This is a genomic window from Paenibacillus gansuensis, from assembly GCF_042684925.1.
Lineage (GTDB): Bacteria > Bacillota > Bacilli > Paenibacillales > DY6 > Paenibacillus_N > Paenibacillus_N gansuensis.
Genome location: NZ_JBHUME010000007.1, coordinates 57,672 through 230,312, shown reverse-complemented (window position 1 = coordinate 230,312; position 172,641 = coordinate 57,672). Strand labels below are relative to the sequence as shown.

Genomic DNA, 172,641 nt, shown 5'->3' with positions numbered 1-172,641 from the left:
CGGCGCTTCTTGTCTTCTGCAAAATTTATCACCATCTAGGCAAAAGCACATATGATACATTAACCATAACGAAAGCGAGTGATAGCAATGCCTGAACAAAGCACCAGCCAATACATCGACAGGCCCGACGGCTTCGGGCAGCATGGAGGCTCTCATGGAGGCTCTCATGGAGGCTCTCATGGAGGATCTCATGGCGGAGGCCATCATGGCGGTGGAGGCTACTACGGCGGATATCCCGGAGGCTTTTACGGCGGCGGCGGACTAGGCGGGGCAGCGGGTCTGCTTCCGTTAGCATACCTGTTCTCACAGCCTTATTATCCTCCTTATGCAACGCCATATTATCAGCAGCCTTATTACGGATATCCCGGTGCCGGAGGATTCCCCGGATACGGAGGGTATGCCGGCTATCCCGGTTATCCGGGCTACGGGTACAGAACGCTCTTTTATCCTCAGCCTTACTAAGCTAAACCGGACAGCCTGCGCTTGCAGGCTGTTTTTGTTTTCAAAAACATTAGCAAACACTGATGCTGGTTCGTTTAGCATGAACATAGTCAAAATGTGGTAAAATAAAGGAAATGAACTACTATGTTAGGAGGAGAATATGAAACAAAGAGCGGTTGCTTTACTTATCATCCTATGCCTTTCCATTCTTTTGCTCCCATCGGTACAAGCCGATACCGGCCCCGTCTCCATGACATTTGCAGGCGATGTTCTGTTAGACGGATATGTCGGTAACCAAATCAAGAAGAACGGGACTGCCTATCCGTTCCAGAAAGTAGCCCCTGTATTGCGCGCGGCAGACATCTCTTTTGTAAATTTAGAAACGCCCGTTTCGGTGAGGGGGTCCAAGCTGGAAGGCAAGATGTTCACGTTCCGCTCCGAACCGAAAACACTGGACGGTTTAGTGTACGCCGGGGTTGACGGAGTAACCCTCGCCAACAATCATATTCTGGATTACGGCCAGACGGCCATGCTGGATACGCTGGTTCATCTTGACCGCAAAGGCATCGGGCATACGGGCGCCGGCAAAGACGCAGAGCAGGCGTTCCGTCCGTTTATAAAGAATGTGAAGGGACGAAAGATAGCTATTGTCGGGGTTACCCGCGTCATGGAGGATCGTTCCTGGCATGCCGGAACCCGTAAGCCGGGGGCGGCGTCCGCCTTTACCGATAAGCCGATGCTGGATTATATCAAAAAAACCGCCGGCCAAAGCGACTTTACCGTAGTATACGTTCACTGGAATAAGGAATTCAGCTTTACCCCTGAGGCTTATGCCCGGGACCTGGCCCGCAAGCTGATCGATAACGGTGTGGATCTGGTCGTTGGCGCGCACAGCCATACGCTTATGGGTGCTGAATTCTATAAACATAAGCCTATTTTCTACTCTTTAGGCAACTTTGTATTTAACCAGTCGACCCGGGGCGGGGCCGTGACAACCTTGTCGATGATGCTGAAAGTCTACTGGGACGGCTCAAAGACGACAACTGCGATCGTCCCGGCCAAAATTTCCGGCGGTCAGCCGAGGTTGATGGATCAGGCGTTTAATCAGTCAATCATAGCGCATGTCAACCGTTATTCTTATAATGCCAAGGTAAGCAGCAACGGCGTGGTGAAAGAAAAATAGCTTGCGGGATACTTGCTGGCATAGAAATAACAAGAACCTCTCCTTACTGTCCGCTCGGCTGACAGTAAGGAGAGGTTCTTCACTTTAAATTAGCCCAAATCGCTTTCAAGCGGCGGACGACAGAATCAGTACGAATAAGTTCAGCCAGCACCCGTGCGCAGCTGCCGGATGCTGCGGCTATTCGCGCAGCAATGCTTCATTCAACGCCATCTCTACTTTCGAGGAGTCTTCGCCTTGCTTTTTCCAATAAATTAAAAGCAACTGTTCCGATCTTACTACAACTGGAATGACTGCAAGGGTCATCGTTTCGTATAACTCATAAAATTCTAGTTCAGCCTTGTCCGTCTGGTGTACCTCTTCATAGCTGTAAATATAGAGATTGACCGGCTCATTCTCGGTTTTCGCTTCCGAAGCGCTCTGCAGCCGGAACTGCTTCGGTGCCAGGCCCTGAAGCACAAAAATGCTGTTCTTCCCCTTATCCATAGACTTGTAGGCGGTAAAGCCTGTCCGTTCCAGTGATCTATTGAAATCTGCCATTGCTGCTCTAGGATGGTTGCCGTTCATAGAAGAACATCCGCTAAGCAGAATAAAAATAGCAATCAAGAAGATAAAAGTTGTTCTTTTCATGTGCGCCCCTTTGATAGTCTACCCTATTTTATGAATGGGCAGGAAATTCATGGGTAACCTAGTCTACGAGTTCCACAGTATCAAGAAAGGAGCGAATGTGCAATGGTTTTCATTGATAACGGGCAGGAAGAGCATCCTGAAGAGACCATCGAGGCGGAAGAGCCGGAACAGGAACCAGAAGAAACAGATGTAGTGCACGTAGAGTGGACAGGTTTCATTTAAGCTTTGCATGCGGGAGCGGCGGAATTGGGATTGGGATCTAGACATTCGTCCAATCCCTCCCGACTCCTGCCACATATGATATTTCGTGGTAGACATCCTTCCACCACTCACAAATGACACGAGGAGGTTATCTCATGAGCGGAGTAGGTTACGGCGGTTTCACTTCTACAGGTGCAATTCTGGTTCTTTTCATTCTTTTGGTTATCATCAGCCGTTCTTTCCTGTTGTAATAGCAGTACTCCCCTTAGGGGGAGGTACATATAATGTAACAAACGCATGGTAAGGGTGGGAATGAATGATGTACGCAAGATTCGGCATGCTTAGGTTACGAAACACAACACCGCTTTCATTTGCAGAGCAGCTAGCTTCCCAGAAGCTGCAGCTCCTCCGCTCGGTAAAGGGATTCCGTGGGATCACTTTTTTGGGGGAGAAGGTAACGAATGAATTTGCGACTATCAGTTACTGGGAGTCGGAGGAAGATGTCATCGCTGCGGGAAAAATAATTGCGTCCGAAATCAGCGGCTCGATCCCTCTTGTCTATTTAGAGTCTCCTCCCGTTGTTATTATTTATGAGGTATACGAGCCTAGTACCGGACTGCCTTCTTGAGCTTATTATTCTAATGATCAGTGGACTAGCCATTTTACCGAAAAATCTGCCTAAACCCTAATAGAGTGATGCTTACGCGATCGGTCCATACGCCTCTTCCTCTCTTTAAGGAAGGGCAATGAAACAAGCCGCCCCTCTCGGGCGGCTTGACTTGGTTTGCAGTACCCATTGCCACCAAGCTCTTTCTGAGGCGTATGATAACAATTGAGAATGATGCAAGCAGAAGGAGAGTGCCAAATGACAGACAATACGTTGTATGAAGAACAGACGGCCCAAAAGCTGCTGCTTTGGGAAAAGGAATTGCTGAAACCTCCAAGCATGCTGGAAAGAACATCGAAATCTATCTCGACCCGGATAAATACAATCATTCCGGATAAGGTTCATCAAGCCCTGACGACCGCGGTGAAAGGAATTGTACAGACGAGCTTGTTCACCATGGACTACATTCCAAAGAATCAACCGCTGCGGGGTGCATCCCTTGCAGACTGCGATATCCGGGCGGAGGAACTTCTTTCCCTTTACAAGAAAATAGCCGCCGCCGAAGGAGCCGGGACGGGTGCAGGAGGCATCATGCTCGGTCTCGTTGATTTTCCGGTGCTCATCGGCATCAAAATCAAATTTTTGTTCGAGCTTGCCCATGCCTATGGTTATTCGACAACGAATTATCGCGAGAGATTGTTCATCCTCTATGTGTTCCAATTGGCCTTTTCCAGCCAAAGTAAGCAATTGAGGCTGCTTGACATCGTGAAAACATGGGAGGAGAAGGCAGGGTCGCTTCCGCCCAAGTCGGACCAGGTGGATTGGCGCCAGCTTCAGCAAGAATACAGGGACACCATCGATTTTCGCAAAATGCTGCAGATGATACCGGGCATCGGAGCCGTGGTAGGCGCCTGGGCCAACTATGGACTGCTGGATGAGCTGGGGCAAACCGGTATGAACGCCTATCGGATGAGGCGGCTTCAGGACAAAGATGCGTCTTATAATGCAGACTAGGCATGGAACCGCATGTCAAAAAACCTTCCTACCGGTCCCTTTCGGAACACGGACAGAAGGTTGATCTAGAGGAAACTCTGTCAGATCTTCAATTCCCCAAGCTTGATTAGCTCGACAACCGCTTGTGAACGACCTTTGACATTCAATTTCTGCATCACATTGGAAATATGATTACGTACGGTTTTCTCGCTGATAAACAACTGCTGCGCGATATCCCTTGTGGTTTTATCCTGTACCAGTAGTTCGAAAACTTCTCGTTCACGATTAGTTAATAAAAATTTGCTCTTGTGGTCGCTACCCTTCATGTGGTCACCCCTCCTTGCCTGGGCTATGTTTGGTATACAAGGTAAAGGGATACAGTCAAATTCAGTTTATGACGCCCGTAGGGCAATGGTGCGGTAGCATAGAAAAATAGGCGGATCCCCGGAATCACGGCAAAAAAACCGGCAGCATAACGCTGCCGGCCTGTACAAATCGGGCGAAAGTTGGCCGATCCGATTAAGGGTTCTTCGCGGGAAACACACGGCGGACCATAGAGTTGAATTCCTCTATAAAGCCTTGAATCGCATGTCCGCGGGAGGCTTCCTCCGCAATATTGTTGACCCGGGCCACAAAATCGGGATTGGCGGAAATGTAGATGTTCCGGATCCCCGCTTGGGCTTTGCGTATTTCCCCGTCAATCTTCGACTTCACAGAATCTTCTAGAGCAGCTTCCGAGTCCGCAGAATTGTTCCCTTTAGTCGCACGGGACTTCGCGTTCCAGCTGCCGGAATGCTCCAGCACTACCGCAACGTAGGCATTCTCGTTCGTTAACAGAACGTTTGCCGAGTGCACTTCCGGCATAGCGGAAATGTTCTCCGCCAGTTTCTGGCTTATTTCCATCCGGTCATTGTGGTGTGTGCCCCCCATGTGATTTCCGTAGTTCCGGATGCCCTGAGCGTTGATCCCTCCGCCGCGTCCGCTTACATCCAGACCGCCGAGATCTTCATGGTTGTCTTGACGCACGATATTATGCCCGCGGATGCTCATGCCGTTGCCCTGCTCCCAATTCATATCGTCACGGTTGAAGCGGAGCCCGTTCAAGTCTTTGCCCGTCCTGTTCAAGCCGTATTGCTGGGCTTTCGGGCCGTTATCGTTAGTAGATTGATTCCCGCATGCGGACAAGCTGCAAGTCAGCGCAGAGATCATAGCAAGCTTAAACAAAGGGTGATTGTGCATAACTGCTGTCGCTCCATTCAGGATAAAATAGGATTCCTTAGTTAGTCTTTTAAGATGAGCCCTATTTTATTCCCTTTACCCACTACACTAAGGTTGAAAAGAGTACGAAAAAGCCTAAAGGATACACAATGGCTGAACCGATCAGCATGCGGTATCTGGAAGATGCCGTTGCCGTCCCGAACAGGTCATAAGCAATTTGCAGCGTCAGCATACCCACAGTTATCAACGAAGCAAGCAGCACAATCCATCCCAAATTGGGCAAAAGCAGAGTAATCACCGCTGCAGCAGTAATGCCTGCTCCCGCAACCCACTGGACGGAGCCTAAGACGGTAATCAGCTGTCGAACATCGGATTTGCGGGTTCCCAGCAGGGAGCCGAACATCCAAACTGTACCGAACAGCACCACAAGCGAGCACAAGGAAGTCATAAGCAGCACGGAAACAATGCGTTCCCCCAGAATGATACGCATCAGACCGTCTTTAAAATAGCTGCCGAACAAGCGGTCTATCCGCACCAGAAGCACCCATCCCCATAACATAAACCCGAGGATGCCCGCCAAGATGCCTGTAAACCCGAATACTGCGTCCCTGGAAGCTTGAAAATCCAGGCACCGGTAAGGGTTGCGCAGTATATTCCCGACCTCTTTGCTAAAAGCTTGAAACGAATGTTTCTGCGCCGTTCCCGGCTGGCTTGTCCCCAATCCGCTCATCTTCGTTCCTCCTCACAGGTATAAATCATCCTAATCTTACCATGGGCGCGATGAAAATGAGTAGTGTTTAAATGGCAGGCATCACGTTTCCGCCGCAAACTGGCAGATAAGCTCCCGTAATGAAGGCTGCAAGGTCCGAAGCCAGAAACGCGACTGCATTGGCAATGTCCTGGTCCGTTCCTCTGTGCCCGAGCGGCACGCTGCGCTCATAGTCTGCGTTCCGCTCCGTCCCGTGTATGCGGTCCCTTTCGCTGATCGTCCAGCCGGGCGCTACTTGGTTGACCGTGATGCCGTGTGCTCCGATTTCTTTCGCGAGGACGCGGTACACGCCGTCCATCCCCCTTTTGCCGGAAACGTAAGCCGATTGGGTCGGAAAGTTCTGCATGGCGCATTCTGTATTGATCCCGATCATCCGGCCCCAGCCTTTGGAGATCATCTCCGGAACGAAGCACTTGGCCAAATGGACGCTCTGCATGACACAAGATTCAAATTGACTTGCATAGTCTTCCAGTGGCTGCTCCAGCACGGAAGTCCACTGATATTGAATGACTGCATTCGCTACGACAATGTCCGGCATAGAGAACCCGGCTGCAATCGTATCTTTCATATGCTGCACCGAGGCCATATCAGTGACATCGGCCCGCACCGCAACCGCTTTGCGTCCCATCGCATGAATCTCTTTGTTCAGCTTCACCGCATTGTCGTCATTAGAACGGTATTGAATGATCACATCTGCTCCGCATGAGGCCAACGTACGGGTAATCACTCTGCCCAGCTCTCCGGTCGCTCCGGTGATTAATGCCGTTTTTCCTGAAAGGTCCAATTTCACACCGCATTCTCCTTTTGGAAAGCATTCTCATTCTTTCTTCTTATCAAAGATACTATAACTATACCTGCAAGAGAAAGTACTAATGAACATGGAGATGGAACCGCAGCTGTTTTTTCCGGAACTTCGAAATAAAACAACCTCCTCTCAGAAGCGAGAGAAGGCTGACAGGTTAGCTTTGTGCAGTAATGACTGAGATGGATACAGGCGGAAGGGTAACGGCCGCAGTTACATCAGTCATTTCCGCAGCACGGTACCATATGGGAGCCGTATCGTCAGGTCCGGTTCCTTCCAAACGCCATACGGCGGAAGGAGCGGAGGGTTGTTCCACGCCCTCGATCCGGAGCTCAATGGGCTGTTCTTCATAGCTTTTGTTAATCAGAAATACGCTCATGCCGCCAGTCCTGGGATCGTAAGATGCGAAGGAACGGATGTAAGCGGTGGAGCTCGATGCAACCATGTGATCATGGAGGAACTGTCCCCAGATTGCCGGTGCCCTGCCCGAAGGATTCAGCCCGTTAGCAGGATTCAGCGCATCCCAGATGGACGGTTCCTCCGGCTTGATCCAACGGGTGTTCCACAGCATCGTAAACTCAATCTTCGGCTGCAGCAGCGCCTGGCCGAACAGTTCGAAGGTAACAAGCGCGTGGCCCAGGCTGTTGCTGCTGTCCCAGGCGCCGCCCGGTACCCGGCAGAAGTCTTTGGAGTTGCATTCCGTAATGACGACCGTTAGCCGGTCCTTGGATGCAGGGTCCGCATAATCCTTGATTGCTCGGAGCGCTTCTGTTGCTTGAACGAGCAGGTTTACTTCCGGGTGGCGGACATAGTGATCGTAACCGCCCCAATTCAGGCAGGCATATTCGCTTACCGTCAGAAAATCGATCACATCCGATACTTTAGGCAGGAACACCGGCCACCAGCCGGCATGATCCATCCCGCTGACCCCGATTTTAATGGAGGGATCCACCGCTTTCATAGCTTCCGCAATCGCACGGATGTCATCACCAGCGCGGGACGGGTGCATTCCGCTCTCCGGATGCCAGTTCTCGTTGCCGATCTCCCAGTAAGTTATGCCGTATCGTTTCGTTAGATTGGCATAAGTGAGCCATGCGACCGCATTTTCGATGCAGTCTTCGAGCGTAACCTTCATATTGTACTTTGTTTCATATTTTAGAGGATTATCATAAGCCGTTACTACAAAAGGCTGCGCACCGCATTCTCTGCAGAGCTCAACATACTTATCAAACTCCAGAAGCTCCAGGCCGTCTTCCAGCTTTAGCTTGCGGTAATCGGGATTATAGTTCAGCTGTTCCACACGCTCCCCCGCCAGTTTCCAGAAATGCGTATCGGACTTTTCCCCGCCCGGATACCGCAGCCGCTTCATCCCCATTCCGCCCAGTACTTGCGCTATAGGAGGCGCGTCCGGCCTGTTCTTGTCGGAGTCAACAAGGTAGTTCAGGTTGATGCCTACCCCGTCTCGCGCGCCCGTCCGGATTACATGGGACAGGTCTACCGTAATTCGTTCCATCTCTGTTTCCCTCCATGGAAAGCTATAGTCTGCAGCCTAATGCTATCCTGACTATAGCCAAGCAGGGAAACGCCGTCTACAGTTCCGCTCTATCTTCATTGAACCAGTATTACAAATCGTTGATTCACTATACGTACTTCAGTACGATCTCTTCCACATGCTGAAGATGTACGGACATGCTGCGGGCAGCAAGATCCTTATCCCCTCGCTGAACCGCCATACGAATTTCTTCATGTTCGCGATAAAGTTTTACGGCTACAGAACGGTTGGAGTAAAGCTCCGCTCTTCTAACCCCGCGAATCGCCTGTTCCATCGGAAGCATGATCGATTCCAGCAGCTGCACCATAATCGGGTTATGGGTCATCCTCGCCAGGGATAAATGAAATTCCAGATCCGTCCGTTCTCCCTCCAGGTCATCACCGATGGAACTTTTCATTTCCTTCAGGAGACGTTCCAGCACGCGGCAATCCTGCTCCGTCCTTTTTTCCGCAGCGAGAGCGGCGTTAGCAACTTCCAGCGCTTTTCGCGCCTCCAGCAAATTCAGCAATTCCGTACTCTGGACTTGAAGCTCTGCAAGAGGCTGCTCACCCGGCGGAGCAGACTGGAGCACTACGCACCCGCCGCCTTGGCGGATATCGATATAGCCCATCGCCTTTAAAGCGCTTAAAGCTTCCCGTGTCGTAGAACGGCCTACCCCAAAGCGCTCCGAAAGCTCCCGGGTTGACGGAAGCTTATCTCCCGGCTTCAGCGTCCCGTCCACAATCTGCTGTTTAATCTGTTCCATAATCGCTTCATAATGATTCTGCTTCGTTAATCGCGTAACTTCCATACGGCAGCTCCCTTAAGCTCCGACGATCAGCGTATATACAATCCCAGGTCCATGAACGCCGATCGTCAGATCATTCTCAATATCGGCTGAACGGCTGGGTCCTGAAATAAAGTGAATACCTGCCGGTAACCCTTCCCCGCCCATGCGGTCAAAATTCACAAGCACCTCCCCCAGCCTTGTAACAAGCCTCTCTACGGGCAGAATAACAAATAAGACTGTAGGAAGCAAGCTGACGGAGCGCCCTTTGCCGGCTGCGGAGAGAACCGTAACGGAACCGGTGTAGGCTGCGGCATAATCGGCCATCACTACGCCGAAATCCGCTTCCGCCGCCCGTGTTTTCCAGTAACTCGGGTTATCCTCACCGTCTGTTGTGCTCGAGTTCCATACCTTGATCTCCGCCCCGGGCAGTGCCTGCTCCAGCTGCAGCAACGCCAGCTCCGGCTGGTCCTGGCGCATTATGCGCCGCGCTCCCGTTTCCATAGCTTTGCCGGCTATGAAAGCACTCGCCCGTTCCATATCTGGAAGCCTCTCCACATGACCGCCCGCACTCCGAAAGTTCGCTTCGAAGGCGCTGATCCGCTCCTCCTCCTGCCAATCGAACTCTCCCCAAAACGCGGGAGCTCCCCGGAACGGGTGAGCAGGGGCGGCAGCAATCCGCGGGCGGCCGAGTTTGCCTGCAATCCCATTCATAAACGCCTCCTGCTTCAGTCGCGACTTCCGCTCCAGCTCCTCCAGCCAGTCTTTATGCGTATCAACCATTGCTATGCCCCCCTTTACGGTTCTGCTGAAGTTTTCGTTCCTCCAGCCTGTTCCTGATCTCCGGACTCATCTCCTGCAGGCCCCGTCGCAGTTCTTCTTGCAGTGTCGGCCATTGGTCGCGAAACGATTGCTTGGGCAATCCAGGCGTTACTCTGTAGCTGTTCCAGCCCTTCAACGGACCGAGCTTCAACCGGATGCCCCCGTCACGGAGCACCAGCCTCTGTCCGAGCTTGCCCAGCTTAAGCATCCCGCTCATCACCTTGGCATTCCCTGCGGCAGCGGCAAATCCTCTCATCCCTATCGTCTCCAGCGTGTTGCCGTGACCTCCCTCTACTTTACGGCGGCGCAGATACACGAGCATGTCATGCAGCGGGATTTTGACCGGACAGGCTTCATAACAAGCGCCGCATAAACTGGACGCATTCGCAATATCGTCCCAATCCGCGACATTCTTCTGCAGTGCAGGAGTCAAAACGGCACCGATCGGGCCGCTGTAAGTCCCGCCGTAGGCGTGGCCGCCGATGTGGCGGTATACCGGACATGCGTTTAGGCACGCACCGCAGCGGATGCAGTTCAACAGCTCCTGAAACTCCGGATCGCCAAGCTGATTCGACCTGCCGTTGTCGAGAATAATGATGTGCATTTCGTCCGGACCGTCGGCATCCGCCTCACGACGCGGACCTGTAATGCCTGACATATAGACGGTCAGCTTTTGGCCTGTAGCCGATCGCGGCAGCAGTGTAGCCATGACCTCCAAATCGGTCCAGGACGGAATGATGCGTTCCATGCCCATCAGCGTAATTTGGGTGCGCGGGACCGTGGTCACCATGCGCGCATTGCCTTCATTCTCGAACAGCACCATCGAGCCGGTTTCGGCAATCGCGAAGTTGCAGCCGGTCATGCCGATGTCGGCTTCGAGGAACTTTTCCCTCAGCTTTTTGCGCACAAAGCCCGCCAGCACCGTTGTATCCGGTTCCAATCGTTCCCCTGCCTCGGCCGAGAGCAGGTCCGCAATTTGATACCGGTTTTTGTGGATCGCCGGTATGATAATGTGAGACGGGGTTTCTCCCGCCAATTGGATAATATACTCGCCCAAATCCGTTTCTACCGCCTCTACGCCGATCGTTTCCAATGCATGGTTGAGGTGAAGCTCCTCCGATACCATGGATTTCGATTTTACGACGGACTTGGCGGACTTCCGTTCAGCAATAGCCAATGACAGGCTCACAGCTTCTTCCGCCGTTTCGGCAAAGTGGACATGAACCCCGTTCGCCCGGGCGTTTTCCGTAAATAAGTTCAAATAATAATCTAAATGTGCGATCGTATGCAGCCGGATCTGGCGTCCGCGCTCCCTCCAGTCGTCCCAGTTGCCGTGATCGGCGGAGGCGTTCTTCTTCCCGTTGCGCAGACGCTCTGTCGTAAACTTTACCGCTTTTCGCAAAAACTCATCGTTCAGGGCCAGATCCGCCCGCTCTTTCACCGTACTCTTCCTGGTTTTCGCTGCACTCATGCCGATTCCACTCCTTCCGCCAGCAGCTCCGCCAAATGCATAACCCTGACTGGCTCATTACGGTAACGCAAGTTGCCGGCGATGTTCATGAGACAGGCCATATCCAGCCCTACTAGCACCTCCGCCTCCGTCTCCTTAACATGGTCCGCTTTTTCAGTCACCATCGCTCCGGAGATATCCGCCATTTTGACCGCAAACGTGCCCCCGAACCCGCAGCAGTCCTCCGCAAAAGGCAGCGGTACGAACGTAAGCCCCTTCACATGCTGGAGCAGCTCCATCGGCTCTTCCTTCACCCCAAGCAGCCGGCTTCCGTGGCAGGAAGGATGGTAGGTAACTTTATAAGGAAACACCGCTCCTATATCCCTGACCCCCAGGACCTGCACCAGAAACTGCGTAAACTCATACGTCTTCCGCTGCAGCTCCTCCGCCTTGGCCTTCATCACGGGATCGTCTTTAAAAAGCTCGCTGTAATGGTGAATCATATAGGTACAGGAACCGGAGGGAGAAACCACAAAGTCGCTGTGTTCAAAAGCTTGCAGTATCGTCCGAGCCGTTTCCCGGGCTTCCCCCCAATAACCGCTGTTATATGCGGGCTGCCCGCAGCAGGTCTGCACCCGTGGAAATTCCAGTTCGATGCCGTACCGCGCCAGCAGACGGGCCATGGCCTCGCCGACCTTCGGGTACAATGTGTCGCTTAAACAAGTAATGAATAAGGAAACCTTCATGGTACACCTCATTGATCAAAATTTTTAATTATTTATCAGGTTGTCAGACAAGTTAATTGTAACAAAACCTTCCTCTTACGGGAAGGTTTTTCTCGAAAATATGGTATTTTCTGCAACAGCATGTTTTATACGGTAGTGACCCTGACTCCCTGTTCCCGGACCCCGGCAAGCAGGTCCTCCGTCAGTCGGCGGTCGGTGATGATATGATGAATCTCCTTCAAATCTCCGATTCTGGCAAAAGAAGGCGTCCCGAACTTGCTTGCATCGGCCAGCAGGTAGGTATATTCCGCAGCCCTCAGCATCTGCTGCTTAATCCGCGCCTGCAGTTCGTTGGATTCGCTGATCCCCCGCTCCGGATGGATGCCTTTGCACGATAGAAACGCCTTATCGACATGATACTCTTCCAGTGACCGTTCAGCGGACGGGCCTACATAAGACAGTGAGCGCCTGGCGAGGAGCCCGCCGGTAGAGATGACTTCAACCTGCTCTTTCCCGCTTAGTTCCATCGCTACTTTGATGGAATTGGTCAGTACCGTAATCGGCAGGTCGGGCAAAATCTGTGCCATGTACCATGCGGTTGTGCTGGCATCGAGCAGAATTTTGTCTCCGGCGGACACCCGTTTTACCGCTTCTTCCGCAATGCGCTTCTTCTCCCCGGCATGCATCACTTCACGCTCGAAATAGGGAATTTCAGGCTGCTGGTCCTTCACGCTGACGGCCCCTCCGTGCGACCTGCGCAGGCGGCCGGCCTGTTCCAGCCGATCCAAATCCCGCCTGATCGTCTCTTCGGTCACCTGGCACAGCTCGCTCAGCTCGGAAACCCGGATGCTGCCTTTCTCATTTACAAGCTGTACGATGCGTTCATAACGTTCTGCAACCAGCACTGCTGAATTTCCCCTTTCCTTCCTGCGCCGGCATTACCGGTGAACGGACAGCTGCCGGAAGCGCTGAAACGCTTCCTCCCAGGCTTCCCCGCCGCAAGGTTCGTATGTTTTGACACCGTAGGACTCCCGAATCGTGCGCCTGGCCTCCTGCAGTCCTGAGAATTCACCTGACGCAATCCATTGGACCGCCAAATTTCCGATGGCGCTGCCCTCAGCCGGACCAGCCCATACCGGTTTGCCGATCGCGTCTGAAGTCCATTGGCACAGCAGCTCATTATGGATGCCTCCGCCTACCATATGAAGGCCTTGAAAACTCCGTCCCGACAGCTCTTCGGTAAGCTCATACACATACCGATATTGTAAAGCCAGGCTTTCCATAACGCAACGTACGTATTGTCCTATTGTTTCGGGCCGCTTCTGGCCGGTGCGGGTGCAAAACTCTTGAATCCTCGTTGTCATCGCGCCAGGCGCAAGAAACATAGGATCGTCCGGATCAATGAAGACGCTGAAGGAAGGAGCCGTCCGGGCAGTTTCCACCAGATCCGCAAAGCTTTGTGTCTTTCCTTCCCTTGCCCATTCCCGCTGAAGCTCTTGAAGGATCCACAGACCCATAATGTTTTTGAGCAGCCGGTACTTGTTCCCCGCGCCGCCTTCATTCGTAAAGTTCAGCTCCAGTGAACGTGCCGTAATGACCGGTTGATCCACTTCCGTTCCCAACAATGACCATGTCCCGCAGCTTAAGTATGCGAAGGAGGCGCTCTCTGAGGGAACGGCAACCACCGCCGATGCGGTGTCGTGCTCCCCGACAGCCAGAACGGTAATGGCCGGTACGCCCAGCTCCGTACAGACGGAGGGCAGCAGTGTTCCTGCCGCGGTACCGGGCTGCACCGCCTGACCGAATATCGAGGAAGGGATGCCGATCCCGGATAGAAGCTCGCTGTCCCAAGAACCCGTTGACGGATTGTACAACTGCGTTGTCGTTGCATTGGAGAATTCATTCAACATCTCTCCAGTCAGGAAATAACGCAGCAAATCCGGTATCATCAAAAACCGGTGCGCCTCCTGGAGAAGGGGTGAATGCTGTTCTTTCATGGCCGCCAGTTGATAGATTGTATTAAACGGCAGGAACTGGATTCCGGTACGGTTAAAGATCTCGGATTTTCCAATACGCCCGGTTACCCGCTCCATCACACCCTCGGTCCGGCGGTCCCTATAATGATAGGGATTGCCTAACAGCTCTCCTGTGTTCCCGATAAGTCCGAAATCCACAGCCCAGGAGTCCACTGCAAGGCTGGAAGGAATCTCTCCCGCAGCCTTAGCCTTCAACAATCCCTGCTTCATTTCATGATAGAGCCGCAAGATGTCCCAATGCAGACGCCCGCTTGCCTGAACGGGTTCATTCGGAAACCGGTGAATTTCTTCCGTTACGATCCTGCTTCCGTTCAGCCGGCCGATGATAGCCCTGCCGCTGGAGGCTCCCAAATCATAAGCCAGTATACTCATAGACGATACCGCCTTCCCGATTTGATTAGAGCTGAGCCGGCGCTGCAGCCTGTTCCCGTTTGGAGAGAACTTCGCGCTCATAGGTCCGAACCTGCTCAAGCCAGGTTTCCCTTACAGGCACTCCTTGGGAAGCACAATAATAATCCCATACTGCGCCAAAAGGATATGCTTTGAACTCTTCCGTCAAAGCAAGCCTTGCCGTGTAATCACCGTCGAGCTCTGCTTTCTTTAACTCATCGACAGGCTCCAGGAACGCCCGCAGCAATGCTTTCAGCGTGTTCCGCGTACCGATTACCCATGCCGCCACACGGTTAATGCTGGCATCAAAGAAGTCCAGGCCGATATGCGTCTTCTCCAGCAGGCCTCCGCGGACCAACTCTCTACCGATATCGAGCAGCTCGTCGTCCATTACCACCACGTGGTCGCTGTCCCAGCGCATCGGGCGGCTGACGTGCAGCAGCAATCCTTCCGCGAACAATGCTAGCGAAGAAAGCTTGTTGGAAATCGTCTCCGTCGGGTGAAAGTGTCCCGCATCCAAGCAGATCAGCTTGTTGTTCTGCAGCCCATAGCCCATATAAAACTCATGGGAACCGACGACATACGCTTCGGAACCGATCCCGAACAGCTTGCTCTCCACCGCATCCAGATGATGCGCGGGGTTCAGCGGTTCCGCAAACACTTCATCCAGCGATTCCTTCAAGCGGATTCTCGGGGACATGCGGTCAACCGGCACATCTTTATAACCGTCGGGCACCCAGACGTTCGTTACGCAGGTTTGGCCCAACTGCTCGCCAAAGTAGGCGCTGATCCGGCGGGACGCTTTGCAGTGTTCGATCCAAAACTTACGAATGTCCGGGTCCGGATGGCTCAGCGTGAACCCGTCCTTTGATTTCTCATGAGAGAAGCAGGTAGGATTAAAATCCAACCCGAGCCCCTGTTCGCGCGCCCAAGCCACCCACGGTTCAAAATGCCGCGGTTCCAGTTCATCCAGATCGGGCTTTTCCTGCGTATCGGCATAGATCGCGTGTAAATTGACTTTATGTTTGCCGGGAATGAGGCGGAACGCCTCTTCCAGGTCCATTCTCAGCTCCTGCGGGGTGCGGGCTGCTCCCGGATAGTTCCCCGTGACTGAGATTCCCCCGGTAAGCTCCTGATCCCTGAACAGAAATCCTTTTACATCGTCACCCTGCCAGCAGTGTACGGATATTTTGATTTTTTCCAACTGGCGAAGCGCCTGGTCAACATCGATACCATGTTTTGCATACAGCTGTTTCGCCAGCTCGTAACCTTGCAGTATTGTCGGCTCCATGGGAATGGTCCCTCCTTTTCGTTATTATCGGGTGAATGCGGCAGGCACACCGCCGTCAATTGTAAGCATGCAGCCCGTCGTCTTCTCCGATTTGGAAGAGGCGAAGAAGGCAATGCCTTCTGCGATGTCGCGCGGATAAATGTTTACAAGCAGCGTTGTCCGTTTGCGGTAGTATTCTTCGAGCTGATCGGGCTCGATGCCGTAAGCAGCAGCCCGCTCGTTGCGCCAATTTGAGTTCCAGATCGCTGATCCCTGCAGGATTGCATCCGGAAGAATCGAATTGACACGGATGCCGTGTTCCCCGCCTTCGGCCGCAATACAGCGGGCCAAATGCGCCTCTAAGGCTTTGGCTGCACTGTAAGCAGAAGCGTTCTTGCCTGCATAAACGGAATTTTTGGAACCTACGAACACCATGCTGCCCCCGATTCCCTGCTGTTTCATCAATTTGAAGGCCTCACGCGCAACAAGGAAGTAACCTGTTCCCAACACATTGATGTTGAGATTCCATTCTTTCAGCGAAGTTTCTTCAAAAGGACTCGAAGTAGCCAGCCCCGCATTATTTACAATAATGTCCACTCCGCCGAAGGCGAGACTGCTTGCAGCATACGCAGCTGCGACGTCTTCCTCTTTCGTTACGTCCATCTTCACGGCAATCGCACGGTTTTCACCGAACTTGGCATTGATTTCGCCGGCAACCTTCTGTGCGCCTTCCTCATTCAGATCGGCCAACACGACATGCGCGCCTTCGGATACCAGCCTGCGGGCGGTTTCACTGCCGATACCGCCGGCTCCTCCTGTAATAAACGCGACTTTCCGGGAGAATTCAGCTTCGGCAGGAGCAAGGGATAATTTATATAATTCCAACGGCCAATATTCCACGTTATAAGATTCATTCTCGCTCAAAGATACGAAATTTCCGAGCGCCGTCGCCCCGCGCATGACGGCAATCGCACGGTGATACAGCGCCCCGCTCACTTGGGACATGGCCCAGCTTTTGCCTGTATTAATCATTCCGATACCCGGAATCAAAATCACACGGGGAGCAGCCTCGAACATGATGTCGCCTTCGTTTTTGTTTCGCTCAAAATAAGCCTGATACTGTTGTTTATAATCCTCGATCCCCTGCACCAGCTTCTCGGTCAATCCGGCTACATCTTTCGCATCCGGTGTCCAGTCGATAAACAGCGGCACCACTTTCGTGTGGACGAGGTGATCCGGGCAGGCGGCTCCTACTTGGGACAGCTGAGGAGAGTCGATACCGCCGACAAAAGTAAGCACGTCCTCCTGATCGTCAAATGACAGAATCATCTTCTTTCCGCCGCTGACCGCACCCCGCACGGCAGGCATCACTTGCGCCGCGATGCTGCGCCGCACTTCCGCCTCCAGAGGAGCATGCTTCAAGCCGCCGAATACCCGGTCTTCCTTGATTCGGGATTCGATAAAGCGCTCCGCTTCCGTAATAATTTCAATCGTCTTTGCATAACATGCTTCAGATGTTTCGCCCCACGTTACTAAACCGTGCTTTTCCATCAGAACCAGTTCCGCTTTCGGATTCTCGAGGACGCCTTGGGCGATCATTTTGGATAAGGTAAAGCCTGGGCGGATATAAGGCACCCATACATAACGGTCGCCGAAAATCTCGCCGGCCAGGTCGCGCCCGTTATCGGCACAGCACAAAGCGATGATGGAATCCGGGTGAGTGTGGTCCACATGCTTAAACGGCAGGAACGCATGCAGCAGCGTTTCGATCGATGCGCGCGGGTGCTTGGCGTCGATCATGCAGTTAGCCAGGTAAGCGACCATGTCTTCGTCCGACATTTCATCGAGCTCAAATAACGGGCGGATATCCTCCATGCGAAGCCCGGTAAAGTTCCCCTCTTTCATGGAAGCCAGGTCGGAACCGCTGCCTTTCACATACATTACTTCGGTTTCGCGGCCGCGAAAATCCTTGACGATCGTCTTGCTGGACGTATTCCCCCCGCCCCAGTTGCATACCCGGCGGTCCGTTCCGATCAGGTTCGAGCGGTACACCAATTCCCCTAATCCTTCCTTTGCTTTTGAAGCATCCCCTGCATTCCATAAGCTTTGTACCATGTTACGACCTCCACCATGTTTGAATAGTTTTGTTTTTGCTTGTTTTGATCATAACACCTTTGTTTGTTTTTGAATACTATTATTTATGTTTGTTTATGTCTGTTTTATGTTTGATTAATAGGGAAAGCCATTGTGCTCATTAAAGCGTTTTCAGCCTGGGTGGAGTCAAGCCGGCTGTATTGGACGATGACCGGCAGGCTGCTCGTAACCTGTATCGCATAGGGGATGCCAACTGGGATGGTTTCGGTTCCATTTGTGAGCGAACTTGTCCTGATATGTCTGGTCCTCCGTCCCGGCACCGTAACATAAATCCCGTCAATCGGGTCCCTGTCCTCAAAAAAAATCGTAAACTCTGCCATCGCGTCCATGGAACCGCTGTTCAGCACACAGACCGATTCATGGCTGGCCAGCTTGCCTGAGCTGTCCTCAGGAATATAACCGTCAGGAATATACCAAACCGTGGAACCTGCAGAAGAGTGCATCATCTAACCTCCATAATCTATAGTCATTAAGGCGAAAGACTGGTAGCCCGATAATCCTGCGGGGATATGCCAAGTGTCTTGCGGAACACTTTAGAGAAATAGTTGGGGCTTTGATAGCCCAGTTTTTCCGCCACGTCCTGGATTTTGTACTGAGCGTCGGACAGCAGCTTCTTCGCCGCATCCATCTTCACCCGTGTAATATAGGCAGTCAGCTGTTCGCCCGTCACCTGATGAAACAGCCTGGACAGGTAGGACGGGCTCACATAGCGGGCTTTCGCAAGTACGTCCAGCGATAAATCATCGCTTAAATGCGTATGAATATACAATTTCACTTGATCGATCAGCGATTCGGACGGATGTTTACGGACCGTATCCATCTTGGCTGCAACTTTGCGGTAGTTGTCCAGTAAGAAAGAGATGACTTCCTTTCTGTTTTTGTGCGCGTGAAAATTAGACATCTTCTCGGTAACCGGGACAGTCAGTTCCTGGCCCAGACTGTAGAGCAGCATTAAATTGACCAGATAATGGCTGATTCCCATATAGATAATTCCCAGACTCTCCGGGCTCGTGCGTTCTGCGGGCTCACCGCCCATGAACACTTGACCGAGGACCTTCTCCAGCAATTCCGTGTCCCTCGACTGGATCGCATCCGTCACTTTAGAGATCGCGTCATTGATATATCCGTATTGTATGGCTGCGACGGAACCGGCCATCGTAACAGGCATCAGGAGTACCCCTGGGGTCAAGGTGAATTTCAGGCTGGAAGCCAGGTAGCGGAATCCCCCGGGCCACTCCTCCCAGGACAAGAAGCTTGGGGTAAGTGCGAAAGAAACCACGGCGCCGAGAACCCGGTAAATCGTCTCCTGCGTATCGGCGAGCCTTTCATGGAGCAGAGGTATCATCTCTTCTCCGTCATCACTGCCGGCAGGTTGGATCACCATTGCCCATAACCCGTCATCGGTATGGAACGAAGCCATCCTTCCGTTCTTGTTTAACATATCGTGTATCATATTCTGTACGGCGAACTGGACAAGCGCCCGATCGTTCTCCGCGAAGCGGCCGGTCCATTCGTCCAGCCGGCAGATAACCGTAGCCGCCGGACGGTCGGCCAAGAAGGGGAGATCGAATTTGGAGAATGCCTCTGCTACCTTTTTCACCGTCCCAAACTCCTCCCGGTTCAGCAGCCGCCGGAAGAAATCATGATAGACGGACGGCAGAGCTTCCTTCACCTGCCGCCGGGCCGATTCCAACGCCATCATCCGCTCATACTGCTGCTCCAGCTCCGCAATCGCCTTCATGAGACTGGCAATCACATCCTCGTCATCGGCCGGTTTCAGCAGATAATCCGTCGCGTCCAGCTGCAATGCCTTCCTTGCATATTCGAACTCGGAGAAACCGGTCAGGAAGATCACTTTCGTTGTAGAGGAGCGGTGCCGGATTCTCTCGAAAAACTCCAGTCCGCTCATCTCCGGCATGCGGATGTCCGCGAGCACGATATCGAAAGGCGTTTCCGTAAACATAGCCAGCGCTTCCGGAGCGTAATAGCTGAACTTAATCTCTCTCAGCGGCAGGCCGGAGCCCGTCACCATCTCGGCCAAGCCTTCCGCAATCACCGGTTCATCATCTACAATCAGCAGACTATACATGGGGAATCCCTTCTTTCTATGCAGTTTCTCCAAATTTCATCGATGATGCGGGAACCTCAAACGATACACACAAGCCGCCTTCTTCCAGATTCAGGATGCGAAGCCCGGAGCTTTCCCCGAACGTATGCTTCAATCTCCAGTGGACATTCCATAACCCGCAATGGTTCGTGTCGTTCACTGACTGGTTAAGTGTGGCTGTTAACTGGCGAAGCGCTTCTTCTTCCATACCCGGGCCGTTATCTTTTACTTCAACAGAGATAAAGGTTCCGCAATGGCGGATACAAATGGTGATCAGTCCCGGCCGGTTTACTTTTTCAATCCCGTGAAGCAGGGCATTCTCTACAAGCGGTTGAATGATCAACCCCGGGACGACCGTCTGCCCGAGCCCTTCCTCCATCTCCACCCGGTAGGAAAGCTTATTGGAGAAACGGAGCAGCTGGATTTCCAGATAGGTTGACGTGTACTTCATCTCTTCTTCCAGCAATACATCCTGTTCCGAACGCTGCGTGACGAAGCGGAAATAGTCTCCGAGATATTTGCATAATTTAGCGACGTTATCCATTTCACCTGACTTTGCCATCCGGTAGCCGATATAGAAACAGTTGAATAGAAAATGGGGATTGATCTGCGATTGCAGCTGTTTCAGCTGGGCCTGCTGCATCCGGATTTTATTTTCCAGTACCTCCTCGATCAGATTCCGGAGCTGCCCTACCATTCTGTTGAACTGACGGTATACGTAGCCGAATTCATCTTCTTTCAAGTTAGGAATGTATACGTTTACATCTCCTTTTTCAACAGCTTTCATCGTTCGGACCAACCGGTTCAGCGGTTTATGGATCTGCTGGAAAATCAGCAGGGAATAGACAAACAGGAAGGCGAACGAGACCGCTGCAAGGATCCAAAACGAATTCCGGATACGGTTAACTGACCCGAGGACCTGGCCTTCCTCCACATACGAAATGACGGTAAAGAACTGGTCTTTCGAGCTTTGAACCATATAACGAACCCCGTTCCACTCGATTTTCTTGAGCTCGGGGCTGTTTTTCAATGTTTCATAGATCACTTTATCCGTGCTGGTCAGGTACTCCCGCCCTACATACCTTTTCGAAGCATTATCTACCAGAAAGGTATGATATTTGTCGTCGGCATCGAATTTTTTGAGGGATTCCAATATTTTGGATTGAGAAATTTCCACCCCAAGCAGATAGCTGACCTCGGTCTCCGAATTCTGCGTGATTGCTATGGTATAAGTAATGGAATTATTGTCTATGAACCGGTCCATCAGGGAGAATTTCCCTATGTGCCTATTCAGGAAGCCTCTCTTGCTGTCTTCAATCTTTACCAAGCCGCCCTTATTGACTGACAATTGCTTGCCTGAGCGGGGCAGCAGCAGAAACACATCAGTGACATAGTCGCTGGAGTAATAAACAATATTCATCTTCGATTGGATTTGGTTGGATAGTTGAAGTACTTCATAGGTTAATTTGGAATCCTGCATCAGCAGAAGGCTCGGGAGATCCGGATCGTTATTAAGCGCTACCAGCATCTGATTGACGTTTTGGAGCTCATCTTTTAGATACTCCAGGAAAAACTGCAGTTTGCTGTGCGTCGAAGATTGGGTCTCCGAAGAAATGGTGCTTCCCGCCTTCCATGTGGTGCTTAAACTCGTCCCATACAGGGGGAGTGCCACGATCAGAAAACCCAAAAATACTTTCATGAACACGCTCATTCGAAGCCATCTTGCTATTATGCTCATCGGAACCACCTCAGCACCATCATATCACCGGAAATGCCAAACAAACAGGAGAAACTTCTCCTGTTTGCCGCGTTTGCCGCGTTACCCTTTTACAGACCCAAGTACGATGCCTTTGACAAAATATTTTTGAAGGAATGGATACACAAGCACAATCGGAAGCATCGCTATGAAAATTTGAGCAGAATACAAGGAGCGTTTCGCTACCTCGGATATTTGCTTAGCCCCGTCCAGCGTAATCGCGTTCTTCGTCTGTTCGAGCAGAATTTGCAAATACGTTTGGAGCGGGTAATGGGCAGGGCTCTTCATGTAGATCAGGCCGTCGAACCACGAATTCCAATGGCCCACGACACTAAACAGCGTCAAGGTGGCAATGGCCGGCATAGAGAGCGGTACATAGATTCGGATCAGGGAAACCAGATGATTCGCCCCGTCCATGAATGCGGACTCTTCAAGCTCTTTGGGAAGCTGACGGAAGAAATTCAGCAGCATGATCACATTAAATACAGGGACGGCACCCGGAAGCACCAAGGCCCAGATCGTGTCCATCAGATGAAGCTGCTTCATCAGCATATAGCTTGGGATCAGACCGCCGCCGAACAGCATTGTAAACACAATAAACCATACATAGACGCTTCTTAACGGAAAGTCCCTGGATTCTTTGGACAGCGGATAAGCCAGCAGAAATGTCAGGATCATATTGAGCGTAACACCCAGCCCGATTCTTTCAAACGTAACTAGAAAAGATCTAAGGTACTTGGTGTTCGTAAAGGCCTCTTCATACGCTTCCGTCGTAAATCCGATCGGCCATAACCCTACGAGATTTGCATTCGCCGGCCCCTTTGAACTGAAGGACACCGCAAGCAGATGAAACATAGGAAGGATACACAGCAGGCCTATGGCCAGCAGGATCAGGTAATTGGCAAAAGTAAACACGCGGTAGGCTTTGGAATCATAGGCTTTCACCAGAGGGCGCCTCCTTTCTAGAAAATCCGGTAGTTCGCAAACCGGTAGGCCAGCGCATAGGAAACGGAAATGAGAATCAGACTGACCACGGACTTGAACAGCCCTACCGCTGTCGCTAAACTATATTGGGCATCTACGAGCCCGATTCGGTAGACAAAAGTGTCAATAATATCTCCGGTGTCGTAAACCAGCGCGTTATACAGGTTAAATATCTGATCGAATCCGGCATTCAAGATGCCCCCGATGCTCAGCGTGGCCATCAGGACGGCCACAGGCAGAATGCCCGGAATCGTGATGTTCAACGTTTGCTTCCAACGATTGGCCCCGTCGATTACGGCTGCTTCATACAATTGGGGATTGATCCCGCTTAGGGCGGCCAAATAAATGATGGTGGAAAATCCGAATTCTTTCCATACGTCCGTACTGATCAGCACTGCCCGGAACCACTGCGGATCTCCGAGAAAAAAGACCGGATCGATAGAGAACCATGACAAGATTTGATTGACGGCCCCTCCCTGCATGGACAGGATATCGATCAAAATACCTCCTAAAATAACCCAGGACAGAAAATGAGGGAAGTACACCATCGTCTGGACCATCCGCTTCACCATCGCCTGCCGAACTTCATTCAGCAGCAAGGCGAACAGGATCGGAATGAGAAAACCGAAAAAAATCTTTAATCCTGCGATAATTAGCGTGTTACGAACGACCGCCGACGTATCCGGAAGTTCCAGCATGAACTTGAAATATCGCAGTCCGACCCATTCGGAACCGAAAAATCCTTTTGTCGGATTGTAATCCTGAAATGCGATGGAGATGCCCACCATAGGAATGTAATTGAAAATGATCAGGAATACGATGCCCGGAAGCATCATTAGATGGAGCGGCCATGTTCTATGCAGCAGCAGCCCTCTTCTCGGCCGCTTGGTTGCGCGCGGTGGCGCCGTCTCCCGTACCGTTCTCAGCATCGGCAATCTCTCCTGTAGTATGGGGCAAGGCTGTGCGGCAGCAGCCGCACAGCCCCGTACCCAAGTGAATTCATGTTAATGTGTCTTCATCCATTCGTTAACTTCTTCAGCAATCTTGGCTCCGCCCAAATCGTTGTATTTCTTCGCGAAGTTGTCGAACTCGCTGACAGGCACGGCGCCCATGATGATTTTGGTCAGCGTTTCGAATTCCAGCTTGTTCAAAGCCGAACTCTTGGCTTGCATTTCCGGTGTAGGTGCATCAAAGAACAGCGAGTACTGCAGCTTATCGTATTGGCCCAGCAAATACTCGGCATCGTAGAATACTTTGCGGAACGCCCACGCGGTATTTTTGTCAGCGGCCATGACATTGTTCTTATAATTCTCGATGGCTGCCGAGCTGACCAGCTTGGATTCGTCCTTTTCGTCGATCGCAGCTTTGATTTCTTTACCCGTCTGGATGTTGCGGACCGGAGAATCGAACGTGTACGGTTTCATGTACTGGTGAGCGCTCATATCTTTGTAGACGCCTTTTCCGGCTTCCTTCCAGAACTTGCCCGGTTCGCCTGTGTTGTCCTGCATCATTTGAGTTACGTTCATCGCCTTGATCAGCGCTTCCGGATGCTCATAACCTTTACGGACCACGATCCAGTTGTTTGCAAAAGGCAGCGCCTTCGGCACGACTTTGCTTCCGTCCAGGGTAGGCGTCAGCGCCACGTCCCAGTCGGCTTTCGGATTGTTCGTCAGGGAATCTTTCAAAGGCCAGATCGGGTAGTAGAACGGTCCGAAGACGATACCGATTTTACCTTCTGCAATGGACTGCCCCACCTTCGGAAGGTCTTTGACCGCGAATTCCGGATCGAACGCTCCCATTTTGTAAAGCTCCTGCATTTTCGTTAATACATCTTTCATTTTCGGATTCAGGCTGTCATAACGGGCGTTGCCGTTCTCGTCCTTCACCCAAAGGCCAGGGTAAACGCCCATGCCTGCCGCGATCGCGTCCAGCGTCGTCGTTCCCGGAAGCGTGGCGGGACCGCCTGCTTCGTTGCCTTTATCCATCCCGATGGCGTACGTGTCTTTCTTTCCGTTGCCGTCCGGATCCTGCTCAACAAACGCTTTGGCCACCGCTACCAGCTCATCGATGGTCGTTGGCATTTTCATGCCGACTTTCTCAAGCCAGTCTTTACGCACATACATCAAGGATACGGAGTTCCCCATATCGTAAGGAAGCGGAATACCGTAGATTTTGCCATTCTTGGTTGCAGGCACGAAAGCAGCGTTGTCCTGGAATCCCATATTCGCTTTCAATTCAGGAGTAGCATACTTTTCCCAAGCTTCCGTCAAGTCTTCTACCTGGTCGTTCTTGATCAGCTTGCTCAGCTGGTCCAAGGTCACCTGTGTAGCGTCTGGAATATCATTGGAGGCGATGTCCAGATTTACTTTCTCGTTGATTTTGGCGCCGTCCGCCACCCATTTATTCGAGAATTCGATATTCAGGAACTCTTTCATGTAACGGGTGTGCAGATTGTCGTCGATGCTTTCCCCTGGAGCGAATTTCATAATGTCATTTACGCCGGACCACACCGTCATCTTGACCGGTGTTTCGTACTTGCCGAGCGGATCGATCTTTACCTCCACGGCCGGTTTCTCTTCCTGCGGTGCAGGTGTGTTGTTCTTCCCGTTCTCACTTGCTGTGTTATTTGCGTTTCCACAAGCCGCTGTCAGTGTCAGCGACGCGATGGCAGCAAGGACCGCTGCCTTCTTTACCCAAGCTGTCTTCTTCATGCGTTAGAAACCCCTCTCTAATGCAATATTGGTCTACTTCTTCATGATAACGGAGCCGATGTTGGGTTAATAGAATAATATTTTGCGGTTGCGGCGTTTTATTGCACTCTTCCTGTCACTTCATAGAAACGGGCTGTATACGGTTTAGAAAAATGGACTGTAAGCTTCCCTGCAGACTTGCTGTAATAGAACGGAGCTTGGAAAACATCTTCTTGCGGGTACAGCTGCCGGATCGACGTTTCACCCGAGAACCAGTCGTTCAGCGGCACTTCAAACCGGTCCTCGGCGGATCCCAGCCTCCATACGGCCAGCAGCATGCGGTTCTGATCCTTGTGCCATAAGCCTATAGATCCCCAAGCTTGCTGTTCTTTCAATTTCAGCAGGCCGGTAGGGTAAACCGGCACGGAACGGCGGATGTGGCCTCTCTCTTGTTTATAAAGAGCCGTGGCTTGTTGAATCAGCGCCATATTCCAGCTGTCCGCAGCATAAAGGTGCCCGGCGAGATACATATTGCCGCATAACCCGTTGATCATGTTGAACACCGTTTCTTCCCCGTCTTTCATCTTGGCCTGAAACGATTCGCTGAGCACGACTCCCGGTGTATTCTGCTCCAGAAACGCAAGCGGGTACGGGTAGGCCCAGATGCCGGCCTGTTCCGGAAGAATCGCGGCGAGCGAACCTTGCAGAATCGAGGGATAGTTATAGTAGAATTCCTGGTCGCTTGTGCTCTGCAGGTGAAAATGGGAAAGGGCGGCGTAGTCTTCCCTCATGCCTCCGGATCCGCAGTTCTCCAGAATCAGCTGCGGATGCCTGCGCCGGATGCCATCGATAAATGCATAGAAAGCGTCTGCGTTTCTTCGGAGGTCGTCCACCGAGACTCCATCCGGGCTGTCGGCAACAGGAATGAAATCGTTGTAGTCATTCTTGATGAAACGGACCCCCATCCCAGTCAGGCGATCGATCAGAGCCTCGAAGTAGGCGCAGACCTCCGGGTTCGAGAAGTTAAGGAACACGCGGTCCGGCCCGCCGATTCTAACGCCGTTCCGATAGAGATACCAGTCCTTATCCTTGGCGGCGATCGAAGATTCCTCATGGCACATTTCGATTTCAAGCCAAATCCCCGGCATCATCCCTCGGGAGGCGATATAATCCAGAATCCCCTGCAGTCCGCCCTCGCCGAAGCGTTCATCCACCGGCAGCCAGTCGCCTAATTTCTGTACGGGCACTTCCGTATGCTCCATGAACCATCCCGCATCGATGCAGAAGCATTCGGCTCCCGCCTCGGCAGCCGCATCGATTAGAGGAATCAGCCTTTCCCGGGTAGGCAGGCCCCAGATGCCGTTCATGAAATCGTTGTAAACGAGCGGGAACTCGCCTTCCCAAGCCGGCGCCGGTTTCAGCGTGCTTCTGCGGTAGCTTGTCAGTTGGCTGACCGCTTCGTTAAAACCGCCTTCCGAGCAGCCGTAAGCCGTCGGAACGGAGGTGTAGCTTTCCCCCGGCAGCAGCTGTTTCTTCCAGCCGCCGAATCTCTCGCTGCCGGCATCCGTGTGAACGTATAAACAACCGCTGTCATCGTTCCAAGAACCGCGGAAGCCGATCTCGATGTTCCACGAAGTCGAGGTCTCCACCTGGAAATACCATACCTTCCCTGTTTCCATATCTTCCAGAACCAGCATCGGCAGGTATTTGGCCGTACTGAAACTGCCTACAGAGGAGAACCGGATCGTATTGGACGGCGGGTGCGGCGAACCGTGATACAGGCCGAGATCCTCCAGGTTCCCCGTACGCCATTGCCCTTCCCCGTGCCATGTCTGCATCGCATAGTGGACCCTGATTTTTTTGGGATCCTGCCAGTGCCTGACGCCGTCCGTGGCGATGCCGCTCAGGCTCATCGAGGAGAGGTGGTTCATCAACACCGGTTCGGTGCCCGTATTCACGACCGTTGTCGTTTGCCGGATCACATTCGCTCCCGGAATGAACGTCATCCGGACTTGAATCTGTAAGTTATAGGCTGCATGCAGGTAGGTAAGCAGCAACCCGTCTTCCCGTTGTTCTTTGCTTAGCAGAGTACATTCGGCAGGTATGGAGGTCATCCCTCCAAGCGGTACAGGGAACACCCCTCTCGGCTTTCCTGTCAGACCCAACTGAAAATTGGGAAGTGATATGGGAGCAACCCGGTCTTTCCTGTTTTCAGAAGTATTTAGGGCTGTCTGCACGAGCGTATCTCCGTGCTGGGCGAATTCCAGATGCATGCCCTGATGGGCCACCATCCATTTGGTGTTTTCCTGAACGAGAGTCATTCTTTGCTGCACTTCCTTTCTTGTTCATAAACGTCACGGCTGTGCCGTTTACCTTGTTTGCACAGGGATGATGTTATAAATGTTCTGGGCATTCTTGTACATGATTTTCTCCGCCAATTGTTCCGCTTGTTTCAACGTGAAGTAGCCTTGGTCCACCTTCTCCGACAGCACGCGCGTAAGCACATGGCGGAATGCCATCGATGCCCCCACCGCTTCCTCGGAGGTCCAGGTATCGCCGCCCCAGGCCAGCGTATGAATGTTAGGCAGCACTTCAATGTACATGTGCAGCGCCTGAACGGCCGCGGAAGTAGAGATCAAAGGCAGCCAGTTGATGTCGATCAGGACGTTCTGATAGTTGTGCGCCAGTCCCGCCGTCTCATGAATCCAGGGAAATCCGCCGTGGAACAAAACAAACTTGTTTCCCGGATGCGAAGCGATGAGCCCTTCCAAATTCAGCGGATTGGAACCTTCAAGCAGCGCTAATCCGGTATGAATCTGAATGGGCAGATCCAGCTCTTCCGCGATCCGGCATGCCGCGTCGAGTATATAATCGCCGAAGCGGTTCTGCTCCTCTTGGCTCAGCTCCGACGGATGCTTCAGGTACAGCGCTTCCGCTTGTTCGCGGGTTACGGTCTGAAAGCGGATCGTGCGCTGGTAAGCCGATGCGCATTTCAATCCTGCGATCGAAGGCCTGCGCCGGACAAGTTCCTCCCTTAACAGCCCCAGATAGGTATCCAAATCTGGGATTACATACCCTGCATTGGCATGCGGATTGCATCCGTCATGATCGACCGATTCCGGGTGGAAGCCCTGCATCCACATGTCCAGCCGATATACAGCCGTGACCATATCCGGGTAGCCTACATCGCTCCCCGTATTCCAATAGCAGTCTTCCAAAAAGCGGATGTACCCTGCCTTCTCCTGCAGGAGGCGGATATGGTATCCCGGCTCCTGATGGGCCCGGCGGATCTTCTCGGAAAGGCTGTCCCAATTATCAGGCGTAATTTCCTCCTCCCCGTAAATGGAACAAACAGATTTCTCCAACCAGACAAAATAGGAATTGCAACGGATCTTCTCCAGCCAAGCCGCACGAGCGCCGGCTTCAGGGGCCGGCGGAGCGGTATACCATCCTACATAAGAGCAAGAGAACAGCGTATTCAGGGACATGTCTGCGTAGAAATCGTCATCCCTGTGGTGTTCGTGTGTACTGAATATTGGGGTTTGTGCTATAAAGGAAGCCAACTGCTCTTTCGTGTTATTCATGTCTCATTCCTCCATTTGTTCCGCCTATGCCGAGTTTATCCTGGACCGGATAGGCCTCGATGCGGATGCTTTCCGGATAGCCGTCTTCCAGCACCAGCTCCAGAGAATCCGGATACCGGAGCAAGCCTTCCACTGTTCCGTTGCTTTCTTTCCATTGCATTTCCACCCAGCCGTGCTTCGTCGGAAGCCTGCCTTCCGCCCATTGGACAGTCTGGAAAGGGACTGTAACCTTCAGACGCCCGTGCCCTTGTTCCATGACGTTAACGCCCAGTATCAGCTGATACAGAATATAGCCGGGCGAAGCTCCCCATCCATGGCACATACTGACACGCGGTTCTTCCCACAAATAGGTCGGCACATTGCCCTGGTAAGTACTCGGAGTCACGCAGAAGGGACTGGCGTGATCGTACGTCTCCCACCAGGTCACCGCTCCCCGCGCCACCATGCCGCCCCAGTAATTGCGGATCAGACCGGCAGCTTCCTTGCGGCGGTTCAGCTTCAGGAACACTTCCAGGACGATATGCTGGAAGAAGGCTCCTTTCACTTCAGCTGCTTTACCCGTGTCGTAATAGTCAGTAAGGAACCGGTCAGCCTGCTCCTCCGTCATCAGGTTCGCCCAAATCGCCAGGAAATTGGTTTGCAGCGAGACGTGCTCCGAAAGCTGGCTTCCGTCCATACAGTCTGCATAAGCACCCTGCTCTTCAATCCATAGATTGGTTCTAATCGCAAGTTGAAGTGCCTCCGACTTATTCCGCAGCTCCTCCGCATATTCCGTCAAGCCGAGCGCTTCAGCCAGCAGAACCATGCACCGCAAGGCTTTGTAGTAGATACAGGAGATGGCCGTAACCTTATCCCTCCGGTCGAGGTGCTCCGTCCAGTCGATAAAGCAGAAGAAACCGGGGCGCGCCGCATCGGCGAACAATCCCGTCTCATCGGCCTGTGCGTCGAACCACTGTAAGACGCGTACGAGATTCGTCCAAATCTGCTCGAGAAAAGCACGGTCCTGCGTGTACATATAGTACTCATACACGCCGATCAGCCAATGTCCGTTGAAGTCCGGAAGCAGCATCTTGTTCGTTTCCGGACCGGTACCGGGAATCCACCCTTCCTCTTGCTGAATGCGCGCCCCCTGCAGCAGGCATTTGCGGAGCAGCTTCGTTTCACCGTACATATGATAGATCACTTTGCCCATCACTACGGCATCGGCTACCCACAGCGCCTTTTCCCGCCAAGGGCAGTCCTCGAGATGGTCCTGGCTGTTCATGACCGTCGTGATCCGGCTGATGTCCCATATGCGGTCCAAGAGCGGATCCGACGTCCGGAACGTGCCCGCCTCCGGAAAATCATAGTGCTGATTCTCAAAGCGGAACATTAGCAGCTCCACCGGCTGCGGGGTTGCCATCAACGTCAGCTGCACATACCGGCATGCCCTGCGGCCGTAAGGCTGAAGCACGTTCAGCCCTTTTTTCAATAAAAAGGTATCGACGTACTGCAGTTCCAGCGACTCGCCGTAAGCGAGACGGACCACACCGCCCTCAGGTGCATCGATGCGCAGTTCAGGGCGTCCGACTACTTCGGTTGCAAAATCGTAGACGATGCCGGGCAAAGATCCCGGAACAGAAGCATCAATCCGAATCGGGAAGGCAACGGCAGATTCATAGGAAGCTTCCTGCACAGCGTCCAGTCTGCCGTAATTCCTTTCCGTCCGAACCACCGCTTTAGGAGATACCCACTCTTTGTGCAAAAAAGGGATTTCCCTCTCCAAAAGCCGCGGCCATGGGCCTGCCGGATCGTTCGCAGCCGCAGCGATGACCGCCGGCGCCCAAGCAGAATCATCGTATTCGGGCTGTTCCCAGCCGTCTTCCCGGTCCGCTGCATAAATCTCGTTAAATCCGCCCCAGCGGCTGATGCGCATCGTCCGGGTTTCGTACCGCGGTGAAATTCTGCATTTCCATGATGTGTCCGTAACCAAAGGGCTGCCTGCCATATCAAAACTCACGATCAGACCGGCCTCGCCCTGCATCTGTTCAATCACAATGTCCTTCTCTCCGAACCGGTACCCTACGGCTGCGATGCAATTGATGCCGGGCTGCAGAAATTCCGTCACATCATACGAATCGTAATACTGCCACTCCGGCGAACAAGGGTTGGGGCCCCGTCCGATCAAGTGCCCGTTTACATAAAGCAGATATTCCTGAGAGGCTGAGATGTGAAGCTTGGCATCAGTTACTTTGCTCACTTGAAAAGCCTTGCGGAAATCCACGTAGCTGTTGGTTAACGTCGAGAGGCTCTCATGCCAGATCCAGCTTGCTTCCGGATTCATGGTGACTCCGTCCCCTCAGCGACAGGCTGCTCCCTATGAAGCTTAGCCCGCCTTGCAATTTCACTGAATTTATTCTCTAGCAAAAGCTTGCCGTACTCGGCCATCCCGGTATACGCCATATGTCTCCAGAACTCCCAAGGCCCGACCTGCCTCCAGCCTTTCAGCTGCATGCGGAGAATCGTACGCTCGCTGTCCGCGTAGGCTTCCCTTGTCGCTTCATCCCATTGCAGCATCTGTCCTGCTAAAGCGGCCAGCCTGTCGGTGATCAGCTCCGCATATCTCTCGCCGAGTTCGGGGGACGATCCTTTTTCGATCTCGTCCGTAACCCCATAGTCCGGGTCCTCTTTAATCCGGTCCATAGCTACCAAGTCCGGATGCAGATGCCATAACAGGGACGTTTCGCCGATGCCTGCGTGATCTCCCCAGTACCCTGCATCCAACGCCAGCCAATATTCCGGAACGCCCAGGACAGGCACCTGCAGCCGCTCCGTCATGCGCACGGCCGCCTCGCGTACCACAATCTGCTGGTTGTGACCATAATGTCCGGTGACGATAATAATTGCTTTAAACCCGTTTCGGACCGCTTCTTCGCACAGCTTCTCGATCCAAGGGCGAAGCATAACATTGTCCCAGTCGTATTCGCCCTCGATAATGACCGTTGCAGGTTTGTCCAATCCGCCCATGCCCCCGTACAACGGAGGATGGACCACGCCGCCTCCCGCTTTGCGTGCGGTGCGCACCAACAGCTCATGCGCCTTAAGCGAATCGAGCCCGAGCGCATTATGTTCCCCATGCCATTCCACGGTGCCGAGAGGCAGAAACAATACGGGCAGTTTCGCCTGCGCCTGCCTGAATTCGGCCGGAAGCATGCGCTCCCATTGAATTTGTTCTCTTGTCAGTTCCTGTTCCACTCTGCGTACCCCCTGTAAGTAGTGTCCATTTCATCTTAAGACAGTTGCCGGAGGGCGGTAAGAACAATATTTTTACCTTCGGATACTTTCTTGCCGTGTCTCTTTTGAATAGAAAATCAGCCATACTCTTTAGAAAATACGCCAAGAACCGGCACGTCCGTCCGTGCTACATTGGGGGCAGATCGAACATCACCTGAAAGGACTGTTGAACATGAATGTATTGAGCAAAGAGACTGTGGAGGCTTACCGGGAGTACGGATTTGTGCAGATCGACGATGTGCTGACACCGGAAGAAGTGAGGGAGCTTGCTTCGTATATGGAAGAGGCGATGGTGCAGAAAAATGAACATGCAGTGAACCAGGACGCCCCTGGCGGAAGTTACTATAGAGTGCTGAACCAGAAGGTCAATGTGTGGAGAGACCATGGGGGCATGGCGCAATTCTCGTTTCACTCTAAGCTCGCACGGATGGCGTTAGAGCTCACAGGTGCGGAAGGCATCCGCTTATTCCATGACCATGCGCTGTGGAAAATGCCCCAGGATTCCAAACCTACCCCCTGGCATCAGGATTTCCCCTACTGGCCGATGAACGAGCCCGGCGCCTTGTCGATCTGGATTCCAGTAGACGATGTGGATGAGAATAACGGGTGCATGATGTTCGTGCCGGAGTCGCAGAAGAAAGGGAAACTGACGGGGATCGATTTTCTAAATCCGCAGGACCTGTTCGAGATTGCTGACATGAAGGACATGGAGAAAGATAAACCGGTCAAAGTTCCGCTCAAGGCAGGCAGCTGCACGTTCCATAACGGCCTGACGTTTCACTACGCGCATGCGAATCTGACGGACCGCCCAAGACGCGTACTGGCGATCATCTACATGCCGGACGGCACCACCTACAGCGGCCAGCCTCACCAGATGACGAACGATATAGGACTGGTTGTGGGCGAACCCATCAAGGGACCGCTGTTCCCGCTGCTGGCCAAAAAATGAGAAAAACGCCTGACGGCGTCCTTGGCTAACAAGGTTTCTCGAAGCCCGTTTTCGTTTCCGGGACAACGCAGGTGGCAGGAAATGAATTTCCTTGTATTGTTGCCTGTTTTCGCTATTTGCCTGGATCCAGAGAAAACCAGCAAAGGTACGACTGCCATTTTCCTTGTAGAGCACCTGTCACAGCACGACAAGGTAATTCATCGTCGAAATTTCTGCAATACACTCCAAATTTCCGGAAATAGAGTAATTACACAGCAGGCTAGCGTAATCGGTTACCTTACCCGACGCAAGATGAATAGGCTAGCGGAAAAACTTATATATTCTGATAAACTTAAAGCCGTTCCAGTTTACACCACTCCGGCAGCTGTATTACAATCAGGAAAATACCGCTGCCGGAGGGATCGGCCTTGCATAAACTTAGAAACACAGATTACTTCCCCACTGCGGGTCTTCAATTTCACTGCGACCGGGTTATACTATCTCCCCATGTTACCGTTACGCCCCACTCCCATGAGTTCATTGAGCTGGTCTATATTGAAGAAGGCAGCGGCCGGCACAGCTATAAAGGAAACACCAGCCGGATCAGCGCCGGAGATGTGTTCATGATCGAACCGGACGTGGAGCATGCGTACTACGTCGATTCCTCCGAACCTCTGATTGTCCATAATCTGCTGATCGGCCCCGCTTTTTTGCAGCAGGAAATCCAGTCGCTCTCCAAGTTAAGTTCGTTTATTGAGTTTTACTTTGTGGAACCGATGCTCCGGGGCACCTTTCAATTCAAAACCTTTCTAAACCTGGAATATACCCAGCAAATCTATCTAAAGGAACAGCTAAAGCGCATATCGGAAGAATACCGCGACCAGCCCGTCGGATACTCTCTGGCGATTAAGTCACAGCTTGTGACTTTATTTATTTTCCTGACCCGGTGTTACGAGCAAAAGAACGGCCCCCAAACGATGCTGTCCCGCGACCATCGCCTAATGGATTCAGTCTGCGCTTTCATTCACAAACACTACGCCCAACCGTTGTCGCTGGATCAGGTCAGCAGGCTTTGCGGGATGAGTGCGGCTTCTTTTTCCGCGAAGTTCAAGAAACACGCCGGCAAAACGATGATTGAATACCGCAACGACATCCGCCTTTCCCAAGCCCTCCGGCTGATTACCGATACGGACATGAAAATGACGGACATTTCCAGCGAGGTCGGGTTCGAAGATGTCAGCTTTTTCAACAAGCAATTCAAACTAATGTACGGACAATCCCCTTCCCAATTCAGAAAGAAGCAGCCCTTCCGCTAAATCCATCGTTTCAGCTGCCGGTAGCGTGTCGGCTGCTCCCCCGTCTGCTGCTTGAACCAGCGGGAAAAGTAGTGAACGCTGCCGTAGTTCAACTTCTCTGAGATTTCTGTTACCGTGAGATCGGTCTCCTGCAGCAGCAGTTCAGCCTGCTGCAATTTGCACTGCAAGTGATAGGCATGGGGCGAAATGCCATATGCTCTACGGAACATCCGTGAGGCATAGTCATGGCCGTACGGTGTCCATTCCTCCAACCAACCGGGCAGATATGTTTCATAGGCATGCCGTTCCAGCTGATGCCGGATCCATGCCGCCTCCTCCTTCTGCGGGAAAGGACGGGGACCCGCTGCTTCCAGCCAGCGATACAATTTAGCCTTCCACTGAAGCAGCAGACAAGAAATTACGATGCCGGAATAGCTGTCCCCCGTCCGGTATTCCTTTACCATCTCCTCGAACAAGGGTTTTGGCCACATCCCCGGATTGCTGCAGTACGGAATCCCATCCAAACGTTTCTCCGCGCAAGGAACCGGATGCAGCCGGTCCATCGAATCTGCAGGGAGGATCGTCACTTGCTGTGATCCGGAGCCGGCAGAATCATCACCCTCTACGGAATCAGGACTGAAATGCAGCCCGTACAATACAAAAGGTTCCTCCCCGTCCGCCTCAAACCGGTGAGGTTCTCCCGGACCGTAGTAGAATAACGAGCCTGGCTCGGCCGTGTACTTATTTCCCATGATCTCGGCTGTCCCGCGCCCTTTTTCCACATAAATGAACTGATGATCGCAAATGATTCTGGGCCCGAACGTTTCCCCCGGCGTACAGAACAGCCTGTTCACGAAATGCAGCCTAGGTTGCGACGTCTGGATCATGCTGCCTGATTGCTTCATAAAAGCCCCTCCTATTCGAGAAAAAACTCCGGTAAAGTGCAAATCAAACACCGAAACTGCAAAGACGGATCCGGCGCGGCGTACTATGCTTAAGGTAATCAATGAAAAGGAGGCAGTACCCATGGCCCAACAGTTACAAGACAACGATAAGAAACCGATATCCTCCGAATTAACCGACGCGACTCCGCTTTTGAATGACCAGCAGGCATTGCAGGAACAAGCGAAACAGGACGGAATGCTGTTCTTCCGGGGGTTGCTTGACCGGCAGGCGGTATTGGAAGTGCGTAAGGCGATTTTGGACATCCTTGATGAATATGATCTGCTGGACCGCAGCCGTCCTTTAATGGAAGGGTCCGCAGACCTCGATCAGGTGCACCGCTATACGGCTGAAGAGATTGCATGGAACGGCGTGGGCGTGCCTCTGGATATTTACCATAGAGTACAAAAGCTCGAATGTTTCCACGCCTTAGCCCACAGCCCTGCACTGATTCGTTTATACACCAATCTATTTGGTGCCGAGCCTTTTGTCCATCCGAGAAATATCGGGCGGGTTATGCTGCCCCACATGGACCAAAAGGTAACCCCTTCCCATCAGGATTATCTGCATATTCAAGGTACGGAGCATACGTGGACCTGCTGGGTGCCTCTGGGTGATGTGCCCCGTGAACTCGGCGGATTGGCCATGCTCAAGGGAAGCCAACAGTCCGGACTTCTGGGGGTTACGGCGGCACCAGGAGCGGGCGGGCTGGAGTCCATCCTGTGCGGATTGGACTACGAATGGCAAACCTGCGAGTATCAGGCCGGGGACGTGATTACGTTCCACAGCCATACCGTGCATAAATCGATGCCGAACCGGATGCCGGGCCGGGTCCGGTTGTCATGCGACTTCCGTTACCAACCGGCTCATGAACCGATCGAATCCGCATCGCTGCTGCCTCACGGGCCTTTTGCCTGGGAAGAGCTCTATGAAGGATGGACCCGCAGCGAGCTGATGCATTACTGGAACAAGATGAATTTCGAGTATACTGCCTTTGATGAATCGATCCGCTGGCAAAAAGACAAGATCTGCTAAGAAGCCATACATGGAATGAAAGGTTGCGGGATACGATCCCGCAACCTTTTGTATTGTTTCTATAGATTATGACTTAGTAGCTGATTTGCGGGTTCCACCAGACCGACTCTTTTAACGCATCGTTTTTGGCGTTTACATGGAAGTAGAGCACATCTCCCTGATTCACCGAAACAGTCACATTGTGTACGGCAGACTCCGCAGCAAAAGAAAACGGATTTAAGGAAGCCGACCATAGCTGGGTACCATTTTTCATAATTTTCACATCCGCTCCGTCCCCTTGGGTCCGGTCATTCACAATATATTGCGGGCTGCCGGTAATCGTCAGCGTTCCCGTGACTGGGGATACCCACTTCAGAACCGCATCGCTGCCTACAGCCGGATTGGATGATACCCTAGAAATTTTGGCGCCTCCTCCCGACCAGTAATCGTTGAAAGCTTGATCATGCACATAAGTCATGGGGCTGTAAGAAGTCCCGTTATACGTTTCGAAATACCAGTTCCCGACTCCGCCCACATAGCTGACAAAGTTGGGCTCCTTCAGGGTCACAGTTCCCGCAGCAGGCCTTAATGCACCTGTCGGGCGTGTGACGATGCCGGATCCGAGCCAATTCGTATATTGGATCTTGTAATAGTAAGTCTGCCCGTTGACAGCCGTGGTATCTTCGAAATGCATGCTGACCGGGTTCGTATTGATTTTCGTATAATTGCCGTTGTAGCTTGTGCTGCGGTACACGTTAGCTCCTGTATCCCGGCGGTTCTGAGCCCAGTACAGGTCGACTTTGCCATTGCCCGGGATGCCGAAAGGAACGGCGTCATTGACGGGAAGATGGCCCGCAACCGCTATGCGGTCGATATCTACCGTGCCGGTAAAGGCCGTGCTGCCGTCACTGCTGAAAGGATAAATGCGAATCTTGTTGATGGTCCCAGACCAGTTTCCGTTTGCCCCTACAGGGAACACATAGTCCGTTAACCCGGTATCCCCAGGCTGTATTTGTATTACAGAGCTCTTATTTGCATCCCAAGCCGAATCCGTTTCTGTAGTCCATTGAACCGTAGCCTGGAAGGCGCTTGTCGCATTCTTGGCATACATGCGAATGCTTTGATTCGCTCTCGCCTGAATTTTCAGATTACCTTGAGATTCAATGTAAGGGGCAGTCCGGTTCGTCATCGAAAGCTTGAGTGCCCCACCATTGACCACGGCCGAGTAAATCTGTGGACCGGCTGTCCACCCTTCCGTATTACCGGTCTGATTAAATTCCCAAGGAAGCAAATCCGGGCCTTCAATCACTTCAATTGAATCGATGTTTACCGTGCCTGACGAAGCGTTCAGATCCAACCTCAGGTTTTGGAGTATACCGGCAAACTGATAGTTATTCCCCAGGTCGAACCAATAAGTACGGTACTGTGTATCGTTAGCGACAATCGGAATCGTAAGCTGCTGATTACCGCTGTAGGATGCATTTTGATCCGTCGTCCAGAACAGCTGCGCTGAGGTGCCCGCCGTATTGTTCTTCATCACGACACGGACATAGTGGCTGCGTTTGCCCCGAAGGTTCAACTGAGCCGGTGAAACAATGTAAGGATCATTTCCTGTAATCGTAAAATTCAACTGGCCGTTTACAGACGAGCCCGATACATCGTTAGCCACTGTCCAGCCCTCGAAATTCCCGCTGGTATTAAAAGACCAGGCAGCTGAATTGCCGGCAACCGGCACGGAGACCACGGAAGTGACAGGACTGCAATTATCATTCACATCGCAGGCTGCGATCTGATAATAGTACGTTTTGTTGTCGAATAAATAATAGTCCTTGTAAGAAGTTCCCGATGCGGCAGGCACGTTTGCGATCTGCTGCGTATTGTCAGCAGTGAACACACTTTTTGTGCTGCGGTAAATCCGGTACTCCCTCACGTTCCCTGCTGAGGAAGCATTCCAGTTCAGCGTCACAAAGTCTCTAGACGAATCTAATGCAGCAGAGACGCCTGTCAACTGTGGAGGTGCCGTAGTCGAATTCGCGGCCGTAGCTGCTGATGCTTGGCTGGAGTAAGCGCCCTCATTTCCCGCTTCATCTAAAGCAGACACTTTGTAATAATAGGTTGTGGACGGGTTCAGTCCGCGGTCGGTGTAGCCCGCCCGGTTGGAGAATCCAACGAAATTGGCCGCGGACGGGGTAAAGCCCGCAGAAGTGCTCCTGTATATTTTGTACTCTGCCACACCCTGATTCGCTATAGCAGTCCAGCTTAATCCAATCCGATGACTGCCTGCGGTACTTGCCGTCAAGGTTCCTACGGCACTTGGCGGGGTATAGTCAGGCGTCCCTTTATAAATCGCAGGAGTTCCGAACACGACCCAGTCATGACTGCTGGTAGATTTCCCTTTGTTGGAGACCAGTGTAATCTGAACCGTTTGACCCGCATAGTTGGTAACGTCGATCATTGCAGGCTCCCAACGATGCCATAAACTATAGTGCGGCTGGGAATAATCCCCGGTAAAGACAGCTGTGCCGTTCACCAGCACTTTCACTTTGTACCCGTCGGAGGTGTTTGCTCCGTCCGCCAATCCGCTATGGATGGCGATATTCAGACGTTCACCGTTCGTTACGTTAGGAAGTGCGACGTTGCTATAAACGGCCGTTGCATCTCCCGTGTTAGGAGCATGGAGAAAGATCCCGTCTTTAGCGGTACCGCCAACCGTATAAGTACCTGCCGTGCCGGAAATCGTATTGGAAACGACAGCCTGTGAGAAATTGGCTTTTAAATCATAGACCAGGGTGCCTGGTGAGTTGATATCAAAACGGGCCGGCCGGCGCTGATTGCCGTACGCAGCGACGAACTCCTGCATCGCCGTTTCAAATTGTGTATTTTTGATCTCATACGGGGAAGTAACAGGATCATTCCAGCTGAGCGGCGAAATGTAGTGCGCCCCGCCTTCATAGGTTTTTACCAGCCCGTCGTAATTGTATGCTTTATCAGTCTTCTGCTGGGGATTATACTCCGGTGCGCCCCAATTATTGTTGTAGCCCAGCACCTGTTTCATATAATCCGTATCTTTGGTTGCATCTCCATACAAGGTTACACCTAGAGATCCCGGAGAGAGGTCGGCGGTAGTCAGAATCGAAGACGTTAAATAGTACCCGTCCGAACCCGAAGTAATGTGATTTTGATGCGAGAAAATGCGGTTCGCCGGCAGCCCGGCCTCGATCAGCCAGTTCGTCAAATCCTGCAAATGATGCTTCAGCAGCATCGTTCTCCATCTGGACCACTCTTCCCAGAAAGGATTCCCGTCGGCACGGGTACGTGGGGGATCCACCGCATTCCAGGAAGCGAAGCTGGTTCCCATCGCCGTATTAAACTGGCCTATGGACGTGAACACTGGGTTGCGTGCTTCACCTTTGTACGCTCCGTTCACCGGGTCATACATCCCCGTACCTGTGAGCCATTCCTTCCACTCCGAAATCGATAACGGGTTGTAATCGGAATATCGGGTGCCGTCCCACACATATTGCCAATCTTCCGAATCCAGACTCACACCTACTAACAGATCCGGGTGAGCCGCCCTCCATTCGACAAGCCGCTGGGCCGCCAGCTGGAGATTCCGCTTTTTGAAAGCATAATGTTTCAGGTTCTTTCTTGAATACGTCATATAGTTGTGCTGGTCGATACTGCGGAACATATCCCAATTGTTCGTATCCCACATCGTAGTTCTTGTATCATCCTGCAGCGCATGCATCAGTCCGGCATCACCGGCCCAGCCTCCCGCGTTCAGTTGAATCAGCACCGGTTTCTGGTTGGTTTCAGCGTATTTCAGCTGTTGATCCAGGAAGTTGGGATCCCAGTTATAATTTTGTTGATGCGACAAGGTGTCCAAACTTAAGTAGGAAGTCTGTATGCTCAATCCTGTCTTCACATAGGGAGACTGGCCGATGGAATTGACAATTCCATTATATTCTGTGTTGATCCGCTGTTGGGGAGGGGAAGGCCAGGTGTTAGGCAAAATATAATACGTTTCATCGTAAGTCGCAGCAGAAGCTAAGGAACCGCACCAGACAGACAACAGCACCGTACTCAGAAATCCGCACCACTTTTTCACACAAATAACTCCTCTCGATTATGCATGATGGTTGAAACTCAGATCCTTACATCCTAAAACTCTATCACCCCCTTTCCGGCAGCATTCTATGATTCCATCATATATTGGTCGAAATCGGTAACCTAGAATGATATTTTTACTTTTGAATACTTTTTTGTCGCCTTCACAGTTCGCTCCCCATGCGCCAAAGCTACAATTGGTAGCGCTTTCCCTTTCGCTGCAGCCAACATCCTTCGGAAACACAAAAAAGGGAGCCGCGAGGGGCTCCCCTGACAAAATAATCATACTTAATGCGCGTTAGTAACGCTCTGGCGTTTCCGGATGACGGGGAATTCGCCGATGCGGAGTTTGGCGCTGCCGTAAGGCACAAGGCGCAGCTCCACCTCCGGGCCGGACGGGCGCGGATTAAGCGGCGGCATGTCCGCGCTCTCGCCTTTCATGCGCCAGTTCCGGACCAGCCGGCCGCGCGTCTTCAGCACGACAGGCGACTGTGCGGCTGCGAACGGCTGATGCGGAAGCGGTGCCGTCTCCACCTCGAAGTCAGCGCCTTCCAGCAGTCCGTACCGCCATTGGGACGCCGGGTACACTTCCCAATCGTGGAACTTCTCCCGCTCCTCCAGCAGGATCCAGTTCTCGCCGATCGGCAGAACGTAGACCAGCGGTCCCCGCTCCACGCTGGCCGCCCCGTTGCCGCGGGCAACCGTGCGCGCCTCCATCGGCAGCGTCAGGACGATCCGGTCCCCGTCCCGCCATTCGCGCTCGACGCGCACAAACCCCTTCACGGCCTGCGCCTCCACGCGCTCGCCGTTGACCGCGATCTCCGCCCCGCGGGCCCAGCCGGGCACGCGCAGCGAGATCGGGAACGTGTCCGCACGTTCCAGCCCTACCGCGATCTCAATGAGCTCGCGGAACGGATACTCCGTGCGGACAGTCAGCTTGGCGCGGGTCCCGCTTACGCCGACCCGCGCGTTCACCTCGCACGGCGCATAAGCCGCCGCCGCGAGACCTCTGCCGTCCGCCATCCACAAGTGGGCGGCGAATTTCGGCCAACCCTGATGCATGTTGGAGGTACAGCAGCCGAAATTCGGCTCCAGCCCGAACAGGTTGGCCTCCTCATTATTGGACCAATTCCGTCTGGCAATGTTACATACAACCTGGTTTACCTGCTGATCGTACTGGTGCGACGTCCAGTCTGTAGAGATCGGCGCCGGCAGTGCGTTAAACGCCGTTTTTTCCAAAATGTCCCCGAAATACCCGTCCCCGAACGTTTTGATGAGCTGCTCCATGCTGAACATGTACTCTACCACCGCGCACAGCTCCACCCCCTGGCTCGGGTTCGTGCCGGACAGCCACTCGTCGCCGGAGAACATCCCATGAGCCTGCCCATGATAGGTCATCAGCTTTTCGATTCCATTGTATACGGCTTCGCGCTGCTGCTCGTCACCCGTCAATTCATAAAGTGTGCCCGGGGTTTTGATCCCCATCGCCACATTGACCACATGCGTCCGGTGGTCCCAATGCTCCACTTTGTTCCAGAACGGAAACTCCGCAAACACCCCTGTCCAATCCGTCGTCTGCTTCGCCACGATATCCGCAAGCTCCAGCAAAAAGTCCTCACCCGTGCGCTTATGCAACCAGAAAATACAAAGCAGCATTTCCGCTCCGCGCGCTTCGGCCCACTCGACCAGCGGTTCCTGTTCAATCGCGCCGTGTACATAACGGAAAAACTTTGTCATGAATGGGATCACCCGCTCATCCCCTGTAGCTTCCTGGTGCTGGATCATCACCTTCAGCATGATCATGTAGTGCCACCAGTCCTGGTCTTTCGTAATTTCCACATTAATCGTGTTGAGGTTGACCGGACCGAACAGGCCGTTCTCCTGCTGGCTGTTCAAGCTCCATTCCACCCAGCGGGTCGACTTCTGTATCAAATGCTCATCCTCGAGCAAATACGCAAGCGGCAGCAGACCGTCAATATAGTAAGGACCGCGCTCCCAGCTCTCCCCGTCTCCGCCGATCCAGCCGTTCCGGGGGCCGACATCCTCCCAATGTTCATCCAAATGACCGGATAGGCCGTCCGCCTGAATGCGGAGCTGGTCCTTGAGCCAGCCTGCAGGCTTAATCGCCCCTAAGGGCAAGGTTTCAAATGCGGTAGGCACCAGCCCGCGGCCGGTTTTCCCTGTATTGTAAGTGATCGCCATCGAGAAACACTCCTTCAAAAAATGTAAGTGATACCAGTAACTCTACCACCGCAGCCTTAAGGAATCGATAACGGAAATCACCTTGTTTTTATCCGATTACAACCTCATAATTGGATACAAATGCTTAGTTTGTTCACCATTCTACATTCCTGACTAATCAAAATGATACTTTATCCTATATCCAAAAGGAGCAGCAATTATGTCCATCTTCCGGTTTACCGCCCCGCCCCTGCCCCATTATATTATCGGAGGTGAGGATACCTATGTTTCCGGCGGGCAGCATCCCGCCCGCCAGCGGATCTCCGTTTTCGACTTACTCATCGTAACCAAAGGTACTCTGCTCATGGGAGAAGAAGAGGAAAGATGGAGCGCAGGACCTGGCGAGTGCCTCCTTCTGCGCCCCGACCGTTATCATTTCCCGGCGGCTCCTTGCCGGGAGGAAACGCATTTTTACTGGCTGCATCTGCAGACTTTGGGGACTTGGACTGAAATTTCCCCAAAGGAAGCACCGGCATCTGAAGACGGGGAGCGCTCTATAGTGTTACACGCAGAGCTTGAAACCGTGTCTTCCCCGGAAGCTCAAGCCGACCCGACTCCCATGCCGGAGAGCTACCTGCAGCTGGAGTCCTTCTTCATTTATGTCCCGCGGCATAGCAGGCTTCGTGAACCGGAAGCGGCTTACCATCTGATCAAAAGCCTGCTTCACCTGAACGGTCGGTCTAACGCGGAATCCAAATGGAAGCAGCAGGTGCTGTTTCAGGAGCTGCTCCAGCATTTGGGAAACGAACAACAGGTAAGCCGGCTGACGCCGCAGCATACCGTCGCGGAGCTCGCATCCTCCTATCTGCGGGAAAGGTACCGGCGGCATGTAGCGTATGCCGAGCTTGCCGAAGCACTGCATTTTCACCCGAACTATATTGCGCGCTGCATGAAAGAAGTTTACGGCTGCACCCCTCTTGAATACGTGAACCGCTACCGGATCGAACAGGCCAAGCAGCTGCTGATTCACACCGACCATCCGGTCGGTCGGGTGGCGGAGGAGTCAGGCTTCAGCTCGTTTCCTTTTTTCGTGCGGGTGTTCGTCCGGCACACGGGGGAACGTCCGAGGAAGTACAGGGACATGTACCGGAGACTGTAATGTGCAAAGTATAATTTGGGGGACGATTCCCTGAAGCGAATATAAGAAGCACCGGCGGCTGGCCGAACTGACAGCAGATTATAAGCAAAACGCCTAACAGCGTTTTTGGCTGCAAATTACTGTCAGCGGAGAAGCTCACCCGATTGTAACGAACCCGTGGAACGTTCCACCTATGATGTGACGACAGGCATCCCGCTTGGTTCGCTAGCCCTAAGTTCTTCCGCTGCAGTAACGTACAGAGTACTGGTAACCGGTGCCCCCAGCCCTGCGCAGCTAGCCAATACTGCGAATGCCGCGTTCACATTCCAAAGTGTTGCAGGCGGGGATATTATTTCGGGTGTGATCCCTTCCAATACTGTTACCCTGCCCGTGTACGCGCCAACGTGTCCATTGTGAAGTCAGCCAGTACAACCAACGGTTCGGTAGGAAGCACGGTTACGTATACGCTGCGGCTTGCCAACACGGGGAGTTTCGGAGCTTCCGTTACGCTGACGGATAATATCCCGGCCGGAACGTCATATGCAGCGGGGAGTTTCCGAGTTAACGGCACACCAGTAGCGGGGGCCAATCCTGCTGCAGGAGTAAACTTGGGCTTATTTGCAGCGGGCGGAACTTCAACCGTAACTTTCAGCGTGCTGATCAATTCGCTTCCGTCGCCCCCTCAGCTGGTAAATTCGGCAACGGCTGCTTATACGTACCAGCCTCCTGACGGAAGGACTTTCTCAAGTACCGCAGCATCGAACACTGTGACTTTGCCTGTAAGGCTGCCCAGCGTCAGAGCCGTCAAAAGCGCAAGCGTCTCTTCGGCCGTTGTGGGCGATAACATTACATACACTATAGTGATAGCAAATTATAAGGAGCTTTCCGGATATTCAACATATCCGGACGCTCCTAACCGTGAATAATGGCAAGACACTTACACCTTAATCGTAAAATTGTTGGAATCTCCCTGTGCCTGCAGCTCGGGTTCCGAAGCTTCCGCAGGTACCGCCGCCCTTACAATGCGGCTCATCTGATACATGCGCTCGGAAAGCGCGCTGATCCTGGTTTTCCTTTCCCCTGCCACCGTCGTATGGAACGTATCGCGGATAGGAGAGAGCCATATGTCCGGAATATTCCGGAAGCCGGCCATGACCCCTGCCAAACATCCTGCGGTAGCGCCTGCACTGTCGCAGTCCCATCCTTGCATGACCTGCCTGCAGATGATCGATTCAAAATCCACATGGCCCCGGGAATCCACCCCGTTCACCAAAGAATTGACTACGGTCGCACTTTCGTTAAAGGTACCGTTGAAGCCGAGATACCCCCATTTGGCATTGATCCGGTCATAAGTTTTCAACCAGTCTCTGTCGTGCAGAGCCCAGTCCAGCGCTTCGGTCATGCAAGCAGCATACCGGGAGTTTGCTGGGATTTGGGCAATGCCCGCCTGCACCGCTTTCACAGGATCCTGCTCATGGAAGGCTGCCGAAAGGGCCGCCGCTACCCACATCTCCGCATATAATCCGGTTTTCGCATGGGTCAGCCTGCCGTCACGCCACGCCATTTCCGCGGCAGCGGCCGGACGGCCCGGATTGACCAGCCCGAAAGCGTCGCCGCGGATCATAGCTCCAATCAATTCCTCCCCATCGTTGAAGAGGGCTGCGAAATCATCCCATTCCTTGCCTTCCGGCAGCCGGTTGTTATGATCCCACCAAAGGCCGCTCATCAAACAGTACCGCGTATGCTCCGGGCCCCAATTCCACCCGTACGGAATATGTTCCTTCCAAAGATACGCCATGTCCTGCGTGCGGAACCCAGGACCGAACTGCTCCAGCACTTTGAGTCCCAGCACAAGATAGTTCAGATCGTCATCAGCTTGTACATGGGTTACATGGCCTCTTGTACTCTCCATACAGTCTCGGCGTAGCGGCTCTTTTTGCGTTGGGCTGTAAGCAGGCGCGAAATCCGAAAGAGGCCAGTCTCCCGTGCCCTCCAGATAGCCGCGGATGTCCGCCAAGGTCATATTCATCTCAAATGGCTTGCCTAGAATGCATCCCAGCATTCTGCCGTAGACACCGCCGTATATTTTATCCCGAAGCTCCATTTCATTTATGAAGCCAGGAATGACATCCTGCCTTATGGCCGGCCTTTCCAACCTGATTCCTCCCAGATCATTCGGCTCATGATAAGGGAAATCCGGGCGCATAGGCACATCAATGATCGACTTGCCGTAGGCGAGAAGAGCATCGTAGCTGTCCGGAACAGCCGCAAGATTCTCCTCAAGCCCCGTTACATCATGACCTTGGGTATGCAGCATCCGAATCCGTGCTGCACAGGTTTTTCTTAATTCCTGGAACGGGATTAACATAGTTACATCTCCTCCTCTGGCATTTCCACCTGCAGGGTGAACACGCCTTTGTTCTCATAATATGTTCTCCCAAACCATACACGCTCGGCTTGCTTGGTCCCCATGTTCGTATACAGCTCTCCCTCGGGCCAAGGCAGCCGCAGGTCGACAAGCTCCGGTAACCGGTCCGTTCTATGAAAAGACAGCTCAAGGATCAGCCTGCCGCCTTCCTTAACTTCCAGGGACAAGTCCACCGGTCCGAAAAAGGTTGCAAACCGGCTGATATGAACAGCGCTTCCCATCTTTAGCCACTCCGCCGGTATCCCCTCTCCGATAATGAGGGTATCCCCTTGTTCATAAGCCAGCATATCCCGTAACAGAAGGAAAAGCTCCGATGAAACCCATCCGTGGGGTTGGCGTGAAGGCAGCTGATACCAGCCTTCGATTTGGCTCCAATATTCCGCGATATCGTGATTATCCTCCAGCCATCCAAACAGTCCCTTTACATCATGATGGTCCAGGTAATAATGTAAACTGGTCCACACTTTCTCGCGGTCTCCAAGCCAAAGATAGTTATGGGCCTGACCCAGTTCGAAATACTTCCAAAGCGGCTCGGGAGCATATTCCCCATTCCCTTGTAGCCGCACTTGGTTCCACCGCGACTCATAGGACTCCAACAGATCGGCAGAGGAAGAGTCCAACGCTTCCGTCGGCCACAAAGCGCAGACCGTATCCCTTTCATTGCCTCCAAAATGGTCCTTAGCGTATCTTTCCAAGGAGACTTTCAGATCTGAAGCCTCAAGTCTGTACCGTTCGGCCTCTTCTTCCATTCCAAGCACAGCGGCCATTTCCGATGCCCCCCGAAGCCCTAAGAAGGAAAACGCGTTGATCCACAATAAAGGCCTGTGCCAATCCATCCTTCCGATGATCAGGCCATCCCTGGCCGGTTCGCATATCAAATCGGTTTGGGCTGTGTTCCGCTGGTCCGGAACTCTCATTTCCACATCATGATACATATACGTTTGGCTGTGCCGGCAGCGTATGATCCACTCCGCCCGTTCCTGAATAGCCGGGTATACTTCGCGAAGCCACTCCCTGTCTCCCGTTAACCGGTAATGAGTCCAGAACGGCCAGATCGTTCCCCCCAACGCATCCGGTTCCGCCCCGAATCCGCCGGCAAACAACAAGCCCTTGAGTTTATCCAGCTGCAGCCTGGCTTCTTCATGAAGGCCCGCCTTATCCAGTGCATTCATAATATAGACACCGTCCCGAATCCAGAACAAAGGATAAGTAATGGTTGCGATCCGCGGCTCATGGTTTACGGAAGCAACAAGGAACTGGGCCAAAGTGGAATAATAAGCATTCTTGAAACGTTCATCGGGTACCGAAAGCGCAGTTGCGTGCAGGAGCGTTTCCCACTCTTTCCTCACTTTCGCTTTCTTCGTTTCATACCCGCCTTCATGATAGGTTCGGAAAGCATCTTCGTAATGTTCTTCCAAAGGATGTACATACCAGTCAAAATCAAAGGACTGCTGCTCTCCGGGATCAAGCTTGACCGCATAAGCCAGTGCCCCGCTGCAGCAGCCGGGTCTAGCGGCCTTCTCATCGTTGGCCTTGCTTTGTACCGGAAGGCCGCCTTTCTGCAGATATGCGCTAATGTCTTCTCCATGCTCCCCATAACTTACAGTCCCAAAGCTCTCGGCTGGAGCGCCCGCCAGCATAACCAGCCTGCCGTTGACATGGCATTCCGCCGGTCCCAGTTCCAGCCTCTGGATCAAGCCGCCCGCCGGACCGTAAGGCCGGACGGTCACATATACGGTCAAGGAGGCTGCATGGTCTCCCCTGTTCTTCAAGACTACCCGCTGGCTGTTCACAATGTTCTCCAGCGTACCCAATTGATCCGCAAAGAGCTCCTGCTCCACAGAAATTCCGCTTGCTTCCCAAGCGCTGTTCAGAATCGGGAGATAACCTTGCTCCCATCTCCAGTGTAATTCTTCCCGATCCATGCGCTCCGGCGCATAAAACCGATCCGCCCCGTGATCGTACAGCCAGACGGAAACGCCAAACGTACCGACACCCGGCGAGAAGCTGCCTCCCGGTTCAGCGAACGTTTTGCGGTGGTCTCTCGTATGCGGCACACCGATAACCGTATGCTCGTCGGAACGAGGAGGAATCCACTCCGGATGCGCTTCCAGCAAAGATTTCAGACGACTCATGCCTCACCCATTCCCTTCCAAAGACTTTACTCATGCTCAGCATAAAGCATAACAGCGTCCGAAACATTGGCAAAAGGTAAGTTGTCATTATCCATAAGTAAGATTCTCTCCGGAATGAGAAAGACCGTGTGCTGGGCACCGGCCTTGGTCACGCATTATCGCAGACTTAACCCTCCGTCTACAGCTAAAATCTGCCCGGTTACTTGGCCAGCCAAATCGGAAGCCATAAATGCTGCAGCGCAGGCAATGTCATGCCCTGTTTGCATTCCGCCAAGCGGGATCCGGCTGCTGTACTCTTGAATGGAACGGCTGTCTAACCCCGATGATTCCCAGCGTGCCACTTCCCCTTCGGACGCCACCCATCCGGGTTGGATGCAATTCACCCGTATCCGATGCTTAGACAATGCTCGGGCTAAATTTCGAGTCAGCGTAACGACCCCGCCTTTGGAAACAGCGTAAGCCATTGTGCTCTCTTCGCCCATGGTAGAATGAAGCGACCCAATATTTACGATGCTCCCGCCCTGTCTGCGGATCATCCCCGGAACCACCGCCTGGCACATCAGATAGGTACCCTTTAAATTAATGCCCAATACCTTTTCCCAAAAAGCCTCGTCCGTATTTTGCAAATCTGCTCTTGGAAAAATGCCTGCATTGTTGATTAGAACGTCCACACCGCCAAAGTCACCTTCAACCGTCTCAATTAACTTTTTCACTTGCTCCGCTTTCGAGACATCACATTGCCTGAATGTAACTTCATATCCCTCTTTACCTAATTGATCCGCCAATTGTTCGCCTTGTTCGTCTACATCAGCCATAACGCACTTGGCACCATAACGCAGGAACTGCTCCAAAATGGCGCGGCCGATCCCCTTGGAACCGCCGGTTACGACAACAACCTTTTGCTCAAAGTTCAAAAAGGATTCCTTCATCGTCACGATCCCCTATCATGTTTATTCGGAGACATAAGCCGCATGGATGGATGTTACCCTTTAATTCCTGTAGTCGCGATTCCCTCAACAAAATGTTTTTGGGCCGCAAAGAAAACTAAAATGGACGGCACGATGGAAACGAGCGAAACCGCCAAGAGCTGGCCCCACTCCACTTTATATTCGGAATCGATAAAAACCCTTAGAGCTACACTAACCGTGTATTTATCAGCGGAACTTAGATACAGCAATTGGCCGAAGAAGTCATCCCAACTCCACAAAAAGGTGTAAACAATGACGGTCACAAGCGCCGGTTTGGTGAGAGGGAGAATAATTCTAAGAAAGATGCCGAACGATGAACATCCGTCCATTTTGGCTGACTCATCCAACTCTCGCGGAATCCCCCGGATGAACTGAACCATGAGGAACACAAAGAAAGCCCCTCCGCCGAAAAAATGAGGCAAAATCAGCGGAATAAAGGAATTCACCATTTCAAGCTTATTGTACATAATATATTGCGGCACAATGGTAACCTGTCCGGGAAGCATGATCGTCATCAGCAGGAGGGAGAACATCAATCCTTTCAATTTGAAATTGATTCGGGCAAATCCGTACGCAACCAGAGGAGTTGTCAAGACCGCCCCTAAAACGCACCAAAACTCGAGCCATAGCGTATTGGCAAAAAACTTCGTAAAGGTGAAGGACGGAAACGAGGTCCAGCCGTCATAAAAATTGCGCCACATCGGATCTGACGGCCATATCGTCGGAAGAGGCATCTCCGCGTTGCTCTTGAGCGAAGCTCCAATCCACCAAAACACCGGGTACATCATTAGAAAAGAGAGCGCAAGCAGTATAGTATGGTTTCGAATTGCAAGCCGTTTTTCCGTGAGGGTCATTTACTCTTCCCCCCTTCAGATTCATAAAATACCCAGTATTTCGAAGCATAGAAATTCATGGTGGATAAGATCGCGATAATAAACAGCAAAAACCAGGCTAATGCAGATGCATATCCCATTTCGAAGTTCTTAAAGGCTTTGTCATAGAGCAGCAGCGCATACGTATAAGTGGAGTTGGCCGGGCCGCCTTGCGTAATGATAAAGGCTGAATTAAACATTTGAAATGAACCGATAATACCGAGCACCAAATTAAAAAAGATGACGGGGGACAGCATCGGTAAGGTGATATGAAAAAACTGGCGGACTTTTGAGGCTCCGTCCACGCCTGAGGATTCGTATAAATCCTTTGGAATTTGCTTAAGTCCCGCCAAAAAGATAATCATAGTGGATCCGAATTGCCAAGTGCTTAAAAGTATCAATGTTCCAAGCGCGGTTTGCGGATTAGATATCCATCCGATACCTGTAATCCCGAACCAACTTAAGAAATTGTTGATATAGCCGTCCAAACCGAACATATTCTTCCAGAGCACGGACACCGCAACGCTGCCTCCGATTAATGACGGAATGTATACCATCGTGCGGTAAAACGAAATGCCTCTTATGTTCCGATTTAATAAGATCGCTACCATAAGTGAAAAAAACAATTTAATCGGTACGGAAAAAAACACGTAGGCAATGGTTACGGAAAGCGATTTCAAAAAAAGCGGATCTTTAGCAAATTGGCTATAATTCTTGAAACCGATCCACTCCGGTTCCCTAAGAAGCGGGTAGTCTGTAAAAGAGAGATAGAAAGATTGTAATATGGGCCATAAAGTTAAAAGTAAGAATCCGGCCAACCACGGTGAAATGAACAAATATCCGGCTACATTATTTTCATCCGATACCTTTTTTCTTTTGAACAGACGGAACAGCCGTCTTGAAAATGCAGGTTTCCCCGGGGCCTTCTCGGCAACGATCAATTCACTCATCCCATCACCTTCTTCCACGTAGATAGACTTTCATTCAACCCATACGATTTAGTAAGGGCTAGGTTCTTGCGAACCTAGCTCCTTAGTTTATGATTCGTATTTAATTTTTTTCTAACAAACTCTGCTATTTTACGGCAGCCATTTTGCCTTCCGCCTCTTTCGCAGCAGCCATTATTTTTTCAAATGCCTGTTCTATCGTCTGCTTGTTGAACATGACCGATTCCATTTCCGTTAGATAGATTTGATCAAAATCCTCCCCGCCTGCAGGTGCAGGGTAGAATTTCTGGCCCTTTTCCCTTCCCATTTCCAGCATTTCTTTGCCTAACAGTTGACCGGGCAGCAATTCAGATTCAATCGCTTTCCAAGCTTCTTCATTCAACGGAATCCCGCGCGCCGTTTTCATGATTTTACCTGCTTCCGGATCTTCAAGAAACCATTTCGCGAACTTGAGGGCCTCTTCCTTGTTTTTAGAGTTCTCGGCAACACTCCAGAACAGCGTCGGCTGCGACCAACCTCCACCTTCCGCATCCGTCGGGTCATTGACAACGCCGATTTTACCCGGCATTAAATTTTCCACAACACCGGCTGAAGCGACAGTAGCTGGAGTCACTAGTACGGCTCCGGATGCGATCGGATCCAATTGCGGATCTCCCTCTTTAAAGCTAACTGTTTTTTCCGCGGGAGGAACGATTCCCTCTTTACGGTATCGTTCGTGTCTTTGCTGAAATTCCATCCATAAGTCTTTATCGATGAACACCTTGCCGTCGGGTGTGAAGACCGGGCCTTTTCCTTTGGCCATCTGATAAGTTTGATAGTAGAACCATGCTCTTGACTGGTCCTGGATGCCATATCTGTCTTTAGGGAGCTTTTTACGCACTTCCTCGGCGAACTGGAAGTATTCATCCCAGGTCCAGTCTTTATGAGGCGGCGTCAAACCGTTTGCTTCCACATCGGCTTTGTTGTAAATATAGCCGCTGCCGTTTAAGCTGGTTGGTATGCCGAACATCTTTCCGTCGAATTTAATGGATTCAAGAATTTTCTCATCCACCAGTCCGCTTAGATCAACGTCGGTTACATCCATTAATTGACCCCGTTTGACATATTGCTCCATGATAGCCATATCCATATGTACAATATCCGGCAGGTTCTTCGCAGCTGAAAGCGTTACTAATTTATCGAAGTATCCTGCTACTGCGGCATATTCCGGTTGAAATTTTACATGAGGGAATTTCTGGGAGTACAGTTCCAACACCTTTAGCGTATTATCGTGCCGTTCTTGGGAGCCCCCCCACATAATGCGGAGCGTTACCGGCTTGGGTTCTTCTTTCTGTTCTACAGTGCCTTGGTTGGAAGCCGGTTCCGATTTTTCATTTCCTCCATTTGCTGCACCGTTATTTTTCCCGTTCGAACAAGCTGTGACAAGCAACAGTAAAAGAGTCATTACAATGGTTAAGGACTTATTGAATGTTCTAAGTGCCATTTCCGGTTAACCTCCCCTAAATTTGCCACATTCTATAACGCTAAGATAAGGATATGAAACTAAATGATGTCCCGGATCACCTCCTTCATGTGGTTTGGCTTTCTTCCTTAGCGGCGAATTCATAAGCTGCTTTCGGGATTTGCGTTGCCAGCTTGCCGCCGCTGATATCAATCATTGTTCCGGTTATATAACCGGCGAAATCGGAAGAAAGGAAACAAATCAAGTGGGCGATATCCTCCTTTTTCCCCCATTGCCTAAGGGTTAATGTGTCAAGCAGGCGCTCCTTACGGTCTTCGGGCAGATCTGCAAAATGATTCATATCCGTAGGGATCATTCCAGGCGCATAACAGTTTACTGTAACATTCCACGGGCCCAATTCTCCCGCCAATACTTTGGTAAATTGCTGAACCGCCGCTTTAGAAGAGGCATAGGCAGCGCTTCCAAAACTGGGTACGATGGCCGCAAATGAAGCAGCATTAATGATTCGTCCGGAACCCTGCTTCTTCATCACCGGCGCAACGGCCTTGCACATGAGAAAGGTTCCTTTCAAATTAATGTCCATATTCAAATCCCATATTTCCTCATCAAGCGTATCAATCGGTCCGCCATGGGCCACACCGGCATTATTGACCAAAATGTCAATTTTGCCATATCGATTCAGAACTTCTTCAACTACCTCCTGAATCTGGGAAGAATCCCGCACGTCACAAACATATTGACTTCCCGCAAGCTTCTTTTCGGAAAATTCATAATTCACATCCGCTAGAAGAACTTCATCAATATCCGTTATTACCGTTATTACGCCTTCATGCGCTAAAGTACGGGCAATTTGGCGTCCGATTCCCTTTCCCGCACCCGTAACAATGGCTACTTTTCCTTTCAAGTCAATGTTCACAATGTCACCTCCGTCTCAGATTGCTTTAGAGTCCGCATTAATCCATGAACGTACGCTATGCTGGTGAGCAGCTGGGCATTTTCATACTGAGTTATTGACCGGACGGATTCCCCGTTTTCATAAGGTGTCTTCCAATCACCCTGCGGTTTCGCGTTTGATTGTACAAACCGCATAACTTTGGCCAGCTGCTGAGCCGAGCGAGCGGGATATTCCCGCCAATAATCATCGGCCAATACCCGGGTATGCCGTGCTTCCAGCGCACCGATCTCTATCGACATGGTAAGTTCGGAAGAAAGGCTGCTGAAAATCGGCAGCAAGGCAGGAAAATCAACGACACCCTGGCCGATGGGACACCGGACTAGCTTATACCCTTCCTCCGTCAAATACACCCAGTAATCCTTCAAGTGGACATGTTTCACATAGGATGCGATCCTTTTTGCAAAATCCACCGGTTCCTCTGCTGTGGCTAAGGGGTTTCCGGTATCCAAAGTAATGCCGAAATGAGACGATCCAATCTTTTCGCATAACCAGATCAATTCCTCGGAGGCAACATCCTGGTGGTTTTCCAAAGCAAGCGTAATCCCTTTATTCTCCGCAATCCTTACCGCTGTTTCCAGCCCTGTCAAAACCGCCTGAAGGAACGAATCCCATTTCCCTTCCATTTCCCGCCGGTCACCGCCGAATTTTGCACCGCCGACAACCGTACGGACTGTGCCGGCGCCAAGACTGACGGCGACGTCAAACACTTCCGAAAGATGATTCGGGTCATAGCCGTCCGCTGCAAGGGTGATGAATAAATTTTGTTCGCGGGCACGTCTGGCAATTCCCGGTACATCAGCCCCTTTTAGAAGGGAAAGAGGCATTTCCACTCCGCTTAGCCCCGCTTCCACCGCATAATCTATGAATTGATCAGGTGTTATCGGGGGACGGCTAGACTGGGGATGAAGACCCATCATAAATGTGGTGCCAAAAGCAGAAAGACCAACCCGCATTCTTGATCACCTTTACCTTTCGCACTTATTTTGCAGTCCAACCTCCATCGACGGTCAGCGTCGAACCTGTCATAAAGCTGGATGCGTCTGAAGCTAAGAACAGGATGGCGCCGGAAATTTCTTCCGGACTCCCCCATCGGCCCATCGCAATGTTATCGATAAAGAATCGGTTTGCTTCAGGGTTGTTCATAACAACGGTATTTAACTCTGTGGCGATCGGCCCCGGACATAGAGCATTTACCGTAACATTGTGCTTGGCGAATTCAAGCGCCAGCACTTTCGTTAATTGAATTACTCCGCCTTTGCTGGAACAATAAGCGCTTCTTTCGGGCAATGCGACTGCGCCTAACATGGAAGAGATATTAATGATTCTTCCGTACCGCTGCTCTTTCATTAGCTTAGCTACAGCCCGTGAACAGAGAAACGGCGCTTTCAGATTCGTATTTTGAACCAGGTCCCAGCTGTCTTCGTCATATTCCTCAATCGGTTTACGTATATTGATTCCTGCGTTATTGATCAAGACATCGACACGCCCAAAAGCCTCAACCGTAGAACGGACCATAGCCTCGACCTGTTCTGCGTCAGTAACCTCCGCCGCCAATCCCAGGGCATCCGAACCTATGGTTTGGCTAATCGTTTCTGCTGCTGCAACGGCCTTTTCTTGATTTCGGCTCGTTATGACGACCTTAGCCCCGGCTTCCGCCAAAGACTTAGCCATCACCATGCCCAATCCGCCTGTTCCTCCCGTTATCAATGCCACGCGGCCGTCCATTTTAAATAAATCCAGGCTTGTCATGTTTAAGATCCCTCATTTCCTAACGTGATCTGTTTTCGGAAACATAGTGATTGGTTAATACGCCGATTCCGCTGATATGAGCTTCCGTAACATCTCCCTCTTTCAGCCACACCTGCGGTTTTTGACCCATACCGACTCCGGGCGGGGTTCCGGTGATAATCATATCGCCTGGTTGAAGCGTCATCGTCTGCGACAGGAAGGAGATGATGTAGGGGATATTAAAGATAAGTTCACCGGTATTAGATTTTTGCATCGTTTTACCGTTTAAAACAAGGGAAATATCCAGGTTGTGGGGATCCGGTATTTCATCTGCGGTAACGATCCATGGACCCGTTGGAGCAAATGTATCGATCGCCTTTCCCCTTGTCCACTGCGGCTCGGAAAGCTGAATATCCCGGGCGCTTACATCATTCAGAATGGTATAGCCAAATACATAATCCATGGCTTCTTCCACGTTTACAAATTTGGCTGTTTTACCAATGATAAATGCCAGTTCCACTTCATAGTCGCATTGTTTAACATCGCTCGGTATGATAACCGTATCCGTATGCCCGATCAGGCAGTTGTTGTATTTAGGAAAAAGCACCGGTACCTTAGGCACTTGCATATTCGACTCTTTCACATGATCGTGATAATTTAAGCCGATACATATAATCTTTTCAGGATTCATCAAGGGCGGCAGCAGTTGAATATCCGATAAATTATGTATTGTTCTCTTCTCTTGAATGTTCGCTTCCAATCTGCTTCTCTTTTCTTCCGAGCGCTCTAACCGTGTAATCAAATCGATCATTGAGTGCTCCTCTGTCAACTCACACACGGTTTCATTATCCAAATAAGCACCGATTCTTGCCTTTGATACGGGGTCGTGCTTTTGCACAAATTGTAATAGTTTCATGTCTTACCTCTCTTTTGCCTGGATTGGTCAGTCTACGGCCAGCAATATTTTCGCTGTTTTTCCGGGATTGGATATCAATGTTTCAAAGCAAGCACGGCCTTCCTCGAGCGGAGCCACACGGGTCCATGGGCTTAACTGGACTTTGCCTTTGCTTATCCAAGCTAAAGCGGTTTCAAAATCTGCCGGACTGTAAGCGAAAGCCCCGACGGTTTTGATTTCATTCCGTATCATATAATTGATTGGCAATTGGCTGTTATCTTCATGCAAACCTGTAAATACAATCGTTCCTCCGCTATTCACGGCATTTACGCAGTTCGTCCGGGTAACCTGCATACCCACTGCATCGACGGCTGCACTAAATGATCCGGATTCCTTGCCAGCCGCATCCAAACTGGTCATCGCCCGGGCATTTAACGCTTTAGCGATTTCCAGACGCTCTTCATTGATATCGATGACCGTTATATCCTGCAGTCCGAAGATCTGAGCGGCCTGAAGAGTGAAAAGCCCGATCGGACCTGCCCCCATGATAAGGAGACGATCATTAGGAAGTATCCCAAGCTGACTGCAAATATGAACCGCGCAGGCAAATGGTTCCGTGAAGGCTCCGTCCTCAAACGTCACATGATCATCAAGCAAATAGAGGTTTCTTTCCGGAACAACCACATAATCCGCAAAAGCTCCCGGCAGATGCGCGCCGAGCAGCTTGCGCTCGGCACATCTCTGTGAGGCTCCGGTCATGCAGTCCCGGCAGCGGCCGCAGGTAATCAGCGGGTTGGCTGTAACCCGATCGCCGATTTTGAAGTTCTTCACTTCCATACCAACCTGCTCAATTGTTCCAGCAAATTCATGACCCATTATAAGAGGAGGTTTACGCAAAGAATTGTGACCCAAATATCCACTTAATTCCGATCCGCAAATCCCGGCGCGCGCAACCCGGACTAAAACTTCATCCTTTTGAGGTGTGGGATTTGCTTCTTCGCGTATGTTCAATTCCTTCGGTCCTTCATAAACTAATGCTTTCATGGAACACCTCCTCAATCACATCTAATTAGTTATCCAACCGCAGCCGTTTCTCCCAGCCTTGTTTGAATAAAGGAAGATAATGCCCTGGATGGTAAGGATGCTTCGCTATTTCTTCTAAATTTAAATCAACTCCCAAACCAGGCAAATCAGGAGGCTGTATATATCCGCGGTTCACCTTTAAAGGCGGCTGCAATACATTTTCTTCCCAAGGTTCGTTAAATTCATCGAAAATTTCATGCAGATAAAAGTTCGGAGTCGCCATATTTAAGTGTGCGCAAACTACGGAGCAAATCGGCCCCTGTGCGCTGTGCGGCGCTATGACGCCGTTGTGCGCGTGAACCATACCGGCTATTTGCTTGGATGCCGAAATTCCCAAGTACTGCGGCTCGAGCTGAATGATATGTACGGCATCATGCTTAAGCAGTTCTGCGAATTGCTCTCTGCAGTAGTAATCTTCCCCGCAAGCGACGGGCACGGGACTTCTCTTAGCGACTTCCACCATCGACGAGATATTCTGCGGCGGAACCGGAGCTTCGAACCATGTCGGCTCATATGGCATCATGGCTTCTGCAAACTGAAGCGCGGTATGTACGCTGAATCGGTTATGTCCCTCGATCAAAATGTCAACATCCGGCCCGACCGCATCACGAACCGCAGATATAATTTCCAACCCTAGTTTAAAATCTTTCCTCTCGACTGTACGCCAAGCGTTACCGAACGGATCAAACTTCAATGCGGTGTAGCCCTTATCCACGACGATTTTCGCTTTCTCATAGAAGTTCTCCGGGGTTCTTGGCCCGCGGTACCAGCCGTTTGCGTAACATCGCAGTTTGTCGTGGCATTTGCCCCCGATAAGTTTATATAAAGGCTGCCCGGTTGCTTTCCCGATAATATCCCAGCAAGCGGTTTCAATAGCAGCCAGAGCTGATCCCTGGATCTGTCCGCCGTCGGAATATACATCCCGGGTCATTTTCAAAGCAATCGTTTCTACGTCAAAAACGCTCATTCCTATATATAAATGCTTTAGTTCATGTACAGCTGCCTCTACAGTCTTCGCAAATCCGTTTAACGTTCCTTCACCGATTCCATAGACGCCCTCTTTGGTATGTAATCTTACAAAAACCCAGTTTTTCCAAGGGTTCCCCACAATAAAAGTTTCAACATCAGAAATAATCATGCTTTAACCGCCTTTCATATTTCTATATTAGAAATTGAACTTCTTAAAATGTTGATTTTTTTACAGTTTAATTCACCTCCATTTTAGTTGTCAATCATTTTATTTTATGTCATAAAACCTCAAAAACCGCCGATTATTATTGTAAATCCACCCAAATCACTAAATTGACGAATCCAGAATTCATTAAAAAAGCCTTTAGAGAGTAACGTAATACTAGAAATATTGTTTCTAATTTAGTCGAGAAGTCTATTGAGTTGACTGTAACAACCTTAAAAAAGTTTGAAATAGCCAATTCATTTCTATATTTGAAACTTAATTTCCTAAATTTCGATTGACCGTATCCATAAGCAGCGATAATATTATGGTAGAATGTCATGAAATTCTACATCCAAATCCAAATGTTATGCAGATTAACATGGCAATATAAGAAATTAAGTTTCTTTTAGGAAGGTGAATGATATGCCCCGTTACGCCCAACCCAAACCTTCGGCTGATAAAGTCGCTTCTTCCACTGTTCTTAAGGCGCTTCATGTCCTTCAATCCTTGGCAGATCTTTGTGACGACAATCCGGAAGGGGCCTCCGTAAGCCAAATCTCGCTGAATTCCGGAGAGAGCCCGAGCAGTGTATGTAAACACTTAGCTGCCTTCCAACAGTACAGTCTTGTCGAACAGGATAGTAAGTCAGGCCTATATCGGATCGGTATCTATTCTTTGCGTCTTTCAACCCTTGCTCTTAAACCGATGTCCATTCGGGACACCGTAGCTCCCTATCTGCGAAAAATTGCGGATCGTGTCGGCGAAACGATTCATTTGGTGATCAGAGACGGATTACGGGTGGTATACATCGATAAAGTAGAATCCTCCAAAACCGTCCGTATGCACTCGGAAATCGGGTTGCGTAATCCCATGTATTGTACTGGTGTCGGAAAGGCCATACTGGCCTATTCCCCGGTCTCACTGGTCGATGCTGTTATTGCTGAAGGCCTGACTGCGTATACACCTCATACCCTGGTTTCAAGAGGCGCATTGATTGAGGATTTGGAAAAGATCAGGATAAGAGGGTATGCTATTGATAATTGCGAACATGAACCGGAAGTTCGCTGTGTGGCTGCGCCTATATTAAATCACCTGAAGGAGCCCATCGCATCCTTTAGCGTCTCCTGTCCAAAATGGCGTTTGACCGATGACCGTATTCCGGAAATAGGCGAAATGGTAAGGGCAGCTTCCGCTGAAATCTCAGCCAGGCTGGGTTACAACATTTAAATCCGGAAGCAAGTCGATGTTTTTGAACAGCTTACAATACATGGTAAAGGCAGCCGAACATGATGATGGCTGCCTTTCATGATTTACGGAGCTATAGTCACCCGCAGTGGTACACTATACGAAGACACGGCTTCCCGAATGAAAGGAGGCAATGACCGCATGTGCGATTTCCAGCGCCCGAAATCCGGAGGAAGCGTGGATCGGCGGCGGTTCTCCTTTCTTGAACGCTTCAATAAGTTCGCCGTAGCAGCTATCGAACGTCCGGTGAAACTCGCGGTCCCAATCGTTAAAGTACCCTGCTTTCCATATCTCGCCTATTTCGCTGCCGGCCGGATGGTACGTGTATTTCTTGACCGTATCTTCTATGGTTACCCGCCCCGCAGTGCCATTGATTTCCATGAAATGTGTTCCTGGGTATGAGTAAGAGGAATCGTATGTTCCCAGTAAGCTGCCCACGGCGCCGTTCGCGAAACGCAGTGATACGGCCAAAGTGCTGTAGCCCTTTCCGGTCATGTCTGTCATCTCAGCCATAACACTCCGGATCGGTCCGCATAGGTGCTCCAGCAAGTCAAAACCGTGGCACTGCGTCTCAATTAAGTTAGCGTGCGGATGATCGCTGCTTCCTTCGCCTCCGAACCGCCAGGAAACAAATACAATTTCGCCTAACTTCCCTGCGGCGGCCGCTTCCCGGGCAAGTTGAACCGGTTTAGCGTATCTGTGATTAAAGTTGATGGCAAAGAACAGATTTCGCCGCTCAGCCTCCTCAAGCAAATGCTGCCCTTGTTGCAATTCAAACACCAGAGGCTTCTCGACAAACAGGGGAACCCCGTGGCGAATGACCTCCAGCGTCGTCTCATAATGCTGTTGGTTCGGCAGACAAATATGTACTAAATCAGGCTTTTCGTTTCTCAACATTTCTTTTACTTCCGTATAAAATCTGGTACCGTACTGCTCCGCTCTTTCACGGGTTTTCGCCGGCGTACGGCCGGTAATCGCACACAAGTCTACGTCCGGGCGGCCGGCAGCTATACGTGCGTGCTGCGCCCCCCACCCTCCGGCACCGATGATGGCCACCTTCACCTTTTCGCCGCTCATTGTTCGATCACCACTTTGCCCGTGCTGCCGGCGAAGAACAATTCGAACGCTTCCTGGATATTCTCCAAAGGAAACCGATGAGTAATGATCCGGGTGATGTATTCGCGGTTCTGAAGCAGCAGTCTCATATTGCGGTTTAGTTCGCCGTATCGGAAATACTCGCTTCCAAGAACGCTTCGTTCAGGCTCGATGAGCTCCTTCGAAACATCGATCCCCAACCCTTCTCCATGACCGACGCAAACGAGCACTCCCCTTTTATCCAGCGCCTCAAGACAGCTTTTACGTGCAATGGTTTTCCCGCTCGTATCCGCAGCCAGATCGGCTCCCGCCAGACCGATCTTTTCCAGTCCATCTTTTAATGTTTCCTTTAGAGCATCGATTGGGATTCCGCCAAGCTTCCGCGCAAGCTCCAGCCGATAAGGAACTGTATCGGAAATGACAACCGGCACTTTTTCGCCCAATAACAGCTTAGCCATGACAAGCACTCCAAGACCTATCGGTCCAGCTCCCGCAATCGCAACACTTTGGATATCGGGATGGACCAGCAGCCCCCTCTCCAGCGCATGGCCTCCCGTGCCCATAATATCGAGCAGAAGCGTCGCTTCCGTTAAATCCAGGCCCTCATCAACCGTATAAAAAATGTTCTCGCTCACGAGCATATACTGCCCGTACCCCCCGTTGCGGTTAAACCCCATATCTCCTCTTTTATTAAGACATTGGTTTGTAAAGCCCAATTTGCAGCTTCGGCAGCTGCCGCAGAAATCCATCAAATAGACGACGCCAGGCGTTCCCGGTTTCACGGCCGTTCCCGCTCCCGCATCAGCTACGATGCCGGCCGCTTCATGCCCTGGCGTGACCGCAGAGCCGTACATATATTGACCGCGTTCCGACCCGCAAAGTGCATTCGCTTTCACTTTGATGAGCAATTGCCCCGGCCCGGGCACAGGGATCGGCATCTCATTCATGGCAATGATCTTATTCCCTGTGAATCGGGCCCCTAAATACGTAGATTTCATCATAGTACCGCCTCTCGTTTAAAATTTGACACTGCCTTCCTGCATCCCCGTTACGAACTTCCGCGTCATGATCAGAAACAAGATGACCATCGGGATGACCGTAATCACGCCGCCGGCGGCCATTAGCCCCCAATTCGTACCGTATTTGCTGGTAAAATTTAAATACGACACCGATACGGTGCGAACCTCTTCCACCTGCAAAATGGCGTTCGACAAAAAGATTTCGTTCCACGTCCCCAAAGCCGAAAAAATCGCAGCCACCGTAAAGACCGGTTTGCAAAGCGGCACTACAATGCCGATAAAGGCGCGAAAGCTGCCGCAGCCGTCGACTCTGGCGGATTCCAGCAGTTCTTTCTGAATGCCCAGCATAAAGGCCCTCATTAAAAATACGTTAAAAGCAAAACCTCCGCCGACATAAGGAATGATTACTCCCCACCATGTGTTGATCAAATTAAGGCGAACCATCATGAAGAAGATAGGAATAAAACCGATCGGCATGCTCATGGAAATAAACAGATACGCGATAAACGCCGCCGAACCGCGTGTCCTAAGATGTGTGAGACCGTAGGCGGCTAAAGCAGACAGCGCGCAAACCAGCAGTACCGTGAAACCGGTAATGACAATGGTGTTAACATATGCCACGCTGTAATTCCCCTGTTCCCAGGCATTGAAATAGTTTTCAAGCGTCCAATGCTTCGGGATGCCTAACGGATTTTTAATAATGTCGGACTTTGCTTTAAAAGAGTTCATAAACAGCAGCAGCAAAGGAAACAAAGCAAATACCGCAACGGCAAGCAAGGGGATATGGCGCCAATTGAACCGGAGTCGCATTACACATCCCACCCTTTCTTCTTTCTTAGCACCACATAAACAATGATCAACAGGAAGGAGATCACCATCTGGAACAAGGCGATGGCGGAAGCGTACCCTGCCCTCCGTCCGGCGGTGCTTAATGAATAGTAATAGGTAGAAAGAGTTTCAGTGGAATGCGCGGGCCCTCCGCCCGTCATAACGTATACCATATCGAAAGCGCTGAACGAGCCGATGACCGTTAAGAACGATAAAATGACGATCGTTGGCCGAAGCTGCGGGAGAATAATGTTCCACATTATTTGCCACCGTCCCGCTCCATCCAGCTTGGCGGATTCCTCCAGCGATTTATCCAACTGTGTCATTGCGGCAAGCAGCCAAATCACGTTTCCGCCGAATCCCTTCCACATATCGGCGATCAGAATGGAAACGAGGGCGAAGGAAGGAATAGTCAACCCTGGCCAGGCCAGAAAATCAAGGCCTGCTTTTTCCATATAAAAGTTAATTCCGCTAAATGGATTGTACAGCCAAAACCAGATTTGGCCGGCAACGGTGACCGTAATGATGGAGGTGGAAAAAAAGACGGCCTGATAGGTGACCTGCCCTTTCTTTACTTTCGTTAACAGGTGGGCAATACCGAATGCAAAAAGGAAAGGAATCGTAATGCAGAACAACATCCACTTCAGGTTGTTGATCAGCGCCATGCCGACGATGCGGTCCTGAACTGCTTCCATAAAATTTGCAAGTCCAATAAACTTCGGAACGTTTAGCCCGTTCCAGTCGGTGAACGGCAAATATAAAGACATGACTGCCGGAATCGTCACGGCGATAACGTGAAACAACAGGCCGGGAAAGATGTACCACCAGCCGTTCGAAGCAATCGTGCCGGTTACCTTTCTGCTCAAAGATTTCACCCTCGCTTTCGAATGGTCTGCTGTATCTCAGGAGAGCTTTGTAAAAAGCCGAAGAGCCAATAGGCTCTTCGGAATTTACATGGTTGCTTCTTATTAATAGTTGGAAAGACTGAAGAGATTATTTTCGCTCTGATCCTTCTCTTTCTTCTTTTGCAGCTCCCCAAGCCATTTTTCGACGGACATCTTATCAAGGTACATACTGGCGACATCGGACTCCAATACGCTCACCACACTAGGCGAACCGTAAGACCATGCGACGTAGCCGGTTTTCCCGTCTTTCGCCGCGGCATTGATCAATTCAAGCACCTTGGCGATGCCCGGTTTCAAATCCAATGAGCTGAAGTCCGTTTCTTTGGGCTCCGGTATTCCGTGTTCAGCCATGGATTTCATCACGTCGGGATGGAAGAAGTAGGTAAGCAATTTGGCGACCTCATCCTTGTGCTTGGATTTGGCGTTCATGACTAGTCCTCCCCCGACCCCGAGAGGAATGACCGGCTCCCCGTCTTCCTTCCAGCTCGGGAACGGGGCGAAGCCGACCTCGAAATCCGTTTCGATACCGGATGCCAAGCTCCACGTGCCGTCCAGTCTCATCGCCGCCCGGCCGGTTGCAAACAGCTGCATGCTGTCTTCTTGCGAGATCGAGTGCGACTTTTTGTCCGACAAATTTCCCGCCTTCCAGAAGTCCGTAAATCGCTGCATTGCTTCAACAATGGCAGGGTCAGTCCACTTCTTGTCTCCGGAGAACAATTCCTTCGTTCCCGCCGGTCCAAGCACGCTGTTTACGATGCTTGTAACCCACCAGTCGTCGCACCCCGGACAGTCGGAGGTCCCCCATGACATAGGGATCAAGTCTTTTTGCTTCATTTGCTCCGTTAATGCCACAAGCTCTTTATAGTTCTTTGGAACATTCCATCCGTTCTCTTTAAACAAAGTCTCGTTGTATACGAGGAGCAGCCCTTCATAATTCCAAGGGATTCCAATCGTCTTTCCATCCATCGAGTAGGCGTTCTTGGCCCATTTGTACATGCCGTCCCCCCACCCGTACTGATCGTAATACGTATCGAGCGGTTCGACATAGTTTTGCTTATAGCTTTCTTTGGCCACGAACGGGTCCATCAGCATTAAGTCCGGCGCTTTTCCTGCGGCCAGTGCCGGAGCATAATCTTCTACGGAAGTTTGCTTTACCTTGATACCCGGATTTTCCGCTTCGAACAGATCGTACATTACTTGCAGGGCGGAGCTTTCCTCGCCCCAGATTTTCGCATCCGGAACCGTTAATGTAATGGTCCCTTCTTTTCCGTCCGAAGCAGTTTCAGGATTGGAGCAAGCCGTAACCGTCAAGCAGAGCGACAACAGAACCGCTATGGCCAATCGGCTCCCCTTTACAAGACTAAGCATCTCGGTAATCCCCCTTTATTAACGATTCATGCGTTCGTTTAAGAATTGCACGGACTCGATGTAGGCTTCCTCCGGTTGATCTTGAAGCTCGCATTCAATGGCCATATACCCTTTGAAACCGATATCCTTTAACGCTTGAAAGCCGGATCGGAAATCGGTATGCCCTAGTCCCGGCAGCAACCGGTTGCTGTCTGCAAGATGGACATGAGCGATAAGCCCGCCCGTTTCTCGAATACTGGCAGCGAGATCATGCTCCTCTATATTCATATGGAAGAAGTCGGCCATCACTTTGACGGACGTGAAGTTCCCCTCGCGGATGAGACCCGCCGCATCGGAAAGGCGGTTGATCATATGGTCCTCATAGCGGTTCAGCGGCTCCAATAAGAGGGTGCTGCCAGCCTGCTTCGCCAGCCGGTCGATTTGGTCCAGCGTTTCCAGCAGAACGGCTCTCTCTTTTTCCTCTGCTCTCGGAGGTTGAAACGGCGGCAGCTTCCGGGAGAATATGCCGAACGCCGCAGGCGCAACGACCCCTGCCGCGCCGATCTCCGCCGTATATTTGAGAATCTCACCAATATCCTCAACAGCATGCTTCCGGTCCTCCGCATTGAAAGCGCCGATCCATCCCCGGTAACCGCCGCAGATTGAACTGATCCCCGTACCCGTAGCTCTGACGGCGCTGCGAATTTCATCAAACCGTTCTATTAAACGTTTGCCGTCGATTTCCATCCCGTCAAAACCTAGTGACCGGATTTTACTTAATTTTTCTTCAAAGGTATTGCCGAAAAAAGCTCTATCCTGCGTAGCAAGCTTCACCCGTTATCCCTCCATTTCTTTTGTAAATCGCGGTATTGCTTAGGGGACACCCCTACATACGACTTGAACAGCCTGGAAAAGTTCTGAATTTCGCTGAATCCGAGCGCATTCGATATTTCCGTCACCGACAAGACACCTGATTGCAGCAGCGCTTTCGCACGTTGGATCCGCATCTCTCTTTGCATTTGCATCGGGGATTTCCCGAACAGCTCTTTAAACCGGTTGCAAATATAAGTGGGGTGCATGTGCATGCTTTCCGCCAAGTCTTGCAGCGACAGCGGATTTTCAGGCTGCTGGATCATGCGGGCAAGAATGCCGACGAACGTCTTCGACGAAAGATGATCCGGATCTTCCTGTTTCTGGGATAATGCGTTGTCCAGCAAAATGTAGAGCAGCTCAAGCGCCTTTGCTTTTTTCAACACGGACCTCGGTAAAAATCCGCTTGTGGAGGTCGACTGCTTGAATTGCAGGAATACTTGTTCAAAATGTTCCCGGTCCAGCAGCTTAAACGTAAAGGGGATTTGGAACATCTTCATTACATCCATCACGCCCGCGATCTCATAGGTGAAATGCCACCATAAGAAAACAGTCTCTTCCTGCGAATCCTTATAATGGTCGTGCTCCAAATGGGCCGGTATGTATACCACAGTGCCTGGTTCGATAGAGAACGTCTCGCTGCCGACCCGCAGCTTGGCGTTTCCTTCTTTGTGATAGGACATGATACAATAAGGAAGAGTCCTTCCGAATGTCTTCATTTCCTTGCGTCGGTCGGTATTAAATTCAACTACGTTGAGCTCAGCGCTTTTTAATAGAAAATCTAATTGTTCATCCACTGATATCCCCCGCAGTCGCTTTACTTATTTAAAAAGCTACGCCTAGTTTTATGCTCTTGGCCGGTTCCCGGTCGACGAAGGTTTCGTATCCCTCGGCACATTGCTCGAACGGTACCAGCGGATGAATGACATGATCGCAGCGGATCTGCCCCTTCTCCAGCATGCTCCAGCACGTCTCCTCAATCCGGCGCCAGCTCCAGCGCGGATAATCCGGATTCGGCTCGCTGCACGCCCGGGAGAAAACAATTTTCGCGTTGTTAAAATGGGCTTCCCGGCCGAGGTCGAGTCCCCCTTTGAAGGCGCGGGCCCAACCGACGTAAGCGATCGTACCGCCGTAGGCAAGTCCGCGTAAGGACGCCTGGAGTGCCTGTTCGCTTGCGCTTGTCTCAATAATGACATCTACTCCCATTCTCCCGGTTGCATTCTTCAATTTGAAGCCAACGTCCTCGTTCACCGGATCAAAGCCTTCGTCGGCGCCTGCTTCAATGGCGGCCGTTCTTCTATCTTCGATCGGATCAATCACAGCCACATAGCCAGCTCCGGCTAATCGGGCCATCTGCGCGGCAATTTGGCCGATCGCTCCTAGCCCGAACACCGCAACCCGGTCGCCGGCACGAACGTTCGCATCCCGGATTGCCCCGAGCGCAAACTGTGCCGGATCGAAGCAAAGCGCGTTCTGCCAAGACATGCTCTCCGGCATCTTTAACAAGTAGAAATTGTCTATCGCATTCACCGCATGGAACTCGCGAATCCCACCGTAACCGCAAACCCGGTCACCTACGGCATAATCTTTCACTTCTTCTCCGGCTTCGGTGATGATACCCACCCATTGATTGCCAAGGTTCCATTTGCCGAAATTCCCGTGCTCTTCCTTCTCCTTCAGCTCTCTCGGCAGGAAGGTGTGCCAATCCTCATCGTAATAATCCGCCAAGTGAGGGCTTTCATTTCGAAAAGCCGCCAGTTCCGAGCCGTGTTTAGGCGATGCGTATTGGATTTTTACACGAACCTCGTTAGGCATCATTTCCGGCAAGTCGTACTCCGCTATATCCGCTCTTCGCGGGGCTGATGCAACAAGCTGTCTGGGCATATCCATTTCCTCCGATCGATTTTCATAATTTTCAAAATGACAAGCTTTAAATTAAGCGCTTTCATTTGATATTATAGTGGAATTCATCTAATCGGAGATTAGCCGGTTTACAGTGATATTTATCATTTCTACAGGTATTTGAAAAAGGGAGGCTGCGCCCTTACACATATATTAACTATCCATTGCAGGAATCCTTTTTTGCTGCCTCAATACATGGACAGACTGCGTTTCATTCCGTGAAATAGTAAGCAAAAAGCCTTGGCCATTGCCAGGGCTTTTTCTTACTGTTTCACAGCTACATTACAGGAATTTCCGAAGGCACCCATAAGCTTATGGCGCTGTTTCATCAATGAACTGCAGATCTTCCTTCGACAATAGCGGTCTTACGGATGCCGCTGCGTTCAACTCTGCTTGCGATGGCGTTTTGGCTCCCGGAATCGCCGCGGATACCGCCGGATGATTAAGCACGTAACGCAGTGCTGCTTGACTTAACGTGCGTTGTTCATTCTCCAGAGCGGAGAGACGATCCACTTTATCCAGGCTGTCTTGAAACCATGGCTCTTTTGTCCAATTGCGGCGGATATCACCCTCCGGAAACACCGTATCTTTGGAAAATTTCCCTGTTAAAATGCCCATTTTAAGCGGTCCTCTGACAACTGCGCCGATACCGTGTTCCTGCAGATACGGCAGCACCTCTTTCTCAGTCGTACGATTTAGTATGCTGTAATCCAGCTGAACCGCATCAAGCCCGCCTTCACGGTTGAAATGTTTTATGTAATCCAAATTCTCAGTAGAAACTCCCACGCTCTTTACTTTGCCGTCCCTTTTCAGGATTTCAAAGGCCCGCATGAATGCTTCCGTTTCCTCGTGTTTATCCCACCATAAATGACAGAAGTATATATCGACGTAGTCCGTGCCAAGGCGTCGCAAACTCGCTTCGCATGCTTCAATGATCTTTTCAGGAGTATCATAAACGGGCTCTCCTTTAGGGTCGCGGTGATGTCCCATTAACCCCCCTTTGGTAGAAACGACCACCTGATCACGTCTGCCCTTTATCACCTTGGCAACCAGTGTTTCACTGTGACCGCTTCCATACACATCCGCCGTGTCAATGAAGTTCACTCCAAGCTCCAGCGCTTTATTCATCGCTTCGATAGATTGGGTGTCTTCAACCGGTCCCCAGGCATCACCGCCAATTGCCCAAGCTCCGAATCCAATTTCAGAAATTTCTATGCCTGTTTTACCGAGCTTCCGATAATGCATGCCTCATACTTCCTTTCGAAGTTGGATTTTGTGGAATCGATTCCACGCAACCTATTATAGGCAGAAGAAATCCATTTTTCAAGAACTATATATGAAAAAACACCCTACCGGGTGCTTGAGCGTCTTACAAGTAAACGAGTTTCCAAAATCCTTCGCCGCGGTTCTATCTTTTGAATCTCAGTGGTAAAGCATGTTAACAATAAATGAACCGTTTCCGCACCCATAGTATATATTGGTTGTTCCACTGTAGTTACATTTGGCTCAATCACAGTCGAAAAAGGATTGTTGTCGAATCCCGCAACTGCCACATCTTCAGGAATTTGAAATCCATTACACTGGAGCGCTTTCACTACACCGACCGCCATCGTATCATTTGCTGCAAGTATGGCCGTTGGACGAGATGATCTTGTTACTAACTGCTGAGCACAGGAAGCAGCCGTGTCCATCTTATATTCGCCATCCATGATGATGTGTTGATCAACAGCCAGACCATTGTCCTGAAGAGCCTTAAGATATCCCAGTTTTCGATCACGGCAAATAATAATATGTTCCGGACCATTAATAAACGCTATTCTACGGTGTCCCGAATCAATCAAATGTTGTGTTACCATCTGTGCAGCGGCGGTATTATCGATCGCTACTGACGGAATCGGATCGCCGTCTAAATACTCATTAGCAAATACAATAGGTCCATATCTTAAATAGGGTGTAATGAAGTCCACAGGGTTTCTTAACGCCGTAAGGATTATGCCATCCACTTGTTTATTTTCGATCATGCGGATATATTGCATTTCACGCTCGGGGTTACCCCCCGTGATGCATAAAATGATTTTATAACCCGCTTCCAAGGCCACATTCTCCATTCCCTCCAGTAAACCTGAGAAAAACGGGTTGGATATATCCGGAACCAAAACCGCTATCAACCCGGTTTTTTGTTTGCGCAGATTACGAGCCATGTCACTAGGTTCATAATTCAGCTCTTGGATTGCAGAGCGTACCTTTCGAAGTGTTTCCTTGTCTACACGGGGGCTGTTATTCAAAACTCTGGAAACGGTCGTTCTTGAGACACCTGCAAGTCTAGCAACATCCATTATTGTTGCCATTTTTCACCTCATGAAATTTCTTCTTTTCTTTTCTATAATGAGTATAGCTGGACACCGGCCATGGTCAACCTATAATTCAAACGGTACTGCATTCGCCTCTGCAGTCAGATGAAGGTTTCGATATTGCAGCGGGGTCATTCCGGTTTCCTTTTTAAACCACCTGTACAGCCCTTGGATATTGGCAAAGCCCCCTGTTGCGGCTACTTCCTCCATAGGTTCTGCGCTCCCTGTCAGCAGCTCCGTAACCCGTTCCTTGCGGATGCGGGCGAGCAGCCCGGAAAGCGATTCCCCTTTTTCTGATTTATACAGCTGGGATAAATACTTGGGATGATAGAAAAAGTGCTGTGCCATTTCCTCGACACTCGGCCATCCGCCCTTATACTGTCTAATATATGGCTCGATTTGCCCCAATACCTGTTCGTTCCGTTCTGCATTGAACCATGTAGAAGACGCGCATTTAGGCGTCGGGTCCGCTTCTGCGGAGTAGCGGGCCAGAGCCGCATAAACCGTTGTTAACTTTGCATCGATAACAGACAAGTAACCCGGCCGCTGCTGCATGATTTCGCCGTAGACTTCCAGAAAGGACGATCGAACCCGTTCGGCAGGACTCAACCAATGCCGCCCTTGCCTTTGCCGGATCCACTGGTCCAATTCTTTTGCTGCGTCTCCATGATGCTTCACCATCAAAAACAGCAATTCAAAAGGCGTGCCTGGATCATGCACTTCGTAATGCGGAACCCGCGGCGGAATCACAAACAAATCCCCGGCCTGTGCTTCATAATCCGTGCCGTCGATATGGTACCTGCCTGTTCCCTTAAAGATATAGCCCAATTCAAGCTCCTCATGGTCATGCAATTCGCATTCCCAGCGGTCCTTCTGTTCAGCGAGATGCATATAAACACATTGCAGTTGTGTTCCCAGCAGCATATCATCCATTTCCGACAGCGGCAGATTCGTGTAACGGATCATGAGGAGCCCCTTTGTTATATTTTTCACATAATAACAAGCTTATCCTATATTTTCGCATTTCCTTCCAATTTGATCAATTGCATCTGCATTTTTTACTTTCCGGATACAATTCTGAAACATTTGGACATGGCCGCGAAACATTTGAGAGCTAAGTTTAACGCTAGATACAAGGAGGGAATGCATTGAACAAAGCAGTGATTCTTGGTTGCAACTATTATATCGGTCTTAGCGTAATCCGTTGTTTGGGAAAGCATGGCATTCATACGGTCGCGGTGGACTATACCAACGATGCTTATGGGGCACGCTCCAAATATTGTTCGGAACGGCTTATCGCTCCGCATTACAAGGAACAGAAGGAACAGTTTATAGAGTACTTAATCCAATATGCCCGCAGGCAGGCCTTACCGCCTGTACTCATCCCATGCCATGATTCCTTTGTGGAGCTTATAGATCAAAACTTAACAGAACTAAGAAAGCATTATCTGATACCTCAAACCGAACCAGGCTTATATACCCGGCTTATGAACAAAGAAAAGCTTCACGAGCTTGCAGTCTCGCATGGAATTCGTGTCCCGGAAACCGTCAGGCCTGAGGATGAACATCTATTTGAAAAAGTAGATGAGATCATTAAATATCCATGCATTGTGAAACCGACAGATTCGCCAGCCTTTGTAGCTGTATTCAGGAAGAAGCTGTTTCAAGTCAACAATCAGCAGGAATTGGTACAAGCCTTGGAACGGGCGCGGAAAGCGAATCTGGAAGTTATCATTCAGCGTATCATCCCTGGGTTCGACGATCATATGCATACTTTCGATGTATACCTGGATCAGAACGCAAAGGCAACCCACTGGGTCACCTGCCAAAAATACCGCCAGTATCCAATCAATTTCGGTGCTTCCGTCTATACCGGGCAGAAGTATGTGCAGGAACTGTACGATATCGGCGCACCCTTCCTGGAGGCAGTCGGTTACAAGGGTTTTGCTGAAATTGAATTTAAGAAGGATGCGCAAACCGGTGCATACTACCTTATAGAAGTCAATGTACGAATCACAAACCTCAATCAGCTGCTCTATAAATCAGGTATCAACATTCCATACATTACTTACAGGGAATTGACAGGGCAAGCTCCCGTACCTCCCAAAGCCGTAACCGAAAATACAAACCGGGTGTTCTGGTATTTTTTCGAGGACATGCTGGCTGTACGTGACTATATCCGGACCAAACAGCTGACTTATACTCAGGTGATCGCCTCTTTATTTAAGCCAAAAGCCTATGCCATCTGGGATTGGTCTGACCCTATGCCTGCTTTCTCTTATGCCGCTCTGCTCGGAGGAAAAGTGCTCAGAAAATTCCGGCCGGCAAAAACTGACCCAAACCAATCCAAGATGAAAGGGTGATTCTACTGTGTTATTAAGTTCATTAATTCACGAACTGGATTATGTAAAACTGCAAGGACCCATTTACCGCAATGTCAGCGCGATTGCCTTTGACTCCAGAGAAGTGCAAACCCCGAACACCTTGTTTGTAGCTATCAGCGGGTTCGCTTCGGACGGGCATCTTTATATAGATCAGGCTATAAGCAAGGGAGCTTCTACTATTATCGTAGAGAAAGACGTAGAGGTAAGTTCCTCAGTAACGATTATTCAAGTAAAGGATGCCCGCAGGGCCTTGGCCCTGCTTTCGGACCGTTTCTACGGCCGCCCGACGGAAAGGCTGAATTTGATTGGCATTACGGGCACCAACGGCAAAACTTCGACTGCTTATTTTATTAAATCCATCTATGAACAGGCCGGTCAGAACATCGGGGTCATCAGCACGATAGGAACCATGATCGGAGATACGTTATCTGCTCAAAATAACACGACGCCGGAATCACTGTACTTGCAGCAGACTTTCGCCGATATGGTAGCCGCAAACATCGACCATTGTGCCATGGAAGTTTCTTCTCATGCCCTGAACTTGCAGCGTGTTGCCTACAGCAGGTTCAATACAGGCATATTCACGAATTTATCTCCGGACCATCTGGAGCTTCATCACGATATGGAACAGTATTTCCAAGCCAAAGCGCAGCTGTTCCGAATGACAAGTAAACATAATATTATCAATGCGGACGATCCCTATGGACGCCGCCTGATTTCAATGTGCAGCGGTTATTCCACAGAGTTTATTACCTACGGAATTGATCACGACGCGGACATTTATGCCTCGGATATCCAATATTTTGCGGACCATTCCCTTTATACCCTAAACACGCCCTCAGGCCGGATTGATATTAAGGTAAATTTACCGGGAACTATTTATGTATACAATACACTTGCCGCTATATCCTGCGCTTATGCAGATCATCTCAGTTTGCACGATATTAAGGAAGGCATTTCGGCCGTTACTTCTATAAAAGGACGCTTCGAAGTAATTCATCAGGACGAGGACAGGAAAGTAATTGTGGATTTTGCACACACGGAAGACGGGCTGGAGAAGGCTCTTTTAACGCTTCGTCCTTTTGCAAAAGGGCGGATCCTCCTGGTATTCGGCGTTTATGCCGCAGACGGGGAAACCGGAAAAAGGAAGAGGTCGGCCATGGCAAGAGTAGCGGCTAAACTGGCGGATCTTTCCATCGTCACTTCGGACAATCCCAAAGAACAGAATCCTGAGGTCATTATCGAAGAGATTTCAAACGCCATAAGCAAAGCTGAAGGGAACTATTATACACGGATGGACCGGAAAGAAGCTATTGAACTGGCACTCAAACTAAGCGGTCCCGGAGATATTATTCTCATTGCCGGTAAAGGCCATGAGACTTCGCAAATCATCGGCTCCCGGGAAATTCCTTTTGACGAAGCTCAAATTGTACAGGACTTCTTTAAGGGCGGCGTCGGTTTATCATCGGGAGTTTAACACATTCAAGAGAGATGGTGCTGCATATGAAGACAAGCTTAGGCGTCATCGGAGGCATGGGACCGAAAGCTACTTCCGTATTCTTTAACCGGGTGGTGGAACGGACTAAGGCTTCCTCGGACCAGGGCCATCTGGATATGATCATCGTGAATCACGCCACGTTGCCGGATCGCACCGAAGCGATTCAAAATAACACGGGGGAACTTTTTCTCAAAGAAATTAACAAAGATTTTCGTCTGCTGGAACAAGCGGGGGTTTCTACCATCGCGATCCCCTGCAACACTTCGCACTATTTTTACGACCAGATGCAGTCTATGACGGAGATTCCCATTATTCATATGGTGAAAGAGACTTTGCAGTATACCGGCCGTTTCTTTGGGCGCGGCAGCCGGGTCGGTATTCTGGCCACAACGGGGACGATCAACAGCGGCATATACCGGGAAGCTGCACTGCAATATGGACTAAACCTGATTGAGCCCGGACCGGCTATCCAACAAAGGGTCATGAGCCTCATTTATGATGGAATCAAAAACAGCACGCCTGTAAATCCTGCTATGCTAGAGGAAATTATTACTAGTTTTATAAAGGAGCTGCACTGCAACTGTGTCATTATCGGTTGTACGGAATTATCTGTTATTGAAGTAAAGCAGAATATCAGACGTTATTGCGTAGATGCGATGAACGTACTTGTGGAACAATCGATCCTGTTGTCGGGCAAGCAGCTTCTTGCATAGAAATGTAAGAAATCAGTGTATATTGTATTGTAAAAGAACCGGGAAGTCTCCGCTGGTAGGGAGATGGCCCGGTTCTTTGCTGCTTACGCTGCCCTTTATTTGTCGCTGTTAAAACGGTCGTACGCCTCCTGCACATAGTCGAGGAACTCATTCCATCCGGCTTTGTCTAGCTCCTTGATGTAGCTATCCCATTCTTGCTCCACTCCGCCGTCCGTAATCCATTTTCTGCGGGTATTGTCGATCAAACCGTAGATTTGCGGTGACAGCAGCGCCATTTTCTCTGCAACTTTGGGTTCGTAGAACATGATGTGGGGAATGTAAGGATCCTTCAGATGCTTGTCAATAAAACCAATCGCTCTCATATCGTCCAGAAGGCGCTGTGCGTCCTGAGGATATTCGACCACCTTATCATAGTAATCGGACAGCACCGCTACCGGCGAGTTGCCGCCGATCGTATTGCGGCTTCGCATATCGTTGTACGTCTCAAGACCGTCCTTCAGGTCGTCGAATACCATGACGCCCTGCTCGTTCTTCTTGTATTGATAACCAAGTGCGCCCCAGTTCGTCTGAACGGACCAAGACGGGTCGTACAGGCCGTCCGCCCATCTGAGCACGGTTTTCGGATCTTTTGCTTTCTTCGTAATAACGAGCGCTGTCGGGTTATGCATTTCCGCAAAATTTTCACGCGTCCCGAATTCGCCCTTCGGCCCCTTCAGGTAAGGCACCGCTACATAATCCTTTGCTCTCGTTTTGTCCACAACGTCACTGATCGAGAACGTCATAAGCGAGCCGACGATGACTTCCGGTCCACGCATTTTCGCCTGCATTTTGGCACTATCGGTAACGGTGAATTCCGGGTCGATCAAGCCCTCTTTATACATCTCGTGCAGGTATTGAATGCCTTCTTTATAAGCATCCGTGGTCGCCGTGCTGAACACTTTGCCGTCCTGGCCTACACTCATGCTGTCGTTGCGGTCCGCCTGGCCCCATAGTCCGAAGAAGTGACCGAAATCATTAGCGTTTCTGGCCCAAGTGCCGATTCCCGACTTCGCTTCCTTGTTGGCCAGCGCTAGACCGATCTCATCCTTTTGGCCATTCTTGTTCATATCATTGGCGACGAATTTTTTCAAATCCTCGCGATATTCATCGATTGTAGTTGGAATCGGAAGTCCAAGCTCATCTAGCCATGGCTTATAGATGTGCAAAATGCCGTGGTTGGCCACAAGACCAAACATTTCCTCGACGTACGGAAGTCCATAGATGTGGCCATCCGGCGCAGTTATGAGTTTACGGTAATCCGGCCGCTGCTCGAGAACTTTGCTGAAATTAGGCATATCCTTGATGTAATCGTCCAGAGGGAGAAAAATATCCTGATCGATATAATTCATAAGCATAGCGGGATTTATCGTCTGGATGTACGCGTCCGGCAAATCTCCCGTCGAGAGCATCAGATTCACTTTTTCAGCTGCCGATTCTTGGGGGATCTCTTCCCAATCCACTTCGATCCCGGACACTTTCGTATATTCCTTATACCAGAACATCTCCTTAGCCGGCAGGTTTTGGGGGTTTTTGGATCGGGCGATTTTGATCGGTCCCGAAGAAGCTTTGTCCTCACCTGCGGTTTGAGCCTCGGAGCTATTGCCTCCTTTGTCCTCATTTGCGACTTTGTTCGAATTTCCTGTGCACCCAGCGAGCAGAGTCGCCAATAATAATGCGGACATAAGGATTGCGGTTGATTTTTTCAACACCGTTATTCGCCCCTTTAACGATTAATCAAACGTTTGACCCCTTGCCAATCGTGTACTATAACTTCGCACCTCTTTACAGCAACTATGTTGGGGCTCACCTCCCTTATAGAGTGCTCCGATTACCCTTTGATCGAGCCGATCATCACACCTTGGGTAAAATATCTCTGCAAAAATGGATAGGCAATCAGCAGCGGCAAACAGGAAGCGACGATAATGCCGTACTTCATCTGCTCGGCAATCCGCTGCTTGGCGGCAAGAGACATTGCGTCGGTCACCATCTGGCTGGTAACCTGATTGGAAATCAGCAGGTTGCGCAGGATAACCTGCAGCGGCATTTTATCATCGCTAGTCAGATAAATCAGCGGTTCGAAGAACATGTTCCAGTGCATAATGCCATAGAACAGAGCCATAACGGCGATGATAACCTTAGACAGCGGCAGCGCGATGGAAAAGAAGAATCGGAAGTCGGAGCACCCGTCGATATGAGCGGCATCCAGCAATTCGTCTGGCAGTGCCGTTTGGAAGAAGGTCCGCGTAATAATGAGGTTCCATACGGATGCGGCAGTAGGGAGAATAAAAGCCCACATCGTGTCGAGCAGGCCGAGCTTTGAAACGAGCAGGTAAGTGGGAATCAGTCCGCCGCTGAAAAACATCGTAAATGTAAAAAGCAGCATGAGGGTTGTTCTGCCTTTCAGGTCTTTTCTCGATAGGGCATAAGCAGCCGGGATTGTTACAATCAGATTCACCAGCGTCCCCGTGACCGTGTAGAGTATCGAATTCCCATATCCGGCCCATAGCGGCTCGTATTCAAAGATTTTCCGGTACCCGTCGAGGTAGAGCGAGGTCGGTAACAATACGGTTTTGCCGCTGTTCACCATAGTAGGATCGGAAAAAGAAGCAACAACTACAAAATAAAGCGGATACAAAATAGCGATTGTAATCAAGCCCATGATGAAATAGTTTCCTAATGTGAACATTCTGTCGCCTATCGTCAGCCGGTTCATGACCGCTCCTCCTTTACCACAAGCTGTAGCCGGACAGTTTTTTGGCACAGTAATTAGCAGCGATGAGCAAAGTAAAATTGATCACCGAGTTGAATAAACCGATTGCGGTCGCTAAGCTGTATTGAGCATTCAGGAGGCCGACCTTGTAAACGTAAGTAGAGATAATTTCGGATGCAGACAGATTCATCCCCTGCTGCATCAGAAACGCCTTTTCCCATCCGACCGACATGATGTTCCCTATGCCAAGAATGAACATGATGATAATGGTAGGGGCAATGGAAGGAAGATCGATATGCCAAATGCGCTGAAGTTTCGAAGCGCCGTCGACGGTGGCCACCTCGTGCAGCTCCGGGTTGACGCCGCTCAGTGAGGCCAAATAGATAATCGCGCTGAAGCCCATCGTTTGCCAGATCGTCGAGGAGATGTACACCGTCCGGAACCACTCGGCCCTTGCCATAAAATTGACAGCGCTTCCGCCAATGCCTTCGATCATATGATTAATGAAACCGGTTGTGGGGGCCAGAAAGACATTCAGCATCGAAACCAGGACAACGGTTGAGATAAAATAGGGCGCGTATGTCACTGTTTGTATAAAGCGTTTAGCCAATTGATGCCTTATCTGGTTGAGCAGGAGTGCGAATAATATCGGAATCGGAAAACCGATGAGAAGGGAGAAAAAGCTAAGTTTAACCGTATTGACCAATACGGAATCGAACACATAAGAAGTAAAGAATGTCCGGAAATTTGTCAACCCCGTCCATTCGCTGCCGAAGATGCCTTTCATAGGACTGAAATCCTTGAATGCAATCGTGACTCCGTACATGGGCACATACTGGAAAAGGATCAGGTACAACAGCGCCGGCAACAACAGCACATAAAGCTGCCAGCTGCTACTTAAGCGGTGAAGTGATTTGACGTTTATGGCAGGTCGCGCTCTCCTCTGAGGCAACTCCCGAGTAGCACGCTGTACCGTCGGTTTCACGCTCATCATCCCACCTCCTTCGTACCGGCCTTTAAACTATAAATCTTAATATTGCGGAACGTCACTGAGCCAAATTGCGCAAACAGTCTGATATGCGATTCATCGCCATGCAGGCGGCTGATCAGCGTTCGTTGTCCTCCCACGCACAGATCAATGATCCCTCGTTTAATTATTGCTTCCACGCGTACGGCCCCATCCAGTCCCGCCACATGATAGATGGAGGATGCTTCATCCTCCCGTAAACTTGAGGCGCCGATCCCGTGGATGCCAAGCTTAGCGGCCGAGGGCTCAAAGCGGATGTCGCTCCCCCGCTCGAAGCGATCGGAATCGGAGAGCGAGAAACCGAAATACATGGCTGGATAATCCGCCTCTGCTTCGAACGTAATCGCATACTCCCCTTCTACTTGAGTCAATACCAGGGAGGCAAAGCCCTCCATGTTGCTGAGACGGATCGGATCTTTGCTGCTCAAGTGTTCCTGCAGGCTGCCTGCACTCTTGAACACGGACAACTCCTCCGGCCACTTTAACCCGAGCATGCCGTTTTCGTGCTGCACCAGCTCGCGGATGACAAGTTCACCTGCATACCTATGGGGCTCAGAAAGGAAGCCCGCCGCGATACGCCTGTTATTTCCATAATTTGCTGTCTTCGGAACGCGAAGCTGAACGCAATCCATCGTGTCCATAGCCGGCCGAATCCATGGGCCGAACGGTGTTCGCGACATGCGGTAACGGGCCAATCCGTCATTGCTGAAGAGCAGGTAATACCATCCGTTCCATTCAAAATAATCCGCACACTCCGGTTCGTCGTGATAGCCGGGAATAAGGAAAGGATCCTGCTCACTCCAGCTCCGGAGGTCATTCGAAACAAGATGCGCCAGGCATCCGTCTCTTCGTCCGTCTTGTAAAATACTTGTTGTAATGATCATGTGATATTGATCGTTGTCATCTTTGAATACGTGGGGGTCGCGCACGGATGACAGCGAGTATCGGTCAGATAGCTTAATCTCCGTTTCCTGCTTATCAAATCGAATGCCGTCGGTGCTAATTGCGTATGTGAGTCTTGCTGGAGAGCCGTCTACTGCACGCACGGCATAGAAAGCATAATACCGGCCAAAATCGTGAATTACCGAACCAGTACAGATCGATCCTTCCCATTCTTCGGTTATAGCGATGGCCATGGGGTGGTGGCTCCAGTGCTGAAAATCCCTGGTCGATATATGAGCCCATTGGTGTGCGCCAATGCCCCATTTACTGCGATGCCCTCTCCGGTCAAATAAGTAGTAGATATGAAACTCATGGCCGTCAAAGAACGGCATGCAGTCGCCGACACCGGTATTGTGCCCGCAGGGCCGCCAGTATTGCATAAGGGACTTTTCCGGTCCAAGCCGGGTATTCTCCAGAGATCGAACGGACTCCTGAAGTCCAGCCAATGAAGCGAGGTCCTCCTGATCGACGGCATAGTTCCATGCCATCGCCTGTTCCACGCCGGGATGAAGGATGATTTCCGACCGATCGATAGGAAGGGTTCCATAGGGCCATTCTTCATCCATGAGCACGCCATCGACAAAAAGATCAACCCTATAACCTGCGTAGCGGGCAAGTATGAAATGCGGCCCTTCACCGACCAGGCAATAAGGCGCTGTCAGCGTAAGCGGCTCCGTACGGGCGTCCGTCCCTATTTCAAGCGTCATATCTCCTGCACCGTTCACAGAATCCGGCATGCCTTTAGTGATACGGATCAGTTGCTGGCCACTTTCTTCGATCACTTCCAATACATTCCCGCTAACTTCTTTAGGGATGAGAATAGAAATTGTAAACGCTTGCACATTTGTTAATCCTGCTTCGCTCGAGAGTTGCTTCCGAGCGAGCCGTGTTGGAGTTTTGACCGTTCTATTCATCATTGAATCACCCCTTCGTTCTTATTGTCTGGAGACTCCAGTTCGAGGAATAATCTTTGATTAGCGTCATATAGAGCGCGGTATACTTCATATTGCTGCCGGTATACATCGCGATTCCGGCCCTGCGGACGAATCGGTTCCTCATGGATTTGCACAACTTGCGCTATCCCCTGTTCTATGCTGTCGAACTGCCCGACGCCTACTCCGGCAATCAGGGCCGCACCGACGCACGCTTGTTCTGTCATGCGGCTTGCGTATACGTCCTGCTCCAGTATATCCGCCAGCATCTGGCTCCATAGTGCGCTCTTCGCTCCGCCGCCCGACACAATGATTTTTTTGGCATCCACACCCAGCGAATGAAAGATCTCCAGACTATCACGCAGGGAAAAGGCAACTCCCTCCATAACGGCACGCACCATGTGCGCCCCTGAGTGCTTAAGCGTCAGCCCGAAGAAGATTCCTTTGGCATAAGGATCCATATGAGGTGTCCGATCGCCAGTCAAATAAGGCAAGAACAACAATTTCTCGCTGCCTGCCGGGATGGTACTGGCTTTTTCGTCCAGCAGACGGTAATCGGTTTCGCCAAGAATTTGATTAGCGAGCCATTTTAACGATAAGCCGGCACTCATCGTTGCACCAAGCAAATACCAACGGCAGGGAAAAGCATGGACATAGCTGTGGGATCGTAGAAGGGGGTCATACACAGGAGCGTCGATGGGAGCGAACAACTGACCGCCTGTACCGATGGTACACGATATTGTTCCCGGATGAATGATACCGTTTCCAATTGCCTGCATAGGCTGATCGGCTCCGCCGTAAACGACGGGGGTTCCCTTTGCAAGACCGGATTCTTCGGCTGCCTGCCTTGTCACAGTACCGCTATGCTTCCATGGCTCTTGTACTGCCGGAAACAATTCCGGGTCCACATCGACAGCTTCCAACAGCCGCCGGGACCATTCGCGAGAAGCGGGACTAAACGCCGCAGTGCCTGAGGCATCGGTCATTTCTGAAGCGATTTCACCTGTCATTCGATACCGCACATAATCTTTGGGTGACATCACCTTGCGGATGTTGCGATAAATAAGAGGTTCATGTTCCTTGATCCAAAGAAGGGATAAAAGTTGAAACCCGGTTGCAACCGGGTTTTGAATCAAAGCGCCGAGCTGCTCGACGGATAAAGCTGATTCCAATGCTTCTTTTTGCGGGATCGTGCGTTGATCGCACCATATGATGGCGGGCCGCAGGACCTGACCTGATTCGTCGACAGCGACAAGTCCGTGCATTTGTCCGGAGAATCCGATTCCTGAAATATCAGCGTCCTTCGCCCCTGCCTGCCTCATCGCCTGCTTTAAGGTATCACAGGTAAGCCTCCACCATACAGCCGGATCCTGTTCCGCATACCCCGCTTTCGGAATTTGGATATCATACTCTTGTTGAGCAAGCCCCATGATTTGGCCTGAGGAATTCATGATGAGCGATTTCACACTTGAGGTACCGATGTCTATGCCCACCAATAACGATGACATGAATTTCCTCCTGTTCCTGTTCCTTCATTCTGCCATTTTTAATTCATTCAATGTATTATAATCATAATTGCATTTATTGATTTGATCAAGTAATTAATCAAAAAAAATGAAGTGATTTATCTTTATGTTCTCTATACGGTTTACATTCCTGCGGGCAGCAAGAATTTGGACGGATGTTCCAGAATATGATCGATCGCCAAAATAGCGGAACCTAATAAAATCAGGTCTTGTTCCCCTTCAGCTAATTCCAGTGTCATCTTCTTCGAAATGTCAGGAAGCACCTGTCTCTCAATCAATTCGCTCACAGTGTCTTTCAACAGTGTTCCGGCCGACGACAACTCGTCGCCAATTACGATACGGCTGGGATTAAATGTATTAATGAGATTTACAATCCCGAAGCCAAGGAACCAGGCTGCTTGGCGAACCGCCTCGACCGTAGCCGGGTCGCCTTCTTCCATAGACTTCCAAACCGACTGGAGGGATGTATGTTCTTTACCCAGCCCGTTCAGAAGGGTGGAAGTGGAACAGTACAATTCGAGGCATCCCCGATGGCCGCATTCGCATAGAGGGCCGTTGTAATCGATGCTCATATGCCCGATTTCCCCCGCCATACCGAGTGAACCCCGAAATATCGTTCCGTCCACAACAATGCCGGCGCCAACCCCCTGACCTGCCGCTACATAGATCATGACACCATGATCCAAGTGAGGTTGGCCAAACCACCAATGAGCAAGCGCCCCGGCATTCGCATCATGTTCGATATAAACAGGGAGACCGAACTCCTGCATGAGCTCCTCCTGGATGTTGATTTTGTCCCATCCGGGAAAGAACGTCATGAGCGCAATACGGCCTTCATTTCGGAACAGCGGACCAGGTGCGGCCAAGCCGATGGCAACCACGGATCCTGTGGGATTACCGTTTATCAATTCCGCAACGAGGTACTTCATTTTGTTCAATGCAATATCTGAACCGTCACCGGTATTAATCGGAATCTTCTTCTTGTTATGTTCCGTTCCCTCGAGGTCGTACAGGGTGACAGAAATGGATTTGCGGGTGAGACGGATCCCGATGACCTTCACCGAGTCCCCGTTCAGTTTGATTCCGATGGAACGGCGCCCTTTCTTGCCTTCTATGACGCCCGTCTCCACGATAACTCCCCAACTGATAAGCTCGTTAACAATATTCGTAATCGTAGACTGATTCAAGCCGGATGCCTGTGTGAGTTCGGCTCTGGAGCATACTGACCTTTTGCGCATTAACCGGATCACGAGCGAGCGGTTCATTTCCTGGACGTCTTCGAGGTTCGTGCCTTTTTTTCTTTTTCCTGCGAGCACAATACCCTCTCCTTCGAATATATTGATACAATCAATTATTATATTGAACAATCATAATCGAAAAATTAAACTTTCTCAATACCGTTTTACTATAATTTGGATTCCGGAACACCTACTCCACTTCACGCAGATTAATTCCCTTTACTATCAGCCAGATGGGAAGAATGATTTCAAATACAGCTCCTGGAATATAGAGGACGGGCCCCATATCTCGGCCGGCAATCGCCAGGCAGCTGCTTGTAAATAATGCCGCATACCCGAGGAAACCGATGACGGACATAAATTGAGGCACCAGCCTCGATTTATAGAGGAGATAGCAAAACAACAGGCTGCCCAAACTAAGCACGATCATAGCCATTTCAAAGAGCTTACCACGAGCTTCTGCCATTACATTTGCTATCGTTTGGAAATAGGAACCCCCTGAAGCGCCTGCGGCAATATAATCATTGCTCAGTGCAATAAGTAATAACGGACTGGTTAAACTTAGGATGAGCAGCCCGGACTCCATGATCCGGGAAGCGGCATATCCCCACGCTAACGTTTCGTTATGTTTTTTCAAAATGGGATACAGAAGCATGGCAATCCCCAAAACCGCTAAGGCGTTTATTAACTCTAAAAAAACTCCCGCAATAACGTTCGTTCGCTCTGAATATACGCCGGTGAGAATATCTGCGCGATCCAGGATAGGACCCAGAATCCCGTTTCCTGTCATAAATGCACCCGTCGATACCAGAAACAAGGCTCCTGCCACTCTTGCCATTTTATTCATATGGATCTCCTCTTGGCTATTTTTATTAGCAGTATAGCTTGAAGAGGATTGGAGCCTGTAGACACTTTAGTGTGGTTTACGGATGTTTTGAGAACAAGTTTAATTCGATAGCACGGGCGATGGCTTCTGTGCGTCTTTGCACTTGCAGTTTTTCAAAAATTCTGCGATTGTGCCCTTTGACCGTGTCCAAGGCCAGGAAAAGTTTCTCGCCGATTTCTCGGTTCGAAAGCCCCTTGGCAATGAGTTCGAGCACTTCGATTTCGCGTTGGCTCAGCGGTTCAATCAGATTTCCCTTCTTTCCCTTTTCCAAGACCATTTGTACACGATCCAGCCCCAATTGCGCTTCGTGAAGAGCGGGAAGCGGCAGGTCGCCGCCAAGACGTAAAGCTTCTTGGTAACTTTCTGCCGCCTCAGCCGGCCGATGTTCCGATTCCAGTATTTGACCTATCCCGATTAGGGCCATGACAGCCATCAGTTGATGACCCATCAGATGGCTGTACAGTATGGCTTGGTTATAGGCATCACGAGCCCCGGCATGATCTCCAAGCCGCTGACAGGCGACACCCAGCATCCAAGCGGTTGCCGTCCGAACAGGGAGATTTTCCGGACGCAGCAACTCCAACGCACGACGCGACTCCGCGATAACGATGTTGATCCCGGAGTTTCCGCTCATCTGATCAACACTAGGGTGAGCGATTACGCCGATAAGTTGATCTGTCTTGTCATCCGGGCCTGTTTGTTGCATGACCGCTTCGGCTTCCTGCAAATTTCGATTCGTGTGATCAGGGTGACCTGCCATCAGTAAAGAAGCCAATGCAGCCCGAGTAGCCGCAATCAGTCCGATAAGGTCTCTAATGCGGACGTCCTGCTCCATACCTTTAAGGGACACCTCCGCCGATAGCAGCTTGTGCTCTACCCCCGTTGGCTTTCCCGCAAGCAACAGAGCCGAACCGTACATTACCCATAACGCTGGTCTGGCATCAAGTTCCTCGGCAGGCAGCGACTCCAGCCAGTTTAGCGAAACGCCTGCAGCCCCGCGCAAATGAATCGGCATCCCTTCGCCTTCAAGCAGGCGTGCGGCGCGATCGGTGTCTCTGGATTTCACGGCATGATGAAACGCTTCAATGTCAAACCCATTCTCTTCATACCAAACGCTTGCGCGTTGATGTAATGTTGTCATCCGGCTCACATCCAGACTGTCCTGCAGCCGTTTGCGGAGCAGATCGGCAAACAAATGGTGATAACGGTACCAGCATCGTTCATGATCCAAGGGAACGACAAACAAATTCATGCGGTCAAGATCGAGTAAAACTTCCCTTCCGGACACTGAGGGATCGAGCATAACGGCATCGCAGAGGGATCCGCAAAGGCGGTCGAGGATCGATGTCCTCAGCAAAAAGGTCTGTACGGCTACCGGTTGCCGCTGCAGAACTTCTTCTAGTAGATAATCCAGCACAAAATGATGGTTGCCGTTGAAGGATTGAATCAATCGTTCAGCGCCATGATCTCCCTTAATGGATAGCGCAGCCAAGTGCAGACCCGCAATCCAACCTTCGGTGCGGGATTCCAGCACGGCTATATGATCGGGCGACAGGTTCAGGCTCATCACATGGTTGAAATATGTTTCGGCCTCAGAAAGTGTAAATCTTAAGTCCTTGGACCGCAATTCGGTAATTTGATCCATAGCCCGCAAACGGGCCAGTGGAAAACTAGGAGACTCGCGGGTCGCTATTACAATGTGCATTTGCGCCGGAAGATGGTCAAGAAGAAAGCACACGGCATCGTCAATCAGCTTTGATTTCACCATGTGATAATCTTCAAGAATGAGTAGAAAAGGAGCTTTCATTGCCGCGATTTCATGAAGAAGAGCTGTCAGCAGTGACTCCATCGGCGGCGGTTGGGGAGATTGAAGCACGACAAGCACACCTTCTCCTATCTTTTCCTCAAGTCTCTGTAGAGAGGAGATCATGCATACTAGAAAGCGTGTAAGCTCGTTGTCGTCTTTTTCCAGGGACAGCCATGCGGCAGACCGCCTGCAGTCAGCGAGCCATTCACAAAGTAAAGTAGTTTTGCCGTAACCCGCGGGTGCGGAGATCAGTGTCAATTTACGGTGAAGGCCCAAGCTCAATCTTTCGGTCAGCCGCCGGCGGAGAACCGCTTTCGGCCGAAACGCGGGAATATAAAATTTAGTAGCCAGGATGGGATTGTACATAGCTATATATGATCCACACTCCCTCTGGTATTTATAGTCGATGCAATTTAACCATACCATTCCCAAGGAAAAGTTCAAGCCTCTTGGATGCATTCAGCAAGGCTGAGGGCTGAACAAAAAAAAGACCCGATCATATTTGATCGAGTCCGGCAGTTAACCTTGGTCCTTACGGATCCAATAAGTCTCATATGGTTCAATGACCAGCGTCCGGCCCACAGTACGGTTACTAATTATGTCCGTTCCCTGTTCTAGTGAATGTAAAGTAACCCTCTCATCAGACACGTTAACCAACACGAGAATTTCCTCCATGGTTGCAGTGTTGAATCGGCGAATGGAGAAAATCCGGTCGTCAAGAAATTGAACTTCCTGCCCGGCCTGAGGACTGAAAGCACTTTGCTCTCTTCTGATCCGTGTCAAACGGCTCAGGCCGTTGAACACTTCTTTGCGATTATTATTATGTTCCAGCTCATGGTAAAGCGTCTCTTTATCCAACTTTTCCCGATTGATCCGCCGGTTAATTCCGGATTGTTCCACGCCCATGTAATCATTGCGGGAACCGACTAAGCTGTGAATGTAGATTCCCGGAACGCCCGCCAAAGACAGAAGAATGGCATGTGCGGCCAGAAATCTTTGGACGCGGCGTTCGTCGGAATCCTCAGGATGCGTTAAAGCGTCCTGGTAATTAATATTTAGTTCATAAGGACTCCTGGTCCCATCGCCGTTGTCCCTGTAAGAAACACGCCCGCCATGCGCCAGGACACGGTCTACCATGCTCTGCTTTTCCTCTGCCGTCAAGATTCCTTCCGTCGGCCTCATTCCGATACCGTCATGCGAGGCAAGGAAATTGAAGAAGCTGGTATGTTCCGTTGTAGGTTCCAGAATGTCGGCCCATTCCATCAATTTTCTCGCGTTCTTCGCATAGAAAGAATACAGCGTCAATGGAGGCAGCGGGAATTGGTAAACCATCTGCGCTTCGTCGTGACCGTTGCCGAAATAGCTGATGTTATGCTCGTGCGGAACATTCGTTTCGGTGATCAGGATCGTGCCCGGCGCCGCAAGTTCAAGAACTTCTCTTATCAGTTTAATCAAGGCATGCGTTTGCGGAAGATGCATGCATGTGGTCCCCAGCTCTTTCCACATGAATCCGATCGCATCCAACCGGATAAACCTTGCTCCGTTGAGTGAGTAATTGATCAAGATGTCCAGTATTTCCAGCAATACGTCCGGGTTTTTGAAGTTCAAATCAATTTGATCTTCGCTGAACGTTGTCCAAATATGTTTGACCCCGCGGGACGTATCGAATGCTGTCAATAGCGGCAATGCTCTCGGACGCGTCACCATGCTGTAATCTTCCGACGGATCAGCCTCGGTAAAATAATTCCGGTACTTGGCATCCCCCTTCAAATAACCTTGAAACCATTCGCTGCTCTTGGAGATATGGTTGATTACGGCGTCGAACATTAAATCAAAGTCTTCGGACATAGACTTCACATCCTGCCAATCCCCCAGGGCTGGATCGATTTCACGGTAATCGACTACGGAGAAACCGTCATCCGAAGTGTAGGGGAAAAACGGAAGCAGATGAACCGCACTAAGTGTGTCCTTAGCATACTTCCCTAAAAAATCGTGAAGGGTACGAAGCGGCTTAACCCCTTTCTCCTGAATAGAATCTCCGTATGTGATAAGCATAACATCACTTTCGGTGATCCATGGTTTGCCTTGCCGGTCCGGATCGGCATACTTTCCGACTAAAGCCGTAACACTTTGAAGAACTTCCTCTCCCCGATCCCCGTACAGCAGCTGGAGTTTATCCAGCAAGCTTGCCTGATGGGCTGAATTTACGAAATTGGGATTTGATTGCATGTAGACCTCCATAAATAATAGCTTTAATTTTATACCTTGTCAGTACGCCCGCCTGTAATCAGACGAACGGTGTTTTCTACGGTGAACTGGAGATTCTGCGGTCCTTGCTCCAATGCTTCCTTCAACGTTCCGGGTCCGGTCATAATACTTTGGACGGAAAGCAAGCCTCTAGCGTACAGCTCTTCATAGCCTGGACGGACCGTCCCGGCGAAAACAAGAACAGGCACGTTCCTGCTATGTGCCCTGCGGACAATTCCCGCAATAACTTTCCCCTCGGGGGTCTGGCTGTCGATCTTGCCTTCTCCGGTAAGAACATAATCGGCCCGCTCCAATTTCTCATCGAACGAAAGTAGATCCAATACGAGATCAATGCCTGACTTCAATACGCCGCCGCAGGCCAATAGAGCTGCGCCAAGTCCTCCTGCAGCCCCTGCGCCAGGCACATGCTGAAGGCCCATTCCGCTCTCCTGCTCCAATTTTTCCCCAAAGTTCTTCAGATAGGCATCCAGCTTCAGCACCATGTCGGGAGTAGCCCCCTTCTGCGGACCGAATACATGGCTTGCTCCCTTTTCCCCGGATAAGGGATTCGTGACATCACAGGCTACATCAAGAGTAATCTCTTTAAGCCGGGGATCCAGGCCGGCTAACCGAACAATGGCCGTATCCTTCAAAGATCCGCCGCCGAATCCGACGGGGCTCATTCGGCTGTCCAAAACTTCAGCGCCAAGTGCCTGCAGCATCCCCGCTCCCCCATCGTTTGTGGCGCTGCCGCCCAGCATGACCAGGAGATGCTGAATTCCATGATCCAGTGCGGCTTTCATCAGCTCACCTGTACCGAAGCTAGTGGTCAACATCGGGTTCCGCAAGTCAGGGGGCACCAGGTGAAGACCGCTTGCCTCCGCCATTTCCACGGCGGCTGTTTTCCCGTCTCCCAGCACGGCATATCTGGCTTTGACCGGTTGCCCTAAAGGTCCTGTGACTTCTTTCTCGTAAAATGCCCCTCCGGTTGCACGAACGAGCACGTCCATCGTCCCTTCACCGCCGTCTCCAACGGGCGCGAGTTCCGTATTCGCTGCGGGGTCCACACGTTCAATAGCCTCGCGCATGATTAACGCGGCCTGCCAGGCGCTCATACATTCTTTAAAGGAATCGGGAGCCAGCAAAAAATTCATGGATTTCCGCCTCGCTTTCATAGCTTAAAGCTTTATCTTTAAACTCCCGTTAACGGCGTACGTTTTATTGCCGGATAGGATTGTAAATTCACCCGCGGAGTCGCTCCGCACTTCCAGTTCTCCTGGGGTTACTGTAACGGTCAACCGTTTCCCCCTCCACATCAAAGGGAAGGTTAAACGGGTCCAGGATTCAGGAAGCCGGGGATTCAGGTGCAGTTCCCCATCTTTCATATGCACGCCTCCGAAACCGAATACGATGGACTTCCATATTCCGCCTAAGGAAGCGGCATGAATTCCCTCGTCAGAGGACTTCATATTAGGTCCCAGATCAATAGCCGCAGCTTCCGCGAAGCACTCGTAAGCAGCTTCCCGATCGCCGAAACGGTTCGCTGTAATGCTGTGTACAGCCATACTTAAGGATGAATCATGGATTGTCTTGGACTCGTAATACTTCCAGTTGGACTCTTGAACTTCTTCATTAAACCGGTCATTCATCAAGTACATGAGCATAACCAAATCAGCCTGTTTCGAAATCTGCATCCCGATGACCTGATCCCTGCTATAATCGCGGAGAATCGTCTGTACGGAGGAAGCCCGTTTATATTTCGTAATGTCAATGACAGGCTTAGATAAATACGTATCGTCCTGCGGAACAACGCCGTCTTCTTCCCGCGGTGCCGGCAAATAGAGGCGGTCGGCCAATTCGAGCCATTTCGGATAGCGCTCATCCAGAAGCAGCGCCGTATTGAGACGCTCATAGACGTCCGGCCGGTTTTCCCGGATATCCAGGTAATGAGCCGCAGCGGTTGCGATATTCCATTGCGCCATATAGTTCGTAAAAGCATTGTTATCCACATGCTCTTTGTATTCATCCGGACCTATGACGTTTTTGATGACATAAGCGTCTTTGGCCTCGTCCCATTCTACACGGCTCGCCCAGAAAGCGGCAGTCTCGAACAGCATTTCGCTCCCGCAGCGGTCCATGAATTCATCATCCCGCGTTGCCGTGAAATACTGCCATACCGCATAAGCGATATCCGCCGTAATGTGCTGTTCAATAAATCCGGACCAGATCTTGGTCGCCGTGCCGGTAACGACATTGGCGGCACCCCAAACGGGCGTCTCCTCTTCTCCCGTAAACCCGGATTCCCAAGGATACATCGCGCCTTCATAACCGTTTTCTCTGGCTTTCTTGCGTGCGCCGTCCAGCGTGTGGTAACGGTATTCCAGCAGGCCTCTGGCAAGATCAGGGTAGTTGTAGAGGAAGTAAGGCAAAATAAAGATCTCGGAGTCCCAAAAGGAATGTCCCTTGTACCCCTCTCCGGTTAACCCCTTCGCACCGATACCGAACCGGGTATCATGCGCCGGCGTCATGATCAGCAGGTGGTATTGGGCGAAGCGGATGGACAGCTGATCAAAGACATTCGGGCTGTCCAATTGAATATCCACATCTTCCCAATACTGCTTCCAACGGTTTCGGCTTTCCGAGAATAACGCATGATAGCCTTTGGCAAACTCGGCTGTCGAGGTTTCCAAGGCATACTGGCGGAGTTCGGCCGTCGCCATGTCCTGCGTCTGCAGATCTCTGCTGGTGTAATACATCGACAGCTTCTCCACGCTGACCGTTTGGCCTTCAGCCGCAGTGTACGAGTAAGAAGCATCGATCCTTCTGCGGCTCATGGTGGCGGCCGGTTCAACGAGAATTTCCTCTCCGTCGATTCTCCAATGATGGGCCGAATAAACCAGGAAGTCTATGTTCGATTCCGTTGTCGTTTGAAGCATCTCCAGAACCTGGCGGTTATAGATGCGTTTTTCACCCTCACGGAAATGCTGCGCCCCCGTATTCGTTAATTGGCCGTTGATCCCCGAAGTGATTTCAATTGTGCAGGAACCCGTTAAAGAGGTGATCTCGACTTCCGTTCCCGTCAAATGTTTATTTTCCAGCGAAACGAATCTTCGGAATTGGAGACGGTAACGGTTCCCCAAAGGACTTTGCCAAACAACCGTCCGCACAAGTTCTCCCGTATCCAAATGCAAGTTTCTCCGATAAGTTTCTATCACACCTTTTTCAAGGGAGAAATGCTCTTTATTCAGCACGATTTTCATTTCCGCTACATCCGGAACATTCGGCAGCTCTGTCGGTTCGTGGCCGTCGAATTTATTGAAGGTTCCGGCTATAAACGTATTTCGTTTCTGTTGAAGATAGGACTCTTCATAAGCGGAACGGATGCCCATGTACCCGTTGCCCAATGCCATAATGGATTCGCCTTTTCCCAGCATGCCGGAATCAAAATTGCTTTCCGACAGAATCCATCCGCGTTCTTCTCCGCTCCCATAATCATATTGCAGCATGTGTTTACTCCTTTGTCATGCACCGTCCCTATAGGGTCACTGATTCTCCGGTTTCCGCCGAACGATAAAGCCCATTAATTATTTTTTGCAAAATAATTCCCTGCTCCGCAGTAATGAGGGGCTTGTTCCCGTGAAGACAGCAATCGATAAAATGGCTGATGCTCTTCTCCTGCTTATCCTCCTCGTCCAAAAAAGGGATAACCGTATCTATAAGGGAGCCGTGTTTCTCTTGATATATTGTAGGCGGGAAGAGAGTTAACCCTCCTGCTTCGCCATATAAATGCACATTCATTACAGTTCTTTCTTTCATGTTTAAAGCAAACGAAGACTCCAATACCAGCGAAGCCCCATTTTTGAATCGAATCATTCCTGCAGCAAGGTCCTCTACCGTAAACAGGTCAGGATTCCAGGAGCCCATGAGCCCGACCCCCGGCCTATTTCCCAAACGCTGATGCGTCACGGCATAGACACTGGCCGGTTCCGGGAAGTCCATTAGATACAGAGCCGAATCCAGCATATGGATTCCGATATCGATGAGCGGCCCGCCGCCCTGAATTTCTTTATTAGTGAAAATCCCCCAGCCGGGGATCCCTCTTCTTCGTAAGGCTTGAACCTTGGCATGATACACCTCGCCCAGCTCTCCGCCGTCTACAAACTTCTTTAGAGCCCTTACCTCGGCGCTTTGCCGGAAGTGCAAATTATACGTTAAAATCTTGCCTGCCGAGCGGGCCGCCGCTGCCATTTCCGCGGCTTCCTCAACGGTTAACGCCGGCGGTTTCTCACAGAATACGTGGCATCCCGCTTGAAGGGCCGCTATAGCAGCAGCGGCGTGAAACTTATTTGGCGTACAGACGCTGACAGCGTCTAACTCGCACTCCCTCAGCATCTCCTCGTAGCTGTCGTAGACGTTCGGCACACCGTATTGAGCAGCCACCTCTTCCGCCTTGTCCCTGCTTCTGTTGCTGACAGCGACGATTTCCACTTCGTCCTTCCGCTTCAAATAACCAGGGATATGGGCGACTTGCGCAACTTGGCCGGTACCTATAATCCCTACCCTAAGCTTCTTCATGTTTCCCCTCCTTTACTTACGTGCCTATTGACTTCAGGAGGATAATTACAGTGCCGACTGCTGAATGCAGGATTGGATATATTGAACCGATTTCCGGTAAGCCGCTTCTTCGTCTTCGCCCAATACCCGGCATTCAAAAGCCATATAGCCTGAATATCCGATCTCCTTCAGAGCCTTGAATCCGGGAATGAAGTCCAAATGCCCGTCGCCGGGCTGATATCTGTGGCTGTCCGCCAAGTGTACATGCCCAATGTATTCTTTATGAAGGAGAAGGCTCTCCTCGATCTTGGGTTCCTCAATATTCATATGAAAGAAATCGGCGATGACCTTTACGTTCTTGAAATTCCCTTCCTGAATGATGCTGACCGCATCGGAAAGATGGTTCAGCATATGATCCTCATACCGGTTCAGAGGTTCGAGATATACAGTCGTACCGCTTTGCCCGGCGGTCTCATCCAATGCCCTAAGGGAGGCCAGCAGCGCTTGGCGGTCCCCCTCTTCGGATCTAGGGGGCACCATCGGCGGGAGACGCTTGGAGAACATGCCCCAAGCAGCCGGAACTACGATTCCTTTGCCTCCCAGTTTCCCTATATGTTCGAGAATGCCTTGAATATCCTCAACAGCCTGCAATCTCTTATCTTCCTCAAAATGCCCGATCCATCCGCGATAGCCGCCGCAGGCCATGACGACAGGAACACCTGTCGTTTTCATAGCATCCTGGACTTCTTCAAACCGGTCCACGAGCATTTTTCCGTCGATTTCAAAAGCTTCAAAGCCCATGGATTGAATTAGTTTCAACTTATCTGCGATCCGATCCGGAAAGAACGGTTTATCCTGAGTGGCCAATTTCATCTGGAGTCACTTCTTTCGTTTTATTGTTCGTCTACAATAATGCCCAATTTAATACTGGATTCGGGATGCTGATCCACATATTCGCAGTAAGCTTCCGCAGACTCCTCAAACGGAACGACCGGCGCCACGATATGCTCGCAATCGATCCATCCGCTGCTAAGCATTTCCCAGCAGACTTCTTCCACCCGTTTGCGGTCCCAGCGCGGATAGTCCGGATTAGGTTCGCTGGCTGCACGGGAGAAAACAATTTTGGCATTATTGAAATGCGCTTCTCTTCCGAAATTCAGTCCACCTTTAAATTCTCTTGCCCAGCCCACATAGGCGATTGTTCCTCCATAAGCAAGGCCCCGCAGTGCGGATTGCAATGCATGAACATTGGCACTGGTTTCGATAATCACATCAACACCCATTTTGTTGGTCGCTTTTTTAAGCTCTAACCCTATATCCTGTGTCATCGAGTCAAAGGCAGCATCGATTCCTGCTTGCAAGGCTACCTCACGGCGAATGGCGATCGGATCGGCAACCGCTACATAACTTGCTCCGGCCCGCTTGGCCATTTGGGCTGCAATCTGTCCGATGGCGCCTAAACCAATGACCGCGACTCTATCGCCGGGGCGGACATTGGCATCCCGCACACCGCTCAAAGCGAACTGGGCCGGATCATAGCACACCGCATTCTTCCAGGACATACCCGCAGGCACTTTTCTTAACCGGAAATTATCCACCGCGTTCACGATATGGGTCTCCCGGATTCCTCCGTAACTGCAAACCATATCCCCTAGGGCATAATCCTTTACGCTTGATCCTACTTCAATAATTTCGCCTACCCACTGATTGCCCAAATTCCATTCGCCGAATTTAACCCCCTTAGCTTCCGAAGGGTCTCTAGGCAGGAACATTTGCCACTCGGGGTCATACTGTTCTTCCAAAAACGGTGTTTCTCCCCTGAAATCGGCCAGCTCCGAACCATGTTTCGGCGAAGCATATTTCACTTTCACCCGGACTTCATTGGGTTGGATCGCTCTGTCTTCATATTCCAGCAATTGGGCTTCTCTTGGCGCTACAGCTACTAATTGTTTCATTGTTTTCCCTCCAGTGTAGTAATGGGTACTGTCACCCTTTTTCTCCGCCCTCGGTAAGGCCTCCGGCGAAATACTTTTCAACGAGACTGAACAAGACAATGACAGGAATGGCCGATAACAGGGATGCAGCCATCATACGGCCCCATACATAGTGTTTAGTATGGAACAAACTGCTTAATCCGATAGGCAGTGTCATGTTCTTCTCGCTTACGATGAAGATTGAGGCAAACAGATAGTCATTCCAGGCAATCATGAACACGTAGATGAACACCGACGCAATAGCCGGAATGGACAGCGGAACGATAATTTTATAGATCACTTGGAAGCGGCTTAAACCGTCAATGATGGCTGCTTCCTCCAAAGATTGGGGAATCGTCCTGAAATAGTTGCCAAGCATATATAATGTTACCGGCATCGTAAGCACCAGATAAGTGATGATCAAAGATAACTTGGTGTCATAAAGACCTGCTAATGTCACCATTTTGTATAAAGGAACGACCAGCAAAATACCGGAGAACATATAGATGAGAAGTACCCCTTTTTGAATAAGGCCGCGCCCTTTGTATTCAAGACGTGCAAAGCTGTAAGCGCCCAACGTACCAATAATGACCGATACCAGAGCGGTAAAGAAAGAAATCTGGAAGCTGTTCATAAAGTACTTCCAGAACGGGAAAATGTCCGGATTTAATACATCCTTAAAATGCTGGAGCGTAAATGTCTTGGGAATCAGATGCGGAACCACTTCCAACGCTTCTTCATTAGGCTTTAAGGCTGTACTTAACATCACAAGAAACGGAAACACGGTTGTGACCACTGTTAATAAAACCAGACAGTAAAGAATGATCCTATTGATGATTTTATTATTCGTTACCATTTCAACACCTTCTTCACTGCAAAGAGTACAAATGCCATAACCAGTACGAACAGCGTAACTGTAATCGCCGCCGCCAAACCGTGATTAAAGGTTGTAAATGCCAGTTCGTAAGTGTATACCCCGACTACCGGCACTTGCCTTGTCAACAGGTAGACATCGTCAAATTTATAGAAGTTCCATATAAATCTAAGGATCATAAGCGATCCCACTACGAAAGTGACCTCGGGGATCGTCACATATCTCAGCTTGTTCCAGCCGTTCGCTCCGTCAATCTCGGCGGCTTCATAAACCGAGTTGTCGATGGATTGCAGCTTGGCCAGAACCATCATGAACGTAAACGGGAACAGGTGCCATATATCGAACAGAGTGACAAGACCCAATGCAGCCTTAGGCGAATCCAGCCAGTCTACATTAGCGCCTAAAATTCCTAACTGCTCGACCAGCGAGTAGTTGACCATTCCATATACCGGATTAAACATATACTGCCACACAAAGACCAATGAAATGATTGGCGCAACATAGGGCAGAAGGATGACGGATCTGAAAATTCGTCTTCCTTTCAGTGCTTGATTTAACATCAAGGCCACTAGAATACCTACAGCGGTAGAACCGATTACGGTACCCAAGGTGAAAATTAATGTGACCCAAATGGAATTCCAGAACGACGGATCGGTCAACAGCGTCACATAGTTATCAAAGCCGATAAACAGGTTTTCACGACGGGGATTCAAAGCGACTTTCTGAAAGCTTAATGTAACGTTGTACACGATCGGATATAGAATAACCAAAGTGATCAAAATCAGGGACGGTGCAATCAACAAATAGCCCAAACGAGCTTCTTTCTGTTTCATGCTCGGTCTCTTTTTCTTAGGAGGACTCATTTCATTAGGAAAGTCCTTGTTCAACGCATCGCTTTGCATAATCTCACTTCCTTTACTTAATGGCGTTTAATGCGCTCTCTTAGCAATTTTCAGCATTTGCCCTTGTGCGTTGTCCGCAGCAGCGTTCACGCTCGATCTTCCTTCGGTAATCTGATTGATAGCTTCACCAATAATAAATTGTGCAGAAATATCCCCCATAGCCGGTTCAATTCTGCCCTTTTCAAAGCCAAATCGTTTCAAATCGTTTAAGCTTGCTGCAATTCTGACAGCCTCGGAACCGAATGCCTGAAGAACCTCATTCTGCAGATAAGCAGGGTCAGCAGCAACTATCTTTCTGGTAGGATTAGCGCCGCCCGGAGACATGTGCAGATACTTAATGTTAGTTTCCTTTTCCATAAGGAACATGGTGAATTTCTTCGCCGCTTCGGACTGCTGCGGACTGATGGTGTTCATAATAGATACCGATGTGATCTGGCCGAAGGTAGCCGCGCTCTTTTTCTCAGGTACGGTAAACCGTGTTTGTTTCACCAGATCCTTATTCGCTGCCAAATCGCCCATCAAATAAGAAGAGTACATCACCATCGGGGCACGTCCGGATAAAAACAATTCACGGGCTTCACGCCAGCTTTCAGCACCGGAAGGCGTAAACTTGGACAGCTTGTTATAGTATTCCAGCGTCTCCTTCATTTCAGGAGAATTGAAATTCACTTCCCCTTTATCGTTAAAGACCTGTGCATTGTTGGACAGGGCAAATTGGCTGAAGGTTTGTTCCGCGAAGTCATCTTTCGTTGTACCGATGACAATGCCGTATTGTTGTTTGGCTGGATTATGGATCGTTTGTGCAGCCTTTAAAATGTTGTCCCATGTAGAAGGAGGCTGCAATCCTTTTTCTTTAAACAATTTTTCGTTATACCAGATGCCTTGGACCCATCCTGAAATCGGCACGCCGTAATAACCTTGCTGGTCGGTTGTCCGCATAGTGTTTAATGCACCCGTGTAGAAAGTGTCGGGCCCCAATTGCTTAATGATCGCTTGATGGGCTGCATTATCCGTCACTTCTTCCGCGCCGAGAAACAGCATTTGATCGATGCCGCCTTCTATGAGGGCAGGCAATCGGTCGGCGCCCATAGCCGCCGAGATTTTGCTTGGAAAATTCTCCTCGGGAACCGGAACCTGTTGAACACGGATGCCCGGGTTTTTCGCTTCAAAGCTTTGAATTAAAGATTTAAGCTGTTCCACACGCTCTTCTTCCGTTTGGGTATGCCAGTACTGAATGTTGACTATACCATTTTTATCCACCCCGGATTGATCCGACCGGGCGCATCCCGCAAGGAAAATTGCAGATAATATACCGATGCAAAGGATTGAAATTATTTTTTTCATAAGTAGCCTCCCGTCTCCAAAAACGTTTTTGTAAATTCTCAAGGCAAAACGGCTGACGCCGTCCTTAAGTGAAACCTCGTTTCCATCCGCTATCATTAGCTCTTTTTGCAAATGGCCGTTGATTTCCTGACGATAAGCTCGCATGGAAGCACAACGTGCTGGCATATCGGGTCCTTACCGTCGATAAGATTTAAAAGAACTTCTGCAGCTACCGTTCCGAGCTTATACTTCTCCTGACGCACGGTAGTCAATGCCGGCTGGGCATAAACCGCCTCTCGTATGTCGTCGAAGCCGATCACGGAAACATCTTCCGGAACCCGGTACCCCATCTCATTCAGGGTTTGCATCGCCGCAATCGCCATCTCATCGCTGGCTGCAATGAATGCCGTAATTTGTTTGCCGCGCTCCATCAGCTTGCGGGTTTCTTCCGCCGCCCTGGATTTTTCAAAGTAACCCAGTGTAATCAGCGAAGGATCAAACCCGATTTTATGGTCCATCAGCGCCTGCTGATAACCTCTAAGCCGGTCATAGCTTGTTTTGCTGATTTCATCTCCGCCTATAAAGGCTATGCCGGTATGGCCAAGCGAGATCAAATGCTCCACTGCAGCACGGGTACCGTTGAAATTATCGGATTCGACATACCCGCATTTTACGCCGGACAAAGGGATGTCTATCGCGGTGCAAGGGATTCCGCTTTCCTGAAGTTCAAGCATATGCTCGTCCCTCTTTTTACCTTCCCCTGTCAGAAGCAGAACTATACCATCGACACTTCTTTCCCGGCTTAACGTTGTATAGGTGCCTCTTTCTCTTTTCTGATTCGTGAAGATCAGCATGTCATAGCCTGCATTCCCCACCACTTCCCTGACCGCCGAAATGACGTCCTGAAAGAAGGGGTGATCAAACCCGGAGTTGATTTTGTTGCCGAAAAAAACGCCGATCGTATTTGTTTTTTTCTGAACCAGGCTCCTGGCCACCGCATTGGGATAATAGTTAAGCTCCTTGGCAATTCGGAATATCTTTTCTTTGGTTTTCGGATTCACATCCGTATAGTTGTTCAATGTCCTGGAAACAGTGGAAATCGATACTCCCGCTTTTTGCGCTATGTCTTTGATTGATACCATGGTTATGACCTTCCCTCTAACCGAAAACGTTTTTGGTTACGTTTGCATGATTATATCAATTTGACATTTCCGGGTCAAGCGAACACACTTTCCTTTAATTCAAGATTTATTATGAATGATGGTAACGTTTTTTGATTTCGGGCCAAGAAAGAAGGCTTGTATTTTCAACTAGATAGTCGGCTTTGCCTAATAATTGCGGCTTCCCTACTCCAACAGCGAACATTCCCGCTCCTTGAATAGCCTCAATCCCCGCCTCCGCATCTTCAACGCCTATGCATCGGCTGCTTGGAACCTGCAGTGCCTCTGCCGCTTTGAGGAAGATTTCCGGATCCGGTTTGCCTTTGCTGACAGTGGAGGAATCCACGATATAGTCAAAATACTCGGCGATTTTCAGGCTTCCTACGACTTCAAACGCATTTTTACTTGCAGACGCCATGCCGATCTTGATACCGTCTTGCCTTATATCAACCAGAAGCTGTTTGATTCCCGGCAGGATATCGTCCGGAGTGACCCGCTTGATTAAGCGTTTATATTGCTCGTTTTTACGGGTTGCAAGCTTCTCCTTCTCCTGTTCGGTAAAGTCGTCCTGCCTGTTGCCGTGGCGAAGAAGCCTCTCCAACGATTCCATGCGGCTAACGCCTTTTAACTGCTCGTTAAACTCCTCATCGATCGCGATTCCGATACTTTCGCCAAGCTCCTTCCACGCCTCATAATGATAAGCGGCTGTGTCTGTTATGACGCCATCCAGATCAAAAATTACGGCCTCAACGGATTTCATCTGTGCTGTTCTCCTTTATTCGTTTAATTTAAAACCATTCATATCATACTATATTACAAAAACGTTTTAAATAACCGGAGTGCCTATTGTGAATATATCCCAATACCCTTTAGCCCCTTTCCTTGGTTTTGACGGTACATCTTCTATGGAGCAGATGCCAGGCATTGCAATAACAGCAAACGTCCGCTCCTTCGAGGAGACGGACGTTTACCTTGAGAACTTGCTTATTCCGGATAGAGGATGCGAGCATCTCCCCAATCCGCATGATCCCAATCCCCGCCGGCGCTGCCGTTGGTTACAACGAGCTTTAGTTCATTTACGCCGCTGATATCTAAGTCGATGAACTGCGTCTCAGAAGTTGCCGTCATGATACCGCTATCGAACGCCTTGACTCCGTCCAGCCACACCTCGAAGCTGACTTCTCCGTTGCCGTAAGTCTCATCATCGACGCCCACGGCCGATTGAAAGCGGGCATATTCTCCGCCGAGCGTGTAGACGATCGTCGATGCAGCATGCGTACCCAACCCTTTGGCATATACAACATCGTTCAGTGTGATCGGTTTGCCATCGGATGATTTATCCCTCTGGATATTGCCCCAGCCCGCTACACCGTAATCCCAGTTATAATCACTAAGATAGACTGTGGATGATGCCGGAGGAGCCAGAACGGCAGTCACTTCGTTGCTTGCGTCGGAGAGATTGCCCGCCGCGTCTTTCGCTTTCACCGTAAACGTACTTGCTGTTCCCGGAATCAGCCCGTTCACTGTGTAGGAAGTCTCCGCCGCACCGGACGTCGTCCCGATCTGGTTGCCGTTGCGGTAAACAATGTAACCCGTAACCGCTTTGTTATCTGCTGAAGCCGTCCAAGTCAGACTGGCACTGGTACCGGTTACGGCACCTACCGTCAGTCCGACCGGTGCCGTTGGCGCCGTCGAATCAGGAAGCTCCGTCGTTACACTAAGTGAGGGGCTGGCATCCGATACGTTACCCGCCGCATCACGGGATCGCAGCGTGATGTTGTATGTCGTAGCCGGTGACAAGCCCTTGATCGTGTAGGAAGTCTCACCTGGTTCTGTAGAGCCTGCAAGTATTCCGTCCTTATACACTTCATAAGCGACCACACCTATATTGTCGGCAGCGGGACTCCAGAGTAATGTAATCGTCTCATCGGTTTGGGATGGGGACGCGAGATTCGTAGGTACTGTCGGATTCTGCGTGTCCGTCCGGGTCGGACTAACCAGAACGAACTTCTCTTTTATGTTAGAACGTCCTTCATTATCCCACACGACAAGCGTCACCCTATAAAACCCCGCTTTTTCGTAAACGTAGGTCGGATTGGAGGAAGCGCTCGGCAAACCAGCCCCGAAATCCCACAAATAGGTCGAGATCGAACCGTTATCCGTCGAAGTGCTTTTAAACGTAACCGGTTCACCCACGCGAACAGTGACGGGATTTGTAAAGCCGGCAATGGGTTTCGGATTGATGAATCCGCGCGAGACAGGTTGAGTATTGTCACCGTTCTTGTAAACTATGTTCCCTGACCATTCCAGATGCTGCGCTGCCGCCGGATAAGGATCCATCGTCACGCCTTTGTTGCGGTAAATAAGGTTATTCGTGAAGCTGAGCTTGTCAACGCCGGGCGCGCCCGTGATTTCGATAGCCTTGCGTCCGTTGTTGGCGATGAGGTTGCTGTCGAACGACAGGTTCTCCGAGTTGCCGTGAATGCGAACGCCGTTACCCTCGTACCCTGGATAAGCAGCTTTTGGATTGCCGAGCTGCGTGTTAATAAAAGAGTTTTTGTAAAAGTATTGGAACTGTTCGGTTTCGCTAGAGCCTGCGCCTTGAAGCTGCATGCCCCACATGACCATGTTCTTGACGACGTTATATCCCCACAATTGGTGGCCCGTCCCCGGCGATTGCTGAATTCCTACTTGTTGGCCGCCGTCTACCACATTGTCTGTTGTTACAGCATTCTCCGCCATGATTTCGAGACCGATGGAACCTACACGTCCGTCGGTCGGATGAACGAGATTCCGGCGCACCGCAATATTCTTGGAACGAACTGCACTGATCCAGAAATCGACTTGATTATCCTCGATAATGGAATTATCCGTATTTGTGTGGAGCTCGATGGACAATCCGTGTTCCTTTAAGCCGGAGCCCGTGATTTTGTTGAAACGGACGATGGCTCCGGAGCTTCCGTCGTTGATAAGAATGCCTCCGCGTCCGGTATTCGCGATGACATTACGTTCAACCGTAACGTTTTTCGAATCCCAGCCGGCGCGAACTGCTGCGCCCCAAATGGAGCCTGCTCCGATATTAGAAACATGATTGTCCGTTACCCGAACGTTGTTGGAACCGATCACGTAAAGTGCGTGAGGACCGAACCCTTCTACCGCCGCGAAATCCTTGACCTTCAAACCGCTCATTTCGTTATTGCCTCCGAACTCGGAGACTGCCGCCGACATGGCAAGCAAGCTGTTATTACCGTCCAGCGTCAGGTTCTTGATGGATGCGTTCGTCACATTGTAGAAATAGAACATATACGTTTCTGAGTTGTCCAGGTACTTGATAATGGTGTTATCACGCGATTCTCCCCGAATGGTAACGCCCGTCTTTCCTCGCACGGTACCGGCAAGATAATACGTTCCGTTCGGAACGAGTACCGTATCCCCCGAAGATGCAGCGTCGACCGCCGCTTGAATCGCGGCTTTGTCATCAATCGCGTCCGTTCCGTTCGCCCCGTAATCAGTAACGGACAATGTGGCCGGTGCGGCGGCGTTTCCAGTCAGCGGAATTGCTGTGAGAACCATGACCAGCGACAAAAATAAGCTGATAACAGTTCTGGTGGATGACCTGATCTTCATTGTTTGATCCATCTCCTTCAAGCTAGAATGATCGGCTCTCTTTAGAAGAACTGACAATTCTATAGTGCATGAATAAAGGCTCTGCGTTTACTGTCCAATGCACGGATCGTTTATGATGGAACTATTACTTTTATACATTGCTATGACTTTAGAGCGGTTAAGGAGTTAACTGAACACAGGCGGGACGCTTGCCTTAATCAAATGAAAAGGGCTTTACTTCCTGAACTCCGGTGAACGAAAAAACCAAAACCGCTATATCGAATTATCAGCCTTCCAATGTCCTCCTTGATTCCCAACGTTCCCTTCCGTCCCAAGCGGCTTTTTCAGCTGCTAAACAAAGAACTGTTTCAAGAAGCAAATTCGCTTATGGTACCTTCAGAACGTTTCTTAGACACTTTCGCATTATTCATAGTTCTGTACAGATGATTTCTTGAAATGAACAGTAGAGCCCAAAGGTCTCCATATCATACAGTTGAGAAAAGGAGGTGAAAGCATTTTTCTTTAAGAAGCTGTGCTAAAAGACACTGAGAAACACGACATCAAGGAGGAAATGCAGACGAAACGAAAACAAAGCGAGGAGATGAAATTTAGTGATTGGAAAAAGCATGAAACGAAGAAAACGTATTGCCAGTGTATTGATGGCAATGTCTATTTTGTTCCCGATCCTTCCCATATCGCCCGCATCTGCCGCCACACTAAGCGTAACTGCTTATGGTGCAAACGGAGGAGACACCTCGGATGACCTGCAAGGGATTACCAACGCGATTTCGGCTGCGGCCAGCGGGGATACCGTATATTTTCCGTCAGGCACTTACTATATTACGGGAACGATTGCGGCTAAATCGGGTGTCAAGCTGATCGGTCAGAGCAAAGATACAACAATCATTAAGTACAGCGGAACGACGGATAACAACATGATTACTCTAAGCAATACAACTGGGGTTGAGGTAGCTCAATTGACGCTCGACGGAAATAATAATACGCACGTGGTCTCGGGAATTTGGGGAGAGCCCGGAGGCAGCCATAATATACATCATAATATCATTAAAGATCTGATTAAATCGGACGGATTCGCGCCGTTCGGCGTCTTATTATCCGCAACGAACAACTCCATTATCGCGGATAACACTTTCACGAATATTGGTGTCAATTCTACTTGGGGAGGCGCGATCCGGGCGGGTTGGGACTCGAACAATACGCAAATCCTTCGCAACACGATCACCAATACCGGTCGCGGGGGCATCTTCGCTAACGATAATTGCAGCGGCGTCGTGGTTAAGGGCAATACGGTAATGGGTTCGGGTTTGCATGAACACGGACTGGCGATCGAACTCCATACGAATTGTAACAATTCCGTTATTGAGGACAATACCACGGATCACTGGATCAGCGCTGTTCGTTCCTCTTATGTCGCAGTGAGACGGAATACGGTGCATACAACCGATGGTACCGTACAAGGGATGGGACTTGAAGTCATGGTCGACCATGGCGTCACTACCGATAACCTGGTGGACGGCGGCCAACAAGTCGGCATGCAGCAATCTCCCGGCACCGGATATCAATACTGGGGCTATAACACAATCCAGAACATGGTCATGTGGGGAATGCAGCTGCAAGGTGAAGGCACAGGTGCAATGGAGCAATTCCAGTATTTCTACAAAAACATTTTTCGGAACGGAGCGGCTGGCCATCCCGCTGCCGCATATCCCGGTTATGACGGAAATGCGATCCGCATTCACGGAAATTCACAGAACTTAACTTTCGATAGCAACCAGATTATTAATAACGGCAGGAAAGGAATTGAGATTACCAACGCTGCCGGTGTAGACCGCCTTAGCTTCATTAATAATATTATTACGGGTAACGGCGGAGCTTCCATTGATCAATATCCGTCGTCCGCTTCCCATCTGGAATGGAGCAACAATACGGTAAGCGGCAATGGCACGAACACGCAATTGACCAGCCGCGGCTTCAGCAATCCGAAACCGGTTGCAAACTTTAGCGCGCCGCTTAGTGTGCAGCTCGGACAGCCGATTACGTTCACGAATGCGTCCACGGATAACGGGTCGATATCTGAAAACCTATGGGATCTCGGCGAAGGTCCTCCGGTAAATACGGTCAGCCCGACTTATACTTACCAAAAAGCAGGCACCTATCGCGTTACTCTTGTTGTTTGGGATAATGAAGGACGCGCAAGCTTGAAAGAGCAGACCGTCAACGTTTATGCCGGGCCGCCGGATACGCAGGCACCAACGGCACCTGCATTGTCTTCCCCATCCAAGTCCAATGTTACGGTGGATCTCTCTTGGTCCGGTTCAACCGATAACGTCGGAGTTATCGGCTATGACATTTACAAGAACGGTACTTTGGCAGGCTCCACATCCGGTGCCGGCGCAACTACGTTTACGGTTACGGGGCTAACGCCCAGCACAGCTTACAGCTTCACGGTCAAAGCGAAGGATGCCGCGAACAACGTATCGGCTGCCAGCAATACGCTGAGCGTGACAACGGCTGCAGGCGATACGCAGGCTCCGACGACTCCCGCCAACTTAGCCTCGACAGGAAAGACGGATACAAGTGTAAGCTTGACCTGGTCGGCATCGTCTGACAATGTGGGCGTTACTGGTTACAATGTATACTATGGAACGACACTTGCCGGTTCAACGACCGGTCCGAGCGCTACCAACTTCACGGCAAGCGGACTAGCGCCAAATACGGCTTATACCTTTACGGTCAAAGCGAAGGATGCTTCGAATAACGTCTCCGCAGCGAGCAATTCCGTAACGGTAACCACGGATCCTCTCGCCAACTGGGTCCAATGCGCGGGCGAGAACAATACATGCAGCTTCACAGGCACGAAGCAAGTTCGCTTCGGCGCGAACGGGAGCTATTTCTATGGAACTTATACAAACTCAGTTATGTGTTCTACGAACCAATTCGGTGATCCGGCTCCAGGATCCTATAAGACATGCGAAGTGAACCTGGCCGGTACCGGCGGCGGAGGCGATTCACAGGCTCCTACGGCTCCGTCCGGCTTGACGGCTCCGTCCAAAACGGACACAAGCGTAAATCTATCCTGGACGGCTTCAACGGATAACGTTGCCGTTACCGGATATGATGTATACAGAGGCACAACGCTTGTCGGATCCACGACATCTGCTACGACGTTTAATGTGACTGGTCTTACGGCAAGCACAGCATATAGCTTCACAGTCAAAGCGAAAGATGCGGCGGGCAACGTTTCCGCGGCGAGTAATACAGTAAGCGTCACGACGAACGCAGGATCAGGCGCTAACTGGGTGTATTGCGCCAGCGAGAATGGTACCTGCACCTTCTCCGGCACGAAGGAAGTACGTTACGGCGCGAATGGAAGCTACAATTACGGAACGTTTACAAATTCCGTCAGCTGCAGTAACGGCACTTTCGGTGACCCGATTCCTGGTATCGGAAAATCCTGCGAAGTAAACACGGGCACCAGCGGCGGAGGCGATACACAAGCTCCAACGGCGCCTTCGAGCTTGACTTCACCTTCCAAAACCAGCACAAGTGTAAGCCTGTCCTGGTCAGCCTCGACCGATAACATCGGTGTTACCGGTTATGACGTGTATAATGGCTCCACGCTTGCGGGCTCCACATCCGGAACAACCTTCACAGTGAGCGGTTTGACCGCGAATACGGCTTATACCTTTACTGTCAAAGCCAAGGATGCGGCTAACAACGTATCGTCAGCAAGCAATGCATTAAGCGTTACGACCAATGCTTCCGGCGGCGGCAGCGGAAGCGTAACAAGAGAGTACTGGACGGGAATTTCCGGTACGTCCATTTCAAGTATCCCGACCGGCACTACGCCTTCCGGAACTTCCACGCTCACGACTTTGGAAGGACCAACGAACTGGGGCGACAACTATGGAACCCGGATCCGCGGCTACATCACTCCGACGACAACCGGATCCTATACGTTCTACGTCTCAGGCGATGACGAGTGCCAATTGTTCCTGAGCACGAACAACAGCCCGTCGAATAAATCCATGATCGCTAACGTCTACGAATACACCGGCGTCAGGGAATGGAATAAGTTCACGACCCAGCAATCCGCGGCCGTTACGCTTACCGCGGGGCAAGCTTACTACTTTGAGGTGCTCCATAAAGAGGGTGCCGGCGGCGATAATCTCGCGGTTGGCTGGACTGGACCGGGCATCAGTACGATCACCGTTATCGGTTCTTCTAATTTATCGGCATACTGATTCAGGTTTCTTTACCAAGACACTTAAAGCAGAACCACCGCTTTAAGTGTCTTTTTGCTCATCAAAACATCCCGTTCTCATTCGGAGAATTGTCTGGAATGGGCTGCCCCACATCCCAAAGCTCAACAATAAGACCGTCATGGAAACGGAACATATGAACCACAGCTCCCCCAAGATCATCATGATTCTGCTTTACATGTGAATGCACGGCAACAGTATTTCCCTCTTCGATGGCATGTTTGATCACAAGCGTCTTGTTCGGATTCTTTGCTGCATTCTCCTCCATCGCGAGCTTTAGAGAATCAACATCCCCGCGAAAATAGGGATTATGGTGACGGAAATCGGGATCTATGTAACGCTCGTATGCTTCTTGCACTTTCCCTAATGCTACTAATTGCAAAAAAGACACAGCCTTCTCTTTGAGTGATATCGTCATTTCAGTCATCCTTTCTTTGTAAGGGGTTCACATCATGAATTAAATTAGAAACATATTGTTAATATAGCATGTTTTCGAAGATGACTATAGTTTACTGTCCTATTGGCATAACAAAGCTGCCGTTCTATTTGAGCGGCAGCTTTGTAAGTGTCAATTACTGTATATATCCGATAGGGTCTAACGGCTTTCCGATACCATACGATTCGTCAAAGATCCCAGCTTCTCGATCTCGATAGTGACCGTGTCGCCCTCCCGGAGATAGACCTGCTTCTCCGGCGGATAACCCAGCACAACACCTTCAGGTGTCCCTGTCAAAATAATATCGCCGGGACTTAACGTCATATGCTGTGAAATATAGCTGACGATTTCATCAATATGGAAGATCATGTCCGACGTGTTGGAATGTTGGCGCACTTCCCCATTCACAGTACACTTAATGTCAAGCGAATTCGGGTCGCCCACTTCATCCGCAGTGACAAGATACGGTCCCAGCGGAGAGAATTTATCGCACGATTTCCCCAGAAGCCATTGCGCTGTGCGCATTTGCAGATCGCGCGCGGATAAGTCGTTCACCGCACAATATCCAAATACATAATCAAGCGCTTCTTCCTTCGCTACATACTTGGCACTCCTGCCGATCACGATGACGAGCTCCGCTTCATAATCGACTTTGTCCGTCACTCTCGGCAGCGGGATGTCGTCTCCATGACCGGCTAAAGTATTATTGAATTTGTTAAAAAGAATCGGATATTCCGGAATGGGCGCATTCGTTTCTTCCGCATGTTTGCGGTAATTTAGTCCGACACAGATGATTTTGCCAGGAGCCGTCACGCATGGAGCCCAAGTTAATTGTTCTTCATTTAACCAGAGGAAAGGCAGCTCTCCTCCTCTTTTCTCCACTTCCTCCATGTAAACTTGCAGCGCCTGCACTGCCGCGGTTCCGCCTTCGATCGCTTCATGCACCGTGGAAGGTACGCGAATCCCCGCAGAGGCCTGAACGGCTGCGAGTGCAGAGGCTATATCCAGCACGCCGTTCTTCGTGTTCACACCGAATTTTACGATACCATTGTCTATGAAATTTAACAGTTTCATTATGATTACAGCTCCTTAAGCATTTTTCCCGAACACTACGCCGCCGTCAATATATAAAGGGGAACCCATCATGAATTTCGACTCGTCCGACGCAAGGAATAAAGCGGCTAGCGCCACATCCTCAGGCTTGCCCAGCTCCTCGCTTAATTGGCGTTTTTTGATGCCGTGAAGCGCCTCTTCGGGATTGTCGTATGAGGTTTTCAGATATTGTTCAACAAACGGAGTCAATATTGTTCCCGGCAGCAGCGCATTCACCCGGATGCCATACGGCGCATAATCCACCTGCATGGACTTGGTAAGCGACAGCACCGCCCCTTTGGTTGCCGAATAGGAAGCCCTTCGCGCTAAACCGATTTCCGCAATGCAAGAGGACATGTTAATGATAACCCCGAATTTCTGATTCATCATATGCGGCAGCACCATTTTGCTGGGAAGGTACACTCCCCGGATATTGACGTTGATGACCCGGTCCCACGCCTCGGGCTCCACTTCGTGGACGGCCCCCACTCCGCTGATGCCAGCATTGTTGAACAATACGTCGATTTTGCCGAAAGCAGCCAGCGCTTGATCGACGACTCCCCGGATCGATTCCGGATCCGTCACATCGCCCTGAAGAAATAAGGCCGATCCTCCAGCTTGAACAATCTCCTCCGCTGTTTCGCGTCCTTTGGTCTCATCCAGGTCGTTCACAACAACCGACGCGCCCTCCCGCGCGAATAACAGCGCGGAGCTTTTGCCGATACCTGATCCAGAGCCTGTAATAAGAACTACTTTATTTTTTAATCGCATCCGCATCATCCTCCGCAACATCGAGCTTTATTTTGTAGAACCTGCGGGCATTCTCCCCGAATACGTTCGCCTTTTGCTGGTCTGTCCAATCGTCCGGCAGGGTGTCAAGCGCTGCATGCAGCACCTCTTCATAACTGGCTGCCAGCAGGCAAACCGGCCAATCGCTGCCGAACATCACCCGCTCAGGGCCAAAGATCCGGCACACTTCCCTGACATAGGGCGTGATCTGATCTACTGTCCAATGCCGATGATCCGCTTCCGTAACCAACCCGGAAAGTTTGCAATATACGTTGGGTAATGCGCCCGCGGCTTCCATCCACTCCAGCCACGGCTCTGTGACGCGGCCCGCAATGTCCGGTTTTGCGCAATGATTGATGACGGCCCTCAAGCCCGGTGTCTGTTCCAATAATGTCACGACATACGGCAAGTGCTGCGTCTTGACAAGCAGCTCCAAAACAACATCCCGGTTTGCAAGAATCCGGGCGGATTGCAATACGCGTTCGCGAACAATATAAGCGTTGTCGTCCAAGTCCTGCAGCATTGGGCGGATTCCCAGTAAATAAGGTGACTGGAGCAGACGGTCCAAGTCCTCGGCAAAGGTACTGGATTCAAGATCCAGCCAGCCGACCGCACCGGCCAAGGTCGGTTCCCGTTCGCATAAAGACAGAAGAAAGTCAGTCTCCTCCACGGTAGGTGCAGCCTGCACAACAATGGAAGCAGCGAAACCATGTTTATCGAGTTCCTTCCGGAGATCCTCCGGCATGTAGTCGTTGTATAAAACACCTGTCTCGGGTGTCAACCAGCCGTAATCCCCTCTGGAAATCCGCCAATAATGCTGGTGTGCATCGATTTTCAATGTCATGGGACTCTACCGCCTTTACCGGAAAGTTACCAAACCTTTTTTCAATATCAAATTCGCATACTGTGCCGTTTCCCCGGTCGCAACAACCGCAAAGGCCTGCTTTGCCCGCTCATAAAAAGCGAATCTCTCCACATATTCGAACGAGATGCCGCTCTCATGCCGATGCACAGTGTCCCGGTATTCGTCCCAGATGGATGGCGTAACCGGATCTCCCGTTACGACCTGCATAAGGGTGACCGGTCTTTCCACATAACGGTCCAGCGGATAAAACTGCAAAATAGCGTCCAGCAGTTCGATTGCTCCCAGCCCGTCTGCCCGAATCAGCCTCCTGGCAGTTGAAGCTGCCGGAAAATGACCGTCCGCAATGACCAACTCATCGCCGTGCCCCATTTCGCTCATCGTCTTCAGCAGCTCCGGCGAGAGAATCGGCGGAATTCCTTTCAGCATCAGCGCTTCCCCTCCTGTTCGATTTCGGCTAGCGTCACCGGCCGGTTCTCATCCATGGAACGATACGCGCCGAAAACCATTTGCAGTGTTTTCAAATTATCTTCGACACTGTTCTCCGGTTCCCGGTCCTCCTCAATGGCACGCATCAGTTCGCCCATCGTGCCGGCAAACGCATGCGGAAACCATTTGCCGTGCAGCCTGGGGGTAAACCAATAATCCGGATGTATGCGTTTGGAATAATAACTTAACGTATCTTCACGGCCGACCGGGTAATTATACAACGAGCCGTTCGTTCCTTTGATGATGCCCTCGGTTCCTTCAAAACGAAAGGTAGCGTACCAATCGTCTTCTCCGGCAATATGATTGTGATTATCATGAATCAGGCCTCTCGCTTCCCCCGGCAATTTGATGTGCAGCAGCGTCCGGGTCTCTCCGGCTACTTGCTGTCCGGGAAATCGCGCTCCGTCGGCATACACATACTCCGGCGTTCCGAACAGGTAACGGATGGAATCCATGTAATGAATGCTATGGTACATGAATTCCAAGGTTGGCATCGTTCTCAGCCATTCCCAACTCGCAAACTCTTGTTTTACGTTTACGGCAATCGAAGCTTGTGTCAGCTCGCCAAGCCATCCCCGCTGAATGATCGTCCGGCTTGCCTGGATGGAAGGCGACCATCGCATCTGTTGATTGACAGCGGCTTTCACGCCGCTTGATTTCACCGCCTCGGCCACCTTTACTGCATCCGCGTAGTTCTCTGCCAACGGTTTCTGGCACAGCATATGCTTTCCTGCAGCCGCAGCTTGTTCAGCGAGTGTAGGCTGAATGCTTGCCGGCACGGCGAAATCCACAACGGTTACTTCCCTGTCGGCTAACAATTCATCGTAACTCCCGTAAACTTTGCCGATCCCATGGGTACTAGCCAGTTTCTCCGCTTTCTCGCGGTTCACATCGTAGATGCCTTTCACTGCCAGACCGTTCTCCGCATAAGCGGGCAGGTGGCAGGCACTGATAATCTCTCCGGCGCCGACGATCGCGATGCCCATTCCCTTGTTTTTCGGCAGCGCCGGTTTATAGTTTAAATCCAGCCAGGGGGCGGACGGGCTGTTCATAAAGCTTCTCCTCCACTATTACAGGCTTGGTCCAATACGGTTAATGCTAAATTCCTGATGCCCGAGCACTTCAGCCTTCGTCAGTTTTCCATCCGCGACCTCGCAGATTTCCTGCCATATGCGTTCGCCTGCTTTATCCAGGCTTAGCTTACCGGTTAGCATATCGCTGACGTCGACATCCATGTTGTCCTCCATGTTCAGGAACGTCCTCTTGTTGCCTGTGATTTTAATGACAGGAACTACGGCCGAACCCGTAGGTGTACCTCTGCCTGTTGTGAAGCAGACGATGTGGACACCACCGGCTGCCATGCCGGAAACACATTCGATGTCATTCCCCGGCGAATCCATGAAGTACAATCCTTGCTCCGGGATATGCTCCGCATATTCAATAATGCCTCGGATGGGAGCCGTTCCGCATTTGCTGATGCAGCCTAATGACTTCTCTTCTATGGTGGACAGCCCTCCGGCGATATTCCCCGGGCTCGGGTTCCCTCCGCGCATATCCGCTCCCATCCGTTCGACTTCTTTCTCAAACCGGTCTACGATCGTATACAGCTGCTCTTCAATTTGCGGTGTATAACAGCGCTTTGCAAGCACGTGTTCCGCGCCGATAATTTCCGTCGTCTCACCGATGACAACGCTTCCACCTTTGTCAATCAATTCGTCTGCCGCAACACCCAGTGCCGGATTGGAAGCAAGCCCCGAGGTAGCATCGGATCCGCCGCATTTCACTGCGACTTTTAATTTGTTTAAAGGAACCGGCACTTTAAGCTGCTGCTCTAATTCGGCCATCATTTGCTTAGCTAACTCCACTCCATGGGCTATGGCTTTTACGGAACCTCCCACGGATTGAATATCGAACGCAACTACGGGTTTACCGGTAACTCTAATCGCTTCTTTCAGCGCAACCGGATCCACTACTTCACAGCCTAAACTGATAATGATGACCCCGCCTACGTTCGGATTCTTTCCCGTTCCCGCCAGCACATCAAATGTTCGATCCTTATCGGATCCGATCTGGCTGCAGCCGTGTTGATGCGGAATGGCGATCGTTCCCGGAACGAGCTGCGAAATGCGTGTGCACACTTGATTGGCACAGATCACGGTCGGAATAATTAGAAGATGATTTCGGATTCCAATTTCGCCGTTGGAACGTTCATATCCCATAATGCTATTCATTGGCCGCCTCCTTACTTTGGTTGCTTACCGCCTGTTCCTGCTTTGCTTTGTCTCCGCGGCCCCGTATGCCTTCCATGTTATGAACATGGACATGTCCGCCCGTTTCAATACCGGTCAAAGCTCTGCCGATGACTTCGCCGTATTTACGGACCTCCGTGCCCGAGGCAATCGGGCCAATCGCGATTTTGTGGCCAAACGGAATCGCATCAGCTGCTATGACGGTCTTTATACTCTCCCCCATCCGGAAGCGTACCGTATCCCCAGAGGCCAAATCTTTCAATGCCGTCGCCACATGATCGTTCTGTTCCATAACGAGAGCATCAGCTTCGTCTTCAAAATGATGCTGCAACTTGAACACCTCCGCGGTCGTTTTAAGTTTGTGTTACCGATAACTCTAACTTAGCAGGCGTACCCCCTTGCTGTCAATCAGGAACTTCTCTACAATAGGAATATCCTTTAGCGAAAATGGTGAACGCGTTGACCACGATTTACGATATTGCCAAGAAAGCCAACGTTTCTGCGATGACTGTATCCAGAGTCGTAAACAATACGGGACGAATCAGCGAGGCAACCCGCAAGCGCGTGAAGAAAGTCATGGAAGAGATGAATTATGTTCCTAACTCTATGGCTCGAAGCCTTGTACTCCAAAAAACAAAAATGCTTTCCTTGCTCATCACCGACATCACCAATCCGTTCTTTACAACACTCGCAAGGGGAGCGGAAGATACGGCGAAACGGTATGGCTATAAATTACTTTTTGGCAACAGCGATGAGGATTACGCCAAGGAAAAAGATTACGTCGACATGATTTTGTCCACACGTGTTGACGGCGTTCTTTTCGCCCCTGCAGGAGACCGTTCTCTCGAGCCGCTGCAACAGCTGCAAAATCATCAAATTCCGTTCGTGCTCCTTGACAGGGAAGTACCCGGCATGGAAGCGGATATGGTGCTTGGAGACAGCAAAGAAGGCGCCCGTATGCTTGTCGGGCACCTGATCGAGTTAGGGCATCGCCGTATTGCGCTTATTAACGGGGCACCGGATGTGTCAACGGCCCGGCTTCGTTCCGCGGGCTATTTGGAAGCACACAAGTTAGCCGGTCTGCCCGTTGACGAATCGCTGGTCATTTATGCGAACTACCGCGATTTTCATGAAGATTCCGCGCTGGACGGGCTTCTGCGGTTACCCTCGCCGCCAACAGCGATCTTTGCCGCCAATAACTTCCTGGCTATTGGCGTCATCCAAGCTTTGCGTCAGCGGGGCTATCGCGTACCCGAGGACCTTTCGGTGGTTTGCTTCGATGACTTTGGGCCTGCCGAATCGCTGAATCCTTTCCTGACCGTGGCTTCCCAGCAGGCTTACCAGTTCGGCAGTTTGGGCATGCAGCTGCTGATCGAACGCATTGACAGCGAATCGGACCTGCCCCGGCGCAAGCTGGTTTTGCCCTCGGAACTGCGGATCCGCTCTTCTACGGCAGCACCGACGTCTATAAACACAAAGGCTGCTGATCATTAGGATCTGCAGCCTTTGTGCTGTTCAAAGCCTTCCTATGTATCCCTTACCGGTCAGGTTCAGCAAATAACGCTTCAAGTCCACAATCCGATTCGTTTCCGGCCGCAGGGAAGTGCCGCTCACGATGAACGGGATCAGCGTATCCTCCTTATGCAAGGAACCGTGCGCTCCTCCCCCGTGATGCGACGGAGAATGCTTGTCGGCCAATTCATAGCCCGGCTTGGCGGACAATACCATATAATCGCCTTCATGGGAATGCAGCGCAGCCTGAAGCCTTTTTAGCCCATCCGGATACCGGTCATAAACCAGCCGGCCCAGGTCCATCCCCAGACCGAGTACGCCGTAGTCGCCCTGCACCGTCCACGCCTGCCCGTAGGGATCCGGCAGTTCCCCTCCCTGTCTGTATCTCAGTTCGCCGGCAGAGCCCGCTTTGACAACACGGATCCAATCCCCTTCCCGCCATGCGGCGAAATCGATTCGTTCGTCCTTCAGCAGCAGCCTCGCGATGTCGTCAAAGAGAAGATCGCCTTTCAGCTTATACAAATAAGCCATCGTCTCATTCACGGCCAGAACCAGCTCCGTTTCCTCCGTTACCTCTTTTCCGGTAAGATGCAAGCGATATGCTTGCAAAAGTCGGTCCAGCCTGATGAGGGCTTGCTTCTTCCCGGATTGGAGCTGCGATACCCCGCTGTCGCCCATAACGACAAACACTGCTTGCCTCAGCGCCTCCTCCGGCGATCCGAAAGATTGCAGCAGACGGCCTAACCGCCGATCCGATTTCATGACAAGCTCAAGCCCCGGCGGGCCCTGTTTATGCAGAGGCTTATCCAAATCCGGCATATACATATAAAGAAAATCCGGAAGCTGCTGCTGCCCGATTAGATACCGCGCGCTGTCCACTGCAAAATCGTCATTGAAGCCTAAACGCACCGTAAGCCCGTCGGAGAGGCTGGTTTTATGTTTTAACGGATTCAGGAACGATCCAAAGGACATAAAGTCGGGTCCTTTCACATCTAATCCTTTTGGCAGTGTCGTAAAAGCGCTCATCCACCAGGGAAACGACATCCTGTGGCTTGCTGACCCCCGGTACATAATCCCGTTTATCGAGCCCGAGGTGCAGCCCTGCTCTGCAAGCTGTTCATAAATAGTCGGCGTTTCTTTGCTTAGATGACGTTCGTTTAATTCTATGATGGAACTATGAAGGACCCGGTTGAGCCCGTGCCGCCATATTTCCATCGGACCCGTCCCGTAGTTGATCAGCCGCCGCTCTTGCTTGTCATACCAAATCAGCCCCGGCACACGGTGACGGTCAGGGTAAGTGCCGGTGATTAATGTGCTGTCAATCGCTACAGACATCGTAGGGAACGAACTGATCATTTCTTTCTCCAGGTAACCGTTCTTAATAAGGAAAGAAAATGCCGGCAGAAGGTTCTCTCTCAGCCCTTGCTCCAGAGCCTGAGTAAGCAGAGAATCGATTATGATGAGAATTACTTTTTTGGAGTGTTCCTTGGCGGTTTCATTCTGCTTTACCATCGTTCATGCAACGCTCCTTAGACCGGACTTGATATACAGTCGGGCTGGATCCGACAAGGCAAACAACCCCCGAACTGAGGTGCAGGGGCAGGTGTTATATCGGATCTTTTTTTATAAGTTGGTAATGTCCACCATAGTTTGTTTCAAAAGGGTACTGAGTATACGATAATAAAGGATTGTAGACTGCCTTTTTTCACAACTTCTGATATAAGAAAGACCGTTAGGAGTGCAGAAGCATCTCTAACGGTCTATTGTCTTGTGTTTGGATTATCAACGTGCGGAACATATGTGGAGTCCGGTGTGTGCAAAAGCGAAATTCAGCAAAATAACCGTATCACATTGGCACTCATGCCCCCCTACTCCCCGGTTGAGAAAATAACTTGTTCTGCAGGATACGCTCATCATTTGGCCGATAAAGTCTGGCGGCTTTATTATGCTTATAAGCCAACTCGTATTTCCCAAGTCGATCGTAGCACACGCACAACTGCAAGTGGGGTAACCAAGTGGAACACACTGGGTTTGCCAATCCCCAGTTATCTTTAGGATGTTCTAATTGTGTAGCTGCTGTGTACCAAAATACGGATGTCTGAATGTCGTTTCGTTGTAAAAAGTGATAACCTAGACGACAACAAAATTCAGTTCACTTTCCGCACGCGTTAGCTACACATGAAGTAGAATTTCACCACAGAAAATGCAAGAAATTATGGAACAATTTCAAAAATAGTACCTTGGTTAAAATCAGTCACATTCATAGAGCCATAAACCCCTAAGTATAGCCTGGTTTGATCAAGATTCGTTCCCAAACCAGTATAATAAGCAGATTGGGTCCCAAAATTGTAATCGGTTTCGATCATACTAACATCATTTAGTTTCCCGTCTGTTCTTACCCTGGTGTACGCTAAAACCCCGCTTTTCGGCCGTTGGGAACCTTCCTTCCGGGCAAAATCAGTAAACACAACACTCCCCGTTAAATCGGGTATTCCATACCCCATATACGGTTGTACTCCTGTAAGTGCAGTTCCTCCAAACTTATCGGGCCTGGGATCCTGATGAAAATAACTGGTCAGAGGCGGAAGACGCCGCATTGAAGTTTTTACTGCTTCATCGTAATAAGCAATGGTTTGCTGGTTCAGAGTCGGATTTGCAGGGCAGCCCCTTATAATCGAAGTGGGAAAAGCACCTTCCCACCCCCGCCAGCCAAAATTAATAAATCCTTCTTGGTCAAGTTCGGAATTCATTACAGAAGCTTGAACAAGCTGAGTAACCGGTATTGGTTTATAATGAACGAATGAAAAAATCGACTCCGCTAAGTCCTGTCCGACATTTCCTGCATATTTAATATACTGATTATAGAACTTTTGAAATGAAATGCCCGGTATATTGCGAACCCCTTTGGCGATCACCGTAAGCGTCTCCTGAATAGGTACGGGAAGCTCGTGAAAGCGTGTGACTACGGGCGGATGATCGATATATGGATTCTTATTAACATCAATTTCAATAATCTTCCCGCAAATTTCCATATCATCCTGACTTAAATTAAATGGATCATAGCCCGATCCGCCATCTCCGGTTGTCAAAACAAGTTTTCCTGTTTCAGGTGAAAAGTGTAAGCTATTGACACCATTATGATTAAAAAACGGTCTTCTTACATTAAGCAATGTCCGCCGTTTTTGAGGTTGGCCGTTCGTCTGTAAAATCCATTCTTCAACTGTATCTATATGGTCATATTGAATTTCTCTGTTTATCCACTTTAGGTTTAAGGTTCCTGGATCACACGGGTCAGGTTTAAAAGATTCCGCAAGAGCACCCGGACCTTGTGTTCCAGCTGCTGAATAATGAACATAAAACAGACCGTTATAATGAAATTGGGGATGAAACGCCAGTCCCAGCAATCCCCGTTCATCATATTTACCGCCAGCAGCGCCTAATTTTATGATTCGCGAGCGAATATCTAAAAAAGTCCTTATAACTCCGTTTCCTATGTAAAAAATCTCTCCTGTCTGGGTAGCAATGAACAATCTTTCGACAGAGTCACCCGGAAGCACAGTTGTTTTCAAAACTGTGGGTAAATTTATGTTACTAACAATGGGCTGTAAACTAACCTTGACTTTCATCAAAATACTCTCCCCCCTTCTTATAACCCTTGCACGGATTTTCCTAATTTCGCTGCTAACCGGAGGCTGATTTCCGTCCACATCCAGCTGTATAGCAGACTAAACAGAAATACATATGCGGTTGTGTCGATACGAAAGTTCATGGCGACCGACGTTCCTAGCAAAGGAAAGCGAAAGGCATGTAACACCAAAGTAATTCCTGCCCATAACGCGATGGCGGAAAATAAGACAACCTCAATGCGATTTTTGGAGCGCGCAATGAAGAATCCGAGTCCCAACCCAAGCAATCCTGTTGTAAACGGAAAGATGATGAGCTCGCTCGGTTGGATGAGGAGCAATAACAAGATGCTCAGTGTATAGGCAGTAAGGCCCGAGCGAAATGAAATGAGAGTCGCTAATACAATCGGGGCGGTAGAAAGAGGGCTGATCAAGTATCCCGATCCTGGTAAAAAACCTCCCGCAGATTGGAATAAGGCGGTTATGGCACTTAAAAAAGCAATGGTCACGATGGATTTGGTTTGATTTGCACCAACCCTGGCTAATGGTGATCCGGATTCCATTTGCGGCAGCGATTTTGCCCAATAATTGAGAAACGGTTCACGCATTGTTCAAAGGCCTCCTTATTGGGTCAATTGAGGTATAGAGGAACAAACGCAAACAGCAGAGCCAGGAGCAACACGACGATATCGTGCTTGCCTAGCTTCAATAGATAATAAGCGGTTCGGTCGCATCCGGGGCAATAGCAGCGGGACTCCATGGCCTCCGACAATCGTTCGGCACGTCTGAAGATGATGAAAAGTAAGGGGTTCAAAAGTAAAAACATATCTTTCCCTCTGCCCAATAAATTCCATCTACCGGGTTGTGGTCCGCGAGCCCTTTGTGCTTGCATAATTCGCATAAGATCTTCTAAGAGAAGCGGAAGATAGATTACAGCAATAGTGAACATAAAAACAAACGATTCTGTCCTAACTCCCAGGTATCGCAAAGGGGACAATAATTTGTGCAGTCCCTCCATTTGTTTTTCAGGAGGCGTAGTGGAAAACATCAGCATCACCACCAGGAAAAAAGAAAGTGTTTTCAACGTCAGCAGCGCGGCTGCTTCTATTCCATGTAAACGGAATTGAAAGTAATTCAATATCAACAGGACGATTACAATCCCTCGAATATTTGTCCATACTGTAAGAAGGTGAAGCTTGGAAAGAGTAAACAACAAAAAGGCGATCAACGTATAGATCAAGCTCATTGTTAAAGAATGGGAAGAAACCAGATTTATGGAATAACTGACGACAAATCCGTATTTTGAGCGGGGATCAAGCCTGTGCAGTAAAGAATTGCCGGGTATATAGTGGATGGCGGATAAAGGGCCTAAGCTGTTCATTGTCCACCGCCTAGGTAGGTGTGAGCCGGTCGGTTATGAAAGTGAGAAGCTTGTGTTCCTGAACAAGCTCCGGATCGATTTTTCCAGGGAAAAAGGATTCAAGCTCCTCTTGTAAGCGTAGTAAAGGTGTTGAAGATAAAGGAATATCGGGAGCCTCAAGGGCACGCCGTATTTTGGTAATTTTCAAATCATAGATTAATTGTCCGTGACTTAAAATGACCAGACGATCTGCATGTTCCAAAGCATCCTGCAGATGATGTGTAATAAAGACTATGGTCATAAGCCGTGTTCGTTGAAGTGAGGTTAGCAAAGCTAGAAACTTCACACGGGTCAATGGATCAAGTCCGACCGTCGGCTCATCTAATATTAGGATCTGCGGCTCTAGGATCAGGGCCCCTGCCAATGCAACACGTTTCTTTTCTCCGCCGCTAAGCTGAAATGGGGAGCGATCCTTATATTGTTCAAAATCCAACCCTACACTTTCCATCGCTTCTTTTACTTTTACCGTTATTTCTTGATCATTATACTTCATCCTGCGAAGCCCATAGCGAATATCCCGAAATACCGTTTCTTCAATCAACTGATGCTCCGGGTGTTGAGATACATAAGTGACTTTGTTCAAGAAATCAGAACGTCTTTTTCTGTTGTTCCTCGGGATATTGTCCACATTTACGGTTCCCGTATCCGGATGTAATAAACCAGCAGCCAGTTGCCCCAAAGTGGATTTGCCGGACCCGGAAGGTCCCATGACCGCGACAAATTGTCCATCCGGAATAGAAAACGTTATATCGTTCATCACTTTATTCGCCAACGGTGATCTTTTGGCATGCGTATAGCTTACTTTGCAGAAATGGATTCCCATATGGATTTGGCCAATTCCTTTTCTGATCCGCAGTATTCGGGCAGGTCCATCCCTTTCCTGAGAAGCGCTTTATTGAAACGAACCAGAAACGGCGGAAGCGTCTGGGCCTCTTCGAGAATATCGGAGTGCTTTAATAACGTGAGGACGTCTCCATCAAAAGTAAGACGTCCATGATGTAATATCAGGACGCGATCCGCCCTCAAGATGTCTTCCGGATCATGCGTTACCTGGACGATGGTGAATCCCATCCGATGAAGGCCGGACATAACGTCATGCACTTTGCCGGCACTTTGAGGATCCAACATGGATGCAGCTTCATCGAAAATGATAACTTGCGGTTGCATGACGAGTATGCCCGCGATCGTAACCAATTGCTTTTGCCCGCCGGACAAGGTCCGAACGGAACGATTCCTTAGCTCTTCCAATTGCAGCAATTTCAGTATACGATCTATTCTTGACATCATCTCATCCCGCGGGATTCTTAGGTTTTGCAAACCAAACGCGATATCCTCTTCGACAGTATTGCCGACCATCTGTTCTTCCGGGTTTTGGAAAACAACCCCAACCAGCTGACGGATCTTTTGAATATTCCCAGGATCGGTATTTTCACCGAAAACAAGCACCTTTCCCAGACTTGGTTTCAATAAGCCATTCATTAACTTGACCAAGGTCGATTTCCCCGAACCGTTTCCTCCCACGATGGATACCCATTCACCCGCAGCAATGCTGAATTTGGTATCCTTTACGATCCAGCTGCCGTGATCCAGATAGCGGAACGATACGCCGTCAAAGACGACGGCTGGCGATGCGCCGGAATCGGTCATCCCGTTACCCCATTCCCGTTTCGTTTCTTCCGTTTTCATCCTATGATCAAACGGTTGTACTTTATGTTACATGGCGGTGCCGGGTCCGCTGCTTGCTTTAAGGCAGGACATAAGTGTACCCTCACTTTCTGTTATTCGTTATTTCCTTGACTCCTGTGGCACTTGCGCAGCTCCGCCGGTGTATACCCCCTATGCAACTGTTATTGAATGTGGGGAAACTGTATGATTTGCAAAAATAGGAAAAGGGGTGTCCCCAGTCATCTCATGACTTTTGGGACACCCCTTCTATCGATTATGAATTCCTTGGTTGGAGTCCCAGCTCACGCATGTAATCCGCTAATCCTTTGTTTCCATCGGTCGCTTTCGGTTTGAACTTTCCGTGTAGATCCGGATCTACACGCAAGAAGTTCTTCTCGACGAGACGAACATCTTTCTCATCTACGATTTCATCCTGGTTGAGATCCTCCTTCTTGGAGGGTTTTCCATAAGCTTTGACTAGTAACTTAAGATCCTCAATGTCGATCATTTGGTCTCCATTGACATCTCCTGCGTAGTTAATAGGCTGTTCGGCAGGTAGCCATGGGTCCGTCCCAATGAGCTCGCCATCTTCCAATCGACTCAAATGCACCGTTAGCTTGCTTTTCAAGTGCCCAGGAATCTCAACGATGATATCATAAGCTTTTGTTGAAACAGGAAGGTCATAAATGTAGAACGTTCCGCCTGGATCGATCATTCCTTTATACGTTTTTCCATCTGCTGCCTTAGCATATACTTTGGAACCGATCTGAGTATAATCCCTATTTGAGTCTAACCAGCCGTTCTCGTCCAGGAAAGCTTCGCCCCAAGTAACCGATGCGGCAATCGAACGTTTCGGTATAATCTGAAACCCGTTGATCTGGTTGAATACGGGCGCTATGGTCGGTTCCGTCTCACCGTCTTTCATATAGACAAACTCTTCGATATTCTGTTCGATATTCATTGTATCTTTCTGGTTGTAGTACTTATCATCCGCCAATTTGAAAGTCACATCGAGGAAAGCGAAGTCACCGTCCAAGCCATGGAAATCGTTCCCCGTTATCGAGGCGCCCACCTTCACTTGTTTGATGTTGGTATTCCACTCGTGCTCGCTGACGATGGCTTTATCGAGCTTTACTTTAAGCTCCTTCTTGGCAGCCATCGCTTGAAAAGCAGGATTTACCTGAACGTCTGCAAATTCAAAATGCTTATAGTAATCGACCGTATAGTTTCCTGAGATCAGCTTTTGAACATTGTTCAGGCTCAATGTCATCGTAATGTTGTCGCCCAAATACACTTTTTTCTTATCGTATTGAGGTACGACGTAATCAGACCCTGCTTGGATAAAGCCATAATGGCGGAAATCTCTCACCAGCCGGCCATTGGTTGCCATATCCACCGGGAACAGGGCAAGCGTTACTGGCTGATCTTTGATATCCTCCGGAGTGATCCCGAATTTCGTATCACCTGTAGGCCCAATCGGGAATTCGCCATCCGGAAAGACGTTTTGATTCTGATAATAGTAAAGATGATTGAATGATTGCGTTATGTTGGACGCTGCCAGATAATCAAGGGCTTTGTCATGCAGGTTAGCATGCACCCATAAGGCGCGGTAACTTTTGCCGTCGATTTCTTCCGTCGTGTACATATCATCGCTGACTTCATAGACACCCGGAGCTTTGTCCAGGAATTGGAGTTCAGGCACAGTATTATCCACGACAAATGCTTGTTCTTTGGAGTAAGTACGGCCATCTGCATCGGTTGCGATCATCTTGATCCTGTAGCCGCCTTCCGGCAATTCTTCTGCAATCGGACTGACTCTCGAATTTGCAGGATCCCCGATAAACGGGTACATCCACCCGCCAACCGGAAAGATATTGATCTCTTCGTCCAACGGCGCATCTAAGGCATTAATGGATTGCGGACTGGTTCTTCCCAACGCGCGTCCATCTTTATCGGTAATAAGCACATCAATCGTTTTCATCGGACTATTAAGTTTAAAGAACAGAACTTTAGCCGGACTTTCTAAAAATGGATGGTTCACTTCAGGCAATCGGGTCATGATCGCCTGGTTGCTCAATTGAATATAGTCAATTCCCGGCTGGACCACGCGGAAAGCGAATGGAATCTGATACTTCTCTCCAGCTTGTTCGATGTGAATATAACCCTCATATCTTCCTAATGCAGCTGAAGCCGGGATCTTAAGATCAGCCGTTACCTCAAGCGACTGATTTGCCGCTACACGGACAGAGTCCGGCAAGCTCACTGCAATACCTTGTTCTGCCCCATTTGGAAGACCAGGCTTTGCCGGCAGATACTCGACTGTAATATTGTACTGCTTGTTATCCTTGCTGTTATTTTCGATGACGAGCTTTCGGCTGTCCACTGTTGCCGCGTTCTTCTCGCGCTTGGAGTAGTTTCCAAAGAAGATGGAGCCTGTTCGATCCTCGATCTCAACGATTTGGTCGTTCACAATATGATTTGTTTTGTCCATGACTTGAATCGAAGTTCTCGCAAAGACCGCCTCGGTGACATCAACCTCTCCGGCACCCACTTCATAAACCGAGTATTCTCCCTTAAGATCGTCTGCTGTGTTCATCAACGCAGCTTTCACATCAAAGGGTGTATAATCCGGATTGTGCTGCAAAATCAGAGCCGCGACACCCGCCAAATGTGGAGTTGCCATCGACGTACCTGAAATGCGTGCGTAAGCCGTCGAGTAATCGACACCGTCTTCAGGACTGTTTACAAATTCCGGATAACTGGAATATACCGCTACCCCTGGTCCAACGAGATCCGGTTTGATATCGTAATTCGTATTTACCGGGCCTCTTCCGCTGAAATCAGCCAATTCATTGCCCGATGTAACAATAGAGCTTACCGCTCCAAAAGTAATCTTAGGCTGCTCAAGGGATAATAGGAATTCCCCATCCGCTTTCGTTACCTTGAAGGAAGGAACGAATTTAGGTCCTTGACCCGTGTAGTGTGGAATTTCTCCATCTACGTTATTATAGATAAGCACTGCTTTGGCTCCCGCTGCGTAGGCATTGGCAATCTTCTCGTCCAAGCCGTTCTCTCCCCGCTGCATAAGAGCCACTTTCCCCGTAAAATCTTTCCCTTCAAAATCTGTGCTCATCCCGAGCCCGGCAAATTCAATTGGGAATGTTTGACCGGTGAGATCATTCAGGTTATCGGTGAAATTTTTGGCGAGCAGCTTCAATTCCGGAAACGGCTTATAAACGCTGGAATACACGCTAGCCGAAATCGTTGGAATGACCATCGAGAAATTGCTGGCGCCTACAGTAATGCCAAGGGCTGCTGTTCCTGGAACGCTTAACGTTTTCTCTTTGGGCCCTGCATTCCCTGCCGCTACCAGACAAGTCACTCCTGCGAGTGTCGCATTGTTAATGGCAATGGATTCAGGTGCAAGCGGGTGATTGTACATGGCACCCAAAGATAGATTGATGACATCCATCCCGTCTTCTACCGCTTTATCGATACCTGCGATAATCCCGCTTTCAGGTCCGCTTCCGTAAGGGCCCAGCACCCTGTAAGCATATAGATCCACTTCCGGGGCTACACCTAAAGCCGGGGATTCCACGCTATTGGCTCCTTGTCCGGCAATCGTTCCCGATACATGGGTGCCGTGCGAAGTGTAGTAAGTGCCGCCTCCGGGTTTGCCTTGGTTTACCCAATCCTGATAGGTCGTTTCCATGGGATCCGCATCGTTATCGATAAAATCCCAGCCGCCTCTATACACTTCTTTTAAATCCGGATGATTGTAGTCGATGCCGGTATCAAGAACGCCTACTTTAATTCCCTTTCCTTTAATTCCTTGATTGTGAAGGGAGTCAATCCCTTCTAATGGAATCGCATTTTCAGCTGTTTGCTGCTGAACTTGCGGTTTAGGGGCCGAAGTTATGGCCGCTTCCATAGGATCAAGCTTAACGATGTTGTCTTTCCAGATTCTTTTTACCACACCGGACTCTACCAGTCTTTCAATTTCTGTTCCCGGCAGGGACATCGCAACACCATTGAAGGCAGAGCGGTATTCTCTGGTAATCGTCGCTTCTTTCTTCTCTTGTGACCCGAATGCTGAAGGTTTCTTGCCCTCTTTCATTTTCTGTAAGTGCTTCTTGAAAGTTTCATGATCGTTTTCTGCTTTTTCACTCGCACTAGAAAGGGCTACCCTCTTCCCTTTTCCCGCCTGCTTCGCCACTTGCACTCTAGCCGGATCTTGTTTAAATTCCACAATAACGTTGGTCAATTCATAGCTTCTGAGGTTAATCTCCGGGGATATTACCGGTTGTCCAACTTGGATCTTGCTTGGAGCTGGCAGTTGTCTTTGCTCGGCAAACACTTGATACGGAATCATAGAAGTTAATAGGAAGCTGGCTGCTATTGTCTTTACTATAATTTGGTTAAATCTACCTTTTTTCACAATCGTTCCTCCTCGTTTTTCGTCTGTTATACTAGGATGTGTGAGTTTAGAATATTTTGATAATTAACCTTTGTTTGATTAAGTTTATAAGAGCTTCCGGGACCCGTAAATTGGGGGAATTGAGCTATATCTAAAGCACTAGAACTTCCCAAAACACTGCCTATTTTTCGAAAACCTATAGGGTTGCACTAGAATGGATAGCCCATTTTGGGGGAATTTCGATAGACAATTACAAAATATAGGAGAATCGCCTATGCACGAGGGAAAAATCATCAAATATTACCGTGAAAAAGCTGGTTTAACACAAAGCCAACTGGGAGAAGGCATATGCTCAGACACTCATATTAGTAAAATAGAACGAGGACTGACCGACTACTCTCCGGAAATTACCCGGCTGCTTTCTCAGCGTTTAGGCATCGATATCCCGCAAGAACTGTGCCGCGCCATCCAAATCAAACAGCGGTTGCTGCGTTGGCAGGAAACCATTGTCATGCACCAAATGAATGAGATGGATGAGATTCATCACGAATTAAAGCATATGACCCTGCTCCGGATTTCAGATTACAAAATGATGTACCAGCTGCTGCTGGCCCGTTATGAACTCATGCGGAACAATCCGGATTCGGCCTATCGAATCATGAAGGAGCTTCAGAAGCTTCAATCCACTCTCCCGCCTTATGAAAACAATCTGCTAAAACATGTCTGGGGACTCTACTATTTGTCCAAGCAAGACTATGTGCAAGCGATCTCCACGCTTAACCAAATCACGGAGTTGGATTATCCCAATCCTGAATACTTCTATCATTTAGCGGTGGCCTATCATATGGTTCAATCGCAAATTATGTGTTACTACTACGCTGAAAAATCACTGAAGTATTTTAAGGAAATGAACTACTTTCTAAGAGGAATCGACGCCGAGATGCTGATGCTCATTCAGCTGAAGGACGAGGAAAATCTAGAGTTTCGGGATTCCATTGAGAGGTTCCATAATCTGCTGCAAAGCTGTGACATGTGTCATGCACCCGACCGGAAAGCAAAAGTATTGCATAACCTCGCTTATGAATACTACAGAAGGAAGGAATACGAGTCCGCCAGCCGCTACTACCAGCAATCAATGGAGCTAAAAAACAAGTTGACCGGCCCCTATCTTCTCTCATTGGAAGGGTATATCCGCAGCAGTCTGGAAGGAAATCTGATCCCTCGTGAGGATCTATCCCCTCTCATCTCTGATGGACTAAGTATAGCCACGAAATTGAAAGAGTCATTGTATATCGTTCTGTTCAACTTGCTGAAGCATTTTATTCAGGATGAGGAAGAGGCTTACCATGAGTACTTGCAGCACAAAGCCTTACCTATGTATCGCCAACAGGGATATACGTATTTGGTGATACGGTCGGAGAAAGAACTTTTCAGCTATTATGTAAACCGAAACCAGCTTGCACAGGCGTTAGAAATTGCAGCTTGTTTGATTACTCCAAAATAGAAGAGTTGGTAATACAACCTGTTAACCCAACCACCTTCCCAAACATCACGGCTGATTGAAGAAGTTTGTCCTTTAGTTGGAAAAGGCTGCAGATCGTCGGATCTGCAGCCTTTATTGTAATTATGCTATCGTCTATCGAAATTAAGGGTAGTTCGATTTCTCTGTATTAAGTTCGATAAAAGGACAGCACCCAGCACACACCGTTTCGGTCGGTAACGATGGCCAGCAGTCCATGAAACGGAGCTTCGTACACTTCTGTATTAACAGTTCCGCCAGCCGCAAATTCTCCGTAGATCCTTCGGAACGCTTCCTCCGTCTCGATTCTCAAGAAAACTCTCACGTAATCACCTTTCAGTACCGGCTTCGCTGCTTGAGTATCGGCAAACTTAAGGGTTGCCCCCTCTACATGCAGGTCCGCGTTAAGAACCTCTTCCCCTTGCTTTCGCAGAATGGTAATTTCGCCGCCAAAAACGCTTTGATAGTACTTGATTTCGTCTTTGCAGTTCTCCACAACGATAAACGGATTGGCTATCATCATCTCTACATCTCCTCCGACTCGCTCAGATTGTGTAGCATGGTTTTCAGCAGGCTTACCAACAAGTCATACTCCTCATCGGTAATGCCCTTCCGGGTTTTGTTCTTGACGCGGCCCAGCGCTTCCTGTACCTTCGGCACCACCTCACGCCCTGATTCTGTCAGGTAGAGCAGTTGATAGCGGTTGTCGGCGGGATTGGCTTCCCTCCGAACGTATCCTTCTGCCTCCAGCTTGGCAATCGCCTTGGCGGCAGTTGTCTTGTCAATGAGGAGCTTCTCGCTTAGCGCCTTCTGCGTAATTGGCTGCTGAAAAGCAATCGCCATCAGAAAAATATACTGTCCGCTTCCGATTCGATATGGCGCCAGCTCGGCTGAGATCAATATCTGCATGTGGCGATAGATGGCTGAGATGTATTGGCCGTGCGATTCCGTTATGTCCTTATCATTTTGCCTCCCATGCTCGTTCAGTTTACTTCCCCCTTAAATAGGATGTTATTGCAACTAATTTTATGTCATATAGGGTGCTATTGCAACTATTATTTTGTAAAATTTGTCCAAATTATCGGATTTCAAATATGACGCCGTCTTGTAGAATAAAAAATCCGCATGACAAAAAGCAGGGAACTGACCGCAACAAGGGGTTCCCGGCCTCCGAAATTGGAAATGAAATTATTACATTATGACACCACTCATTACCAGTGAGTGGCTTCAGCAATCCTGAGAGAATGAAGATCACATAGCTTGATTTATCAAGGGACATTTTCACAATTGCTGGTATTGAAAATCGCCGAGCAAAGCTAAATATCCCCCTTTAATTACAGACATTCCCGTTACCGACGGTTCTTGTGCCATCGGCTTCTACTCCAATGCTCCCCAAGGAGTATGGGCATCTTTTGATAATGTACAGTTCTTGGAACAATGATCATAGAAACCCCCGATCCTGCCGGATCGGGGGTTTCCATGTTTTGTTACCAATTGTTGCCGGAACCCGTTACAGTAAAGCTCGCTGAATCATTTTTAAACTTGCCGGAAGGAGCGACATTAACCGTATTATTGTTGAACGCCGCGGAACCGTTGGCCGAGCCTCTTATATACACGCCGTAAGTACCTGAATTGTTCATCGTATTGGACGTATAGTTCACTGCTGCACTGGAACTTGGCTCTTCGATAAATACGCCTGAATAGGTGCTGCTGTCAATGAGATTGTTGCTGACGTTGATCGTAAGTCCTTGTACAAGGCCGTTATGGTTGACCCAGTACCCCCACACTGCACCGATCTGGTATCCATAATCATGATGGTAGGAGCCGCAGCGCACAAGCTTGTTATTCGTAATATTCAACGTTCCTGTAAAAGCCGATGGCGCGTGATTTGTGCCGAACTGAATACCGGAACCGTTATCCACCGTATCCATGATGAGATTGTTGCTTACCGTGTTATTTTTGCCTCCATAAATGCCGATCCCGTTCGCAAGGTTCGGGATTTGTACCGTATTATAGCGGAACGTAACGTCTTCCACCGTACCTGTGCCGCCATTCAACGACTTGGACCACATGGCCATGCCGTCGTCGCCGTTATTGCGGAAGCTGCTTTGCTCCACAATGCTAGATTTCGCGCCACCGTTCAGGTTAATGCCGTCCGCCCACGTATCTCTGATCCGGCAGCCGGTAACAAGCGCATTAGCCGTTCCCTCGTTCAACCAAAAGCCGACCTTCGTATGCTGAATCCACAAATTTCTGAATGTAGAATTCAGCGCGTTTCCTTCCACCCCGGCGATACCCGATGCATTCGACCGGTACGTCTCCTCCGCCTTGATCGTGAAATCCGAGAGCGTCACATTACCGCCCTGCAACATAAATCCAGCATAAGCGCCCTGAAGAGTAGACCTCCACATACCCGCCCCCTTCACAGAAACTCCGCTTGGAAGCCTGATTTTGGTTGCGCCTCTTGTTCCATTTTTGAAATCGAAAGTACCCTCCGGGATCCAGACACCTTTAACTGTAGTTCCATTCACAGCCGTAATCGCAGACGTCATCGCTGCCGTATCGTCGGCGCCGTCATTGGCAGCCGCCCCGTAATTTGTTATCGATACATAATCCGACGGCTTGGCAAGCGCTGCAGGCACCGCTTCCGTTTCAATCAAGTCAATGAGGATATAGGTTGACCCGGAAGGATTCGTATCGTTAGCGTCCCACTGGAGCTTCAGCTTCGTACCGGCAGCATACTGCTGTCCCAACAGCACACGGGTTTCATCAAAATATCTGTGATGGTTAATCCCCGGCGTATTCGACCATTGCATTTCGCCGCCGTCCGAACCGTACTGGCCGTATTGATGGGTATACCTGTTAGTCAAAGTAACATCCGCAGTATGGACCGAGTTCATGTACAAGCTTATATTCTGTGAAATATCCGAACCTGTTGCGCTGTCCGGCATCGAGTATCTCACTACAATGCCTTGCGCGGGATTTGCCAGCGTCAATTCCACAGATTGGCCGACAGCCAGCCTTACCGCTTTCCTTCCGGACGCTTCCGATTCCGCTGTAGTCCAGGTTGTGTTCGGGCCCGTTACCGATCCGCCCGAAATCGTTGCATTCTCGGCCTCATAACTGTCATAAGGCACGGTTGCGCCATAAGTTTGGACCGCCCCGATTGTGAGGCTTTCGCTAAATCCGTTGTTGGCTTCATCCAGCTCGCTGATAAGCGATGTCTCATCAACGACCGCAGTAATCGTATGAATTCCGTTTACCCCTGTCCACGATCCTGAGTTTTGTGTCAGGGTCACGGAAGCGCCCGCCGCGATGGATGTGGTGTAATTGAGCACAGAACTCGCCTTGGTACCGTTTACATAAAAAGCAACCTGGACCGATGTTCCCGCCGCTGTAGCTGCCGTTCCCTGATTTTTCACCACCGCGCTGAAAGTCACCGCATTTCCGGCCGCGGGTGCTGACGGGGACCAAGAAATATCCGTCACGACTAAATCAGGCTTGCTCGGCACACTCACGGCAACGCTTTCTTCGAGTGTATTGTTGTTGTCGTTGGATTCTGTAATCCTGTTTAGGTCATCGACAAAAGCTCTGACGGTCTGGGTGCCGGAGACGGCTGTCCACGAAGCTTTAGAATTAGGGCCTCCATTGGCCGTAACCGTTACGGAGCCGCCTGGAGCAATGGAGCTCGTATAATTGTCGCTCCAATTGACAGTAGTCCCGTTAATGGAGAACACAACCCCATGGATTGTATTGGCAGGAGTGGCTGCCGTACCCTGATTTTTGATAACGGCTTTAAAGGTAACTTCATTTCCGGTCTGGGGAGAAGCCGGCGTCCATGAGATGTCTGTTACTGCCAGGTCCGATGTACCGACCCCGGTCCCCATTGTTATCGTTTCTTCTAATGTATTGTTGGAATCGTTCGATTCCCCAATCCGGTTAATATCGTCAACAAAAGCTCTCACCGTATGCGAACCTGCTGCTGCTGTCCAGGAAGCTTTGGACCCGGGACCACCGGAAGCGGTTACTGTGACGGATGAGCCTGCAGGTATGGATGACGTATAGGTATCGCTCCAGCTTACGGAAGTGCCGTCCACCGAAAATAACACCCCATGCACCTTCCCTGCCGGTGATGCCGCGGTTCCCTGGTTTTTGACGACGGCGCTGAAGGTGACTTCATTGCCCGTCTGGGGTGACGCCGGTGTCCACGTGATGTCCGTTACTACTAAATCCGGAGTGCCTGCGCCGCCCGGGGTGAAACTTTGATTCAAGGTGTTGTTGCTTTCATTCGACTCGCCAATCCGGTTCACATCGTCCACATAAGCGGTTACGGTATGTGTTCCAGCTGTAGCTGTCCAAGAAGCCTTGGCATTGGGGCCGCCGGTAGCGGTTACCGTTACGGATGCACCAGCCGCAATGGATGCGGTGTGGTTATCGCTCCAGCTTACGGAAGTGCCGTTCACCGAAAACAAGACGCCGTGTACTGCACCAGCCGGGCTTGGGTCGGCTCCCTGATTTTTAATCGTGGCGCTGAAAGTAATTTCATTACCGGCAGCAGGGTTTGCAGGAGTCCAACTGATGCCTGTTACTACGAGGTCCGGCCCTCCTGCCGCTTTCACTTCGTACGGAACCATTCCCAGCTGGGAAACAATGAGAGCCAGGGCCATCAACAATACAACATAACTGTTTTTCATACGCATCAATATGCCTCCTTCGAATATAAGCCGAAACTATCCAACAAAAACATACTTTCATATCGCCGGAAAATCTGAGCTCTTTGAGAAATCACCTCCTTCGTAAAATCAATTCACCAGAATTGTAACCGCATTCATTTTTATCTATTAATGAAGCCCGGATCATACCGGACTCCTTTGTTCACTTTGTGTAAATCAAATACTCCCAAGGCTTTAAATCCACTGGCTGCTCTGTCTGCATTTCCGCCGCTGTCTGTGAAGGAAACAGCTTATAGCTGCCTGCCATGTCAGCCATAGAAACGGAACTCTTCACCGCCTCACCGGATAAATTCATGACCACAACTACCGTATTGCTGCCCTTCGTTCTCTCAAAAGCAAGAATGCGCTTGTCGCCGACGCCCAGCGAACGAAATGGACCTCCTGCCGATCCGTTCCACAATGCCTCGTTCTCATGCTTCAGCCGGATGAGGTCCTGGTACAACGGAGTCATCGAAAGATTGTCCCAAGAGATTTCATCCTTTTCAAAAAAAGCGAGCCTCTTGTTCAATCCGGCCTCCTGGCCCGAATAGATCAAAGGCATGCCCGGCAAAGTGAAACTCAGGGCCGCCATCGGTTTTACGGCATCCTTCAGCCTCTCGAATTCGGTCCCCACCCAGGAATTCTCATCATGGTTGGACGTGAAATTCAAAGGGTAGGCGCCTTGAGGATACGTGGTCTCGAACCGGTCTCCGTATTTCTGAATTTGCTCCGCATTCCCCAGCCCTTTGGCAATCCGGTTCATCATGTGATATACTTGCCAGCCGTAATTGGAATGGAAAGCTTTGGTCAACAAGCCGATTTGTTGATCGTCTTCCGCCAGCAAGTACACCGGTTTGATCTCCTCAAGCTCCGTCCGCACTTTTTCCCAGAAGGCCTTAGGCACGCCCCCGGCATAATCGCAGCGGTAGCCGTCGATTCCATATTCCGAAACCCAATATTTCATGGCATCCAGCATGGCTGCCTGCATATCGGAATTTTCATAGTTCAGATCCGCAACATCCGCCCAATTCGTGCCGGCGGGCTGCACAATCTTCCCGGTTTCGTCCGTTGTATGCCAGCCCGGATTCTCCGTCCAAGGATGGTCCCAACCTGTATGATTGGCAACCCAATCCAAAATGACCTTAAAGCCCATCTCATGCGCCTTCTCCACCAAGCTCCGGAAATCTTCCGCTGTTCCGAATTCGGAGTTCACCTTTTTATAATCCTGAACCGCGTAGTAGGAACCTAAGCTTCCGATCCGGTTTTTCTCGGAAATCGGGTGGATAGGCATGAGCCATAACATATCAACGCCCAGTTCCTTGAGCCGCGGCAGATGCGCTTCGAACGCCTTGAACGTCCCTTCTTTCGTGTATTGGCGGACATTCACTTCGTACATGACCGCTTTATTCGACCATTCCGGCACAGTAACTCCCTTCTTGGCTCCCTGCTGCTGTTTCTGCACAGCCGGTGACTGGTCCGCCTGCGGCTTTGACCCGCTGCAGCCTGTCAAGCCTGCCAAACTGACTAAGCAAATTGAGAGAGACCATGCCAGCATGTAGTTTGTCCGTTTCATCCTGCACCTTCTACCCTTTCACGGAACCTAAGGTGATTCCTTTGACGAAATATTTTTGGAAAAACGGATAGATAATCAATAAAGGAAGCATGGAAATGAAAATTTTGGCCGCATTCAGCGTCTGATTGGATAGGACCGTCATTTGTTTGACCGTCTCCTCATTCATTTTCGTGGGATCGATCACCACCGCAACTTGCCGGATGTAGGATTGCAGCGGATACATATCGGATTTATTCATCAGGACGAGCGCCTGAAAAAATTCGTTCCAGTGGTACACGATCGTAAATACGAGAACGGTAGCCAGCACCGGCATCGCCAACGGCAGGAAGATGCGGAACAAAATCCGCCACGGGCCGGCCCCGTCCATCAATGCGGATTCCTCCAGCTCTTTCGGCATATTCCGGAAATAATTCATCACCAGGATCACGTTGAATACAGGCAGTCCGCCGCCGAGCACCAATCCCCAGATGCTGTTGATCATGCCCAGCGATTTCATGGTCAGGTACCAAGGCACCAGTCCTCCATTGAAAAGCATCGCAAACACGAGCAGCCACATAATGATGTTTCTGGGTTTAAACTCTTTTGCAGTTTTGGAGAGCGGATAGGCCATCAGCAAGATGACAAAAAAGGAAATCGCAGCCCCGTACGCCACTCTTTGCACGGAAATGAAGAACGAATTGAGAAAGTGGCCGTCCTGCACGATCGTCTCATACGAACCCAGCGTGAATCCTTTAGGCCATAAAAATACCTGCCCCGCCGATGCTGCAGCCTTATCGCTCAATGAAATGGCTAACGTATACCAGACCGGCAGCAAGCATAACAGCATCATTGCGAGGAGCAGCGCGACATTCAATCCGTTAAAGAGTCTGGTAATTGCCGAACGCTCGGTAATCATATACTTTCATCCTTTGCTAGAAAATTCTGTAGTTCGCAAACCGGTAAGCCAAGCCGTACGAAACCGCAATAAGGACGAATCCGACAACCGATTTCAATAAACCCACCGCCGTTGCCAGCCCATACTGCATATCAATCAGTCCTGCCCGGTATACCCAAGTATCAATAATATCGCCCGTGGAATAGACGGTCGGGTTATACAAGTTAAAAATTTGATCGAATCCCGCATTCAGAATATTGCCCATGCTTAACGTGGCAAGAAGAACGGCAACAGGCAGGATGCTTGGAAGCGTGATACGGGTCAGTCGCTTCCACTGAGAAGCACCGTCGATCGCGGCAGCTTCGTACATTTCCGGGTTAATGGAGGTCAGGGCCGCGAAGAAAATAATCGCATTAAAGCCGAATTCCTTCCAAATATCGCTTCCGACAACCAACACGGGAAAGAGCTGCGCGTTTGCGAAAAACAATCCTTTTTCGATCCCGAAGACTGACAACAGCTGATTCACAGGACCTGAATAAGCGAAAATATCCAGCATCATCCCCGCCACAATGACCCACGATAAAAAATGAGGAAGATACACCACGGTTTGAATCGTCCGCGTAAACACTCGATTCCTAACTTCGTTCAACATCAGCGCAAACACTAGGGGAACGATCAGATTACCCGCCATTTTGGCAAAGGCAATCAGGATCGTATTCCGGAAAATGATCTTGCTGTCGTCCAGCTCAAACATATACTCAAAGTTTTCCAACCCGATCCAGGGAGACTTTAGTATTCCGACGCCAGGATTAAAATCTTTAAAAGCCGCCAAAATCCCGTACATAGGAAACAGATTATAAAAGAACAGCCAGATCAGTCCGGGCAGAAGCATAAAATAATAATGTTTGGCAAAGCCTTTTGTCTGCATCCCTTTATTTCCCCTATCCGAAAGTCAAGACGAGTAGCAGATACCCGTCTTGACCGCTTTGATCTATTTTAATTCGTTAACTTCTTCCGTAATCTTATCTCCGCCCTGGTCGTTCCATTTCTGGACGAAGGTGTCAAATGCGCTCAACTCTTCGCTGCCCATAATGATTTTCAGGAACGTTTCGTCTTCCAGCTTCTTCAGGTTGGTCCAGCGGGATTCCATCGTTTTCGTTTGCGCTGTCGCAATACTCCGCACCCAGTTGATGTCCGCATCGACGAAGGTCGATCCGCCGTTCAAATGTGCATAAATATGGGTGAAAAATCCTTCATCAGCCTTTTGGTCGAAGTATTGGATGTCATAATTGTCAAAAGGTTCTTTTTTGATGGCTGCCGCATGTTTCGCCATTTCATATGCCCAGCCGTAGTTCGCCTGGTCGAAGTCTTCCAGCTTCATCTCGCCCTTCAGGAATTTGCGCAGGGAATTTACCGCATACTCCAATTGGTCGCCTGCGCCGAGGATCAGGAACAGCGGCACTTCTTGTGAAGTCATTTGCTTGCCTTCTGTCAATTTGCTGAACTCTTCGTCTTTTCCCCACTTATGGATCGAGGTCATCTTGATCACAGCTTCCGGGTGTTTCGCTTCCTTGCTTACCACGATAAAGCTGCTTCCGGTAGCCTGGTTCGAGTTGAATTTTCCTGCAGCGTCAACTGGTGCGGCATAAGGTCTCCAGTTTGCCTTCGGATCGTTCTTAATGTTATCCGGGATATTATTATAAGCGGACCACCAAGGTCCGAAGAAAATACCCGCCTGACCGCTCGCAACGACTTCCGCCGTGCTTTTCCGCACACCCAGTTCCTTGTCCAAAATTCCTTTTGCATACAGATCTCTCATCATGCCAAGCGCCCGCTTCGTCTCCGCCGTAGTGGATCCGTAGACTGCGTTGCCGTCCTTATCCTTTATCCAGATGCCGGGGTAGGCATTGTTAGCGAAGAAAATAGGCGAGAAATTGTACCAGTGGTCTGTGGAATTCAGGAATGTGGAATACAGCGAACCTCCCTGTTGAGTTCCTACGATTCCGATCGTTTTCTCCCCGCCCATTTTGTTATCAATGAACGCTTTGGCGATGTTCTCAAGATCCTGCAGCGTTTTCGGCGGCTGTAAGCCAAGTTTGTCTAACCAGTCTTTGCGGATCCACGTCATAGGCGCGGAAGGCAGCGTCGTTTCCGGAAGGGCATACAGCTTTCCGTCGAATGTTACGCTGTCGAGCAGGCCTGGGTTGGAATCGTAAACCGCCTTCAATTCAGGGCTTGCGTACTTGTTGTACACTTCGTTCAAATCCGCCAGCTGGCCCGCCTTGACCATCTGTCTAAGCTGGGTTTCATTAACGACCATCGCATCAGGCAGATCGTTGCTGGAGATCGAGAGGCTGACTTTTTGCTGGTAGTCCGTGCCTTGAGCCGCTTCCCATGCATGTTTGACTTCGATGTTGAATCTATCTTTCAGCCATTTCGTATAGACGTTCTCTTCCGCCGTATCCGTACCGTCGAACTTGTAGTTAGGATCGATCGCTCTGCCGATAGACACTTCTACCGGTTCAGTGAACTTCCCGAACGGGTCAATGACTTCTTCCTCCGCCGGCGCTGAGGTACCGTTGTTGCCGCCTTGGGCATTATTTCCGGTATTCGCCGCCTGATTGTTACCGTTATTGTTGCTGCAAGCGGCCAAGCTGCTAAATACCAGCACCAAAGCCATCATTAGAAATACAAACCTTTTCATCTTGCTCCCCCTCATAAACGAATCGTCTTTGTGACAATCCCAATATATCACGCTTCCGCCTTCCCTCTGGATAGAGCCCCATTTCGGATAAGGTAGATAAATTTCCGCAGCATAAAGAATGCGTACGAAAAATGTCTACCCCTTTTTCGTACGCACATCTAACCTGCTTGGGTCAATCGTTGTCCGTGATCTGGATTTGCCGGAACTCGCTTGGCAGCACTCCGGTATGATCCCGGAACAGACGGCTGAAATACTTTTCATCGTTGTACCCGATTTGCTCCGCGATCCATTGGATCGTTTTCGTTGTCGTTCTCAAATATTCCTTGGCTCTCTCCATCCGGATATCCCTCACGTAATCCGTATAGGTTTGTCCTGCATACTGCTTAAAGCATTGGCTGAAATAGCTGCTGCTCATATTGACCATATGGGCGATCTCGGCCGCTGGAATCGGTTCGCTTACTTTCGTTTGCGCCAAATTCATCGCTTTTATGATACTGTTCTGGATCTCTTTGGAAAATAACGGCTTTGCATTCGCTGCGCCGATCCGTTCCCGGACCTCCCTGAGCCATTCCTCAAACCGATACCAGCTGGAAAAGAAATCTTCGACCAGGATCGGTTCAGGCAAAACTTGCTGATACAGCCTGTTCCACTCGTCCGTAAGCGAGTAGAACATACGTGCCAGCCGGATCGGCGGCATTCTGTACGACTTCAGTTCTGCTGCCATCGACTCATATGTTTCCGTGTCATAAATCCAATCCGCGGCCGCCCACCTTGCTTTGATGTGCTCTATGCCGAAACGCCCTTCCGCCTTTTCGCGCTGCGCCAGTTCCCCTGCATCCACTACAAGATAAGGCCCTGCCGGATCGTATTCGTAAAACAACCCGCTTTTTCTATAGGATCTCATCAGCTGCATCAACGTCTTGCGGTCCATGCGGGATATATTCCGGAAACAGACGAGCGCGGTGTCGGGCTCCGGCGAGTAAGGACGCGCCAGCCCGCCGCTCCAATACCACATCCCGGGTTCCGCTTCAACAGCCTGATCCGGTAAGGGATAATCTCCTTTCGACTCCTCTGTAAGCGAAGAGAGAGAATACAAAACAAACCGCTCTTCCTCCGCTCCCCATTCATTCTCCTGTACTATGGAGAGTTTCAGGCCTTCTTTTTGCCCCATGAGCGTTCTGATTCTTCCCAATACTTCCTCAAACTGCTCTCTTTCCAGCTGAACTTTGGCAATATAATCGATGGCGCCCAACCTTAACGCTTCCTGGACGTACTCAAAATCCTGGTGCAGCGTAAGCACAACGATTTGAATGTGCGGATATTCCGCCCGGACGATTCTCATCAGTTCAATGCCGGACATAACAGGCATCGACAAGTCTGTAATGAGGAGGTCCACTTTCGTTTCCTGAATCAGCTTAAGGGCGTTCTCCCCGTTATTGGCCTCGCCGATGATTTCCATGCCGAACTCCTTCCACGGCATCGAAGAAGCCAGCCCTTTTCGCACCAGTTTATCATCGTCTACAATCAACACGCGAATCACAGGTTTTGTTCACCTCCGGTTATTGGAAGACGCAGCTGTACCATCGTCCCGGCTCCAGGCTCACTTTTGATTTCCATGGCTGCTGTCTCCCCGTACGTAGCGTAAAGAATGCGTTTTACATATTTCATGCCGATCCCCATTCCCACTTTGTGGCTTTCCTTCGCGTCATCGTCGAGCAGCCGATCGATCATCTCCTGCTGCATGCCTGCTCCGTTATCCTGAATCGTAACCAGCAGTTCCTGCTCCTTCCATTCCACGCCCGCATAAATATAACCGTCGTCGCTAACGCCATGGTACAGGGCATTTTCCACGATCGGCTGCAGGAGAAAACGGGGACACGGAATCAGTAATGCTTTTTCGTCCACGTCCATGTCTACATCAAACTGAAAATCATAGCGGATCTGCTGCAGCTGCAAATATTCTTTCAGCGCTTCAATTTCATCTCCGATGGTGGAGGTTTCGCCCATTTTTCCTAAATTGTAATGCAGCAGTTTGTTCAAGGAGAGCACCAGCCTGTCGATTTCTTTCTGCCCGTTCATCAAAGCAAGCCAGTGCACCGTATCCAATGTATTCATGAGAAAATGGGGATTAATCTGGTACAAGAGCTTTTCCACCTCCAGATCCGCCCTCCGCTTCTCCTTCACCTCAATCTCTTCGTACAGCGACCAAATCTTCCCCTTCATCCTTCGCGTCTGATACAGCAAATAATCAAATTCCGGGATATGCGTAACTTCAACAGGTTCTTCCGGATGGGAGTCAACGAGCGACTTGATTTCTTTGTGAAACTTATCGAGCGGCCGGTACACCATTTTCCATAACACCCAGGAGAAAAAGGTGGCAACGAACAGGAAAGCCAGAAAAATTACCGTTATTTGAACCAGCCAGCGGTTTCGCTCCCGGTTCAATTCTTTCTCCGGCGTGACCGAGACGATACTCCAGCCTTGATTGCTCTGCTCCCTGTTCCAGAAATAATCGCCGTGAATGCCCGACTTTGCGTTTGAAGCGAGCTGGCTGAAGGAGACATTCTCAGGAAAAGCTTCCGGCACTTCACTGAAGGCAATCCGGCCCTTATTGTCCAATATCAGCAGCCGGCGGGAACTGTCTTTCCGATTTTGCGGCGCGAACAGCGATTGAATCGCATTGCGGCCTGTTTCGATATATAAATAGGCGTTCTGCTCTTGTAGATTGACTTTCCGCATAATGCTGAACACGTACTGATTGATAGAACCATTGTAACTTTTATAGGGACCGTAATAGGTAATCTCGGGATATTCGGCCATTACCGGAAGGCGTTCCGGCTTGAACGTTCCCCTCACCCGGAAGTTTTCAAAGTTGTAAGTGCCTTGACCGGCATCATAATACATCAGTAAGCCCACATTCGGATTGGAAAAAGAAATCACGTTGAGCTCCGTCTTGATCTCGTTCATGATTCGCAGCCTTTCGTATGGTTCGCTCTCCGCCTGGAGCTGTTCCAGAAGCCGATTGGTCCCTCCGCCGTAAGCCAATTGCTGGGAAACATGGTTCAGGTTATTGATGGCATTCTCGAGCGTGGTCAAATCCTGCTTTAAATTGCTTTGAAGCGCGTTTTCCACTTTATTTCCGATAATGGAGTCGATGGTGTAAAAAGATATAAACCCGAGACAAATAAACGGCGTTAAACTGCTGATCAGAAAAATCCATATAATCCTGTTTTTAAAGGTTACATTTTTGAGAGTTAGCCAGTTCGTCTTCGTAAGTAACCCATCCCTTCTAATTTCTGTTTATATCGATCTGCTGACATATAAGAGCTTCCCACTCTAATGATAGCCGGAAACGGGAAAAAGGGAATGAGAGATTTTGCTTGAAATAGGTGGGAGGATTTTTTCATAGATTCAGAGGAAGATTTAATTTGTGATTTTAATGAAGTTCTGCCGTTTCCGGAGAGTTTCCTAACTTGCTAACATTGACAGTTGAATTAAACTATTTTTTATATATTTATGCATACTAATGTATATTCTCTGAATATCTGACCGTTTATTATCTCAAACACTGCAAATGTTCTCAACAAATTTGAAAAATTGAAGGAATCCTTGTTACCATTCTTTTCAACCTGTTAAAGCATTTTATTCTGGATGAGGAAGAGTCTTACCATGATTACTTGCAGCACACAGCATTACCCATGTATCGCCAACAGGGTTATACGTATCTGGTGAAACGGTCGGAGAAAGAACTGCAATTATGTAAAACGAAATCAGCTTGCACAGGCGTTAGAAATTGCTGCTTCTTTGATGACTCGAAAATAGGAACGCCGGTAATAAGAGCAGTTACTCTTTAAGAAGTTTGTGCTCTAGTTGAATCAAGGCTGCATGCTATCAGGCCTTTGGACCTGCTGCGAACGTTCGTAACTTTATGGAAGAAGGCCTGCCTGCATCAAAAAATCCCTGGCCGCTTGTTCCGCGGATCTTCCTTTCACGTTGACCTCATAATTCATTCTGCTCATCTCTTCATTCGTAATATGATCTGCGAGCTTATTCAGAATACGTCCAAGTTCCGGGTACTTCTCCAGCGTTTCCTTCTTCAAGAGCGGTGCTCCTTGATAAGGCGGGAACAGCTTCTTATCGTCTTCCAATGTAATCATGTTATACTGCTGCAGTTCGCTGTCCGTTGAATAGGCATCCACAAGGTTGACGTCACCGGATTGAACTGCGCTGTATCGCACCTTCGGCTCCATCGTTTTCAGATTGGCAAGCCGCAGGCCGTATAGTTTTTGCAGCCCGAGGTACCCGTCTTCCCGATCGGAAAATTCCAGGGTAAAGCCTGCCCGGATTTCCGAAGACACCCTACCCAAATCGGAAATGGTTTTAAGTTTAAATGTCTCCGCCAGAGATTTTGGTACAGCTAGAGCATATGTATTGTTATATTTCATCGGTTGCATCAGGACCATCCGGTTCGTGCGAAGAATCCCTTTTCGCGCCTGCTCGTAAACTTCCTCACTATTCGTGCTTACAGCTTTTTCTTTCAGGAAGGTAGATACGATCGTACCTGTAAACTCCGGATAAATGTCAATGTCCCCGGATTGAAGCGCGCTGAACACAAAAGACGTTTTTCCTAAGCCAGGCTTTAATTCTACTTTCAAATCGGACTCTTGTTCTATAAGCAGCTTATACATGTTGATCAAAATTTCAGGCTCCGAGCCCAGCTTTCCTCCGATTACAAGGTTTCCTCCGCCTCCTGCTCCCCGGAAAAGCGGAAACACGACGAGTGCAGCGGCAATCAAGGCGACGCCGAAGACGCGCCAAAGGCGAATGCCTGAATTCCGTTCAACGAACCGGAGAACGGCGTCGAACCCAATGGCAAGCAGAGCAACCGGCACGGCGCCAAGGATAATCAAGTCGTGGTTGTTTCTGTCAATGCCAAGTAAAATAAGCGTACCCAGTCCCCCCGCTCCGATGAGCGCGGCAATGGTGGTGGTACCGATAATAAGCACCATGGCGTTGCGGATGCCTGACATGATAAACGGCATGGCGATCGGCAGTTCTACACGCCACAGCCGCTGCCACCCGCTCATTCCCATCGCATGGGAAGCCTCAATCAAATTCGGATCAATCTGCCGAATGCCGGTGTATGTGTTCCGCAATATCGGCAGCAGCGCATAAACACAAAGCGCGATCACGGCGGGTGTTTTGCCGATCCCTACCAAGGGAATGAGCAAACCCAGCAAGGCTAAGGAAGGGATCGTTTGCAGAACCGCTGATATTCCGATAATGCCTTCAGCCCAGCGGGGATGCCTTGTCCCATAGATGGCGATCGGCACTGCGATAAACACGGCAATAAGCAGCGCAATCAAGGAAATTTGGAGATGTTCGAATATCGCGGCAAGAAGTTCGGCTCTGCGGTCCATAAAGAGTTGAATCAACGGATATCCCCCCTGTCCGAATCGTCCGATCCCGTTCCCAAAGCGGAACCGACAAAATGCCGGACAAACTCCGTTGCCGGGCTTTGGATTAACTCCTCTGCGGGGCCGACTTGAACGATGTTGCCTTCCTGAAGCAAACAGATCCGGTCTCCAAGCTTGACGGCTTCTTTCATGTCGTGCGTCACGAATACGATCGTTTTGGAGATGCTTTTCTGCAATTCCTTCATATCCTGCTGAAGCTGCTCTCTTGTGAGCGGATCCAATGCGCTGAATGGCTCGTCCATAAGGATAATTTCGGGATTTGCTGCCAATGCCCTGACAACGCCTATTCGCTGCTGCTGTCCGCCAGACAGCTCAGCTGGCCTTCGGTTTCTGAAAACGGAAGGATCCAACCCAACCATCGCGAGAAGTTCGCTTACCCTTGCACGAATTTCCTTCCTATTCCAGCCGAGAAGCTCCGGCACAATTGAAATATTCTCCTCAACAGTCATATGTGGAAACAAAGCGATGGATTGGAGGACGTACCCGATATTCCATCTCAGCTCGTGGAGGTTATACTCGTGAACGGGCTTGTCATGCAGGAAGATCGTACCCGAAGTCGGCTCGATCAGCCGGTTGATCATTTTGAGCAGGGTGGTCTTCCCCGATCCGCTGGGACCGATCAGTACAAAAAACTCCCCTTTTTCAATAGTCAAGGTTACTCATCGTACAGCGGGCGATTGCTCAGAATACTTTTTCGTTACTTGCTCAAAGCGGATCATGCACTTCCCACCCCCAAATATTGCTTATTCTATATAGTAACCATTTCCTCATTTCTGCCTTCAAAAAGATTTAACTACACTCCATTGCAATCAAGAAAAGGCGACCTCTTCCCGATGTTGTTCTGAGGCAAGGCTCATTCGACGGTACCCTGGAGGCATAAATAAAGGCGGCTGCCGAAGCAACCGCCATCCTCTTTAACGCAGCGTCCTGAAGGTCGCGCGAATTTCTTCCGCCAAATATCTTGGCTGCTCCCATGCCGCGAAGTGCCCGCCTTTTGGAAGCTTATTGTAATGTATAAGTTTCGGATACGCCTTTTGTGACCAGCTTTTCGGCGCTTCATACATCTCGTCTGGAAATACGCTGACGCCTGTTGGAAGCTGAACTCCCTTAACGGCGAAGAAGGAAATGTTCTTTTCCTTTGCTTCCCAATACAAACGAGACGCGGATACTGCTGTTTTCGTCAACCAGAAGAGCGTGATATTGTCGAGGACATCATCTCTGGTTAAACCTGTTCGTTTTCCGGCAAAAGCCCTCGAAATCAATTCAAGGCTCTTTGCATCATGGTCGATCATAAAGGCTGCCAATCCAACAGGGGAATCCTCTAAAGCGGTTAACGTCTGTGGCCGCGTTCCCATCAAGAAGGCGTAGCCGCTGTGTTTATAGAAAAACCTCAGCTGCTTAACAGTCCGCCTTTCCTCTGATGATAGCCCCGAAGGGATCGGATTTTTCGTTTGGGACTGGACTGCAATATCAATATCCTTCGGAACTACGCCAGGCATATTAGTGTGAATCCCGATGAGTCCCGGCGCCTTCTGCACCGCCATCATATCGGCGATCAACGCTCCCCAGTCCCCGCCCTGTGCCACATATTTTGAATAGCCTAGCCGATTCATCAGCTTCGCCCAGGTTTTTGCTATGTGCTCGGGGCCCCAGCCGGTCGTTGCCGGTTTCTCCGAGAATCCATATCCGGGCATAGATGGAATCACGACGTCAAACGCATCGGATGCCTTCCCGCCGTAGGCGGTAGGATTCGTCAGCGGATCGATCAGCTTCAGCTGTTCGATGATCGATCCCGGCCATCCATGCATAATCAGGAGCGGCATTGCATTGGGGTGTTTCGATTTTACTTGAATATAGTGAATATCCAACCCGTCGATATTCATCATGTATTGCGGCAAGGAGTTCAGCCTTGCTTCCACTTTGCGCCAATCGTAATTATTGGCCCAATATTTCGCAACTCTTTGAATGGTTTCAAGCGGTACGCCCTGAGATTGGTCGGATACGGTCTCCTTATCCGGCCACCTTGTTGCAAGGATCCGTTGACGCAGGTCGGCTAGAGCTGCATCCGGAAAATGAACTTGAATTTTACGGATATCTGCGTTTTTTGTTGGTTGTTCACTTATGACAGATTCATTGTTGCTTGCCTTTGTTACCTTATTGGGTTGATTCGCTGACTGTGTCTTGACGCCCTGTTCTTTGCCGGCGCCTTGCGATTCATTGCCTTTCTTTGCATCGTTGGTGCCGCCGCATGCCGATAATGTAAAAGAAATAAGCAAGATAATCGACATGATCAACGGGAATCGAAGCATGGTTCTGATGTTCATTAGGTGGAGCTCCTTTCTGGAATGGACTAGTTATAGATTCCATTTGAAAGGAGGTTTTTATTCCCATTATTTTATTAGATTTTGGCAATGTTTCCCCCAAGCCGGGTTTCATGCAAAAAAGCCCCGGTATTGTTAGTATCGATCCTTCGAATTGCTGTTCCATCGACTGAGAATCTGCCGTAACTTAAACGTCTTGTTCCTGCTTGCGGGCTCATATAATTCAGGTATGAATCCAATAAACGACGAAGAGGTGTAACAATGGGGTATTACGTAACGGGTGGAAGCAGGCGTTAAAGTTTATGTGGAGGATATCAATCCCCGCGGCAGGAAAACGTTATTTTTTATCCATGGATGGCCCTTGAATCACAAGCAGTTTGAATATCAGTATAACGTTCTGCCAGGCATGGGGTACCGGGTCATAGCAATGGATTGGAGGGGTTACGGTAAGTCCGACAAGCCTTACACAGGTTACTCCTTCAACAGGCTGTCCGACGACGTATATGCGATTTTCCAAGCTTTGAAGCTGCAAAATGTGACTCTTATCGGACATTCCACAGGAAGCGCCATAAGCATCCGCTATTCTACCCGTTATAGGAACTACGGGGTTTCCAACATGATTCTGGCAAGTGCCGCCTCACCCACGGCCTTTACGCAGGAGACAGCCAATGATGCGATCAACATGATTATGAATGACCGCCCTAGATACCTGAGCACCCTGCCTGACGCTTTCTTTTTTCAATACGCTTCTCAGCCGCTTCAAGAATGGTTTTTCGATTTGGGATTAGAAGCCGCTGGATATTCTACCATTGCCATTGCCAGAACATTACGGGACGAAAATCTGTACGATGACCTGCCGAAAGTGGATCTTCCTACTGTGCTTGTTCATGGTATCCATGATAAGGTGATACCGTTCTCCCAAGCTCAGGAAACGCAACGCTTGATTCGCGGCTCGGTCCTGATTCCATTTGAATACAGCGGTCATGCACCTTTTTATGATGAGCGCGACCGGTTCAACCAAGTTATAGCGCAGTATGCTAAATAAGGTCATCCATAGGTTTACTTACACAAGAACAGCAGCTCTCCTGTCGTACAGGGAAGCTGCTGTTTCCTTTTCCTTGAAAGGCCTTTAAACATGTTGAGGGCTCTTTAACGCTTACGTTGATAGCACTCTCGTTCTAAAATGTCATGAAAGGACTTTTAGAAAAAGAGCATGAAAAGCTCTAGAAGCACTAGGCTGAACAAACCTTAGAGAGGGGAATAGTCATCATAATACAATAAACTAAACTCGATTTTATTTTAGTGGTATTAGTGTCTATTATGGATTCACCTGTGTAATTTGGCATATTGAAATAGCAGCATCTACTAATGAACCTCCTCCTAAATCCAATTGTCCATAAACAATTCCAAGTCCCGTTCTTTCTACGTTAAAATTTTCCGCCATTGAGCCAGTATTACTCCGAAAATTAACTGTTGTATTAATAAGAGTATCAAATACCTCTCTAAGAGGTCTTTCACGACAATCACATTCGCCCGGGAAATCCATAGGAGTATCTAACTCGATTTCAGGACCAGGTGCAAAGAGGACTGCATGCACATCTGCAATGCTGACTATAGAGGTTGTATTAGTCTCTTCGTCTATTACCGTAATCCTGCTGGTCCTGGAACTCCTGATGGCCCTTGCGGTCCAGCTGATCCTGGAACTCCTGAAGGCCCTGCTGCGCCAATTGCTCCTGCAAGCCCTGCTATTCCTTGAGGTCCCAAGGCTCCCGCAATTCCTTCGGGACCAAGCGGGCCTATTGCTCCTATAAGTCCAGCAACTCCTAGGGGTCCAAGAGCTCCAGCCAGTCCTTCTGGGCCAAGTGCGCCGATTGCTCCTGCAAGCCCTGCACCTCCTTGCGGTCCAAGAGCTCTAGCGAGTCTTTCTTGGCCGAGTGCGCCAATTGCTCCTGCAAGGACTTCAAGTCCTTGGGGTCCAAGTGCAGCTGCAAGTCCTTGAGTTCCTACCTCTGCGATGGCTCCCCCAAGTCCTTGAAGTAACTTTTGACCTGTTGGACCTGTAGGTGAGGTTACCCGCACTATTCTTTTAATAACTCGAATACAGCGTTTCTTTTGTTTGCCCTTTGATGGGCAAACAATTACTGATTTCTTTTTACACCGTTTCTTTTTATCCCTATGCTGATCTGTTGATTTATGAGATCCTGTTCGTTCATTGGGGCATGTTTCTCGCACCATTGTAGTACCTCGAAAGCGCCGTTTTCTTTCTCTCTTTGATGGACAAACAATTATTGTTTTCTTTTTACACTGTTTCTGTTTATCCGGACAACTCAACAACGACACCTCCCCATATGATGTTCAGTGTACGTGAGTTGTCTTCATTAGGCATGGACAAATAGCCGTCTATTGGCTAGACAAAAACTATTTCCAGAAAATCAGGTTAACGTACAGTGCTTCTTCTGTAGCCCCCTATACCCCACACTTTAACAATTAATCATTATATATTTTTAGAACAGGGACAACTCATACATCCCTAATTAACCCAAGTCACATTTGTGTCTTTTATTATATATCTGCCAATCCACGGTAAGCGTCAAAGAAAACCCATGTATATTCTCTGTATATATATCATGGATATCCACAGATGATTGCTGATACGGGGGCCACGGGTAGCATGTAGTGCTTAAAAACGGCCTTATCTTAATCTAAGTACTAACTTTATTTTCTTTATGCAATATACAAAATAAAAAACCATTGCTCTAGGCAATGGTTATTCTGTGAATTCTTCGGTCATTCTGTTTAGAATTCACTTTACAAATTTTTATACTGTCTCAGAATTTTATTTAAGTCTTCCCGTTTTACTGGCTTGCTGACGTAGTCATGCATTCCTGCTTCCATGCATTTCTCACGGTCACCTTTCAAAGCGTTAGCAGTTACAGCCACAATTCTGGGGCAGTTTCCGGGTTCCAACTTTTCTTTGATGATCCTTGTCGCTTCCAGACCATTAATAATGGGCATATGGATGTCCATAAAAATTAAATCAAAGTGTTCTTTTAGCGCCATTTCAATCACTTCTTTGCCGTTTACCGCCACAGAAACCTTGTGACCCATCTTTTCAAGCATTTTTTTAAGCACTAGGGTGTTGATTGGGTTATCCTCAGCAATCAGAATGCTGGCTTGTTCTAAAGCTTCGTATAGAAATTCCCCGGGTTCTTCTACCTGATCTGCTACTTTTTCGTTTAGCCGAATTGTGAAATGAAAGGAGGCGCCATTTTTACCGTCGCTTTCAGCATGGATCTCTCCACCCATCAACTCTACAATACGTCTGCTTATAGAAAGGCCTAAACCGGTTCCCTCATGTTTACGCGTCATAAAGCTGTCAATTTGAGAAAATGGTTCAAAAATTTCTTCAAGCCGCTGCGGTGGAATTCCAATGCCTGTATCCTTTATCGTAAACTTAAGGTACGGTTGCTCCCCTTTTATTTTCTTAGTAGATATGGTTACCTTCCCACTCGGTGTAAATTTTACCGCATTGCCCAGCAGATTGATAAGCACCTGTTTTAGCCGATCGGCATCTCCGTAAATGTAATCCGGCAAATCATGATTGATCGAATAGGAAAGCTCCAGGTTCTTTTCGTCTGCCTGGGCGGACACGACCGAAATGCTGTCCTTAATACAATTCCTCAGATCAAATAGTTCTTCTTTCAACTCACTTCTTCCTGACTCTATCTTTGCAAGGTCAAGAATATCATTGATAATGGCAAGAAGGGTTTCCCCGCTTTTGCGGATGATTTCTAAATACACTTTATACTCTTCATCTAAATCTGCATCTGATAAAAGGTCTGTCATGCCAATTACACCATTCATCGGCGTCCGGATTTCATGGCTCACCATAGCCAGAAATTCGCTCTTGGCTTTGTTAGTGGCTTCCGCCATTTCCTTTGCCAGTACCAGCTGCTTTTGTTCTGAAATGTCTTTGCAGATGAGATAAAAACCAATGTTTTGCCGGTTTACAAAGATTGGTGCGATACTTGTGAGTACTTCTACAGTATCACCCTCTTTTGTAACAAGAGTGTCTATGCCTCGCTCTACCGAATTGTCATGAAGAGCATCTTCCAAAATACGGTCCACATTAGACTGTCCGATAAGGTTGGCAAGTTCCATACCGATTAGTTCTTTATTGATGTCGTATCCAGTCAGTTTCTCAGCCATTGAGTTTGCATTGATCACTCTGCCCTCTAAATCAAAAGAAACCACGGCATCGTGGTTATATTTCTTAAGCGAAGTATAGCGTTCTACAGATTCTTGCAGCCGCTGTTCGGAATCCTTCTGATGTGAGATATCGATGATTTGGGCGATGTAATACAGAGGGTTTCCTGCTTCATCTGGAAATAACCTGATGGTAAGAAGTGTCCATACCACCTTACCATCTTTTCTGTAAAAGCGTTTTTCCAACTGCAATTCTGTTTTGCTTTCACCCATCATTTTTTTGAGATCGTCTATGTTTGTGAGTGGCTCATTCGGATAGGAGAAACATCCGAATCGCTTTCCCTCAAATTCTTCTTTTGTATATCCAAATATCCGCTCCATGGCAGGGTTAATGGTTAAAAACAATCCATCTGGTGCAATGAGCGCGATGCCAAATGAAGCATATTCAAATACCTGTGCATTGAAGGAATTCTGGTCTAAGTTAACGCGATGCATGAGTGACCCCCAAATTCTATCGTGGTGTGTGTTTCCAGTTGCGCCATGAAGGAAATAAGCACATTAAATTTATTATTAACCATTTTCTACGACTTGTGAATCATCTTCAGTGTTGTTCCCTTTCTCCAATATATGGTTATTTTATTCTTAATTGGTATTATTTATATTTTTTCACAATACAAAAGCTTCTCAACCTGCCCTTTTATATTCTTGGCAGCATCCAAGTCTCCTTTTTTTGACTATCGTTCTTACTATGACCCGTTGAGTACTTCCATCGTACCGAGGCGCTCTTTTTTATGCAAAGCTCGTAATTAACGCTCTACAGGAATGCTATCGTGCCCCGTTAACCAAAGCCTACTTATAATCTAAACTAACCGACTGCCTCAGATTTATTGAATAAATATACAAAGTTATGTATATTCTCTGTATATCTGACCGTTTACTATCTCAAACTCTGCAAATCTTCTCAACAATTCTGACACCACTTGCCCCTTGACATGTGCCCTCCTATACTATAAATTAGTACCAGATACTAATACAAAGTACTAATATTAAACTTCACTTATAAAAAGGAGCGATCCCCATGCCAAACGAAGCCCGGCCAGCAACAGCAGCAACTATGTATCACGCGAACATCACTGCCATCGGAACGTACCGTCCGGAGAAGGTGCTGACCAACGCCGACCTGGAGGCATTGGTCGAGACAACGGACGAGTGGATTGTGCAGCGCACCGGGATCCGGGAACGGCGCATTGCGCGGCCTGATGAGTTTACGAGTGATTTATGCGCTGCGGCTGTCAGGGATATGGTCGGGCGGTATGCCGTAGAGGTGGCGGATGTGGATTACATCATCGCCTGCACCGCTACGCCCGACTATCCGTTTCCCGGCGTTTCGGCGCGGCTGCAGCACGCGCTGGGCATCGCCAAAGCGGGCGCGGTGGACGTGAACGCCACGTGCGCCGGGTTCGTGTACGGCCTGCAGCTCGCGAACGCGCTGGTGGCCTCGGGCATGTACCGCAAGGTGCTTGTAGCGGCTGGAGATACGTTATCGAAGATTACGGATTATACCGACCGCACCACGTGCATCTTGTTCGGGGACGGGGCCGGCGCGGTGCTTGTGGAGCGCGGGCCGGAAGCCAGCTTCCTTGCCTTCAACGCCGACTCGGACGGCAGCGGGGGCAAGCACGTGTACCGCGCCGGCCTGGCTGCGGCGATGGACGGGGTCGAACTGGAGGGGAACGGCTGCTTCGTGCAAAACGGCCGCGAGGTGTACAAGTGGGCGGTATCCACGGTACCGAACGGCATGGCGGAGCTGGCAGCATCTGCCGGCCTCACGCTGGCCGACATCGACTGGTTCGCGCCGCACAGCGCCAACCTGCGCATGATCGAATCGATCTGCGAGCGGAGCGGCGTACCGCTCGCGAAAACGCTGTACTCCCTCGAGTACAGCGGCAACACCTCCTCGGCCACCATCCCGCTGTCGCTGGATGCTGCCGTGAAAGACGGCCGTCTCGCCGCAGGCCAGACCCTGCTGCTTTACGGCTTCGGCGGCGGCCTCGTGCAGGCCGGCGCGCTAATGAAATGGAACCCGCTCGCTCCCCTAAGGGAGTAAGCGGGTTCTATTTTTCATTTCAGCCACTGGGCTAGGATGCTGTTCAACTGTTTTACCGTTTTCTCGGATGTCCCTTTTACAGCAGCTTCCTTTACAGCGGCTTCTGTGTGCCTTTCCAGCAGGGTCAGGCCGGCCTTATTGATAGCGGACTTGATGGCGGACAATTGCACCAGAATCTCTTCTGCCGGCCTCTCTTCCTCAACCATAGTCCGGATTCCCCGAACCTGGCCCTCCACCCGCTTGAGCCGGTTTACCAGCTTCACATCACCCGGATGAAGAGCTGACTCCTCCCCTTCCGGCTCCCTGCTTGCAGACGGTTCTTCACGTAAGGCTTCCTTCTTGGACTTCTTGGACGGCTTATCTTTTGCCATAGGGACATCCCTCCTTACGGTTAAATATATCCTCCTTGCCTACCCTCGTCAACGACTGCCTTTCCTCTCAAAACCGGATAAAGGCAAGTTCCGAAGCATGAAGCAATTCATCCAGCAGCATCCGGTGAAGCAGTTCTTTCGCCGCAGGGTCCGGCACCTGCCTGACCAGCTTGCGCAGCATCCGGAAACCTTCCGCTTCCCGCACGAAGGCTTCCTTTAAACCCGTGTGAAACTGTTCCGGCCTCGGAAGCGCTTCCGGAAGCTTCAGCGCTTTCCCTTTCATTTCCGTGTACAGCTCTTGAAGCTGGAGAAGATGTGCCCGCTCCTCTTCCCTCATTCGCCTGAGCATGGCTTGAGTAACGCTTCCGGGCGCAAGCTCGGCCAGCCCGTCGTAATATTCCGCGGCACCCGCCTTAGCATAAACAGCCTCTCTAATTCCGGCCAAAAGCCGGTAATACCCCGTGAACGAGTGCCCGAACTTGTGAAGAAGCGGCGCTGATCTATTGTCCGGTCTTGCTGCACGTTCCATCCGCTATCACCCCGGCGATCTTAAGTGTACTTCTACTTTATGCGGGGAAATCCGGGTTTAAGCTGGTAAACAAGCAGAGAGCTTGGCGCAAAATATTTTTCCAATATATGGAGACAAACGCCGTTTTTTTACATTTATCTGGGAACCTATATACTCGTCTATAACCAAACCTCCGTTCGACCATTACTATAAATAGATCTTGTAAAGCAATTTAGATTGAAGGTGAGGTTTTTACACTGGCTATCGTCATTTATCCGCCTACGATTGATTGGGCCTATATGAAACAACGACCTCAACATCTCATGAGTATGTTTGCTAAACACGGATTCCCCGTTTTATATTTCAATAAACAAAACTCCGGCGACCAGGTTGTCCAGAAAATATCGGATCGGCTTTATGTAATCAATCACACCGAATACTTTATGAAATACATGTTCCCCAAGTTGCAGAATACCAAAAAATTGTACTGGACCTCCTGGAGCAAAATGCTTCCAAAAGCATCCCGCTTTCATGCCGATACCGTCGTTTACGACTGCGTGGATGATTTTCCCGATTGGGAGCAGGATGAGATCCAATGGGTTGATTCGGCGGATCTCATCGTTTGCACAGCTGAGCCGCTCATGGAGAAGATGCACAAACTGGTGCCGCACAAACCGATCCATCTCGTCCGAAACGGGTGCGACTGGGATTTCTTTGCCGGTGCTCTCTCGATGACAACGGAACACTTAGCTTCCGTTCCGGCAGCGCCCGGCGGAAAAATCGGCTATATCGGAGCTTGGGCGCCTTGGGTGGATGAGGAGCTGCTGCGTAAGGCAGCCGCCTCTTTGCCGGACTCCCAGTTTATTATCGTGGGCCCACAGCTTCGGGAGGATTTGCCCGATATGGGAGAGAACGTGCATTATCTTGGGTACCGGGATTATACGGAACTCCCCCGTATTCTGTCTTACCTGGATGTTTGCATTATCCCTTTCCGTCTCAACCGGATCACAGCCAGCACAAACCCCATCAAGGTATATGAATACATGGCTGCCGGGAAACCCGTCATCTCAACGGATTTGCCTGAGGTCCGAAAACTCCGTCCTTACGTTCACGTCGCTGAATCTGACTCTGAGTTTATCGAGCTGATCCGGCAGAATTTGTCCGTTTCCAAGAAAGAAAGCACCCGGCTCTCGGAGTTTGCCAAATCCTCTGACTGGGAGCAGCGGTTCGATCAAATTCACAACATGCTGAAGGATCACGATCCGCAAATTACTCCTGCCTGGACTACAGGAATTCTTGACGGGATGACCAAAGGGCACAAAACGCGTTCCATCCCGCTCGGGCATTGCACCGTTAATTCTTACTACGCTAACCTGAACCTGGAGAAGGACCCCTCGCTCATCGGTTTTATGTCTACAGCAGAATACCAGTGCTATTTCAAACCCCTAACTACCCATCCGGTCTTATCATCATCCAAAGTTTTTCTGGAATTCAATCTGGCGAGCAACGGTCCGGGTACAGATGATGCCTGGGTAGACGTAGGTATTTTATATTCAGATTGGAATTTGCGGTCCTTAACCTTTCAGAACAAGCCTGTGAGCACCAATGTCGCTTCCGTACGCCGCTGCGACAGCCTCACGGAAACGATAACCCTGGAACTCACCTCCTATTTCCGGCAAGGGGCCATGCCTTCGTTTCATTTTACGTCAAGGCATCCGCAGCTGCTGGCCGTTCATGGCGCCCGGTTAACGATCATCGACAAATAGAACGGGGGAGTTCAACTATGAAAATATGTGTATGCGGGTATTACGGTTTCGGAAATTTCGGAGACGAGTTATTTTTGAAAACACTGCAGCAAATTTTTACGGAGGACACGGTGTTTCCCTTTACCGGGCCTGCATCCATTGAGGCGGATGCCGTCATTATCGGCGGAGGGGATTTGATCACGCCTTATCATTTCAACAACCATTACTTCCCCGAACAGCTCGCCGGTTTGCCAACCTGGGTCTACGGCGTTGGCATGGTCGACAGCTATCCGGAAAGCACCTGGCCGGCGGAAGAGGTTGAGAAATATAAGGAACGCCTGCAAAGAACGAAAGGACTGTATGTGCGGGACCTATGGTCAGCCGACATCGCCCGCAAGTACGGGTTCCATTCCATGGTAAAAGTCGTACCGGATATCGTGTTCGGGTACAAAGAGCCAATCAACCCGATCACGTTCCCTGGCAAGCCTGTTGTCGGTGTATGCTGCTTCTCTTATGCAGAATTTCCGTTTCAAAACATGGCCGGTGTCCTCACGGAACTGGCGACGGGCGGCTTCCACGTCGTTCTCATCCCTGTCGTGTTAAATCCCGCCAACCCTTACGCCGACCGGGATGTTTGCTTGAGGCTGCAGGAACGAATATTGACAGCCGAGCCCCTTGCAGCGGTTACAGTTACCGGTCCCACCGAGGATCTGAATCTTACTTACAATTACATCCAATGCGTGGACTATTTAATTTCCTTCAAGCTCCATCCCGCCCTGGTCGCGTTGCGAAAAGGCATACCCGTACTCTGTCTGAGTAAAATGGGAAAAGTGAAAAGCCTTCTGGAAGCTTTTCATCTGGAGAACTACATGGCGGATTACGACACGTCCTATGAAGCAATTCTCGAAAAAGTAACTATGCTCCTTACTAAAGGGATGCAGGACATGGCTGCAGCAGCCCCTCTCATTCGCGCCAAAGAAAGCCAGGGAGAGGCCGAGCTGCAGCACTTGAAGTTGAGCATCAAATCCATGTTAGGCTAACCGGGTTAGAAAAGCCTCGATTTGCTTCACCCTATGCTGCCACGTCTGAGTTAATGCGTATTGAGTCCGTTCGGAAGCGGGACCTGGATCGCTGATTCTTTCCGCTGCAAGTTCGGAAAATGCCGATCTGGTATGAGTAACATCCACGTAAGGCTGCAGTAAGCGGCATTCCGGCAAATTGGTCGAAATAACCGGCTTGCCTGCAGCCAAATATTCATATGCCTTTACCGGGTTCGTCGACAGCGTGATCGGATTGATCCGGAAAGGGATGATACATACGGACAGATGGGCTAAATAAGCGGAAAGCTGCTCATGGCGTTTCAGGCCCAGGAAATGAATATCCTTCCGGTTCTGAATATACTTGCTTCCGAACTCTGGCCCGATGACGGCAACCTGTGCTCCCTTTACATATTTCGGCAGTCCCAGGACAAGCAGCTGGTCAACCCAAGGCGCCCAAGCTCCGATATATCCGACAACGGGGCCCTCCGGGAGATCAACCGGTCTCGGGAGCGACCGGATCCCAGGCAGGTGCAGCCCCATGTCAGGGTCATAAGCGTTTCGGACAAGCTCGAGCGGTTTGCGGGGATAAAGGCGGGACAGCCGCTGGTAAAGCCTTTCCGAAGTGCAGGTCACCCCTTGGGCAACCCGGACCATCTCCCGCTCGTAAGGCATCCATTCGGCAAACTCGTCGACACAGTCGTAAATAATCCGGTCGGCGCCATAGATGCCCAAGGAATCGGCCAATTTAGGAAAAGAACACCAGACGATCACCTGCTCGCCTTTCTTGCTTTTGCGCAGAGAAGGCCAATCATGAAGAATCCACTTATCGTGGTCATGAACAATATATAAGTTGGGCTCCGCTTCTTCCTCAGGAACGTCTTTTGCATTTTTATTGCAGTAATAGACGGTGTGTCCGCAACGGGCAAAATGCTTCATTAACTGCTGGGGCCTCTGCTTCATCCAAGCCCAGTCTATTGTCGGCGGATAAATAATGATAGCCATGGAACAAATCCTCCCTAACCGGTCATGCACCACATTATGTCGCGGATTGGGCTTTTGTTCTTCTCACCATTCGGAAAGATGCAACATATGATTAAGTAAGATCTGCTTAAGAAAAGTGAGAGCTTGCGTATGCTTGTATTTATACTCCCTGCCGCAGGGAAGGGATCGTCCGGGCTGACAGCCTCCCATATCCGGCAAGTGCTCCCCGGTTCCCATGTTCATACAGTCTCAAGCCCCATGGCATCGTATATGAATGATATTATCGCCAAAAGCGCATCTTCCCTGTTTCTGACTCTTACGGACGGAACCATACTGGAACCGGACTTCCTGAGGGATATGAAGCGGGCCTGTACCGAACTTCATCCGGAAGAGGAAGGTTGGGTTACCTTTGCCTCTTCGGAGCAGCCTATGCAGCCGGCTCCGGTACTATGGCATCGGAATTGCCTTCAAGGCGGACTTGTAAACGGTTTCCCGGACCTTGCCCACTTGCCTTTTGAAACATTCGTGCTTGCTGACATGCAAATTCAAGCAGGGTCTCTGGGGTGGAAAGGCCGTACCGTATATTCCCCTAACTGGAGAATAGATAAGGCCCGCATCCCCCGCTGGAGAAAACCTGAGAAAGAAATAGAGTATATCCAGCCTATTATCACCCGCCCGCAGGCTATTCCCAGGACCGCCACGCAGCCGGGCATCAGTGTCGTTTTGTGTACTTATAACGATGGCCGGTATGTGCCGTGGGCCATTCGAAGCGTACTTGCCCAGACCCTCCCTGCATGGGAGCTGATCATTGTAAATGACGGCTCTACGGACCACACGGCAATGCAACTGATCCCGTTTCAGCGGGATCCCCGGATCCGGATCCTTGAGAACCGCGCCAACCTTGGAAAATCCCGCAGCCTGAATCTTGCTTTAAAAGAAGCAAGAGGTGATTGGATTCTTGAATTGGACGCAGATGATTGGCTCGCACCCGACTGCCTGGAAACGATGCTGCAGGCAGCTTCAGTCTCTGATCCGCGGACAGCGCTTTGGCACAGCCATTTCCACAGGTGGACAGAGCGAAGCACAGGGGAAGTAACCTATAAGAAAGTCATCGTAACAGGAGAGCAATTTCATAGAGACCTGCTGATGGACCGCGCAGTTCCCCCTATTCCGCGGTTTTACAGGAAACAGGCCTTGCTGCAGCTGAAAGGCTGGTGCCTGGATGATCCCTCTCTTGGCAGGCTTTATGAGGATTTGGAGATCGTGATGAGAATCTCGGTATCTTACTATGTAACTTGTATCCCCAAAGCTTTATACCATCAGAGAATGAGATTAACCAGCATCTCCCAGGCCGACAAGTCTCTCTACGAATTGTGGAAATCGTGGATGAATACCAGAATCAAAGAGTAAAGCAGGGAAAGGGGAGCATACGCCCCCTCGGACATGAAGTTCTGGTTACACTAATACGCGGATATATACGACACTGGCTAATTGAAGAGTAGCCGTTTGAGGCTGATAAGTGTCGGAAATATTGACTACAAATACGCCGTTTCCTACGGATACCAGCACACCAGTATAGAATTCTTCCCCTAAGAACACTTCTATCGTACGGCCGATATATGTGGCCAGCAGTTGTTCAAAACTCATGAAGATACCTCCCTATCACAGTCTATTAGACAATGCCGTTTACTTGAGACAAAGGAATCAGAACAACAGTGCCTCCCGGCTCTGTAATTTGAATAACGTCGGTTCCGACTAACGTCAGTGTGCCGCTGACTTCTCCCGCATCTGTCAGGACGGTAATGGTCGTATTCAAACGCTCCTGCAGCACAGGAATCAACGGATTCTCTGCCGTCGGCGGAGCATTGCGGATAAATACCATGGTGATCCCTTTTTCATCGGAATCATCTGAGAGGATTGTGAAATTCTGCTCGTTAATCAAATATTGCGCAGCTTTTGCTATATTTCCTACCCGCAGCCGGTCTAAATCCAGGCCTTCAAAATTCCCGCTGACATATCTGACTCTTACCTTTTTGTTAAGATATTTAGCTCTTAACACTACTACTTCTGCCATTGTGTCTACCTCCTAGTCAATTTGTAATTCATTTATTGTAGGAATCGTGACCTTTCTAGCAGACCCTTACATAGAAACCCCCTCCTTTAGAAGCTTCCTGATATCATATTCATGTTTCGGCGATTGGAATGTACGATAGCCAAATTATGGTAAATATTATCCAAAAAACAGTTGCGTCCAAGCCCTGTCTTCCCCTCTCCAGTCCGCCCCTTTTGGCAGGATTGCTTCGTGAAGATGTTGATTTCCCCATCGGTTGTAAATGACATCCTGCCGTCCTTGATCCTCGTGATCGTTCACTAGAAGCAATAGATAATTGGCTGTCTTGATCATCGGGTGCAGTGCTTTCTGAATGGCCTCGCCCTGTTCCTTCGTTGTTGCCGTTCTTACCAGCAGTAGTGACGAACTTGATTGCAGTGTGTGCAGGAATCGCTGAACCCGCCGGTCCACTTTGGCTTTGTACTGTCCGTAATTCTGGTTCCACAAATGGTCAGGCACCGTAAAAGGGAAATCATGATAAGAATCCACCTGGTATGCCGTATCCCGAATTACGTAGTGTAATTGGGCCCTGCCTATCATTTGCACCTGTCCGGGATCCATGAAATGCTGAAACCTTTGCTCCAAAAGCCGGATCAGCCCCGCCGCGGACTGGGTAATATTCCAATCTACCGGTCCTGCAAAGGTTCGAAGCTGCAGTCTTCTAAGTTGATATGCAGTCTGACAGCTGGAACCCAAACTAATAATATCTTTGTAGCTGCTTAATGAACGGACCATCATCCTATGCTCACCCCGGTTCGCCGCAGATCCGTCTTTTTTGGATGTACGGATGCGGTCCATTTTGTTGTGTTCGCTTCGATCGATATTCTGCAACGTGATAATTCCATATTATGTAAAATATTTTTGGTGGTGAGGGCTTACATGACAGCCGGAAACAAAACTGCCCGCAGACTCTTTCCGAGCCTGCGGGTTTCTAATTTCCCTAATGATTGCGTTTCATCTATTTCCGGACGGTAACGGTGAGCCGCCGATGCAGCCAAGGTCTGCCTGGTAATCCGTATCTTTTGGAGTGGACTGTAATGCCTGACATCTTACTGGCTAAGCTGAGTTGATACTTGCTAAGGGCCTGCATGTTCTCCGCCAGATTCTCCGATAAACCATGAGCATGTTCCGTTTGTTCAGCCATGTTCTCTATGATCTTCGCAAGTGCTTTCTGGCTTCGGGCCAAGGACTCAAGGATATCAATCTTCAGCTCATCCTGCTTTCTCACAAGATCCATCAGCTTTCATTGCCGGAATCGAACAATCCTTCCAAGCCCGATCCGCCGCCCCCAAAGTCTCCAAAGTCGGAGGACCCCTGGTTTTTGTTCAGGACCACCTTTAGGTTCCGGGCAAGGCTGTTTTCCAGTTTTGCTAAGCCGTCGATGCTTTCCGTCATCTTTGCATGGAACTTCAACGGTGCTGACAACTGCTCTGTATGCTCCGTATAGCTTGTAGAGAGCAGGTGGTTGCAGATCCATTTCTTTGTTTTTTCGGCCTCGCGGGCTTTGGCCTCCAGGATCAGGGAAATATTATATTGAATCGAGGACACCGCCTCCAGCATTTGCAAAAACGATTGATTTCTATCCATAACCTACGCTCCTCCTATCCTCCCGGCTGCCGGACCGGATGTTATTCTTCCTCGCTGTCGGTGCTCAACTCCTGCATAACCGATGTCAAATTCTCTGCGATCGCTTCCTCCAGGTCCGCGATGCTGTTCAAATAGCTTGTCACGCTGTCTACAACCAGAACAGAACTTTGTGTCATCTGCTGCAGCTCGCAAAACGAAGGGTAATCCGGAATCTCATCCATAATGGACGCCATCTGAACAATGATATGCCTTTTCGATTCGATAATTTTAGCCATTTCCATATGGGATTTTGCTAAATGCCCAATGATGGAGGTTACTTGCTGTTCCACGGAATGATCCGCTCCTCTCCCTTGCCGTCGGCCTGCCTAACTCCGTCTATGTATACCATATGTCGCACTGGCAGCAATGGTTAATGAAAAAAAGCAGCCGGTCAAGGCTGCCTGTTCCAGACGCAGTTCTATTCAATTTTCTTGGTTATGTGGGGGACGTAATCGCGGGTATGGCGAAGGAATTTACAGCTGGCCATGTAGGCACTGGTAGGTTTCTTCTGCGTATGCGTACTTATATCCCTTCTGCGGATGCAGACATAGTTCATTTTGGACACAGAGTAGACCTTGAAGCCTGTTCTGCAACAGTCAGCCAGCCATCGTGCATCGCTGCCGGCTACCCGGTCCTCGGCGAATTTTACTTTGTTCCACACTTTTTTCTTGAAAATAAGCGTGCCGCCTTTTACTTTCCGCAATAACGCGTTCTCCTTACCGCCCCGATATTCCATAAGGGCATTGCTCTCTTCAAAATATACAAAACAGGTATGCTTTCCTACGATCGGTGCCTTCCTGCTCCTTAACGCATAGATGGATTCCCGTACATACTGGGGGGCATAGTAGTCGTCGTCGTCAAATTTGGCGATGGCGCTTCCTCTTGCCTTCCTGATCGCCCAATTTAAACATTTGCCGAGTACATATTGCTCGGGGAGCTTATACACCCTGACATTCGTGGAACGTTTAGCCCTGTCTCTCCAAGTGGAAAGACTCATATCATCCCTGTTAAGAATAACAATCATTTCCTTATTTTTCCAATCCTGTCTTTCGTAATTTTGAAACAGGTTCTCCATTTGAGACGATCTCATCGTACAGGCTATGATCGAAATCACATGCGTTACCTCCTCTTCCAGGACCGTTTCGCCGTGATCTTATTCCATTTGGAGTTCGATATAAGCTTATATTCCTTTTTCCGGATTATTCTTTTGTAGAGTTTCAGAAAGTTATCCGCCATGATTTTGTCGGAGTAATGGTGCCTCACATATCTGCGGCATTCGCGTGCGGTAGGGAAGTTCTTCCTTGACAGTACCTTCTCGGCCATCTCGTCCGCATCTTTACAAAGGAGCTGAGGAAGCCCTCCTAACACCTCGGGAACCGCCCCTGCATACTTGAAACCAAGCACCGGCGTACCGCAGGCTAATGCCTCGATGAGGACCAGGCCAAACGGTTCATCCCATGTGGAAGGGAACAGCACACAGCTTGCGTTGGACAGCAGCTCTTGTTTTTTGTCTCCGCCAACAGGGCCTACATAACGGATTTGATCGTTCAGCTGCGGCTTGATTTCCGTATTGAAATACTCGATATAGTTGGCATTGTCATTCAGAGTTCCGGCGATCAGCAGCTTCTTGCCTGTTTTTTTGGCTACCTCGATGGCAAGATGAACTCCTTTCATCCTGGAAACCCTGCCTACAAAGAGAAGATAGTCTTTCTTCTTCCTGCTGAATTTATAGTCGCTGAGCCTGATTCCGTTATATACGTAATACCCTTTGTTGCTTCCGTATGTTTTCAGAATCGTTTCACTGACATATACCGGAATTTGGACGCCTTCCACGGTTTTGGAGTGTGAGTTTCGGATCGTGGGAATCGGCGGGTTAGCTTTCGCTACAATGCCGTAATGATCGTGAATGATATCCGTATCCTTGGGGAGATGGCGCATGATAAATTCCAGCTGCTCCCTTTTGTCTGAGGATGGGTATTCGTAGGTTTCCGTAGCCCGGGTGTTGGACCCTTTTTTGGCAAAAAGAATGACTTCATGTCCCCGCCGGACAAGTTCTTCCGTTAAATAATAGACATCCCGCTGGGTTCCGCCGTAATCGATAGGAGGAACGGGCAGGGAATTCGTAGATATCTGGACGATTTTCAAATCTCGCATCCCCTTCTTCTCATTTACAAGACTCTTCATAGCATATGACTCGGTCCCTTTCGTAAGGAACGGCGAATTCATCAGATGCTTTGTCCATACCAAATGAGGCTGCCCTTCATAGTTTGGTATAGGTTACAAAACGGGTTAGGGGAGATGGAAGTTGAACATTTTAATTATTGGCACAGGCTATGTGGGTACCACAACCGCACTTGTCTTTGCGGAAATGGGCTGGAAAGTGACAGGCCTTGATACCGAACTTCGTAAGATTGAGAATCTTCGCCAAGGCTTGCTTTACTTTTATGAACCAGGTCTAGATGAGATGCTGATCAAGCACACAGGCAGCGGCCGGCTTCAATTTACAACCGATAAAGCCAAGGCGATCCGGGACAACGATGTAATCTTCATTTGTGTGGGGACGCCTTCCCGTCCGGACGGCAGCGCGGATCTCCGGTACGTACAGCAGGTTGCTGAAGATATCGGAGAACATATGAACGGATATAAGCTGATCGTAAATAAAAGCACGGTTCCTGTAGGTACGCAAGAGCGGGTAACGGACTGGGTCAGGGAAGCGCAGGTGCACCCGCACCCTTACGATGTTGCGTCGAATCCGGAATTTCTGCGGGAAGGCAAGGCGTTGGAAGATGCCCTTCATCCGGAACGCATTGTCATCGGTGCGGACAGCGATCATGCGTCCGGGCTCCTTCAGCAACTGTATGCATCCATAAACTGCCCTGTCATCGTCACTTCTCCCAGAACCGCCGAGTTGATCAAGTATGCGTCCAATGCCTTTCTGGCGGCGAAAATCTCTTTCGTAAACGAGCTGGCGCGGCTTTGCGACCCGCTCGAAGTGAACATTAAGGAAGTCGCATTGGGCATGGGGCTGGATTCACGCATCGGCCCGAAGTTTCTGCAAGCCGGCATCGGCTACGGGGGTTCCTGTTTTCCTAAAGATGTAGCTGCCCTGCTGCTTACAGCGCAAGAACTGAATGTGCGATTGCAGGTGCTTCAGCACGTTGTAGATGTGAATCAGACTCAGTATCTGTATCTGCTGGATAAAGTGCGAAACCGTTTAGGGACGCTCGCACACAAGAAAATCGCTTTGTTCGGCCTGGCGTTTAAACCGGACACGGACGATATCCGGGAGGCTCCTGCGGTCCGAATCATCCAAACCCTGCTTCAGGAAGAAGCTGAAGTGCGGATATGCGATCCTGTAGCTCAGCTTCCTGCAGAACTAAAGGTGTCCTCCGTTGCGTTCAGCACTAGTCCGGAGGAGGTTCTGGACGGGGCGGACGCGGTGCTCTTATGTACGGAATGGCCGATGTTCCGCGATTTGGATTGGACCCGTTTGAAAGACCGGATGAGCCGGCCTAATCTGTTTGACGGGAGAAATTTCCTGGATGCAGGACGGATGACGGAACTGGGCTTTTACTATGAAGGGATAGGATATAAATAACGGCAGAAAGAACAGCCGCGGTTCAGGAACCGCAGCTGTTCTTTTATCTTAATCTGATTTTTCTGCTGCTTTTCCACGGTTCGTAACGGACTAATTTTTGCTGCCGCCCGGGCCTCATAAATACTTTTGCTCTTTCATTAAGTAAACTGGCTGAAAAAGAAAAGGTGCTGTTCGAGATGGCTAACAGATCGCACTGGGTCAGGAAGTAAAAGTCCGGATAGAAGGACGGATCCAACTGGTTATATCGGGGGGTCGCCGGGAAAGACGAAATCAGATCCGCTGAAGTGACGGGCTTGAATTTACTAAAATCGGCCTTTACAGCGTTGAGATCATCGCTGGCGAGGAACAATACCGGCCGGTCCAGCAGCGGCCAGATCCGACTCAGCCATTCTACATACCAGGATGTCGGGACCGCCACATATTTGGGATGATTCGTATACTTTGTATAGTCCCCTCTTCGAATATGAATGCCGACCACTGTTTTCCCCATGAGTTGAAGCTTGGCCCGCCCTTTGCGCAGCTTCCGGTTCAGATGGGGAGCGGGCTGAAACAGCGAGCGAAAATATTGTTTATACGGGGCATATGCACTCATATTTTTCATGCTGTTCCCCTTCAAATCCATATCCACATAGGGAGGTTCTTTGAAATGAAGCAGCCGGTTTTCCTTAATGCTTTGAATTCCCGCTTCCCGCAGCGTCGGAAACTTATGCGTGATCAGCGGGTCCCGCAGTTCGAACAAGTATTGTCCGATCCATGGATTCGTCTTCGTCTTCAGTGAATAATGGGCTGCATAAATTTTTAATAAACCGTAATTCAACAGCTGATTGCCGAAGCGTCCATGCTTCTTCGAGCCTAGCCCGCTCATCGTAATATACTTATGCTTGCCGCCCATATGCTTCCTCCGTATTCGCAGTATACCAGTCTATCGTTTTTTGCAAACCTTCCTCTAATGCAGTTTTAGCAGTGAAACCTAGCAGGTCTTTGGCTCTGGTTACATCCAGACACCTCCGGGGCTGTCCGTCCGGCTTCGTCGGATCCCAGACGATCTCCCCCTTGAATCCTGTTTTTTCAGCGATCAACGCAGCTAAATCGCGAATAGAAATCTCTCTACCCGTCCCGATATTCAATGGTTCTCTTCCTTCATAGTTATCCGCTGCCAAGACAATGGCCTGCGCCGCATCCTCAACGTATAGAAATTCTCTCGTTGCCTGCCCTGTCCCCCATACCGTGATGCTGGGCAGCCCCTGCTTCCTCGCTTCCAAACACTTTCTGATCAAAGCAGGGATCACATGGGAAGTGACAGGATCGAAATTATCCCTGGGACCATACAAGTTTACAGGGAGTAAATACACTGAATTGAAACCATATTGGTCGCGGTATGCCTGGGATTGGACAAGCAGCATCTTTTTCGCCAGGCCGTAAGGAGCGTTCGTTTCTTCCGGATATCCGTCCCACAATTCCTCCTCTTTCAGGGGGATCGCCCCGTATTTGGGATAAGAGCATATGGTTCCGCAGGTTACGTATTTCCTCACTTTGGACAATCGGGCGGCTTCCATTAAGTGAATACCCATGACAGCATTGTCATAAAAAAAGGAGGCGGGGTAGAGCCGGTTAGCTTCGATACCTCCTACCGATGCAGCCAGGTGAATGATCATATCCGGTCTCGTCTCTTCCAGCAAGGACATGCAGACGGAAGGATTCCGCAGATCGTACTCCCGGCTTCGCGGGATGATCGGACTTTCTCCCCTTTTTATCAACAGTTCCGCTACATGGGAACCGAGGAACCCCGAACCTCCCGTGACCAAAATTCTTTGCCCGGTCATAGACTCATCCCCAATCTACCGCGTACCTCTTTCAGGTCGCTTTCCATCATCTCTTTGACCAGATCCTGCAAATCGTACTTAGGGCTCCATCCCAGCAGATCCTTTGCTTTTCGGGGATCGCCCAGCAGTAAATCCACTTCAGTCGGCCTGAAATATTTGCGGTCCACAGCTACCACTTCACTGCCGATCTCCAGCTGATAATCCGGATGGCGGCAAGCCTCCACGTAACCTTTCTCCTCTTCCCCCTCACCCTCAAACCTCACATCAATACCCGCCTGTGCAAAAGCCAGAAGGACGAAACGGCGCACCTCCGTCGTCACTCCAGTGGCAATTACATAATCGCCCGGCTGATCCTGCTGAAGCATAAGCCACATCGCTTCCACATAATCCCTGGCATGCCCCCAGTCCCGTTTGGAATTCAAATTGCCCAGATACAGCTTCGTCTGCTGCCCTAACGCTATTTTGGAAACAGCACGGGTTATTTTGCGGGTGACGAACGTTTCTCCCCGAAGCGGACTTTCATGATTGAACAAAATGCCGTTAGACGCATGCATTCCATATGCTTCCCTGTAGTTTACCGTGATCCAATAAGCATAGAGCTTGGCTGCCGCGTAAGGGCTTCTTGGATAAAAGGGTGTGCTTTCAGATTGCGGTGTCTCCCGTACCAAGCCGTACAGCTCCGAAGTGGATGCCTGATATATTCTTGTCTGATTTACGAGACCCAGAAGGCGGACACCCTCCAAAATGCGAAGCGTCCCCAGGCCGTCGGCATTGGCCGTATATTCAGGTAATTCGAAGCTGGCCTGCACATGGCTCATCGCTGCCAGATTGTATATCTCATCGGGACGGATGACAGCTAACAGCCGGATCAGATTAGCGGAATCCGTCATATCCCCATAGTGCAGTATAAACTTAGGATGCTGTTCATAGGGCTCCTGATACAAGTGGTCGATTCGAGCCGTATTGATGAGAGAGCTTCTTCGTTTCATTCCATGTACTGTGTAACCTTTACTCAGCAGCAATTCCGCCAGATAGGCGCCATCCTGGCCTGTTACTCCTGTAATGAATGCCGTTTTAGCCATAGATACCTCCCCCGATAACAATAGTTTACTGAAGCGGCATGTCTCTAGTAATTCTATGATTTGACATAGAGAAACGGCACGGCAAAGACTATTATTCTTTCGTCCGCAGTTACCCGTTTCGTCTGCTAACCTATCAACATATGATTGAAAGAACCCTATCTGAATTATTGAGGTGAGAGGATGCAAAAAGTTGTGATTACGGCGGCAGTTACCGGAGGTGTAACCACCCGGGAACAAAACCCGAATTTGCCCATAACCCCGGTTGAGATCGCCCAGTCAGTATACGAATGCTGGAATGCAGGCGCTTCGATCGCACATATCCATGCCCGTGAAACGGACGGGACCCCGAGCCAGCGAGTGGAACTGTATCAGGAAATCGTCACGCGGATCAGAGAGCGCTGTGATATCCTTATCAACTTAACTACGACCGGATGGGGCCAATCCAGCGGTGAGGAGGACAGATGGAAGCCGCTGCAGTGCAGACCGGAAATCGCCACGTTCACGCCGGGTTCGATGAACCGGAAGAACGGGGTCATGCTTAATTCGCCCGTCTTTGTCCGCAAGCTGGCACAAAAAATTCTGGAAGCCGATGCCATGCCTGAGATTGAAATCTTCGATTTCGGCATGATCAACCAGGCGGTTAAAATCGCCAAGGAAGGTCTGCTGCGTTCACCGCTGCACTTTCAGTTTGTGTTGGGAGTAGACGGAGGAATCCCGGCGTCGGCCAAAAACCTGCTGCATCTGTCGGAGAGCATCCCTTCCGAAAGCACCTGGTCCGTTGCGGCTGTAGGAAGGCACCAGCTGCCGATGAACCTGCTTGGGATTATGCTGGGCGGCCATATCCGAACCGGCTTTGAAGATAATGTCTACATGAACTACGGCAAATTAGCCGTTAGCAATGCCCAGCTGGTGGAACGGCTCGCTACTTATTCCGCGGAATTAGGCAGAGAAGTAGCCTCCCCTTCGGAAGCGAGAAGCATATTAAAGATTGGAGGAGCCACCCAATGAACATCAAGCTGAAGCTTAGCGACGTGCTGCTGTTCCTGGAGAGCAAAGGGATCCTTTGTAGGCTGACCAGTGGACCGAGACAGGCCGGAACCGTCCTTTCGGGCTTCTCCTCGATTTATGATACAAAGCCGGGCACGTTAACCTGGATGACAGCTCAGGATCTGGATTGGTCCACCGTGCAAGCAGCGGCCGTAATCTGTTCCCATAAGGCCGTAGTGCCGGAGGGAACAGGCATCCCGTTCATCGCTGTGGAACACCCCAAACATGCTTTTGCGTTGGTGATGCAGGAGTATGTCCCAAAAACCGCGGCCGCAGGGATTTCACCCACCGCTGTCATCGGCGAGCATTGTACGATTGGAAAGAACGTGCACATCGGACATTATACTGTGCTTGGGGACCGGGTTGCGATCGGAGACAACACCCGGATCGAAAGCCATGTCACGATACATGACCGTGTATCCGTCGGCTCAGGGTGTACGATCCACAGCGGGGTTGTGATCGGTACCGACGGATTTGGCTATGAGACCGGCACGGACGGCACCGCTTTTAAAATTCCTCATGTCGGCGGCGTAAGAATTCAGGACGGTGTGGAGATCGGCAGCAATTCCTGCATTGCCAGAGGGGTACTGTCGGATACGGTCATCGGAAACCATACGAAAATCGGGAACTTAACTCACATTTCTCATAATGTGTCCATCGGGGAGCATACCATGATCACCCATCTTGCCCATATCGGCGGCAGCCTCACCGTCGGGAATCATTGCTGGATCGGGCCCGGTTCGGTTTACAAGCAGGGCCTTACCGTCGGTGATCACTCTCTCACAGGGCTTGGAGCCGTCGTCATCCGGGACGTCCTGCCTTCGGATGTAGTAGCAGGCGTACCCGCCAAACCCTTGAAGAAGACGAAAGCCGATGAGTAAAAAATTAAAGAACAAGTTTAAAGTCAGCATCATCATTCCCTCATATAATCGCTTTCCCCTGAATCGCAACACACTGTATGCCCTGGCGCGGCAGAAGTTTCCCATGCAGGACATGGAGGTGATCTTCATAGACGATACCTCTACGGACCTTACCTCCTTACTGCAGCACCGTCGCTACCCGTTTGCTTTCCGCTACATTAGAAATAAACGAAAAGCAGGCGTCGCCGCTTCGCGGAATATTGGAATCCGGGCAGCCAGAGGGGAGGTTGTTCTGTTTCTGGATGCGGAAATGGTCGTCGGGCCCAATTATGTAAGGATTCATTACGCCCGCCACCGCAGGAGTAATAAAGATCTTGTCGTTTTAGGGGTGAATAGAGCCAAGTTATATACGCATCTATTTAGGGGTTTTTACTCGAATCAAGTCCAGGAGATCGTAAAGCTGTCCCGCCGGTCCCCATCCAAATGGAACGGTCTGTACTCTAAACTTCGGGGCGATGTCAGCCGCAGCAGCCTTCAGGCTTACCTTAAGGGCCTGCGCAAACCGGTCCGTTTGATAGGTAAGCTTGGCCTTCAGGACATTTCACGCCTGCACGCCTGCTCTACACCGAAAAATCGGGACATTAATTTGGCCCGATACGTTAGGCGGCATCCGGACAGCCGGTTAGCCTGGCAGTTATGCCTTGGCTCCAACCATTCCGTCAAAAGGAGCCTGTTGGAGCGTACTGGAGGCTACGATGAAAAATTTCAAGGCTGGGGACTGGAAGATAATGAGTTTGCCTACCGCCTGTACAAAGCGGGTGCGGTCTTTACTGTGGATACCCGTTTATACCGCTTTCATCAGGAACACCCCATTGCTGCCGACAAACGATCTCACTGGAGAGAGAACAAGCGGCTGTTTAAAGACAAACATCCGGGCATCGATTTGTATTCTGTGACTATGCACAAAATAGACGCCGGGGATTTCGCCTTTATTGATCATGTACTTGCCGAATATCACTCGCTGGAAAAGCAGAACCCCGGTAACTATAAAGCCTTCCGGACCGCCATTCTGCAGCTTCTGGGACAAACGGAACAATTAAGGTCCGCCCGTCGTCCGATTCAAGGCCTGTTGAAATGTACGGGCATCAGGAGGGACCGCAAGCGGAAACGGCTCATTTACTCACAGCGTAAAACTTTGGCGGCTAACGGGGGTTACGGCCACCTGATCCGGTTGTTCGACATGCTTGCCAAACGGTAATGACTTCAAACGGGAAGAAGGGCGGATACATGCTGGAAAGTGGAAATGAAAGAATACTGATCTTCGTTCCGCATGCCGATGACGAGGTGCTGGGCTGCGGCGGATTAATTGAGAAAGCCTGCCGGCACGGCAATGAAGTAAAGGTTGTTTTGGCTTCCGTGGGCAATGCTTTCTTTTGGCATCGGGAACAGCCGCTCAGCCCCCAAGCGCGCAAACAGGAATTTATGGAGGCCCTGCACTATCTCGGCTGCCAAAACATGGAGATCATGTTCGATGATAAGGAAAATGTGTTGGATACAGTGCCCCGCAAGGAATTAATAACAAAGATCGACACCTGCTTAGACCAGTTTAAGCCTACTATGGTTTTTATTCCGTATCCGAGCTATCATCAGGACCATCAAGCGTTATTTGAAGCATGCATGGCAGGATTGCGCCCTGTCCCTGACCGCAGGTACAACCTCATCGCCATGTATGAATACCCTCTGATCGTGTGGCAATACCCTAAGCTGAATGATGTAGGCGAATTATATCTGGATATCAGCGATACGATTGATAAGAAGGTGGAAGCGCTGCGGAAGCATCAATCACAGTTGAGAGAGGCCCGCCACCTCATTTCCCCGGAATCCGTGATGCAATGGGCTGCGAAGCGGGGTATGGAGTCAGGTATGGCTTATGCCGAGAAATACCACTTACTGAAAGCTATGCTGTTATAGGGGGAAGGGCATGAAAACTTACCTGACTGCATTGACGACGGATTCTTATTTGCCGGGCGTTCTTGCGCTTCATAAATCGCTGCTGAAGACGAAACCGAAGTATGGCTTCAGGGTTCTGGTAACGGAAAATGTATCCGGTGCATGCCTGAGTAAGCTAAAACGGCACAGAATTGATGTTATGAAAATAAAACGCCTGCCTTCCATGCGCGAGAAGGCCTCGGAAAGTGAGAACCGAAAGAGAAATAACTTCAGTAAAATTCTCATGTTTCAATTAACGGAATTTGAAAAAATCGTCTATTTGGACAGCGATATGATGGTCATGCGGAATATCGACCACTTGTTCCACAAGCCGCATATGTCCGCTGTCCCCGCCGGATCCTTGTATCCGCGCTACCGGCACTGGACCGAATTGAATTCAGGATTGCTGATCGTGAAGCCCGAGAAAGGCCTAACCGAAGCGATCATGGCCCATCTCCCCAAGAAGGTCCATCATAATTACGGTGACCAGAAGCTGTTAATCGCCCATTATCCCCAGTGGTCCCCTAAAAATCCGAGGCTGCACTTAGATCACAAGTACAACATGATCATAGGTACAATTGATTTTCACATCCGGAAGCATGGATATAACGTCAACTATCATTCCCCGGACCGCAGAACGGTGGCTGTCGTCCATTTCATCGGCCCAAAGCCGTGGCTGCAAACGAGAAAAGAACAGACGGATACCATCCGCAGTTATAGGAGGAAAGACAAACACTCGGATGCAGATATGTTGGCGAAATATCAGGAACTGCTGCGCAGCTTCCGATAGAACAAGGAGGGATCCGCATGGCTGCAGATCCGGCAATAACGGAAAAACTGATCCGAAGAAAATGGCGGAAACTGGGTTTATCCGCTGATTTTCACGGTTTTGGCGGCGACGTTGCCTTAGCCGGAACGAGAATGCAATGTTTGAAAGATTCCTACAAAACGAGCATTTGGCGTTTAAAAATTAGAGCGGGAAATACCAAACATACCGTCATCCTCAAAGTGTTCAAATCGTATTCCCGCAAAAAGCGCCCCGGAAACATTACGGAACTGAATATGTACCGTAAAGCTAGGCCCCTCCTCAAAGGCGCCATGCCAAAAATATACAGCACACACCGTAAAGTAAACGGGGATGACCGCTGGGTCTTCATGGAGTATATCCGCCAGCTGGAAGGAAACATTGACTATACTCCGGAACAGTTTAGCCGCATTATACCTGCTCTTGCGAAAATGCACGCACGTACCTATGAGGATAAATTCAATAAACAACTCGACACATTTGTGCCATGGCTGCCCAGATACAACTCCAGGACGATGGGGAGAAACCGGAAGGAACTTCAAAAGTCCACCTTATTGTACCTTGACGAAGCTATGAAAAGGCCGGATCTGCGGGAAGTGCTTTCCCCTTCCTATAAAAAACTCCGGAGAATTCTGCGCAAGGGCCCCGATTATTTCCCGGAAGTGGTCGAAGCAGGGCAAAGCATAATCCACTGCGACCTTTCTGCAAGAAATATCGGCTGCAATAATGTAAAAGATGCCGTCTGGGATATCAAATTACTGGACTGGGAAAGCGCCAAATATGCCCCATGCTGGTTCGACGTTATTCACCTGGCCGGCATTTATCTGGGCTACCGGCAGGAATATGCGAAGCAGGAAGAAGCCATCATCCGCAAATGCGCACTTCATTACGCCAAGGAAATGAAGAAGCATGGAATTACGTTTAAAACCGATCCTGTGAAGTTATACAAAATGGCCTATTTGCAGCTGATTTTGGAACGGTTTCTGTACCATCAGCTCAGCTGGGAGATTCACGGAAGAAAAGAAGGGAAACTTCTGCGCTATTTTCTGCGAAAAATCGAGGAGTGGGGTCCGGAATTGGGGCTTTAGCGCCAAGCCGGCCTTCATAAAACAAGCGATCCAAGCCTGTTTCGGCCGGATCGCTTGTTTATTTTCGTAGTAACCGTTGTTACATCCGCTTGCTGGCATAAGGCCTGTAATCGTCCGTACGGCGGATCAGCCTGCATCTCTTCATGTATTTTTCGGTCGCTGTCTTCTGAGTATGACTGCCGGTATCCGCTCTTCGGACACAAACGTAATTGTACCGGGACACGGAATAGAGCTTGTAACCTGCCAGCTTGCAGTGTCTCAGGAACGAGGCGTCGCTGCCGCGGACCCGTTTCTCCGAGAACTTCACATGCTCCCAGACGGATTTCCGGAACACCAGCGTACCTCCCATCAGCTTGCCTGAAACGTACTCCCGCTCCTTCCCTCCTCGGAACAGCATCAACGCCTTCTCTTTCTCGAAATATACAAAGCCCGAATGCTTACCTATAATCCTTGCTTTGCCCCTGTCCAGCGCCCGAACCGATTCTTTCAAGAAATCCGGCCCATAATAGTCGTCATCGTCAAATTTAGCGATCAACCTGTGTTTCGCCTTGCGGATACCGAAATTCAGGCATTTTCCGAGGTTATATTTCTCATCCACATGATAAACTCTTACATTCGGGTAATATTTGGCTTTTCTTCTCCATCTCCTCATATTGATATCGTTATTGTTTATGACAAGAATCAATTCCTTTTCCACGTCTCTCTGCCGTTCATAGTTGCGGAAGATGTTTCTCATAAACTCGGGCCTCATGGTGCAAGCGACGATAGATACCAATTCGTAGCCAACTCCTTCTTCTATAACTGTGTTCTTATAATATATGTGCCGTTATTTCCACAGGAACGGCGCTTACAGCAGTAAGTATGTCTATACCAAAAGGATCTATCCGCCATAGATTGGTTAAAGAGAGAATTCCACCTGTAAAGGAGCTGCCCTATGAAAGGTCTTATCCTCTGTGCCGGCAAAGGCACCCGGCTTTACCCGATTACCCTTTCATATCCCAAAACCCTCCTGCCCGTCGCAAATGTTCCTTTATTGCAGAATTGCATTGATAAACTAGCGGAACTGGAGATCACCGAAATTGG

Annotated in this window: 141 protein-coding genes and 2 pseudogenes (1 of these 143 cut by a window edge); 30 read left to right on the top strand and 113 right to left on the bottom strand. The window is 49.9% G+C overall.

Going from position 1 to position 172,641, the window contains the following annotated elements:
• Positions 1-87: 87 nt before the first annotated feature.
• Positions 88-462, top strand: a complete 375-nt coding sequence (locus ACFSUF_RS08750; protein WP_377602132.1) for a hypothetical protein — start codon at positions 88-90, stop codon at positions 460-462.
• 139 nt (positions 463-601) lie between these two features.
• A complete protein-coding gene (locus tag ACFSUF_RS08745; protein WP_377602130.1) occupies positions 602-1,624 on the top strand; it encodes a CapA family protein in 1,023 nt (340 codons plus the stop codon).
• A 177-nt stretch (positions 1,625-1,801) separates the two neighbouring features.
• On the opposite strand, the gene ACFSUF_RS08740 is transcribed toward ACFSUF_RS08745, so the two are convergent.
• A complete protein-coding gene (locus tag ACFSUF_RS08740; protein WP_377602129.1) occupies positions 1,802-2,251 on the bottom strand; it encodes a hypothetical protein in 450 nt (149 codons plus the stop codon).
• Between the two features lie 356 nt (positions 2,252-2,607).
• On the opposite strand from ACFSUF_RS08740, the gene ACFSUF_RS08735 reads away from it, so the two are divergent.
• The 3 genes from ACFSUF_RS08735 (at position 2,608) to ACFSUF_RS08725 (ending at position 4,073) form a co-directional block, all read left to right on the top strand.
• Positions 2,608-2,703 carry a YjcZ family sporulation protein gene (locus tag ACFSUF_RS08735; RefSeq protein WP_377602127.1) on the top strand — a complete coding sequence of 32 codons (96 nt, stop codon included), beginning with the start codon at positions 2,608-2,610 and terminating at the stop codon, positions 2,701-2,703.
• Between the two features lie 65 nt (positions 2,704-2,768).
• On the top strand, positions 2,769-3,080 hold the full coding sequence (locus tag ACFSUF_RS08730; protein ID WP_377602125.1) for an antibiotic biosynthesis monooxygenase family protein: 312 nt from the start codon (positions 2,769-2,771) through the stop codon (positions 3,078-3,080).
• A 237-nt stretch (positions 3,081-3,317) separates the two neighbouring features.
• A complete protein-coding gene (locus ACFSUF_RS08725; protein ID WP_377602124.1) occupies positions 3,318-4,073 on the top strand; it encodes an EcsC family protein in 756 nt (251 codons plus the stop codon).
• A gap of 80 nt (positions 4,074-4,153) precedes the next feature.
• On the opposite strand, the gene ACFSUF_RS08720 is transcribed toward ACFSUF_RS08725, so the two are convergent.
• From ACFSUF_RS08720 to ACFSUF_RS08610, 23 genes are all read right to left on the bottom strand, one after another.
• Positions 4,154-4,378 carry a helix-turn-helix domain-containing protein gene (locus ACFSUF_RS08720; protein WP_019422432.1) on the bottom strand — a complete coding sequence of 75 codons (225 nt, stop codon included), beginning with the start codon at positions 4,376-4,378 and terminating at the stop codon, positions 4,154-4,156.
• 193 nt (positions 4,379-4,571) lie between these two features.
• On the bottom strand, positions 4,572-5,291 hold the full coding sequence (locus tag ACFSUF_RS08715; protein ID WP_377602122.1) for a YhcN/YlaJ family sporulation lipoprotein: 720 nt from the start codon (positions 5,289-5,291) through the stop codon (positions 4,572-4,574).
• 82 nt (positions 5,292-5,373) lie between these two features.
• A complete protein-coding gene (locus tag ACFSUF_RS08710; RefSeq protein ID WP_377602120.1) occupies positions 5,374-6,000 on the bottom strand; it encodes a hypothetical protein in 627 nt (208 codons plus the stop codon).
• Positions 6,001-6,067: 67 nt separating this feature from the next.
• The gene (locus ACFSUF_RS08705) at positions 6,068-6,829 is read right to left on the bottom strand and encodes an SDR family NAD(P)-dependent oxidoreductase (RefSeq protein WP_377602118.1); all 762 of its coding nucleotides are present in this window, start codon (positions 6,827-6,829) and stop codon (positions 6,068-6,070) included.
• Positions 6,830-6,998: 169 nt separating this feature from the next.
• Entirely contained in the window at positions 6,999-8,354 is a 1,356-nt protein-coding gene (locus tag ACFSUF_RS08700; protein ID WP_377602116.1) for a hypothetical protein, read from the bottom strand.
• Between the two features lie 127 nt (positions 8,355-8,481).
• Entirely contained in the window at positions 8,482-9,183 is a 702-nt protein-coding gene (locus ACFSUF_RS08695) for a FadR/GntR family transcriptional regulator (RefSeq protein ID WP_377602114.1), read from the bottom strand.
• Positions 9,184-9,195: 12 nt separating this feature from the next.
• Positions 9,196-9,942, bottom strand: coding sequence for a LutC/YkgG family protein (locus ACFSUF_RS08690; RefSeq protein WP_377602112.1), 747 nt, complete (start codon positions 9,940-9,942; stop codon positions 9,196-9,198).
• Entirely contained in the window at positions 9,935-11,452 is a 1,518-nt protein-coding gene (locus tag ACFSUF_RS08685) for a LutB/LldF family L-lactate oxidation iron-sulfur protein (protein ID WP_377602110.1), read from the bottom strand. Before ACFSUF_RS08685 ends, ACFSUF_RS08690 begins: the two co-directional genes overlap by 8 nt.
• Entirely contained in the window at positions 11,449-12,177 is a 729-nt protein-coding gene (locus ACFSUF_RS08680; protein WP_377602108.1) for a (Fe-S)-binding protein, read from the bottom strand. The genes ACFSUF_RS08685 and ACFSUF_RS08680 overlap by 4 nt, the downstream gene beginning before the upstream one ends.
• Positions 12,178-12,302: 125 nt before the next feature.
• Complete coding sequence (locus ACFSUF_RS08675) at positions 12,303-13,061, bottom strand: DeoR/GlpR family DNA-binding transcription regulator (RefSeq protein ID WP_377602107.1); 759 nt, start codon at positions 13,059-13,061, stop codon at positions 12,303-12,305.
• Positions 13,062-13,094: 33 nt separating this feature from the next.
• On the bottom strand, positions 13,095-14,564 hold the full coding sequence (locus ACFSUF_RS08670; protein WP_377603133.1) for a rhamnulokinase: 1,470 nt from the start codon (positions 14,562-14,564) through the stop codon (positions 13,095-13,097).
• Between the two features lie 25 nt (positions 14,565-14,589).
• Complete coding sequence (gene rhaA, locus ACFSUF_RS08665) at positions 14,590-15,873, bottom strand: L-rhamnose isomerase (RefSeq protein WP_377602105.1); 1,284 nt, start codon at positions 15,871-15,873, stop codon at positions 14,590-14,592.
• 24 nt (positions 15,874-15,897) lie between these two features.
• Positions 15,898-17,967, bottom strand: a complete 2,070-nt coding sequence (locus ACFSUF_RS08660; RefSeq protein ID WP_377602103.1) for a bifunctional aldolase/short-chain dehydrogenase — start codon at positions 17,965-17,967, stop codon at positions 15,898-15,900.
• A gap of 104 nt (positions 17,968-18,071) precedes the next feature.
• On the bottom strand, positions 18,072-18,449 hold the full coding sequence (locus tag ACFSUF_RS08655) for a sensory rhodopsin transducer (RefSeq protein ID WP_377603132.1): 378 nt from the start codon (positions 18,447-18,449) through the stop codon (positions 18,072-18,074).
• A 26-nt stretch (positions 18,450-18,475) separates the two neighbouring features.
• Positions 18,476-20,095: a response regulator transcription factor gene (locus ACFSUF_RS08650; RefSeq protein ID WP_377602101.1), complete on the bottom strand. Its 1,620-nt coding sequence runs from the start codon at positions 20,093-20,095 to the stop codon at positions 18,476-18,478.
• 16 nt (positions 20,096-20,111) lie between these two features.
• A complete protein-coding gene (locus ACFSUF_RS08645) occupies positions 20,112-21,851 on the bottom strand; it encodes a sensor histidine kinase (protein WP_377602099.1) in 1,740 nt (579 codons plus the stop codon).
• An 81-nt stretch (positions 21,852-21,932) separates the two neighbouring features.
• The gene (locus tag ACFSUF_RS08640; RefSeq protein ID WP_377602097.1) at positions 21,933-22,814 is read right to left on the bottom strand and encodes a carbohydrate ABC transporter permease; all 882 of its coding nucleotides are present in this window, start codon (positions 22,812-22,814) and stop codon (positions 21,933-21,935) included.
• Between the two features lie 17 nt (positions 22,815-22,831).
• Positions 22,832-23,689: an ABC transporter permease gene (locus ACFSUF_RS08635; RefSeq protein WP_377603131.1), complete on the bottom strand. Its 858-nt coding sequence runs from the start codon at positions 23,687-23,689 to the stop codon at positions 22,832-22,834.
• A gap of 168 nt (positions 23,690-23,857) precedes the next feature.
• Entirely contained in the window at positions 23,858-25,564 is a 1,707-nt protein-coding gene (locus tag ACFSUF_RS08630; protein ID WP_377602096.1) for a hypothetical protein, read from the bottom strand.
• Positions 25,565-25,662: 98 nt separating this feature from the next.
• On the bottom strand, positions 25,663-27,864 hold the full coding sequence (locus tag ACFSUF_RS08625; protein WP_377602095.1) for a glycoside hydrolase family 36 protein: 2,202 nt from the start codon (positions 27,862-27,864) through the stop codon (positions 25,663-25,665).
• Between the two features lie 48 nt (positions 27,865-27,912).
• A complete protein-coding gene (locus ACFSUF_RS08620; protein WP_377602093.1) occupies positions 27,913-29,127 on the bottom strand; it encodes an amidohydrolase family protein in 1,215 nt (404 codons plus the stop codon).
• A complete protein-coding gene (locus tag ACFSUF_RS08615) occupies positions 29,120-31,450 on the bottom strand; it encodes an alpha-L-rhamnosidase-related protein (protein ID WP_377602091.1) in 2,331 nt (776 codons plus the stop codon). The genes ACFSUF_RS08620 and ACFSUF_RS08615 overlap by 8 nt, the downstream gene beginning before the upstream one ends.
• A complete protein-coding gene (locus ACFSUF_RS08610) occupies positions 31,447-32,361 on the bottom strand; it encodes a creatininase family protein (protein WP_377602089.1) in 915 nt (304 codons plus the stop codon). Before ACFSUF_RS08610 ends, ACFSUF_RS08615 begins: the two co-directional genes overlap by 4 nt.
• Before the next feature lie 211 nt (positions 32,362-32,572).
• Between ACFSUF_RS08610 and ACFSUF_RS08605 the strand changes: the two genes are divergently transcribed.
• Both ACFSUF_RS08605 and ACFSUF_RS08600 read left to right on the top strand, forming a co-directional pair.
• Positions 32,573-33,349, top strand: a complete 777-nt coding sequence (locus tag ACFSUF_RS08605) for a phytanoyl-CoA dioxygenase family protein (RefSeq protein ID WP_377602087.1) — start codon at positions 32,573-32,575, stop codon at positions 33,347-33,349.
• Between the two features lie 407 nt (positions 33,350-33,756).
• Positions 33,757-34,644 carry an AraC family transcriptional regulator gene (locus tag ACFSUF_RS08600; RefSeq protein ID WP_377602085.1) on the top strand — a complete coding sequence of 296 codons (888 nt, stop codon included), beginning with the start codon at positions 33,757-33,759 and terminating at the stop codon, positions 34,642-34,644.
• Here ACFSUF_RS08600 and ACFSUF_RS08595 read toward each other — a convergent pair.
• Complete coding sequence (locus ACFSUF_RS08595; protein WP_377602083.1) at positions 34,641-35,528, bottom strand: helix-turn-helix domain-containing protein; 888 nt, start codon at positions 35,526-35,528, stop codon at positions 34,641-34,643. The two genes, ACFSUF_RS08600 and ACFSUF_RS08595, sit on opposite strands and share 4 nt — an antisense overlap.
• 121 nt (positions 35,529-35,649) lie before the next feature.
• Here ACFSUF_RS08595 and ACFSUF_RS08590 point away from each other — a divergent pair, with 121 nt between their 5' ends.
• Positions 35,650-36,600, top strand: coding sequence for a phytanoyl-CoA dioxygenase family protein (locus ACFSUF_RS08590; protein WP_377602081.1), 951 nt, complete (start codon positions 35,650-35,652; stop codon positions 36,598-36,600).
• A gap of 73 nt (positions 36,601-36,673) precedes the next feature.
• Here the strand turns inward: ACFSUF_RS08590 and ACFSUF_RS08585 are convergent, their stop codons facing one another.
• Positions 36,674-40,687, bottom strand: a complete 4,014-nt coding sequence (locus ACFSUF_RS08585; RefSeq protein ID WP_377602080.1) for a fibronectin type III domain-containing protein — start codon at positions 40,685-40,687, stop codon at positions 36,674-36,676.
• A 287-nt stretch (positions 40,688-40,974) separates the two neighbouring features.
• A complete protein-coding gene (locus tag ACFSUF_RS08580; RefSeq protein WP_377602078.1) occupies positions 40,975-42,888 on the bottom strand; it encodes a beta-L-arabinofuranosidase domain-containing protein in 1,914 nt (637 codons plus the stop codon).
• Positions 42,889-43,087: 199 nt separating this feature from the next.
• Here ACFSUF_RS08580 and ACFSUF_RS08575 point away from each other — a divergent pair, with 199 nt between their 5' ends.
• Both ACFSUF_RS08575 and ACFSUF_RS08570 read left to right on the top strand, forming a co-directional pair.
• The gene (locus ACFSUF_RS08575) at positions 43,088-44,026 is read left to right on the top strand and encodes a helix-turn-helix transcriptional regulator (RefSeq protein ID WP_377602077.1); all 939 of its coding nucleotides are present in this window, start codon (positions 43,088-43,090) and stop codon (positions 44,024-44,026) included.
• Positions 44,027-44,418: 392 nt separating this feature from the next.
• Complete coding sequence (locus ACFSUF_RS08570) at positions 44,419-44,931, top strand: hypothetical protein (RefSeq protein ID WP_377602075.1); 513 nt, start codon at positions 44,419-44,421, stop codon at positions 44,929-44,931.
• A gap of 11 nt (positions 44,932-44,942) precedes the next feature.
• On the opposite strand, the gene ACFSUF_RS08565 is transcribed toward ACFSUF_RS08570, so the two are convergent.
• From ACFSUF_RS08565 to ACFSUF_RS08510, 12 genes are all read right to left on the bottom strand, one after another.
• A complete protein-coding gene (locus ACFSUF_RS08565) occupies positions 44,943-46,373 on the bottom strand; it encodes an ADP-ribosylglycohydrolase family protein (RefSeq protein WP_377602073.1) in 1,431 nt (476 codons plus the stop codon).
• Positions 46,374-46,375: 2 nt separating this feature from the next.
• Positions 46,376-48,568, bottom strand: a complete 2,193-nt coding sequence (locus tag ACFSUF_RS08560; protein WP_377602071.1) for a hypothetical protein — start codon at positions 48,566-48,568, stop codon at positions 46,376-46,378.
• A gap of 155 nt (positions 48,569-48,723) precedes the next feature.
• Complete coding sequence (locus tag ACFSUF_RS08555; RefSeq protein ID WP_377602069.1) at positions 48,724-49,497, bottom strand: SDR family NAD(P)-dependent oxidoreductase; 774 nt, start codon at positions 49,495-49,497, stop codon at positions 48,724-48,726.
• A gap of 53 nt (positions 49,498-49,550) precedes the next feature.
• The gene (locus tag ACFSUF_RS08550; protein WP_377602067.1) at positions 49,551-50,390 is read right to left on the bottom strand and encodes a carbohydrate ABC transporter permease; all 840 of its coding nucleotides are present in this window, start codon (positions 50,388-50,390) and stop codon (positions 49,551-49,553) included.
• A complete protein-coding gene (locus ACFSUF_RS08545) occupies positions 50,387-51,358 on the bottom strand; it encodes a carbohydrate ABC transporter permease (protein WP_377602065.1) in 972 nt (323 codons plus the stop codon). Before ACFSUF_RS08545 ends, ACFSUF_RS08550 begins: the two co-directional genes overlap by 4 nt.
• Before the next feature lie 124 nt (positions 51,359-51,482).
• Positions 51,483-52,838: an ABC transporter substrate-binding protein gene (locus tag ACFSUF_RS08540; protein WP_377602063.1), complete on the bottom strand. Its 1,356-nt coding sequence runs from the start codon at positions 52,836-52,838 to the stop codon at positions 51,483-51,485.
• An 85-nt stretch (positions 52,839-52,923) separates the two neighbouring features.
• Positions 52,924-53,733 carry an SDR family NAD(P)-dependent oxidoreductase gene (locus ACFSUF_RS08535; RefSeq protein ID WP_377602060.1) on the bottom strand — a complete coding sequence of 270 codons (810 nt, stop codon included), beginning with the start codon at positions 53,731-53,733 and terminating at the stop codon, positions 52,924-52,926.
• Positions 53,730-54,725, bottom strand: a complete 996-nt coding sequence (locus ACFSUF_RS08530; protein ID WP_377602058.1) for a sugar phosphate isomerase/epimerase family protein — start codon at positions 54,723-54,725, stop codon at positions 53,730-53,732. The genes ACFSUF_RS08535 and ACFSUF_RS08530 overlap by 4 nt, the downstream gene beginning before the upstream one ends.
• 25 nt (positions 54,726-54,750) lie before the next feature.
• Complete coding sequence (locus ACFSUF_RS08525) at positions 54,751-55,521, bottom strand: SDR family NAD(P)-dependent oxidoreductase (protein WP_377602056.1); 771 nt, start codon at positions 55,519-55,521, stop codon at positions 54,751-54,753.
• A gap of 19 nt (positions 55,522-55,540) precedes the next feature.
• Positions 55,541-56,416, bottom strand: coding sequence for a fumarylacetoacetate hydrolase family protein (locus tag ACFSUF_RS08520; RefSeq protein ID WP_377602055.1), 876 nt, complete (start codon positions 56,414-56,416; stop codon positions 55,541-55,543).
• Positions 56,417-56,443: 27 nt separating this feature from the next.
• Positions 56,444-57,439 (bottom strand): zinc-dependent alcohol dehydrogenase, encoded by a 996-nt coding sequence (locus ACFSUF_RS08515; protein ID WP_377602053.1) that lies wholly within the window; start codon positions 57,437-57,439, stop codon positions 56,444-56,446.
• Between the two features lie 25 nt (positions 57,440-57,464).
• Positions 57,465-58,616, bottom strand: coding sequence for a mandelate racemase/muconate lactonizing enzyme family protein (locus ACFSUF_RS08510; protein WP_377602051.1), 1,152 nt, complete (start codon positions 58,614-58,616; stop codon positions 57,465-57,467).
• A 459-nt stretch (positions 58,617-59,075) separates the two neighbouring features.
• Between ACFSUF_RS08510 and ACFSUF_RS08505 the strand changes: the two genes are divergently transcribed.
• Positions 59,076-59,879, top strand: coding sequence for an IclR family transcriptional regulator (locus ACFSUF_RS08505; RefSeq protein WP_377602049.1), 804 nt, complete (start codon positions 59,076-59,078; stop codon positions 59,877-59,879).
• 114 nt (positions 59,880-59,993) lie between these two features.
• Here ACFSUF_RS08505 and ACFSUF_RS08500 read toward each other — a convergent pair whose 3' ends face one another.
• From ACFSUF_RS08500 to ACFSUF_RS08450, 11 genes are all read right to left on the bottom strand, one after another.
• Positions 59,994-60,974, bottom strand: a complete 981-nt coding sequence (locus ACFSUF_RS08500; RefSeq protein ID WP_377602047.1) for a Gfo/Idh/MocA family protein — start codon at positions 60,972-60,974, stop codon at positions 59,994-59,996.
• Positions 60,971-61,993 (bottom strand): alcohol dehydrogenase catalytic domain-containing protein, encoded by a 1,023-nt coding sequence (locus ACFSUF_RS08495; RefSeq protein ID WP_377602046.1) that lies wholly within the window; start codon positions 61,991-61,993, stop codon positions 60,971-60,973. The genes ACFSUF_RS08500 and ACFSUF_RS08495 overlap by 4 nt, the downstream gene beginning before the upstream one ends.
• 15 nt (positions 61,994-62,008) lie before the next feature.
• On the bottom strand, positions 62,009-62,821 hold the full coding sequence (locus ACFSUF_RS08490; protein WP_377602044.1) for a carbohydrate ABC transporter permease: 813 nt from the start codon (positions 62,819-62,821) through the stop codon (positions 62,009-62,011).
• On the bottom strand, positions 62,821-63,705 hold the full coding sequence (locus ACFSUF_RS08485) for a carbohydrate ABC transporter permease (RefSeq protein ID WP_377602042.1): 885 nt from the start codon (positions 63,703-63,705) through the stop codon (positions 62,821-62,823). Before ACFSUF_RS08485 ends, ACFSUF_RS08490 begins: the two co-directional genes overlap by 1 nt.
• Positions 63,706-63,807: 102 nt before the next feature.
• On the bottom strand, positions 63,808-65,112 hold the full coding sequence (locus ACFSUF_RS08480) for an ABC transporter substrate-binding protein (protein WP_377602040.1): 1,305 nt from the start codon (positions 65,110-65,112) through the stop codon (positions 63,808-63,810).
• Positions 65,113-65,130: 18 nt separating this feature from the next.
• Positions 65,131-65,925, bottom strand: coding sequence for a TIM barrel protein (locus tag ACFSUF_RS08475; RefSeq protein WP_377602038.1), 795 nt, complete (start codon positions 65,923-65,925; stop codon positions 65,131-65,133).
• Complete coding sequence (locus tag ACFSUF_RS08470; RefSeq protein WP_377602036.1) at positions 65,922-66,758, bottom strand: AraC family transcriptional regulator; 837 nt, start codon at positions 66,756-66,758, stop codon at positions 65,922-65,924. The genes ACFSUF_RS08475 and ACFSUF_RS08470 overlap by 4 nt, the downstream gene beginning before the upstream one ends.
• 28 nt (positions 66,759-66,786) lie before the next feature.
• Positions 66,787-67,845, bottom strand: coding sequence for a zinc-dependent alcohol dehydrogenase (locus ACFSUF_RS08465; RefSeq protein WP_377602034.1), 1,059 nt, complete (start codon positions 67,843-67,845; stop codon positions 66,787-66,789).
• 330 nt (positions 67,846-68,175) lie between these two features.
• Complete coding sequence (locus ACFSUF_RS08460; protein WP_377602032.1) at positions 68,176-69,108, bottom strand: aldo/keto reductase; 933 nt, start codon at positions 69,106-69,108, stop codon at positions 68,176-68,178.
• 104 nt (positions 69,109-69,212) lie between these two features.
• Positions 69,213-70,211: a LacI family DNA-binding transcriptional regulator gene (locus ACFSUF_RS08455; protein ID WP_377602030.1), complete on the bottom strand. Its 999-nt coding sequence runs from the start codon at positions 70,209-70,211 to the stop codon at positions 69,213-69,215.
• Between the two features lie 69 nt (positions 70,212-70,280).
• On the bottom strand, positions 70,281-71,180 hold the full coding sequence (locus ACFSUF_RS08450; RefSeq protein WP_377602028.1) for an AraC family transcriptional regulator: 900 nt from the start codon (positions 71,178-71,180) through the stop codon (positions 70,281-70,283).
• Between the two features lie 182 nt (positions 71,181-71,362).
• Here ACFSUF_RS08450 and ACFSUF_RS08445 point away from each other — a divergent pair, with 182 nt between their 5' ends.
• Genes ACFSUF_RS08445 through ACFSUF_RS08435 form a run of 3 tightly spaced genes read left to right on the top strand, consistent with a single transcriptional unit; the run spans position 71,363 to position 74,809 of the window.
• Entirely contained in the window at positions 71,363-72,577 is a 1,215-nt protein-coding gene (locus ACFSUF_RS08445; protein ID WP_377602027.1) for a carboxylate--amine ligase, read from the top strand.
• Positions 72,578-72,584: 7 nt separating this feature from the next.
• Positions 72,585-74,075: a UDP-N-acetylmuramoyl-L-alanyl-D-glutamate--2,6-diaminopimelate ligase gene (locus tag ACFSUF_RS08440; protein WP_377602025.1), complete on the top strand. Its 1,491-nt coding sequence runs from the start codon at positions 72,585-72,587 to the stop codon at positions 74,073-74,075.
• Positions 74,076-74,101: 26 nt separating this feature from the next.
• Positions 74,102-74,809 carry an aspartate/glutamate racemase family protein gene (locus ACFSUF_RS08435; RefSeq protein ID WP_377602023.1) on the top strand — a complete coding sequence of 236 codons (708 nt, stop codon included), beginning with the start codon at positions 74,102-74,104 and terminating at the stop codon, positions 74,807-74,809.
• 95 nt (positions 74,810-74,904) lie between these two features.
• Here ACFSUF_RS08435 and ACFSUF_RS08430 read toward each other — a convergent pair whose 3' ends face one another.
• From ACFSUF_RS08430 to ACFSUF_RS08335, 20 genes are all read right to left on the bottom strand, one after another.
• Entirely contained in the window at positions 74,905-76,557 is a 1,653-nt protein-coding gene (locus tag ACFSUF_RS08430; protein WP_377602021.1) for an extracellular solute-binding protein, read from the bottom strand.
• A 119-nt stretch (positions 76,558-76,676) separates the two neighbouring features.
• Positions 76,677-77,561 (bottom strand): carbohydrate ABC transporter permease, encoded by an 885-nt coding sequence (locus ACFSUF_RS08425; RefSeq protein ID WP_377602019.1) that lies wholly within the window; start codon positions 77,559-77,561, stop codon positions 76,677-76,679.
• 13 nt (positions 77,562-77,574) lie between these two features.
• Positions 77,575-78,549: an ABC transporter permease gene (locus tag ACFSUF_RS08420; RefSeq protein WP_377602017.1), complete on the bottom strand. Its 975-nt coding sequence runs from the start codon at positions 78,547-78,549 to the stop codon at positions 77,575-77,577.
• A complete protein-coding gene (locus tag ACFSUF_RS08415; RefSeq protein WP_377602015.1) occupies positions 78,549-80,444 on the bottom strand; it encodes a glycosyl hydrolase in 1,896 nt (631 codons plus the stop codon). Before ACFSUF_RS08415 ends, ACFSUF_RS08420 begins: the two co-directional genes overlap by 1 nt.
• On the bottom strand, positions 80,441-81,967 hold the full coding sequence (gene xylB / locus ACFSUF_RS08410; RefSeq protein WP_377602014.1) for a xylulokinase: 1,527 nt from the start codon (positions 81,965-81,967) through the stop codon (positions 80,441-80,443). The genes ACFSUF_RS08415 and xylB overlap by 4 nt, the downstream gene beginning before the upstream one ends.
• Before the next feature lie 140 nt (positions 81,968-82,107).
• On the bottom strand, positions 82,108-83,301 hold the full coding sequence (locus tag ACFSUF_RS08405; RefSeq protein WP_377602012.1) for an ROK family protein: 1,194 nt from the start codon (positions 83,299-83,301) through the stop codon (positions 82,108-82,110).
• A 112-nt stretch (positions 83,302-83,413) separates the two neighbouring features.
• Positions 83,414-84,070 (bottom strand): DUF4386 domain-containing protein, encoded by a 657-nt coding sequence (locus tag ACFSUF_RS08400; RefSeq protein WP_377602010.1) that lies wholly within the window; start codon positions 84,068-84,070, stop codon positions 83,414-83,416.
• Positions 84,071-84,146: 76 nt separating this feature from the next.
• Positions 84,147-86,282: a helix-turn-helix transcriptional regulator gene (locus ACFSUF_RS08395; RefSeq protein WP_377602008.1), complete on the bottom strand. Its 2,136-nt coding sequence runs from the start codon at positions 86,280-86,282 to the stop codon at positions 84,147-84,149.
• A gap of 153 nt (positions 86,283-86,435) precedes the next feature.
• A complete protein-coding gene (locus ACFSUF_RS08390; protein WP_377602005.1) occupies positions 86,436-88,145 on the bottom strand; it encodes a sugar phosphorylase in 1,710 nt (569 codons plus the stop codon).
• 29 nt (positions 88,146-88,174) lie between these two features.
• The gene (locus ACFSUF_RS08385; RefSeq protein WP_377602003.1) at positions 88,175-89,317 is read right to left on the bottom strand and encodes a glycerate kinase family protein; all 1,143 of its coding nucleotides are present in this window, start codon (positions 89,315-89,317) and stop codon (positions 88,175-88,177) included.
• Positions 89,318-89,341: 24 nt separating this feature from the next.
• The gene (locus ACFSUF_RS08380) at positions 89,342-91,669 is read right to left on the bottom strand and encodes a glycoside hydrolase family 65 protein (protein WP_377602002.1); all 2,328 of its coding nucleotides are present in this window, start codon (positions 91,667-91,669) and stop codon (positions 89,342-89,344) included.
• A 28-nt stretch (positions 91,670-91,697) separates the two neighbouring features.
• Entirely contained in the window at positions 91,698-92,738 is a 1,041-nt protein-coding gene (locus tag ACFSUF_RS08375; RefSeq protein WP_377602000.1) for a Gfo/Idh/MocA family protein, read from the bottom strand.
• 45 nt (positions 92,739-92,783) lie between these two features.
• Entirely contained in the window at positions 92,784-93,590 is an 807-nt protein-coding gene (locus tag ACFSUF_RS08370; protein ID WP_377601998.1) for a TIM barrel protein, read from the bottom strand.
• 20 nt (positions 93,591-93,610) lie between these two features.
• Positions 93,611-94,672 carry a zinc-binding dehydrogenase gene (locus ACFSUF_RS08365; protein WP_377601996.1) on the bottom strand — a complete coding sequence of 354 codons (1,062 nt, stop codon included), beginning with the start codon at positions 94,670-94,672 and terminating at the stop codon, positions 93,611-93,613.
• 31 nt (positions 94,673-94,703) lie between these two features.
• Entirely contained in the window at positions 94,704-95,546 is an 843-nt protein-coding gene (locus tag ACFSUF_RS08360) for a carbohydrate ABC transporter permease (protein ID WP_377601994.1), read from the bottom strand.
• The gene (locus ACFSUF_RS08355) at positions 95,540-96,397 is read right to left on the bottom strand and encodes a carbohydrate ABC transporter permease (RefSeq protein ID WP_377601993.1); all 858 of its coding nucleotides are present in this window, start codon (positions 96,395-96,397) and stop codon (positions 95,540-95,542) included. The genes ACFSUF_RS08360 and ACFSUF_RS08355 overlap by 7 nt, the downstream gene beginning before the upstream one ends.
• Before the next feature lie 96 nt (positions 96,398-96,493).
• Positions 96,494-97,810 carry an ABC transporter substrate-binding protein gene (locus ACFSUF_RS08350; RefSeq protein ID WP_377601991.1) on the bottom strand — a complete coding sequence of 439 codons (1,317 nt, stop codon included), beginning with the start codon at positions 97,808-97,810 and terminating at the stop codon, positions 96,494-96,496.
• Between the two features lie 95 nt (positions 97,811-97,905).
• The gene (locus tag ACFSUF_RS08345) at positions 97,906-98,931 is read right to left on the bottom strand and encodes a LacI family DNA-binding transcriptional regulator (protein WP_377601989.1); all 1,026 of its coding nucleotides are present in this window, start codon (positions 98,929-98,931) and stop codon (positions 97,906-97,908) included.
• Positions 98,932-99,040: 109 nt separating this feature from the next.
• Entirely contained in the window at positions 99,041-99,709 is a 669-nt protein-coding gene (gene pgmB / locus ACFSUF_RS08340) for a beta-phosphoglucomutase (protein ID WP_377601987.1), read from the bottom strand.
• A 224-nt stretch (positions 99,710-99,933) separates the two neighbouring features.
• Positions 99,934-102,576, bottom strand: a complete 2,643-nt coding sequence (locus tag ACFSUF_RS08335; RefSeq protein WP_377601985.1) for an NPCBM/NEW2 domain-containing protein — start codon at positions 102,574-102,576, stop codon at positions 99,934-99,936.
• 590 nt (positions 102,577-103,166) lie between these two features.
• Between ACFSUF_RS08335 and ACFSUF_RS08330 the strand changes: the two genes are divergently transcribed.
• Complete coding sequence (locus ACFSUF_RS08330; protein WP_377601983.1) at positions 103,167-106,820, top strand: fibronectin type III domain-containing protein; 3,654 nt, start codon at positions 103,167-103,169, stop codon at positions 106,818-106,820.
• Positions 106,821-106,881: 61 nt separating this feature from the next.
• Here the strand turns inward: ACFSUF_RS08330 and ACFSUF_RS08325 are convergent, their stop codons facing one another.
• From ACFSUF_RS08325 to ACFSUF_RS08290, 8 genes are all read right to left on the bottom strand, one after another.
• Complete coding sequence (locus ACFSUF_RS08325; protein WP_377601980.1) at positions 106,882-107,256, bottom strand: nuclear transport factor 2 family protein; 375 nt, start codon at positions 107,254-107,256, stop codon at positions 106,882-106,884.
• 177 nt (positions 107,257-107,433) lie between these two features.
• Positions 107,434-108,348: a fumarylacetoacetate hydrolase family protein gene (locus ACFSUF_RS08320; RefSeq protein ID WP_377601978.1), complete on the bottom strand. Its 915-nt coding sequence runs from the start codon at positions 108,346-108,348 to the stop codon at positions 107,434-107,436.
• A 15-nt stretch (positions 108,349-108,363) separates the two neighbouring features.
• Positions 108,364-109,137: an SDR family NAD(P)-dependent oxidoreductase gene (locus tag ACFSUF_RS08315; protein ID WP_377601976.1), complete on the bottom strand. Its 774-nt coding sequence runs from the start codon at positions 109,135-109,137 to the stop codon at positions 108,364-108,366.
• Positions 109,121-109,999: an amidohydrolase family protein gene (locus tag ACFSUF_RS08310; RefSeq protein ID WP_377601974.1), complete on the bottom strand. Its 879-nt coding sequence runs from the start codon at positions 109,997-109,999 to the stop codon at positions 109,121-109,123. The genes ACFSUF_RS08315 and ACFSUF_RS08310 overlap by 17 nt, the downstream gene beginning before the upstream one ends.
• A 15-nt stretch (positions 110,000-110,014) precedes the next feature.
• Complete coding sequence (gene fucU / locus ACFSUF_RS08305) at positions 110,015-110,446, bottom strand: L-fucose mutarotase (RefSeq protein WP_377601971.1); 432 nt, start codon at positions 110,444-110,446, stop codon at positions 110,015-110,017.
• Positions 110,446-111,558, bottom strand: coding sequence for a Gfo/Idh/MocA family protein (locus ACFSUF_RS08300; RefSeq protein WP_377601969.1), 1,113 nt, complete (start codon positions 111,556-111,558; stop codon positions 110,446-110,448). Before ACFSUF_RS08300 ends, fucU begins: the two co-directional genes overlap by 1 nt.
• A gap of 18 nt (positions 111,559-111,576) precedes the next feature.
• Positions 111,577-112,737, bottom strand: a complete 1,161-nt coding sequence (locus ACFSUF_RS08295; RefSeq protein WP_377601967.1) for a UxaA family hydrolase — start codon at positions 112,735-112,737, stop codon at positions 111,577-111,579.
• Positions 112,730-113,086 (bottom strand): UxaA family hydrolase, encoded by a 357-nt coding sequence (locus tag ACFSUF_RS08290; RefSeq protein ID WP_377601965.1) that lies wholly within the window; start codon positions 113,084-113,086, stop codon positions 112,730-112,732. Before ACFSUF_RS08290 ends, ACFSUF_RS08295 begins: the two co-directional genes overlap by 8 nt.
• Before the next feature lie 128 nt (positions 113,087-113,214).
• On the opposite strand from ACFSUF_RS08290, the gene ACFSUF_RS08285 reads away from it, so the two are divergent.
• Complete coding sequence (locus ACFSUF_RS08285; RefSeq protein WP_377601963.1) at positions 113,215-114,249, top strand: LacI family DNA-binding transcriptional regulator; 1,035 nt, start codon at positions 113,215-113,217, stop codon at positions 114,247-114,249.
• 21 nt (positions 114,250-114,270) lie between these two features.
• Here the strand turns inward: ACFSUF_RS08285 and ACFSUF_RS08280 are convergent, their stop codons facing one another.
• From ACFSUF_RS08280 to ACFSUF_RS08250, 7 genes are all read right to left on the bottom strand, one after another.
• Positions 114,271-115,779 (bottom strand): alkaline phosphatase family protein, encoded by a 1,509-nt coding sequence (locus tag ACFSUF_RS08280; protein WP_377601961.1) that lies wholly within the window; start codon positions 115,777-115,779, stop codon positions 114,271-114,273.
• 701 nt (positions 115,780-116,480) lie between these two features.
• On the bottom strand, positions 116,481-117,896 hold the full coding sequence (locus ACFSUF_RS08275; RefSeq protein ID WP_377601959.1) for a PQQ-dependent sugar dehydrogenase: 1,416 nt from the start codon (positions 117,894-117,896) through the stop codon (positions 116,481-116,483).
• A gap of 17 nt (positions 117,897-117,913) precedes the next feature.
• On the bottom strand, positions 117,914-118,498 hold the full coding sequence (locus ACFSUF_RS08270) for a hypothetical protein (RefSeq protein ID WP_377601957.1): 585 nt from the start codon (positions 118,496-118,498) through the stop codon (positions 117,914-117,916).
• A 23-nt stretch (positions 118,499-118,521) separates the two neighbouring features.
• Positions 118,522-119,271: an energy-coupling factor transporter transmembrane component T family protein gene (locus ACFSUF_RS08265; protein WP_377601955.1), complete on the bottom strand. Its 750-nt coding sequence runs from the start codon at positions 119,269-119,271 to the stop codon at positions 118,522-118,524.
• A gap of 10 nt (positions 119,272-119,281) precedes the next feature.
• Positions 119,282-120,067, bottom strand: coding sequence for an ATP-binding cassette domain-containing protein (locus ACFSUF_RS08260; protein WP_377601953.1), 786 nt, complete (start codon positions 120,065-120,067; stop codon positions 119,282-119,284).
• Between the two features lie 41 nt (positions 120,068-120,108).
• Entirely contained in the window at positions 120,109-120,957 is an 849-nt protein-coding gene (locus ACFSUF_RS08255) for an ATP-binding cassette domain-containing protein (RefSeq protein WP_377601951.1), read from the bottom strand.
• A gap of 292 nt (positions 120,958-121,249) precedes the next feature.
• Positions 121,250-125,413, bottom strand: coding sequence for a S8 family serine peptidase (locus ACFSUF_RS08250; RefSeq protein ID WP_377601949.1), 4,164 nt, complete (start codon positions 125,411-125,413; stop codon positions 121,250-121,252).
• A gap of 253 nt (positions 125,414-125,666) precedes the next feature.
• Here ACFSUF_RS08250 and ACFSUF_RS08245 point away from each other — a divergent pair, with 253 nt between their 5' ends.
• Complete coding sequence (locus ACFSUF_RS08245; protein ID WP_377601947.1) at positions 125,667-126,896, top strand: helix-turn-helix domain-containing protein; 1,230 nt, start codon at positions 125,667-125,669, stop codon at positions 126,894-126,896.
• Positions 126,897-127,062: 166 nt separating this feature from the next.
• Here ACFSUF_RS08245 and ACFSUF_RS08240 read toward each other — a convergent pair whose 3' ends face one another.
• The 12 genes and pseudogenes from ACFSUF_RS08240 to ACFSUF_RS08185 form a co-directional block, all read right to left on the bottom strand.
• On the bottom strand, positions 127,063-127,434 hold the full coding sequence (locus ACFSUF_RS08240) for a VOC family protein (protein WP_377601946.1): 372 nt from the start codon (positions 127,432-127,434) through the stop codon (positions 127,063-127,065).
• 2 nt (positions 127,435-127,436) lie between these two features.
• The gene (locus ACFSUF_RS08235) at positions 127,437-127,820 is read right to left on the bottom strand and encodes a MarR family winged helix-turn-helix transcriptional regulator (protein WP_377601944.1); all 384 of its coding nucleotides are present in this window, start codon (positions 127,818-127,820) and stop codon (positions 127,437-127,439) included.
• 578 nt (positions 127,821-128,398) lie between these two features.
• A complete protein-coding gene (locus ACFSUF_RS08230) occupies positions 128,399-131,611 on the bottom strand; it encodes a CARDB domain-containing protein (protein WP_377601943.1) in 3,213 nt (1,070 codons plus the stop codon).
• A gap of 175 nt (positions 131,612-131,786) precedes the next feature.
• On the bottom strand, positions 131,787-133,196 hold the full coding sequence (locus ACFSUF_RS08225) for an alpha-amylase family glycosyl hydrolase (RefSeq protein WP_377601942.1): 1,410 nt from the start codon (positions 133,194-133,196) through the stop codon (positions 131,787-131,789).
• Positions 133,197-133,206: 10 nt separating this feature from the next.
• Positions 133,207-134,091 (bottom strand): carbohydrate ABC transporter permease, encoded by an 885-nt coding sequence (locus ACFSUF_RS08220; protein WP_377601941.1) that lies wholly within the window; start codon positions 134,089-134,091, stop codon positions 133,207-133,209.
• Positions 134,092-134,107: 16 nt separating this feature from the next.
• Entirely contained in the window at positions 134,108-134,998 is an 891-nt protein-coding gene (locus ACFSUF_RS08215) for an ABC transporter permease (RefSeq protein ID WP_377601939.1), read from the bottom strand.
• 63 nt (positions 134,999-135,061) lie between these two features.
• Positions 135,062-136,774, bottom strand: coding sequence for an extracellular solute-binding protein (locus tag ACFSUF_RS08210; protein WP_377601937.1), 1,713 nt, complete (start codon positions 136,772-136,774; stop codon positions 135,062-135,064).
• A 172-nt stretch (positions 136,775-136,946) separates the two neighbouring features.
• A complete protein-coding gene (locus ACFSUF_RS08205; RefSeq protein WP_377601935.1) occupies positions 136,947-138,314 on the bottom strand; it encodes a response regulator in 1,368 nt (455 codons plus the stop codon).
• Positions 138,311-139,906, bottom strand: coding sequence for a sensor histidine kinase (locus tag ACFSUF_RS08200; RefSeq protein WP_377601933.1), 1,596 nt, complete (start codon positions 139,904-139,906; stop codon positions 138,311-138,313). The genes ACFSUF_RS08205 and ACFSUF_RS08200 overlap by 4 nt, the downstream gene beginning before the upstream one ends.
• A gap of 794 nt (positions 139,907-140,700) precedes the next feature.
• Complete coding sequence (locus ACFSUF_RS08195) at positions 140,701-142,194, bottom strand: ABC transporter permease/substrate-binding protein (RefSeq protein WP_377603130.1); 1,494 nt, start codon at positions 142,192-142,194, stop codon at positions 140,701-140,703.
• Between the two features lie 56 nt (positions 142,195-142,250).
• Positions 142,251-142,970, bottom strand: a pseudogene (locus ACFSUF_RS08190) (ABC transporter ATP-binding protein); the annotation flags it as partial.
• A gap of 195 nt (positions 142,971-143,165) precedes the next feature.
• On the bottom strand, positions 143,166-144,575 hold the full coding sequence (locus ACFSUF_RS08185) for an epoxide hydrolase family protein (protein WP_377601931.1): 1,410 nt from the start codon (positions 144,573-144,575) through the stop codon (positions 143,166-143,168).
• A gap of 258 nt (positions 144,576-144,833) precedes the next feature.
• Between ACFSUF_RS08185 and ACFSUF_RS08180 the strand changes: the two are divergent.
• Positions 144,834-145,617: pseudogene (locus ACFSUF_RS08180) on the top strand (alpha/beta fold hydrolase).
• 1,763 nt (positions 145,618-147,380) lie between these two features.
• Here the strand turns inward: ACFSUF_RS08180 and ACFSUF_RS08175 are convergent.
• Entirely contained in the window at positions 147,381-149,273 is a 1,893-nt protein-coding gene (locus ACFSUF_RS08175) for a PAS domain S-box protein (protein WP_377601929.1), read from the bottom strand.
• A 583-nt stretch (positions 149,274-149,856) separates the two neighbouring features.
• Here ACFSUF_RS08175 and ACFSUF_RS08170 point away from each other — a divergent pair.
• The gene (locus ACFSUF_RS08170; protein WP_377601927.1) at positions 149,857-150,885 is read left to right on the top strand and encodes a ketoacyl-ACP synthase III; all 1,029 of its coding nucleotides are present in this window, start codon (positions 149,857-149,859) and stop codon (positions 150,883-150,885) included.
• 14 nt (positions 150,886-150,899) lie between these two features.
• Here the strand turns inward: ACFSUF_RS08170 and ACFSUF_RS08165 are convergent, their stop codons facing one another.
• Positions 150,900-151,256, bottom strand: a complete 357-nt coding sequence (locus tag ACFSUF_RS08165) for a metal-sensitive transcriptional regulator (RefSeq protein ID WP_377601926.1) — start codon at positions 151,254-151,256, stop codon at positions 150,900-150,902.
• A gap of 67 nt (positions 151,257-151,323) precedes the next feature.
• Entirely contained in the window at positions 151,324-151,785 is a 462-nt protein-coding gene (locus ACFSUF_RS08160; protein ID WP_377601924.1) for a hypothetical protein, read from the bottom strand.
• A gap of 485 nt (positions 151,786-152,270) precedes the next feature.
• Between ACFSUF_RS08160 and ACFSUF_RS08155 the strand changes: the two genes are divergently transcribed.
• Together ACFSUF_RS08155 and ACFSUF_RS08150 are read left to right on the top strand one after the other, a co-directional pair.
• The gene (locus tag ACFSUF_RS08155) at positions 152,271-153,530 is read left to right on the top strand and encodes a glycosyltransferase (RefSeq protein WP_377601922.1); all 1,260 of its coding nucleotides are present in this window, start codon (positions 152,271-152,273) and stop codon (positions 153,528-153,530) included.
• 17 nt (positions 153,531-153,547) lie between these two features.
• On the top strand, positions 153,548-154,549 hold the full coding sequence (locus ACFSUF_RS08150) for a polysaccharide pyruvyl transferase family protein (protein ID WP_377601920.1): 1,002 nt from the start codon (positions 153,548-153,550) through the stop codon (positions 154,547-154,549).
• On the opposite strand, the gene ACFSUF_RS08145 is transcribed toward ACFSUF_RS08150, so the two are convergent.
• On the bottom strand, positions 154,541-155,551 hold the full coding sequence (locus tag ACFSUF_RS08145) for a glycosyltransferase (RefSeq protein WP_377601919.1): 1,011 nt from the start codon (positions 155,549-155,551) through the stop codon (positions 154,541-154,543). The two genes, ACFSUF_RS08150 and ACFSUF_RS08145, sit on opposite strands and share 9 nt — an antisense overlap.
• 129 nt (positions 155,552-155,680) lie before the next feature.
• On the opposite strand from ACFSUF_RS08145, the gene ACFSUF_RS08140 reads away from it, so the two are divergent.
• The gene (locus ACFSUF_RS08140) at positions 155,681-156,940 is read left to right on the top strand and encodes a glycosyltransferase family 2 protein (protein WP_377601917.1); all 1,260 of its coding nucleotides are present in this window, start codon (positions 155,681-155,683) and stop codon (positions 156,938-156,940) included.
• A 45-nt stretch (positions 156,941-156,985) separates the two neighbouring features.
• Here the strand turns inward: ACFSUF_RS08140 and ACFSUF_RS08135 are convergent, their stop codons facing one another.
• The 8 genes from ACFSUF_RS08135 to ACFSUF_RS08100 all read right to left on the bottom strand — a co-directional run bounded on the left by ACFSUF_RS08135 (position 156,986) and on the right by ACFSUF_RS08100 (position 161,420).
• A complete protein-coding gene (locus ACFSUF_RS08135) occupies positions 156,986-157,177 on the bottom strand; it encodes a hypothetical protein (RefSeq protein WP_377601915.1) in 192 nt (63 codons plus the stop codon).
• A gap of 25 nt (positions 157,178-157,202) precedes the next feature.
• Positions 157,203-157,604, bottom strand: a complete 402-nt coding sequence (locus ACFSUF_RS08130) for a hypothetical protein (protein WP_377601914.1) — start codon at positions 157,602-157,604, stop codon at positions 157,203-157,205.
• A gap of 156 nt (positions 157,605-157,760) precedes the next feature.
• Positions 157,761-158,471 (bottom strand): DUF1796 family putative cysteine peptidase, encoded by a 711-nt coding sequence (locus ACFSUF_RS08125; RefSeq protein ID WP_377601912.1) that lies wholly within the window; start codon positions 158,469-158,471, stop codon positions 157,761-157,763.
• A gap of 127 nt (positions 158,472-158,598) precedes the next feature.
• On the bottom strand, positions 158,599-158,868 hold the full coding sequence (locus tag ACFSUF_RS08120) for a hypothetical protein (RefSeq protein ID WP_377601909.1): 270 nt from the start codon (positions 158,866-158,868) through the stop codon (positions 158,599-158,601).
• 8 nt (positions 158,869-158,876) lie between these two features.
• Positions 158,877-159,227 carry a restriction endonuclease subunit S gene (locus tag ACFSUF_RS08115; RefSeq protein WP_377601907.1) on the bottom strand — a complete coding sequence of 117 codons (351 nt, stop codon included), beginning with the start codon at positions 159,225-159,227 and terminating at the stop codon, positions 158,877-158,879.
• A gap of 41 nt (positions 159,228-159,268) precedes the next feature.
• Positions 159,269-159,556: a nucleoside-diphosphate sugar epimerase gene (locus ACFSUF_RS08110; protein WP_377601906.1), complete on the bottom strand. Its 288-nt coding sequence runs from the start codon at positions 159,554-159,556 to the stop codon at positions 159,269-159,271.
• A 128-nt stretch (positions 159,557-159,684) separates the two neighbouring features.
• Positions 159,685-160,380 carry a glycosyltransferase family 2 protein gene (locus tag ACFSUF_RS08105; RefSeq protein ID WP_377601905.1) on the bottom strand — a complete coding sequence of 232 codons (696 nt, stop codon included), beginning with the start codon at positions 160,378-160,380 and terminating at the stop codon, positions 159,685-159,687.
• Positions 160,381-160,385: 5 nt separating this feature from the next.
• The gene (locus ACFSUF_RS08100; RefSeq protein WP_377603129.1) at positions 160,386-161,420 is read right to left on the bottom strand and encodes a glycosyltransferase family 4 protein; all 1,035 of its coding nucleotides are present in this window, start codon (positions 161,418-161,420) and stop codon (positions 160,386-160,388) included.
• 151 nt (positions 161,421-161,571) lie between these two features.
• Between ACFSUF_RS08100 and ACFSUF_RS08095 the strand changes: the two genes are divergently transcribed.
• Entirely contained in the window at positions 161,572-162,864 is a 1,293-nt protein-coding gene (locus tag ACFSUF_RS08095; RefSeq protein ID WP_377601904.1) for a UDP-glucose dehydrogenase family protein, read from the top strand.
• Between the two features lie 43 nt (positions 162,865-162,907).
• Here the strand turns inward: ACFSUF_RS08095 and ACFSUF_RS08090 are convergent, their stop codons facing one another.
• From ACFSUF_RS08090 to gmd, 3 genes are read right to left on the bottom strand one after another with little or no spacing between them, the layout of a single operon-like run.
• Positions 162,908-163,756, bottom strand: coding sequence for an alpha-1,2-fucosyltransferase (locus ACFSUF_RS08090; protein ID WP_377601902.1), 849 nt, complete (start codon positions 163,754-163,756; stop codon positions 162,908-162,910).
• Positions 163,740-164,687 carry a GDP-L-fucose synthase family protein gene (locus ACFSUF_RS08085; protein ID WP_377601900.1) on the bottom strand — a complete coding sequence of 316 codons (948 nt, stop codon included), beginning with the start codon at positions 164,685-164,687 and terminating at the stop codon, positions 163,740-163,742. The genes ACFSUF_RS08090 and ACFSUF_RS08085 overlap by 17 nt, the downstream gene beginning before the upstream one ends.
• Entirely contained in the window at positions 164,684-165,769 is a 1,086-nt protein-coding gene (gmd, locus tag ACFSUF_RS08080) for a GDP-mannose 4,6-dehydratase (RefSeq protein ID WP_377601898.1), read from the bottom strand. The genes ACFSUF_RS08085 and gmd overlap by 4 nt, the downstream gene beginning before the upstream one ends.
• Before the next feature lie 180 nt (positions 165,770-165,949).
• Between gmd and ACFSUF_RS08075 the strand changes: the two genes are divergently transcribed.
• The 6 genes from ACFSUF_RS08075 to ACFSUF_RS08050 are packed head-to-tail and all read left to right on the top strand — an operon-like array spanning position 165,950 to position 171,558.
• Positions 165,950-166,777, top strand: coding sequence for a BKACE family enzyme (locus ACFSUF_RS08075; protein ID WP_377601896.1), 828 nt, complete (start codon positions 165,950-165,952; stop codon positions 166,775-166,777).
• Positions 166,774-167,697: a UDP-3-O-(3-hydroxymyristoyl)glucosamine N-acyltransferase gene (locus ACFSUF_RS08070; protein ID WP_377601895.1), complete on the top strand. Its 924-nt coding sequence runs from the start codon at positions 166,774-166,776 to the stop codon at positions 167,695-167,697. Before ACFSUF_RS08075 ends, ACFSUF_RS08070 begins: the two co-directional genes overlap by 4 nt.
• Positions 167,690-168,934, top strand: coding sequence for a glycosyltransferase family 2 protein (locus ACFSUF_RS08065; protein WP_377601893.1), 1,245 nt, complete (start codon positions 167,690-167,692; stop codon positions 168,932-168,934). The genes ACFSUF_RS08070 and ACFSUF_RS08065 overlap by 8 nt, the downstream gene beginning before the upstream one ends.
• A gap of 29 nt (positions 168,935-168,963) precedes the next feature.
• Positions 168,964-169,647 carry a PIG-L deacetylase family protein gene (locus tag ACFSUF_RS08060; protein ID WP_377601891.1) on the top strand — a complete coding sequence of 228 codons (684 nt, stop codon included), beginning with the start codon at positions 168,964-168,966 and terminating at the stop codon, positions 169,645-169,647.
• A gap of 10 nt (positions 169,648-169,657) precedes the next feature.
• Entirely contained in the window at positions 169,658-170,455 is a 798-nt protein-coding gene (locus tag ACFSUF_RS08055) for a glycosyltransferase (RefSeq protein WP_377601889.1), read from the top strand.
• A 17-nt stretch (positions 170,456-170,472) separates the two neighbouring features.
• Positions 170,473-171,558: a phosphotransferase gene (locus ACFSUF_RS08050; RefSeq protein WP_377601887.1), complete on the top strand. Its 1,086-nt coding sequence runs from the start codon at positions 170,473-170,475 to the stop codon at positions 171,556-171,558.
• Positions 171,559-171,637: 79 nt separating this feature from the next.
• On the opposite strand, the gene ACFSUF_RS08045 is transcribed toward ACFSUF_RS08050, so the two are convergent.
• Entirely contained in the window at positions 171,638-172,333 is a 696-nt protein-coding gene (locus ACFSUF_RS08045; RefSeq protein WP_377601885.1) for a glycosyltransferase, read from the bottom strand.
• A 159-nt stretch (positions 172,334-172,492) separates the two neighbouring features.
• Between ACFSUF_RS08045 and ACFSUF_RS08040 the strand changes: the two genes are divergently transcribed.
• A protein-coding gene (locus ACFSUF_RS08040) for a sugar phosphate nucleotidyltransferase (RefSeq protein ID WP_377601883.1) crosses the window boundary here: on the top strand, positions 172,493-172,641 show its beginning. 853 nt of this gene lie beyond the right edge of the window; the window shows 149 of its 1,002 coding nt (coding positions 1-149); its start codon is at positions 172,493-172,495; its stop codon lies off the right edge, out of view.

Excerpts from the sequence above, each read along its gene's own strand:
- ACFSUF_RS08655 (WP_377603132.1), bottom strand. The coding sequence starts at position 18,449 with ATGCACTCTTCTGCAGGTTCCACGGTTTGGTATATTCCTGACGGTTAT.
- ACFSUF_RS08740 (WP_377602129.1), bottom strand. The coding sequence starts at position 2,251 with ATGAAAAGAACAACTTTTATCTTCTTGATTGCTATTTTTATTCTGCTT.
- ACFSUF_RS08590 (WP_377602081.1), top strand. The coding sequence starts at position 35,650 with ATGGCCCAACAGTTACAAGACAACGATAAGAAACCGATATCCTCCGAA.
- ACFSUF_RS08625 (WP_377602095.1), bottom strand. The coding sequence starts at position 27,864 with ATGACTCTCGTTCAGGAAAACACCAAATGGATGGTGGCCCATCAGGGC.
- ACFSUF_RS08065 (WP_377601893.1), top strand. The coding sequence starts at position 167,690 with ATGAGTAAAAAATTAAAGAACAAGTTTAAAGTCAGCATCATCATTCCC.
- ACFSUF_RS08130 (WP_377601914.1), bottom strand. The coding sequence starts at position 157,604 with ATGGCAGAAGTAGTAGTGTTAAGAGCTAAATATCTTAACAAAAAGGTA.
- ACFSUF_RS08505 (WP_377602049.1), top strand. The coding sequence starts at position 59,076 with ATGCCCCGTTACGCCCAACCCAAACCTTCGGCTGATAAAGTCGCTTCT.
- ACFSUF_RS08355 (WP_377601993.1), bottom strand. The coding sequence starts at position 96,397 with ATGAAACAGAAAGAAGCTCGTTTGGGCTATTTGTTGATTGCACCGTCC.
- ACFSUF_RS08220 (WP_377601941.1), bottom strand. The coding sequence starts at position 134,091 with ATGATTACCGAGCGTTCGGCAATTACCAGACTCTTTAACGGATTGAAT.
- ACFSUF_RS08360 (WP_377601994.1), bottom strand. The coding sequence starts at position 95,546 with ATGGTAACGAATAATAAAATCATCAATAGGATCATTCTTTACTGTCTG.
- ACFSUF_RS08510 (WP_377602051.1), bottom strand. The coding sequence starts at position 58,616 with ATGATTATTTCTGATGTTGAAACTTTTATTGTGGGGAACCCTTGGAAA.
- ACFSUF_RS08465 (WP_377602034.1), bottom strand. The coding sequence starts at position 67,845 with ATGCCCAGACAGCTTGTTGCATCAGCCCCGCGAAGAGCGGATATAGCG.
- ACFSUF_RS08545 (WP_377602065.1), bottom strand. The coding sequence starts at position 51,358 with ATGAGTGAATTGATCGTTGCCGAGAAGGCCCCGGGGAAACCTGCATTT.
- ACFSUF_RS08415 (WP_377602015.1), bottom strand. The coding sequence starts at position 80,444 with ATGATGAATAGAACGGTCAAAACTCCAACACGGCTCGCTCGGAAGCAA.
- ACFSUF_RS08150 (WP_377601920.1), top strand. The coding sequence starts at position 153,548 with ATGAAAATATGTGTATGCGGGTATTACGGTTTCGGAAATTTCGGAGAC.
- ACFSUF_RS08170 (WP_377601927.1), top strand. The coding sequence starts at position 149,857 with ATGCCAAACGAAGCCCGGCCAGCAACAGCAGCAACTATGTATCACGCG.
- ACFSUF_RS08370 (WP_377601998.1), bottom strand. The coding sequence starts at position 93,590 with ATGAAATTGGCCACTCAGGATAAACCGTTCTTTCCGGATCGGATCGCA.
- ACFSUF_RS08460 (WP_377602032.1), bottom strand. The coding sequence starts at position 69,108 with ATGCATTATCGGAAGCTCGGTAAAACAGGCATAGAAATTTCTGAAATT.
- ACFSUF_RS08060 (WP_377601891.1), top strand. The coding sequence starts at position 168,964 with ATGCTGGAAAGTGGAAATGAAAGAATACTGATCTTCGTTCCGCATGCC.
- ACFSUF_RS08145 (WP_377601919.1), bottom strand. The coding sequence starts at position 155,551 with ATGGCTATCATTATTTATCCGCCGACAATAGACTGGGCTTGGATGAAG.
- ACFSUF_RS08055 (WP_377601889.1), top strand. The coding sequence starts at position 169,658 with ATGAAAACTTACCTGACTGCATTGACGACGGATTCTTATTTGCCGGGC.
- ACFSUF_RS08100 (WP_377603129.1), bottom strand. The coding sequence starts at position 161,420 with ATGCGAGATTTGAAAATCGTCCAGATATCTACGAATTCCCTGCCCGTT.
- ACFSUF_RS08560 (WP_377602071.1), bottom strand. The coding sequence starts at position 48,568 with ATGAGTCGTCTGAAATCTTTGCTGGAAGCGCATCCGGAGTGGATTCCT.
- ACFSUF_RS08720 (WP_019422432.1), bottom strand. The coding sequence starts at position 4,378 with ATGAAGGGTAGCGACCACAAGAGCAAATTTTTATTAACTAATCGTGAA.
- ACFSUF_RS08365 (WP_377601996.1), bottom strand. The coding sequence starts at position 94,672 with ATGAAACAATTAGTAGCTGTAGCGCCAAGAGAAGCCCAATTGCTGGAA.
- ACFSUF_RS08745 (WP_377602130.1), top strand. The coding sequence starts at position 602 with ATGAAACAAAGAGCGGTTGCTTTACTTATCATCCTATGCCTTTCCATT.
- ACFSUF_RS08345 (WP_377601989.1), bottom strand. The coding sequence starts at position 98,931 with ATGGTATCAATCAAAGACATAGCGCAAAAAGCGGGAGTATCGATTTCC.
- ACFSUF_RS08300 (WP_377601969.1), bottom strand. The coding sequence starts at position 111,558 with ATGAACAGCCCGTCCGCCCCCTGGCTGGATTTAAACTATAAACCGGCG.
- ACFSUF_RS08670 (WP_377603133.1), bottom strand. The coding sequence starts at position 14,564 with ATGAGTATACTGGCTTATGATTTGGGAGCCTCCAGCGGCAGGGCTATC.
- ACFSUF_RS08320 (WP_377601978.1), bottom strand. The coding sequence starts at position 108,348 with ATGAAACTGTTAAATTTCATAGACAATGGTATCGTAAAATTCGGTGTG.
- ACFSUF_RS08660 (WP_377602103.1), bottom strand. The coding sequence starts at position 17,967 with ATGGTACAAAGCTTATGGAATGCAGGGGATGCTTCAAAAGCAAAGGAA.
- ACFSUF_RS08715 (WP_377602122.1), bottom strand. The coding sequence starts at position 5,291 with ATGCACAATCACCCTTTGTTTAAGCTTGCTATGATCTCTGCGCTGACT.
- ACFSUF_RS08215 (WP_377601939.1), bottom strand. The coding sequence starts at position 134,998 with ATGCAGACAAAAGGCTTTGCCAAACATTATTATTTTATGCTTCTGCCC.
- ACFSUF_RS08480 (WP_377602040.1), bottom strand. The coding sequence starts at position 65,112 with ATGCTTAGTCTTGTAAAGGGGAGCCGATTGGCCATAGCGGTTCTGTTG.
- ACFSUF_RS08075 (WP_377601896.1), top strand. The coding sequence starts at position 165,950 with ATGCAAAAAGTTGTGATTACGGCGGCAGTTACCGGAGGTGTAACCACC.
- ACFSUF_RS08520 (WP_377602055.1), bottom strand. The coding sequence starts at position 56,416 with ATGAAACTATTACAATTTGTGCAAAAGCACGACCCCGTATCAAAGGCA.
- ACFSUF_RS08630 (WP_377602096.1), bottom strand. The coding sequence starts at position 25,564 with ATGAAGAAGACAGCTTGGGTAAAGAAGGCAGCGGTCCTTGCTGCCATC.
- ACFSUF_RS08700 (WP_377602116.1), bottom strand. The coding sequence starts at position 8,354 with ATGGAACGAATTACGGTAGACCTGTCCCATGTAATCCGGACGGGCGCG.
- ACFSUF_RS08605 (WP_377602087.1), top strand. The coding sequence starts at position 32,573 with ATGAATGTATTGAGCAAAGAGACTGTGGAGGCTTACCGGGAGTACGGA.
- ACFSUF_RS08235 (WP_377601944.1), bottom strand. The coding sequence starts at position 127,820 with ATGCAGATATTGATCTCAGCCGAGCTGGCGCCATATCGAATCGGAAGC.
- fucU (WP_377601971.1), bottom strand. The coding sequence starts at position 110,446 with ATGCTGAAAGGAATTCCGCCGATTCTCTCGCCGGAGCTGCTGAAGACG.
- ACFSUF_RS08650 (WP_377602101.1), bottom strand. The coding sequence starts at position 20,095 with ATGTATAGTCTGCTGATTGTAGATGATGAACCGGTGATTGCGGAAGGC.
- ACFSUF_RS08515 (WP_377602053.1), bottom strand. The coding sequence starts at position 57,439 with ATGAAAGCATTAGTTTATGAAGGACCGAAGGAATTGAACATACGCGAA.
- ACFSUF_RS08690 (WP_377602112.1), bottom strand. The coding sequence starts at position 9,942 with ATGGTTGATACGCATAAAGACTGGCTGGAGGAGCTGGAGCGGAAGTCG.
- ACFSUF_RS08240 (WP_377601946.1), bottom strand. The coding sequence starts at position 127,434 with ATGATGATAGCCAATCCGTTTATCGTTGTGGAGAACTGCAAAGACGAA.
- ACFSUF_RS08635 (WP_377603131.1), bottom strand. The coding sequence starts at position 23,689 with ATGATGCTTCCGGGCATCGTATTCCTGATCATTTTCAATTACATTCCT.
- ACFSUF_RS08575 (WP_377602077.1), top strand. The coding sequence starts at position 43,088 with ATGTCCATCTTCCGGTTTACCGCCCCGCCCCTGCCCCATTATATTATC.
- ACFSUF_RS08085 (WP_377601900.1), bottom strand. The coding sequence starts at position 164,687 with ATGACCGGGCAAAGAATTTTGGTCACGGGAGGTTCGGGGTTCCTCGGT.
- ACFSUF_RS08140 (WP_377601917.1), top strand. The coding sequence starts at position 155,681 with ATGCTTGTATTTATACTCCCTGCCGCAGGGAAGGGATCGTCCGGGCTG.
- ACFSUF_RS08525 (WP_377602056.1), bottom strand. The coding sequence starts at position 55,521 with ATGACAAGCCTGGATTTATTTAAAATGGACGGCCGCGTGGCATTGATA.
- gmd (WP_377601898.1), bottom strand. The coding sequence starts at position 165,769 with ATGGCTAAAACGGCATTCATTACAGGAGTAACAGGCCAGGATGGCGCC.
- ACFSUF_RS08295 (WP_377601967.1), bottom strand. The coding sequence starts at position 112,737 with ATGAATAGCATTATGGGATATGAACGTTCCAACGGCGAAATTGGAATC.
- ACFSUF_RS08315 (WP_377601976.1), bottom strand. The coding sequence starts at position 109,137 with ATGCGATTAAAAAATAAAGTAGTTCTTATTACAGGCTCTGGATCAGGT.
- ACFSUF_RS08710 (WP_377602120.1), bottom strand. The coding sequence starts at position 6,000 with ATGAGCGGATTGGGGACAAGCCAGCCGGGAACGGCGCAGAAACATTCG.
- ACFSUF_RS08500 (WP_377602047.1), bottom strand. The coding sequence starts at position 60,974 with ATGAGCGGCGAAAAGGTGAAGGTGGCCATCATCGGTGCCGGAGGGTGG.
- ACFSUF_RS08695 (WP_377602114.1), bottom strand. The coding sequence starts at position 9,183 with ATGGAAGTTACGCGATTAACGAAGCAGAATCATTATGAAGCGATTATG.
- ACFSUF_RS08155 (WP_377601922.1), top strand. The coding sequence starts at position 152,271 with ATGCTTCCAAAAGCATCCCGCTTTCATGCCGATACCGTCGTTTACGAC.
- ACFSUF_RS08230 (WP_377601943.1), bottom strand. The coding sequence starts at position 131,611 with ATGCGTATGAAAAACAGTTATGTTGTATTGTTGATGGCCCTGGCTCTC.
- ACFSUF_RS08395 (WP_377602008.1), bottom strand. The coding sequence starts at position 86,282 with ATGTACAATCCCATCCTGGCTACTAAATTTTATATTCCCGCGTTTCGG.
- ACFSUF_RS08450 (WP_377602028.1), bottom strand. The coding sequence starts at position 71,180 with ATGATCCGTTACACGAATCTGCCGCTGTCGGAAATGGATGATATGCTG.
- ACFSUF_RS08730 (WP_377602125.1), top strand. The coding sequence starts at position 2,769 with ATGATGTACGCAAGATTCGGCATGCTTAGGTTACGAAACACAACACCG.
- ACFSUF_RS08280 (WP_377601961.1), bottom strand. The coding sequence starts at position 115,779 with ATGGTAAAGCAGAATGAAACCGCCAAGGAACACTCCAAAAAAGTAATT.
- ACFSUF_RS08375 (WP_377602000.1), bottom strand. The coding sequence starts at position 92,738 with ATGAAGAAGCTTAGGGTAGGGATTATAGGTACCGGCCAAGTTGCGCAA.
- ACFSUF_RS08070 (WP_377601895.1), top strand. The coding sequence starts at position 166,774 with ATGAACATCAAGCTGAAGCTTAGCGACGTGCTGCTGTTCCTGGAGAGC.
- ACFSUF_RS08400 (WP_377602010.1), bottom strand. The coding sequence starts at position 84,070 with ATGAATAAAATGGCAAGAGTGGCAGGAGCCTTGTTTCTGGTATCGACG.
- ACFSUF_RS08435 (WP_377602023.1), top strand. The coding sequence starts at position 74,102 with ATGAAGACAAGCTTAGGCGTCATCGGAGGCATGGGACCGAAAGCTACT.
- ACFSUF_RS08165 (WP_377601926.1), bottom strand. The coding sequence starts at position 151,256 with ATGGCAAAAGATAAGCCGTCCAAGAAGTCCAAGAAGGAAGCCTTACGT.
- ACFSUF_RS08135 (WP_377601915.1), bottom strand. The coding sequence starts at position 157,177 with ATGAGTTTTGAACAACTGCTGGCCACATATATCGGCCGTACGATAGAA.
- pgmB (WP_377601987.1), bottom strand. The coding sequence starts at position 99,709 with ATGAAATCCGTTGAGGCCGTAATTTTTGATCTGGATGGCGTCATAACA.
- ACFSUF_RS08680 (WP_377602108.1), bottom strand. The coding sequence starts at position 12,177 with ATGAAGGTTTCCTTATTCATTACTTGTTTAAGCGACACATTGTACCCG.
- ACFSUF_RS08490 (WP_377602044.1), bottom strand. The coding sequence starts at position 62,821 with ATGCGACTCCGGTTCAATTGGCGCCATATCCCCTTGCTTGCCGTTGCG.
- ACFSUF_RS08390 (WP_377602005.1), bottom strand. The coding sequence starts at position 88,145 with ATGCAATCAAATCCCAATTTCGTAAATTCAGCCCATCAGGCAAGCTTG.
- ACFSUF_RS08750 (WP_377602132.1), top strand. The coding sequence starts at position 88 with ATGCCTGAACAAAGCACCAGCCAATACATCGACAGGCCCGACGGCTTC.
- ACFSUF_RS08565 (WP_377602073.1), bottom strand. The coding sequence starts at position 46,373 with ATGTTAATCCCGTTCCAGGAATTAAGAAAAACCTGTGCAGCACGGATT.
- ACFSUF_RS08420 (WP_377602017.1), bottom strand. The coding sequence starts at position 78,549 with ATGAGCGTGAAACCGACGGTACAGCGTGCTACTCGGGAGTTGCCTCAG.
- ACFSUF_RS08735 (WP_377602127.1), top strand. The coding sequence starts at position 2,608 with ATGAGCGGAGTAGGTTACGGCGGTTTCACTTCTACAGGTGCAATTCTG.
- ACFSUF_RS08595 (WP_377602083.1), bottom strand. The coding sequence starts at position 35,528 with ATGAAGCAATCAGGCAGCATGATCCAGACGTCGCAACCTAGGCTGCAT.
- ACFSUF_RS08265 (WP_377601955.1), bottom strand. The coding sequence starts at position 119,271 with ATGAACAGCTTAGGCCCTTTATCCGCCATCCACTATATACCCGGCAAT.
- ACFSUF_RS08385 (WP_377602003.1), bottom strand. The coding sequence starts at position 89,317 with ATGAATTTTTTGCTGGCTCCCGATTCCTTTAAAGAATGTATGAGCGCC.
- ACFSUF_RS08380 (WP_377602002.1), bottom strand. The coding sequence starts at position 91,669 with ATGCTGCAATATGATTATGGGAGCGGAGAAGAACGCGGATGGATTCTG.
- ACFSUF_RS08255 (WP_377601951.1), bottom strand. The coding sequence starts at position 120,957 with ATGACCGATTCCGGCGCATCGCCAGCCGTCGTCTTTGACGGCGTATCG.
- ACFSUF_RS08210 (WP_377601937.1), bottom strand. The coding sequence starts at position 136,774 with ATGAAAAGGTTTGTATTTCTAATGATGGCTTTGGTGCTGGTATTTAGC.
- ACFSUF_RS08175 (WP_377601929.1), bottom strand. The coding sequence starts at position 149,273 with ATGCATCGCGTTAACTTAGACCAGAATTCCTTCAATGCACAGGTATTT.
- ACFSUF_RS08050 (WP_377601887.1), top strand. The coding sequence starts at position 170,473 with ATGGCTGCAGATCCGGCAATAACGGAAAAACTGATCCGAAGAAAATGG.
- ACFSUF_RS08090 (WP_377601902.1), bottom strand. The coding sequence starts at position 163,756 with ATGGGCGGCAAGCATAAGTATATTACGATGAGCGGGCTAGGCTCGAAG.
- ACFSUF_RS08425 (WP_377602019.1), bottom strand. The coding sequence starts at position 77,561 with ATGAACCGGCTGACGATAGGCGACAGAATGTTCACATTAGGAAACTAT.
- ACFSUF_RS08195 (WP_377603130.1), bottom strand. The coding sequence starts at position 142,194 with ATGGACCGCAGAGCCGAACTTCTTGCCGCGATATTCGAACATCTCCAA.
- ACFSUF_RS08115 (WP_377601907.1), bottom strand. The coding sequence starts at position 159,227 with ATGGATAGAAATCAATCGTTTTTGCAAATGCTGGAGGCGGTGTCCTCG.
- ACFSUF_RS08550 (WP_377602067.1), bottom strand. The coding sequence starts at position 50,390 with ATGACCCTCACGGAAAAACGGCTTGCAATTCGAAACCATACTATACTG.
- ACFSUF_RS08455 (WP_377602030.1), bottom strand. The coding sequence starts at position 70,211 with ATGGCAACAATAATGGATGTTGCTAGACTTGCAGGTGTCTCAAGAACG.
- ACFSUF_RS08645 (WP_377602099.1), bottom strand. The coding sequence starts at position 21,851 with ATGAGCATAATAGCAAGATGGCTTCGAATGAGCGTGTTCATGAAAGTA.
- ACFSUF_RS08245 (WP_377601947.1), top strand. The coding sequence starts at position 125,667 with ATGCACGAGGGAAAAATCATCAAATATTACCGTGAAAAAGCTGGTTTA.
- ACFSUF_RS08495 (WP_377602046.1), bottom strand. The coding sequence starts at position 61,993 with ATGATGAAATCTACGTATTTAGGGGCCCGATTCACAGGGAATAAGATC.
- ACFSUF_RS08540 (WP_377602063.1), bottom strand. The coding sequence starts at position 52,838 with ATGGCACTTAGAACATTCAATAAGTCCTTAACCATTGTAATGACTCTT.
- ACFSUF_RS08270 (WP_377601957.1), bottom strand. The coding sequence starts at position 118,498 with ATGCGTGAACCGTTTCTCAATTATTGGGCAAAATCGCTGCCGCAAATG.
- ACFSUF_RS08725 (WP_377602124.1), top strand. The coding sequence starts at position 3,318 with ATGACAGACAATACGTTGTATGAAGAACAGACGGCCCAAAAGCTGCTG.
- rhaA (WP_377602105.1), bottom strand. The coding sequence starts at position 15,873 with ATGGAGCCGACAATACTGCAAGGTTACGAGCTGGCGAAACAGCTGTAT.
- ACFSUF_RS08615 (WP_377602091.1), bottom strand. The coding sequence starts at position 31,450 with ATGAATCCGGAAGCAAGCTGGATCTGGCATGAGAGCCTCTCGACGTTA.
- ACFSUF_RS08620 (WP_377602093.1), bottom strand. The coding sequence starts at position 29,127 with ATGAATAACACGAAAGAGCAGTTGGCTTCCTTTATAGCACAAACCCCA.
- ACFSUF_RS08685 (WP_377602110.1), bottom strand. The coding sequence starts at position 11,452 with ATGAGTGCAGCGAAAACCAGGAAGAGTACGGTGAAAGAGCGGGCGGAT.
- xylB (WP_377602014.1), bottom strand. The coding sequence starts at position 81,967 with ATGTCATCGTTATTGGTGGGCATAGACATCGGTACCTCAAGTGTGAAA.
- ACFSUF_RS08185 (WP_377601931.1), bottom strand. The coding sequence starts at position 144,575 with ATGAACATCAGAACCATGCTTCGATTCCCGTTGATCATGTCGATTATC.
- ACFSUF_RS08555 (WP_377602069.1), bottom strand. The coding sequence starts at position 49,497 with ATGAAGGAATCCTTTTTGAACTTTGAGCAAAAGGTTGTTGTCGTAACC.
- ACFSUF_RS08225 (WP_377601942.1), bottom strand. The coding sequence starts at position 133,196 with ATGAAACGGACAAACTACATGCTGGCATGGTCTCTCTCAATTTGCTTA.
- ACFSUF_RS08325 (WP_377601980.1), bottom strand. The coding sequence starts at position 107,256 with ATGACGATATCACTCAAAGAGAAGGCTGTGTCTTTTTTGCAATTAGTA.
- ACFSUF_RS08310 (WP_377601974.1), bottom strand. The coding sequence starts at position 109,999 with ATGACATTGAAAATCGATGCACACCAGCATTATTGGCGGATTTCCAGA.
- ACFSUF_RS08160 (WP_377601924.1), bottom strand. The coding sequence starts at position 151,785 with ATGGAACGTGCAGCAAGACCGGACAATAGATCAGCGCCGCTTCTTCAC.
- ACFSUF_RS08530 (WP_377602058.1), bottom strand. The coding sequence starts at position 54,725 with ATGCGGGTTGGTCTTTCTGCTTTTGGCACCACATTTATGATGGGTCTT.
- ACFSUF_RS08260 (WP_377601953.1), bottom strand. The coding sequence starts at position 120,067 with ATGAACGATATAACGTTTTCTATTCCGGATGGACAATTTGTCGCGGTC.
- ACFSUF_RS08580 (WP_377602078.1), bottom strand. The coding sequence starts at position 42,888 with ATGGCGATCACTTACAATACAGGGAAAACCGGCCGCGGGCTGGTGCCT.
- ACFSUF_RS08335 (WP_377601985.1), bottom strand. The coding sequence starts at position 102,576 with ATGAAGATCAGGTCATCCACCAGAACTGTTATCAGCTTATTTTTGTCG.
- ACFSUF_RS08350 (WP_377601991.1), bottom strand. The coding sequence starts at position 97,810 with ATGAAAAAAATAATTTCAATCCTTTGCATCGGTATATTATCTGCAATT.